This window comes from Dyadobacter sp. CECT 9275 (genome assembly GCF_907164905.1).
Lineage (GTDB): Bacteria > Bacteroidota > Bacteroidia > Cytophagales > Spirosomataceae > Dyadobacter > Dyadobacter helix.
On sequence record NZ_CAJRAF010000002.1, the window covers coordinates 1,557,131 to 1,787,816 of the forward strand.

The 230,686-nt window shown below is 45.6% G+C and carries 151 protein-coding genes and 1 tRNA gene (2 of these 152 cut by a window edge); 57 read left to right on the forward strand and 95 right to left on the reverse strand.

Annotated features, from left to right (window positions below; all coding sequences use genetic code 11):
• Together KOE27_RS14470 and KOE27_RS14475 are read right to left on the reverse strand one after the other, a co-directional pair.
• Positions 1–495 carry the start of an alpha/beta hydrolase family protein gene (locus tag KOE27_RS14470; RefSeq protein WP_215239571.1) on the reverse strand. 657 nt of this gene lie to the left of the window's left edge, so 495 of the gene's 1,152 nt are visible here — the first part of the coding sequence; it begins with the start codon at positions 493–495; the stop codon falls past the left edge of the window.
• A gap of 99 nt (positions 496–594) precedes the next feature.
• Positions 595–1,470: a diacylglycerol/lipid kinase family protein gene (locus KOE27_RS14475; RefSeq protein ID WP_215239572.1), complete on the reverse strand. Its 876-nt coding sequence runs from the start codon at positions 1,468–1,470 to the stop codon at positions 595–597.
• A 45-nt stretch (positions 1,471–1,515) separates the two neighbouring features.
• On the opposite strand from KOE27_RS14475, the gene KOE27_RS14480 reads away from it, so the two are divergent.
• The 6 genes from KOE27_RS14480 to KOE27_RS14505 all read left to right on the forward strand — a co-directional run bounded on the left by KOE27_RS14480 (position 1,516) and on the right by KOE27_RS14505 (position 10,496).
• Positions 1,516–2,520 carry an App1 family protein gene (locus KOE27_RS14480; protein WP_215239573.1) on the forward strand — a complete coding sequence of 335 codons (1,005 nt, stop codon included), beginning with the start codon at positions 1,516–1,518 and terminating at the stop codon, positions 2,518–2,520.
• A gap of 105 nt (positions 2,521–2,625) precedes the next feature.
• The gene (locus KOE27_RS14485; RefSeq protein WP_215239574.1) at positions 2,626–3,312 is read left to right on the forward strand and encodes a response regulator transcription factor; all 687 of its coding nucleotides are present in this window, start codon (positions 2,626–2,628) and stop codon (positions 3,310–3,312) included.
• A gap of 44 nt (positions 3,313–3,356) precedes the next feature.
• Entirely contained in the window at positions 3,357–4,724 is a 1,368-nt protein-coding gene (locus KOE27_RS14490; protein ID WP_215239575.1) for a HAMP domain-containing sensor histidine kinase, read from the forward strand.
• A 162-nt stretch (positions 4,725–4,886) separates the two neighbouring features.
• Complete coding sequence (locus KOE27_RS14495; RefSeq protein WP_215239576.1) at positions 4,887–6,134, forward strand: TolC family protein; 1,248 nt, start codon at positions 4,887–4,889, stop codon at positions 6,132–6,134.
• 61 nt (positions 6,135–6,195) lie between these two features.
• Positions 6,196–7,290: an efflux RND transporter periplasmic adaptor subunit gene (locus KOE27_RS14500; RefSeq protein WP_215239577.1), complete on the forward strand. Its 1,095-nt coding sequence runs from the start codon at positions 6,196–6,198 to the stop codon at positions 7,288–7,290.
• A 107-nt stretch (positions 7,291–7,397) separates the two neighbouring features.
• Positions 7,398–10,496: an efflux RND transporter permease subunit gene (locus tag KOE27_RS14505; RefSeq protein WP_215239578.1), complete on the forward strand. Its 3,099-nt coding sequence runs from the start codon at positions 7,398–7,400 to the stop codon at positions 10,494–10,496.
• A gap of 67 nt (positions 10,497–10,563) precedes the next feature.
• Here KOE27_RS14505 and KOE27_RS14510 read toward each other — a convergent pair whose 3' ends face one another.
• From KOE27_RS14510 to rpoN, 4 genes are all read right to left on the reverse strand, one after another.
• Positions 10,564–11,421, reverse strand: coding sequence for a hypothetical protein (locus tag KOE27_RS14510; RefSeq protein WP_215239579.1), 858 nt, complete (start codon positions 11,419–11,421; stop codon positions 10,564–10,566).
• A 73-nt stretch (positions 11,422–11,494) separates the two neighbouring features.
• Positions 11,495–12,940, reverse strand: coding sequence for a hybrid sensor histidine kinase/response regulator (locus tag KOE27_RS14515; RefSeq protein ID WP_215239580.1), 1,446 nt, complete (start codon positions 12,938–12,940; stop codon positions 11,495–11,497).
• Positions 12,941–13,003: 63 nt separating this feature from the next.
• Complete coding sequence (locus tag KOE27_RS14520; protein WP_215239581.1) at positions 13,004–14,458, reverse strand: sigma-54-dependent transcriptional regulator; 1,455 nt, start codon at positions 14,456–14,458, stop codon at positions 13,004–13,006.
• Between the two features lie 29 nt (positions 14,459–14,487).
• Positions 14,488–15,930: an RNA polymerase factor sigma-54 gene (gene rpoN / locus KOE27_RS14525; RefSeq protein WP_215239582.1), complete on the reverse strand. Its 1,443-nt coding sequence runs from the start codon at positions 15,928–15,930 to the stop codon at positions 14,488–14,490.
• A 697-nt stretch (positions 15,931–16,627) separates the two neighbouring features.
• Between rpoN and KOE27_RS14530 the strand changes: the two genes are divergently transcribed.
• Positions 16,628–17,098 carry a response regulator gene (locus KOE27_RS14530; protein ID WP_215239583.1) on the forward strand — a complete coding sequence of 157 codons (471 nt, stop codon included), beginning with the start codon at positions 16,628–16,630 and terminating at the stop codon, positions 17,096–17,098.
• An 80-nt stretch (positions 17,099–17,178) separates the two neighbouring features.
• On the opposite strand, the gene pgl is transcribed toward KOE27_RS14530, so the two are convergent.
• The 3 genes from pgl to gndA are packed head-to-tail and all read right to left on the reverse strand — an operon-like array spanning position 17,179 to position 20,848.
• Positions 17,179–17,907 carry a 6-phosphogluconolactonase gene (gene pgl / locus KOE27_RS14535; RefSeq protein ID WP_215239584.1) on the reverse strand — a complete coding sequence of 243 codons (729 nt, stop codon included), beginning with the start codon at positions 17,905–17,907 and terminating at the stop codon, positions 17,179–17,181.
• Between the two features lie 2 nt (positions 17,908–17,909).
• A complete protein-coding gene (gene zwf / locus KOE27_RS14540; RefSeq protein ID WP_215239585.1) occupies positions 17,910–19,421 on the reverse strand; it encodes a glucose-6-phosphate dehydrogenase in 1,512 nt (503 codons plus the stop codon).
• A gap of 11 nt (positions 19,422–19,432) precedes the next feature.
• On the reverse strand, positions 19,433–20,848 hold the full coding sequence (gene gndA / locus KOE27_RS14545) for an NADP-dependent phosphogluconate dehydrogenase (RefSeq protein ID WP_215239586.1): 1,416 nt from the start codon (positions 20,846–20,848) through the stop codon (positions 19,433–19,435).
• A gap of 333 nt (positions 20,849–21,181) precedes the next feature.
• On the opposite strand from gndA, the gene KOE27_RS14550 reads away from it, so the two are divergent.
• Positions 21,182–21,667 carry a hypothetical protein gene (locus tag KOE27_RS14550; protein ID WP_215239587.1) on the forward strand — a complete coding sequence of 162 codons (486 nt, stop codon included), beginning with the start codon at positions 21,182–21,184 and terminating at the stop codon, positions 21,665–21,667.
• Positions 21,668–21,677: 10 nt separating this feature from the next.
• On the opposite strand, the gene KOE27_RS14555 is transcribed toward KOE27_RS14550, so the two are convergent.
• From KOE27_RS14555 to KOE27_RS14565, 3 genes are all read right to left on the reverse strand, one after another.
• Positions 21,678–22,916 (reverse strand): GAF domain-containing sensor histidine kinase, encoded by a 1,239-nt coding sequence (locus KOE27_RS14555; protein WP_215239588.1) that lies wholly within the window; start codon positions 22,914–22,916, stop codon positions 21,678–21,680.
• Between the two features lie 135 nt (positions 22,917–23,051).
• Positions 23,052–23,861 carry a sugar phosphate isomerase/epimerase family protein gene (locus KOE27_RS14560; protein WP_215239589.1) on the reverse strand — a complete coding sequence of 270 codons (810 nt, stop codon included), beginning with the start codon at positions 23,859–23,861 and terminating at the stop codon, positions 23,052–23,054.
• Between the two features lie 26 nt (positions 23,862–23,887).
• Complete coding sequence (locus KOE27_RS14565) at positions 23,888–24,751, reverse strand: sugar phosphate isomerase/epimerase family protein (protein ID WP_215239590.1); 864 nt, start codon at positions 24,749–24,751, stop codon at positions 23,888–23,890.
• Positions 24,752–25,317: 566 nt separating this feature from the next.
• Between KOE27_RS14565 and KOE27_RS14570 the strand changes: the two genes are divergently transcribed.
• The 4 genes from KOE27_RS14570 to KOE27_RS14585 all read left to right on the forward strand — a co-directional run bounded on the left by KOE27_RS14570 (position 25,318) and on the right by KOE27_RS14585 (position 29,217).
• Positions 25,318–25,599 (forward strand): hypothetical protein, encoded by a 282-nt coding sequence (locus KOE27_RS14570; protein WP_215239591.1) that lies wholly within the window; start codon positions 25,318–25,320, stop codon positions 25,597–25,599.
• Positions 25,600–25,688: 89 nt separating this feature from the next.
• Complete coding sequence (locus KOE27_RS14575; RefSeq protein WP_215239592.1) at positions 25,689–25,862, forward strand: hypothetical protein; 174 nt, start codon at positions 25,689–25,691, stop codon at positions 25,860–25,862.
• Between the two features lie 27 nt (positions 25,863–25,889).
• Positions 25,890–26,063: a hypothetical protein gene (locus KOE27_RS14580; RefSeq protein WP_215239593.1), complete on the forward strand. Its 174-nt coding sequence runs from the start codon at positions 25,890–25,892 to the stop codon at positions 26,061–26,063.
• A gap of 445 nt (positions 26,064–26,508) precedes the next feature.
• Positions 26,509–29,217: a PAS domain-containing hybrid sensor histidine kinase/response regulator gene (locus KOE27_RS14585; RefSeq protein WP_215239594.1), complete on the forward strand. Its 2,709-nt coding sequence runs from the start codon at positions 26,509–26,511 to the stop codon at positions 29,215–29,217.
• 132 nt (positions 29,218–29,349) lie between these two features.
• Here KOE27_RS14585 and KOE27_RS14590 read toward each other — a convergent pair whose 3' ends face one another.
• The 3 genes from KOE27_RS14590 to KOE27_RS14600 all read right to left on the reverse strand — a co-directional run bounded on the left by KOE27_RS14590 (position 29,350) and on the right by KOE27_RS14600 (position 38,892).
• On the reverse strand, positions 29,350–31,260 hold the full coding sequence (locus tag KOE27_RS14590) for a SusD/RagB family nutrient-binding outer membrane lipoprotein (protein ID WP_215239595.1): 1,911 nt from the start codon (positions 31,258–31,260) through the stop codon (positions 29,350–29,352).
• Positions 31,261–31,291: 31 nt separating this feature from the next.
• Positions 31,292–34,399, reverse strand: a complete 3,108-nt coding sequence (locus KOE27_RS14595) for a SusC/RagA family TonB-linked outer membrane protein (protein ID WP_215239596.1) — start codon at positions 34,397–34,399, stop codon at positions 31,292–31,294.
• A gap of 308 nt (positions 34,400–34,707) precedes the next feature.
• Positions 34,708–38,892 (reverse strand): hybrid sensor histidine kinase/response regulator transcription factor, encoded by a 4,185-nt coding sequence (locus KOE27_RS14600; protein WP_215239597.1) that lies wholly within the window; start codon positions 38,890–38,892, stop codon positions 34,708–34,710.
• 188 nt (positions 38,893–39,080) lie between these two features.
• Between KOE27_RS14600 and KOE27_RS14605 the strand changes: the two genes are divergently transcribed.
• Both KOE27_RS14605 and KOE27_RS14610 read left to right on the forward strand, forming a co-directional pair.
• Complete coding sequence (locus KOE27_RS14605) at positions 39,081–39,854, forward strand: phytanoyl-CoA dioxygenase family protein (protein WP_215239598.1); 774 nt, start codon at positions 39,081–39,083, stop codon at positions 39,852–39,854.
• Position 39,855: 1 nt separating this feature from the next.
• Positions 39,856–41,151, forward strand: a complete 1,296-nt coding sequence (locus KOE27_RS14610) for a sugar MFS transporter (protein WP_215239599.1) — start codon at positions 39,856–39,858, stop codon at positions 41,149–41,151.
• Positions 41,152–41,164: 13 nt separating this feature from the next.
• Here the strand turns inward: KOE27_RS14610 and KOE27_RS14615 are convergent, their stop codons facing one another.
• From KOE27_RS14615 to KOE27_RS14665, 11 genes are all read right to left on the reverse strand, one after another.
• Positions 41,165–42,028 carry a helix-turn-helix transcriptional regulator gene (locus tag KOE27_RS14615; RefSeq protein ID WP_215239600.1) on the reverse strand — a complete coding sequence of 288 codons (864 nt, stop codon included), beginning with the start codon at positions 42,026–42,028 and terminating at the stop codon, positions 41,165–41,167.
• A 54-nt stretch (positions 42,029–42,082) separates the two neighbouring features.
• A complete protein-coding gene (locus KOE27_RS14620; RefSeq protein WP_215239601.1) occupies positions 42,083–43,372 on the reverse strand; it encodes an MFS transporter in 1,290 nt (429 codons plus the stop codon).
• 69 nt (positions 43,373–43,441) lie between these two features.
• Positions 43,442–44,242 carry a glucosamine-6-phosphate deaminase gene (locus KOE27_RS14625; RefSeq protein ID WP_215239602.1) on the reverse strand — a complete coding sequence of 267 codons (801 nt, stop codon included), beginning with the start codon at positions 44,240–44,242 and terminating at the stop codon, positions 43,442–43,444.
• Between the two features lie 42 nt (positions 44,243–44,284).
• Positions 44,285–47,119 (reverse strand): TonB-dependent receptor, encoded by a 2,835-nt coding sequence (locus KOE27_RS14630; protein WP_215239603.1) that lies wholly within the window; start codon positions 47,117–47,119, stop codon positions 44,285–44,287.
• A 30-nt stretch (positions 47,120–47,149) separates the two neighbouring features.
• On the reverse strand, positions 47,150–48,394 hold the full coding sequence (locus KOE27_RS14635; protein ID WP_215239604.1) for a D-glucuronyl C5-epimerase family protein: 1,245 nt from the start codon (positions 48,392–48,394) through the stop codon (positions 47,150–47,152).
• Complete coding sequence (locus KOE27_RS14640; protein WP_215239605.1) at positions 48,381–50,984, reverse strand: glycoside hydrolase family 20 zincin-like fold domain-containing protein; 2,604 nt, start codon at positions 50,982–50,984, stop codon at positions 48,381–48,383. The genes KOE27_RS14635 and KOE27_RS14640 overlap by 14 nt, the downstream gene beginning before the upstream one ends.
• A 1-nt stretch (position 50,985) precedes the next feature.
• On the reverse strand, positions 50,986–53,847 hold the full coding sequence (locus tag KOE27_RS14645; protein ID WP_215239606.1) for a hypothetical protein: 2,862 nt from the start codon (positions 53,845–53,847) through the stop codon (positions 50,986–50,988).
• A gap of 42 nt (positions 53,848–53,889) precedes the next feature.
• A complete protein-coding gene (locus tag KOE27_RS14650) occupies positions 53,890–55,443 on the reverse strand; it encodes a glycoside hydrolase family 28 protein (protein ID WP_229252773.1) in 1,554 nt (517 codons plus the stop codon).
• A gap of 11 nt (positions 55,444–55,454) precedes the next feature.
• Positions 55,455–56,363 (reverse strand): sugar phosphate isomerase/epimerase family protein, encoded by a 909-nt coding sequence (locus tag KOE27_RS14655; protein ID WP_215239607.1) that lies wholly within the window; start codon positions 56,361–56,363, stop codon positions 55,455–55,457.
• A gap of 297 nt (positions 56,364–56,660) precedes the next feature.
• Entirely contained in the window at positions 56,661–58,460 is a 1,800-nt protein-coding gene (locus KOE27_RS14660) for a prenyltransferase/squalene oxidase repeat-containing protein (RefSeq protein ID WP_215239608.1), read from the reverse strand.
• A 130-nt stretch (positions 58,461–58,590) separates the two neighbouring features.
• Positions 58,591–59,664 carry a LacI family DNA-binding transcriptional regulator gene (locus KOE27_RS14665; protein WP_215239609.1) on the reverse strand — a complete coding sequence of 358 codons (1,074 nt, stop codon included), beginning with the start codon at positions 59,662–59,664 and terminating at the stop codon, positions 58,591–58,593.
• Positions 59,665–59,910: 246 nt separating this feature from the next.
• On the opposite strand from KOE27_RS14665, the gene KOE27_RS14670 reads away from it, so the two are divergent.
• Positions 59,911–60,894: an endonuclease/exonuclease/phosphatase family protein gene (locus KOE27_RS14670; protein ID WP_215239610.1), complete on the forward strand. Its 984-nt coding sequence runs from the start codon at positions 59,911–59,913 to the stop codon at positions 60,892–60,894.
• 92 nt (positions 60,895–60,986) lie between these two features.
• On the opposite strand, the gene KOE27_RS14675 is transcribed toward KOE27_RS14670, so the two are convergent.
• The 4 genes from KOE27_RS14675 to KOE27_RS14690 form a co-directional block, all read right to left on the reverse strand.
• On the reverse strand, positions 60,987–63,362 hold the full coding sequence (locus tag KOE27_RS14675) for an ABC transporter permease (protein ID WP_215239611.1): 2,376 nt from the start codon (positions 63,360–63,362) through the stop codon (positions 60,987–60,989).
• 373 nt (positions 63,363–63,735) lie between these two features.
• A complete protein-coding gene (locus tag KOE27_RS14680) occupies positions 63,736–65,520 on the reverse strand; it encodes a hypothetical protein (RefSeq protein WP_215239612.1) in 1,785 nt (594 codons plus the stop codon).
• 85 nt (positions 65,521–65,605) lie between these two features.
• On the reverse strand, positions 65,606–65,956 hold the full coding sequence (locus KOE27_RS14685; protein ID WP_215239613.1) for a hypothetical protein: 351 nt from the start codon (positions 65,954–65,956) through the stop codon (positions 65,606–65,608).
• A gap of 269 nt (positions 65,957–66,225) precedes the next feature.
• Positions 66,226–66,537 (reverse strand): Rha family transcriptional regulator, encoded by a 312-nt coding sequence (locus KOE27_RS14690; RefSeq protein WP_215239614.1) that lies wholly within the window; start codon positions 66,535–66,537, stop codon positions 66,226–66,228.
• A 125-nt stretch (positions 66,538–66,662) separates the two neighbouring features.
• Between KOE27_RS14690 and KOE27_RS14695 the strand changes: the two genes are divergently transcribed.
• The 3 genes from KOE27_RS14695 to KOE27_RS14705 all read left to right on the forward strand — a co-directional run bounded on the left by KOE27_RS14695 (position 66,663) and on the right by KOE27_RS14705 (position 68,323).
• The gene (locus tag KOE27_RS14695) at positions 66,663–67,379 is read left to right on the forward strand and encodes a hypothetical protein (protein WP_215239615.1); all 717 of its coding nucleotides are present in this window, start codon (positions 66,663–66,665) and stop codon (positions 67,377–67,379) included.
• Positions 67,380–67,652: 273 nt separating this feature from the next.
• A complete protein-coding gene (locus tag KOE27_RS14700; protein ID WP_215241614.1) occupies positions 67,653–67,976 on the forward strand; it encodes a DUF805 domain-containing protein in 324 nt (107 codons plus the stop codon).
• A 35-nt stretch (positions 67,977–68,011) separates the two neighbouring features.
• Positions 68,012–68,323, forward strand: a complete 312-nt coding sequence (locus KOE27_RS14705) for a DUF805 domain-containing protein (protein ID WP_215239616.1) — start codon at positions 68,012–68,014, stop codon at positions 68,321–68,323.
• A gap of 274 nt (positions 68,324–68,597) precedes the next feature.
• Here the strand turns inward: KOE27_RS14705 and KOE27_RS14710 are convergent.
• The 6 genes from KOE27_RS14710 to KOE27_RS14735 all read right to left on the reverse strand — a co-directional run bounded on the left by KOE27_RS14710 (position 68,598) and on the right by KOE27_RS14735 (position 71,662).
• Positions 68,598–68,674, reverse strand: a tRNA-Ala gene (locus KOE27_RS14710).
• A gap of 141 nt (positions 68,675–68,815) precedes the next feature.
• Positions 68,816–68,995 (reverse strand): hypothetical protein, encoded by a 180-nt coding sequence (locus KOE27_RS14715; protein ID WP_215239617.1) that lies wholly within the window; start codon positions 68,993–68,995, stop codon positions 68,816–68,818.
• A gap of 58 nt (positions 68,996–69,053) precedes the next feature.
• The gene (locus tag KOE27_RS14720) at positions 69,054–69,590 is read right to left on the reverse strand and encodes a 3'-5' exonuclease (protein WP_215239618.1); all 537 of its coding nucleotides are present in this window, start codon (positions 69,588–69,590) and stop codon (positions 69,054–69,056) included.
• A gap of 104 nt (positions 69,591–69,694) precedes the next feature.
• The gene (locus tag KOE27_RS14725; RefSeq protein WP_215239619.1) at positions 69,695–70,723 is read right to left on the reverse strand and encodes an energy transducer TonB; all 1,029 of its coding nucleotides are present in this window, start codon (positions 70,721–70,723) and stop codon (positions 69,695–69,697) included.
• Positions 70,724–70,759: 36 nt separating this feature from the next.
• Positions 70,760–71,113, reverse strand: coding sequence for a PadR family transcriptional regulator (locus tag KOE27_RS14730; protein WP_215239620.1), 354 nt, complete (start codon positions 71,111–71,113; stop codon positions 70,760–70,762).
• Positions 71,114–71,191: 78 nt separating this feature from the next.
• Positions 71,192–71,662 carry an Lrp/AsnC ligand binding domain-containing protein gene (locus tag KOE27_RS14735; protein ID WP_215239621.1) on the reverse strand — a complete coding sequence of 157 codons (471 nt, stop codon included), beginning with the start codon at positions 71,660–71,662 and terminating at the stop codon, positions 71,192–71,194.
• A gap of 612 nt (positions 71,663–72,274) precedes the next feature.
• On the opposite strand from KOE27_RS14735, the gene KOE27_RS14740 reads away from it, so the two are divergent.
• A complete protein-coding gene (locus tag KOE27_RS14740) occupies positions 72,275–72,739 on the forward strand; it encodes a hypothetical protein (RefSeq protein ID WP_215239622.1) in 465 nt (154 codons plus the stop codon).
• A 46-nt stretch (positions 72,740–72,785) separates the two neighbouring features.
• Here KOE27_RS14740 and KOE27_RS14745 read toward each other — a convergent pair whose 3' ends face one another.
• Both KOE27_RS14745 and KOE27_RS14750 read right to left on the reverse strand, forming a co-directional pair.
• Positions 72,786–73,616, reverse strand: coding sequence for a DUF6268 family outer membrane beta-barrel protein (locus tag KOE27_RS14745; RefSeq protein ID WP_229252774.1), 831 nt, complete (start codon positions 73,614–73,616; stop codon positions 72,786–72,788).
• 249 nt (positions 73,617–73,865) lie between these two features.
• On the reverse strand, positions 73,866–74,201 hold the full coding sequence (locus tag KOE27_RS14750) for a hypothetical protein (protein ID WP_215239624.1): 336 nt from the start codon (positions 74,199–74,201) through the stop codon (positions 73,866–73,868).
• On the opposite strand from KOE27_RS14750, the gene ligD reads away from it, so the two are divergent.
• Positions 74,200–75,279, forward strand: coding sequence for a non-homologous end-joining DNA ligase (gene ligD / locus KOE27_RS14755; RefSeq protein ID WP_215239625.1), 1,080 nt, complete (start codon positions 74,200–74,202; stop codon positions 75,277–75,279). The genes KOE27_RS14750 and ligD overlap by 2 nt on opposite strands.
• A gap of 21 nt (positions 75,280–75,300) precedes the next feature.
• Positions 75,301–75,519 (forward strand): helix-hairpin-helix domain-containing protein, encoded by a 219-nt coding sequence (locus KOE27_RS14760; protein ID WP_215239626.1) that lies wholly within the window; start codon positions 75,301–75,303, stop codon positions 75,517–75,519.
• Between the two features lie 11 nt (positions 75,520–75,530).
• Here the strand turns inward: KOE27_RS14760 and KOE27_RS14765 are convergent, their stop codons facing one another.
• Positions 75,531–75,896 carry a hypothetical protein gene (locus KOE27_RS14765; RefSeq protein WP_215239627.1) on the reverse strand — a complete coding sequence of 122 codons (366 nt, stop codon included), beginning with the start codon at positions 75,894–75,896 and terminating at the stop codon, positions 75,531–75,533.
• A 105-nt stretch (positions 75,897–76,001) separates the two neighbouring features.
• Here KOE27_RS14765 and KOE27_RS14770 point away from each other — a divergent pair, with 105 nt between their 5' ends.
• On the forward strand, positions 76,002–76,754 hold the full coding sequence (locus tag KOE27_RS14770) for a TerC family protein (RefSeq protein WP_215239628.1): 753 nt from the start codon (positions 76,002–76,004) through the stop codon (positions 76,752–76,754).
• Positions 76,755–76,782: 28 nt separating this feature from the next.
• Here the strand turns inward: KOE27_RS14770 and KOE27_RS14775 are convergent, their stop codons facing one another.
• From KOE27_RS14775 to KOE27_RS14800, 6 genes are all read right to left on the reverse strand, one after another.
• A complete protein-coding gene (locus KOE27_RS14775; protein ID WP_215239629.1) occupies positions 76,783–77,886 on the reverse strand; it encodes a DNA alkylation repair protein in 1,104 nt (367 codons plus the stop codon).
• An 88-nt stretch (positions 77,887–77,974) separates the two neighbouring features.
• A complete protein-coding gene (locus KOE27_RS14780; protein ID WP_215239630.1) occupies positions 77,975–79,882 on the reverse strand; it encodes a GSCFA domain-containing protein in 1,908 nt (635 codons plus the stop codon).
• Positions 79,883–79,939: 57 nt separating this feature from the next.
• Positions 79,940–81,673 (reverse strand): RagB/SusD family nutrient uptake outer membrane protein, encoded by a 1,734-nt coding sequence (locus tag KOE27_RS14785; RefSeq protein WP_215239631.1) that lies wholly within the window; start codon positions 81,671–81,673, stop codon positions 79,940–79,942.
• Between the two features lie 19 nt (positions 81,674–81,692).
• Entirely contained in the window at positions 81,693–85,253 is a 3,561-nt protein-coding gene (locus tag KOE27_RS14790; protein ID WP_215239632.1) for a SusC/RagA family TonB-linked outer membrane protein, read from the reverse strand.
• Between the two features lie 168 nt (positions 85,254–85,421).
• Complete coding sequence (locus tag KOE27_RS14795; RefSeq protein ID WP_215239633.1) at positions 85,422–86,672, reverse strand: FecR family protein; 1,251 nt, start codon at positions 86,670–86,672, stop codon at positions 85,422–85,424.
• A gap of 101 nt (positions 86,673–86,773) precedes the next feature.
• Positions 86,774–87,367, reverse strand: a complete 594-nt coding sequence (locus KOE27_RS14800) for an RNA polymerase sigma factor (protein WP_215239634.1) — start codon at positions 87,365–87,367, stop codon at positions 86,774–86,776.
• Between the two features lie 324 nt (positions 87,368–87,691).
• On the opposite strand from KOE27_RS14800, the gene KOE27_RS14805 reads away from it, so the two are divergent.
• The 4 genes from KOE27_RS14805 to KOE27_RS14820 all read left to right on the forward strand — a co-directional run bounded on the left by KOE27_RS14805 (position 87,692) and on the right by KOE27_RS14820 (position 93,920).
• Positions 87,692–89,677 carry a TonB-dependent receptor plug domain-containing protein gene (locus KOE27_RS14805; RefSeq protein ID WP_215239635.1) on the forward strand — a complete coding sequence of 662 codons (1,986 nt, stop codon included), beginning with the start codon at positions 87,692–87,694 and terminating at the stop codon, positions 89,675–89,677.
• Between the two features lie 15 nt (positions 89,678–89,692).
• Positions 89,693–90,820, forward strand: coding sequence for a cytochrome-c peroxidase (locus KOE27_RS14810; protein ID WP_215239636.1), 1,128 nt, complete (start codon positions 89,693–89,695; stop codon positions 90,818–90,820).
• A gap of 1 nt (position 90,821) precedes the next feature.
• Complete coding sequence (locus KOE27_RS14815; protein WP_215239637.1) at positions 90,822–91,334, forward strand: molybdopterin-dependent oxidoreductase; 513 nt, start codon at positions 90,822–90,824, stop codon at positions 91,332–91,334.
• 150 nt (positions 91,335–91,484) lie between these two features.
• The gene (locus KOE27_RS14820) at positions 91,485–93,920 is read left to right on the forward strand and encodes a phosphocholine-specific phospholipase C (RefSeq protein ID WP_215239638.1); all 2,436 of its coding nucleotides are present in this window, start codon (positions 91,485–91,487) and stop codon (positions 93,918–93,920) included.
• Positions 93,921–94,019: 99 nt separating this feature from the next.
• Here the strand turns inward: KOE27_RS14820 and KOE27_RS14825 are convergent, their stop codons facing one another.
• Positions 94,020–95,567 (reverse strand): carboxypeptidase-like regulatory domain-containing protein, encoded by a 1,548-nt coding sequence (locus KOE27_RS14825; protein ID WP_215239639.1) that lies wholly within the window; start codon positions 95,565–95,567, stop codon positions 94,020–94,022.
• A 336-nt stretch (positions 95,568–95,903) separates the two neighbouring features.
• Between KOE27_RS14825 and KOE27_RS14830 the strand changes: the two genes are divergently transcribed.
• The 3 genes from KOE27_RS14830 to KOE27_RS14840 all read left to right on the forward strand — a co-directional run bounded on the left by KOE27_RS14830 (position 95,904) and on the right by KOE27_RS14840 (position 101,550).
• Positions 95,904–96,890 (forward strand): ScyD/ScyE family protein, encoded by a 987-nt coding sequence (locus KOE27_RS14830; RefSeq protein WP_215239640.1) that lies wholly within the window; start codon positions 95,904–95,906, stop codon positions 96,888–96,890.
• 1,010 nt (positions 96,891–97,900) lie between these two features.
• A complete protein-coding gene (locus KOE27_RS14835; protein WP_215239641.1) occupies positions 97,901–100,267 on the forward strand; it encodes a TonB-dependent receptor in 2,367 nt (788 codons plus the stop codon).
• Between the two features lie 35 nt (positions 100,268–100,302).
• Entirely contained in the window at positions 100,303–101,550 is a 1,248-nt protein-coding gene (locus KOE27_RS14840) for a PepSY-associated TM helix domain-containing protein (protein ID WP_215239642.1), read from the forward strand.
• Between the two features lie 160 nt (positions 101,551–101,710).
• On the opposite strand, the gene KOE27_RS14845 is transcribed toward KOE27_RS14840, so the two are convergent.
• Both KOE27_RS14845 and ggt read right to left on the reverse strand, forming a co-directional pair.
• Positions 101,711–102,637 (reverse strand): COG4315 family predicted lipoprotein, encoded by a 927-nt coding sequence (locus tag KOE27_RS14845; RefSeq protein WP_215239643.1) that lies wholly within the window; start codon positions 102,635–102,637, stop codon positions 101,711–101,713.
• Between the two features lie 190 nt (positions 102,638–102,827).
• Complete coding sequence (gene ggt, locus KOE27_RS14850) at positions 102,828–104,573, reverse strand: gamma-glutamyltransferase (RefSeq protein ID WP_215239644.1); 1,746 nt, start codon at positions 104,571–104,573, stop codon at positions 102,828–102,830.
• 413 nt (positions 104,574–104,986) lie between these two features.
• On the opposite strand from ggt, the gene KOE27_RS14855 reads away from it, so the two are divergent.
• Positions 104,987–107,371, forward strand: a complete 2,385-nt coding sequence (locus KOE27_RS14855; RefSeq protein WP_215239645.1) for an ABC transporter permease — start codon at positions 104,987–104,989, stop codon at positions 107,369–107,371.
• A 148-nt stretch (positions 107,372–107,519) separates the two neighbouring features.
• Here the strand turns inward: KOE27_RS14855 and KOE27_RS14860 are convergent, their stop codons facing one another.
• The 5 genes from KOE27_RS14860 to KOE27_RS14880 all read right to left on the reverse strand — a co-directional run bounded on the left by KOE27_RS14860 (position 107,520) and on the right by KOE27_RS14880 (position 114,949).
• Positions 107,520–110,084 (reverse strand): TonB-dependent receptor, encoded by a 2,565-nt coding sequence (locus KOE27_RS14860; protein ID WP_215239646.1) that lies wholly within the window; start codon positions 110,082–110,084, stop codon positions 107,520–107,522.
• 419 nt (positions 110,085–110,503) lie between these two features.
• Entirely contained in the window at positions 110,504–110,881 is a 378-nt protein-coding gene (locus KOE27_RS14865) for a hypothetical protein (protein ID WP_215239647.1), read from the reverse strand.
• Between the two features lie 226 nt (positions 110,882–111,107).
• Positions 111,108–111,857, reverse strand: a complete 750-nt coding sequence (locus tag KOE27_RS14870; protein ID WP_215239648.1) for a LytR/AlgR family response regulator transcription factor — start codon at positions 111,855–111,857, stop codon at positions 111,108–111,110.
• Entirely contained in the window at positions 111,854–113,437 is a 1,584-nt protein-coding gene (locus KOE27_RS14875; protein WP_215239649.1) for a sensor histidine kinase, read from the reverse strand. Before KOE27_RS14875 ends, KOE27_RS14870 begins: the two co-directional genes overlap by 4 nt.
• A gap of 21 nt (positions 113,438–113,458) precedes the next feature.
• Positions 113,459–114,949, reverse strand: coding sequence for a TlpA family protein disulfide reductase (locus tag KOE27_RS14880; RefSeq protein WP_215239650.1), 1,491 nt, complete (start codon positions 114,947–114,949; stop codon positions 113,459–113,461).
• 490 nt (positions 114,950–115,439) lie between these two features.
• Between KOE27_RS14880 and KOE27_RS14885 the strand changes: the two genes are divergently transcribed.
• The 9 genes from KOE27_RS14885 (at position 115,440) to KOE27_RS14925 (ending at position 134,130) form a co-directional block, all read left to right on the forward strand.
• Positions 115,440–117,077, forward strand: a complete 1,638-nt coding sequence (locus tag KOE27_RS14885) for a DUF1800 domain-containing protein (RefSeq protein WP_215239651.1) — start codon at positions 115,440–115,442, stop codon at positions 117,075–117,077.
• 11 nt (positions 117,078–117,088) lie between these two features.
• On the forward strand, positions 117,089–118,618 hold the full coding sequence (locus KOE27_RS14890; RefSeq protein ID WP_215239652.1) for a DUF1501 domain-containing protein: 1,530 nt from the start codon (positions 117,089–117,091) through the stop codon (positions 118,616–118,618).
• Between the two features lie 7 nt (positions 118,619–118,625).
• Positions 118,626–122,471 (forward strand): T9SS type A sorting domain-containing protein, encoded by a 3,846-nt coding sequence (locus KOE27_RS14895; protein ID WP_215239653.1) that lies wholly within the window; start codon positions 118,626–118,628, stop codon positions 122,469–122,471.
• Positions 122,472–122,738: 267 nt separating this feature from the next.
• On the forward strand, positions 122,739–123,377 hold the full coding sequence (locus KOE27_RS14900) for an RNA polymerase sigma factor (RefSeq protein ID WP_215239654.1): 639 nt from the start codon (positions 122,739–122,741) through the stop codon (positions 123,375–123,377).
• Positions 123,374–124,444, forward strand: a complete 1,071-nt coding sequence (locus KOE27_RS14905; RefSeq protein ID WP_215239655.1) for a FecR family protein — start codon at positions 123,374–123,376, stop codon at positions 124,442–124,444. The genes KOE27_RS14900 and KOE27_RS14905 overlap by 4 nt, the downstream gene beginning before the upstream one ends.
• A gap of 152 nt (positions 124,445–124,596) precedes the next feature.
• Positions 124,597–128,133 carry a SusC/RagA family TonB-linked outer membrane protein gene (locus tag KOE27_RS14910; RefSeq protein ID WP_215239656.1) on the forward strand — a complete coding sequence of 1,179 codons (3,537 nt, stop codon included), beginning with the start codon at positions 124,597–124,599 and terminating at the stop codon, positions 128,131–128,133.
• A gap of 21 nt (positions 128,134–128,154) precedes the next feature.
• A complete protein-coding gene (locus KOE27_RS14915) occupies positions 128,155–129,657 on the forward strand; it encodes a RagB/SusD family nutrient uptake outer membrane protein (protein WP_215239657.1) in 1,503 nt (500 codons plus the stop codon).
• Positions 129,658–129,745: 88 nt separating this feature from the next.
• Positions 129,746–131,713, forward strand: coding sequence for a glycoside hydrolase family 97 protein (locus KOE27_RS14920; RefSeq protein ID WP_215239658.1), 1,968 nt, complete (start codon positions 129,746–129,748; stop codon positions 131,711–131,713).
• Positions 131,713–134,130 (forward strand): alpha-amylase family protein, encoded by a 2,418-nt coding sequence (locus tag KOE27_RS14925; protein WP_215239659.1) that lies wholly within the window; start codon positions 131,713–131,715, stop codon positions 134,128–134,130. The genes KOE27_RS14920 and KOE27_RS14925 overlap by 1 nt, the downstream gene beginning before the upstream one ends.
• A 26-nt stretch (positions 134,131–134,156) precedes the next feature.
• Here KOE27_RS14925 and KOE27_RS14930 read toward each other — a convergent pair whose 3' ends face one another.
• The 9 genes from KOE27_RS14930 to KOE27_RS14970 form a co-directional block, all read right to left on the reverse strand.
• Positions 134,157–134,708 (reverse strand): hypothetical protein, encoded by a 552-nt coding sequence (locus tag KOE27_RS14930; RefSeq protein ID WP_215239660.1) that lies wholly within the window; start codon positions 134,706–134,708, stop codon positions 134,157–134,159.
• A gap of 294 nt (positions 134,709–135,002) precedes the next feature.
• A complete protein-coding gene (locus KOE27_RS14935) occupies positions 135,003–136,214 on the reverse strand; it encodes an IS256 family transposase (RefSeq protein ID WP_215239661.1) in 1,212 nt (403 codons plus the stop codon).
• 537 nt (positions 136,215–136,751) lie between these two features.
• A complete protein-coding gene (locus KOE27_RS14940) occupies positions 136,752–137,537 on the reverse strand; it encodes an alpha/beta fold hydrolase (RefSeq protein ID WP_215239662.1) in 786 nt (261 codons plus the stop codon).
• A 459-nt stretch (positions 137,538–137,996) separates the two neighbouring features.
• Positions 137,997–139,526 (reverse strand): phosphoethanolamine--lipid A transferase EptA, encoded by a 1,530-nt coding sequence (gene eptA, locus KOE27_RS14945; RefSeq protein WP_215239663.1) that lies wholly within the window; start codon positions 139,524–139,526, stop codon positions 137,997–137,999.
• Positions 139,527–139,728: 202 nt separating this feature from the next.
• Positions 139,729–140,178 carry a DUF3997 domain-containing protein gene (locus KOE27_RS30050; protein WP_215239664.1) on the reverse strand — a complete coding sequence of 150 codons (450 nt, stop codon included), beginning with the start codon at positions 140,176–140,178 and terminating at the stop codon, positions 139,729–139,731.
• Positions 140,179–140,386: 208 nt separating this feature from the next.
• A complete protein-coding gene (locus KOE27_RS14955) occupies positions 140,387–140,752 on the reverse strand; it encodes an SdrD B-like domain-containing protein (RefSeq protein WP_215239665.1) in 366 nt (121 codons plus the stop codon).
• A gap of 348 nt (positions 140,753–141,100) precedes the next feature.
• On the reverse strand, positions 141,101–141,853 hold the full coding sequence (locus KOE27_RS14960; RefSeq protein ID WP_215239666.1) for a hypothetical protein: 753 nt from the start codon (positions 141,851–141,853) through the stop codon (positions 141,101–141,103).
• Between the two features lie 49 nt (positions 141,854–141,902).
• On the reverse strand, positions 141,903–152,588 hold the full coding sequence (locus KOE27_RS14965) for a PA14 domain-containing protein (protein WP_215239667.1): 10,686 nt from the start codon (positions 152,586–152,588) through the stop codon (positions 141,903–141,905).
• A gap of 31 nt (positions 152,589–152,619) precedes the next feature.
• Positions 152,620–155,328 (reverse strand): SdrD B-like domain-containing protein, encoded by a 2,709-nt coding sequence (locus KOE27_RS14970; protein ID WP_215239668.1) that lies wholly within the window; start codon positions 155,326–155,328, stop codon positions 152,620–152,622.
• 174 nt (positions 155,329–155,502) lie between these two features.
• Here KOE27_RS14970 and KOE27_RS29860 point away from each other — a divergent pair, with 174 nt between their 5' ends.
• The gene (locus KOE27_RS29860) at positions 155,503–155,637 is read left to right on the forward strand and encodes a hypothetical protein (protein ID WP_255573796.1); all 135 of its coding nucleotides are present in this window, start codon (positions 155,503–155,505) and stop codon (positions 155,635–155,637) included.
• A 51-nt stretch (positions 155,638–155,688) separates the two neighbouring features.
• Here KOE27_RS29860 and KOE27_RS14975 read toward each other — a convergent pair whose 3' ends face one another.
• Both KOE27_RS14975 and KOE27_RS14980 read right to left on the reverse strand, forming a co-directional pair.
• Positions 155,689–156,003 (reverse strand): DUF1493 family protein, encoded by a 315-nt coding sequence (locus tag KOE27_RS14975; protein WP_215239669.1) that lies wholly within the window; start codon positions 156,001–156,003, stop codon positions 155,689–155,691.
• Positions 155,996–159,127, reverse strand: a complete 3,132-nt coding sequence (locus tag KOE27_RS14980) for an RHS repeat domain-containing protein (protein WP_215239670.1) — start codon at positions 159,125–159,127, stop codon at positions 155,996–155,998. Before KOE27_RS14980 ends, KOE27_RS14975 begins: the two co-directional genes overlap by 8 nt.
• Positions 159,128–159,330: 203 nt before the next feature.
• On the opposite strand from KOE27_RS14980, the gene KOE27_RS14985 reads away from it, so the two are divergent.
• The gene (locus KOE27_RS14985; protein WP_215239671.1) at positions 159,331–161,583 is read left to right on the forward strand and encodes a gliding motility-associated C-terminal domain-containing protein; all 2,253 of its coding nucleotides are present in this window, start codon (positions 159,331–159,333) and stop codon (positions 161,581–161,583) included.
• Positions 161,584–161,603: 20 nt separating this feature from the next.
• Here KOE27_RS14985 and KOE27_RS14990 read toward each other — a convergent pair whose 3' ends face one another.
• The 3 genes from KOE27_RS14990 to fdhA all read right to left on the reverse strand — a co-directional run bounded on the left by KOE27_RS14990 (position 161,604) and on the right by fdhA (position 164,956).
• Entirely contained in the window at positions 161,604–162,344 is a 741-nt protein-coding gene (locus KOE27_RS14990; RefSeq protein ID WP_215239672.1) for a LytR/AlgR family response regulator transcription factor, read from the reverse strand.
• On the reverse strand, positions 162,338–163,486 hold the full coding sequence (locus KOE27_RS14995) for a sensor histidine kinase (protein WP_215239673.1): 1,149 nt from the start codon (positions 163,484–163,486) through the stop codon (positions 162,338–162,340). Before KOE27_RS14995 ends, KOE27_RS14990 begins: the two co-directional genes overlap by 7 nt.
• Before the next feature lie 279 nt (positions 163,487–163,765).
• The gene (gene fdhA, locus KOE27_RS15000; RefSeq protein WP_215239674.1) at positions 163,766–164,956 is read right to left on the reverse strand and encodes a formaldehyde dehydrogenase, glutathione-independent; all 1,191 of its coding nucleotides are present in this window, start codon (positions 164,954–164,956) and stop codon (positions 163,766–163,768) included.
• 256 nt (positions 164,957–165,212) lie between these two features.
• On the opposite strand from fdhA, the gene KOE27_RS15005 reads away from it, so the two are divergent.
• The 8 genes from KOE27_RS15005 (at position 165,213) to KOE27_RS15040 (ending at position 176,135) form a co-directional block, all read left to right on the forward strand.
• On the forward strand, positions 165,213–165,875 hold the full coding sequence (locus tag KOE27_RS15005) for an NAD-dependent epimerase/dehydratase family protein (protein WP_215241615.1): 663 nt from the start codon (positions 165,213–165,215) through the stop codon (positions 165,873–165,875).
• Positions 165,876–166,048: 173 nt separating this feature from the next.
• Positions 166,049–166,591, forward strand: a complete 543-nt coding sequence (locus KOE27_RS15010; RefSeq protein ID WP_215239675.1) for an RNA polymerase sigma-70 factor — start codon at positions 166,049–166,051, stop codon at positions 166,589–166,591.
• An 85-nt stretch (positions 166,592–166,676) separates the two neighbouring features.
• A complete protein-coding gene (locus KOE27_RS15015; RefSeq protein WP_215239676.1) occupies positions 166,677–167,348 on the forward strand; it encodes a hypothetical protein in 672 nt (223 codons plus the stop codon).
• Positions 167,345–168,583, forward strand: a complete 1,239-nt coding sequence (locus tag KOE27_RS15020) for a DUF4374 domain-containing protein (protein ID WP_215239677.1) — start codon at positions 167,345–167,347, stop codon at positions 168,581–168,583. Before KOE27_RS15015 ends, KOE27_RS15020 begins: the two co-directional genes overlap by 4 nt.
• A 131-nt stretch (positions 168,584–168,714) precedes the next feature.
• Positions 168,715–171,087: a TonB-dependent receptor gene (locus KOE27_RS15025; protein WP_215239678.1), complete on the forward strand. Its 2,373-nt coding sequence runs from the start codon at positions 168,715–168,717 to the stop codon at positions 171,085–171,087.
• Between the two features lie 59 nt (positions 171,088–171,146).
• On the forward strand, positions 171,147–172,346 hold the full coding sequence (locus tag KOE27_RS15030; protein ID WP_215239679.1) for a DUF4374 domain-containing protein: 1,200 nt from the start codon (positions 171,147–171,149) through the stop codon (positions 172,344–172,346).
• Between the two features lie 114 nt (positions 172,347–172,460).
• Entirely contained in the window at positions 172,461–173,606 is a 1,146-nt protein-coding gene (locus KOE27_RS15035) for a PepSY-associated TM helix domain-containing protein (RefSeq protein WP_215239680.1), read from the forward strand.
• Between the two features lie 63 nt (positions 173,607–173,669).
• Positions 173,670–176,135, forward strand: a complete 2,466-nt coding sequence (locus KOE27_RS15040; RefSeq protein WP_215239681.1) for an outer membrane beta-barrel family protein — start codon at positions 173,670–173,672, stop codon at positions 176,133–176,135.
• Positions 176,136–176,236: 101 nt separating this feature from the next.
• Here the strand turns inward: KOE27_RS15040 and KOE27_RS15045 are convergent, their stop codons facing one another.
• Entirely contained in the window at positions 176,237–177,280 is a 1,044-nt protein-coding gene (locus KOE27_RS15045; RefSeq protein ID WP_215239682.1) for a DUF4097 family beta strand repeat-containing protein, read from the reverse strand.
• Between the two features lie 242 nt (positions 177,281–177,522).
• Between KOE27_RS15045 and KOE27_RS15050 the strand changes: the two genes are divergently transcribed.
• Positions 177,523–177,738 (forward strand): hypothetical protein, encoded by a 216-nt coding sequence (locus KOE27_RS15050; protein WP_215239683.1) that lies wholly within the window; start codon positions 177,523–177,525, stop codon positions 177,736–177,738.
• A 24-nt stretch (positions 177,739–177,762) separates the two neighbouring features.
• On the opposite strand, the gene KOE27_RS15055 is transcribed toward KOE27_RS15050, so the two are convergent.
• From KOE27_RS15055 to KOE27_RS15070, 4 genes are all read right to left on the reverse strand, one after another.
• Positions 177,763–178,119, reverse strand: a complete 357-nt coding sequence (locus tag KOE27_RS15055; protein WP_215239684.1) for a hypothetical protein — start codon at positions 178,117–178,119, stop codon at positions 177,763–177,765.
• A 105-nt stretch (positions 178,120–178,224) separates the two neighbouring features.
• Positions 178,225–179,613, reverse strand: coding sequence for a GH1 family beta-glucosidase (locus tag KOE27_RS15060; RefSeq protein ID WP_215239685.1), 1,389 nt, complete (start codon positions 179,611–179,613; stop codon positions 178,225–178,227).
• Positions 179,614–179,738: 125 nt separating this feature from the next.
• Positions 179,739–181,736 (reverse strand): T9SS type A sorting domain-containing protein, encoded by a 1,998-nt coding sequence (locus KOE27_RS15065; RefSeq protein ID WP_215239686.1) that lies wholly within the window; start codon positions 181,734–181,736, stop codon positions 179,739–179,741.
• Between the two features lie 893 nt (positions 181,737–182,629).
• Positions 182,630–183,157, reverse strand: coding sequence for an RNA polymerase sigma factor (locus KOE27_RS15070; RefSeq protein WP_229252775.1), 528 nt, complete (start codon positions 183,155–183,157; stop codon positions 182,630–182,632).
• A 295-nt stretch (positions 183,158–183,452) separates the two neighbouring features.
• On the opposite strand from KOE27_RS15070, the gene KOE27_RS15075 reads away from it, so the two are divergent.
• From KOE27_RS15075 to KOE27_RS15090, 4 genes are all read left to right on the forward strand, one after another.
• Positions 183,453–184,757 (forward strand): hypothetical protein, encoded by a 1,305-nt coding sequence (locus KOE27_RS15075; protein ID WP_229252776.1) that lies wholly within the window; start codon positions 183,453–183,455, stop codon positions 184,755–184,757.
• A complete protein-coding gene (locus KOE27_RS15080) occupies positions 184,754–185,233 on the forward strand; it encodes a GNAT family N-acetyltransferase (RefSeq protein WP_215239688.1) in 480 nt (159 codons plus the stop codon). The genes KOE27_RS15075 and KOE27_RS15080 overlap by 4 nt, the downstream gene beginning before the upstream one ends.
• A 142-nt stretch (positions 185,234–185,375) precedes the next feature.
• On the forward strand, positions 185,376–186,506 hold the full coding sequence (locus KOE27_RS15085) for a carbohydrate-binding family 9-like protein (protein ID WP_229252777.1): 1,131 nt from the start codon (positions 185,376–185,378) through the stop codon (positions 186,504–186,506).
• Between the two features lie 4 nt (positions 186,507–186,510).
• Positions 186,511–187,443, forward strand: a complete 933-nt coding sequence (locus KOE27_RS15090; protein ID WP_215239689.1) for a serine hydrolase — start codon at positions 186,511–186,513, stop codon at positions 187,441–187,443.
• 60 nt (positions 187,444–187,503) lie between these two features.
• On the opposite strand, the gene KOE27_RS15095 is transcribed toward KOE27_RS15090, so the two are convergent.
• The 21 genes from KOE27_RS15095 to KOE27_RS15195 all read right to left on the reverse strand — a co-directional run bounded on the left by KOE27_RS15095 (position 187,504) and on the right by KOE27_RS15195 (position 224,874).
• On the reverse strand, positions 187,504–188,712 hold the full coding sequence (locus KOE27_RS15095) for a hypothetical protein (protein WP_215239690.1): 1,209 nt from the start codon (positions 188,710–188,712) through the stop codon (positions 187,504–187,506).
• A 259-nt stretch (positions 188,713–188,971) separates the two neighbouring features.
• Positions 188,972–189,259, reverse strand: coding sequence for a hypothetical protein (locus tag KOE27_RS15100; RefSeq protein WP_215239691.1), 288 nt, complete (start codon positions 189,257–189,259; stop codon positions 188,972–188,974).
• 81 nt (positions 189,260–189,340) lie between these two features.
• Positions 189,341–191,809, reverse strand: coding sequence for an ABC transporter permease (locus tag KOE27_RS15105; RefSeq protein ID WP_215239692.1), 2,469 nt, complete (start codon positions 191,807–191,809; stop codon positions 189,341–189,343).
• A 67-nt stretch (positions 191,810–191,876) separates the two neighbouring features.
• Complete coding sequence (locus tag KOE27_RS15110) at positions 191,877–194,264, reverse strand: ABC transporter permease (RefSeq protein ID WP_215239693.1); 2,388 nt, start codon at positions 194,262–194,264, stop codon at positions 191,877–191,879.
• A gap of 16 nt (positions 194,265–194,280) precedes the next feature.
• A complete protein-coding gene (locus KOE27_RS15115; RefSeq protein ID WP_215239694.1) occupies positions 194,281–196,677 on the reverse strand; it encodes an ABC transporter permease in 2,397 nt (798 codons plus the stop codon).
• Positions 196,678–196,969: 292 nt separating this feature from the next.
• Positions 196,970–199,387: an ABC transporter permease gene (locus tag KOE27_RS15120; RefSeq protein ID WP_215239695.1), complete on the reverse strand. Its 2,418-nt coding sequence runs from the start codon at positions 199,385–199,387 to the stop codon at positions 196,970–196,972.
• Between the two features lie 428 nt (positions 199,388–199,815).
• Positions 199,816–200,229, reverse strand: coding sequence for a hypothetical protein (locus tag KOE27_RS15125; protein WP_215239696.1), 414 nt, complete (start codon positions 200,227–200,229; stop codon positions 199,816–199,818).
• Between the two features lie 197 nt (positions 200,230–200,426).
• Positions 200,427–200,921 carry a VOC family protein gene (locus KOE27_RS15130; RefSeq protein ID WP_215239697.1) on the reverse strand — a complete coding sequence of 165 codons (495 nt, stop codon included), beginning with the start codon at positions 200,919–200,921 and terminating at the stop codon, positions 200,427–200,429.
• Between the two features lie 87 nt (positions 200,922–201,008).
• The gene (locus KOE27_RS15135) at positions 201,009–203,450 is read right to left on the reverse strand and encodes an outer membrane beta-barrel family protein (protein ID WP_215239698.1); all 2,442 of its coding nucleotides are present in this window, start codon (positions 203,448–203,450) and stop codon (positions 201,009–201,011) included.
• A 468-nt stretch (positions 203,451–203,918) separates the two neighbouring features.
• Positions 203,919–204,284 (reverse strand): hypothetical protein, encoded by a 366-nt coding sequence (locus KOE27_RS15140; RefSeq protein WP_215239699.1) that lies wholly within the window; start codon positions 204,282–204,284, stop codon positions 203,919–203,921.
• A gap of 150 nt (positions 204,285–204,434) precedes the next feature.
• Entirely contained in the window at positions 204,435–205,400 is a 966-nt protein-coding gene (locus KOE27_RS15145; protein ID WP_215239700.1) for an ion channel, read from the reverse strand.
• 161 nt (positions 205,401–205,561) lie between these two features.
• A complete protein-coding gene (locus KOE27_RS15150) occupies positions 205,562–208,021 on the reverse strand; it encodes an ABC transporter permease (RefSeq protein WP_215239701.1) in 2,460 nt (819 codons plus the stop codon).
• A gap of 26 nt (positions 208,022–208,047) precedes the next feature.
• A complete protein-coding gene (locus KOE27_RS15155; RefSeq protein WP_215239702.1) occupies positions 208,048–208,713 on the reverse strand; it encodes a family 16 glycoside hydrolase in 666 nt (221 codons plus the stop codon).
• A gap of 60 nt (positions 208,714–208,773) precedes the next feature.
• Positions 208,774–211,203 carry an ABC transporter permease gene (locus KOE27_RS15160; RefSeq protein ID WP_215239703.1) on the reverse strand — a complete coding sequence of 810 codons (2,430 nt, stop codon included), beginning with the start codon at positions 211,201–211,203 and terminating at the stop codon, positions 208,774–208,776.
• A 4-nt stretch (positions 211,204–211,207) separates the two neighbouring features.
• Entirely contained in the window at positions 211,208–213,592 is a 2,385-nt protein-coding gene (locus KOE27_RS15165) for an ABC transporter permease (RefSeq protein ID WP_215239704.1), read from the reverse strand.
• Between the two features lie 86 nt (positions 213,593–213,678).
• Complete coding sequence (locus KOE27_RS15170) at positions 213,679–216,084, reverse strand: ABC transporter permease (RefSeq protein ID WP_215239705.1); 2,406 nt, start codon at positions 216,082–216,084, stop codon at positions 213,679–213,681.
• 101 nt (positions 216,085–216,185) lie between these two features.
• On the reverse strand, positions 216,186–218,597 hold the full coding sequence (locus tag KOE27_RS15175; RefSeq protein WP_215239706.1) for an ABC transporter permease: 2,412 nt from the start codon (positions 218,595–218,597) through the stop codon (positions 216,186–216,188).
• A gap of 71 nt (positions 218,598–218,668) precedes the next feature.
• On the reverse strand, positions 218,669–221,050 hold the full coding sequence (locus KOE27_RS15180) for an ABC transporter permease (protein WP_215239707.1): 2,382 nt from the start codon (positions 221,048–221,050) through the stop codon (positions 218,669–218,671).
• A 41-nt stretch (positions 221,051–221,091) separates the two neighbouring features.
• Positions 221,092–223,464, reverse strand: coding sequence for an ABC transporter permease (locus KOE27_RS15185; protein ID WP_215239708.1), 2,373 nt, complete (start codon positions 223,462–223,464; stop codon positions 221,092–221,094).
• A gap of 112 nt (positions 223,465–223,576) precedes the next feature.
• Positions 223,577–224,137, reverse strand: a complete 561-nt coding sequence (locus KOE27_RS15190; RefSeq protein WP_215239709.1) for a hypothetical protein — start codon at positions 224,135–224,137, stop codon at positions 223,577–223,579.
• A gap of 59 nt (positions 224,138–224,196) precedes the next feature.
• Positions 224,197–224,874, reverse strand: coding sequence for an ABC transporter ATP-binding protein (locus KOE27_RS15195; protein WP_215239710.1), 678 nt, complete (start codon positions 224,872–224,874; stop codon positions 224,197–224,199).
• Between the two features lie 94 nt (positions 224,875–224,968).
• On the opposite strand from KOE27_RS15195, the gene KOE27_RS15200 reads away from it, so the two are divergent.
• Complete coding sequence (locus tag KOE27_RS15200) at positions 224,969–225,328, forward strand: four helix bundle protein (protein WP_215239711.1); 360 nt, start codon at positions 224,969–224,971, stop codon at positions 225,326–225,328.
• Between the two features lie 68 nt (positions 225,329–225,396).
• Here KOE27_RS15200 and KOE27_RS15205 read toward each other — a convergent pair whose 3' ends face one another.
• Positions 225,397–226,641 carry an efflux RND transporter periplasmic adaptor subunit gene (locus KOE27_RS15205; RefSeq protein WP_215241618.1) on the reverse strand — a complete coding sequence of 415 codons (1,245 nt, stop codon included), beginning with the start codon at positions 226,639–226,641 and terminating at the stop codon, positions 225,397–225,399.
• A gap of 419 nt (positions 226,642–227,060) precedes the next feature.
• Here KOE27_RS15205 and KOE27_RS15210 point away from each other — a divergent pair, with 419 nt between their 5' ends.
• Positions 227,061–228,440 (forward strand): sigma-54-dependent transcriptional regulator, encoded by a 1,380-nt coding sequence (locus KOE27_RS15210; protein ID WP_215239712.1) that lies wholly within the window; start codon positions 227,061–227,063, stop codon positions 228,438–228,440.
• Positions 228,441–228,582: 142 nt separating this feature from the next.
• Positions 228,583–230,529, forward strand: coding sequence for a glycoside hydrolase family 127 protein (locus KOE27_RS15215; RefSeq protein WP_215239713.1), 1,947 nt, complete (start codon positions 228,583–228,585; stop codon positions 230,527–230,529).
• A 2-nt stretch (positions 230,530–230,531) separates the two neighbouring features.
• Here the strand turns inward: KOE27_RS15215 and KOE27_RS15220 are convergent, their stop codons facing one another.
• A protein-coding gene (locus KOE27_RS15220; RefSeq protein ID WP_215239714.1) for an LEA type 2 family protein crosses the window boundary here: on the reverse strand, positions 230,532–230,686 show its final stretch. The gene runs 760 nt beyond the window's last position; 155 of the gene's 915 nt are visible here — the last part of the coding sequence; its start codon lies beyond the right edge, outside the window; the stop codon is at positions 230,532–230,534.

Consider the following 230,686-nt stretch of genomic DNA (forward strand, 5'->3'; position numbering starts at 1 on the left):
GGAGTCGCCCTGGCCAACCATATCCCACACAAAAACCACGGCCCCCATCCGCGCGAGTGTACCGCAACGTTTCTGGGTCTGTTCCCTGAAACGTCCCTGAGGATTGTCTCCGTGCCCGTGCGGACAAAGTATCCCTGCGTAGGATTTTTGCTGTTTGGTCGGCCGGTAAAGATTGCCGGTAACATAAAAGCCAGGCATGCTTTCAAAAAAAACCTTTTCAATGGTATATCCGTCCATCACCATTTTGCCATAAATGGTTGGTTTGGATTTCGGCTTGGGAGGCAATACCTGTAACCCCATGCCCTCGCGGAGCTGTGCTCTGATCTGCTCCGCCCTGCTGGTCCACTCCGCCTTGGTATGATAAGTATTATTTGCCAGAAACATTTTACCCTGCTCTTCGGTAAAATAAGCACCCTGGCAGAGTTCCGACTTCTGGGCTGTTACAACGGTAACTGAGAGTATTGCTACAAAAAGTGAGGAATAGAGCGTCTTCATAAATCCAGACATGGTATTGTTTTATCTTTTGAAAAAGGCCGGTCAATACTTTTAATACTGGATTTGACAGATAAAATACGCCTCGATTCGGATAATAAATCAGGGAACGGCTATTTTGATATATTTCTCTACGATCTCCGCCTCCAGGCTTTTGATTTCTCCAATGTATTCGCCGTCGATCTGAAAATGCATATCTCTGTCAAGGCATTCGATCAGTGCCTTTTTGACGGAAATGATTTGCATAATTTCCGGATTGAAATCCGTATTGCCCGTAAGAACTTTGGCAGTTTCAATAAAATCGAGTTTCCTGGCAATGACGAGCTCAAAAAAACCATCAGAAATATTGCCCACCGGATTGATACTTACACCCGTACCATACTTCCTCGCATTCGCAATAATAACGATCATCACATCCGTTTCAATCACCTCCTGAGGAGTTGTAATGCGTACTTCAAAATTATGATGTTCCCCTAAAGTTTTCAGCATTTCCCTGGCATAGCCAATTTTGCCTCGACTTTCACCTTGCTCGTAATTTTTCACAAGAAGCGCATTTAATCCTACATCACTCAGGTGCAGACTGATTTCCCCATTGATAGAAACCGCATCTATTTCCACAAAATTCTCTCCTAAGGCGGCTTTAAGCGCATCTGGGATGGAGGTTGGCAGTCCGAAATCCACCGCCAGCCCGTTGGCAGACCCTACCGGAAGAATTCCCAAAACCGGCCCCCTCCCATGAATGGCCTGGGCAACCATGGAAATGGTGCCGTCTCCACCGGCAACTATTACTCTTTCCGGTTTGACATGATCCACCAATTCACAAATCTGATCAGCGTCCCTATCTCCTGTTGTCTGGTAAATCCTCAAATCAAACTCCTCATTTTTAGCAGCTTCAATCGCTTGTTCAAAAATTTCGTCCTTATCGGTACCTCCTGATATGGGGTTCACAACTAACAAAACCTTTCGTTCTGAAAACATATTGTATAAATTAGGGATTTAAAGGCCGAGGTTTAAAGATAGTGTATGAAACGTTGCGATTTAAAACTTTACCGGGGTTATGCCAATAAAAAGGAATTGGTTGTGTTTGGTCATGTGGTTGAGAAATATCCTGATGGCGACCATAAGTATACCCGCCGAGGTTTTAGGTATGCCCGCACCATTATCCAGCTGTTCTCATTAAAAACCATACCAAATGTAAAGGTAATCCTTCATGTAGGCTCCCTTTCATTCCAAACGGTTACGGAATACGACGGTTATTTCCGTTTTCAGGTTCCCTTTGATATACCCCTGGAAAGCGGCTGGCATCAGTATTCGGTCACGGTGGAGGCCGAAATCAGGGGCCAGCCTGTCACAGTTACCAAAGAGGAGGAATTCTTTCTTCCCTACCGAAGCTCTTACGGTATCATCTCCGATATTGATGATACCTTTCTGATTTCTCACAGCCGCAAATCTTTCAAAAAACTGTTTGTACTGTTGTCTAAAAACGTACAGGCACGTAAGCCTTTTGAAGACGTGGTGAAACACTACCAGCTGTTATCCTTTGCCAGCCAGACACACCCGCATAAAGACAGCAATATCTTTTTTTATGTATCAAGCAGTGAATGGAATCTGTACGACATGATCGTCCGCTTCGCGGAGCTGAACGGTTTACCCAAAGCTGTTCTTAAACTAAAGAAAATCAAGTCCGGAATCGACGACTTCATGATGACCGGAAGCGGGTCTCATGACCACAAACTCCGCAAAATTCATAACATTATCGGGTTTTATCCTGAACTCCAGTTCATCCTGCTGGGTGATGATTCCCAGAAAGACCCGGATATCTATCTGGAAATTTGCCGTTCCTTTGCTTCCAGTGTAAGAGCGGTGTATATCAGGCAAACCAGAAGGCGCCCGAAGGCCAGCACACTGCTCATACTGGCCGAAATGCAGGAGATGGGGATTGAAATCTGTTATTTTAAACATAGTAACAATGCCGTTATCCATTCTTTGGATAAGGGATTCGTTTTTCAGGCACCGGAAGAAAATTAGCCAGCTCATGCCCTTTTCCCGGCAAAGAACATGCTAACGGCCCGGAGATTTCGAAAGAGCAATTGCTGACAAAACAGGCAAATCAAACCATTCGCTGTAATACTCATGAAAAAAATACTTATTGTAGAAGACGACCGCCGGATTGCCCAGAATATTATGAGGGGCCTTATTTCAGAAAACTTCGAGGCCGAGGTCGCTTATGACGGTATTACAGGAAAACAACTGGCTTTGGACAAAAAATTTGATCTGGTACTGCTTGACGTCAATCTGCCTGGCATGCGGGGATATGAGGTGTGCCAGCAGATCAGGATTTATAAGCCCTCTATCCCCATCATTATGCTTACAGCCTATGGTGAGATAGAAGATAAAGTAGAAGGTCTGGAAAGAGGAGCTAATGACTACATCGTTAAACCTTTCGATTTCAGAGAGTTACTGGCACGCATCAATGCCGCGCTACGGGTATCCGAGCTAATGAACCCCGAAACGGCCAGCCAGATACTCCGCATAGCCGACTTGGAACTAGACCTGGCTACCAAACAGGTGAGCCGGGGAGGTAGGTCTATTGAGCTCACAGCCAAAGAGTTTGCCCTGCTTGAATATTTCATGACTCACCGGGGCAGGGTTGTTTCTAAAATGGATCTCGCAGAACACGTCTGGCATTTGAATTTCGACCCCGGCACCAATGTAGTGGAGGTTTATATCAATTACCTTCGTAAAAAGGTGGACAAGGATTTTCCCGTAAAACTGATCCACACCCGCCCGGGAATGGGGTATATTTTCAAGGAAGAATAAAAGAAAGGACGCATGCCCATTGATTGTAATTATAAGGCCAGCCGATGAAAATAAAAGATCGTATCGCCATGCAGTTCACCGTACTGGTGGCTACCGTTTTGTTATTGTTTTCAGTTGCGGTTTACACGATTTCGGCCCGCTTCAGGCAGGAAGAGTTTTTCGACCGGCTCAAAAGCAAGGCACGCACCACCTGCAGGCTGCTGGTGAAAGTGAACGGCATCGACAAAAACCTGCTTAAGGTCATTGACCAGAATACGCTGACCGAAATGCTGGATGAAAAGGTTCTCGTCTTTAACTCAGAGAATGAACTGCTCTACTCCAGCGTCGACGACAAACTCATCAGTTATCACGCAGAATTACTGAATGAAATAAGAGAAAAAAAAGACATAGAGCTTGTACAGGGCGACAGCGAGGTGATAGGCCTGCTCTATACCGAAGGGGATGAACCGCTGGTAGTGCTGGCATCCGCTTATGACAAATTCGGCAGAAGCAAACAGAACAACCTGGTGCGTACGCTGGCCTGGGGGCTGGGGGTTGGCATAGGGGTTACCATTGTCCTGGGTATCTATTTTGCGGGCAATTCACTGCGCCCTATCAGCCATATCAATCAGCAGGTGTCACGCATTACAGCCCAAAACCTTTCCCAGCAATTAGACGAAGGTAACCGCAAAGACGAAATTGCACAGTTGGCCATCAATTTTAACACGGTGTTAACCAGGCTCAACCAGGCCTTTGAACAGCAGAAAAGCTTTGTTTCCCACGCCTCCCATGAGTTGCGGACGCCACTTGCGGCTTTAAAATCGGAAATCCAGTTGGGCCAGCGATTCACAAAATCAGACCCTGACCTGGAAGAGGTATTCTCCAACCTGTTCTCGGACACCGAGAAGCTGATCAGCATTACCAACAATCTGCTCTTCCTTGCACGCTCCTATGAGAATTTCGGCAGGATGAAATTTGCACAGGTACGCATTGAAGATGTGGTATTCGCCGCCAAAGAAGAGCTGATTTCCTCTCACCCCGAATACAGGATCGACATTGACTACGAAACCATTCCCGAAAGCGAAAATGATACCCTTATTGAAGGCAATGAGGAATTGCTGATCAGGGTATTTTCCAATCTGATGGACAACGCCTGCAAGTACTCCGGGGATAAATCAGCAAAAATCCTGATGAGTTCGGACAGCAGACATTGCGTCATTAAGGTGATTGACCGCGGAATTGGCATCAGCGAGGCTGATCTTACACAGATATTCAATCCGTTTTTCCGTGCTTCACACTCAAGCAACATGCCGGGATATGGCATAGGCCTATCCATCTGCGAACGTATTGTTGAGCTGCATCATGGCAAAATGACTGTTACCAGCGAGCTGAACAAGGGAAGCGAGTTCCGTCTGGAATTTGATCACGTTTGACGATATCTCCTTTCTGCTAGTATATCGGTAAAAAAATACCAAGCCAAAATGCCCGTACAAAGCTGCATTCGCACATTTTTTTATTCTAATTTTTTTCTAAGCTCATTTTAAGGCCGCTGTAATACCGGCTGCCGAATATCGCATCATTCTAACAAAAGAATTATGCGAATTTACACAGTCGGATTTCTGGTTTTCATTGCTTCCTGCGTGCAGGCACAGGACACGCTAAGGCTTTCCATTCAAAAAGCGGATAGCCTTTTTCTTCAGAACAACCTGTTACTGCTGGCCGAAAAGTATCAGATAGAAGCCACCAAAGCTTCTGAAATACAAGCCAAACTCTGGGAAAATCCTGAGCTGAGCCTCGAGCTAAGCGCATACAATCCATCCCGTGGTTTTCTGGATGTGGGAAATAAGGGACAAAAAGCCGTTTCTCTGCAGCAAATGATTTCTACCGCCGGAAAGAGAAACAAAAGAATAGCGCTCGCGGCGGAATCCAGCCGAATGAGTGAGTATGAATTTTATGACCTGATCAGAAACCTGAAGTTTGAATTGCGACAGATATTCTTTGAATCTTACTTCCTGAACCAGACGATCAACTTGCTTGACAGTCAGATCGCGACACTGAATATTACCGTCAACGCTTTTGAAAACGAATACAACCGTAACAATATTTCCCTCAAAGAGGTAGTCAGACTGAAAGCACTTCTTTTTCAGCTCACCAACAACCGTGCGGATATTCTCTTTGAGATAGCAGATAATCAGCGGGATATCAAAAATCTTTTGCAGGTCGGGAGTATCATTATCCCGCAGGTGAACCAGAACGACCTCCGGCGTTACCAGCTCAATAATAATACCCTCGCCTCTCTGGAAGAGAAGGCGCTTGCCAGCCGTGCTGATCTTAAAATAGCTGCCTCCGCCACCCGGCAGGCCGAACTCAATCACCAGTTGCAGAAAGCATTGGCCGTCCCTGATCTGCGGCTGGGTGCAATTTATGACCAAGCTAGTAACTATGTCAACAATTATGTCGGAGTCTCGGCATCAATGGATCTGCCATTTTTTAATAAAAATCAGGGAAATATCAAAGCAGCCAAAAGCCAGATCAGCTATTACAAAACTTCGGAAACGGCTAAGCAAAAAGCAGTTCTGAACGAAGTGGATGCTGCGGTTCAGAAAGTGCAAATCGCTGAAAATGCCTTTAAGGTCGTAGAAAGCCGCTTCACAGGACAGTTTGAGCAATTGAACAAAGGGATATACGACAATTTCCAGAAACGTAATATCACGCTCCTCGAATTTATCGACTTCATAGAAACCTATAACGACAGCATACGGGAATATAACCGGCTGCAAGCCGACCGGATCAAAGTCTATGAAGAACTTAACTATCTGGTTGGAGAAGAGCTATTTAACTAATAAGAACGATTCATTCAAACGCATTACACCGGTTACCGTTAATCCTTTAACATTATTCAAAATGAAAAATATCCCAGTTCAAATCGTTTTGCTCACGGTAGTCAGTATCTGGCTCGTTTCCTGCGATAAGAAAAAAGAGGTGGACGAAGATGAAGCCAAGGCATTTATGCTTTCGGATACGATGATGAACCGTATCACACTGGATACCGTAAGAACCGAAGCCGTGAGAAATGAACTTACACTGGTGGGAAAAGTGGTACCTGACGAAAACCAGGTGATCAAGATCTATCCCCTGGTAGGTGGAAATGTGGAAGATGTGGATGTGGAGCTGGGAGATAATGTGAGGAAAGGCCAGAAACTGGCCACGATAAGATCAGGAGAAGTGGCCGATTTTGAAAGGGAAATGATTCAGGCACAATCGGATCTGCTCATTGCACAAAAAAACCTGACGTCTACCGAGGACCTTTTTGAGAGCAAACTGGTTCCCGAACGCGACGTGATCACCGCACGTAAAATGGTGGACAAAGCCCAGGCCGAGCTGGACCGGGTAAAGGAGATTTTCACGATATACGGTCTGGGTAATTCAACAAAATACACGGTACGCTCTCCTATCAATGGTTTTGTGATTGATAAAAATGTTAACCGGGGGATGCAGCTCCGCTCAGACAATTCGGAAAGCTTGTTCACAGTGGGACAGATAGCCGACGTGTGGGTAATGGCCAACGTAAACGAGAGTGATATCCCCAAAGTAAAACTGGGGATGGCCGCGCAGGTGCAGACGATCAGCTTCCCGGACGAGATTTTTACTGGTAAGGTTGACAAAATCTATAACGTACTGGATCCCGAAACCCGGGCGATGAAAATCAGGATACAGTTGCAGAACGTTGGCTTCAGACTTAAACCCGAGATGCATGCCACGGTAACGCTCAATTTTGAAGAAAGCGAGCAGATGCAGGCCATACCTTCCCAGGCCATCATTTTTGACCGTAGTAAAAACTGGGTAATGGTGTTCCACAGCCGCTCCAAAATCGAAACCCGGCCGGTGGAAGTTTACCGTTCGCTATCTAACCGCTCGTATATCCGAAGTGGTTTGAAAGATGGTGAGACTGTTATTTCAAAAAACCAGCTGCTTGTTTACGATGCACTGAATGATTAAACCCTGACGAATTATGGATGAGCGGCCCGAATATGGCCCCTTCACTCCTCTTCGTGATTCGTTACATTCTTTTTTACTACCGGCATCCGGTTCAAAATTATTATCCAATGAATAAATTCATCAGAGGAATCGTTGGTTTTTCTCTCAAAAACCGCTTCTTCATATTCTTTATCACCGGCCTACTGATTGTGGCCGGTGTGGTAAGTTATCAGAATACTCCGCTTGAAGCTTTTCCGGATGTCACCAATACACAAATCATCATTGTAACACAGTGGGATGGCCGCAGCGCTGAGGAAATAGAGCGTTTCGTTACGGTCCCGATTGAGGTGGCAATGAATTCTGTACAGCAAAAATCCAACGTACGCAGCACCACCATGTTCGGGCTGAGCATCATTAAGATTATTTTTGATGATAACGTTGAAGACTTTTTCGCCCGCCAGCAGGTTAATAACCAGCTGCGAAACATATCGTTGCCCGAAGGCGTGGAGCCCGACGTGCAGCCGCCTTACGGCCCCACAGGAGAAATTTTCAGGTTCACCCTGAAAAGCAATGACCGCGACAGCCGCGAATTGCTTACGCTTCACAACTGGGTGATCGACAGGCAGCTCCGGAGCATACCCGGCGTTGCGGATGTGGTGGCGTTTGGCGGCCGGGAAAAAATATATGAAGTACAGGTGAACCCTACCAAACTCGTAAAATATAACATTACGCCGCTGGAGGTATATCAGGCCGTTACCAAAAGCAACGTGAACGTGGGCGGGGATGTAATTGAAAAAAACGGGCAGGCGTATGTTGTACGGGGTATCGGGCTGCTTAATTCCATTCCGGATATTGAAAACATTATTGTTGAATACGTAAAAGACAACCCGGTGCTCGTGCGGGACGTGGCTTCCGTAAAAGAATCGGATATGCCGCGTGTGGGGCAGGTAGGGCTGGATGGCAACGACGATGTGGTGGAAGGGATCGTTGTGCAGCGCAAGGGTGAAAACCCCAGTGAGGTACTGGCGCGGATCAAGGACAAGATAACCGAACTGAATACAAAAATACTCCCCCCCGATGTTAAAATGGTTACTTTTTACGACCGGGACAATCTGATCGAATTTTGCGCCCATACTGTAAAACACAATCTGGTCGAAGGGATTGTGCTGGTAACCGTGATCGTATTCGTTTTCATGGCCGACTGGCGTACCACGGTGATCGTGTCCATCATCATTCCTCTTGCGCTGCTATTTGCGTTCATGTGTCTGAAACTAAAGGGCATGTCGGCCAACCTCCTGTCCATGGGGGCCATTGACTTCGGGATCATTATTGACGGAGCCGTGGTGATGGTGGAAGGGATTTTTGTGGCACTGGATCACCTCGCCCATAAAAACGGAATGGACCGTTTTAACAGGCTTTCCAAGCTCGGGCTGATAAAAAAGACAGGTGGAGAGCTGGGAAAGGCCATCTTCTTTTCCAAGCTGATTATCATTACGGCTTTGATACCCATTTTCAGTTTTCAGAAAGTGGAAGGCAAAATGTTTACGCCGTTGGCCTATACCCTGGGTTTCGCCTTGCTTGGTGCCTTGTTCTATACGCTGACGCTCGTACCGGTACTATGCTCCTTCCTGCTCAATAAAAATGTTAGAGAGAAAAGTAATCCGATCGTCCGTTTCTTTGACAATACGGTTTCAAAAGGGTTTGAATGGTGTTATGCCCGAAAAAAACTGAGCGTTATCCTTGCCTCTGCTTTCCTGGTGATCTCGTTATTTTCAGCCAAACTCCTTGGAACAGAATTTCTGCCCACCCTGAATGAAGGCGCCCTCTGGGTGGAAGCGAAAATGCCTATGAGCAGTTCTTTAACCGAAACGATTAAAATGGTGAAGGTACTGAGAGCTAAAATCAACGAGTTTCCGGAAGTGAACGGGGTACTATCTCAAACCGGCCGCTCCAACGACGGCACCGATCCTTCGGGCTTTTATTATGTGCAGATGCAGGTTAACCTTAAACCTAAAGATGAATGGAAAAGGAAGATCAGCCAGGACCAGCTGATCGAGGAAATGGACAAGAAACTGAAACAGTTTCAGGGGATCAATTATAACTATTCCCAGCCGATCATCGACAATGTGGCCGAAGCCGTGGCCGGGATGAATGCCAGCAACGCGGTAAAAATCTTTGGTGATGACCTGGAAACACTAAACCAAAAGGCCAATCAGGTACTGGAAGCGATCCAGGGCGTACCCGGCATTAAAGACGTAGGTATCCTCCGCAATATTGGCCAGCCCGAGATTCGGGTCATCCTGCACGATCATAAACTTGCACAATACGGGGTTAGCATTGCGGATGTTCAGGCGGTAATAGAAATGGCAATCGGTGGAAAAACGGCCTCTATACTTTACGAAGGTGAACGCAAGTTTGATATCCGCCTTCGTTACGAACAGCAATATCGCCGCGATATCAGTGACATCCAGCAACTGATGGTACCGACGCTTACGGGCGATAAAATTCCGCTGAAAGAAGTATCCACCATCCAAACCGTAACCGGGCCGGCCTTTATATACCGTGACAACAATAAAAGGTTCATTGGTGTGAAGTTTTCCGTGCGCGAAAGAGACCTTGGCAGTACCATTGCCGATGCACAAAGCAGAGTGAAGCCATTGTTAAAATCCCTGCCCAAAGGTTATTCAGTGAGCTGGTCGGGCGAATTTGAAAATCAGGTACGTGCCACGGCCAGGCTTGGGCAGGTAGTACCCATCAGCCTCATCGGGATTTTCATTCTGCTTTTCATTATGTTCAGCAACGCCAAGGATGCCGGCCTTGTGCTGATCAACGTACCCTTTGCATTAATTGGGGGTATCCTGGCCCTGCATGCCACACACATGAACTTCGGTATATCCGCAGGTGTAGGGTTTATTGCATTGTTTGGCTTATGCGTTCAGAACGGGGTGATACTTATTTCGGTATTTAACAAAAACCTGGCGGCACATATGCCCCTGGACGAAGCCATACGCGAAGGTGTAAAGTCAAGGATCAGGCCTGTGATCATGACGGCACTGATGGCTGCCATAGGGCTGTTACCCGCAGCAACCTCTACCGGAATTGGTTCTGAAACACAAAAACCCCTTGCCATCGTGGTGATCGGAGGACTTATTACTGCGACTGTATTAACGCTCCTCATCTTCCCGATCATCTACGGCTTCTTCTACCGTAAAAAACGGCTGATTTGATTATTTCAAAAAAAATCCCGTTTTGTTACCTGAACAAGGCGGGATTTTTTGGACCATATCTCCGGGCTCAGAAGCTGTTTAAATCCTTAAAGTCATACCCCAGCTGAAAAACATAACGAAGTGAAATACCCAGGCTCCAGCCCGTACCATTTCCCCTGATTACAGACCGGTCCGTTTCCACGCTGTTTACGGAGTACACCAGTTCCGTTTGAAGTGAATTTCCATACCCCCATTGCTTTCTTGCAAAAAAACTGAGGTCTGCTACCCTGGCTACTTTGATCACATATTCGGCTGTGGCTTCCAGCAAAAAAGTGGTTTTTCTGGCGGTGTAAGTATCACTCGTCAGGTAAAGGGTATCTATCCCCTGCCTGCGGCCCTTTTCCTTATACCCAACAAACTCCATGTAGCTCTTTTGCGTACCCGAATTAGGTACCAAAGCAGCGCCGCCTCCAATCCAGAATGCCGACCTGCGCAGATAGGGCTTTCCAAACAGCAATCTTCTTTTTCCTCTGAAACTGATAACGTTCTTGTCATTTTCCAACCTGTAAGCCAGTGGATTATCCCCTTTGATCAACAAATCATTATGAATGGCTGACCGTGCATATTCAGCTTCAAGTGCCCATTGTTCACGAATAACCCAGCCTACAGAAGCGGCGTAGGAGGCCACCGTTGGAGAATGCGTTCCTATCAGATCATCGAGTGTATTGGTAATGGTATTCCTGTCGTTCCTCAGAAAGCCATCCACGCCGATATACCAACGGTTCCGGATTTTTACATCACCGGCAGTTTTCTTTAATAATGATTCAACGCCGTACTTTTTTCGGCTAAATTCCTGTGGCAGGGTTCTGCGGTAGTAATCGGCATTATCCTGAGCCCGGGCAACAGACCAAGCTGATAGAAGGAGAAAAATAATGGTAAATCTCATTGCATACACGAATATGAATTAATGAGCATTACGCATTTACTGAAAAAATCGTTGCAGCATAGCAGGCAGAAAGTCAGTTGGATTGATTATCCGGCGTTGTGAAGCTTATCGTAAAAGTGGTACCCTCTCCCAGGCTGGACTGTACGTCTATACGTCCGTGATGCGCATGGATGATATTGAGTGTAGTCGCCAGGCCAATACCCATGCCGTTGTTTTTGCCGGTAAAATAAGGTTCGAAGATTTTTTCCATATTTTCCGGACTGATTCCCGATCCGTTGTCCGCAAAAGTCACCTGCACACTATCTCCTACACTCCTCGTGACAATTTTAAGAATTCCCTTATCTTCCTCCATGGCTTCAATGGCATTGGTGATCAGATTCAGAAAAGCCATTTGCAATGACACCGCATCCAGGGGAATCTGCAGATCCCCTTCGGCATAAGTATTCACTATATTGATTCGTTTGAGCGCCACACGGTCATAGGCCGTGGCAACGGCATCATCCAGAACCCGATGTATCGAACTGTTCACAAGTTCAATGTCCGTCGAACTCGAAGGCTGTAAAAGCTGGGTGATGAGGTCATTGATCCGGTTACAGTTGCGTTTGATGATCTGCGTATAAAATTTCTGATCCTCGTCCTCCAGCTCCATTTCCAGCTGTTCTGCAGAGAGGTTCACATTCGTGAGCGGATTCCTAACCTCATGCGCCAGCATCCGGACCAAACGGCCCGTCACCGCCATTTTTTCAGAAAACAGCTTTTCTCGTTCCGTTTGCTTTCTGGCGGTCATGTCATGAATACGGCCCTGTACATACGGCTGTGCATCATTAAATTCAACCGATGCAGAGAAGAGACAATATTTCTTATCCGAATAATCGTTTACCAAAAGAGTAACTTCATAATCGTGGATGTGCCTTTCGTGCACGCCCTTCCACAAATTGATAAACTGCGGGTCCTCTATCAGTTCGAGGATATTTTTAGAGGTAAGTTCGTCTTTGGAAAAGCCGGTGAGGTTACATGCCGAAGTGTTACAGTCAATGATACTACCGGACAAATCACTGATAAACAGGAAATCGTTAGACTCTTCAAAAATCCGCCTGTACCGTCGTTCACTGTGCCGTAATGCCTTTAATACCGACATGCGTTCCAGTGCATAACGGATACTTCTTTCCAGCTTTTCGGAATTCAGTTCGCTTTTGACCAGGTAATCGGCCGCACCTAGCCGCAGCGCTTCCACAGCAATTTTGGTATCGCCACGGCCGGTCAGCAGGATAATGGGCTCTTCACAACCTCCTTCGCAAGCCTCCTGTATCAGATCAATCCCTGTATTTTCTCCCAGCAGGAAATCGAACAGATAAAGGTCATACTGGAAGTGGTTAATATGGTAACGTGCATCCTTATAAGTTGAACACCAGGTAATATTGAACTTCCAGTTGGTCAATTCATGAAAATATTCCTGGGTAAGAAAATAATCATCCTCATCATCGTCAACAAGTAATACATTAATTAATCTGGTATTCATGATGTGGAAAATTCTTTATGGCTCTCAAAAAGTCTGCCGCTCGGTTTGACATGAAGCTTTCAGTTACATATCAAACTGCTTCATTTTATTATATAATGTTTTACGGTCGATATTCAGTAATCTTGCCGCTTTGCTTTTGTTAAAGTTTACGTCCCGCAATACCTGCATAATCATGTCATACTCGGCTTCATTGGCAACGGTTTTCAGGCTTGGTTTAACATCCTCGGTATCTGAGGGCTCAGGAGCGGCAGTATACGAAGGGGCCTGCACAGGCTCGTCGTCCAGGTCTTTCAGCTTCCGGTAATTGACAATTTCAAAAGGCAGGGCTTTTTCCTGAATCAGATCACCATCCGAAAGGAGCGTGGACCGTTTGATTACATTACGCAGTTCGCGCAGGTTGCCGGGCCAAGAATAATTCATGAAATCATCAATCACTTCTTTAGAAAACCCTTTTACGTTTTTATTAAGCTCCACGTTGGTGGATTCCAGAAATCCCTGGGCAAAAAGCATGAGGTCATCCTTGCGGTTTCTCAGCGCGGGTACCTCAATCGTAAATTCATTGAATCTGTAATAAAGATCCTCCCTGAATTTGCCGTTACGGGCTGAATCCAGCAGACGCTCATTGCTTGCTACAATAATCCTAACGTCCAGATCTATTTCTTTGGATCCGCCGATACGCCTCATTTTTCTTTCCTGTACAACCCTCAGCAATGCCACCTGGATCTCATAGGAAAGGTTGGATACCTCATCCAGAAAAAGCGTTCCTCCGTTTGCAAGCTCAAAGTGCCCGATTTTGGTTTGCAGCGCTCCTGTGAAAGACCCTTTTTCATGACCAAAAAGTTCACTTCCGGCCAGTTCCTTAGAGATCGCTCCGCAGTCCATCGCCACAAACGGCATATCCTTTCTGCGGGAACGGTTATGAATTTCGTGTGCTATGGCTTCTTTTCCAGAGCCACTTTCACCATAGATGATCACGCTGAAATTGGTGGGTGCCACCAGGTCTACCTGCCTGAAAAGGTTATCAGATACCTCGCTCTGCCCCATGATATACCCTGGCTTCGCACGGGAGGACATTTTGCGTGGTACCTTCCCCACCGTTTCTGTTGCTCCAGCAGTTTCAGCCTGTACAAATTCAATATCCTCATCCTTTCTGGATTCCGCATCCGCAATAGCTTTTTTAACCGTAACCAGAATCTCATCCGGGAATAGGGGTTTTGTGATGTAATCGTAAGCGCCAAGCTTCATTACATTCACCGCTATTTTAATGTCTGAGTATCCGGTTATGATCAATACCGGAACCTGGGGTCTTTTGGATTTGATGGCGGTCAGTAAGTCAGTACCAGTGATATCGCCCAGCCGGAAATCGGTCATGACCAAGTCAGGAGACATTTCCTCAATTAAGGCCAGTCCGTCTTTACCATTTTGGGCAGTTTCAACAATAAAATCGTTTTTGGATAAGAATCTCTTCAGCAAGAAACAAATATCCGCTTCATCATCTACAACGACAATTTTTTTCATGTAAGGTTTATCTGGACTTAGCGCTTAAATTAAATAGTAACTCTGAGCCTTGCTGTTGGAATATTTAATTGTTCCCGATACTTGGCCACAGTTCTTCTGGCCACGGAGTATCCCTTTTCAGCAAGCATATCGGTAATTTGTTGATCATTATAAGGATGCCTTTTGTCTTCCGCTTCCACAATTTCGCGGATCGCCTCCTGTATTTCACGGTTAGAAACCTCTGTACCGTCTTCGTTGGTGACCCCCTCCGTGAAAAGGTCTTTGAGGAGCACGATTCCGAAAGGCGTCTGAACGTACTTGTTGGTAGTCACCCTGGATACCGTGGATATATCCATGTTAATAATCTCGGCCACATCTTTCAGAATCATCGGCCGGAGTTTTTTAATATCACCGCTTTGAAAATAGTCATACTGTAATTTGACGATTGCCCGTAAGGTGCTGATCATGGTATTTTCACGCTGTTTGATGGCATCAATAAACCATTTTGCCGAATTCATTTTGCTCTTAATGAACTGGTTAGTGGCCTTATCGTTCTTCTGTTCCACCATCTGTGTAAATACTTTGTTGAGCTTCAGTGCCGGGCTGTTTCCCCATGTCAGTTGTACCTCAATATCGCCATCGTCAGCATACCAAAGCATAAAATCGGGCTTGATGCTTTCGTTTACCAAAGAATCATTCCGAAGCCCCGAAGCAGGTTTGGGGTTCAGGGTTGTGATGATCTGAATGGCCTTCTTAAGCGTTTCTTCATCCAGGCCCAGTACTCTCATGATTTTATCATAATTTCGAGAACCCAGCTCTTCAAAAGCATGAGCCACAATCCGGTAAGCCGATTTCCATATTTCATCCTGATTCTCCATTCTGTTCAGCTGAATGAGCAAACATTCTCTCAAATCGGCCGCCGCAATTCCGGCAGGTTCCAGCTGCTGTATGATCCGCAGCATGGCATCAACCTCCTCGGTATCAATAAACATGCTGTTGGCAAAAGAAATATCGTCCGCAATCACATCACTTTGCCTTCTCAAGAACCCATCTTCATCCAGTGAGTCCAGGATAAAATCAGCAATTAATTGCTGTCGCTCATTTAATCTCAGGAAATGAACCTGTTGCTTAAGATCGTCCCGAAAGGATACTGTCTCCACCATCGGGCGAGTATATAACTCATTATCAGGCGACTGATTATTGGCATAAGTTTTATAATCCGGGATATCGTCATCTCTGAACTCGTCCCAGTCGTAATAATCCTGGACCGACGGGGAATCATCCTCACTTTTATTCAGATCATCGTCAAAGTCGTCTGCTGCCTCTTCCGTAGTATTTTCTTCCTTCCCCTCTTCAAGGATCGGATTTTCTTCCAGTTCCTCCTTGATTCTTTGCTCCAATTCCATAGTAGTCAAATGCAGTAGATTGAGCATTTGAATCTGCAGCGGAGAGTATTTAAGCGTTTGTCTTTGCGTCTGCGTTTGTCTTTGCATAAAGCAATAAAAGGAAAATTTAAATTTCTGATTACTATTGAAAACCTAAGGTTGTAATTTCAAGTACCCAGCCGTGCCTGTAACTACCTCTCCCAGCATCTCTGCATGGTTTCCATCTTTAAATTTACTACAGTTTGTTGTATCTTTTTCAACCTGATATTTAAAACTAGTTTTTGAGTAGTTATTTCCACATTCTGAGTATTATAATTCGGTATGTAGATTATATCCTCCTCCCCGCAACTGCCCGGCAACGAACTTTTCGTTTTGTTTACTTTTGCTACTTCCGTCTTGTCCGGAAAGCCTCTATCTGAATCCTACATTTTGTAACCTTCATATTATCAAACAGATAAATGTTACATAGTCTTACAAAAGCAGCTTAAAGAAATTTCAGTTTTACGATCCGTACCAATCGGACGTTCGTCGGCGTCTTGACAAAAGTACCTCCAGGGGTTCCTTCATTTGCTGCTTAGCACTGGATGGAAAATCCTTTGCATATAGTAACAAAACCTTTGCCATTGCTATCGATGCACCCGCTTTTCACCAAAAACCCTTGCTGATATGAGAACGGGAAAACAGTCTTTGCCGCTCACAACACAACTGCATCACAGCATTTGAACCGGTAATCGCTGTCCCTTTCCGGGGACAGAAGAACAGAAAGAGGAGAATTTTTTTCTATATATTTGCCCCCCCGGGTCCTGTGCGTCCGAACTTAACTCCTAATTCTATCAAAGTGCAGTTGCTGAATGACTTTATGAATGGTCGGCATATTATAATGGCGGATGACGATGCAGACGACCGTTTTTTGGTAAAAGCAGCCCTTGAAGATAACCGTATCAAGAACCCTTTTGTTTTCTTTGAGGATGGAGAAAATCTGTTAAACTATCTTTTCTCGATCAAAGACGAGCCACTCCCAGCGTTGCTGCTGCTGGATCTGAACATGCCTAAACGCGACGGGCGTGAAACCCTGAAACTGCTTAGAAAGGATAACCGGTGGAAGTGTATTCCTATCATTATTTTCAGTACTTCCAACGCGCCCGAAGACATTTATTCGTCTTACCAGTTGGGAGCAGATTGTTATATTATCAAACCTTCCAATTATGAAGGACTGAAACAGGTGCTGATGTCCATCTGCAAATTCTGGCTGGGCAAGGACTGCGAGATGGATTAATTATTACTATTCGAGGCGCCTGACACCCGGCTTACAAGAGCCAAAATGTCCGACGCCTCCCAACAATCCTAAACGAAATATCAGTTCTTCCGAAGTTTTTCTGCGGCCGCCTGATCCACAAACCAGTGCAGGCTCCCATTGATAGGATCAATGATCTGTGACGGAAAGACGTCAATATTTCTTTCCCCCTCCAGAACATTTTTCAGCGTATCCGCTTTGCCCTGGCCTGCCGCAGCAAACACAACGGCAGACGCGCGGTTAACAACAGGGGCAGTCAGCGTAATTCGGTACATATCCTGGGCAGGTAGAAAAAAGGCATGCACCCAGGCTTTACTTTCATGCACCACCTCAGTGCCCGGAAATAGAGACAAAGTATGTCCGTCGTCACCCATACCTAACAAAACCAGGTCGAAGGTATTACCTGTTTCTCCGAAATAGGTTTTTAGAGTTTTCTCATACGAAGCTACGGAATCCTGAGGATCAACATCCGTCTTCATCACATGGATATGTTCAGGAAGTACATCTATTTGATTAAGCAGCTCATCATAAGCCATCTTTGCGTTGTTACGGTCATCTGCAAACGGAACAAAACGTTCATCACCCCAGAAAAAATGTACCTTCTTCCAGGGGATATCCTGGCTATATGGTAAGTTTGCCAACAGAGCATAAAGTTGCTTGGGCGTGCTGCCGCCTGAAAGTACGAAAGTAAAGCGGTCCTGCTTTACCAAAACTTCAAGGATATAGTCCCTGATCCAATCGGCCAGGGACTGGTTAAGTTCTTTCGAGTTTGCTGAAATATGTAACTCCATTCCTAACGACCGGTATTGATGTAATTGATCCAGGTGTGACCATCTCTTGCCAGCAAAGCATCCGATCCGTCCGGGCCCCACGAGTCCGGTGCATAATTGGGAAAATCCTGTGGTTTTCGATTTTCCCAGGTTTCCAGGATCGGCATGATCACTTTCCAGGCTGCTTCCACCTGATCAGCCCGCATGAAGAGGGTAGCATCCCCTTCCATGACATCGAGCAGCAAAGTTTCGTAGGCCTCCGGCGCGTGTTCGCCTTCTGCTTCCTCGTAGTTGAACTTCATGTCTACGGGATCCAGGGTCATGGTTTGCCCGGGACGTTTAGCCTGAAACCTGATACTAATATCCATATTCGGCTGAATGCTGATTGTCAGCCTGTTGGAACGCCAGCTTTCCGCAGACTCATTAGGAAATGCGTAATGCGGGGCCGGTTTAAACTGCAATGTAATATGGGTAGCCTTCTGGTTCAGATATTTACCTGTCCGGACATAAAAAGGGACCCCCTGCCAGCGCCAGTTATCAATGTAGAATTTGGCGGCTGCGAAAGTATCAATATTCGATTGAGGGCTGACGCCGGTTTCTTCCCGGTATCCCACCACTTTTTCTCCCTTTTTCCATCCCGAAGAATATTGTCCTCTTACTGCAAAATCATGAACCTGCTCATGGCTGATCCTCCTGATTGCATTCAGCACGTCCACCTTTTTGTTACGAATCTCATTTGCATCAAATGAAACCGGCGCTTCCATAGCAACCATACAGAGGATCTGAAGGATGTGGTTCTGGACCATGTCACGCAGCGCACCGGCGTGTTCGAAATAGCCACCCCTGCCTTCCAGGCCAACGCTTTCTGCTGCGGTGATCTGGATATGATCAATATAATTGCGGTTCCAGACAGGTTCAAAAAGTGCATTTGCAAAACGGAGCGCAAGAATATTCTGCACGGTTTCTTTTCCCAGGTAGTGGTCTATCCGAAAAATCTGCTCTTCGGCAAACATGCCGGTAAGCAACGCATTGAGCTCATGAGCACTTTTAAGATCATGGCCAAATGGTTTTTCTACAACAATACGCGTACTGCTGGTATCGGAACAGATATTCAGCCCCCCCAGTTTACTGGCGATGGAAGGTACCAGCTGCGGTGCCACAGCGAGGTAAAACACAACGTTGGGATGTACTCCCCACTCTGCTTCCTTGGCTTTCACAAGATCCGTAATGAGGCTATAGGCTTCTGCATCATCACCGTCCATCTGCAGGTAATTAACGTGCTGGCTAAAATCTGTCCAATGCCCGTTAAGCTTGCCTTTTCGTCTTGAGAATTTTGTTACACCATCCAGCAAATGCTGGCGGTATGCCTCGTCGGTATAGGGACTTCTGCCAATTCCGGCGATGGCAAACTGCTCCGGCATCCAATCATCTAAAAAAAGATTGTACAATGCCGGAGTCAATTTTCTGTAATTCAAGTCACCACTACCTCCGAAAATGAAAAGTATAGAGGCAGGCGGGCGTTTATTATCTTGCATGTTATGTAATTTTAATGTTGTCCCCATTCCGTGTGGAAAGTACCGGGGGTATCTGTTCGCTGGTAGGTATGCGCTCCAAAGAAATCGCGCTGCGCCTGGATCAGGTTCGTTGGCATTTTTTCGCTACGGAAACCATCAAAATAGGCCAAAGCGGACATCAGCCCTCCCGCCGGAATACCCGACAACGCAGCCTGAGCCACTACTTTGCGCGTATTTCCCACCAATGACTTAACGATTCCTGCCACTTCTTCGTTCAATAAAATATTGGACAATTCCGGTGTTTCCGTATAGGCATGCGTGAAAACTTCCAGTAACGACGAACGGATAATACATCCCCCTCTCCACACACTTACCACCTCAGGCAAAGGTATTTCCATACCCAGCTCTCCGGATGCCTGGTGCAGCATGGCCAGCCCTTGTGCATAGCTCAGTATGGTAGAGAAATATAGGGCGTCATGTACCTGATGGATCCATTCCTGGGTTGACGCGGGGAAAGTTTTATACGGATCGGGATAAATTCCGGCGGCCTGTACACGTTCATCCTTATATCCGGATAAAGTTCTCATTGCCACGGCAGTGTCTATCACCGGCACTGCAACCGGCAACTCCATTGCATCCTGGGAAGTCCATTTACCGGTACCTTTTGAGCCTGCTTTGTCAGAAATAAAATCAACCAGCCTTCCGCCGGTAACTTCATCTTCCTGAAGGAAGATGCTTGCCGTGATCTCCACCAGGAACGACTGCAGAGAGCCTTCATTCCAAGTCTTGAATACTTCGTGAAGCTGGTCATTATCCAGCCCCCCATGCTTCAGCAAAGAATAGCTTTCGCTAATTAGTTGCATAATCGCGTATTCAATACCGTTGTGTACCATTTTGACATAATGCCCGGCACCTTCCTTGCCCAGATAAGACACGCACGGTTTCCCATCCACTTTTGCCGCAATGGCTTCCAGCATAGGCCTTACGTTTTCGTACGCACCTTTTTCACCTCCGGGCATCATACTCGGCCCTGTACGGGCACCTTGTTCACCCCCGGAAACTCCAATTCCCATGAAATGAATATCCTGGTCACGCAGGTATTTAACACGACGGAGCGTATCCGTATAATGAGAATTGCCTCCGTCAATGATGACATCTCCCTTTTCCAAAAGTGGCAAAAGCGACTCGATTACATCATCAACCGGCTTACCGGCGGGTACCAGCATCATAATATTACGCGGACTTTTCAGCTGGCTCACCATTTGCGAAAGTTCCTGCACGCCTTTAACGGTTGTGCCGGCAGAGGCAGACTTTTCCAGTGCCTCATTCTTTGACCCATCCTTATCAAATCCGATAACCGAGAATCCATGATCAGCCATATTCAGTAACAGGTTCCGCCCCATTACACCAAGTCCGATCATTCCAAAATCAAATAGGGTATTTGCCATATTCAGGAAGTCTTATTTAAATAGAGTTGCAATATTAGGGTTTTCGCCGCTAAATAGGAAAGTATGAAGGTTATGAAACCATTTTGAAAAGAAAATTCTTGCTGCGGATCAGTTTTAAAGCAAAGCCCGGCGGGTTTATTCCCGGAGACGTGGTTATTTTTCCCCTTTTAACAAATGCTTGCACGCCTTTTTCTTTGAAAATCCCATGCATTCAACTTCATTGTGCATGGCATAATTATTATACGTATATACAAAAGTTATCGGCGCATCCGGCTGAACAGCATACCTGGAGCTCCGATGCAAAGCGCGAAAAGTTCAAATACCAATTCAGATATGTGTAAAATTAATGTATGGTTTTTAGCCCTGGTACTCCTCACGGGCAGCATGGCACAGGCACAGGAAAAAGATTACAATGGCGGGGAAAATGCGCTGGGAATACGGGCCGGCGGTACCACGGGTATCACGTTTAAAAAGTTTTTCAACAAGAAAACCGGCCTTGAACTTATAGGCGGCTATAATTTTGACAACGACATTAAAAACGTGTCGATGACTGCACTCTTTGAAAAACATGCACCTCTCATCGGCGACCGCTTTGCTGCGTTCATTGGTGCAGGGCCTTCCTATGTGTTTTCAGGAAGTAATTTCGGGGCGAGCGCTACCCTTGGTTTTGATATGCGTTTGGGAAAAACACCTCTCAACTTTCAGATTGACTGGATGCCTTCCTACTATTTCACCAATGGCTCTCATTTCAGCCCGGATAACGGCGGACTGAGTATTCGTTACATCCTAAATCACAAGAAATTGTATCAAAAGGAATGAACAAATGATTTCAGCGTATGGGAAGACGTATGGTAAAGGTGGTACCATTCCCCGGCTCCGATGTTATGGTCAAAAAGCCGTTGAGGCTTTCAACTAAATGTTTGACCAGTGCCAGGCCGTAACCGTACCCAAGTTCCCCGGCTGTTCCTTTTTTTGATACCGCATCTCCATCCAAAATCGCTTTTATTTCGCTTTCCGTCAGGCCAACACCGGTATCCTTAATTTCGATGCTCAGGCTTTTTCCGGTTCCGGCGAAAAAAAGATCCAGATTAACGGTAATCCTGCCACCCAAAGGTGTGAATTTCATCGAATTGGAAATCACGTTACCTGCTATCTGCAGAAGCTTGTTTTTAGAAAACGGAACCGTCTCCGTGTTTGGACTAACGACTATATCAAAACGGATTTTTTTGCTTACCGCCTGCGGCAAATAAAGTTTCTCCAGCTTATCCTTAAAAATCAGCAGATTAAAAGCATTGCTCTCCGTACCGATTTTAGCAGCTCTCCCTCCCTTTTCGCTTCCCAGGATTTCATCTGCCAGATCAAGCAGAGAATTACCGCTTTTATGAATCAGATTGATAAATTCCAGTACCTCTTCTATCCGGTTATCCTGTCCCTGGTCCTCGATGATAGAAGCCAGGCCCACAATTCCCCCCAAGGGTCCGCGGATATCATGAGCCACCTTTCTCTGATTCTGGTAAGACTCGAGAAGCTTGGTTTTTAAGCCCTCAACTACCTGGATCATCTTTAGCCTGCCGACGATTTCGTTGGCAATAATATTCAGTAATTCAATTTTTTCAGGATCAAGTACCTTTGTTTGCTGGTCCATCACGCACAAAGCACCGACATTCATGCCCTCTCCTATGTTCAAAGGTATACCATAGTAGTAGCGAACGTTAGGATCACCATTTACATAGGGTTTGTCACTAAAACGTGCATCAGCAGACAAATCCTTAATCTCGAAGGGACCAGCTCCCATGATGGTATACTGGCAAACGGAATCCTCACGCATGGTTTGCTCCGTTTCCATTCCATACCCGGATACTGTCCATTGCGTGATAGAATCAATAATATTGACCAGTGATATGCTGGTACCCGCCACTATGGCCGCCAGCTTGACGAGCTCATTAAAACTTCGCTGTTGCTCCGTATAATCAATATCCAGGGATGAAATGGCCAGCAATCTGTCCATTTCATTATCTGGAATAGGAGCAACTTGCCCTATCGGATTCTGATTAACCTTAAAATCCATAAAGTGGTGTGAAATTACAACCGACAGACAAAGGTTCTTTTGTCTGTTCACAATTTACCAAACTATTCGAACGAATCATTGCCCGGTACGATTAAAATTAACTAATTCCTTACGGACTAACAGCGCCATGTCAGTTTAACCCTGGTACCTTGCTTTAAGTAAATTCATCATGTGTACATTAATTTCCCACTGATTGGACAGCGGCATCTGGGTGTAAGGCATCACCGGCATATAAGTGGCAGGCCCGAACTCCGTAGTAACCGTCAAGGATGTTGCGTTTCGCTTGTGTGTTTCCACCACTTTATCCCACCAGCCCAAATGTGTCTCAAGCGCCTCGGCCCACTCCGGTGCCCGGGGGTCATTTACCTGAGGGCCTTCGGGGTGGCCTATCCGGCTATGTATATGATCTGTACGCGAAATAGCAGCAGCCACCTCCGCTTCCTGGTCAGCCAGTAATGATTCATGTACATTACACCAGTGAGAGATGTCAAGGGTAATACGCAGGTCCGGAATCTGGGTCAGGTATTCCTCCGTGATATGGGCAGCAAAGAGGCTTTTGCCACGGTGCGTTTCATGTATAATGCGGATGCCCGAAGCTTCCGAAATCTGGCTCGCCAGATCAAAAAGTCTTTTGTTTTTTTCAAAACTGAAATAATCTTTTCCTGTCTGGCAATTGACAAAAACAGGTTCTGCGCTGATCAGGTTACGGAGATATTTCGCATAATTTTTGGCGTGTTCATCGATATCCTTTTCAAAGGACTGATAATACTGTCCAATCAGCCCGAGATCATAATCCTTTAAAACAGCCAGAATTTCATGTTTTTCGGCTTCGTCCAGAGGCAGGGCCATTTCCACGCCGTCGTAACCGGCTGTTTTTACATTTTGGCAGAAAGTAGCAAACGGGAGAGTATTTCCCCAGTGGGGGGCGTAAAATCTAATTGTCATGTTTCAGAATATGAGTCGATATGGCTTTAATATTTCAGACTTTTAAGATATGTTATGGTCTGTGGCACCTGCGTGGCATAACTCGGACTTTCGTCTTCAATATAGTAATGTTCAATCGCCGAACGCTTCGTAGCTTTTAAAATGGCGGGTATATCCAGCTGCCCCGTCCCCAGGGCTACATCGTTTTCTACCGGCGTACTACCAGACATATTACCCGCAACTCCTTTGCGCAGGTCTTTCATGTGCATGAGCCTGAAGCGTCTGGGGTATTTCAAGAGCAACGCAGCGGGGTCCTGCCCTGGGAAAAATGTCCATAAAACATCCATTTCAAAACTGACGTACCGGGGATCTGTTTTTTTTATTAAAAAATCCATAAGGGTACCATCTTCATATTTTTCAAATTCGTAACCATGGTTATGGTAGCAAAAAGTGATCCCGAAATCATCTTTGAGCCGCTTTCCGATCAGGTTAAAATCATCAACGGTTTTCTGGGCCGTCGTCAGTGTAAAAGCTCCTTCATGCGGAACCCATGCCACCCTTACAAATTTTGCACCAAGCGTTTTGGCATTATGCCCCACCTCGGCTGTTTTATGAAGTGCATCGGCATAACTCACACCAAAGGACGAACATTTCATTCCCCGCTCATCCAGGAGCTTTCTCAATTCCTCGGCTGTTTTTCCAAACAGATTTGAGAATTCCATATCCTTAATTCCCAGTCGTTGCAATGTATCCAGTGTTGCGGCTGCATCCTTCGCAAAACTGGCCCGATAGGTGTACGATACCATGCCCGGGGTTTGCGGAAACAGCGGCTTCCCCTTCTGTGCCACAGCTGTTTCACAATACGCTGCAAAAAACAGGCTTAGGAAAAATAACAGATTAACTTTTTGCATAATAGTTCTATAAATTAATATGCTTGATTATTCCAAGCCAAATATCCGGGTTTTGATGTGCTCTTTTCACTATCACCCTCAAAAGCACCATCCCGCAAAATAATTACTTATGGATAGAGGATAATCAAACAAAAGGTGTCGCAGAAGACAAGCCCAAATCCTGATGCACGGTAAACTTCAACTGGCCATTCATCTGCCAGTCAAAAAGCTGCACCGCACAATTCTATTCCTTTTCTATGTAAATTTTGTAAAAAAAATATACTTTCCATGCCGCCGTGCCCCACTCCGTCCGCTCAAACCTCCTTCAAAATTATGATTACAACTTTAAAAGCACCGATGTGCCCCGTAACAAAATTTTGTAAGTGCTTCACAAGAAACGTTTCATTTCCGGCGTTTCAGCATCGGAACTTTCTTAACTGAACGGTTGATATTTTATTTAACTGCAGATAATTCAACTTAATGCAGGATTTTTTCAGCTTGGCGTCAACATTTCGTTTATCCTTTTGCGCCAGCTTATTACCTTTATATCCGAATGGAATTTACTCAACCATCTCCACAATATTAGAATGTTAAATCTTTCAGCATCCCCATTCGACGATTACGTCAGGGATAATATCCAGGCGTCGGTCAATAAACTTTGGCGCTATTCCCGTTTGGAAGTTACCGGTGGCGTAAAGAGTGACGCCAACGGTACCATGTTCCTTAAGGTGCATGTAACACAGACGGAACCGGTCGACGATAAAACACTTACCGAAACCGAGCTAATTACCCGGATCAGGACGGTCATGGAAACATTGCTACCGAAAGACTACCCCATGCAGATTACCGCGACCCCTTTGAACCCCTGATCGTGAGACCAAATCCTGGTCGCCCCGGACTTGATGCTTTGAGATAGTTCGACACTTTTATATATTTAGAATAACATTCAGAACAGAATATGGAAAATCCAGATGAAAAAGATCCACAGGAAATGAGTACCAGCGAATTGATCGGGGAGATGAAAGAAATTGCCGATAATCTCCACGAACTGAGTATGGATCTCTTGAAAGAGAACGAACAGTTAAAGATCAAAGCGGCCCATCAGGAAGTATTAAAAAGCACCGAACAATAGAATAGTGAATCTTCGCATCAACCGAGTATGACCGACAATACAAATAGCAGTGAAAGCCAAAAGCAACCTACCGGGGAGACTCAGCGGATCATTGAGCAGTTATTAGAGCAAAGCAGGATCCTGCGCAAAAAAAATGAAGAATTAATTGCGGAGCTCAATGAGTCAAAAACCAATCCAGCCATCCTTTGGTCCAGAGACTGACTCCTGCTATTTCCTCGATTACACATCTGCCTCATTTCCCAGGCGGAGATGTCGGTGCTCTTTCCTGGTCTTAAAAACCAGAGGCGTACCCAACCGCCACATTAATGGTCATAGAACACCGTAATCTTCGTTTCACTCCTTGCTCATATCCAAAATGAGCCCCGACTAATTACTATACAGCAGGAAAAACACTTTGGTATAATACCACAGCGTATGTTAAAACTCAATGGCGTACGGCAGGCTATATTCCGTTTAATGAATTTAGGGTCAGACTGGAATAATTATTTTAACGCTTGCTGAATTTGTATAACTATTTGGATTTTACTATGTAATATAATTTCTAAGAAATAAAAGTAAGTCTACAAATTGTCTTATCATTAGGACAAGGAGATTTCACTAATTATCTTTAATTATTCTATACAGTTTTAATGTTAATAAGGTGATTATGCCGTCTGATAATGCTGCTAAACTGCCTGTTGAAGTGCTTGAACTGGCCATTTCCGGTTTAGGGTCCGGAATTTGGGACTGGGATCTGGCGAACGGAACGCATACCTGGTCAGATCAATTTTACACGCTGCTCGGTTACAGGCCGGGGGAGATATCCGCAGATTTTGTTACATTGACCGAGATCCTCTGCCACCCGCAGGACGGTCCCATACTTGCCGGGGCAGTTGTTAACCTGAAAGAAAATGAGAACGTATATGATCTTCAGCTACGTTTAAGAACAAAAAATAATGGTTACAGGTATTTTAAATGTGCCGGTACTTCGCAGTTCCTGGGCGGTAAACTGCTACGCCATGTGGGCACCATCAGTGATATACATGAAAAATACACTTACAAGCAGGGGCTTCTGGAAAATGAAAATCTCTTAAAAGAGGTAGGAAGGCTGGCCATGATCGGTGCCTGGGAGCTTGATCTGATCACTAGAGAACGCCGTTGGTCGCCTCAGATGTATTCCATTTATGGACTTGAGGAAACGGCAAATCTTGACAATTTCAGTACTGCAAATTTTTATAATCCCTGGGCACGGCTGCTTATTGACCAGGCTGTTGAGCAGGCCAAGATCAACGGAACTCCCTGGGATCTTGAAATTCCGCTGATATCCGCACAGGGGAATGAAGTATGGGTAAGAAACATTGGCCGTGCGGAGATGATAAACGGAAAACCGGTTAAGCTGTTCGGTGTCATGCAGGACCTGACGGAGAACAGGCTTCTGGAAGAGAAAGTAAGTGTGATCTTCCATCACTCGGTTGACGCTCATATCCTGCTAACCGCCGGTGGCGTCATTGACTGCAATCAGGCGGCAATGGAAATGCTTCATTTTCAGGATAAATCCGAGCTCATTTCCTTGCCTTTCTCCTTCTTTTTTCCGGAAGTACAGCCCGACGGAATAAACTCGGCAGAAAAATTTAAAGAAATATATGAGCTTTCCACACAGACCGGATATCAACGTTTTGAATGGGTAAACAGAAGGAAAGATGGTATTACTCTTCCGGTGGAAGTGACCCTTAAGCCAACTACCTTTAATAACCGTGAAGCACTGCTGGTGATCTGGCATGATATCACCGCAAGAAAACTGGCAGATGACCGCCTGAAACGTAACCAAGCCATGCTTTCCGAAACACAGCAGCTGACGCACAGTGGCAGCTGGGAGACGAATCTGTTGACAGGCGAAAATTTCTGGTCCGACGAAACATTCCGTATCTTCGGTATGGACCCTGAAAAGGACATGCCCGTTGGCGACACTTTTGTGGAAAGGATATATCCCGATGACAGGGAAAAATTTTTATCGTCGATACAGAATGTCATCAAGTTTGCGACGGTAGCCAGTTTTGATTACCGGCTGATGTATGCCGACGGAAGTATGAGGTTCCTGCATACAATTGCCAAACCAGATTGTGACGCGGATGGCAACGTGGTAAAACTATATGGTGCAGTGATTGACATTGACGAACGGAAGAAAGCTGAATTTGAGCTCATTAAGGCCAAAGAACTTGCCGATGCAGCCAATATTGCCAAGTCTCAGTTCCTTTCTGTCATGAGCCATGAAATCCGGACGCCGCTGAATGCAATCATCGGTTTCACCAATCTCCTGCTGGCCAACACTCCCCTGCCTCATCAGATGGAATATCTTAATTTTCTAAAATATTCTGCCGATAACCTTCTGGTACTGATCAATGATATTCTTGATTACAGCAAAATTGAAGCGGGTAAAATCGAATTCGAGGAAGTTGATTTTAACATCCTGAAACTGATGGAAAATATTCGTTTGAGTTTGCTGCAGATGGCGGAGGAAAAGGGACTTAAACTTAAACTGGCAACGGATGATGCTTTAAATGTTCTCTTAAAGGGTGATCCGGTCAGATTGGGCCAGGTACTGACAAATCTGGTGAGTAATGCCGTGAAGTTCACCAAACAAGGTGAAGTAATCATGTCTGCTACTTTAATAGCACATTGCAACGATGTAATGACCATTGAATTCAAAATTACTGATACCGGAATAGGAATTCCTCATGATAAAATCACTAATATATTTGACCAGTTTACACAGGCGAGTTCGGACACTACTCGAAACTACGGAGGATCCGGATTAGGCCTGGCCATCACCAAAAGACTTTTACAATTACAGCATAGCGAAATTTTTGTGGAAAGCCAGGAAGGAAAAGGCTCCGTGTTTCATTTCAGACTGGATTTCCAGACCGGGGGTAAAACGGCAGCTATCCCTGCGGAGACGCCCGAAGTCAAAACAAGTATCAAAGGAGTCAGGATCCTGTTGGCCGAAGACAATAAAGTGAATGTAGTATTGATGAATCACTTTTTCAGACAGTGGGAGGTGGATTGTAGTGTGGCGGAAAACGGGCTAATCGCTTATGATATGATCCAGAAAAACGATTATGATATGGTTTTCATGGATCTTCAGATGCCGGAACTGGATGGTTTGGAAGCTACGGTCCGGATCAGGCAGCTTAAAGAAAAAAAATACAAGAACATCCCTATCATAGCGCTGACAGCCTCGGCCATGAACGATATCAAAGATTCTGTTTTTAAGGCAGGCATGAATGATTACCTGAGCAAACCGTTTAATCCTTCAGACGTCTACAATAAGATCGCAACTTATAACAGGCTTACAACCGACCAGCTGTATCAGAGCTAACTGTTATCTCTCTTCCCTTATTCCGCCACCTTTTGTGGTGACAGAAAAAAGATCCACAACCACAACAATCTTAACAGCAATGCCGGACGCTCAAACGCCCGGCATTGCTGTTAAAGAAAGCCGATTTTCGGATTAATGCTTAGCCCACCAAAGCGGCGTCAGCGTGCCGTCCTCACCACCCAGGAAGGTCTGCGCCTGACCGTATCCCCTCGCATTGCTCGCTGGCAGGCTGGAAGGATATTTCAAACGTTGCGGGAAGAACTTGATATTGGCAGTCATATAGTTGCTGCTGTTCAGCGCAGGCATGTTCACCAAAGGATTTTCAACTGCCGGGTTCTCAAAGAACGGCAGTCCCAACCTGCGGTGATCACTCCATGATTCCAGCGGTAACCAGGGAGTCTGAGCAATGAACTTTTGCGTTATGATCTTCGTAAGCAGATCATTTCTGACAGCACCACCTTTGTAAAGGTTATTGACGGGATACGTTTTGGTAACGGTACCTTCGGCGTTGGTATAACCATCTTTGTACTTCATTACGTAAGTTGCAGGGGGTTCGGCAGTATGATCCCAGCTCACCGAGGTCCCAACCCTGTTATAAGCTGTTGAAGCTTTATACTGAGTGGCAAAACTGCTAACTCCCCAGTAGGCAAAACTTGCATCAATTCCTGCCTCATAAGCCGCTTTTCCACTCATAGGTACGGTCCATCCTTTAACCGCGGCTTCGGCAAGTAGGAAGTATGTTTCCCAGGGGGCGAAGTAAATCCTCTTGCTTGTACTGTTACGAAACTGCTGTCCGTGGCGGGGAAGCGCTCCGTTAAACGACCGTATGTTGTTTTTGGCGCCCTTCGCACCCCAGTCTCCGTTAGCAGGTGCATTCCAGGTATACTTCGCATCAAGTGTTTTCACAACCGCCCCGGCTTCGTCTACGAGGGTACGTTCTGTGGTTTTTGCGGTGTTATCCCAGGAAGGATAGGAATTGAAATCCGCATTGTCATAGTCTCCCGGAATGATATATGTTTTATAGGCACGCGGGTCAATCGAATTGGGGAGACCGTCAAACCAGTATCCGGCGGACGGGTCGTTGGTCATGGTAGTGAAGTGGTTTTCGAATTTAAGTCCCATGTAATCCTGCGGCTTAATATAGGGAAGCTGTGCCGCTTTCACCTGGTCTGCCGATTTTATCCCACCCAATCCGAGATACAGGTTATTAATGGTAGCGGAAATAGGGAAGTAATTCCATTCCCGGGTCATTACGCCCGTCAGTGCATCCCATCCGCCTTTTTCTGCCACCTGAAATGTCTCATCCGCCTGAGTGAGCAGGGGACCTGCGGCAGCCGCTTCAAATTCGGACTTAGCCTTCGCCGGATCCACCTCAGAAAGACGCATCGCAAGCCTCATCCGCATGGAGTTGGCATATTTCTGCCAATTGGCATAATTGAAGCCATAAGCCTGGTCAAATTTTGAGATGGATGGACTGCTGACACCCAGATCCAGCTTAGAAGATGCGTCCTTCAATTCGGACAGCAGATAGTAATAAACCGTTTTTTCATCTGAAAACTCCGGATTGGTTCCCTGAAAACCATTGATGGGAATAGGACCGAAATTATCGGTTAGTTCGCTCAGCAGATATACACGCCAAATGCGGGCCACTTGGAGCAGGTTGCCGGTATACTCCTTGATGTTACCGGCTGCTATCTGTTTCTCAGCCACCTGAACCGCCGCATAGATGCTGTTCAGCCAACCGCCAAGGTAACCACTGCCATAGTAATCGCTGGACCAGCCGTCGTTATAACCTCCCGTTGAAATGCCCCCTCCAGCCTGCTGGCGCCCCGCTGTTTTCCAGTACAAAACAAATATCCTTTCTGCGATATGCGGGTCCATTTGGCTCCCGATAATGGATCCGTTGATAAAGTACTCCACCTGCACCTGATTTTCGGTAGCCAGGTAGGGATCAGCGTTTATTTCGTCAAAATCATTGCAGGCCGTTGTGAACATCAACAGTGCCGCTGCAGGAATAATAGCCCTTTTAAGTAATGCTTTCATATTAAATGTCTTTTATAACCTGATAGGTAAATTAGAATCCCAGGGTGATTGAGAAAAGGAAAGAGCGCATGGTTGGAAATGCCCCGTTCTCAAATCCAACGGCATTGGTGCCAGTTGCAAATACAGACTCCGGATCGATCCCGTTCAGGTGGCTTTTAATCATCCAGACGTTGTTACACGATGCACTGATTCTTGCTTTTTGGAAAGTATTCCCCAACAGCTTTTTAGGAAGCGTGTAGCTCAGCATCACATTCCTTAAACGTATGTTGGTGGCATCGTACACGTATGCTTCTCCCACACCCAGGTTGTTCAGTGTCGCAATGGTGTTCCAGTATTGCTGCTGCGTTACCGGTTCGGTATTGGGAGCAGGTGCTCCGTTTTCGCCGAGAACAACCCCATCAACCACCATTTCAGGTCTTTCTCCTCCGGGTGCTGTCACCGCCGCGGCCCCAGCCGACTGCAGCCCTACATTAGATGCAGAGAATATCTCGCCACCCAGGCGTGCGTCCACCAGGAAGGAAAGGCCAACGCCTTTGTAAGAAAAATTATTGGAAATACCGAGCAATCCTTTCGCCTGCTGATTACCCAGCTTCACAATGGCTGCGTCACGCTGCGGAAGTCCTTCTGAGGAAAGCAACAATTTTCCAAAATAAGGGCTGGCTTCATCCTTTACACGAAGGAATTTGGTACCATAAATATCTCCGTACAGGCCATCCGTAGTAGCTCTGATAAACAGGTCATCAAACGCTCCCAACTGGTATTCGTTCACACCCATATTCTTGGCGATGTCAATGATCTTGTTTTCGTTTCTTGAAAAGTTGGCTGTTACCGACCAGTTAAGCGAAGTTGGTTTGGTAAGGATACTCACGTCTGCCATCACCTCTATCCCTTTGTTCTGGATATTCCCGGCATTAACCTTCATGCTGGAGTAACCACTCATCGGGTCCATCGGAATATCAATCAGCTGGCGTGTTGCGTTGGACTTATACCAGGTAAAATCCACCCGTAATCTGTTGTTGAAAAACTTGAGTTCAGTTCCCAGTTCCAGGTTTTTGATCAGCTCACTCTTCACATTGGCATCTTTCAGCAGGGATTGCCTCACGGCAACTGTATTACTCAGCGGGTCCTTGGAGATGTTGTACCCATTGTAAAGCTGATAAGGCGCCAGGTCATTCCCTACAGTCGCATACGATGCCCGAACTTTTGCATAGTTGATCCACGACGGCGCACGGGTACCCATTTTTTCCAACATATCGGTAACTACATAGGAAAGGCTATAGGATGGATAGAAGTACGAACGGTTTTGCTCAATGAGGGCTGACGACCAGTCATTCCTCGCTGTTACATCCAAGAATATCCAGCCCCCGTAATTCAGGCCAAGAGACCCATAAAGAGAGTTGATTTTTTTACGGCTGTACCCTGGCCAGATCGACGCAGCGCCTGCCGCATTACTCGGTGTAAAAAGGTTAGGAACTTCCAAAGCACCTGTACTTACCGACAGGGAGCTGTATTTCTGCTGCATCAGGTTACCACCAAGTGTGAAGGTACCCCCCAGTTGGCCAATCACCTCATCCTTCTGCCCCTTGATCAGTGCGCTATAGTTAGTTTCACTGAACGTCTGCTTGCCAGTTGAGTAGGAATTGGAAAGCGGCCCGCCCGCGTATGTTTTCCCCTCGGTGCTGGTTGTGTACATATCACCCCCTGCCTTTACCTCAGCATCCAGCCAATCGGTAAAGGCATATTTCAGCGATCCGTTCATGATAAACCGGTTACGGCTATCTCTGTTCAGATTGTACTGGCTCAGCCAGTAGGGATTGGATTGCGAGCCGGGAGCGCCAGGATACCACAGCATGCCTCCGAATTCATTGGTAGCAGCACTAAAATCTTTAATATCCAAACTTTGAGGCATCATGTACAACACGTATACGCTGCTGTTGTCCCGGCCATTAATGGGCCTGTTATAACCGGCCGTATTGTTGTAAGCCATTTTCACATCGCTCGTCCAACGGCTGTCTTTCCCAAAGTGAGTAGTAGCCTTGGAAGTAAAATTGACACGGGTAAGTTTGTTTCCCGGAATTATACTTTTGTCCTCTAAATAGTTAAGCGAGGCAAAAACTGCAGTTGACCCGAACTGCTGCTGAAGGCCCAGGCTATAGTTCTGATTGGAACCTGCTCTCAGGAATTCGCTTACGTTGTCATGCATGGTCAAAGGAGCCTGGGTACCATCCCACTTGGTAACGCTCTGCCCTTCTGCTTTCGGACCCCAGCTTGTGGTGCTCATCGCATTGAAAATATTGTCGGTACCCTGCCCGAAAGTGCTTTGGAGCTCGGGCTTGATGAAGATACCTTCTGTTCCCAGGGTGGTAGAAAATGTAATACCCAAGCCAGGCTGCTTCCTGCCTGATTTGGTGGTAATCAGGATAACGCCGTTACCTGCCCTCGAACCGTATAAGGCAGCTGCGGACGGCCCTTTCAGTACGCTCATGGTTTCAATATCCTCCGCGCTGATATCTCCCAAACCGTTTCCAAGATCCAGTCCCGCTCCCCAGTAACCGTTTTCGGTAGTACCCGTGAAGTTATCAATGGGGATACCATCCACCACGATCAGCGGCTGGTTGCTTCCGGTAAGAGAGGTATTTCCTCTTAACACAATCTTGGAAGACCCCCCGGCCCCGTTACTCGAACGAACCACCTGCAGACCGGCTACCTTACCCGTGAAGGCATTGGCAAGATTGGTTTCCTTGGCGTCAGACAAGGTGGCTCCCGTTACTTCCTGAATGGCGTAACCCAGAGATTTTTTCTCTCTCTGAATACCCAGAGCTGTAACCACCACTTCCGAAAGTACGGTGGCGTCTTCCACCAGCGTAATGTCCAGATACGTTCTGTTGCCCACCTCAATTTCTTGCTTCACAAAGCCGATGAACGAAACACTCACCACACTTCCCGGGCTTTCAGACATGATACTGAATTTCCCTTCTGCATCCGTGGTCGTGCCTGTTTTCCCGCCTTTAATCACTACGGTAACCCCAGGCAGTGGCGGATTTCCCGGGCCGCCCACCACTTTTCCCGAAATCTGCGTTTGCGCAAAGACTCCCGAAAAGCTCAGCAGCAACAGCAGGCTTAATACATGTTTTTTCATAAAATTAGGATTTGGTATAGGTAAAAAAAGGGTAATTATGAGCTAAAGGAGAGTTTAACGAAGCATATTTTGTTATGAACTATAACGATTTTTATAAAATTTAAAATCGTATTTACATTATTATGCAATATTAAGTACCGTCAATGTAGATTTTTCAAAATATTATTTCGATCATATTGTGTAACCGCAAAATTAGATGTGGCGCACCAATTTCAGGGGTACCAAATGTTACATTGTACTGTATCAGAAGTTACCTTAAGGTTTTTTGAAGGGATAATTCCACCGCTGGAGGGCGTAGAAATGCAGACTCAATCCTGCTTTTTCATTCGGGTGAGATAGGCGGACGGAAGCTTGCCAAACTCTTCTTTAAACTGCCTGGCAAAATATTTCGGATTGTTAAAACCCACCCGATAAGCTACTTCCGAAACGGTGAGCTGGCTTTGTTCCAGAAGCCTTGCGGCCCGCTCCATGCGCACGGACCTGATGAACTCAACCGGAGTTTTACCTGCAATGGCGTTGAGCTTCCGGTATAGATGAATTCTGCTCATCCCTACCTCTTTGCTGAGTGCTTCTACCGAAAAATCCGGATTACTTATATTTTCTTCTATAATCGCAATCACTTTTCTTACCAACCCTTCATCTCTGCTGCTGATGGCTATATCACTTCCTTTAATGGCGATCTGCTGACTGAATATCTTGCGGGCAGTTTCCTGCTGCCTCAGTATGTTAGAAAGGCGATACTGCAGAATCTCAAAATTGAAAGGCTTTTCGATGTAATCATGGATTCCCAGTTCATAGCCTTCCAGGTGCTGATCGGGAGAAGTTCCGGCTGTGAGCAGTACCAATGGAATGTGGGTTGTCCTTTCATCATTTTTGAGCCGACGAACCAGTTCCAGACCATCCATTTCCGGCATAGTAACATCGGTTACAATCAGGTCAGGGATATTGGCAATGGCCTGCTCCCAGCCTTCCGACCCATTTTTCGCCTCTAGAATGAAATAAAATTCTTTGAGATTATCTTTCAGATAGAAAAGGAAATCATCGTTATCTTCCACCAACAGCAGTACCGGCAATTCCTTACCTTCCGGGCTGAAAAAAGGCTCCTGATATATTGTTTCGGCCGGTGTAAAAGTGACCTCCCGGACATGCCCCGGCGAAAGCTGTATGGGAGAGGCACTGCCATTTACCCTGCCAACAGGCAGCATTATTTTAAAACAACTCCCTGCACCAGGTTCACTTGTGACGGTAATGGTGCCACCATGCATATTCACAAATTCCCTGGTAATGGAAAGCCCGATGCCGCTTCCCTGGTTGAGCAGACTGGGAAGCACGTCATTCTGAAAAAAACTTTCGAAAATCTTTTCTCTTTTATCCGGCGGAATACCTATTCCTGTGTCACTGATTTTTATTTCAAGCCAAGAAAGATCTGCTTTGCCGGGAAGTTCTGCATGACTGACTTCTATGGTTACTTTCCCATAGTCGGATGTGAACTTAAACGCATTGGAAAGCAAGTTAAAAAGGATTTTTTCCAGTTTATCCTCATCGAACGACATATTGAATTCATCCAGTGCTGAAAGGAACGTCAGGGCAATGTGTTTTTTTTGAGATATATCGGAAAATGAAGATACCGTTTCCCTGATGAAATGAATGATGTCTCCCTCCGTCGGATTAAACTTAATCCCGCTCACTTCCAGCTTCCGGAAATCGAGTAACTGGTTCACCAGATTCAGAAGCCTCCGGGCATTACGCTGCATGAGCTGCATCCTGTTATGGTTCGGGGAGTCCGGGGTTTCCTGGAGCATTTGTTCGAGGGGAGACAATATGAGCGTCAGCGGCGTTCTGAACTCATGGCTCATATTGGTGAAAAATTTAATTTTCACATCATTTATTTCCCGTAATCTTTTTGACTCGCGCCGTTCCTGTTCAATGAGATACTTTTCGCGCTCCTTGTTTCGGATCATCCTGCCAGCCAGGTACAAGGATAACAGAATAAGAACAGCATATAGTAACCGGGCTGGCAGGGAGTTCCACCAGGGAGGCAGAATCTCTATCTCCAGGGTCGTTTCGGCATTGTTCCAATCGCCGTTTTCGTCCGAGGCTTTGATCCTGAAAATATAGTTACCTGGATCGAGGTTGGTATAGGATGCCGTACGGGAACTTCCGGATGTACTTACCCAGTCGTTATTAAAACCTTCGAGTTTATAGCGGTACTGAATTTTCTGCGGGTGAAAAAAATTGAGCGCGGTAAACTCAATGGCAAAAATATTGGCCCGGTGAGGCAGTACTATTTTTTTCGTTTGGGAGAGTACGCGCGACAAGATCACATCATTCCCACCAATTTTGTCTCCTACAAGAACCTGCTTGTTAAAAATGGAGAGAGACGACAGAATAACTTTCCTGAAAGTACCTTTGGGCGGAATCTGATCGGGCCAAAAACGATTGTAGCCATTTACTCCTCCAAAAAATAACTCACCGGCACGTGTTTTGAGTGCTGCATTTTCGATGAATTCAGATCCTTGCAAGCCGTCACTCTCATCATAGCTGACAAAGTGAACATCCAATCCGGAGGGCGTATCCGATAGCTGCGTACGTGCAAGTCCGTGGGGAGTGGCAATCCAAAGATCACCGGAGTTGTCTTCCACAATAGAAAGTACGGAGTTATGGGGAAGGCCTTCCTTTTGCCTGAATATCCTGAACTGTTTTTTTACCGGGTCATACAGGTTGAGCCCATCCTGAGTACCCACCCAGATCCGTCGTTTTGAATCTTTCAGGATTACATGGACGATATTGTTGCTGATCGATCCCGGCATACGGGGATCATGTTGATAATTAACAAAATTTCCTGTTTTGGCATCCCGGATATCCACTCCCTGAGAAGTTCCGAGCCATAAATTGCCGAGATGATCCTCGGTGATCTCACTGATGTAGGCATCGTGTACGGAGTTGGATTGGTTGGTAAAATAATGAATAAATTTCTCGCTTTTTCGGTCAAACAACTCCAGGCCTCCGTCCAGGGTACCAATCCAGAGATTCCCGTGGGAATCTTCCATAATCTCCCAAACACTGTGGTGAGACAGACTGGCAGGATCGGCCGGGTTATGGCGATAAGTCGTGAACCGTGATCCATCAAAAGAGGTAAGTCCGCCGAAATAAGTACCGATCCAGAGCTTCTTATTACGGTCCAGATAAAGGCTGATCACCACATTGCTGGGGATACTGTTGGGATCGGCCGGATGATGCAGGTATTGCCGGTATGTATTTTTTTGCCGATCGTAATAGATTAGCCCTCCCCCATTGGCCCCCATCCAGATATTCCCCTTTTCATCTTCAATAAACCGGTTGATGTCGTTATAGGGTAAACCTTGCGGGTCGGACCGTTTCTTTTTAAAAAGCGGAAACCGGAAGATATCCTCGTGATAGTAATTAACGCCATCTCTGTAGGTACCCAGCCAGATCACCCCGTTCGAATCTTTATAAATAGCGTTGAAGGTATTCTGGCTCAGCCCGTTTTTGTCATCTTCATCCGGCAGTAAATACCGGATGGTTTTGGCCTGTTTATCCAGAAGGTTAATACCTCCGTGATCCACGCCGATCCAGATTTTCCCCTGATTATCCTGCACTGCGCCCTGAACAATGTCTGAATTAAGGCGTGGCGTGCTGTTTTCCTTACCGTAGTAGGTAAAAGACCGATCCAAAAGGCGGAAACAATAGATCCCCAGATTTTCCCTGATCGCATACAACCACACATCTCCGTCTGAGTCGGCCAGCATGCCGTAATTGTACAATCTGTACTTGTGCTTCTTTGCCAGATCGTCTGATCGGTACAATACCTTTAACGTGCGGGGGTCTATTTGCTCAAACACGCCGTTTGTATGGATAATCCATAGATTTCCATTGGTACTTTGGGTGATTGCGGAGATGTCATCGCTTGCCGGGCTGAGCGGGTCCTGCGCCGAATGCCGGAGATGGGTGGTAGTGCGGTTGCCAGGATTATAAACATACAATCCTTTACCCTGCTGCACAAACCAAAAGCTCCCGTTTTTTCCTTTGTGAATGATGCTGATAAAGCCCGAAGGAATGCCCCATTTTTTCAGTTCAGCATTGGTATTGCCGGAAAACTTGTCCGTGAGCGGATCATAAATACTATTTTCAGTACCGGAGACAACCCATATTTTCCCTTCCGGCCCTTCCCACAGGTCGCGGATACTATTACTGCGCAATGTGGTGGAATCACCGGGTATACTTTTAAAAACTCTGAAGTGATACCCATCATACCGGTTCAGCCCCGAATTGGTACCCACCCACATAAAACCTTTACTATCAAGCAGAAAAGAAGTCGGATGATTGTTGGACAATCCATTTTTTACGTCCAGTTTGAGAAACCGGTATTGGGCCGATTGTCCCAGTATAACTCCCGGAATGAATGAAAAGGATATAAATAGAAATAATTCTCTGAACAGACCTAGCATTTTTTCACTTTTACCTTCCCTCAATTTACACTTTTTTTGACAAATCAGCTCATAGAAGGCAAACAGGGAAGCTAACGCTCATCAGATACCTGATTTCTCACCTCCTTCCAATGTTCAATTTTGTATCATCCTACTAAATCGTAATCCCCTGTGATAAGTAATACATACATTTGAGCATACCAATGTGTTTTTTGCTTCTATAACTGTATTTCATGGATAACATTCGGCTTACAAAACAGCAAATTGACTTCTTTGCGACCAACGGGTATCTCGTTGTTGAAAACCTGATTTCCTCTGAGGAAATTGACCTTTATAAAGCGCTGTACGATGATTTTCTTTCCGGCAAAATAGCTGTCGGAGCCAGCAGGTCAGATCTGGGAGAAAACCTGGGAACCAACGAAAAGGTAGAAAACATCACTCAAATTATGTGGCCAAGTGATTTCAGGCCTGAGCTCCTGGAAATGTCATACCACAAAAGGGCGCTGGAAATAAGCAGGCAGCTCATGGGGGATGATCTGGACATGGATTTTGACATGCTCATCAACAAGTCGCCTTTCACCAATACCATCACGCCATGGCACCAGGATGAAGCCTATTGGCTCAACGTTCCTGACAAGAGAGCGGCCAGCTGCTGGCTTTCACTCGACCACGCTACACTGGACAGCGGCTGTATGTGGTTTGTGCCGGGTTCCAACCTTCAGGACGTCCGACCGCATACATTTGCTGCCAAAAAGGGTGGCGCGCTGATGTGCATCGCCAGCGAGGAAGAAGGCGTAGCAGTGGAGCTCAAGCCCGGTTCCTGCACCTTTCACCACGGAAGAACTTTACATTACAGCAGGGGAAATAGCACCGCTGGCCAGAGAAGGGCATTCATCGTGAATTTCAGGCCGGGCGAAATGATCCGTTACGAAAGGGAAAACGGATTTGACCACGGCAGGCAAAACGCCGGTGACAGGCAATTGAAAAACGACGAATTCGCAGGATAATATGGAAAAACTAGCAATCAGCAGCCTGGATCTGCCCGAAAACAGAAGCCAGACCAAACATATCGTTGTCATCGGAATCCTGTTCTTTGTGTTCGGTTTTGTCAGCTGGGTCAACGCAGTACTGATCCCGTATTTCAAACTGGCATGCCAGCTCTCCATTCAGCAAGCGATGCTGGTAGCCTTTGCATTTTACGTTTCCTACCTGATCATGGCCATACCCTCTTCTTACATCATCCGGAAGACGGGTTATAAAAACGGCATGGTACTCGGCTTGTGGGTAATGGCCGCCGGAAGCCTCATTTTCATCCCTGCCGCCATGCACAGGGTATACGGTTTGTTTCTGACCGGCTTATTTGTGCAGGCCACCGGACTTACCCTTCTGCAGACAGCGGCCAATCCTTATGTCACCATTTTGGGACCAATTGATAGCGCTGCCATGCGGATGAGCGTCATGGGGGTATGTAACAAAGTGGCAGGTGCTATGGCACCACTGCTGTTGCTTGGTGCCATTTCGAAAGATCCGGACGAGATTGACAGGCTTGCCAAAATACTGCCGCGCCTCTTGCCCTCGGAACAAACCCTTCTGCTTGATGATCTGTCTGCACGACTTATCGTCCCCTACCTTATTTTAGGCTTCACCTTACTGGCGTTGGGTATTGTTATCCGCTTCACTTCACTACCCAATATCTCTGACGAAGATACCACAGGTCCCGCTTCGGCGGTAACAGAAAAAACAAGTCTTTTCCAGTTCCCGCATCTTTTGCTGGGCGCTGGCGCCATTTTTTGCGGGGTAAGCGTTGAGGTACTGGCTGTGGATACGGTCATTACCTACGGAGAATTCCAGGGAGCCACTTTCAGGGAAGCAAAGTTCTTTTCAACCTATACTCTGCTGATTATGATCATCAGCTACATGATTGGCATTTTCACCATTCCCAAATGGGTTACTCAGCGGCAGGCACTGCTGTTTTCTGCTGTTACAGGCATTGTTTTCACCATTATTGCCGTACTACTGGACGGGAAAACATCTCTCTGGATGATTGCCTTGCTGGGACTGGGCAATGCATTGATCTGGCCTGCAATATGGCCACTGGCTATGGACGGATTGGGTAAATTCACCAAACCGGGTTCAGCATTGTTGATCATGGGCATTGTTGGCGGCGCACTTTCTCCCCTCTTGTACGGGTGGCTGAGTGAAAGATTTAACCCACAAAATGCATATCTGCTCCTTATTCCGTTTTATGTCTTCCTTTTATATTATTCTATTTTAGGTTATAAAGCAGGGAAATCAGTAACATAGGACCGCCAGGTACTTATTGGAACCGCCCCCTGTATTCAAGGGGGGTAAGCCCTGCATATTTCTTAAAGACAGTGGCAAAGTACTGGGACGATGAAAAATTGAGCTGATAGGCTATATCCATTACATTGTACTCTTTGTGATGAGCCAAAGTCTTTTTTGCCCGCTCCACTTTCCTTCGCTGGATGTAATCCATCGGGGTTAACCCTGACTCATTTTTAAACCATTTTTTAAAGTGAGACTGTGAAATCTGCTGGTGCGCAGCAAGCCTGGAAATTGAAAGATGGGTATCCAGGTGCTCTTCTATGAATTTTTTGACGCTTTCAATTCTAAGATTATTGCCCTTATGGGCCCTGGCCGCTTCTGAGCATCCTACCACCGACTGCAGCAGTTGCGCCAGGCAGATATGAATGGATACGCGGGTATAGTCAGAGAAGTTACCTTTTCCGAGCCGGAAAATCTCATCCATACATTTTCTGATCTGTACATTCCCGCGGAAATGTCTTCCTGGGAGGTTTCTCAGCGCATTCAATAACCCGCAAGCGTTTGACCCGCTATACCCCAGAAAATGGCTGTTATCCGCCGGAATTTCGACCTGAAGCCAGTATACTACCCCTTTCTCCTCCGGGTGGTTGGCAGTACTATGGAGTTCATTAGGAAAAGTTACAAATACGTCCCCTCCTCTGATCACAAACTGCTCCTGCCCCACTTCGTAAACCTGCTGGCCTCGTTCGCAATAGACAATCTCCATGATGTTTTCATGCACATGCAGCGGCAAACTGCTGGACGCACCATGGTAAGCATATTTCCCCAATAAAACCGCATTTTCCACACCCAGCCTGCCGAGGTCCAGTATGGTGCGTGTTGATTTCGTCTTCATACTAAAAACTGTTTGGGTGAGAGGCACAGGGCTCCATCGAGGGAACCACTGGTCTTAAAGCTCCACAGGTTTCATCCTGGGTGTAATGAAATGGATGGTCAGCCAGGCAATCAGAAAAGACACTCCGCATACAATGAATATGACGTTGTACCCGGCGATCAGGTCACCGGCTTCTTTGTAAAAATCCAGGGTATAACCAATGAACAGTGGGAATAACACGCCACCAATGGCTCCCGCCATACCACCGATACCAATCACAGAACTGACCGCGCTTTTAGGAAGCATGTCCGAAACGATGGTGTAGATATTCGAACTCCAGCCGGCGTTACCCGCTACTGCCAGACCAATTAGTCCCACAGCCACCCACATATCGGATACAAAACGTGCTCCGATGATGGGTACCACACAAAGCGCAGAAATTAACAAGGCTGTTTTTCTTGACCTGGAAACCGACCATCCTTTCTGGATAAACCAGGAAGATATCAGCCCACCACCTATGGCTCCTACTGTTGCTGCCGAATACACAATAACCAGTGGCAACCCCGGTTTTTTGAGGTCAAGGTTGAAAGTTGTGCTGAAATAGGAAGGTAACCAGAACAGAAAAAAATACCAGATCGGATCCGTCAGAAATTTACCCATGATGAAGGACCACGTCGGTTTCAAAGTAAACAATCTGGTCCAGGGAATTTTTTCCGCCGGGATAAGCTCCTCTTTGGGCTCATCGTCTATACGGATATAGGCCAGTTCACTGGCAGACAGCCTTGCGTTTTTCTCGGGTTGCTGATAAATCAGCCGCCATGCCAGCAACCAGATAAATCCCACAGCCCCTGTAATAATAAAGGCGGCCTGCCAGCCATAAGTACCCAAAAGCCAGGGAACCAATATCGGTGCTACACAGGCACCGATATTGGAACCAGAGTCGAAAATGCCGGTTGCCAGAGCCCGTTCTCTTTTCGGAAACCATTCGGTCACGGTTTTAACAGCTGCCGGAAAATTCCCCGATTCGCCAATCCCCAATGCCGCTCTGGCTATTCCAAAACCCAGTGAACTGGTGACCAGCGCGTGGCACATGGCTGCCAGGCTCCAGATCGTAACGGAGATGGTATAACCGGTTTTGGCCCCTATCCGATCGACGACCCTGCCGAAAACCACAAGTCCAATAGCGTAAGTGGCAGAAAAGGCCATCACGATGTAGCTGTATTCCTGCTCGGTCCATCCATACTGCATTTCGAGTACGGGTTTCAATAATCCCAGCACCTGCCGGTCGAGATAATTGATGGTCGTGGCAAAGAACAGCAGGGTGCAAATTGCCCACCTGTAATTTCCGGTTGTGTTATTGATCATCGTCAAATGGATAAAAGGACCGTTTATAAGGTTTAAAACAATAAGTGAATTGCCATCCGGAGCAGACCGTTATTCAAAAACAACGGTCTGTAATTCCGATTCCTGAAAGACCATTTCCGCGCTGGCTACGTCCAGAAATAAACAGGCATTGGGCAAGGTACGCAAAATAGTAGACGGATATTTTACCGAAATCTCATCGACCAGCGTATGGTACACCGCCTGTGATTTGGATGGGCCAGGCACCATGCTGTAAATGGCCTTCGCTTTCAACAGTGCAGGTACCGTGAGCGTGTAAGCGATTTTGGGTACCTCTTCCAAAACATCAAAACAGCCTTCGTTTACCTGCTGTTGCCTGCTCGCGTCGTGCAGTTCCACTACTTTAACCAGCTTGGGATCGTTAAAATCAGCCATGAAAGGGTCATTGAATGCCAAATGGGTGTTTTCTCCAATTCCCATACAAGTAATGTCCGTCGGATACTGCAGGAGCAGTGCCGAATATCGTTCACATTCCTCTTCGGTATTTTCCACGGTACCATTCAGACAAAACACGTTTGCAAAGGGTACCCTGTTGAAAATCTGCCCGCCCAGGAAATAACTGAAATGCTGAGGAGCCCCCGCGGGCAGGCCAATATACTCATCCATGTGAAAAGCGTTGACCCTGGTCCAATCTATATCCAGTGTGATCAGTTTAGCAAGAAATTCGTTTTGTGAAGCAGCAGCTGCAAAAATGATATTCACTATTTCCTGTTCCTGATGCAGCTCATTGATCTTTTCTGCAACCGTTCTCGCAGCATCCTCCCCCAGCTGTTCTCTGTTTTCAAAGATCCTGATTTCCAGCTGACCCGCCGTTCCTTTTTTAATAATAGACATTTAAGAGGTATTTAAATTTAATTGATATTGAGTAAGTCGTTATCAGAACCTGAACTTCACCCCGGCACGGCCCCAGAAGGAATAGAATTGTTTCTGATACATTCTGTCGCGTTCCCCAAAATAGTCGGTCTGCGGTGCTTTTGTTAAATTCTGAGCTTCCACGTAGAAAGACAGCTTGTCAGTAATCCGGTAGGTAGCGTTGGCATCTACCTGAACCCTTGCGTGGCGGATCACGTCGGTTGCATCCTGGTCGCCGAGCAGCACGGTATAGGACCCATTGTAGTTGAGGTTACCCTGGATGGTGAACTTCTTGTGTGTGAAAGCCAGCGACCCGTTGGCGGCATGTTCAGCCTGGCCCGGCAGCCTGAGGTTTTTGCGGAACTGCGCATCGGCATTGGAGTGAGTGTAGGTATAATTGGCCATTACCGAAATCCCCTTCAATATCCCTGGCAGGAAGGTCAGGTTCGCCTGCACGTTCAGTTCCATCCCGAGCACATTGGCACTTTCACCATTGAGTGTCCTGAACCATCTCCATCCGGTGTACCGCTCAGCTCCGTCAAATTCATCTCCCGCCAGTGCAAATACACTGTTATACTGGAACTTGTTGATCTTCTTGTAAAAGAACCCTCCTGAAATGATCCCCAGGTTGTCAAGGTATTTCTCATACATCAAATCAAAGTTAGTCGAAAATGCAGGTTTCAGCTGAGGATTACCATCCGTAATGGTTTCGCTCAGGATACTGATCAGCCGCCCTGGTACCAGATCCACAAAATTGGGGCGGGAGTATCCGTAAGTCAATGCAGCACGTACCAGCGAAGACTTGTCGATGTCATACTTAAACTGAATATTCGGAAGCACTTTCAGGTAATCGTTGCTTTGCTGGTTGGGAGTGGTAGAAGCCCAGTTCCCATCCGCGTCGGTCTGGATGATATTACCCTTGTAATCTACACCGGTCCTCTCCAATCTTACACCAGCCAGGAACATCAGCTTGTTGAACTGGATCCGGTTCATCAGGTAAGCGGACGAAACCGTTTCCATTGCATCGTAATAGTACGAATCAATACTGTTTCTGGTGGCACCTACATTGATTGGAAACAGTGCAGTACCCAGGTTTTCGTTCAGGAAGTTGATGGTCTTATCTTTGTCTACGCCCAATCCGAAATTGGTATTTCCGTCCAGCAGATCAGCAGATACCTCGGGTGAGCCCGAAAAATTGGTCAGGTTTCCTGCGGCGGCTGGACCTGCGTAAGTAGTTACAACGGTCTCGTTCGGACGGGAGCGTTCGTTGTGCATGCGTTTCACCTTTACCCCTACTTTAAAAGAGGCTGCATTGTCCCCGATCTGATAGGGTACACTGGCGTTCAAACGCGCCGTGAAATTGGTACCCTGGGTATTCCACCAGTCGCGCTCCACAGTGTTATAAGTATAGAGGGAAGCGTTGTTTTTCCAGTCTGTACCGTAAGGCGAAAGGTAGTCGGTACTGATATCCGAAATAGCCAGCGGGATATTCCCGGTGATGTAGTTATAGATCCCCGACCTATTTACAAATTTTGATTTATTCATGAAAACCCCGGCATCCAGTTTTACTTTACCCACTACGGTCTCACCCTGAATATTAAAATTCAGATTGCTGTTATCCTCCGTTGCAGCTTTGATCTCGTTATAACCACGTCCTCTGGAATTGGTATACTCTCCGTCTTCGTTCAGGACATTGCGCGAGGTCTGCATGCGGGTACGCTTGCGGTAGCGGGTAAGGTCATTGTTATGCGTGCTGTACATGAAATTGGCAATGATACTGGTAGTCGGGCTGAAATTGTAATCGACCGTTGCTGAAGTACCGATACGTGTCCGCTGGTTCTCCACATACAGCAGCCGAACGTCTGTCGGGAAATAAATATTACCTTTCCCATAGTCGTTTTGTTCCCAAACCTGAGCGCGGATCTCGTCATAACCATTTTTGGTACGGAAATAACTTCCTGTCGCAATTACCCCCAGTTTCCCGTTAGGGCTTTTCTCACTGGCGAAAAACCTTTTACCCCATGAAGCATTTCCAATTCCGTTCAGGTTGCTCCGCAGGTTGTTATAACCAGCACCCAAATCAACCGCAAATCTTGATTTCAATGTAGCGGCAGTAGGTGTTTTCATGTTCACCACACCGGCAATCGCGTCTCCATCCAGATCTGGCGTCAGCGTTTTAACGATTTCCATGGACGAGAGCACATTAATGGGGATCACATCCAACTGTGCGTTCCGGGAACCATCTTCCTGCGTTCCCATGATCTGCTCGCCATTGACGTTGATGTTGGTAAAGTTACCGGGTGTACCGCGCATTTGCACTGTGGCGCCCTCACCGCTGCTGTTTCTGCCTATGGTAACCCCGGGTAAACGCTGCAGCGATTCGGCCACGTTCAGATCAGGGTAACGGCCCATCACGTCCGCAGAAATAACCTGCTTGATGTTGTCCGAATTACGTTGCTGGTTTAACGCCTTCCGCTGTCCTTCCATCAAAGCGGTGACGGTCACCTCTCCCAGATTAAGGTCGGCAGCTTTCAGGTTTGCGTTCATGAAAACGGTTTTTCCGGCCGTCACTTCCACGGTTTGCTCATCCGGCTGGAACCCCATATAGTTCACCGTTATCGTATGTGTACCTGCCGGTACGTTCAATAAGGAATAATTCCCGGCAATGTCCGTAGCACTGCCAATGTTGGTTCCTTTGATAAAAACAGAAGCACCCGGAAGAATTTCCCCGTTAACGCCCGTCACCTGTCCCTTGACGTTGCCGTGTGTTTGCTGGGCTATGGCACCGGGGCCAAAAAATAGCAGAAAAGCCGCCAGCATACCCGTGAGAGTAAAGTAGTTCATGCGTAATTTTTTCATAAAGAATTGAAAGCTATTTAGTTTAAGGATTTATTTGAATTTGTAACCTAGGTAATCCACCAGGAAGCGAAGGGCAAAAATGCTTCCGGTATCGCGGTTGGTAAGCCATGCCTTGCCTTTTCTGAATCGGATGCGCGTTTCGAGCACCGCTCCGCGAAGGTTTGGATCGGGATGATCCTGGGCATACCGGTTTTTCAGTATCCACGCTGCCGACTTTTCAATGTTTCCATCGAACTGCTTATAACCATTCTGGGAAAGCTGTATCCACACAATCCCGGCAAGTGCTGAGGCAGAACCGGTGATGGACCCTTTATCGGGTTGCCGGCCATTGAGATAATTATCGTAAAATATCGTCCCGTCATTCTGCTGTGCTTTTGCAAAAACCTCTGCGGTACGTGAAGCGGCATCCAGATATTTCTTATCGCCGGTGAGCTTGAAAGCTTCGATCAGCGACTCGGCGTACCACAACGAAAACCGTGGGTGGAAGGAGCGTGCTTCTGCGGAATTAGGCATAAAGCTCATCCAAACACCCTCTGGCCCCTGCTTTTCAATCAGGCTGTTGCATAGGTTGATAAAGGCGTCTTTGAATTTGGTATCTCCTGAAAATTCGAAAGCATCTTTAAACAGCCAGCCTTCGGTATTGGGTCGGGAAACATCAAACAAGGTCTGCTGGGCCTTATTTTTCCAGAAAGGACTGCTTTCCTTGAGTACTTCTCCGGTTTTGGCATCAATATTGTCATAACAAATGCCCTTTTCCGCGTCATACATATTTTTCATCATCCAGTAAGCAGCTGACGTCGCCACTTTGGCATACTTTTCATTTTTAGTCACCCGTGAAAGTTCGTAAATACCGGGCGTACCGTCGGAAACGGTTGCAAAAACGATGAAATCCTCGCCAATGGAATCACCATGGCGTGCGTCTACCATCCCTTTGAGCACCGGATGGTTTTTGATTTCCAGCCCTGCCCAGTAATCACCGCCTTTGATCGCCGCCGTCAGATATTTTTTGTTGCCGGTTTGCTTGTAGGCGGCCAGAAGGGCGTTCACAGTCTGTCCTGTGTGCCAGGGGACCTCGTACTCATACCATTTCCCTTCGGTCAGGTTGTAATCACATCTTGACCTTCCTTTTTCATCCATCATAGGGCCCGAAACGTATTGGGCGATCTGGTTAATGGCTAATACGTAATCTTCCTTTTTCGCCTGCCCCCTGGCAACCGTTGCCCAAAGCAAGAAAAACATACACACAACAAAATGATTGGGGTTATTCCACTTCATAGATTTTATTTTTAGAATTGGTCTGATACTTGTGCTTGGTGTTGACGACCTGCAGATCGTCGGTGAGCCTCATATTAAAGGTCCAGGGTACCTGGGTGTTTCTGGGTATTTTTAAAAGAAACAAGTGGTTGCCTTTGCCGAGGGATATGGCTATGCGTTGTTCCGCCGCATGTTTTGCATTTCCTGGGACCGTGGCCACCTTTTTCCCGTCACAAAATACCTCCGTCCCGGCGGTTGATGTGACAAAAACTTCACTGACCGCCTTCCCCGTCACATTTAAAGTGCAATAGGCATAACCAACAGTAGGAGCTGTTTTTTCAAAACCTGTTTTAAAAAAATAGGTATCCAGGTTGATCATTCCACCATTTTTGGAAGCAAACTTGTGCCAACGGTAGTTTTTACCTTCGTAGGTAGCAATGCCTCCGGGGATCGGCGGTTTATTGTATTCTTCGTTTTCAGAATAAAGGAAAGACGGTACCGTACCTTCTTTTTCGACAGGAAACGGCCCGGTCAGAAGCCAGTAGGTAAAGTAAGTGTGCGGTGTTTCCGAAATATCGAAACGTATCTCACCCGGAGCAGGCAGTTCCAGTTTTCCTGCAACAGGCTTCTGCGCCTTTAACAACGCACTTTCCAATCCGTGTAATGCGTTGATTTTAACATCGTAGGTAGCCATTACCACGTCAAGCCAATAGGGCTGATTTTCGCGCAGCCAGCTTTTCCTGAAGTTATTTTTTAAAACGACGTACCTTTCTTTAAGGCTCTTTACAGCATCTGCCGACTGCTGCACCAGCTTTTCGGCATCCGCAGCCCTTTCCGGTTTTAATTCCACAGCCTGGCGGTAACGCGCAGCGGCGGCAGCCAGTATCTGCCGAGCATCCATCATCAGGGTATATTGGGCAATCGAATGTGCAAGTGTGCCGATATCAGCGGTATTCAATTGCGGCTTTGCAGCGGCCAGCAGAGCAGAAGCTTCTGCCAGAATTCTTTTCGCGTCGGGTACCGAGGTATTGTTCAGCCACAATGGCTGCCCTTTTTCTGGCAACAATTCCTGCTGCCAGAGCACGTCATTCATATTATAGGTAAGCGGCAGGCTTCTCAATTCCAATAGCTTGAATAATGCTCTCACGTAGTGATCGTCGGCCTCCCCATAGGATGTCAGGCTATACCGTGTATCAAAACCTGCCTCGATTTCCGGTGAGAGATTCCAGCTTTTTTCTGCGGCTGTATATACGCCATACCAGTCGGCCGAAAAGAGATAGGTACCTCCATCATCCCAAATGGTTGTAAATGCACCCGTAGCTCCCTGTTTCTTTCCTGCTTCCGTGAACCCCTTGATATTGGCTTTCGCCATCACCATATCGGGAAACATCCGGTAGGAATTCAGCACGCCCGGACATACCATAAATTCCAGCCCCCGGCTTGCAAACGGCCTGATCCAGCGATCATAACTTTTGGCATCACCATATTCCCAGGTCAGGTATACCACGTCTCTGGGCAGCATTTCGGGTATTTTCTCGTACTCAATTGCAACATCGCCCCAAAGCATCATTTTCTTTTTGTGCTTTTTTAAAACCCCGTACAGGAAATTGAGGTGATCGGCATAAAACCGGTCGGCTCCGATACTGTCAATATAGCCCTTTGACTTCCCTTTGTTGAGATCGAATGTTTCGTCGCAATTCACATTGAACCAGGGAGCATTGAATGCCTCTGCCAGTTCACCGATCACATCTTCCAGAAACTGCCTGGCTTTGGGATCAAGCGGTGAAATCAGGGTACCTGTTTCGCCCATCGATTTGTACTGAGGCAAAGCCAGGATTTTCTCAAAATGCCCGAACGACTGAAAGCCGCCGATCAGTTTCATATGGAATTTCTCAGCATAGGCCGACAATTCCCGGATCTGCGCAATAGTTAGTTTCCCATCTTTGGGAGCAAAATCCGGGTGAGACAACGGCTGTACAATGTGTTCAATATAAAAGGAAAGGTAGTTGATCTTAAGCTCGGCCATTCTTTCGATCTGTTTTTTGATATAGTCAATCGTCGAAATAGGACCTCTGCTGATGTCATCGAAAATCACACGGGTGGGAAAAGCAGGCCAATCTGCAATAAAAATTTCCTGGGCCCAGCCCGCGCGTGTCAGCTGGCGCAGGGTTTGCAAGCCATAGAAAAGACCGGTTTCAGTATGGGCAGCAATGGTCACTTTACCGGAAACCGCCTGCAGCAGATAACCCTCGGTCCCGATACTATCCCGGTATAGCCTTGACCTGGACACTAACGCAGTGTCGGTTGCGGGAAGATCTTTGAGAAAAACCAGCTCAATAATCTGTTTCTTCTTTTGAGAAGCACTTTTTAACTGTGACATAAAGGTATCCCAGTGCGCTTTCAGGCGTTGTTTTTGCGCAGCATCCAATCCCTTAACCCGGAAATCAGAAGACGCGGGATACAACATATTGTGCTGCCCCTGTTTTACAACCTGCGGAAAAGGAAGTACCGGCAGCATACCAGCAACCTTGTTCGTTTGCAAATGCGTTGCCCGCGCGGCATACTGCTGCAGCAAAAAAAGTGACAAGATATACAACACCCATCTGCTCATCTTATTTCGTTTTTTTCCGCTCAGGATATACATAATGAATCATCGCACTATTGTTATTGGAATTCAATTCGTGGTCTTTACTTCGTATTTTAACCATGACCCGGTTTGCCGCCTGTGTGGGTTTAAAATTGAAATACACTTTTTTTATACGGGGTATCAGATCGTCGGGGGCCTCAACAGATACCATTTTTAGGCTGTCAGTTACCACATCATTTACAATCAGGTATACCCCCGACTCGCAGGATGGTGCATTTCCAATATTATGTACATGGGCTTCCACCACCAGGTTGCCGTCATTTTCCAGCACATGGATATCCCCCTCTCCCAGGGCCAGGTCTGGCAAAACGTTTTCATTTTTTTCCAGCGGTTTTTCCTGCTCTATACTGACCACCACCTGACTTCTCGCAGGAAGCTCAATCTGAATCATCCCGACCCTTTCCCGGATGGTAATCAACTCCTCGCGGATAAGCCTTTCTGCCACGGTATCATCGTCTGCGTCTGTTCCGATGCGCAGCTTGTAAACACCGGGCTCCAGCATCCAGGTATGCATTCCAATCTGTTTGGCATCTCCTGCATTGAACAGCGAAACTACGGCTGAGGCACGATCTCCTTTTCTCACAAAAACAGCAACGTTGCTGCCTGTGTTTTTCCAGGTTGCCACCAATGCCGGGTATTCAAAACCCCTTCCGAAGTGGCCCGTATACATTCCTGTAAGCAGGTCGCTTCCCCGGACATACACGCGGTCAGTGAATTTCACCTCACTTGTCATAAGCGGAAAATTGTAGCGGAGCGAGTGCAGTATCTGATCAAAGCCACCCAGCAACTTCTGCTGATCTCCACTCAGCAAATATTGGTTATAAGGCGAAGCATATTGCCTGATCAGCTGATCATATCGTTTGTCGCCGGTCAGTTTGGCCGTCATCGCAAACAAATTACCGAACGGATTTGCACCGGCTGTTTTATCCTCTCCTCCTCCCTGCAAAGTATTCGTTACCCATTTCAGGGAACCCGGCTCAGCCGTTTTGATACCTTCCTGTGGCTGGGTCATCAATTCCGACACCTTACGGATCGGCCTCAGCAAGGATTGATCTCCCGTCAAATCATACATCCCGTTAAGGAAACTGTACAGCTCTGCGATATGCCCCAGGTGATCCCATTGGTAATAGCTGTATCGGAGCGCCGGGTTATACCACTTATCCGAATAGCCACCGATTTTCTCTCCCCGAAAGGAAATGGCAGGCGGAATGATACCTGCAGGTTTACCATTTTCCGTCCGGTCCGCATCCGTTACCCATGCATGGGCCCATTCAGAAAACTGTCGGATCAAAACCGGATTGCGGTTATACCACGCGGCCCATAGTCCGGTAAGCAGCGCCCTTGCATTCAGCGGAACGTCCACGCCGTAAGGTGCTTCCTGCAATGTCTCTGTTGCCGAGAAATAGTACGACCTGAAATGCCGGTGCCCCAGATGTGTAATCCCCGACCATACCTTATCAAAATTCTGCATGCTGATCATGACACGCTCCACATAAGCCGGGTCACCATAACGCACCAGGAACATTCCAGCATGTGAATCCCTGAAAAGCTCAGCAGCGTGTTCCACATCATCTGTTTTTTTATCATAACCTCTCACCAGCTCCCCGCTGTTCCAGATACCGTCGGCCAGACGGGTATAGCCTTTGCGCGCGGTTTCATCGTCCGCACCCAGAATAGCGGGCAGCCACCAGCGCAGCATTTCAACGTCATCGGCATATTTACCGCCCAATTCCCCATTAGCGGCCTGCCGTTCGCTGACCCACCAGCGAATTACCTTCAGCATACGTCCCATGGCTTCGTGCTGGAATTTAGCCCAATCAGGCGCGTTGGACATAGCCACATCCGAAATGAAAGGATCTTCAATCAGATCACCTTTGTACATCCTGATCCGGATGTGGTCAGGAAATACCGCCGAAAGCTCGTTGAAAAACACGGCCGCTTTACTCTCGGTGAGCAGTTCGCTATCCTCCTTGTTTAACCAGTAATGTATTTTAGCCAAAAGGTATAGCGACTTGTAATACAATGGCGAGGTCCGATCAGCCACTACCTGATCCAGCAGATCTATAGCCGCATACATACGCTGGATCTGGTTCATACGGCTTTTCCTAACTTCGGCTGACCAGCCTGCCTGTTCATACCATACCGTTGCCGTCCGGTGTTTTAGCAACATAGCCAACCGGTTTTCCCAGACAGCATTATCCGGATCTCTGCCCTGTTTTTCTTTTAATGATGCCAACACGGCATCCATTTCGGCCGGGTCTGTTTCCGGACCAGGGCTAAAGGTATTAGCGGGCCAGTTTGTGACCGCTCTGAATTCCAGGCTGTAAATACCTGCCAATTGCGCAGTGCCAACTCCCTCTACTTCTACGATCGCCCCTTTTTTACCTATCGATACTTTCCTGCAAACAGAACGGTACGGTAGCCGGTACCAGGGTACTTCGATCCGGTCCAAAGCGGTACCATTTATCCTGATTTCCATAGCCATCACCTGCTCGCCGGGATACCCTACCGTCAGTGATACGAAGTAATCTCCCGGCGGAACATTTGCCCGGAAGATTAAACTTCCCGTGCCGGTAACTCCATCCTGAAAGAGTGAATCCGGAATGCGATTGTACAGCGTATCAAATGCCTGCCGGGGAGGTGATAACCAGCCATACCCCTGCTTCTCAGAATAGGCCGTTGCCGGTGTGATGCGCGTATAACCCTTTTCAACTTTCGAGGCCGCCGCGCCCATATCGAACAAAAGCTGCCCCGCCTGCCGCCCATGTACCTGGACGAAAGTGAAAAAAACTCCCGCGAGCAAACCGATGACCCTTACTAACGACAACTTATATACGTTAAATGAATTTATACCTTTTGATCTTGCTTCCTAATCCAGCCTTACTTTGATGTTCTTCGACGATGCATCCTTTTGAAGAAAATTTACGGCTGACTTACCACTGCTTTTTCCTGAAACGAATCCGTCAGCACTGGTACGCACCTGCACTACCGGCCCAGACTGTCGGGTATCCAGGTCTGTAATTGTAAAATCTCTGGTATCGTCCATGAAAAAGGCGGGCCGGAGTTCAGGAGTAAGCGCCGACAAGCTAATGCCCGACAAACTAAGCCCTTTCACGTGCCTGATGAAAAATCCAAACGCGGGAAGCTTGCCAAACATTGTTCCTTCCGGGTACAAGTCTTCCAGCTCCTCTATCTTTCGTGTGATATCTGAGGATACTCCTCCTCCCGCAAATTCGATGCGGATGTTGCGTAATGAAACATTCTCGACGGCGGCCCTGGTGATGCCGGAAACCGAACAGCCCGTGATCCCCGCTCCCGTTGCCACTACATCGGAAATACTGATGTTTCGCATGATACCCGGCTTCGGTTCCTCCGCTGTGGATATGTACTTCCGCGCCCGGTTGCCGAGTCTCAGAAAAAGTGGTACTTCGGCGCCATCAATCACCAGATTGCTGACCGTAATGTGTTCCATCAAACCGCCATCCACTACCTCCATCGCCAAGCCACTGATACCAGCCGGCTTACCATAAATGGTAGTGGTTTGCGCTGAAGGTTTGATCACACAGTTTGAGATTGCAATATTCCGAAAACCTCCGACTGACTCCGTACCGAATTTGATGGCACTGCAATGACTGCTCAGGATACAGTTAGAGATCACGATGTGTTCTGACACAAGCGGGGAGGTACTTTTAATGGTGATACCATCATCATCCGAGTCGCCTGTAATGTTGGAGATTGTCACATAGCGGCAACCATCAATATCCATCATATCATTATTTTTATTGGAATGGTTCCAGATACTGATACCGTCGATACGCACCTTTTTGCACCCCAGGTAATGCTGCATCCAGAAAGCCGAATTCCGTAACTGTACGCCTGTTACCGAAACGTTTTCGCATCCGGCAAACCAGAGCAGATAAGGCCTGTTTTTATAACGGTCTGGTTTCTTCAGGGTAGTGGTCACAAATGCAGCACCTTGTCCATCGATGGTACCCTTACCCTCTATGGCCACGTTTTTCTGATTTTTACAAAAAATCAGCGCCTGTTTCGCCCAGTCTTCTCCATAAAATCGGAGACCCGAATCCTGATAGGGATAAAACTTTGCGGCAGGCTGCCCCAGCAGGACAGCGTTGACGGACAGATGGAGGGTAACATTGCTTTTTAAGTTGAGTGTGCCCGTCAGATAGGTTCCCTGGGGAATATACACGGTTCCGCCTGTGATGGTACAGGAGTCTATTGCCTTCTGAATGAACAGGGTATTGTCCGTAATACCATCCCCTACTGCACCGGAATGACGAATATCATACTGTTGTGCTTTCAGGTTTCCGTTGGCCAGAAATTGAAATGCCAGTAGTATTGCCAATCCAAATACATCATATTTTTTACCAAATCTACACATTGATTTCCATTCTGATTCGTTCATAAATTCTTAACCTAAGCAACCTGCTGCCGGAGCCACCGTGCTGTTTCCTTATATGCCGCCTCCAGATCATCGATCTCCGTTTCGGCCCCGCCTACGTCAACGGCAAGTTTTCCGTTAAAGCCCACTTCCCGCAATACAGAAAAGAATACCTCCCAATTAATATTGCCGGAGCCCGGGGGAAGGTGTCCGGCCCTTTGACCGGTGTTGTCCGAAATATGAATATATTTAATTCTGCTCTTTAACCTGATCAAACTGAGTGGCAGATTTTCCCGCATCAGAAACTGATTGGAAGTATCCAGATTAAACATCAGGTTTGGTGCTGCTACGGCTTCGGCAAAAAGCAAAAATGAATCGGTAGAAGGAGTCAGGCAGCCTTCACAGGGATGAAGATGGTAATCCAGGCCGTATTTGGCAGCCAGCGCACAGGCAGCACGGTATCTGCCCGTCAATTTTCCCCAATAGTCTTCCCATTGAGATGCCGGTAAGGGAAGGAGACTGCTAACCTCGGTGCCACTGTAATGCCGCATCACAGGCATGTTGGCCGGGTATTGCAGGGGCAAAAGCGGGCCGTTGTCGAGTACCCCCTCGGTTCCGAAAAATCGTGCTGTCTCGCAGCCCATTTCAAACAATTCGAGGCATTCGGCCTCTTCTGCCGCATCCAGCTCCGCCCCCAATTGCGGAAGGACGATACACAGGACGGGCACCGAACAACCCTGTGCTTCGAGCGATTCCTTGATAACCACCTTATGTTTGAAAAGATATTCGATATTCTTTTTTCCTATGCCTTCCAGTTCGATGGAAGAAAACCCGAGTTCGGCCATTTCCTGGATATGCCCCACAGTATCCTCAATCGGCGGAGGGTACCCATACCGTGAAATGATATACAGGTATGCACAGGATATGTCAATAGGGTTATTCATGTTTTTTTCTAAAAAATTTTCGTGCACGTGCACGAAACTATTCAAAATAAAATGTGCCTGACTTTACCACTGGCTTTCCTGGAGTAATTATTAGGAGTGATGAACAATCGTGCACGTGCACAAAATTAGACTAAAAATTATATGAACCAAATTATTTATTGTCTTTTTCAGAACAATTTGCATAAAACACCTTCACAACCGAAATAAGGCAATGATTCATTTAGTAATTTTTAAAAGGCAATGTTTGCAAAAAAAACAAGCCAGGAACACTTTCCGGCGCGGTATTCCGGGAAATTATTACTTCAGCGCAATACGGTAAGTTACCGTTTGTGTGAAACCCTTTTTAGGCGGGGCAATTTCGATCTCCACCGGGAACGCCCTGATGGCCGGATAGGGCGTCCAGTAATGATCCGCGTCCCTGCCGGTAATAATCCTGGCATCTCCCTCCATGGTTGTAAACACAAAATGTTTCTTGCCCCCTTGAAGCGTAACTATCCTGTCATTTATCAAGCTTACTTTCATTCCCGGCTGCATCACAAAAGGCTCGGTAATGACCACCGTTGGAAAAGCATCGTGGTAAGTAAGTACCACTTTCTTTTCCACAAAGTCATCGGCAAAAGTGTAGGTAAGCGCATAGGCAACTCCGCCATTGATCCAGTCCCGGTTCTTCAGTTCTCCATGAGCTTGCACACGAAAACTGCCGTTGTCCAAAGTTGCCGTGGCCAAACGGGCATCGGATTCAAACAAATTGGTGAAGTATCCCAATGAATCGCGGTAGGCGATCTGAGGCGACAGACATTTTACGCCGGGGGCTTCTGGAAAGCTCATTGGCTCCGGGCGAGAATACTCCGTTACACTCGACACCTGCAAGGCACCATGCCCTTCCACCCAAAGGTACGACAGGGTTCCTCCATTGGGCCGGAACATATATTTGCTTTTTGAACCTGCTTTTTGGTCCTTGTAGCGGTAGCCGGTGACGGTTGCCATGAAGTTCTTTGTCCGCACCTGCACAACATCCAGGTTATCAAAATGCCTGATCCACCCCCACTGTTCCGTCGGTAATGGCTGATAGGGCCTGACATCCTTTTTCTCAAACTGATAAGCCATCGCCAGGTTTTTTGCTTTGGTAAAAGTCGGATATATGCAGGGCTGCGTTTCAAAGACACGGGCGTGGTGTGGCCCGTAACCCACCAGGCCGCCGGGCAGGATATTGGACCTCAAAAAAAGCAGGTTCTTGTAGGACGCACTGGCATAACGCTGATCTTCATCCGCATAAAGCGCAAACAATGCCTGGCACCCATCCGAAGTTGCACCACCATACATGGTCCACTTATTGGACCGGATACCCCACGAATTATCCATGGACCCATCCGGATAAATAAAACTGAGATGTGTTTTTAATGCATCCCGTACCCGGTTGCTCACCAGCGTATCGCCTGTTGTTTTGGCGTAGAGTCCCAGCCCCCATAGCGACATTTCCATTTCGTACCCAAGGTCAATACCCAGCTTAGCGCCCACTCCCCTTCCGCCCTCTCCATTGATAAACCCCTTTTCATCCATTTTTGAAACTGTCCGGCGGGCCAGTTCCCGGGCACGTGTGAGATAGCGTTCTGTTCCTGTCAGCCGGTGCGCTTTGGCAAGCGTGACGGTAGTTGTTGCTACGTAGTTTATGCTCGCAAATTCGGGCTTCATTACCTTGTAAAGATAGTCCGCTGCTTTGACCATTGCTGTGTTCCATGAGGTTTTCTCGTGTTCCGTAAGTTCACCGGAAATGGCATCGTATGCCAGCAATAACATCAGCAGCTGGTCGGTGGTGGTTCCGGTCCATTCTTCGGGCGTTTCTTTCCAGCTTCCGTCGGGTTGCTGCTGGCTGATCAGCCAGGATGCCGCATTCCGCGCTGCTTTCAAATAGCGCTGTTCGCCCGTAATCATGTAGGAAACCGCAAAAGGGTATACTGCCTCTGCGGCCCTTGTATGCAGCACATGGCAACTTTTACAGACCAAGGCACCGCAGTTGGCCGGTTCCTTCTCATCTGTCTGCAAAGCCAACAGTGTCCCCGAAAGTTGTAACAACGTGGCGGCATACTCCTTCTTCATGGATAAGGCCTGCGACAAAGCATGGCTGCCAAGGCATATAAACACTGGCAGCAAAAAAAGACAACGATGTTTGATCTGAAACATATGAAATTGTGCACGTGCACGAAAGATGAAACTTAAAGATATGTTCTTAATTTCTATAATATCTGTAATTGGCGCTGGTAACAATGTCTATCGGAATGAGATAGTCTTCCTGTACGGTTGCAGAGAATATCAGATACTGAAAAAGTGACATCACACCGCGGTACCCCTGCTCCTGTGGTTTCTCGCACAATAGGAAGTCAATAATCCCCCTTTTGAGATAGTCCAGATTTTTGTCGAGATAATCGTATCCAATGAGCACGATATCACTTCTTTCAATAGATTCCAGCCATTCTGCCACCAGCGACACCCTCGAATTCGTTACATAGATAATACCAATTTGCGGATGTTCCTCCAGCAGTCCCGTGAGCCTGCCGGCTACGGCAGCATAACCGGTATCCCGCATATTGAGGTGCACGAGCTGCTCCTCAGAAAGTTTTTCTCTGAAGTAGGCCATAAACCCGTCTTCTTTCCGCAGAATAGCCACGTTGTTTTCGATCTCCCGGGCAATGTTGACGATCATGGCTTTCTGCCCCGGTTTCAGGCAATAATGAACCAGTTGTCCGGAAAGGTACCCGCTATCAAAAAGCTCCGGCCCTATATAACAAAGCCGTTGCTGTTCGGGGATATCCGAGTTCATCAGAACGCAGGGAATTTTTTTCCTTTTACAGAATTTCATCAGCGCTATAGACTCTTTCTCAAACGTGGGGGTGATCAGCACGCCATCAGGAGCATTTTCCATAATCCGGTCCACCTGTTCCGCAAAAACAGATTGAACATTCTGGTCAAAAAAGTAATATTCCACCTGCACGCCATACTGCCTGATCTCCAGATCCGCTTTATTGATACCTTCGAGCGGAGCCTTCCAATACTCCGTTTCCTCCGAAATGTCGGGCAACAAAACTGCCACCCGAAGAGTACCTCTGGATGTCAGCGCAAGCCTTCTGGCGAGTACGTTTGGCTGATAATTAAGTTCCTGGATAATTGCGTTAACTCGGTTCCTGGTTTTTACCGCCACTCCGGCTCTGTTGTTGATCACCCGGTCCACGGTCCCGAGCGAAACGTTGGCCCGTCTCGCAATTTCCTTGACTCCGATCAATGCGTTATCTTCTTTTCCTTCCACAAGAATTAAATCGTTGAATACCCACCAAATATAAACAATCGTCTGCTAATTTGTGATTTCGTCCTTTACCACTACCGAAACTTACCGACGGCTGCTACCAGATAACGGCAGCCCGGCCCTTCTCATGGATGGTAAATTCCCTAAACGCCTTTTACCGCTGATTTTCCATTGATAATAGAACGTTAATACAGGTATCTCTCAGGGTTCATACTGGCAGGCTAATTTTGAGAAACCAAACCTTAAATTATGATCTGGAAGTCTATCACCAGAAAAAGATTTCTAAACCTGGCAGCCTTGGCCTCACTCGCATTTTTCTCCTCCGGATTTGACCCCGGCAAGATACCTGAAAGATCTCTCAGCTTTCGTCTTCAATCCCCCGGGGCACTACCGGATACCACTGCTGGTGCATTTTCGGTACTCACCTACAACATTGCCGGTTTACCGGAAATGATTTCCAGCGCAACTACCAGACGTGCTCCCAGTATTGCAGCTATCGGAAGGAAACTGAATGCGTTTGATGTCGTTAATGTTCAGGAGGATTTCAACTATAATCGGTATCTGTACAATGGAGGAAATGCTCACCCTTTTCGAACACAAACCAAAGGGAGTGTTCTGTTTGGCGACGGGTTGAATACCTTATCGAGGTACCCCGTACACCATGTCAGAAGAATATCCTGGAATGATTGTACCGGAGCCGACTGCCTGACGCCCAAAGGTTTCACTTATTCCCGCCTGGAAATTGCCCGAAATGTATTTGTAGATCTGTATAATGTCCACGCGAACGCCTATAACCATCTGGCGGCTGCGGCAGCCCGGCGCAGCAATATGAACCAGCTTTCCGACTTTATCAGAAAAAACTCAAGAGGCCAGGCCGTGATCGTCATGGGCGATTTGAATGCCCATTATAGTTACTCTTACGACAACGTTCATCAATTACTGGCAAACAATCACCTAACAGATGCCTGGGTGATGCTGGTGAATCATGACCATTTACCGCAACCGGTTCAGAAACTTCCGGAGAGTCAGATACTGCGAATGAACAGCCGGTCGGAATCCATAGATAAAATCCTGTACCGCAGTAATGACCGGATACAGCTGAATATCTCCGAATACAATCTTAATAATCAATTATTTAATGACAAAAACGGAACGCCGCTATCCGATCATCACCCGGTTAGTCTCCGGTTTTCCTGGAAGTTACAGGATAAAAAACTGCTGGCCGCTTATTGATTTTATGGCGCTCTCTGCCTGCCGGACAAAGCCAGCCTGGTACCATTCGGTTTAACGGCGGCCTGGATATTTAAACAGATCCCATACGTATTTCAGTCCGCTCTGAGCGTCTTGGCCGGATTGGTCATGGCGGTGCGGTATGCCTGAACTCCTATGGTGATCAGACCTATCAGGGTCAAACTGGTAAGACATTTAACAAAAACGGCGGGGCCCAGAGGCACATGATAAGTAAAGATCCGAAGGAAAAGCCCTCCCAAAAAATAACCAAGCGGCATGGCTATGGCAGAGGCAATCAATATCAGTTTCACAAAACCGGACGACAAAAGGAACATAATTTGGGCAACGCTGGCACCCATTACCTTCCGAACACCTACTTCCTTGGTGCGTTTTTCGGTAGTATAACTTACCATGCCCAGCAAACCCATTCCCGCTATCATAAAAACAATAAATACAATTACACCGGTAAAACGTTGATCTCCTCCTTCTGCATAATCCTCATAAAGCTGCTCCTCGTACCACGAATACACAAATGACTCCCGGGGATGTAATCTTTTCCATATCTTACCCAAAGCTGCTTCTATGCTTTTGTTATCAGCCCCGTCTGCAACCATTAGTGACAAAACTTTAATTTCCCTGGGATCATAGGCAAAGACCAGCGGTGCCACAGGCAGCTCATACCGCATGAAGCAAAAATTCCGGACCACGCCCGCCACCTGAACCTCCGTTTCGTTGAGCCGAATGGTTTGCCCTACAAGCTCTGCGGGATTATTGTATCCGAGGACCTTTGATGCACGTTCGTTAATGACTACAAAATGCCCCGTTGTATCACCGGACGTTTCGGGCAGATTTCCGCCTGCAATAAATTTCAACTTCATATTGTCGATAAAATTGGCGTCGGCTGCATAAATATAGGTGTCCTGTGGTACCAACTTTTGTCCTTTTTCCCCAATGTTACTGATTTTGGCCTGCCCCGCCCCTTCGCTCAGCGTAGCCGATGCCACACCCACTTTCCTGACATCTGCCAGTTCTGCTATTTCCGTGACTAAAATCCTGAAATCGGTGGGTGTTACCGGGATATTAAAAATCCCCTTTCTGTTAAAATTTTCATTGTCGGTAGCCATGTAGTCAAACTGGCTGTTTGAGATACCGGTGAAGGTCATAAAAACAAGCGCTACCACGAACTGGATAACCACCAGTGATTTACGAAAACCGATTTTTCCTACACCGGAAGGTGCCATCTCCCCTTTGATAATCTGCGCAGGTTCGTAGGACGACAGGATTCTTGCCGGCAACAGACCCGCCAGGATACCTGTAAACAGAGTAAAAGCAATGAAAATCAACCACATAACCACGGTATTTTCCACCTCATAATGAAGCCAGCGTACATGCACATAGGATTGGAAAAGTTCGAGACCGAAATATCCTACACCCAGTGAAAGAAACGCAATGACAATCGTCTCGACCAGAAACTGTGAAATCAGCTGCCAGCGTTTGGCACCGGCAACCTTCCGTACGCCTACCTCCCGCCCGCGGCTTAACGAGCGCGTCAACGTCAGGTTCACGTAATTAAAGCCTGCCAGCAAAATGACAATCAATGGAACAAGCCAACTAACGCCTATTTTCCATATTGGCTCTACATACGGATTATCACGCAAGCCCTCCCTGTCCAAAGGAATATCCTCCAGTAGCTGGCTTCTGAATGATTGGCTTTTTACATCTTTAAATTGAATACTCCTGTTGCTTTCCATCGCGACCTTCCTTAACATCTGATTCAATGCGGCCTGTCCGGTACCTTTTGTCACCAGTACAAATGTGTAGGTATTATAGTCCTGCCAATTTTGCGCCGTAGCATTTTTGTCGAATTCCTGATAGGTAGACATGGAAACCACGAGGTCGGACTGTAAATGACTGGTAAACGGTTCGATTGAAGCAAAAACACCTGAAACCGTGAAAATGCCGAGATCAGCATGTACGAGTGTCTGGCCCACAGGATCCGCTTCTCCAAAAAAACGCTCCGCCATTTCGGGAGATAGTACCACAGTACGCGGTTCAAGGCAGGGTTTGCCGCTCGCCAGCTTAAATCCAAAAATGTCAAAATACGACGGATCGACATACATTCCATTCACCCGAAGGGTTTTAATACCGTTTTTCATATTTCCTCCAAAGTTGCGTATTACCCTGGCCGAGTTTTCAATAATACTTTGCTCGCCGGAGAGCTTTTCCGCTAGTGGCATGGGCGATGAAGCCAGTGCATACACTGAATGATCCTTCGCGGTGGCGTCTGTGATGATCCGGTAGGTACGGTCGGGATAGGGATGAAAAGAATCTTTTTCAAAAGTACTTTGTACCTGCATTAGCTGGAGGAAGCAAAACCCCATTGCCAGGCCCAGCCCCAGTATGTTAATGAGTGAAAAAAGCCTGTGTTTCCAAAGATTTCTTACCGCGATTTTGAAGTAGTTCTGAAACATAAAATTCGATGTATCTGCCGTGTTGACAGTTGTCGTTAAAAGAACCGTTCCATATTTATAACATTTGAAAATCAAATAGTTAATCCATGACTACTGTTCAAATTCGTACATATCGCGCGGACGATCGGCCGTTTTTTACATCAACTAAAAACACTTTGCTCCGTTTGCCGCTCTTTTCCTGTAACGGCCGGGCAGGTAGCACTGGCATGGGTAATGAGCCAGGGTGGCGGTAAACTGAACGGCAAAGAGATCATTGCAGCAGATCCGGAAGCTCTGGAATCACTGATAAAGACCTATCAGGAAACTGAGCAACAACAAAGGCAGCTCCTGCAAGAATGGCGGGTCCATAACAGTCTCACAGACTTAACTGAGACTAAACATCGAATCTGAAATCAAAATCTGGAAAGATTTCATCTTGTGAATGTTTGAAGTCTATGGGAGGTAATCCACTGCCAACTATAAAGTTATTTACAAACATGGTAAACGATATTCTATTCTTATTGTATTCTTGTTTAGTCAAATAGTTACCGATATAAGTATCCAATAGATCTTTCAATTTTAATCTTTTCATCTTGATATAGTATCTCAAAATAATTATCGTGTCAATCGTTATAATTACTAACGGCCTAACTCTTCTATATCTTAAACGATTTCCATTTGACCTTGATTCTAACTCTTGCTCAAACCATTGATTGACGATATAGTTAAAACCGTACGAGCTATATGACTCCTCCGGTACAATAGCTATTGGATAAATTTTTATGGAATTACATGAGTTAATTTGATCAAAATCTAATTTATTCGAAAATATAAGGTCAATATTATTAATAATTTGCCTAATCACTCCATCCTTTTTATTTTCTTCATCATAAATAAATCTAGTCTTCAAATATGGCTCTACTTTTTCATAATTAAATGAATATTTAATGGAGTTTTTAATAAGATTGTTTTTAACCTCGAAGACATAGATATTCTGCCAGTCTCGAATATAGTAATCTGGTTCCCCTTTTAATTCGCTTTTCAATCTCGCACTCTTTATATCTTCTCCTGATAGTTTAATCGCTTTATTCAAAATGATATCGTACAATACCTTGCTTGCCAAATATCGTTCAAAAAAATGCTCCCCAAAATGCCCCATAAAATCATTTAGCATTGTCATTTTCCTTTCTTTATATATCTTAAACAAATCAAAAAATATTCCAATGTAAAGCTTGTCGAATAAAAACTTATCATGTATAAGGTGAAATACATTCGGCTCCAATTCAATAATAGGACTATTTCTAATTGAAAGAAAATCATCATCGTCCGTTATCTTTGTTAACAAAAACATGTTAACAAATTTATATAATTTAGGAAACTTTATAGGATCAATAGTAAACAACGCTAGGCCCACAATTTTATCTCGATTGGCGGTCTGATCAAAGATGAATACGAGTTTACCTAAATAATCGGATACAGAATTCAGCCCTCTTTCCATAAGATACTCCTTCAAAAGCTCTCTTGTATTAGGAGTTGATAGCAAATATGAAAATAGATATTTGGATTTGGTGTATTGTGCAATATAGTTAAAAATAGGAGAGAATTTTGTAATATCCGACTCCATAAGGGATCCGAGAAAAGATGTGAGAAGGGATATGTCATTCGGCCACCATTTTTCTAATGACATTCTGCAAATGGCCTCCTTTGAAGCAAATATTTCATTTATGGAAAGATAACATTTCAAAACATTTATATTTGATTTCTCAATATATTCAATATCATCTAATTTGTATTCGAATTCACTTTGCTTACTAGCTATTTCAAAAAATTTAAAATTTGATAGGGGATAAACTATTACAATCTTTGTATTAAATTTGATAGACTTGTCACGTAGTATTTTTTTCCATATCAAGTATGATTTATCTTTGTATTCACTAAAATATTTATCTAAAAAATCCTCAGATGATTCAATGTGTGAATGATGGTTAAAATTATTTATGAATAGGATAGCGTACCTCAAAAGAATGCTCCTTGGTATATTTTTAATATATTCTTCTGGCTTGAAACTTTCATCCGGAAAAATATCCGATCGTAAAAAAAATACACTATTATGAAACACAATATTTTTTTGACCATTACTTACTCTATTTTTTTTATTTCTACTAGTAGATCTTTTCATTTTAGAATTATTAAATATTTATAAAATAATTATACATGATAATATTTTCCTTATCAAAAATGCAAAATCGGTTACAAATAAAAATCTATTTATCAATCAATTTTAAATATTGTTGATACTCGTAACCAGTCATATCTGATATTTTTTTGGACATCAGTATGTGCTTCCAACCAGGATCCAGTCTCGACAGCTCTTGATTAAGTACAAAATTGATTTCTGGAAGAAAATTTTTTATCGCAGAAATTAAATCTATTCTCGATCCTTTAAGTAATACATATGGTAATGCATATTTTACAAGTAAATCCTCAAGTAAGGATCTGTAACTCGTTATACTATTCTCTCCGAGACGGTCGGATTCCGTATCGACTTCATTCACAAACTTTTTGAGCCTTTGAAGGCGTCCTTCTTCTCCACGGTTATCGTAAGGTATTCTCATATTAATTCAGTTTGTCTTCTTTTAGAGTATTCATACATGAAAATTGTAACTCACTATCAAGCTTTGTCTGAAAGTAGTTTAGAAAGAAACCTACTGATTAGAAACTTCTTCTCCGCAAAAAATCATGGTTTTCCTTGATATGTCAGCATAAATAGATCTAGGCCTTAATGGCCTGCTGAAATTTCAGCAGGGGTATCGTCATGCCAATTGAAAAGAGTTCAGCCATGCAGCACTTGAAATTCGACCCTGATTGTAAGTTGGTTACTTAATTAAGGAACTTCATAGAGGACATCTGTGGATAGTCTGGCCTGCTTTGTAGCAAGCATCAATGCTTCGGCAAAAGTCTGCGGGAGTTGGTTTTCTGGCTCTTCCCAGCGACGATTTACCTGGATCCTAAGTTCGATATTGTACCCGGTCATCAGGTCCATAGTCTGCATTTTGGCGAGCGTCATTTCCCTGAATTCTCTACTCTGTTCATTTACGAAAAGGGATGATCCAATTTTTGATAGTCCTAACCTGTCGTAATTTTCGTTGAGAATGTCACAATCTCTCAGCACATGGGAATGTTGTTTTCCAGTCAACTGAGCAATTTATTTCTTCGATAATATGAGGCATAATGGATATGTTTACGGAGGATATTACGGTCAACCGTATAAGTAATTATGTGCCCAAATCTCCTTTTTGAAGCACCCTCAACTTTATCACTATGATACCAATCCCCCTAGAAAATCAAAGAAAAGGTGTTATCGGCCTTTTTATATGGCTCTTACTCTTCTTTCTTGTCTTAATATTGATCGCAGTTAGAAGAAATGAATGGGATGCAGTTGCAGGTTTATCCGGGGCCGCTATTGCTGTTATCCCCGCTATTATGGCCTATGATACCATTTTCCAGGCAAGAATCGAAAAGCTCCCTCAGCTGGATATCATCATTGATATAACAAGTAGATATTCTTTATTCCAGCTTGTAATTGTCAATAATGGGGGATCAGCGGCTTATAATATCAATCTTACCTGGCTCGATAAAGAGCAAGGTTCAGGGAGGCCTTTACCAATTCCCTTTAATTTATTTGGACAACCAATTTCATTTAGCAAAGATGAGCGGTATAATGTTATCCGGCTTCTTTCAAAAGGCCAGTCACATCACACAGTTATCGATGGATATTATCCATTCTATGAAAGATACCCGGAGGAAGCATTTTTCATGGCAAAACTCAGCTATTCGGAGGACGTAGCAGGAAATAGCAAAATGGAAATCATCATTCCTGTATCCTTGGATGAATTCAGATCGACTCTGGATTATCATACTGAATCTTCAAAGACCAACTACGAGCTGCAACAGTTACCAAAAAAATTGGATAAGATTAAAAGTGCCTTGGACAATATCACCTGCAAGTTGGATACAGGACGGAAAAAGAATTTGTAGATGATAACTTTCGATATGATATAGCGGTTTACAGTTTAAACCGCAGTTTAAATTAAACTGGCTGCGAACTCGTTTAGAGGTTTAAGTTTAATACCTCATTTAGGGGGGTTAAACTAAACCGATTTTTAAACCGGTAGTTAATACCCGAAATCCGGGTATTAGTCAGTGAAAGACAGCGGGGCATCCACTCAGCAGGTTAGTTCGATTAAAGTGCGTTGTAATTTTGCTACACTTGGTTACATTGCACTATTAAAAAACCTCTTATATCAGATTATGTTCAAAAAACCATTCTCCTTTGACGGGCGCATTGGGCGCACTGAATATTGCCTTTCATACTTTGGATACTTTGCAATCCTAGTCGTTCTGGGAGCCACTTTCCCGAACACTGACATGGCCAACCTTTTACAACTTATCCTGTTAATACCGTTGATCTGGTTTCTTTTGGCCCAAGGAGCAAAACGATGTCATGACAGAGGTAATTTTGGAGGGTTCCAAATAATTCCTTTCTATCTCCTCTGGATGATGTTTGCGCCAGGCGATCCGGGAGAAAACGAGTATGGGCCAAGCCCGAAGCAGCCGGCAGAGCAACGAGTTTGAATTACATGTCAGTTGTGTAACCTCCTTATCAAATCATGTCCGAAAACCCCTTCTCATTCGACGGCCGTATCAGGCGTACCGAATATTGTCTTTCTTACATTGGGTACTATGTGATCCAATTTACATTACAGTACCTCCTTATTGATGTTGAAATGGGAGTTCTCATCCTGGCCGCTTGCTTTATCCCCCTTGTTTGGTTTAGCCTTGCGCAGGGTGCAAAAAGATGTCACGACATAGGCAATAGCGGATGGTTCCAACTGATCCCTCTATACTTTCTTTGGATGATGTTCGCTCCGGGCCATCCGGGTAGAAATAAATACGGGCCAAGCCCTAAGCAGCCGACTTGAAATTAACTAGCTTAACCTTACTGCTTTACTGTCCCGCTCCTTTATACAGGGAGATCCCTTCCCAGATTAAGCAGCCATACCAGTCAAGCAAAACCCTTTAAATTATTTTAGAAAAGGATGCAGGAGGACCTTAAAACACTGCTTAACCGTCTGATGATTTATGCAAACATGCCGACGAACCCGGAGTGGCCAGAAACAAAAAACCCAGGGTGTTTAAGTACATCCTGGGTTTAATTGAGTGTAAATTTCATAACTTACTGATTTACATCTGTACTGGTGGAGAAGATGGGATTCGAACCCACGACCTCTTGCATGCCATGCAAGCGCTCTAGCCAACTGAGCTACATCCCCGGCTTGTTGGGAGTGCAAAGATGTTCTGCAGAATTTATATTAACAAACATAATCCAAGATTTTTGTTTTCAGTACGCAAACGGTATCGGAAATTCCAAGCATTCGGGATGGTCATACTCCCGAATGCTTACCTGAAATACCCTAACCTCGCCCGCCTCCTCCAAAGGCTTTGGCAACTCCCCAAATGATCAGTACGATCACTCCGAGTACCAGAATAATGCCGGTCCACATGCCGCCTTTAAATATGGCTCCAACCAGTTCGCAACTGGTAAGTGTGAATGTAAGAAGCGTAATTATAATGAGGTTGATTATCGGTTTCATAACAATGATGGGTTTTAATGATGAAATACATTCTTAAAAAACCATTCCTGTTACAAACTCAGCCGATATACCCAGACTCTGCATCAACTGGAATGAGCCTGTGAATGTCATTTTGAAGCAGTAATTCGAACAATTTGACGGTGGCTGCTGCATCTCCGTGCGCCCTGTGCCTGTTTTCAAGCGAAATCCGCAGACTTTCGCACAGATTCCCGAGACTGTATGACTTAAATCCGGGGAATATTTTCCTGCTCAGCTGAACGGTACACAGCAGATCCCGTTGAAAATACTCATCAACTGCCTGAAATTCGCGTTTTATAAAGCCATAGTCAAACCGGGCATTGTGTGCAACAAACCAGGCATCCCTGGTAAGACGCCGGACTGAATCCTGCACTTCTGCAAATGTAGGCGAATCCTGCACCATCAGGTTGTCAATCCCGGTAAGCCGGGTAATAAACGGTGGGATATATATTTCCGGATTAATCAGTGTGTGAAAAAAATCCACTACCTCCCGTCCATCGTGGCGAAATATGGCTATTTCAGTAATCCGGGCAGCGCCCCCTCCACCTGTCGTCTCTATATCAACTATTGCATACATCGGCCACCTGCCAATTTTAATATCAGAATTTTTCTTACAAAGGTATAAAAAAAGTTCCCCGCTTACTGCAGGGAACTTCCATAACCTATGCGTTGGAGCAATTATTACTGATCCAGCTGAAACGAGATGGGCATGGTGAATTTCACTTTTACAGGACGGCCTCCCTGTTTGCCGGGATTCCATTTAGGCATAAGCTTAATCACCCTCAGCGCTTCTTCATCACATCCGAAACCGATTCCTTTTATCGTACCCACGTTCTCAATTTGCCCATCAGCACCTACGGTGAATGTCACGAATACCTTTCCCTGAATACCTGCACTTGAAGCCTTTTGCGGATATCTTAGATTTTTCTGAAGGAAGGATGCCATAGCGCTCATACCTCCCATAAACTCCGGGTTTTGCTCAACGTGAATAAAGACCTCGTCCTTTGCCGGCAATACTTCCGTAATATTAGCCTTGCTTTCTCCAATCGACGACACCGGTGGAGCTATAATTTCAGTGGCACCTTCCCCTTCCACCGTTTCTTGCCCGGGCTGCGCTTTGCTAAGATCTTCAATCACCGGAGGCACGCTTTCTGTGATCACCTTTTCATCCTGGACCACTTCCGGCACCGTGTACTTAACCGTATTTGGAATCTCTTTTGGTGGCGGCGGCGGAGTTTTCGGCTCAAAAAAGGCATCAGGCTTAATATCCACTTTCTCCAGCTTGATCTCAAATCTGATATCCGAATCCTTGGGTTCAGGCGTAAGCCGGGCATAGAGATTGGGCAGCATCACCATCAAAAGAAACAACGTAACTCCCAGGATCATAGATCTTTGTACTGTTTGACTATACCCTTTCCTGAGCGCGTAGGCTCCGTAAAGTTTATTACGTCCTTCAAAAACGATGTCATTTAAAGAGTTTTCCATGGCTAACAGATGTTTATGTTCAACATTCAAAAAACGAAGGGTTTTTGAGTCTGCCGCTGAAATAATGCCTTCATAAGCTTTCTCAAAGGAGTCCCCCTCCCAAAGTCGTTCTTCGGTTTCACAGGCTAAATGATCCAGTATCTCATTGTACAATTCCGGATCTACGTGATTATCCTGCAAGTACTTGCTAAAAAGATCTATTCGATTTTTATGAAGACGTATCATGATAGGTGAAGTATTAAATGTTAGCCACTAGCACTCCTAGTCTGTTGCGAGGCTCCTGGGCGCCAGCAATAGTTTGATAGCCTCCACAAACCTTTCCAGGTCATTTGTCTTGGCACGCGCAACCTCATTACCCGGGCTGGTGAGCGAGTAGTACTTTCTTAACCGTCCATCCACCTCCACCGACTCGGTGATCAGCAATCCTTCCTGTTCCAGTTTATGGAGTACAGGATATAATGCTCCGAAAGTCAATGCTATGGCTCCGCCCGTACGGTCCTTCACTTCCTGTGTAATTTCATACCCATACATCCTGTCATGCTCGGCTAGTAAATTCAGCACTATCGTTTTGAGCGTACCCCTCACATATTCGTTACTCGTTGTGTTATTTTCCATATCATTTAATTTCTTGTACAAATATATATAAGTTTTTTATATATACAAATTTTCTCAGAAAAAATAAGGGATTTGCTGCTATACTTCCGCCAGCGGGATAGACCTGTTGATTCTTTCCTCCAGTGAGATAAAGGTTTCTGTACGCTGGATACCACTCACTTTCTGAATTTTATCGTGCAGGATTTCCCGTAGATGCCCGGTATCCCGACAAACGATTTTGGTAAAAATACTGTAAATACCTGTTGTATAATGAATATTGACGACTTCCGGGATTTTTTCGAGTTCTACCGCGACCTGCTCATATAATGAACTTTTGTCCAGGTAAATTCCCAGAAAAGCACTGATATCCCAACCAAGCTTAGCCGGATCGATAACAAGCTGAGAACCCTTTACAATTCCCATCTGTTCCAGTTTTTTCATTCGGACGTGGACCGTCCCGCCGGAAACAAAAACTCTCTTTCCTATCTCTGTATAAGGCAATGCCGCATTTTCAATTAACAGAGACAGAATCCTTAGATCAGTACTATCAATATCTGAATATTTTTGCATAAAACGTCAAATGTTTGAATTTTTCATAACAATATAGCTCAAATAATAGATGTATTGTAAATTTTTCGAATTTTTTATGAAAAAATTTTATATTTAAATTCTTTACTTTTAGCTTTGCACTATCAAAATACGTACAATAATGCTATTGTACTACTTTTTGATTCTCATTGTAGGGTGATGAAATTGGCAGCCATGCCCTCCTGTCTCGGGGGTGGTGAATCAGGGATAAACGCGGCATAATGCCGGCTTAGGCCGACTGGGGTGGACCACCAACAGTATTTGTACCGTAGCTAACCGCACCGTGGGTGGTTCGAATCCCCCTCCTACAGCAAAAAAAACTTGACAAGCGATTATTTTCGTAGTAGTTTTATTTGGTTTTTAGTTTGTTGATGAAGTGTAATTTGACACGCGGGTTCATTTTGAAACCTGCGTGTTTTTCTTTATATGGCTCAAAGTCCTGTAAATCAAGAATCTAGACTTAACACAGGAGTTTTTTTTAACTTGCTGCCGGTACAGCAAAGGATGAAGGCATTCATGTACCCGTTTTCTCTGTACCTGAAGTATCGGATGTTTTTGCGGATAAAGTTAGTTAACCAGGCATATTGTAGCTGAATGTATATCTACCTGCTATTTTTCCACTCTCTGTTCAGATGGCTGGTTTTGGCAGGCCTGGTGTATGCAGTTTATAAAGGTTTCAAGGGGTGGATGCAAAAAGGTACGTTTACCAAAACAGACGATACCGTCAGGCATGTAACGGCCACAATCTCCCATATCCAGCTTACCATTGGATACGTCCTCTATTTCAACAGCCCGGTGATTGCTTATTTCCGTTCCGACTACTCCGAAGCAAGTAAACATTTTGAATTCATGTTCTTTGGCATGATTCACATCCTGCTGATGACCATTGCGGTTTTCGTGATCAGTATCGGCTCGTCGGTTACCAAGAGGCTTGCAACCAACGAAGAAAAGTTCAGAACGATGGCCATTTGGTATGCAGTAGCCCTCCTTATCATTTTCTGTGCCATTCCTTGGCCCTTTTCACCTCTCGCCAACCGCCCCTATATCAGACCATTTTAAGGTTGGCATATTTTAATGCGGAACAGGCAGTTTTTCCTACATTTTTTTATTTTTTCCTTTTGAACTTTGGCGGCTGTACGTATAACTCTACTGTAGCTGTCAGGCCAGATGTTTTCACAGGCGAAGCTCCCTCTACGAGTTTGTTGGTAAGATTGGTACGATATCCGCCAAAAACCTCGAAGCCAGCGTAATTCCCCAGCCTGCGGTTGTAAGACAAGCCAAGGTCAACATCTACCCTCCGGCAAACGCCGGGGTCTGTGGCGGACACCTGCCTGAGATAATAGGTGCGGGTAACAGCCTCGCCTTTCAGGTAAATAATGTCGGAAGGAGAAAGATTTCTGCGGAAGGAAATTCGCTGGGGAAGAATCATTTCCAGACCTGCATTTTCTGAAAAATTGTAGTTAAAAAGCAACACCGGCAACACCGTGAGCTTAAAACTCCGGTTAACCATCACACCAGCTCCAATTTCCTTATCAGGAGAAAGCCTTTTCAGAAATGCGGAAGAAAAGGTATAGTTAAAAGGTATCTGCCTGGCGGTTAGTTCGCCGAAATTGCCGCTTTTACTGATGTGTGATGTTAAAACAAGCCAGGAGCTGCTGTCCAGCTTCACGAGCGATCTCAGGTCGAGCCCAAAAGAGCGTAATTTCCAGTCAGACATGTGGCTGATCGGATTTTCACCGCTGCTTTTCATCTCCCATTGCTCGGTACGGTAATGCGGCCCGAGTATTACCGAAACCTTTTCTTTATGAATTACCGGTAACCAGGCTCTGAAAAAATACTCCTCCTGTGTGAAAGTCTTGGTTCCTGCTCCCGGGAAACGATATACTTTGCCAGGGGCATGTGTATGTCTGATCGTGAGCCATTTGGACGGCGCCATACCGGCAAGACCTGGCTTAAGGGACTGACAACAAACTTTAAGGCTTAAGCACGATAATAAAACAATAAATGCTTCCTGGGCACGAAACTGCATAAATTCTGTTCAAATATTTTTAAAGAACCAAAAACAACCGGTTAAACCGGACTATTGCACTTTCAATCCCATTGATATCGGTCGGCCAACGCTATGTCCACGCTGTTCCGCCACATGATCACCAATCCACAGGTGCGTAACGCAAAGCGATTTATTTTAAGTTCCCACCTCAAGGTAAGCTACTAAACTTTTGATCGATAAGTGATTACAGACACTATACTGCTTAAATACCAAAATTATCCGAAACACTGCTTCAGCTATATCCTTCATTACCCATGCCAATATCAACGCATTTCTGTAAACGTCAATACCCGTTATTTTATTGGATTCATTCACCAGGATACCTCTTTCTAAATCCCAAAATCCCAGGTTGACCGAAGCAGGCAAGACAGCTTCACCACTGCCGTCAACGATTTCGGCCCATACAACATTTGCCCGGGTACTGGCATAAAGTTTGATAACGAATATTCCCCATCCTAAACTACCGGTCATGAGCTTAGTTAAATATAAAGAAAAACGCACTTTTGATAAAACACCTGAGTCTAAGGCCAGCGAACCGGATATAGCGCACCTGTTAAAAAAAGCGCCCAGGCAGAAACAACCAACGTCTTTCTCACCAATGCTTGCAACGCTGACGGATGCACCCTTTGATGATCCCGGCTGGGAATATGAAGTAAAATGGGATGGCTACCGTGCTGTGGCTTTTATGCATAAAAATGAGGTTGAACTGAAATCACGGAACGACAAATCGTTTAATGAAAAATTTTATCCGGTATACGAAGCCCTGAAAAACTGGAACATCAACGCAATCGTTGATGGCGAGGTGGTGGTGACGATGAAGAACGGAATCTCCAGTTTCGGTGCACTGCAGAACTGGAGAAGCGAAGCCGACGGAAACTTATACTATTACGTTTTTGATATTGTCTGGCTGGATGGAAAAGATCTCACCGGATTGCCTCTTTTTGAAAGAAAAACAATTTTGAAAAGTGTCCTTCCGGCAGAAGGAATAATCCGTAGCGGGTACAGCGTCCAGGCTGACGGAACCGCGTTCTTCGGAGCAGCGAGAGATTTGGGAATTGAAGGGATCATTGCTAAAAAATCAGATAGCCTGTACCTCCCGGGAGAACGTTCACGGGAGTGGCTTAAAATAAAAGTGAATAAAAGACAGGAAGTTGTCATCGCGGGATATACCCGCAATGAGGGTTCACCCAAATATTTCAGTTCGTTGTTGCTGGGCGTTTATGAAGGCGGTCAGCTGAAATATGTCGGTAAGGTGGGTACAGGTTTTAAAGATAAGCAGCAAAGAGAAATGATCCAGCTCTTCAAACCGCTGGTTATCCAGAAAAGCCCCTTTGAGGAAGAGCCCGACTACAACAAACCCTCCCGTTTCAGGCCCGATCCGCCGCATGCCAAAGCTACCTGGCTCAAACCCTCGCTGGTTTGTGAGGTAAGTTTTACGGAGGTAACAGCAGACGGCGTTTTCCGGCATCCGTCATTTGAAGGAATGAGAGAAGACAAAAGCGCTATGGAAGTGGTGCGTGAAACAGCAAAGCCTGTTAAAAAATCCTGAAGAAGAAAACCATCAAGTAAAATGAAAAAGAAAAGCGAACTGACCGGCCAGACCGGAGACCTTCCGGATCATCTGAGTGAACCGGCCAAACGTGCGCTGGTTGCGGCAAATCTGACCAGCCTTAAAAAACTGTCAGAGCTCAAGGAAGCCGATGTTACCTTCCTGCACGGAATAGGTCCTGACGCAATAAGAAAACTACGGACAGCCTTGTCGGCAGTTGATTTATCATTCCGTGATTAACACGGGGAGTATCAGACCGTCTCGGGCCTGCGCTGTTCCAGAAAAAGCCGGATGGTATTGTCCACAAATTCACGTTTTACCACAAACCATTCGTAACTGAAAAAAGTATAAGCCATTTTGGCCTGTTCGTTTTTTTCATCCAGATCAGGTTCATCGGGATCCGCCAGTACTTCATCCATGACATCCAGCGACCAAAAATCAGGGGCATTTTCCGCATCCTCAAATTTCGATTCCATCATATTGATCACATCCCCAACCTGTGGAACGATGTCATGCCCGGGCCTGAAGGTTATCCCATTAAATGCCCACAGTACCTGTTCTTCCTGCACCGACAAACCAGCAGGGCTATTGAAATACAATCGAATATCCGGATTCATTTTTTTTCAATTTAGTAATCGATAAAGATTTCTAGGTGGAATGATATTTTATTTGGATAATTTAACCAACTCAACCTATAGGATACTTAACAATTTTCGTTCCACATGGACTTTGAAATCATCATATCCCTTCTTACCCTGATCGCTCTTGAAGCCGTTTTAGGAATAGATAACGTCATTTTTATCTCAATTATCGCAGGAAAATTGCCTGAAGACCAACAAAAAAAGGCTCGTAGATATGGCTTGATCCTGGCGGGGGCCCTAAGAATAGGACTGTTACTGCTGATATCGTTCATATTAAAACTGGACAAAGATCTGTTTGAGATCTTCGGCTATGGTTTTTCCGGGAAAGACCTGGTACTGCTTTCGGGAGGTCTATTTCTGCTTTATAAAAGCTCCAAGGAAATATACCATAAAATGGAAGGCGAGCCGGGGGACCAGAGCAAGAACATCAAAGCCAGCACTTTCACCGAAGTTATCATTCAGATCCTGATCATGGATATGGTTTTTTCTATTGATTCCATCATCACAGCCATTGGCATGGTCAAGGAGGTATGGGTGATGTATGTTGCGGTTATTGTAACCGTTGCCATCATGCTTTTTGCGGCGGAGAGCATCAGCGACTTCGTAAACAGGCATCCAGCCTTTAAAATGCTGGCCTTATCCTTCCTCCTCCTGATCGGATTTTCACTCATGAGTGAAGGCCTGGGCGTTGAAATTCCCAAGGGGTATATTTATTTCTCCATGGCATTCTCCTTACTGGTTGATGTGGTTCAGATGAAGACAAGCAAATCAGAATCCGTTCCCGTGAAAACGCATGAACACTATACTCCGCGTGATGAAAAGCAGGAAGGATGAGAATGATTGTGCAGTGCTCTTAACTGATTTACCCGGCCACGATCTCAAAAGTCCTTATCTCCTTCTCTTCCCCGTTAACGATCACCGACAGCTGGTGCTGCCCGGTGTAAAAAACCTTGGTGGTAATCAGCCTGAAGGATTGTTTCCTTCGGACGGTTACCATTTCATTTGGCGGGTACATTTTCTCACTGATTTTAAACACTTTACGCGAAAGCTGTCCATTGGCTTTTCTGTAATAAATACCATATTCCAGACGTACGGTCTGCTTGTCGCTGCTCTGGTTGCTGACCTTGAATACAAACTCAACACTTTCCCCTATTTTCACTTCCGGCGTAAGTATCTCAAGATCGGTTACCGATATATTTTCACTCGTGAGGCCGTAGTGTTTCAGTATTTCGGAATGTCCCTGTTTTAACAAGGTACGGCTGCCATGTTTGATGATCGCATCGGTTTCCCTGCTGATCCCCCGCCATTTTTCGGCGAGGGCAATAACAAGGTCCGGATGATCTTTGGCGATATCGTTAATGCTATTGGCAACGCTTCGTCTGACAGATTCTGACGGATCCTGTTTGAGATTTTCCAATAGTGGCAACAAGGGCTCGGGATTTTTTTTAAGTGTCGGCAAAGCCATCGCCCAAGGCAAACGCGGACGGCTGCCTTCGCTTGCCAAACGCCTTACCTGTGAATTTTCATGTTTGGACCAAATAATCATCTGATTGATCATCCGGTCACCATATCGGAGTATAAATGGTCTTACTGCAAACTCGCAGCTAATAAACCGGGTAACCATTTCCAGCGCCCTGACGGAAGTGTCAAAATCTTCCATTCCATAGGTTTCAATGTAATCTGCCAGAAATATGTAGGCCAGGGTATCCTGGCCGGAATTATCTTCACGGAGCTGACCAATGATCTGTCCGATGGCATCAACAGCTGCGGGATAATCATCAGGAAGAAAGAAGTGAAATACGCGTGTGGTATGTTTCATCCGTTCCTTCCATTCCATGGTTTTAAATTCATCCGTAAAGATCATGCTGATGAACTTCTTTTGCTCAAATGAAGGGATGATTTTTGTGATCGTACCTGCCAGTCTTTCGTAGAAGGAAAGGGAATAAATGTCTTTGATTAGGCTCACTATAATGGCTGTTTATTTTTTCAGGTTAATCCAAAAACGCTGATCCCCTGCCAACCAGAAACTACAAATGTAGTGCAAAAATGCAGCGTTATTTTTGCAAAGCTAATAGCTGCTCCTTCAATTTTAAAGCTGTAGCATTACGGGGATCTATCTGAAGCGACCTTGTTATGTATTTACCTGCGGCGGAAGTATTAGCAAATTTAAGATAACCTGCAGCCAGCTGATTACTGAGTTCCACGCTTGAGCTGTCCTTTTCAAAACTGTTCCTGACCTGAACGAGTTGAGCAGTAACCGAATGCAGTTCATTGAGACTGAACCGGCTGGGATTATTTGCTGCGGCATATTCAATGTAGGCCAATGCTTCCTTAGGCCTGTCCAGTTTCAGCAAGGTCACAAACAGCATTCTGGCGCGTTCAAAATTACTCGCTTCTCTGAACGCCTTCATCAGGTATGGAATCGCTTTTTCATCTTCATGCAGTAGCAGGCAAAGCTTTGCGGCTTTATCGCACAGGCCAGTATCCAGCGGATTGTTCAGGATGAGCGCTTCGGTAACCCTTAAAACGCCGGCAGTATCTCCCTTTCCGGCATAATGATTCTGCAGGCGGGTCATCGCTTCGGGCCAGGTTATTTGTTTGACCACAACTGCCCCGGCCAATTCCTCCTCTACTGTTTTTACACCCTTTTCCACGGAGGGCATGGGAATATTAAAAGGCCATCCCTCTTTCAGGATCATGATCTCATAAGTTCCTTTTAACGAATCCAGTTGGGTCAGAGGCATTTGCTTTCGCAGCTCAGAAAACGAAAGGTTGTTCCCTCCTCTCAACGGGATCAGCTTACTCCTTTGTAACCCTTCGTAAAAAGCCTCGGACAACAACCCATATCCATACAAATTGGGATGCACATGTTCCAGCATGGTTTCTTCACCAATTATGCCATGGGGAGCGTATGACTCAAACAAACTTTTGGTATCCACCCAGGTCACATTTTTGTACTGTGCTGCAACCTCCTGTATGATTTGGTTCATAGCTTCCGGAGCCCTGAAACGTAAAACATCCAGTTCACGGGCCTGGATATACTCTTTTTTCGCTTCGGTAAAGTTTCCTTGTTCATACCATTTACCAGCCGCCTGGTAATGAAAATCGGCTGAAACATCTTTGCCTCCTTTCAGGCTGACCAAAGGTTTCAGATCCTTTTCATTGCTAACCAGATTGCTGATGAGAACCGGAATACGATGGTCGCTCATGAGCTGGCAAAGATCATTGATATTGCTGCTAAACTGTTCAATACCAGCCTGATATGACTTTGACCCGTAAGTAATCAGCTGCCCTGCCGCCATTCGTTTCATAAGATTTTCACGCAGGTCTATTTTATTTCCTGAAAACACATCACCAATACCATAGACGGCGGATGAGAGCAATTGCATAAACCTGTAATTGCGAAAATGAATCAGCAGTCTGATCAAAAAGGGAAAACGTCCCAAGCTTCCGGTTGTTGCGGCTCCCAGGGCACCGTAATATTCATTGTGGCCGGTATAAACAAGTACCGCGTCGGGCTGATAATCCACTATGTTTTTGGCAAAATCAAGAACCGTGTAGGAATTCACGGCCGTTAGGGAAAGGTTTATCACCTCAAAATCCCTTTCCGGAAACGTATGCATCAACCGGTACTGAAGCCAGCGATGAAAAGAACCGTTGTACATGTAGGGATACCCCAGCGTAGTGGATTCACCCAATACAAATAAACGGAAAGTGCCTTTTTTCTTGTCACGGGGGAAGGATTCAAAATTACCTACGGTAGCATTTTGCTGTCTGGAAAAGTACTTTTCCGAAGTATATCTGTTCATAACCAGATAACCCGGATGCGCAGGATCTTCAACAAAAAGGCTTAGGTCATGACCATATCCAAACAGCCTTAGGCCACCTTCCAAAATGGCCAGAAGAAAAACCGGGGATAACAGGGCCAGGCTTTTGAATAACAGCAGACGCTTCTTGTTCATTATCAGCGGAAGACTTTCCAAGTCTTGAAGACTTGGAAAGTCTAAGTTTATTTCAGTTTAATAACCGGGATTCTGCTTCATATTCACGTTTGCATTGATTTCATTGATCGGAATCGGCTGTGCATAATCCGTATCATTCCACTGGATGGTACCTCCGCGGATCTTCTGATAATAAGCAGCCTCCTTGTCTCCGATCTTCCAGCGGCAAACATCAAACCACCAGTTGAATTCACCAAAGAATTCGGCCCATCTTTCATATTTCAGCGGGTCATTTTTCAGGACATTGTCCGGTGCCTTGGTGAGGTCGGTGAGGCTTTTATAATCCACAGGTGAGGGAGCGTCCACAGGGTAATTGTAAGCACGTCTTTTCACTTTGTTGATATACTCCAAAGCAGTTGCGTTATCTCCGGAATGCGTCAGGGTTTCGGCATACAGGAGGTATATATCAGCCAGTCGTAACCAAAGGATATTAGATCCGTTTGCTCTGTTGATTTCCAGTTCCGTTCCTGCCAGGTTGATATATTTCCTGAAACTCCACGCTTCCATACCCAGCTCAGTAATATCCAGATAATGTGATATTGGTTTTTTAGCACCAGCCACCACCATGGAGTCCACATAAGGCTGCAGGCAGGCCACCCATAACCTTGGATCAACGGTTTTGGCAGATCTGGCGGCTATGGAGTTGTTTACATAAGACTTGTCCACATTGCTGATAGACGCGGATGTTGTTCCTGTCGGGAAATAATGCCCCTGGCTAAAACCGAAGCGCTCGATATTTTTGGCATGAGGGAATACGTTAGACCATGCTGAGGCAATGGGCGTCCCGGTTGCGCCTACATACGAAGGGGAGATCAGGGTACCTATCATAGAGCCCATAGACAGGTCGGTTGCGCCGGCATAGGTCATGTCTACGTTCAGGTTCAGTTCAAAAAGTGACTCCGAATTAAACTCATTCTGTCCGTTGAACATGGTTTTATAGGTATCAAACGGTACGAGCGACTTACCGCTGCTGCTAATAACACCGCTCAGATACGTTTTAGCATTTGCCCAATCCTGCGTGTACACATAAGCTTTCCCTAAAAATCCTTTTACTGCCCACTCGTTTACCTTGTGCTTTTCAGTTGCGGCGGTCCAGGTTTTTCCGGCGAGCAATGTTTCTGCGGCCTTAAGATCGCTGATAATGAAATCCCAGTTCTCTTTCACCGTTGCACGAGTTACCTGAGTTTGGGTCAAATCGACCGCTACGTCCGTCACGATGGGCACTCCCATTTTTTCTCCGCCTGCACCATTCACGATAAAACTCTCTCCCCAAAAATTTACCAGATAGGAATAATACCAGGCCCTGAGGAACAACGTCTGCCCTTTTATAAGCTGTATATTGGCCAGGTCTGTTTGAGAAGCTGTTTTACTTACCTGTTCTATCCCATCCAGCAAAGTGTTACAGCGCTGTACACCGCGCCAGAGGTCGGGCCAGATCTGTACCAGAAAGTTATCACTTGGAAGCGCATTGTTTTGTCCCATCTGTATCCAGTTGGGTGAGCCTTGCCAGCTAAGGTCACAGGTATGATCCCACAGATAGGTACTGTAGGGGCCCATAGCGCGGCCAAAAATTCCGCCGGCGTGCTGCGTGGCATAAACGCCAGTCAGCAATTGCTCAAGATCGGAAACTGTTTTCGGGTAGCTGCTGGTAGAAATTGCCAGCGGATTGTCAACATCGACAAAATCATCACTGCAGGAAACCATTCCCAATATCACTGTTGCACAAAGCGACAATTTTAATAATATATTCATGATCAGAATAATTTTGATTTTAGAAACTCAGATTAAGACCCATGGATAACAACATGTTCCGGGGATAGGAAAAGATGGTATCAATTCCCCTGGCTGTGGTGCCGTTCCGTCCGAGAACCTCAGGGTCAAGTCCTGAGTATTTGGTAAACGTCAGCAGATTTTGCCCCTGCACGTAAACTTTCAGATCCGAAATCTTCAGAGCGCTGGTAATCTTGTTCGGTATGGTATACCCTATCTGGATATTTCTTAATTTCAGAAAAGACCCATCCTCTACGAAATAATCAGATATACGGCCATAGTTAGAATTGGGATCCCGTGCAAATGTGCCTGAAGCGTTCATAACACCTACCCTCGGGCTGCTGGTCAATCCGTTTCCGTTAAAAAACGACGCATTAAAAATGTCTTTCGTCGTATTGTAGTCTCCGTACAGATATTCGGTATAGTATTTGTTCCCGTTATAAACGTCCACATTTTTAATCCCCTGGAACAGTGCTGTTAATTCAAGCCCCTTCCAGCCCAGATTGAGCGTGAGTCCGTAGGTAAGCTTGGGCCATGGATTTCCGATAAATACCTTGTCGGCTGTGGTGATCCGGCCATCACCATTGGTATCTCTGAATTTCAGGTCACCTGCTGCGGTTCCGGAGTTCTGGAAAAACACACTGGTAGATCCCGCCTGCTGCTGAGCCTTTTCATTCAGGCTCGCCACCTCTGCATCCGATTGGAAAAGCCCGTCGACCTGGTACCCGAAAAACTGGCTCATAGGGTGCCCAACCTGCGTACGTCCTGCGTTTCCATCCAGGTCATTACCTGCTGCACCGTCGCTGATCGGATTATTGTTATTGCCATCCAGCTGTTTCACCAGATTTTTATTGAATGAAGCGTTGGCTCCGATTGCATAGGTAAATGCTCCTTTTCTTCCGCGGTAATCTACCGCAAGTTCAAGGCCCTTGTTGCTCATCTGACCGATATTGGTAAAGACGGAGGTACTTCCAAAGCCAGCCGACAAAGCAACCGGAACCTGGTAGATCATCCCCTGAGTCTGACGGCTATACCAGTCAATGGTTATGTTCAGGGCATTTTTAAGCAGCCCGATGTCCAGTCCAAGATCGGTTTGAAGTACCGATTCCCACTTGATATTCTGATTGGCCAGCTGTGCCGTCAAGGCATATCCTTTTGACCGGCTGCCATCTGGAAGTCCCTGTGAATTGGTACCGCCCGTTCCGCCGTAGGACGACTGATAGGTATACTGAGGAATATTACTGGTACTGCCAAGTTTACCGTAACTGGCCCTTAGTTTCAAGTTGGAGATATAGGTAAAATTATCCCGTATGAAAGCCTCTTCGTTGATTTTCCACCCCACCGAAGCCGATGGAAAAATACCCCATTTGTTGCTTGGACCAAAACGATCAGAACCATCCCGGCGGATCGTTGCGGTGATGAGGTACTTATTGGAATAGGTATAGTTGATCCTGCCAAACTGAGATAGCAAACGGGTTTGGGGCAGCTCCGCTCCGCTGGCAACATAACTGGCCGGGTTGGTAGACAATCCAAGGTTATAAGTAACATACGGAAAGCCCTGTGCCTCACCGTGTAACGTACTGCGGTCCGACTTATAGGCTTCGTAACCCGCCATCACCTTGAAATCATGCTGCCCGAAAACCTTACTGTAGGTCAGCACCAGGTTGGCCGTAAAATTGCGCTGGCTGTTGATATCACGACTGAGGAAAGCAATCCGGTTGGCGACGATACCATAGTCAAAAGCTTCATTAAATCTTTGATTTTTTTCACTGAATACTGATGCCCCAAAAGTAGAACGAAAGTTAAGACCTGAAATAATCTCCCAGTCGGCATAGAGGTTACCTTCTACAGCGTAGGTCTGGTTCCGGATGTGATTCTGGTACTCCTGTGCCACCAGATTGGGGCCACCAAAATAACTACCGGTTTTGGCCCATCCGCCGTATTGGTTGCTGGGGTCATAAACGGGAACTACAGGAGCCGACCGAAATGGAAAAGTGGTAGTCTGCGTTGGATTCACATCCGTCATCCAGGCATAGATGGTTTCACCCACCTTAAATTTCGAATTGATCTTAAAGTCCGCATTGGAACGCAGGCCATATCTTTTGAAATAATTATCAATGATGGTTCCTCCTTCTTTCTGATAATTGGCAGACAGGTAATAGTTGGTTTTGGCGGTAGCGCCAGACAGCGACAACGAGTAGCTTTCTTCTTTTCCGTTGGTATAAAGTTGTTTGATCCAGTCATTATCCGGCAGGGTATTAGGATCCCCCCAGCTGTTGGTTGCCACCCCAAAGGCCGTCTTGGCTTTGTAGTAATCTGCGGTATTCAGCAGGCTATACAGATTTCTCACCTGACGTACGCCGTAATAGGCATTGAAGTTAATACTCATTTTGTCGAGCGAGGTTCCCCTTTTGGTGGTAACCAGTACAACTCCTCCCGCGGCCTGGGCTCCATAAATGGCCGCGGCGCTGGCATCTTTCAGAATCTCGATGGATTCTACATCCTGTAAATTGAAATTATTACCTGCAGTCATCCGGATACCATCCACAATGTACAGCGGCGCCATGCCCCCGATAGACCCCACACCTCTGATCACAATGTCGGACGACGAACCCGGTGCGCCGTCATTTCGGGTCACCTGCACGCCCGCTGCCCTTCCCTGCAAAGCTTCTGTCACGCTGCGTACCGGAAGGTTTTTAATATCCTCTGCCTTCACGGAGGATACGGATCCTGTAAGGTCTGACCTTTTCTGGGTACCATACCCCACAACCACTACCTCTTCCAAGGCTTTGTTATCAACTTTGAGTACAATATTAATGGTACTTCTTCTGGCTACGGTCGTTTCCTGGGAGATATACCCTACAAAAGAAAAAATAAGCACCGCATCCGGATCTGTGATGTCAATACTGAACATTCCCTTTTCGTCTGTAGACGTTCCCCTCTGCGTACCTTTCTGAACAATATTCACCCCGGCAAGTACTTCTCCTTTTTCGTCTGTCACCTTGCCCTGCACCGTAATGTCAAACAAAGTTTCGGCATTAATCTTCTGGTGCATTATATTTTTCATGCGCTGCTTCAAGTCCGGATCAGGGAAATAGGGATAAGGTACTTTCACCTCAGCTTCTTCCCTGGCTTTTTGTTCCGGCACTTTTTTCTTTTTCACAATAATGGTTTTATCCACGATGTTGTAAGTCAACGGCTGGCGCGCAAAACAGGCATCCAGCACTTCTCTAAGCGGCGTGTTGCTCACATTGATGTTCACTTTCTCTGCTTTATCCAGCATTTCCAGGTCACAGATGAAAAGATAGCCGGTCTGTTTACGAACAGACTTAAGTACTTCCAGCAGGGTCGCATCTTTTTTTCGCAAAGAAACCTGTTGTGCATAGGAGTTATCGGCCATCACCTGTAACGTCCCTATCAGCAGTAATATCGCGGTTATTCTCATGGTCAGGAATACTTTGCCAAGGTCGACTCGTTTAGCTATGGCATCACAAGTCCGTTTGGAACGGAAAATAATATACGTTCCCAATGGGACAGTTTTGCCCTTGTACACAAATTTCATAGTTTTGTATGCTTGATTAAGTGAATGTTTTGTTGTCCAATGAATCAGAAGATTAATCAGGTATGGGCCGGGTGCGGTCGCAACGCATCCGGTTTTTATGATTAATCCTGTAAACTGTCCTCAGGAAGAATTTACGGGTTTCATATATGCAGGTTCTGGTTTAAAAAATTAATCGGTATTCTTTACGGTAATTTTTCTGTCTTCGATCCGGAACTGAATGCCTCCTGTTAATTCAAGCATTTTAAGTACCTCGGAGACATTGTTCTTTCTGGAGATGGTTCCGGCAAAAGCTTTCCGTTCCACATTTCCCTCATAATGCACGTCCAGATCATACCAGCGCGAAATTTGCCGCATGATCTCCCGGATATTGCCATTAAACTCAAAACGTCCGTCCTTCCAGGCTACCACACTTTCGGTATCCACCATTTTTACAGCGATACTGCGTTCAGCCTGCCCTCCCGACACGCTTGCCTGCTGCCCGGGTGAAAGTATTTTTGTTACATTTCCTTTTTCCACTTTAACTGATCCTTCAAGCAAGGTAGCGTGCATGGCTGGTTCGTCTCCGTATGAGCTTATATTAAAATGTGTACCTAAGACCGTAATTTTCATACATTTTCCCTTCACATTCCTGTCAATCACCTGGACATGGAAAGGCATTTTCTTATTGGGTTCAATCTCGAAATAAACTTCGCCCGTCATTTCCACATCCCGCCCTGAACCACTAAAGACAGTCGGGTACCGCAGGCTAGATCCTGCGTTCAGCCACGCACGGGAGCCATCAGGTAACACCACTTTGTATTGTCCGCCCAGCGGTGTTTTCAGAATATTGTAGGATACAGCCTGTTGATTCCCTGATAATGCGTTATAGCTGATCTCCCCTCTGGACCGGTCAACTTTGACCCCAGGCTGTCCATGCAAGCTTCCGTTTGTTACCGTGGTAAGATCAAGTGTTTCTCCGGTTGCCAGTATCAGGCTCGCTCTGTTACCTCCTGCGGCCACATCCTCGCCATACACGCTTTTCAGCGCAACAACCGGCGCCACTTTTTGTTCCTTATGTCCCAGCCAGCGGTATCCTCCATACACAAGCAGCAAAGCCACCGAAGCGGCAGCAAGTTTTACAATCCAGAGCGGCCTGGATTTTGCAGGAAGGATTTCGTCTCCATCATTTAATTTATCAGGGAAACGATCTCCGGCACTTTTTGCGGTTGCGGAGAAAATGGAGGTTAGTATATCATCTGCGGTTTCCTGCGACAAGCGGTATTCCGACTGGTCGCTGCGGATCAGCTGATCGATCAGCCCGTTGAGTTGCTCACGGTTTTCCTCCAGCAACAGCAAGGACATCAGTTCCTCCTGTTCCTCTTGGGTAATATTTTTTTCGCAATACCGAAAAAACAAATCATCCAGGCGTTGGCTTTGCATAAGTATGAATAAGTTAGGACCCGACCTGTATCAGACCTTCACCCATAAAGACTTTCGTCAAAGTTTTTCGGGGGACAATAAGACTAAAAAAAGTTTTAAAATTAATTAATCAAGAAAAACAGCAGCCAGGAGATAGGATTGTCCAGCCGCAACTTGCTGTATGCACGGATGTGACGTAAGGCTCTGGCCAGATGTGTTTTAACCGTTTCGGAGGAAATACGCAGCATCTTGGCGATCTCGTCTCTTTTTAATTCCTCCTCTTTGCTCAACAGGTAAATTTGTTTTTGCTGCGCCGGCAGTAACTCCACCGCCTGCTGTAGTATCTGTTCCATTTCCTGGTTCAGAATACTGTTGTAGGTCGTATTCTCAGCAGACGGCATTTCCAGCTGAAGATCATCTACCAGCTGCTGCTGGCGTGCCATCCTTTTAAGCGCCGAAAAAACGTGATTGCGGGTCATGATAAACAGGTAATCTTCAAACTCATGAATCCCGGAAAGATTTTCCTTTTTCACCCAAAGTTTCAGGAATATATCCTGTACCACTTCCTCTGCCAGAAACACCGATCCGGTGAGCCGAAGCGCAACGGAATAGATCTTATCCCGGTAACAATGAAACAGTGCCGCGAAAGACTTTTCGCAACCCGATGCTGACAGCGTCAGCAGCTCCGTTTCATTATGTAACGTATCGATTTTCAAAGGAATATAAAACTGCTCCGGGCAAAGGTAATAGGTTACGAGTATAAAATATGAAAATACAGCTATAAAATGTCAATATTTCAAAAAATCTGCAAAAATCCGAGGTTACGAAGACCAAAACAGGACTGATCTTCAACGCGTTATAATAAAGAAAAGCGTGATATGTAAAGTTTTTTACCGCTATTTACCTGCATCTTTCATCAGCCTGCACATTCAGAATAGGAGCCTCACCGGCTTAAAACCCACATTATTTACTCAGAATTTCACTTTCGGTAAAAGGTATTTTTATATTTGCGATATATCCACGTGTACATATCGAAATAGATGAAAAAACTTCTCCCTCTTTTACTGTTTGCCGCCTGCCCTACGGCCTTCGCACAATCACAGCAGGCGGATTCTACCCAGGTCTTGTCGGCCCGTACCTTCCAGTTAGGAGAAGTAACCATATCGGGCATCTCCGGCAAAGACAGCAGCTCTATCCTCTCCTATCAGCGGATCGAAAAATTTAACCGGAACGATCTTTCCAATGCGCTCAACATATTGCCGGGTGTCAGCATCGCCAACGTCGGGCCCCGTAGCGAATCCGTTGTTTATGTGCGCGGTTTTGACCTTCGCCAAGTGCCGGTTTTCATTGACGGCGTACCGGTTTATGTTCCCTATGACGGTTACGTGGACATGGGGCGTTTCACTACTTTCGACCTGGCCGAAATCAATGTTTCCAAAGGATTTGCTTCTATCTTATATGGGGCCAATACCATGGGCGGGGCCATTAACCTGGTATCCCGCAAGCCGGTGAACAAATTTGAAATTAACGGCCGTGCCGGTATTTACAGCGGGGATGGTTACCGATGGAATGTGAATGCGGGTTCCCGGTTCGGCAAATTCTTTTACCAGGCGGGTGCCTCCCAGCTGAAACAAAAGTCTTTTCCTTTGTCAGCAGATTTCAGACCAAGGAAATACCAGCAAACGGAAGACCGTGAGAATGCATACCGTGACGATCTGAAGTTCAGTGCGAAAGCAGGATTTACCCCCAATGCAACAGATGAATATGTCATCGGGTATGTCAATCAAAAAGGAGAAAAAGGGAATCCGCCTTATGTGGGTGACGACTCCAAAATTACTACCCGTTTCTGGAAATGGCCAAAATGGAATAAACAGAGCTTGTACTTTATCTCCAATACGGCCCTGGGAGAAAGAAACAAAGTTAAAACCAGGTTATACTATGATACCTTCGTAAACCAGCTTTTTAGCTACGACGATACCACCTACACCAAGCAAACGAAGGGTTACGCTTTTCGGAGTTTTTATGACGACTACACCCTTGGCGGAAATGCGGAGTATGAGTCAAAAGCTTTAACAAATAATATTTTCCGGGTGAACGTCCAGTATAAGCGGGACATTCACCGTGAACATGACCTGGGCGAACCCGTCCAGTCTTATGTGGATAACACCCTTTCTCTAGGTTTGGAAAACACGTACCAGATCACCCCTTCCCTGGCCGTTATCCCGGGCGTGAGTTACAATATGCGGAACAGTGAAAAGGCACAGGAATACAATGCGACAACAAAGGAAATATCGAATTTTGCTGACAGTAAAAACAATGCGGTCAATGTCCAGGCCGGCATTTTCTGGGATATTAGTACCAGTCATTCATTACGGGGGTCTGTTGCCCGAAAAACGCGCTTTGCAACCATCAAGGACCGTTATTCTTACCGTATGGGCCAAGCCATCCCCAATCCCGACCTGGGAGCTGAAGTGGCCGTCAATTATGACCTGAATTATACCGGAAAACTTGCCGGAAAGGCCAATATCCAGGCCAGCGTATTCAAAAGTGATATTAATGATATCATCCAGCAGGTCGATAACGTACAACCGGGAAGATTCCAGCTACAGAACGCGGGAAAAGCACATTTCTATGGCGCAGAGGCAGGTCTGGATTACCAGATTACGGAAGGCCTTAAAATCGGCTCCAATTATTCGTATATCAAAAGGAAGAATAAAACCAATCCCGCCATTCTTTTCACCAATGTACCGGAACATAAAATTTTCGCTTTCGCCGATTATTCCTTCCTGAAACGTGCCAGCATCATGGCAAGTCTGGAACACAACAGCGATCGTTACAGCACGAGTTACGGAACAAAAGCAAAGGCTTACACACTCGTTAATGCCAAAGCCAGCGTAAAAATTTATAAATTTATCTCAGCGGAAGCAGGCCTCAATAATATCTTTGATACCAACTACACGCTGGTGGAAGGGTTTCCCGAAGCCGGACGCAACTTTTTCATAAACCTGGTTTTTAATCACTTTTAAAGAAGCGGTACTTCGATGAAAAAAGGTTTCAGAACTCTCTTCAGGAAGCACTCAGGCTGGCTGGCTGGCAGCCTGAGTGCTTCCTTTTTTTTGTTTTGCAGCCTTACCCAACCCTTCGAAGAAAAACAGGCAGAACCGTACCCTTTACAGTATCCTGCCAATTTCGGCTCAAGGTTCACCATTCCGGCAGGCAATCCGCTTACCCGTGAAGGTGTATACCTGGGCAGGCTTCTTTTTTACGAAAAAAAACTATCAGCCGGTAACAAGCTTTCCTGTGAAAGTTGCCACCTGCAAAAGCTGGCATTTACGGATGGAAAAGCTTTTAGTACGGGAATTGACAACACGCTTACGGCAAGAAGTGCGATGTCACTGGCCAATTTGCTGTGGGTACGCAATTTCTTCTGGGATGGACGCTCGCCGGGCCTGGAAGAACAGGCCGCTATTCCGCTGACAGACGTTCATGAAATGGGCCAGCCGCTGAGCGAATCTGTCAGAAAATTAAGTACCACCGCTCCCTATCCTGCGTTGTTCAACAGCGCTTTCGGGACCGGAATCATTACGGAAGATCGGATACTGAAAGCACTTGCGCAGTTTGAAAGGACGCTGATCTCGGCTGGCTCGGATTACGACAAATATCTGGAAGGTACCTACACTCCCACCGCACAGCAACTGAGAGGTCTGCAGCTTTTTGAAAACGGACCTGATCCTTCCAGGAATGTCAGAGGTGCCAATTGCGGACACTGCCATGGCGGCCCCAAAACTTTCAAGGAATTGTTCCACAATAACGGACTGGATAGCCTGCCACGCGACATAGGCCGGGAAAAATTCACCGGGCAGCCTGCTGACCGGGCCAGGTTCCGCGTACCGACTTTACGAAATATTATGCTTACGGCCCCGTATATGCACGACGGGCGGTTCACTACCATTGAACAAGTCCTGGACCACTACAGTGAGCATGTTCAGCAGAGTGCAACACTCAGCAGTTTTTTACAGGACATATCCAATGATGCCGGAGGCAAAACCCTGGCTTTGGCACAAAACGAAAAAAAAGATATTATTGCGTTCCTGTCCATGCTGACGGATTCAGCTTTCATTACCAACCCGGCATTTTCCAACCCTCATCCTATTTTAAAACCTCAGTAACATGTCTCGCATAAAAGTATTTCTGCCCTCCAAAGTGCTGACCGTTCTCTCGGTCATTTGTCTGTCACTGCCTGCCCTTGCGCAACAAAAAACAATCCTTACGCTAACCGGTGAAGTGGCTTTAACGCTGAATCTGACGGTCCAGGACCTGGCCGGGTACTCTCAGGTAACCCAGAAAGTGAAGGACCGAGATGGTAAAGAACATGATTTTAAAGGAGTTGCGCTGATTCAGTTGCTACAAAAAGCGGGAGTCACCACCGGGAGTAAATTACGTGGCGAGAACCTTACCAAATACCTGCTGATTTCGGCGGCAGACGGCTACGAAGTGTTGTACGCATTGGCCGAAGCAGATCCCGAGTTCACCGATGAAGGAATACTGCTTGCCACTGAGAAGGATGGAAAACCACTTCCTAACGGGGAAGGACCATTCAGAATCATAGCGCCCCATGATAAAAAACCGGCAAGGTGGATCCGTGAAGTACGTTCTATTAAAGTAGTTTTTGCAAAAAACTAAGGTAGATGCTGTACTGCGAGTACCTGAATTTAAAAAGCTGCCTGGAATAATGACATAAAATAATCCAGGTTGCGGATATGTCCGCGCCTTTTATTCAAATAATGGCTTACTTTACAGCTTACCTAACCCCCTTAATCATCTCTTGCAAAAATGGAAAACAGAAGAGATTTCCTAAAAAAGGCTTCCATATTTACCAGTGCACTTGGCTTGGCAGGCGTGATACCCGATTCCATACAGCGGGCGTTTGCCATCGATCCCGACAAGGGAACTACTTATCTGGATGCCGAACATATTGTTTTTCTGATGCAGGAAAACCGGTCGTTTGACCATGCGCTCGGTACCCTCAAAGGAGTACGCGGCTACAACGATCCCCGGGCCATCAGGTTACCCAATCAATATCCCGTCTGGCTCCAAAGCAACAAAAAAGGTGAAACCTATGCGCCCTTCCGGTTCAATATCAAAGACACCAAAGCTACCTGGATGAGCGACCTCCCCCATGGCTGGCCAGATCAGGTGGATTCCCTCAACAGGGGTAACATGAATGGCTGGCTGGATGCCAAGAGATCCAAGATCAGGGAATATTCCGACATGCCGCTTACAATGGGATACTATACCCGTGAGGACATCCCTTTTTACTATAACCTGGCAGATAGTTTCACGGTCTGCGATTATAATTTCTGTTCCTCACTGACGGGCACAAGCCCTAACCGCTGTTTTTTCTGGACGGGCAAAATCAGGGAAGAGCAGAATGAAAGTTCGCGTCCGCACATTGCCAATGCAGATATCGACGGTTCAGAGCGTTTGTCGTGGAGTACCTTTCCGGAAAGACTTTCCAAACATGGGGTCGACTGGCGCATTTATCAGAACGAACTAAGCGTCGGAGTAGGGTTTGAAGGGGAAGAGGGCCGCTGGCTTTCCAATTTCACGGATAACGACATGGAATTTTTCAAACAATACCATGTAAAACGTCATCCTGAACATTTGCCCCACCTCAGAAAAGCCAAGGCTGCATTTGAGAAACAACTGCTGGAAAAACCGGATCCAAAAATCCAGGAAAAACTGCATCTTACGATCAAAGAAATTGCCTTTCTGGAAGTCAATACCCTTGACAAGCTAACACCAGAGCAGCGGGACCTCCATCAAAGGGCTTTTACCGTCAACCGCAACGATCCCGATTACCACAGCCTGGAAACCATTACCTATGATGACAACGGTACCCAACGCTCTGCTCTGATCCCCAAAGGAGATGTTTTACACCAGTTCAGGGCCGATGTGAACGCCGGAAAGCTGCCGACGGTATCCTGGCTGGTGGCACCTTCCAATTTCTCCGACCACGCGGGCACGCCCTGGTATGGTGCATGGTATCTTTCGGAAGCCATTGATATTTTAACCAAAAATCCGGAAGTATGGAAGAAAACGATCTTTATCCTGACCTACGACGAGAATGATGGTTATTTTGATCATGTGCCTCCATTTGGAGTTCCCAACCCCAAGGATGCCTCAACAGGTATGGTTTCAAAATCGCTGGATATTTCCTCGGAATATGTGGTGAAAGGACAAACGGCCCGGGAGAGTTCTGTCGGGTTGGGCTTCAGAGTTCCAATGATGGTAGTATCTCCCTGGTCGCGAGGGGGATATGTCAATTCACAGGTTTTTGACCATACCTCGTCCATCCAGTTTTTGGAACATTTTCTGAGCCATAAAACCGGCAGTAAGATTCACGAAGATAACATATCGTCCTGGCGCAGAAGCGTATGCGGCGACCTCACTTCAGTGTTCAGGCCTTATAACGGAGAAAAAGTAACACACCCCAAAGCCATTGACCGTGTACCTTTTATAGAAGGAATACACAAGGCAAAATTTGCCAGGGTACCTGATAATTTCAACCGGCTCGATCAGGATATGATCAAAGCTGTCATGGATAATTCGGATACCAGCTTTTTGCCCAGACAAGAAAAGGGTATCAAACCCGCCAACCCGATACCGTATGAAGCCTACGCACACGCCGGGTCGGGCGACGATAAACTATTTAATATAAATTTTGAAGCTGGAAATCAGTTTTTTGGCAAATCCGCCAGCGGCATTGTCTTTAATGTATATGCCTCCGCAGGCAGAACCTGGGCCTTTACCGTTGCGGCGGGAGACAACTTTTCGTATTCCTGGCCGCTCGACAGCTTTGAGAGCCAGCAGTATGATCTGAAAGTATACAGTGTAAACGGATTTTACCGACATTATACCGGTAATGCCAAGGACCCTAAAATACAGGTTCAGCTATTATACCACCCCGAAAAAAATCGCGGCCAAAAGCCGGGTGGTAATGTATACGTACATATCAAACGGATATCGGGTAATGAAACCCTGAAATTCGGTCTGACGGATAATGCCTACGGCAGCAAGCCGGTGGAAGGGGTACTTCCTGCAAAAGTACAGGAAGTGTTAATTCCACTTAACCTGAAACGCAGTCACAGCTGGTATGACTTCACTCTGGTGACAGAAGGTAACGCCGCTTTTCGCCAACAATACGCTGGTCATGTGGAACAGGCAAAAGAAAGTTTTACGGATCCGCTGATGGGGGGTGTTTTGTAGATGGAGGAAGGAGGAGGGGGACAAATGGGAGGAAGGGGTTGGGCGTCGTCTCCAGACGACGTCCGAGTGACATCGGTCTCCAGACCGGTGGATGTTTTCCTAGCGTCGTCCGTAATTCCAGCTCAGACCGCCGCGCCATCCCAGCCAGCCTTGCACCTGGTGCCCGGTATTGAAATGAAAAAATCCCTTATCAGAAAAAGACTGGTACCCGGCTCGAAATTCCTTTTGCTCCGATTGAAAAACGGAAAAAGACGGCCCGCCAATTAATGACAGCCGCTTTGCAAGCTTCAGATTAAGCCCTGTATGTAACTGATAGATGGCGGCACACTTATCCCAGTCGCCCAAATAACCTTTCTGAAAAGTAATTTCTGTATTCAGACGTAGTGTTGAACTCAGGGCAGATTCATGACCTAAGCCCAAACCGAAGAGAAAGGCTTTTTTTGTACGGTCCATGGAAGCACCCATATTAAAGATATTGTACAATTTTTTATTTCCTGTTTTCCAGGCAACATTCCATGGCACCATTTCGCTGGCAAAAACAGCGATGGCACCACTTCCTTTTTTTACAATATTCAGCAAGCCTACACTGTACCCGGAAGAACTATCGGCCAGATTAACCAAAGCTACCTGAACGCCCCTCAGATTTTTGGCATAATTAAACAAAAAAGCCAATTGTACTCCTCGGACCGTACCTCCGCTCACATTACCCAATCCGCTCAGTTGTGTCCCGCTAGCATTTCCTTGTGTTACGTTACTGATCCCCGCAATTTGAACGCCCTTCATATTTCCCGACACAATATTGAACATGTTGGCCATCTGCAGATACCTCACATCCTTACGGGAAATATTAAAAAGTCCCGATAGCTCCACCCCGTTCACGCCGGCAGTATAACTGCCATAGACGTTCAGAGAAACCTTGTTGGTAATTTGTGATGCCATTTTTCCATGCGTGCTCAAACCCGGCGTAAGGCCTACCTGAAAAGGAGAGGTAACAAAAAAGCGGGTAATATTCCGACTTTGCGCTCTGAGGCGCGAAGAAACCAATAATCTCGCAAGCCAGAATCTACTGTCACTTCCATTTGTGATGGTCAGTGTATCCAGGTCTATCGACTTCTGATGAATGCTGATTTTCATCCCCGCATCAGTTTCGGAATGCAGTACTACGGAAGTATCAGCATACCCAATCTTACTGATTGTGAGAGTGACTGGAAACTGATGATGACGCAAGCGAAGTTTAAAGGAACCGTCCGCGTCGGTCAGTGCGGAAATCAAATGCTCCCTGGAATAAACACTGGCATAATCCACGGCTTCCTGCGTTTCACCATCCACCACAACCCCGCTGATGTAAGCATATCTCTCCGGCGGAGCCTTTTGGATTATAATATAGTTCCCGGTATCCTTGTAAAGGTATTTTCCCAAAAGCAGCCTGTCCAGCACCTGCCGCACCTGTGCCGACATGGAAATACTCACGACGCTGTCACCGGGGATAATGTCACTATTATACGAAAAAGCAAACTGCCCCTGCTGCCCGATCAATTTTAAAACCTCTGCCACCGGCTTAGCTTTAACGGAAACAGTAATGCGCTTGTCGAGCAGTTTTTGTGCGTGGCAATCCGGTACGCAAAAAAAGCAGGTTATCAAAATCATTGCCCAGAGGATAACGCTGACCGGGCTCGACTTACAATACATGTGGCCAGCATTGCACAACGTTAAAATTTCTGTTTGGCGTACAAGGCGCTTCGCACATCAGATTTCCATGAATGTTCATCAGAGCATTAATATTATTGGATTCACGACAGGTCAATGACAATACAGATTCTGATTACCCCTATGGGAATAAAAATTACTTTTAATGTGATGATTTAGTGCCATAAGTTCAAAATGAATCAAAGAATGTCCGATCCGAGCTAATTTTCATAGTACTTTAACCCGACCTTTGACGGCTTATAAAAGTACTTTAACAATTACCAAACTCAACCATTTATGAAAAAAATCGCATCACTCACCGCCATTTTATCCATTTGTATTATACTCGGCATAGTGGCGTGTAATGACAAAAAGGATGACCCCATACCCGAGCCTGAGGAATTTACGGTAACCAATTTTGCCGACCAGCTACGTGCACCGATTGGATTTACGCTCGACAATAATAACCGCTTATGGGTTACCGAGGCGGGTACCGGCCAGAACGACGGCAGTATTGTAATGATTACCCCAGAAGGCGTCAAAACTACGGTTGCTACCGGCTTCCCGTCGGTAGTCTCAAACGGTTCCATCGAAGGGATGAGCCATCCGCTTTACAAGGATGGGAAACTCTACGTGCTCCACGGTATCAGCGGTATGTTGTACACTGCGGATGTATCCTCCTTCCAACCAGGAAACACTCCTTTGAACCTGAATACGTTTCAAAAGGAAGATATTGGTACATATGTAAGAAGCCAGAATCTTACCAATCCGCTCAATTCTAATATATTCGATCTGCTGTTCGGAGCCGACGGGCACTTGTACATCGCAGATGCAGGCGCCAATGCATTGATCAGGCGGGATAAATCCAACGGAGCATTGAGTGTATTTGCACGTATTCCGGATCTGGCAACGGGTGTAGAAGCGGTTCCTACCGGAGTTGTTTTCGACGGAGAACGCTTCCTTGTTTCCGTTCTGGGAGGATTTCCCTTTACACCAGGCAACGCCAAAATCTTCCAGATCAGTACCAGCGGAACCGTAAGTGAATATAAGGGTGGTTTTACTAACCTGTCACATCTCACCTTGTCCAAAAACAACAAGCCCATCGTATTACAACTGGGTAATTTTGGTGCAGGTTTTGAGGCATCCACAGGCAGGGTACTCAATGAAGACGGAGATGTTTTATTATCCGGCCTTACCATGCCGACAGATATCGTTCGCAGTGCCGACAGGGAGTTTTACCTGTTAAGTTATGCACAGGGTACTATCAAAAAACTGAAATACTAACCTGCCATAATACCCTGGTTTTGATTTTCACAATACCCTGAACAGCCATATTGCCATCTGGTTAGGACAAACGCATCCGATGTTACCGGGGAACCAGACATGCCTGGCTTCCTCCGGTAACATCATCAACTTACTCCAAAAATAGCATTCCGAGCTTATTGCTTACTCCTGTTGGTCCGTTGGACCCAGTTCCAAGACTGTGCTGATGTATCATCGGTTGTTTCCGAAAACACAAGCCCCCTTGCTTCAAGATTTCGTTCCTTCTAAGAATAACCAAACTACCACGAAGGAAGCCAGATACTGCTTTAACCAGGCAGACTACCTGCTGGCAGCTTCCGTTTTAAATCCAACTTTTAAAAGAAGGCACAGGTATGCGATCCGCGTTTCAATATTTCATACTGATGCCTGTCCAGACACTTGGCCTAATCCAGTAGTTTTACTTTCGTTAAATACAGCGATGAAAACGGGATATAGGACCTTTGGGATGAACTTCAAGTACCATGTAATTATTATTTAAAAAAAGTCTAAATAAATTTTGATGCATAAGCATTGCGTTTTACATTTGCATCATCATCAAATATTACAAATCAGAGTTACTCACAAATCACTTTTTCTTCCAGTGCATCTGCTTACTGCAAGTCAATCAAGCAGGTTCCATGGACGAATGATTGTTCCTGGAAGAGAATACCATTTGGGGTTAGGTGACATCGGCTCCGGATCTTCAATCCAGACCGAAATACAACTAAATATCCAATCCTTATGAACGATCATTTTACCGCCGATTTCTCTGCTGAAAAAGATGGCGTATATAGACTAACGATCAGCAAGTCAGCCAGGGAATTAGGCGGAACAAATGCTTACCAGTTTTAATGCGGGCGCGATTGTGAAAGTGGGCAAATAATGAATATTAAATATTTGACGATAAACAAATGACAGGTATCCGAGCCATACCTCTGCTGATAAAACTACGCGAATCCATTCCTGTTTCTTACTTCTTAATTTACACAAAAATGAAACGATTATACTTTTTTACGATGATCATTTTGGCTGTCCTCACAGGTGCATATGCCCAAAACGGGAGCATAAAAGGCCAGATTTTAACCTCCGACGGACAGCCCGCTGAGTTCGTAACTGTCGGTGTGAAGGAGCTGCAGATTGGCACAATCACCGACAGCAAGGGTAACTTCCGGATCAAAAAATTACCGTTTGGAAACCATACGCTTTACGTACAGTTGGTCGGCTACGGTGCCATCGAACAGGCCGTCGAAGTGAAAGGTGAAACTACAGTGCCAGCCATTTCGCTCAAAGAAAATGCCCAGGTTTTACAGGAGGTTCTGATCAAAGGCAACACCAACCGGTTTGCGCAGAAGGAATCCGAACACATCGCACGTCTGCCGCTCAAAAACATCGAGAACCCGCAGGTGTATAATGTGGTGTCAAAAGAGATCATGCAAGAGCAGATTGTGACGGATTACAAAAGCGCTTTCAAAAATATTCCCGGTGCTAACTCGGGTATTGCTCATTCCAGCAACGGCCGTTACATGAACGTCACCCGCGGATTCAATCTTGGGAACGCCGCCCGAAACGGTATCGGCACCTCGTCCGTAGCAGAAATAGATCCGGCAAACCTGGAAAGGATCGAGGCCATCAAAGGGCCGTCGGGAACGCTCTACGGCGCGAGCCTGTCCACTTTCGGCGGGCTTTACAATAGGGTGACCAAAAAACCTTTTGAAACATTCAAAGGCAATGCTTCCTTCACAACCGGCAGCTGGGACCTGAACCGATTTACTGCCGACATCAATACGCCGCTGAACGAAGAAAAAACGGTGCTTTTTAGACTCAACACGGCACTACACAGCGAAAAGAGCTTTCAGGACGCCGGTTTTTCCAAAACGTATCTGGTCGCACCCACCGTTTCGATCAAGGTAAATGACCGTCTTTCCGTGCTTTTCGATGTTGAATTGTATGGTAGAAAAGGTACAAACATTTATGGCAACACGATCGCGTCAACGAAGGTGACTGCGTCGAGTATGGACCAGCTCAAAATCGGTTACAAGCAGTCGTTCACCAACAACTCGATCATCGCTTCAACCCGCACCCAGAACATCTATTCACAGGTGAACTACAAAATGAGCAGTCAATGGACTTCGCAGACCAATTTCGGTACAAGCCTCGTTGAATTTGAGTTCCCGGCCATGACGCTGAACACCATTACAGACAGCACCGTAACCCGCAACATCTGGGATCAGTTTACCCGCCAGGTGGCCACCCAGATTCAGCAGAACTTCATTGGTGATTTCAAGATTGGCCGGATGAGAAACCGTGTTGTGGCGGGTATCGATTACAGCTCGGTCAACTTCGACTTCCCTAATACCCGTGGCGCGGTATACGACACCGTCAATTTTATCAAACCGGGCAAGCGGTACGCGGCCATCAGTATCAATGAGATCAAAAACAAAGTGGCAACGGTGACGACAAACAGCGGAAGCACGGGCAAATACAATTACCTAGGCGCCTACGTGTCGGATGTTTTTAACCTGACCGAAAACCTGAACGTAATGCTCAGCCTTCGGCTTGACCGGTTTGACAATAAGGGCTCATACAGCTACACAACGAACGCCACAACGGGTATCTACAAACAGACGGCATTGTCCCCAAAATTCGGGCTGGTGTATCAGCCTGTCAAAGAAAAGGTTGCCGTTTTTGCCAACTATATGAATGGTTATCAGTTTGTAGCACCCGTGAATCAGCCCGACGGCAGCGTCTCCAATTTCAAACCGCAGTTTGCAAATCAGTTGGAAGGCGGCGTGAAGCTGGATGTACTTGAAAACAAAATCAGCACCACGATCAGCTACTATGACATCAAAGTGATCAATCAGGTGCGGACAGATATGGAACGTGCGCCGGTGAACGGAAACCGTTTCTCGGTTCAGGACGGCAACCAGACCAGCAAGGGACTTGACTTTGAACTGATTGCCAATCCGATCAATGGATTAAACGTCGTGGCCGGATATGCATATAATGTATCCAAACTGGTGAAAGCGAATGAAAATGTGAACGGTCGCCGCCCAACCAACTCGGGTGCCAAAAATACGGCCAACGTGTGGGCCAGCTACCGGGTCACTTCCGGCAGTATCAAAGGATTTGGACTTGGTGCAGGTGTGAACCACAGCGGTGAGCAATTCGTGATCAACAATACCACCCGTGAATTTACAGTGCCCGCTTACACCGTATTGGACGCAACCGTTTTTTATGATCAGCCAGGGTACCGGTTGGGAATTAAACTGGACAACATCAACAACGAAATGTACTGGAACACGTATCTGCAGCCGCAAACGCCAAGGAGAGTATCGGCGAGTTTAACAGTTAAATTCTAGGGAAAAATCTGATAACAAACTTTCAACAATATGTTATGACTGCCAAAAAAATCATTGGCCTTCTGCACCTCTGGCTCGGACTAACGTCCGGGCTGGTCGTATTTATACTGGGCCTCACCGGTTGCATTTACGTTTTTGAGGATGAGATCAGGGAAATTGTATACCACGACAGGCTTTATGTCCAGGCAGAAAATACGCCCAGGCTCCCGGTGAGTATTTTACTCTCAAATGCGCAGCAACACCTCGGCAAAGGCTACCCGATCACGAACTATCAGATTTCCAATGCCCCCTCTGCAACCGCCCGCTTTATGGCTTACAAAAGCAACGAGGAGGCGATAAGCTATTTTGGTATCCATGAGTACGCGTACAATGTCTACCTCAATCCTTACAGCGGGAAGGTCGTTCATATCGAGGACAACAAATTCGAGTTTTTTACCCTTGTGCTCTACCTCCATTATGACCTTTTTTTGGGTAAAATCGGCAAACAAATCGTGGGATGGAGCACCGTAATCTTTATCGTGCTGCTTATTTCGGGCCTGGTGTTATGGTGGCCCAAAAACAAGGCAGCCGCCAAACAGCGGTACTGGTTTCAATGGAAAGATTCCACAAAGTGGAAACGTAAGAACTACGATCTCCACAACATCGTCGGGTTTTATTTCATGTCTGTAACGCTGATCATCGCACTCACGGGCCTGGTTTGGGCGTTTAAATGGTTCAACGAGACAGTACAGCTCGTTACAAATGCCGGACGGCCATCAAAAAAACTCGAAGCCGTTTTCTCCGACTCTGCTGCTTTTCAACCCGTCAAAGCCATTGATAAAATATATGCGGACATTCACCGCAGCGTGCCCGGGGCGAAGTCATACTCATTTGTAGTTCCTAAACAAAAGGGCGGCGCTTTCATCGCAAACGCACTCTTCGAAGGAACAGACCGGTTCAGGTTTACCACCAAGCAATACGACCAGTATTCCGGAAAGGTACTTCGTAAACGCGGGTTTGCCGACAAAGACCGTGGCGAAAAGCTCCGGGCAATGAACTACGACATTCACGTAGGAAGCATACTCGGGCTGCCTGGAAAAATCCTTGCATTCCTTGCAAGCCTCACTGCCACGAGTTTGCCCATCACCGGGTTCATTATCTGGTGGGGACGACGGAACAAATCGAAGAAAAAGAACAGCCCGTCAGGGAGAGGTACTGTACAGGGCAAGAAAGCCACAAAACTTCCGGTGGAAAAGACATCTGTCAATACAAAACACCTGGCAGATCAGCCACGGGCACAATAGCACCTGTTTGCCAACAGCCCACTCCATTATAAAAATGACAGACCAGCTATCAAAAAATTACCTTGCCATTGGACCCGCATTGCTTTTCCTTTGCGTTACCAACAGTTAATGAGACCGGGAAATCCACAAGCCTGGCCTCCCCGGTCACATCATGCATTATCTACCTCGTTGGCGGCGGGGTCCGCAGCTCATGGCTTGACCATTTACCGCGTGGATTAACCCCGAAAGCCTTGGTAGATCCCCGTACGCCTTTGTCGCCGCTGTAGTAATAGAGGGGCCAGCCGTGCAGGCAGACTTGTTTTTTGCCATTAACATTGATCGTCGAGAGTCCCTTTAGATTTACAAACCCTCCTCGCTCCATGGTCTGTGTAATCGGGCCCTGAAGTTCATAAATGGGAAAAAGATTTTTTGTATCCGTAGCGGTAAAATTGTTCTTCTCAAAAGAGTCCAGATTGTGCCGGTACAGCGTCCTGCCAAAAGCATCCGTCAAGGTCAGCGTTTCTATATCACCAGGGCCTCTTCCATATTGCCTGCCATCCTCACCAACCGGAACCTGGTATCCGAAAAGCAGGTTGTAGTCTGGTTTCGCCACCTGAACGGTTTTGAGATAGCTCCGGTTGTAGCTCACATTCCCTGGTAATTCCGGCACACCCGGGCCGGGATAAGTGTCGGCACCGGCTGAATTACCCAAAGGTGCATAGTGCAGGGGCCACCCTTTGTAGGTGGTAATGTTCTTGCCCGACCTTGTTTTCGTAGTACCAAAATCAGATAGTTTTAAGCTTGCGGGCAAATCTGCGGCCACGAGCTTTTCAAAAAAAGCGGGGTGTTCTACTTCTTCGTAAATCGCCACAGGACTCACATCTCCAGCATCGAAATACAGCGTCCGCCTGTCTTTATCGGCCATGTATACGCCCAAAGTCGGATGGATCAGCAGCTGAATTTTTGTAGTGGCGGCAGTACGCAGGTTGGCATTTTGTGTATCGTTGCTGATGGTACTGCTATCCTGTACCTCGCGATTTTCGCAACCCGTCAGAAATATTGCCGAAGAAAATACCGCGCACAACGCACGGATCATTAGATTTTTCATCTTGATAATTGTTTAGTTTGGATTGATGAATGGCTTGCTTCGAGAAGTTTACGTAGGAAAGTCCTCAACGGTTGCGTGGATATTCAGATATTGTGCTCAACCAACCAACGGGATGCTCGGCGCGCTGCGGGTATGCTTTCCACAAAAAACAGACCCGCACGATCTGCTATCTGTTTCCCATAAGTTTTGATCAATACCCTGCCGCCTGGCCGTCCTTTCTCATTTCAGAAGCTCCGTGGTATACCCGCCGGGTACTGTCCTGCATAATGGCCTGGTATCCCCCGAAAAAATCCTTATCGATAAGATGGTGTCCCCGGCTTTGCAGCTCACTTCTGGCTTCTGCGGATATCCCGCTTTCCAACGCAACGTGCCCCCCGTCGGTCATTCGGGTACCTGTTGGCTCACTGCTTCCCGAATGGCTGAAACGGGCAGCATCCCCTGCTTCCTGCACGTTCATCCCAAAATCAATGATGTTACAAAGTATCTGTAAATGCCCCTGAGGCTGCATGGCTCCTCCCATGACGCCAAAACTCAGAAAGGGTCTGTTATTTTTCAGAACAAACCCAGGGATAATGGTATTGAACGGACGCTTTCCGGGAGCGTAAACATTAGCATGCCCCGGTGTCATACTGAAACTCGTACCCCTGTTTTGAAAAACGAATCCAAGCCCGTCGGGTACCATACCACTTCCGAATTCCAGCATATTACTTTGGATCAGCGACACCATATTGCCATCATCATCAGCAACGGTAAGATAGACGGTATCCCCTTCTTTCAGCACCGACTGGCTGGTATCGAACTTTCTCGAAGCCTGTTTCGGGTCGATGAGCCGCCGCCTTTCGGATGCATATTCTTTTGATAACAGCCGGGCTAAAGGTATCCTTGCAAACTCAGGATCTGCATAATAACGCGCCCGGTCTTCAAACGCGAGTTTTTTTGCTTCAATCAGCAGGTGCAGATATTCCGCACTGTTATGTTTCATTTTTTGAAGGTCATATCCCTCCACAATATTCAGCACCTGAAGTACAGCAATCCCCTGTCCGTTCGGTGGCAGTTCATACACGTCATAACCCCTGTAATTCACCGAAACCGGGTCCACCCACGTACTTTTATGGGCAATGAGGTCTGCCTTACGTAAAGGTATCCCAGTCCTTCGCGCATAGCTGTCAATCCGGTCTGCTATCTCTCCTTTGTAAAAAGCATCACGTCCGCTTTTTGCAATTCTTTCGTAAGTATTGGCCAGGTCCGGATTCCTGAAAATATCTCCTTCTCCGGGTGCTGCTCCATTGATCAGGAATGTATTTCTAAAGTTTTCAAACTCGCCAATCACCGGCTGTTGTTCCCTGAGCCGGTTGTATGCATGGTTCCATGAGAAAGCGATCACCTCCGGCACGGGCGCGCCCTCCCTTGCATATTTTATTCCCGGAGAAAGTATCTCAGCCATTCTGAGTTTTCCGAAACGTTTGTGCAATTCGAACCAGCCGTCCACAGTACCCGGAACAGAAATGGAAAGAGGCCCATACAGCGGAATCTGTGAGTTCCCTTTCAGCAACTCCCTCAGTTTTTCATAACTCTGCCCTTCAGCAGATCTCCCGCTGGCATTTAACCCATACAATTTCTTGTCCCGGGCCGACCAGACGATGGCAAATAAATCACCGCCGATCCCCGAATTATTCGGCTCCAAAACCCCTAACACGGCATTGGCCGCAATGGCAGCGTCTACTGCCGAACCACCCTTTTTCAGTATGTCCAGCCCCGCCTGCGTGGCCAGCGGATGACTTGTTGCCACCATACCCCTGGCTGCCAGAACCGGGCTTCTTGACTCAACATTAGAACCACTGATACGGTCTCCCCTCCCTGTCTGCCCCTGCGCTACACTGTAACTTATCAGTACCAACAGGAGCCCGGCAAAGGCAGATAAATAGCTGTTTTTCATTTCTACGAATTTCATTTACTTACTGACCTTCAAAGGCAAGGACAGACGAATGTTCAATATACCTCCATGCAGCATAAAATTTCTGAATAATTTTCTGGTTAACAGCTTAACAGGTACCTCAAATGGAACCGGGCAAGATTAACGTTAGGAGAAGTGGAGAATAAAATTCCTCCACCATGCGGACAGATAATTGCCTGAGCGGTTACGGGAAAGAATACCTGGATGTTCAATACCGGACAATATCCCGTACGGTTCCGAACAAAATCTTCAAAAAAATTATTCTAAATATTTGATTAAAAGACAGTTAAGAAAATGGCACAACAATTGAACAGAGGCTCGGTACCACTTTTCCTATCATCATTATGTTCCGAAATTACCTTAAACTCGCCTGGCGGCATTTGATTAAACAAAAAATGTACACCTTCATTAAGATCGGAGGTTTTGCTATCGGAATTGCGGCATGTTTTCTGATTGCTTTGTTTATCAGCGATGAACTCAGTTATGATCAGGATATTCCTGATAAGGAGCGCATTTTCAGAGTACTCAATGAAGGAGAGTTTGATGGCAAAAGGATCAAATGGGTACACATGTCAGCCCCTTATGCAAAGGTACTTAAGGACGACTATCCCGAAGTAGAAAAGGCAGGCCGGCTTCTGAACAGCGAGTTGTTCGGAGCAGGGCCCAATCAGATCAGAAGTGCCGACAAACTGCAAAATGTATACGAAGAGCGTTTCGCCTATGTGGATCAGGAGCTTCTGGAAATATGGGGCTTAAAAATGATAGCCGGTGACCCTGAACATGCTTTGGACGAGCCCAACAGCCTGGTGATTACCAGGTCCAAAGCCGATAAATTTTTCCCCGGCGAAAATGCCCTGGGCAAGATCATGATCATGAACAATGACTTAACCAAGCCCCGGAAAATTACCGGAGTAATTGAAGATTTCCCACAGAATTTTCACACAAGTTTTGACTTTCTGATGACCATGGCAGGAGTGGTTTTTTATGATGGAGAGCAAACCAACTGGCTGGCCACCAACTACCATACCTATATCCGGATCAGGAAAGGAACCGACATCGCTAAATTCCAGTCGAAACTTACTGCCATTACAAAGAAGTATTTTATCCCCCAGATGAAGGCAACCGGCCAGCAGGTAGATGAAGCCAAAATGATGGCCCAGCTTACCTATGTGTTACAACCCATTTCGGAAATCCATCTGGCCTCCGAGGTTTATGACGGTTTGAGCCATGGGGATATGAGGTTTGTATGGCTTTTTGGAAGTGTGGCTGGTTTTATCCTGATACTGGCCTGTATCAATTTCATCAATCTTTCTACAGCCAAATCGGCCAACAGGGCGGTAGAGGTAGGCCTCCGAAAAACGGTAGGCTCCGAAAGGAGCAGCCTGATCCATCAGTTCCTGACAGAATCCTGGCTCATCAGTTTTATTTCTATTTCATTCGGACTTGTTCTGGCGGCTATATTACTACCCTTCTTCAACACCTTAGCCGACAAATCGCTGATTTTTCCTGCCACTGCCTGGTGGCTGGCCCCTATGCTCCTGATCAGTTCTGTCATTATCGGTGTGCTGGCGGGGCTCTACCCTGCATTTTATTTATCGGGATTCCGGCCTATCAATGTTCTGAAGGGGCAGCTCAGCAAAGGCAGCAAAGGTGCAGGGCTCCGCAGCGGACTTGTGGTTTTTCAGTTCACCACTTCCATTATACTGATCATCGGCACGTTCGTGATTTATCGGCAGGTAAATTATATCCTCAATGCCAAGGTAGGTTTTGATAAAGACCAGGTTATTCTTATTCACGGGACCAACACATTGGATAAAAATATCGGTGTTTTCAAGGATGAGATTAAAAAATTACCGCAGGTTGTAAATGCCACCGTGAGTGATTATCTGCCTATCAGAGGAACCAAACGTAACGGAAACGGCTTCTGGCAATTTGGCAGGACAAAGGAAACGGCTTCGGTACCAGGGCAATTCTGGCTCACGGATTACGACTATATCCAAACACTGGGAATAAAACTCTTGGATGGCCGGAATTTTTCCAGAGACCGCGCCACCGACGCAAATGCTGTGATTATCAGCCAGAAACTTGCAAAGGATCTCAATCTCAAAAATCCGGTTGGCAAACATATAACCAACTGGTCTAACAGTGGCAATGATCTGGAAATTATTGGGGTTGTAGAAAATTTTCACTTCGAATCGCTGAAAGACAACATCCAGGGGCTCTGCATGCAATTAGGTAATAGCCCCGGCATTGTGTCGGTCAAGGTCAATACCTCGGACATGAAGGGTACACTAAGATCCATAACCCGCGTTTGGAATACGCTATCCCCCAATCAACCCATCAGGTACACTTTTATGGACCAGAGCTTTGCGCAGATGTATGGTGACGTAAACCGTATGGGATTGATTTTCAGCAGCTTTTCAGTACTGGCCATTATCGTGGCATGTATGGGATTATTTGCACTCTCGGCATTCATGGTTGAGCAGCGTAGTAAAGAAATCAGCATAAGGAAAGTCCTGGGAGCCTCCGTGCAGAGTATTCTTTCGTTACTTACCCGCAACTTCCTGATGCTTGTTCTGATCTCGGCCATGATAGCGTCACCAATCGGATGGTACCTGATGAAAAAATGGTTACAGGATTATCAATATAAAATAGAAATCACCTGGGATATTTTTGTCCTCGCCGGAATCCTGGCTGCGGCCGTGGCCATTTTAACGATTAGCTATCAGGCCATCAGAGCGGCCCTGGTTGATCCAGCCAAGGGCCTGAAGGGCGAATAGGTGCCTGCCTGGCAAGCCTATTCTGGCACAATGGTGACCCCTCAAACGAAAAAACAGTAGCAAGCCAACCCTGCTACTGTTTTTTAATAAACTTCATTTATTCAGAGGATTACCATCCGTATTTCCGTTAATAATCCTACCTTTTTGATTAGTAGGTAAATCTTACGGTAACACCGTAGGTACGCTGGTCTCCCACTATACCTGCATATTGCCCGTAACTTCCGGGAGCGGCCAGCAGCTGCTCATAATAATTCTTATTGAAAATATTTCTTCCCCAGAAAAAGAACGAAAGACCGTTAGACGCTCTGAAACCAGCCCGTGCATTTGTGAGTCCGTAGCCTCCAATATTCAGATACTGAGAAGGAGAAGGGCTGGATGAAAACTCAGACCGCAGAAATTCGTCAATGCCAACGAAGTAATTACCCTTCAGGCCAAGGAAAGTTCCTTTGGTAACCGCTTCTCCGCCTACCGAGCCAGACCATTTGGAAATACCGGGCAGTCTGCCGCCCGAGATATCCTTAAAGGCCTGCGCCCCTCCTACCTCTTCCAACGGTACGGGCGCATTGGTAAAGCGCACGTACTTCCCATCGGTATAAGCTACGGCAGCATTCAGAGTAAGGTTCTTGAAACGCACATTACCGTCCAGTTCTACTCCCTGTACCCGCACTTTCTCAGCATTGGCCAGGTATCCGCGGTTTACGCCCGGTTCAGGTGTCTGCACCTGTGTCTGATAATCTTTGATATCGGAACGGTAAAAAGTTAGGTTCAATACCGAATTGCCCGATGGCTTGGTTTTGATACCAAACTCCTTATGATCAACATATTCGGGTTTTACATTTGCCAGGTCTATCAGCACTTGACCGTTCGCGGTGGGCAGCCCGCCCACATTTACACCAATGGGCTTATAACCAATAGAATAGGTAGCATAGGCATTGACTTTACCACTTGCCTTATATTGTACAGACAGCTGTCCCGAAAAATTCCCTTTGGCATAATCCGTGTTGAAAGCCTGGTTGGTGTATACACCATTTTTCAGTGCGATCAACGCTGCATCTGTGGTTTGTAATCCGCCATAGGTCTCTCTTTTGTAATCCACTACCTTCTTGTCATAATTGTAGCGCACACCCGGTAAAATATGCAGCTTGTCAAGCACTACCCAGTCGGCCTGTGCAAAAACAGCCAAACTGGTGCTCTTGATTTCGTTCGTGGTGCGGATACCATAGTTATCGAACAAACCAGGAGTTTTCCATAAAGCGCTTGTTGAGCTTTGCGCAAACCGCCACTGTGCAGATCCCGCTTCCTCGGTCTGTACGGGGTCGGAAGTCAGATCCTGCCAAAGACCAAATACACCTACCACCCCACTCAGTTTGGGGGATACTTTGCCCGAATAACGGATTTCCTGAGACCACTGATCATGCTTGGAGTTCCCCGAGGAAATTGTAAACACTGGTAATCCAATATAATCCCTGTCATTCAGGGGCGTCCATTTCCAGTAACGCCATGCCGAGGTACTGGTCAGTGTTCCGTTTCCTATTTTTATATCCGCATTAACGGACACGCCGCCCAGCTGATTGTCAGCCTTGGAAGGTGTATCCAGGTCCAGCTTACGTTCAAAGGCACTTTTGTAGGGAAGCGTATATCCCAAATCGGCAATAATGGCATTAAACTGACGGTAAGCAGCTCTTTTCGTAGGAACCACTCCCGCCACGGGCCATCCATAACCGGTGGGTTTCTGATCCGAAACATCTCCGATCACGGTTATATTTACATTTTCGGTCGGTGTGTAAAGTATTTGTCCTCTTACACCAATGTTATTGATATCGTTAATCGGTAATTGCGTGTGAACATTGAAAAACGTACCGTTACGCTGTGTACCGGTGAAGGAAACACGCGCTGCCAGCTTTTTACTCAAAGGGCCTGTGACAGAAGCCTTTGCCTGAACAAAACCCAGGTTACCATAACTTACTTCGAAATTTCCGCCCGGAGTAAAACTGGCATTGCGCGTAGTAATGTTAAAGGCACCAGCCGTTGTATTTTTACCAAAAAGGGTTCCCTGCGGTCCTCTCAAAACTTCAACACGTTCTATATCGATAAAATCCAGCGCTGTGGCAGCAGGGCGGGCATAGTATACCCCATCCACGTAGAAACCGACGCCCGGGTCCACCCCATCATTGGTTAATCCATAGGTTGATCCCAGCCCGCGGATATTTAACGTTGTATTCCGTGCATTGGAGGCATATAGCTGTACTGTTGGTACCAGTTCTTTCAGACGGTTCACATTAAACGCGCCAGCGTCTTCTGCTCTGGTTCCGCCGATCACCGAAATGGGGATAGGTACTTCCTGTGCCGATTCCTGACGGCGACGTGACGAAATGACGACGTCTTCCAGCTGTGTATTGTTAACCGCAAGCCTTATTTCAACCTTGCTCTCGTTGATCAGAACCTCCTTTTTCAGGTATCCGACGTATGAAACGATCAGTGTGAAAGGCAATTTCTGGCCTGTAATCAGGCTGAATTCGCCGTTTGCATCCGTGGAGGCTCCATTGGTAGTACCCTTAATGGAAACGGTTGCCCCTACCAGCGCTTCCTCCGTACCGGCATCCAGTACCTTTCCGGAAATTGTTGCATTGACAATGGTATTATCCTGGGCGGATACGAACAGAGGGAAAAGAATGGCTGCAAAGAGGAAGAATGATCCTAAAATTTGTCTCATGCTAATGAATAGAGAATATCTATGGTTGGTGAATTATTTATGGACACTAATCGAAGCGTTTTCCTGCTGCCCGGGATGGCTGACAGCATGTATCCGGACGGCTTCGTTCTTTAACAATAGATGTCCGCCAACATTGCGTGTTTTTTGACAGGAAAATTGATTTCATCGGATGAGCTTTTATAAATGAATTACAAATGTATAGATTAAATATAGTATATAGACTTTATAGGGTAATAAATTTTAAAACACCGTAATGGAAAAAGGCATTAGCACCTGATATTCAAATTATTATCGCATTAAAAAAATTACCCCGGGCGACTGTCATCTCCTGCTACTGACTTGAATCTATGTGAATTTCCCAACGGTCCGGTCGTTATGCAGTGGCGGCAGACCTGCCTGTGAACGACAGGAAAAAAGGGTCATTCGGGAACCCAGTCAACCGGCATAGCAGCCCATTCCGTATTGCACATGATCATAAAATGATGACCGGATGCGGGTAAAATATCCGGATTGTCGGTACGATTTACCAGAGAGAGATAAGGCCTTAGCCTGGAAAACATGACGTAGCTTAATCGTTTTGTCCAGAGTTCCTGAAAGGAGCCGCAGAAAGGCATTTCCGCAGTCCGCTCGCAAAAAACGGGCATAGCCGAAATGGCATATTTGCCTGAACGGACCACCTGCTTGGTATCTTTTTTCACAAGATTAAAATAAACCTCAATGCCATATCCATCAAAACCAAAAAAATTATCGTCACTTATTGAAATGATCCTAAAATCATACTGAAAATTTATATACATATTGCTGAGGGTATTATATCTTTGATACAAATATTGTTGCGTCAAATATATAAAACTAATTCTACAAGTAGGGGTATTAATATTATTTTTTTAGAGGCTTACATGCCGCCGCCACTTAAGATTCCCGCAGAACACTTTCCGTAAAGGTAAGGTTGATGATAGATTTGGTCAAACAATCAGAAACTAATGAACCAGGAACAAACTTAATTGTACCTTGCCGCAGACTTCATTTTAACTGAGACATCACAAAAGCCTTCCTCTGTCTTGAAATAGGAATTTTCTTAATTGTATTTTCTATGATAAGATATCCGGTGTCTTCATTAAGAATACTTCTGATATGATTTTTATTAACCAGGTGAGACTGATGGCAGCGGATAAACCCATAGGGAGCCAGTAATTCTTCATATTCATAGATCGGCCTGGAAATGACGTGCATGGTCCCGTCACGAAGAAAAAAAATGCTGTAATTATTGGAAGACTCGCACCTTAGAATGTCATTAACCACTACAAGGTAGGTTTCTTTTTGAGTAGGCAGTGCAATTCGCTGACCAGGATCTTTCGTAGGTTTGTCAAGTAAGTGAAGTAGGTTTTCCAGCCTGAGGTTATGCTTTTTTTGACGAACGGCTTTTGCTATCTTTTCCACAGCAGATTTCAGTTCCGGAATACTGACGGGTTTAAGTAAATAGTCGAGCGCTGAAAACTTGATGGCCATAATCCCGTAGGCATCATAGGCAGTCACAAAAACTACTTCAAAAGGGTATTCACGGAGTGATTTTAACAATTCAAATCCGTTTTGTCCTGGCATGTGGATATCCAGAAACAAGACGTCCGGCCGGAAGTGCAAAAGATATTCCCGCGCCTGGCCTGCCTGGGTGGCAGTAGCCACAACTTCAATCTCCGGACAGTGGCTTGCCAGCAGTGCGGACAGGTTTTTTATATTATTCTGCTCGTCGTCAACAATTATAGCTCGAATCATGAGATGTCAATCCAGTGATGAAACAGGATGGTTACTTCCGTGCCTATCCGGTTATTAACGAAAAATTCAATCTTTTTCTCTCCAAGCAGCCCGTTTATTGCCAAAATTCTTTCCCGCGTCAGCCTGAGCCCATACCCTGTAACAGAGGAATGATCAAACCCTTTACCATTATCCTTTATCACAACGATCAGCTTATCGGTTTCCTGAATGAAATTGACCGACAGAAGTCCATTTTCGCCTAATTCACTGATGCCGTGTTTGATCGCATTTTCCAGCAGCGGCTGTAGTAACAGGGTAGGTATGTTTGTTTCAGACGGATTAAGATTAGGAGACAGGCTTATTTCAAAGTGAAATCTGAACCTCAGTTGTTCCAATCCGATATAAGTTTGCATCATCTGTATCTCGCGGTCCAATGTGTTAAATGCGTGCTGGTCTCTTTCCAGGGTTTTTCGCAAAAGCAGGCTGAATTCCCTTAGGTAATGATTGGCCTCATCAATACGCCCTGTATTGATAAGGCCCTGGATAGAACTTAACGCATTAAAAGTAAAATGAGGGTTCAACTGCGACTGTACCATGCGCAGGTGTTGTTCCGTTTCCGTTTGTTCTTGCCGGGAAATGCGTGCCCTTCTGCGTTGCCTGATCAAAACAAATAAGACAGAAACAGAGAAAATCAGCACGCCGGCCAGGAAATAAAACAAATTTGAACGGTACCAATATGGCTGAATGTCCAGGAAATAGACCCTAACCGTTTCCGGCTGAAACTCGTCATACAACTTTAATACATACTGAGTACCTGCGGCCAATCCGGGAATGATGATACGACCGGCCCCTGTATAATGAAGCGTATCCCCCGTTTTTAAATTTGCCAGATCATATCTTACCGAGGAATCCGTCAACCTTGGGCTCCCAGACAGCATAAAACGCGTTTGTCTGTCTGGTAACAAGAGCAGTTTATACTGTTTGTCCAACACTATTTTAGTGTCAGCATATTTATTGCCAGCATACTTCGCTCTCGCCTGCTGTACGAATGCATGAATCCGAGGCTCCGTTTTAACCCTTTTGATATAATATCTCCTCACCAGCGAATCCGTTTTGTAATCCAGGAAATCCAGAAAAAAGAAATCATTTACTTTTAGAAAACTGTATACTACCATTTCATGATCACTCAAAATCACTTTGCGATTCGTCGTGGCGACTCGATCAGCAGGTGGAATGTATGTTTGTCCGCTTATTGGAGTTTGGGTGTAAAATAATCTTGCATAGAGTTTACGATACTTATAATGGTTCAAATAGAGGGTATTCTCTCGATTACCTTCGGAGAACGACAGTGAACTGCCGTAAGGAGAATCCGTGGTTTGTATGGTTATCCAGCTTCCTGACAGGTATACCGGTACTACTTTTTCTACCGGACAACTCCCGATATCATCCACAAATCTTCTGTCGCGCATCTGTTTGATCAAAAGCCCTTGTCCTTCAATGCGTACCGGAGCTTTCCCAAAAACCGTAATGCGCTGAGCAAATCCCGGAATTTTAAAAATAAGAAGAACACATACTGCCAGTACCGTCGGTTTAACGATCATATAATTAACTGACTCCTCATTTTAGTTTTTCAGACAACTTTCAATCAAACGCTCCAGTTTGTCTCCATCATCGGGAGAAGGTGCCTGGAAATCAAAGATTTTTCCTTTACCATCAATAATAACAAATTTGGGGATCGCATTGGTAAAATAGTTGGCAGCCGTTTTCCCATCGGCATCAAAAAGCTGCAACCAGCCAGGCTTATCCTTTTCCAGCGCCCTGAGCCAGACACTTTTTTTGTCTCTTACCGCAATACTAACAAAAGATATACGATCGTCCGTTTTGTATTTTGAATGCAGGCTCTCCAGAAACGGGGTCTGCTGCCTGCAGGGACCACACCAGCTTGCCCAAAAATCAAGTAGGACAATTTTGTTCCTGAAATGGTTCAGGTCATATTTTTTGCCGGTCGGGTCGGCAAGAGAGAACATTGGAGCGGGATCATTTTTTTTTAATCCAGCCAGCTCACTTTCCTTTGTAAGAATTGCTCTCCTCAATGTTTCGTAAAGCCGTTTATTCTTGAAATCATTCAGATACACCATCGTAACCTGTGTTCGCTCCCGAAATTTTTCATAGGAATTTACTGAGGCTACCAGATTGAGGTTCACAAATTTGTAAAGAACATAATCTTTACAATCGTCTTTAAAAACGCTGTTAATTTTATCCAGATTGATCTCATACCTACCCTTTGAAGTGTCGGCGGAAAGCTTTTCGTCATATTTAACGAGATAAAAAAGATACGAGAACGAGAAACCCATGAGATTCCTGTACGCAGGTGAAGCCAGGTATTGAGGGTCCGAGATATTTTTAAGCATGTGCTCGTCGAAGTTGGCCGTTACATATCGGTTTACCTCAGCGGCAGATAAATAATCAAGCATACTGTGAGCCCTCTGTATCAGAATATCCAGCCGGTCGAAGGCCATATCATTATAAACTAATCTGCTGAAGTAGCCATAGTGGGTATCGTCGCTGTCGCGATAAATTTGATTATAAATATGGTATAGCGAATCCGTGCCTTTACGTATCTTCTGATACCATTCATCAAAATTGTAATTACCCGAAGGCCTGTTTTTCTGGCGATAATGAATCATCCGGGTATAAAAATTGTTCGCGGCAGCTCCTTTTCCTGAAAATACAAGTGGTTTGCGCATTCCACCGGCGCTTTGCACATCCATCCTCAGGGAAAGGCTGTAATCCGGGGCCAACAGTAACGGTATCGGGAGATCTTCATCCCCACCGGGCACAGCCAATAGGGCGATTCCCGGGAAAGAAACAAGACTGTCAGGAATTGAAAATTCACCGTTGCTGACTGATATATTATACAACAGGTCCTCGCCGGATGCACTGGTAAGCCACAGTTTCACAGATCTTCCTGAGAAATTATCCAATTTACCAGCCAATATCATACCATTATTTTCTGCACAACCGCCGCTTTGCAGCAGGTGGTACGCAAATGTGTTATGAGCTATTGCATGCAGTGCCAAAAGCTGTATCAATATCAAGAAAACTGTTTTCATGGTGGGTTCTGTCCGGTTTATGTGGTTAATCAGAAATAAAACTAGCTGCATCCAAACCTTTTTACCAGCTCAAATGTGTAAACCATGTCTTTGGATGTGAATCCGGCATCAACCCAAAGCCGATCAAATTCACCAGGTTTATTCATATAATATTATTTCTACAAAAAATTTGTAGAAATAATTTGTACATTAATAGCCAAAACTCTAATTTTGTAACCAGTTAAAACAATAGCCTATTGTAAAATAGATCGTAATCCCTTTCATTCCTGGCCAGAGCATCTCACAGTTGCGACTGATGATAGTTGTGGGCCCGCGCGCCATCCTCTCCCTTTACTGATTCCCTCAGATATCATTCCTGAACCAGCTACGATAATAAAATCCTGATCCATTCACACAGAAACTTTAATCGCATAAGCGGCGAGCTTTCCTGAAAACATACTCACTTATTCATCCAAACAACGCTAATTAAAACCACGTAGGTACAACCACTATGGCATACTTAGATACTTACGCCACACCGCTAACAGCGGGAACCGCGGCGCATTTATTAAGAAGGGCTACTTTTGGGCCCACCCAGCAGGAAATAACCGCTTTTACCGGTAAGACCGCCACGCAGGCTGTAGATCTTTTGATCAGCAATGCTTCCTACCGCGCCTCTCCGGCGGCGCCGGTGGAAATGGAGACCGGCCGCAGCGATTCGGGCCAACCATTTTTAAACAAACCCTTTACAGACACCCGGGCATCGGTATACAGTACCTACATTCAGTACTGGTGGATCGGATTAATGGCCGAACAGAACGGCTACCCGTCGGTTCTGGAAAAAATTACGGCATTCTGGCAGAATCATTTTGTTACAGCTATTTCATCTGTGGAAGATTACCGCTTTACCGACAGGTATCTCCGGTTTTTGCGGGCAAATGCCCTTGGAAATTTCAGAGATATGACTGTGGGCATCACCAAAGACCCTGCCATGCTGATCTATCAAAACGGTAATGAAAACACCAAGGAGCAGCCTAATGAAAATTACGGCAGAGAGCTACAGGAATTGTTCACGGTGGGCCAGAAAGATTTTGCGGGCAACCATAATTATACCGAGCAGGATGTAAAAGCCGCGGCACAGGTACTTACCGGCTGGCAAGCCACCAACAGGCTTAAGGTTGGCTCCACTTCTTTTGAAACAATTTTCACCGCCGAAAGGCACGATACGACCAACAAGGTTTTTTCTTCCAAATACAATAATACCACCATAACCGGCAGGAGCGGCGCAACCGCAGGAGACGCCGAACTGACGGATTTGGTCAACATGCTCCTGAGCCATCCGGAAACCCCTAAATTTATCTGTCGCAAACTTTACCGCTGGTATGTTAACCCCAATGTGACCCAGGAAATTGAAGATCAGGTAATTATTCCTCTTGCCAATCTTTTTTCAAGCCCGTCCAACAACTTCGCCATTGCTCCGGTGTTAAGAAAGCTGCTGACCAGTAATGTTTTTTTCGACTCCTCCAACATTGGAGCTATCGTGAAAGCACCTTCCGAATTCATCATAGGTACCATCCGGCTCTTCTCTCAGCCCGTTCCGGATATCACCACCGAGTATGGCCCATTCCGGATCATGATGAATTTCATGAATAACAGTATGATTAATCTTCAGCTCAATTTTTTAAACCAGCCTTCCGTTTTTGGCTCTCTTCCCTATTACCAGACCGGCTACTCCAGAAACTGGATCAATGGGACCACGCTGGGCTTACGCGGCTATCGGACCGACTCTCTGATTTATCCTTCACTAGAGATAAAGCCCGGGTACCTTTTGCAGATAGATGTCCTGAAAATACTCACTGCCCTCCAGCCCAATTTCTCCGATGTAGCCAATACGGCGGCCATCAGCTGTGAGCAGGTACTGGCCGAGTTTTCAAAGAATATGTACACCCATGAATTACCGCAGACTCAGAAAGATTTCCTGATTGATAAAATAATGATGATGAACAGTAGCCCCAGAACGACCTGGGTCAGAGAATGGGATGCTTACCGGACCTTCCCCACCGATACTGCCAAACAGAATATCATTTTATGGCGGACCAGAACCCTGATGAAACACATGTTGAGAATGGCTGAATATCAATTATTTTAATTTTTTGGGGTATGAAAAGAAGAGATTTCATAAGAGCCGCATCAACAGCCATGATACCGGTACTGCTGGATGGCTTCGGCGTCAGGTCGCTGGCCCAAAGCTCTGCTTTGGTACAGTCCTTAACAAAAACTGCAGCGCTGAACAACGACCGGATCCTGGTCATTATATATTTAGGTGGAGGTAATGATGGCCTTAATACCGTTATTCCACTGGAGTATTTTTCAGCTTATCATTCCTTACGGACCAACATTGCCATTCCGGAGGATAAAGTACTGACCCTGTCAGGAAATCCTGAAACTGGATTTCACCCTGCCATGACCGGTATGCGCGATCTGTACAACGAAGGAAAGCTGTCGATCATCAATGCCGTGTCCTACCCCAACCCTGACCAGTCCCATTACCGCTCTACCGATATATGGATGACAGGGGTTGACGCAACGCAGTATGCTTCTTCAGGCTGGGCTGGCCGCTATCTTTATGACCGGTTTCCCGGTTATCCTCAGCAATATCCCAACAGTGAGATGGAGGATCCCCTGGCGGTACAAATTGGCAATATCAGCACAACAACCCTGCTGGGTACAAGAGAGTCGATGGGAATCACCCTACAGGATCCCAATGCCTTTTATCAACTTATAGGAACGCCCAATACCTCTTCGGACCATAGCTTGCCCTGCTGCGAAGCTGGCGAATTAATTTCTTATATCCGGCAACAGCAGGTTTTAGCCGTAGGTTACGCCTCGGAAATCAAGGCAGCCGCAGACGCAGGAAGAAATTTAGCCGCCTATCCGGACAGTTCTATGAAGAACGAATTGGCTGAACAGTTAAAAATAGTGGCCAGGCTGATTCACGGAGGATTAAAATCAAAAATCTATTATGTTGAACTGGGGGGGTTTGATACCCATTCGGGGCAAATAGGATCATCTTCGGTTGAGGGTATCCATGCACAACTCCTCAAAAAATTATCAGATGCCATAGCCGCTTTTCAGAATGACCTGCAACTGCAGGGAACCGAAGACAAAGTACTGGGGATGACCTTTTCTGATTTTGGCCGCCGTGCTACTTCAAACGCTTCAAAAGGTACTGATCATGGAATAGGTGCGCCCATGTTTGTATTCGGAACGGGTATGAAAAGGCAATTGGTAGGTACCAATCCGGACCTGATTAACGGATTGCTTCCTGTTGCACCTCCGTCGTGGGACGACAACCGGGACATTAAAATGCAAATAGATTTCCGCAGAGTTTATGCTGATATTCTGAACGATTGGTTTGGCAATTCCGGCCCGAAAACGGATCAGGTACTTTTCAGGAATTTCAGGACTATTTCACTCTTTTCCGAAGTTGTTCAAACCCTGTCATCGGGATCCTGGCCCAACCCGGAAATCTGGTCTCACGGACGGGTACCTACGTCCAAAGATATTGTGCAGATCAATGCGGGGCATGTTGTGGAGGTAGGACAGAATATTACAGCAAAAAATGTAAAGGTCCTTGCAGGTGGGGAATTGAAGTTTCTGGGAGATTACAGCGTCAACATTACCGGCTGAATAATTCATGACAACCATTACGACAATCCGGTTTCAGGAAAACAAAGCACTACCCCTGAAAGAAAACGCTGGTCTGAAAGTGATCCTTAATTCGGTTAAAACTTATTCCATAATGCAATTCTTAAAGCGGTTGATCAGCCTCAATCTGATCCTCTTTTACTCACAGATTTGTCCTGCGCAACAAAACGGGATTATAAAAACAGACAGATCCTCGCCCCAGGGTATTGTGAGTTTTTCAGGATCCAGTGCACTGACCGGCATCAGCAATACCAAACATGTGGATGGGTATGTTAAAAAATACGGCAATACCTTATTTACATTTCCGGTCGGGCAAAATGGCGTTTACCGCCCTTTTGCAGCCGAAGTCGATGCGACCACAGGCGCCTATTTTCAGTCTGACGCCGGTACCGCTACCATACCGGGAGGAGGGCCCTTCCCGCTTTCCAGCAAAGAAAGTACCATTGCCAATGTAAGTGCTGCGGAGTTTTGGGATATTGATGGCGCAAACAGTACACCACTCACCTTCACCTGGAATGCCAAAAGTAATATCGCAGGCCTTACCGGAAATACACTTTCGCTTTTGAGTATCGTTGGCTGGAATACTGCTAATGCCAGATGGGAAAAAATAGCTTCGGCAGTGAACGAGGTTTCGCTTACAGGCGGAAACAGTACGCTGACGGCCGGCTCTATTAGTTCTATCCAAAAAATCATCCCAAACGCATACAGTATTTTTACGCTGGGAGCTTTAACTTCTGAATCATTACCAGCCAGTTATGCCGGAAACATGGAAGTAACCAGTTGTTCGGAGATCGCTGGCTGGGCATGGGATAAAAACTACCCCGACGCCTCCGTTATCCTGGAGTTGATGGAAGGAAGCGCTGTTCTTGCCAGCACAACGGCCAGTAGCTTCCGGCAAGACCTGAAAAATGCCGGCATCGGAACCGGTAATTATGGATTCAGTTTTAACATCCCTGCCGCTTTGAGAGATGGCACGGCGCATCAGCTTAGCATCAGAGTCCGTAGCAGTAACTATTTTTTAATAGGTTCACCCAAAAGCATGACCTGTTCCTTCGGAGGAAACCTGGAGAATGCGAATTGTTTTCTGGTTCAGGGATGGGCATGGGATCAGGATCATCCGAACCAGGCCCAGCAGCTTGAGGTAATTGAAGGGAATACGGTGCACACTACCATTACTGCGGATAAATACCGGGAGGATCTCAAAAATGCAGGAACCGGAACCGGCAATTATGGCTTTAGTTTCGGATTACCCGCTTCACTGAAAAATGGGCAGGCTCGTCAGTTCAACATCAGGGTCAAAGGAAGTTCCTATCTTTTACCAGGTTCTCCGAAAAGTGTAACCTGCATCTCTCCGCAATACAACGGAAGCTTCGACTGGGCCAGCTGTACTGATATCAAAGGCTGGGCATGGGACAAAAACAATCCCAATGTAGCCCTCCCACTCGAACTCGTTGAAGGTAATACCGTCCATGCAACTACCCTGGCCGACATTTACAGGGAGGACCTCCAGCGAAATGGCGCGGGAGACGGGAGACATGCTTTCAGTATGCAGCTGCCTGCAGCGCTGAAAGACGGACAACCCCACCAGCTCGCCATCAGGGTACAGGGTAGTACCTATCTCGTACCAGGCGGGCCCAAAACGGTTACCTGTACCCTGCCTTCCGATTACCAGGGAACTTTGGAAACAGCCAGCTGTACTGAAATCAAAGGATGGGCGTGGGATAAAAATTACCAGAACAATGTCCTGCAGATCGAACTCGTGGAAGCGGGTGTAGTACTGGCGACGGCAGCGGCAAGTACCTTCAGGCAGGATCTCAAAAATGCAGGTACCGGAACCGGCAACTATGGTTTTGCAATACCTCTGCCTGCAGCTTTGAAAAACGGACAGCCACATACCCTCACAGTAAGAATAAAAGGAAGTAATTTCAGCCTCACAGGATCACCCAAAACCATCACCTGCGCACCACCGTCTCAATACAACGGCAGCTTCGACTGGGCCAGCTGTACTGATATCAAAGGCTGGGCATGGGACAAAAACTATCCCAACCAGGCCTTAACCCTCGAACTCGTGGAAGGTAATACCGTCCACGCAACTACACTGGCCGACATTTACAGGGAGGATCTCCAGCGAAATGGCGCAGGAGACGGGAGACATGCTTTCAGTATGCAGCTGCCTGCAGCGCTGAAAGACGGGCAACCCCACCAGCTCACCATCAGGGTACAGGGTAGTACCTATCTCGTACCAGGCGGACCTAAAACGGTTACCTGTACCCTGCCTTCCGATTACCAGGGAACTTTGGAAACAGCCAGCTGTACTGAAATCAAGGGATGGGCGTGGGATAAAAATTACCAGAACAATGTCCTGCAGATCGAACTCGTGGAAGCGGGCGTAGTACTGGCGACGGCAACGGCAAGTACCTTCAGACAGGATCTCAAAAATGCAGGTACCGGAACCGGCAACTATGGTTTTGCAATACCTCTGCCTGCAGCTTTGAAAAACGGACAGCCACATACCCTCACGGTAAGAATAAAAGGAAGTAATTTCAGCCTCACAGGATCCCCCAAAACGATTACCTGCGCACCACCGTCTCAATACAACGGCAGCTTCGACTGGGCCAGCTGTACCGATATCAAAGGCTGGGCATGGGACAAAAACAATCCCAATGTAGCCCTCCCACTCGAACTCGTTGAAGGTAATACCGTCCATGCAACTACCCTGGCCGATATTTACAGGGAGGACCTCCAGCGAAATGGCGCGGGAGACGGGAGACATGCTTTCAGTATGCAGCTGCCTGCCGCTCTGAAAGACGGGCTGCCTCACCAGCTCACCATCAGGGTACAGGGTAGTACCTATCTCGTACCGGGCGGGCCTAAAACGGTTACCTGTACCCTGCCTTCGGATTACCAGGGAACTTTGGAAACAGCCAGCTGCACCGAAATAAAAGGATGGGCGTGGGATAAAAATTACCAGAACAATGTCCTGCAGATCGAACTCGTGGAAGCGGGTGTAGTACTGGCGACGGCAACGGCAAGCACCTTCAGACAGGATCTCAAAAATGCAGGTACCGGAACCGGCAACTATGGTTTTGCAATACCTCTGCCTGCTGCTTTGAAAAACGGACAGCCACATACCCTCACAGTAAGAATAAAAGGAAGTAATTTCAGCCTCACAGGATCACCCAAAACCATCACCTGCGCACCACCGTCTCAATACAACGGCAGCTTCGACTGGGCCAGCTGTACCGATATCAAAGGCTGGGCATGGGACAAAAACTATCCCAATGTAGCCCTCCCGCTCGAACTCGTGGAAGGTAATACCGTCCACGCAACTACACTCGCCGACATTTACAGGGAGGACCTCCAGCGAAATGGCGCAGGAGACGGGAGACATGCTTTCAGTATGCAGCTGCCCGCCGCTCTGAAAGACGGACAACCCCACCAGCTTTCCATCAGGGTACAGGGTAGTACCTATCTCGTACCAGGCGGGCCTAAAACGGTTACCTGCAGTCCCCCATCTGGCAGGATAGCAGCATTTACACCGCTGATCATATCTCCTGAACCAGAGTACGCGCCTACATCAGATTGGTTGCTGGGTGTTTCCCCTAATCCAACAAACGGGAAACTGTCTGTCAGTTTCATTCTGGAAAAACAACAGCCCGCCTCACTGGTAATCCTGAATATACTGGGAAGGATTGTGTGGCAGGAAACTCTTACCGGGACAGGGAAGACACAAGAAAAAAACCTTGACATAAGCGCTCAGCCGGAAGGAATTTATTTTGTTCAGCTCAATACAGGAAAAGAAACATGGATTAAACGCATCGTTTTAATCCGATAACAGTATCTTTTTCTTAGCTGAACTATCAAAAAGGTCCAGAATTTATAACAGCAGATATATAAAGCGCAAATTTTATATACCTGCTGTTTTCTTTTGTATAAAGAAAAAATTGCACGGATAGGCACTTTTCCTCCAGCGCTCAAACTTTTTTCGATTTTTTTTAAATTTTTTCAGGACATAATTACATTCTTTGTCTCTTTACTGATAGATCGCCCGAAAACAGCTGATGACGGTGATGCAGAGGTAATTAAATCGATTTGAGTTTCCATGCCTGATTTTAATACCGTTTCAAGACAACTCAACAATGTACCCGTTTCTGTTGACAACGGCAGAGAACGAATGTTATGGCAGGCCTTCCGTAGCGGAGACCGCCGTGCATTTTCTGATCTGATGAACGAGTATTATCCTTTACTGCTCAATTACGGCGTGCGCCTGCAGCGCGACAGGGAGTTTGTCCGGGATTGTCTGCATGACCTTTTCATCGATCTCTGGAACCAGCGACAGAAACTGGATGAAGTTGAAAAATTAAAACCTTATTTACTCATTTCCCTGAGGCGCCGGTTGTTCAGAGAAACCAAACGACTGAAGTGGTTCAGAGAGGCAGAAGAGGTGAAAGATGACTATGCGTTTGAGGTACAGTTTGCAATAGAATCCTATCTGGTCAACAATGAAGTACAGCACGAAGACCTGAAACGGCTGCAGTTCAATCTGGAAAAGCTGTCCAAGCGCCAGCGCGAGGCCATTTATCTGCGCTTTTTCCAGGAAATGGAATACGATGACATAGCAAAAGTTATGTCGATCAATTACCACTCGGCCGTCAACCTTATCTATGAGGCGCTCAGGGTTTTACGTAAAAACTGGTTCCTTTCCCTGATCACGACCATTTCCTCCATCTTTTGTCAATGAAAACATACCTTAGCTATAAAACAGAGGATTTTGTGCAGGATCCTTATTTTCGAAAATGGGCGCTTGGCGAACTGTCACCGGAGGACCGTTTTTGGGAAACCTGGCGCACAACGCATCCCGAACAGTACCCCATGCTGGAAAAAGCCAGGTCGATTGTTATTGCTTTGCATATCAACGACATACAAACTAACCCAGACGAGATAAAAGGGGCCATTGATGAAATTTTGGCTGCAACCGAACTGGAACATACTGTACATTTTTACAAAAAAAACCGGCTGTCCATTGCGGCCTCCATTCTGCTGCTGCTTGCCCTCGGTTTCCTTGCCCTGCGTGAAAGACCTGCACAAACAGGCAAACGGTTAATTGCTGTTCAGGAAACAAATCAGGAAAAACAGGAGGTCAATCAGGGTTCAGCACCGAAAACCATTACCCTTACCGACGGCAGCAGGGTAACACTGGAGCCCAAAAGTCGTTTGCGTATCGGGAAGACATTCGGCGGCAACACGCGTGAAGTATATCTCACCGGTGAAGCTTTTTTTCAGGTAGCCAAAAATCCTGAAAAGCCTTTTCTGGTCTATACCGGGAAAGTCATTACAAAGGTATTGGGAACGAGCTTTCGCATTAAAGCGTATGATACCGACGCCAATGTTTCTATCGGTGTACGTACGGGAAAGGTTACAGTTTTTAAACAAACTGCCCTACCGGATACGGATCCCCGCCTTTCAGAAGAAGTAATACTCACGCCGAACCAACAGGCTGTTTTTGTAAAAAAAGAAGACAGGTTTGTGAAAACACTGGTAGAAAAACCAGCGGCGCTGAATCAAAATCATCTCAAGGAACGCCTTGATTTCACCGAAACTTCCATCCCCGAAGTTTTCAGCACACTGGAGCAGATATATGGCCTAAAGATTATTTGTGACGCCGACCAGCTTAAGGACTGCAACCTGACGGGCTCGCTAAACGATGGCACCTTGTATGACAAATTATCCATTGTTTGCGAAACCATCCAGGCAAGTTATAAGGTCATGGACGGGCAGGTGGTCATTTACGGAAAAGGCTGTAAATAAGAAGTACCGTTAATAAAAAAGGCCAGTGGTGTTCGCGGCACCGCTGGCCTGAAAATCCCGGTTCATAACATCTGTGAAACAGATGTACAGGATCGTTTTTGTCCAACTTTCTACCATCGTTCAAAAACCGCCTTTAAAGGCTCACCAAATCTATGAAAAAACCCTTAAAAAAGTATGAACTGCTTTTAACAGTCATGAGAATATCCTTTATGCAACTGCTCATTGCCATGATCGGTATCCAACTGACCTACGCCATTGAGTCGCCCGCCCAAGAATTGCTTGACAAGCGTATCTCGCTGCGGGCAGAAGATATGTCTCTGAAGACGATTCTGAACAGGATAGAAATCCTGACGGAAGTCAAATTCACCTATAGTCCAAAGGCCATCCAGGCAGAAAGACATACTTCGGTAGTTATTCAAAATCAGCCGCTGAAAGATGTTTTGGAGCAGGTTTTAAAGCCTATGCGCATTAACTACAGGGTCATAGGCAGCCAGATCATCCTCAGCCAGCAAAACAATATCCCCGGAGAAGACGAAAAAAACACGAACCAGTCCGCCATCACGGCAACGGAAAAAGCCATCACGGGTGTGGTCAAAAGTGAAACTGGAGAAGGCCTCCCGGGAGTCAGCGTCGTGATCAAAAACACTACGCAGGGAACTACCACCAATGCCGAGGGCCAGTTCAGGATTGTGGTACCCGATCAAGCCAATGTGCTGGTATTTTCCTATGTGGGCTATCAGACCCAGGAAATCACTCTGAACAACCAGACCAACATCAGTTTACAGCTTGTCCCCAACCCAAAATCGCTGGACGAAGTGGTGGTGGTAGGTTACGGCACGCAGATCAAACGTGAACTGACCAGCGCTATCTCCAGGGTTTCAACAAAGGAAATAAACGAATTACCGGTTGCTGAAGTGGGGCAGGCACTGCAGGGGCGCGTACCAGGCCTCACAGTTACCAACGTAAGTTCGCCAGGTACCGCGCCGAACATCCGCATACGGGGTGTAAGTTCGGTGAGTTTTTCTACAGATCCTTTATACGTCATCGACGGTTTCCCGACCACCAATCTGGCCAGCTTCGACAACCGGGATGTTGAATCAGTGGAAGTACTGAAAGACGCCAGCGCTGCTGCCATTTACGGGTCGCGTGCAACCAATGGGGTGATCCTCCTCACTACAAAAAAAGGCCAGCGAAATAAAAAAATGACTGTTAACCTGGATTCCTATGTAGGTGTGGAATCGGCATGGCGAAAGCTTGATCCCATGAATACCGAACAGCGAAGCCGGTTTATGGACAGTTTTTATGTCGGGGCCAATATCGAGAACGCCGGCGCCCGTCCCAGCAGGTACACTCCAGCGGAAATGAATAAATATCCCTATCCGGGTGCAACGCAGACCTACGCGCAGACCAATACCGACTGGCAGGATCTGTATTTCAAAAAAGGCCTGATGACGGGCAATAATCTCTCTATTTCCGGCGGCGGGAATGCCTCTACTTTTTATAGCTCGGCAGGGTATACCCGCCAGGAAGGTATTGTAAAGGGTGTTGGTTTCGACAGATATAATTTCAGGATCAATTCAACGCACGACCTGGGGTCAAGGTTTACATTTGGTCAAAATCTTCTGATTGCCTATACCTCGCAGCTGTATAACAATGCCGACGGCCAAACCGGCGACCAGGGAACACCGTTGTCGCTGCTGCAATTTGCACTGCCTCACCTGCCGGTAAAGGACCCGAACACCGGGGCGTGGATCAAAGCGGGAGGTGACGCCATAGACGGACATCCGTTCCCGAACCTGATCGCGGATATTGAAAATATTATTTTCAGGAGAAATACAACCAAGATACTGGGAAGTGCCTATCTGGACGTTAAGCTCTTAAACTGGCTTAAGTTCAGAAGTACCTTCGGGATAGACTATGCCAATGCGCTGGAAAACGGGGCAGATAACAGTTACACCGTGAACGATGGTAACAATGTTTTTAAAACCAACGACGGCCTTTCCACCATTTCCAGCAATAGAAATGCATACTCTTCCCTGCTTTATTCCGAACAGTTGACAGCCGACAAAACGTTTGGTACCGATCACCACCTGAACGCCATACTCGTTTTTGAGGCGCAGAGCGGGAAAATACGGACCGAAATGATGTCTGGAAAACAATCAAATCCCGACATCAAAACACTGAACGGAGCCACCAATATCAGTGCCCTGAACGCACTGGAAGAAAACCTGCTCACCTCCTACGTGGCGCGGGTAGGCTATGCCTTCAAAGGGAAGTATATCCTCAACGCAAGTATCCGTCGTGACGGCTCCTCGGTGTGGGCGCCAGGTAACAAATACGCCAATTTTCCGGCAGCATCGGTTGGCTGGAATCTCGGACAGGAATCGTTTATGCAAAAATTATCCTTCCTGTCGGACATGAAACTAAGAGCTAGTTATGGTGTAACAGGGCTCAACCCTACAGCGCTTACCAATTACCCCTGGCAGTCGCTGGTCTATAATTCCTCCTACCCTTTTAACAACGACAACGTCGTAAATGCCTCTTTTTACAATAAGCTGGCCAATCAGAATCTGAAATGGGAAAAGACCAATCAGCTGAATATTGGGTTGGATGCTGCTTTTTTCAACAATTCCCTCTCTGTAACGGCTGAATATTTTGACAGAATTACCGATAACCTTATCCTGAAAGCCCCCACCCCTCCCTCATTTGGATATGTCCAGTTCACCGATGTGAATATTGGTAAAATGCAGAACAAAGGCTGGGAACTTCAGCTGAGTTATCGTGCGCCACGGAAAGGCGATTTCACCTGGGGAATCAGCGGCAACATCAGCCGGGTCAGAAATAAGGTACTCAGGCTGGATTCGCCAAGCGGCGTGATTTACGGCGGAGACGGCAATTATTTCTCAAGCTGGGGAGTACCCGTTACCCGCACCGTTGCAGGTGAATCCATACAATCTTTCTACGGCTGGGATTTTGACAGGATCTATCAAAACCAGAGTGAGGTAGACGCTGATAACGCAGCGGCCCGGTCGAAGACAGGATCAACGGAAGCTTTTTATCAAAGTGCCGCCACTGCACCGGGTGATGTGCGGTTCCGCGACCTCAACGGTGACGGCGTCGTTGATGACAAGGACAGAAAAGTAATCGGCTCATTCCTGCCAGACTTTACCTATGGCATGAACCTGACCGCAACCTACAAACATTTTGACGTGTCCATCCTATTTCAGGGTGTACAGGGTGGGGAAATTTACAGCGGGATAGGTGTTTATGCCGGTGCGTTTCGCTGGCCGCTGGGTGGAAGTTTGTCGGCATACGAAAATGCCTGGACGGCCGAAAACCCAAGTACTACCAACCCGCGTCTCAAATGGAGCGATCCCAACGACAATTCCAGGGTATCACAGCGCTGGCTGCAGGACGCGTCCTATCTCCGGCTGAAAAACATCAATATCGGTTATGAACTGCCAGCGGAGATTTTATCAAAAAAAACCAATGGTGCAATTTCCAAGTTCCGCATTTATCTGGCATCTCAGAACCTGCTGACCTTTACCAAATATGACCTGGGTTACGACCCCGAGATCGGCATGAAGATCGGCAGTAACCGGGGCGCCGGAAATCTTACCAACGGTATTGATTATGGACAGTATCCTGCCGCCCGTTCCTTCACATTAGGCTTGCAACTTGGTTTTTAATTCTACCGATCCAACATGATTATGAAAAAATATAGCCTTATACTTGGATTCATTTCCGCCCTTACCCTGCTCAGCAGCTGTGAAAAACAGCTCGACAAGGTAAACCCTAATGCCGTCACGTCAGAAAACTATTTCAAGACAAGTAAAGAACTTGAAAAGGGTGTAAACGCTGCCTATACCACCCTCAATGGCAGTTACCTCGTAGGGAACTGTTACATCTGGCTGCATGATCTGCGGTCCGACGATTTTGTAGGAACCACCCTGGCCGATGATCGCGGAGAAATTCTCAGGGGTACACACGGGGTCAACAATTCCTACATCGAACGAGTCTGGAAAGGCTTTTACATTGTGATCCACCGTGCCAATGTAGTAATCAATAACACAGTGGAAAACGATCCGGACGATTCGGGCAATCAGCTTAAAAACCGGGTAGTGGCCGAAGCAAAATTCCTCCGGGCTTTCTCCTATTTCGAGCTTGCCAGCCTGTGGGGAGGTGTTCCTTTGATCACCAAACCGGTAAGTGATTTCAGTGGTTTTGTGGCGCGGTCAACCCAGAAAGCGATTTACGAAGCAGCCATTGCAGACCTCAAAGAAGCCGCCGGAGTTTTACCTGCTTCCTATGGTGCTGCGGATAACGGAAGAGCCACCCAGGGAGCCGCCAATGCCCTGCTGGGCCGGATTTACATGCAGATGAACGATTATGCCAATGCAAAAATGTATCTGGAAAAAGTGAGGACATCCAACCTCTATTCACTGGTGGGAAATAGCAACGAAAACTTTCAGGAAGAAACGGAGTTCAACAAAGAGTCCGTTTTCGAAGTAGTGTTCTCGCCTAACCCTTCCGCAGCAGAGGATGAGGGTGACGACTACGCGCAGGGATTATACCGCGAGTCAACCAATGGTACCCGGCAGTATGACATGAATACGGGGAATGGCGTTGTGCTTCCTGCGCCAGGCCTGAAAGCCGGATTTGAAAAAGATGATATCCGTAAAAAAACGGCTATTTATGAAGTCGGTGATACTTGGGCAGGGGGCTTGATGACACAGGAATCCTGGAAAAAGTATACCCTCAGCTACAAAAACGCAATGCCCGGAAATGTAGCGAGTGGTATCAACCGTCGCCTGATCCGCTATGCAGAAGTGTTACTGATGCTGGCAGAATGCGAGAACGAAACCGGAAATTTACCAGGAGCGATTGCCCGTTTGAACGAAGTACGCAGCCGTGCCGACCTGAAAGCTGCAAAGTTATCGCTCTATCCTACTGCCGCTTTCCCCTGCAACACCCCTGACGAGGTACTAAAAGCTGTTATGCATGAGAAAAAAGTGGAGCTGGCGGGAGAGCAGGTACGTAACAGGGATATCATCCGCTGGCGTGCGGCCGGCAAACTGGCCCTGCTGGGCGGCGAACCGATCTCCTACTTTCAGGCAAGCAAGCACGGCCTGCTGCCTATCCCTCAATCTGAAATCGACAGGAACATTGCGCTGGGATCAGCTGGCGTACCTGCCCAAAATCCGGGTTATTAAATTATACAGGCCAGATACGGTACCCCGCCCGTATCTGGCTCCATAACGCTCCGGCGTGTTGCTATGCAGCAGCCATTACCCCCTACTTATGCGCCTGTTATACTATCTGTTAGCCATTATTTCAACTGTTTCTCAGGCGGCCGTTGTAAGAGAAATCAGCTCGCCGGATCAATCCATCCGGCTGACGGTCCACCTGGAAACAAAACTTACTTACAGCATTTATTATAAAAATGCACTCCTTGTGGCACCCTCCGAAATTGATATGCTGCTGTCTTCCGGCAACAGGCTTTCAGACGGACTCGCTAAACCTAAGTTCACGCAAAAATTTCACCAGGAGACGATTATCTCTCCGGTACCCGAAAAAAGAAGAAATATTCCGGATGTATACCAGGAATTAAAAATTGAGTTACCAAACGCTTTCGCAGTACATTTCAGAGTATATAATGATGGAGTGGCGTACCGGATCGTAACATCTTTCAAAGACGATATCGAAGTAAAGAGTGAGACCGCCACCTTTCGTTTTCCGGGCAACCCGCTTACCTACTTCCCGGAAGTGATACCATCATCGGGTCTGGACAAGTACCACACCAGTTTTGAAGAACCCTATACCCTGAAAAGGCTGGACAGTATCTCGGATAAAAATCTCTTTTTCACGCCCATACTGCTTTCGCCGGATGTAGAGCCCAAAATAGCCATTACCGAATCTGACCTGGAAGATTATCCCGGCATGTTCCTGACCGGAAGCCAGCATAACGCGCTTGTCGGAAATTTTGCCCCCTATCCCCTGGCCGAAGCAGTTACAGACGACCAGTATGCACAGAAATACGTAACAGAAAGAGCGGCTTTCCTGGCAAAAACCAAAGGCAACCGAAATTTCCCCTGGAGGGTGCTGATCATCGCCCCGGAGGACAAAGACCTTCCTGCCAATGACCTTGTCTACCGTCTGGCCTCCCCTTCCCGTGTCAGCGATGTTTCCTGGGTCAAACCCGGCAAGGCAACTGACGAATGGGTCATTTCCTCCAACATTTTTAATGTACCTTTCAAGAGCGGTATCAATACCGAAACCTATAAGTACTATATTGATTTCGCCAAAAAATATGGTTTTGAAAGGATCATGATGGACGCCGGATGGAGTGATACGCACGACCTGTTTAAGATCAATCCGGATATCAACATGGATGAAATTGTTGCTTACGCCAAAAACAGGGGCATCGGGATCAGCATGTGGACGCTGGCGCTTACACTCGAGAAGCAACTGGAACCTGCACTGGACCAATTTAATAAGTGGGATGTCGATTTTATCATGACCGATTTCATCAACCGGGATGATCAGAAAGCCGTTCAGTTTTTTTTCAAAATAGCCGAAGCCTGTGCCAGGCATAAACTGATGGTGATGTTTCATGGCGCCTTTAAACCTGCCGGATTCAACCGTACCTTCCCGCATGCCATTGCGCGGGAGGCTGTCCTGGGGTCAGAGTATAATATGTGGAGCGAAAAAGCAACTCCGGAACACAATCTTTTGCTGCCTTTCATCAGGATGCTGAGCGGCCCTATGGACTATGAACCCGGCCTGCTGACCAACGCAACACCTAAAACTTTCAGAGCGGTGGGAGAAAACGTCATGTCCATGACCACCCGCGCCCAGCAGCTTGCTATGTACATTGTGTATGAAAGCCCGATCCAGTTTTTTACAGGCAATCCGTCACAAGGCCATACCGAGCCTGATTTCATGAAATTACTGGGTGGGATACCTACCGTTTGGGATACCACCCGAATCCTGGACGCCCGCCTTGGCGACTATCTGGTAACAGCCCGCAAAAATGGGAACGACTGGTATATAGGAGCCATCAACGACGCCACACCACGAAACCTGAGCATATCTCTGGATTTTTTAGAGCAAGGCAGTTACAGTGCAACAATATGTGAAGATGGCATGAATGCCGACCGGTATGCCGCGGACTACCGGTTGTCTTCCCAGACGGTAACCCGCCAGACCAGGCTACCTGTACAGCTGGCTCCCGGCGGAGGGTATGTGATTAAACTTACAAAAAACTAATGTTAGAACGACTTTCTTTTGCCGCCATTCGCAATTGGCTTCCTATTTTTTGCCTGCTTTTAAGTATAACAAAAGGGACCGGGCAGCCCGTGACCAAAGTATATCCCGGAGCTGACGAAAAGACACCCTCCATGGCCATGTATTTTGACTGGATTAACAGAAACTGGTATGGTTCCAACGAACACAAGGTACTGAAAGCCCTCGACTTTTTTAGCTGGATGAAGGCACAGTACGGGATGCAGATGGATGTGTTCCTGCTGGACGCCGGTATGTTTGACAACGGTCCTAGTTGCTCCTCCGTTCCGGGAAGGCCAGCATACGGCAGTTTGGATTCACCATGGTTTACCAAAGCTTTTCCCAACGGCTTTCATTCCATCTACCAAAAGGCCACTGCCTCCGGCACCCGGCTGGGGCTGTGGATCGGTCCCGACGGCTACGGGGACACGGCGGATGAAGCACAAAAACGGGTTGATTTACTGGTGAAACTTTGTACGGATTTCAATCTGAAAGTACTGAAACTGGATGCCTGTTCCAGTGATCTCAGGCCCGAAAAAGAAAAATATTTTATCGAAGCAATGCGGAGAGCACGCCAGTCGGTGCCCGATTTAATTGTGCTCAATCACCGAATCTCACTGAGCCCCGAAGCAAAAAAACACACTACTACTTTTTTATGGGAAGGGAAAGAAACCTATATCGACGTCAATAATTTTAATGAGGCAACCGCCATACATCACCGGCAAGGTAATATGCAGCGCGGTTATCCGCCGAAGCTGGCCCGGCTCACCGAAGACCATGGTATATGCCTGTCGTCGGCACTTGATTTTTGGGAAGACGACCTGATCCTGCAGGCATTTAACCGCAGCCTGATTCTGGCTCCGGAGATTTACGGCAATCCCTGGCTTCTGAAAGATGAAGAATTCCCAACCCTGGCGCGAATCTACAATCTGCACCGTAAATACCGGGATATTCTTGTAAACGGAACAGCATTACCAGAAGCAAGGTATGGTTACAAAGCCGTTTCCCGTGGCGATTCCCTTACCCGGTTCATCACTTTGAGGAATAACAGCTGGGATTCCAAAACTTTCCAGCTCCTTGCCGACACATCCATCGGGCTAGGGCGGGCACAGCGGGTTATTGTAAAACAGGTACATCCTACCGAAAAAGTAATTGGAGAATATGCCTTTGGGGACCAGGTTGCGGTAAATGTACAGCCGTTTCGTTCCGCATTGTTTATGGTAAGTTCCGAAAACAAGGACTTGTCTGTAAGAGGCGTTGACTACAGAATCACGGAAGACGTTGCGGGAAAACCGGTCAGAATTCAATTGCTGGGAAAACCGGGTACCACCCGCACCGTGAAGGTAAACCCGGCGGAGCGTCATTTTAAAGGGGCAAAGCTGGATGGCAAACCAGCTGATGCTATCCTGAAAGGAACAAAAGTTACCTTCCCGGGTACCGTGAGTACAGCGCCATTCCACCGAAAACTTGGCAACCTTCATAAGACCACGTCGCCAACGACTTCGCAGGTAATGTTTTATGAAAGCATGTGTTTTGCCAACGACAACAATGCGCTGGAAGTAAGAAGCCTGCAGCGTGCAGGAAAAACCAGTTTCCCGGAAGTACAGGCTGCCAGGGATGCTTTTTTTGAAGACAGCCTGTTTGTTGCCACCGGCTCATGGGATAAGTTTGCATTCGACGGGGATACCACTACGTACTTCAATGCCTATGCCAGTATCTATACCAAGGGAGCCATCCAGCCGGGAGCCTTAAGGCTGGATCTGGGGAAACCAACAAACTGCGACCAAATCTTGCTTCGGAATATACCTCAGTCGTACGAAACGGGTGAAATCCTGTTTTCTAATGACCTCGCCAAATGGCAGGCCGCAGCTGCCAGACGCATTGCTCACCACCTCGTCATTACCATCCCCGAAGGGCAAAGCTGCAGGTATATAAAAATCACAAAGGCGCCGTTGTCGGTGAGCGAGATTGAAGTTTTTTACAAAAATCAAAAATTGAAAAATAATAATCTGAAAGCCAGCAATTTGTTCCATTCGGAGCGCGTGGCGGCACATTCCTGGACAGGTTCGTTTACAGTTACGCGGGCTGATTCCGGCAGTTATCTGGCCCTGGCCATACCGGGGAAATATAAAACGGAGGACCTTTTTGCAGGAATAATGTCCGGCATGGACCTTATTGCCCCCAAAGACCGCAGTCCTTCGTTTCCATACAACAACTGGGAGCACGTGGATACCTCCAATGGAAATGTAACTTTCTATTTTCCGCTTAACGCATCTATGCGTAACAAGCCTCTAAAGATAACCCTGTTTTCAGCCGATCCCGCTCAGGTTGCCCTTCAGCCGGAGGTCTGGGTCACAGCATATCCGGAGCCATTTGTAAAAAAGGAATTGGTGCTGGATTAAGGGTAAATATACTGATATAGCACACCTTACCTCCTTTCCACCCAGCTTTTAAAAGAATAGTACTTTAATCTTTCAAATTCCTTTTTGTCGGAAATCAAATGTTTATATTCAACTTTGGAAGTGGAATTTGCAGCGTATGCGCCCAGAAAGCCAGACCCCGTTCCTGCCAGCGGAATAACCAGGAACACGCCTACCAATGCCTCCCCAATGTCTGGGGAAGAGCCTTCGATCGCAAGAGTAGCCAGGGCAACACCTACCACGAAGCCAATGCCTCCTCCAATCAGCCCGGAGAAACGGCTTCTCGCTCGTATCTTAACTAAGTCCTGGTTTATAGGAATGCTTTCAATCAGAACCGGAAGGCTATCCGCCTTAAAAAGGTGATTGTGTTTTCTGGCGATCTGAATTGTAGAATCGGTAATCTGGTACAAATATACCCTTTGCAGTTTCCGGCCTTTCAGCGTTATAAAACATTTATAAGGATAAATCCCTTTAGTCTGCGCCTCTGCCTGATGCCCGGCAATAAAAAGAAGGATGCAAAAGCCGCACAAGATTTGCGATTTTATCAAGATCAATTTCATAGCGAAGGGCATTTTCTCCTAAATTAGTTAATGTGTGTTTAAATAATATCAGGGCGCAATCATAAAATTAGAAATCACACCCATCATCCGTTGATTTCTAACTTTATGTGGGAGTGTATTTTGAACTCTGTCTGGTTACAAATATTTGTTCAAAGTTATTTTTTTCTTTCGATTTCAAAAGCCTTACAGTGGTAGTAGTTGATCTTGTCAAGGGCGGCCTGGCGAAGACGGCCGTTTATATACCCTTGACAAGATCAATTACGAGCTAATTTTGCTTTTGTCATCGGAAGAATATCATAGATCCATTTTCATTCTGTCACCAAACTTGATATCCAATTGTTGCGAGGTAATGGCCCAGTTTAGTAAGGGAGAGGTCCATTTTTTGCTAATATTTTCGACAGCCAGATAGATAAGTTTCAAAAGAGCCATATCATTAGGAAAAGCTCCTTTTGTCTTTGTGATTTTACGTACCTGCCTATGGAATCCTTCAACAGCATTGGTAGTATAGATAAGTTTTCTAATATGCTCATCATAAGCAAAATAGGTTGATAGTTTGTGCCAGTTACTGTACCAGGATTTGATTACTATGGGATACTTTTTTCCCCAGTTCTCATCGAGTTTTTCGAGTTCAAGTTCGGCTTTTTCTTGGGTGGGGGCTTGATAAACATTTTTCAGATCCTGCATAAAAGCCTTCTGATCTTTGGAGGCTACATATTTTAGTGAATTACGGATCTGATGGATCACACAGGTCTGGATCTCCGAGCCGGGGAAGACCGATATAATCGCCTCTGAAAAACCTGTAAGATTATCCGTACAAGCAATCAAAATATCCTTTACCCCTCTGGATTTTAAGTCCGTCAGTACCGATAGCCAGAAGTTAGAACCCTCGCTTTCAGATATATACATACCTATTAACTCCTTGTATCCGTGCCGGTTTACTCCCAGTACATTATAGACCGCACGCGGCACAACCCGCCCCCCATCCTTGACTTTATAATGCATAGCATCCATCCACACGATTGTGTAAAGGCTTTCCAGGGGGCGATTCTGCCATTCTTTCACTTGGGGAATCACCCGTTCTGTAATCTCTGAGAGCGTGCTGTGAGAGATCTCTACATCGTACATTTGTTGGATGTGATCCGAGATGTCCCTAAAACTCATACCCTTGCTGTATAATCCAATAATTTGAGGAGCCAGATTATCGGCTAGCACGGTTTCACATTTCTTGACGATTTGCGGCAAAAAGCTGCTTTTTCGATCCTCAGGCGTAGTCAGAATAATTTCGCCCGAAATGGTTTTTAGGCGCTTACTGCCTTTGCCATTGCGCTTATTACCAGACTCTCGCTCCTCCGAACTTAGATGAGCATTCATTCCCGACTCAAGAGCGCTTTCCAAAAATTGTTGAAGCAGCGGAGCAAACACCCCGTCTTTACCAGTCAACGATTGTCCTTTCATCAACTGTTCGAGCGCCTTGTCGCGCATCTGTTCGAATTCTGTCTTTTCCATGTTCTGTCTTAAAGTTAAAACTTTTAGACAGAGTTCATTTTACAGTCTCCTCTATGTAACTATTTGTAGCGTTTAGCAAATGTAGTTTTAAATAAATATGAAATCCAAATAAAAAATTAAATAATTTGAATTTAAGTATAAAAATATTTTTACACCGTTTACATATCAATTACACTTTTCCAAGTATTACCATTTAATAATATTTTAATGACCTCGCTACATTTTTTATGACCAAAATCATAAATCTACAAGTAACTCCGTTTCTTGAACTACAAAATCATCGCCAAAACACAGCAAAAAGCTACCGTTTGAATACGTAAAAATAGAAATAGTTCTATATTTCTTGAAAATATATTTTTAATAAAATATAAATAATTTTATATTTTATTAACGAGAAAACCTTTTGACGGTTTAGCATCATCCAATCTTCAGATAGCTTAAGTACATGCTTTTTTGGCAAGCCGTGAATCCCTTGGTTCAGCCATTCGCTTTCCTTTTTTCCAAATCTATTGTCAGCTACTGGATGCTGCTATACCGCTACTTTTCCAGCCACTCGTCCAGCATATCGGCCACCAGCGCGGGCATTCTGCTACCTTCCTCCACCGTACAGATTTCTCCCAGAAACGCCCCATGTGTACCGGGCAAAATGATCAGTTCGGCATGAGGTATGAGGCGTGCCATCTCAATGGCATGCTCGGGCAGGACCACATCCCGGTCTGCATTCATAATCAGTGTCGGCATGGTGATGGTACGCAGGTCGCTTTCCGGCCAGTCTTTGAAGTGAATCATCCTGTCACGATCCTTGTCGTGCATGACCTGAAGTTTGGTTTTGTCCGGAGCCACGCGCAGATATTCTGCCTGCAACGGCTGCGGCATGTTCTCTAGTGACGCGGTTTCCATCATATCAAAAAAACCGGAAAATAGGCCGCTCCTTTTGTAAATGGCCGACACAACAATCAGTTTACGAACGACGTCCGGATGTCTGATCCCGATCTGCAGAGCTGTGCTACCTCCATTACTGAAACCCAGAAAATCGGCTTTATTTATTCCGAGATGGGCAAGCAAGGCAGCTACATCATCCGCATCCTGTTCAAATGTCACGTCGGTATCTCTGTCGCCGGAATGCCCGTGCGCCTGCAACTCCACCCCGATTACTTTTCGGTTTTTTGCAAATAAAGGTAATATCCGGCCAAAGGTTGTCCAGATGGTAGAGCCGCCGCCATGGATCAGCACCAAGGGAATGTCGCCGCTTCCATGCACTTCGTAATACATTTTCAATCCATTTACCGTGGCATAAGCACTTTCAAATATTTGTTTTTCCATGTACTTCCTTGGCTGCTTAGAGAATGCACGTAACCCCTACGCGCAAATAAATAAACCCGAAAAACTATCTTTTTACCCATGGTGCGAAATCATTCAGGCATTTTTTCTGCATATTATCACTACCAGCGTAGTTTCATCACACAGCTGTACTGAGGGTTCTTAACCTGTAGATTTTTACAAAGTTTATATTAAAATCCCATCGATCCCTCAGGGCTTTGTATTGCTTTTCTCTTCAATACAACTTTTTTGTATTTCAATCTATCCTCATTGAGAATTTGAAGTTCACGCTCCCGCTCGTTCATATATGTTCTTGGTATTGAATCTTAGGCATTGGAACCTTCGTCGCACATTAGTAAAATCGTAATGTGCCAACCAGGTGCATAATTAGCATCTGGTTGACGCAGTCTTTCAAATATTACATTTCAAAATTCAACATAGCCTATCCATAACCATCTCGCTCTATCGAGAAAAAATATTCATTTTCTCATCATAAATGGGGCTTTGTATATTTAAGAAGCTCAACACACTGTGAAACACATGATTCTGGGATAACATCTTATTGGGTTTGAGCTGCCTGGAACCATCTGGCAACCAGACAATAAATGGAATCTCATATTGTTCTTTGGGAGCTATACTTAAAGGAAGACCATGCATATATAGATTTTTTTCTCCTAATGACTCACCATGATCGGAGACAAAAATCATGGTACTGTTATAGTCTTTAAATCGTTTTAGTTCTTCAATTACCCTTGATAAAACATAATCGGTATAGACAATTGTATTGTCATAAGCATTGATTAACTCATCATGAGAGCATTCCCCTAACTCAACGCTATTGCAAACCGGCTTAAAAGTCTCAAATTGACGCGGATACTTTTTGCTATAGGTAGGGCCGTGGCTTGTACTCGTATGCAGTACTACCAATATTTTATTATTTCTGCTAGCTTCAATTTGCTCCCTTAATCCATACAAAAGAATTTCGTCATAGCCGCATCCTTCACCTTTACATTTGGACATTAAAACGTTCCTATCCTGATAGTCCTTGATATGAACAGGTGGTTCTCCCCAATTTGTGGTTCTCCAAATAACCTCTACATTGTTTCTATATAAATAATTGGGCAAAATCTCATACAGCTCATCAGAACCGCTATGCGCTAAAATGCTTTTTACACCGGCAGTGGTGTAGGTCGCAGCCGAAGTAGCATTAAAATGGAATACATTATGAATTTTGGAAAGAAATGGATTGGTATTTCTCTTGTATCCATAAAGAGAAAAGTTCTGGCTTCTTGCCGACTCTCCTATAACCAGGACTACAATAGATTTCTGACTATCCTTAATGGTAGCATCTGGTAATAAAATTTCCTTCTTGTTTTTATCATGCTCGTGTATATAGAAACGCATAGTATTTACCACATAAGACCAAGGCATGGCTAGACCAATTAATTCCTTCGCATTTTTATCAACCCATAGCCAGTTGCTTGCATTTGCAAATATCAATGCAAGGAGAAATACCAGCATAAGCGAAGTATTAACTAAAAATTTCTTCCAGGCAGAATAGATTATTTTGATCTTGGTTATATACAAACTTGGAATAATGCCAAGAAATATCAAGTAGACTAATAATTTTACAGAAAAGAAACTTGCGGCCTCTTCATATTTAGTATTGAGCACATTGCCAATCATACTTTCATCAAGTATGATACTGTAAGTATTAACAAAGTAAACAGCTACCGAATTGATTATAAATAGAATTGAAAGTAACACCTTTCCGACAACCCGAAAAAGGGAACAAAATAGATAAAAAGCAAAGGCATTGGCAACCAATGCTGCTACAATTAAGCTACCAGTGAGAATAACACCGTTTATACTTTTATAATCTACATTTTTAAATACAAAGCTAAAAAACGGGTAATGAAAAAATAAAAAGTTAATAAAACTCAAAAACAAAACAAAATGAATTATTTTCAGCCTATCCTTTACAATACTCATAGACAATTGTATATATTGAAATAACTAAATTAATTAACGGTAAATATAAAAACCAGATGATCCTTGAATATTACATCAACTAACACTACACGGAAAATCAAAAATAATAAAATAAAAACGAGTAGTATTTTCCACTGTCTACTCAATGGTAAATTTTACATTTCTGGCTAACGAAAAACTCGTAAGTCTGCGCCTAAAGCTACTAACACGGAATTTTAGTACTTTGTATCTGACGTAACTCATAGCGAATAACTTCAAACACCGTCTCCAATTTTAGTTGATCAGGTATTTTGTATAATTTCCTGGTCCGATTCAATTCTTCAATATTCATCGGACCAAGTAATTTACCACTCTTATTTAAAACAATCCAATAATAAACCTTGTTTAACCCATACTTGTAATCAATTGTATCAATCTGCAAAAAGCATTCCCTTTGAGGATTTTGCATTACTATAATAAAATTTTCATCGTGGCAATATTTAACAACTTCACATGGTATAACGTAATACCGCCCCTTCATTCTACCTTCCGCGATTACATTATGTTTGCCTTCATAATAAATTTGCCAGTCAGCGTTTATTTTAATAATCTCATCACTTAAATTACAAGCGTTGAGCACGAACAGTATTAAGATGTAGCTTATTGATTTCATATTTTAGAAAGCACCTGAAATTGATAAGAAAATAAATCGCATCATCCCTACCGTAATGAAACCGCCCATCGGACTTGATTAGAATATTGATCTATACAATTTACTGGATCAAAGGTAAGGGCCGCACCTATATACCCAATGCGCAGCAATATCAACATTTTTGAATATAAAAAGAAGGGTTGATCTGAGAGAGGTTACGACCGGTACTTTATAAATTCTGCCAACCGGTCGTCAGTGGCGAAATTTGCCTCCTAGTTTTGCAAAATGGCGAGCTGTGTATTAGTACTTTAATCCATCGCAAATAGAACATGTGAACTTCCGACAGGTTTCCTAAGCTCCGCCTCACACGCTGTCCCGGAGGCACATCCAGCACATAAGCACCGTTGGCATAGGTGACAGCAGAGGCGATGCGCTTTCCCTGTCCATCATAAGCCGTTACATTCATCTGTGCCTGTGTGGCTTCTGTATCATCCAAAACTCCGTTGGCATTGACATCCTGCCAGGTTTGGCCGGTGATTTGGGCGATGGAGTGACTTTGACACGGCCCGATGGCGGTGAGGATGAGGGTAAGCAATATGCTCCCTTCTGAATGGAAAGAATTGCTACTGAAAAAAGAAACAACTAATGACTGTCTGAAAAAGGGGGTACATACACAAGCAGATCGAGAATTTTTCCTTGGCGGCCGAATCTCCCAAAATCAAATCCTGACACTGTTCAGCGTACACTCCAGAAAATCATTACACTGACCAGTTGCTGCCAGTCAGTGTAACTCAGGCGGTTTAGTAACCGTTGCTCTTTGGATGGTAACAATTAGAGAAGGAAAATAACTTAGCTGAGCACCTCTTTTGATAATATCAATAAATGAGTACCACTAATCCTCCCGGAGCGTTTATTTCATTTTTTGCGATTTATCTCTGGGTTATTACTCCGGCTCAAAATTAAATTTAAAAAGGCCAAAATAATTTGATTCAGTTATTTTTAATGACGATTCCGTCAATTCGTGAATGTCATAATAATACTTGCTGGGATCGATCCGATCTGCGGTATACCAATAAATAATACGGTTAGCAATTTCCGGGTGCCATTTCCAATGCATAACGAGTCCTCCATACGAAGAACCGGCAGTTGTTCCTGCCCCGGATTTTATTACATAAATTCCTGTCTGATAAAATTGTACCGTCGACTTTCCAACGTTTCTAACAGAATCTATCCCTGCTTCTTCACTCAGCATGTTCCAGTTACGGCACAGGAGTGCAGTCTGTTCGGTAGTATCAATTGCAGCCACCCTGTTTGCAGCAGACGCTATCCTTTTATCATTGGAATACAGATCAAAAGTGATCTCGTTCCCATTATCTTTAAAATTGGCTATTTTACCAAAACTGCTCAGTGCTATTTCTGAGCTACTCACGACGGTATATTTATCCGTTATAACTTTTTTGGAGGCCATGGAATTGAGTGTATAAGAGCTATCTCCCCGTAATTCGATCCAGGACTTACCGCCCATAATCCTTAGATTTTCAGTCTGAAACTCCCATTTGCCGATGATTGCCCTTTTTAAGACCTCCACTTTTGTGCCTTCGTCGGGCTCTACACTAACGTCGTCACTGGCAATGCAGGACAGCAGCCAAACGGAAAAAATAAATATCGGAACAATCCGCATTAGTTCTTTTTTCATGATTGTAAAAGTTTAGTTTTAAAAGAAAGGTAATATGTCTAACTCAGTTTTATGGGGCTGGAACAGAAGGACAAGTGTATTTTACCTGTAGCCTGGGTCGTTTGCTTGCATCGCTTGCCTCTTTGGAACTAAATATCAGAAACTGATATTCTACTTCATTTTTAAGTTTTATTGAAAGCCCAAATCGCTGATTTGGGGAAAGGTTAACCATATCCTGTATCAAATTTTTCACATCCAGATTTGCACTAAAATCCCATTTTTGAGTAATGCTAGGAACTCCAACCTGATTAGCCGTGGTCGTGCTGGGTTGATTAATCCAGGTTACTCCACTTTCGGACCAAGAGGAGGTTACCCTTTGAATCCAGAATTCATTTGTGTTGTGATTTTCACCTCTATCCAAACTAGCGCCCTGCTGGCTAACCCCTTTGAGCATAAGAGTGGCTGATACGATGGTTGCGCCCTGAGGTATCTGGGCTAGCTCTGAGAAGTTGATAAATGTTCTCAAAGTTGCAGCAACACCTGTATAAGTCCAGGCGCCGACGTTAAGTTCTGGAAGTGATCCATAGTTTGTTCCTGCGGCACTTGGATGTGACATAACGCGTGCATCCTGTACCTGACTATAAGTTTCATCTGTGTTACAAATTATACTGAAATTAATAGTCTTGCTGCCAAGCTCCGTTGAACCATTAAATACCTTACCACGGATCTGATAAGAACCAAGGGTTGGCGGGTAACCTCCGTCACGCCCGTTAAGACCGAATGGACCTCCATCGCTACCAGCAACATTATCAGGACCCCATCCAGAAGAAAAACCGCCAGGACCGTCCAGATTAATCTGTACCTTATCGTAGTAATTAGCCCCCGATGAATTCGTAACCTGACCGGCGACGGCAATAAACCAGTTGGCCTGCCCACCACCGAAGCTGCTCAGCTGGATCTGATCTCCTTCTGCAAGATCCTTGATCTTCGTGCGGACTCCCGACACACCCGCTTTCCAGATCGAAAGTACGGGGATCAGAGGAGCGCTGCTGACAGTCACCGTAACGCTGGCATTCGCACTCACACATCCGTCTACAGTACAGGTCGCACTGTAAGTCTTTGTTGATGATGGAGATACCGTTTTGGTCGTTCCTGTACCAAGGCCGTCAGACCACGTAATCGTGCCTGAGCAGTTGGAAGCAGTCAGCGTACTGCTGCCTCCTACACTAATAGTCGACGGGCTCGCACTCAACACAGGTGTTGAGGGGGGCGTACAGCTGCCCGAACGGAAAAGACGGTTATCTGCAATGGACTGCTTGCTCAACCCGGGGCCAGCCCACTGTAATTCAAGCCCAAATCCTCCGCCTCCCTGTGCAAGCAACAATTTAATAGCATGTTTACCAGCTTTCAGACAGATCGTCCCGGTTTGCTCAGGACTTGTCCCGTGGCAACCTTCATAAGATACCACCGTCTGGCTACCAATATAAAACACAGCTGCATCATCACTTCCCAGGTAAAATGTGTATTCTCCGTCTGCCGGTACATCCAGATAACCTGTAAATTCAAAACCAAAGTTTTCATCACGGTTCCTGTTCCCAAGAGAGAAGTTTGTCACATTCCCTGCCTTGACAACCGTTTGACCAGACAACGAACTCGTAGCACACCAATTCCCACCCACTGCACTTTCATAGTACTTGTAATTGAGCCCCGATGAAGTCCCCGATGGATTTTCAGCGTTTCGCGGATTAGAACATACAGCTTCACATCCCGATGTCTGAGTGACCGTAATCGCAGAGGAAGCTGTACTCACACAACTACCTACTGTACACGTTGCCGTATAACTGCCCGCAATGCTTGTCGTATAGGTTGCCCCCGTACCCACCTGTGTACCGTCTTTATACCAGGTTACCGTACCGCTGCAGCCCGTGGCCGTAAGTGTTACCTGCTGGTTGGTCACAGAACAGACAGTAGTGCCCGAGGTTTTTGATATTGAAGGGGCTGAAGGAGTTGTACAGCTAACGCAATTCAGTGCATCTCCATCCCACTTTACGCAAGATGATAAAATATTATCCGGAATACTTTTTCCAGTCAGAAGGCCTATCCAGTCCCGGTTGACACGGTTCTCCGTTCCGGCCCAGTAAGCAACAGGACAACCAGAGACAATACGGATCACCGCATTCGTGGAAGTAGTTCCAAGAACCTGGCCTTCGCTGAACGTATAACCAGAACAGGTTACAGGGTCACATCCTGAGGTTGCCGAAACAACGACAGCAGAGGAATTTCCACTCACACAACTACCATCCGTACACGTTGCCGTATAACTGCCCGCTATGCTTGTCGTATACGTTGCCCCCGTACCCACCGGTGTACCGTCTTTATACCAGGTTACCGTGCCACTGCAGCCCGTGGCCGTCAGCGCTACCTGCTGGTTAGTCGCAGAACATACCGTTGTACCGGAGGTCTTGCTGATCGTTGGGGCGCTGCACGAGCTGACAATACTGAAATTAATAGTCTTGCTGCCCAGTTCCGTTGAACCATTAAATACCTTACCACGGATCTGATAAGAACCAAGGGTTGGAGCATAACCTCCGTCACGCCCGTTAAGACCGAATGGACCTCCATCGCTACCCGCAACATTATCAGGACCCCATCCAGAAGAAAAACCGCCAGGACCGTCCAGATTAATCTGTACCTTATCGTAGTAATTAGCCCCCGATGAATTCGTAACCTGACCGGCGATGGCAATAAACCAGTTGGCCTGCCCACCACCGAAGCTGCTCAGCTGGATCTGATCTCCTTCTGCAAGATCCTTGATCTTCGTGCGCACTCCCGATACACCCGCTTTCCAGATCGAAAGTACGGGGATCAGAGGAGAGCTGCTGACAGTCACCGTAACGCTGGCATTCGCACTCACACATCCGTCTACAGTACAGGTCGCACTGTAAGTCTTTGTTGATGATGGAGATACCGTTTTGGTCGTTCCTGTACCAAGGCCGTCAGACCACGTAATCGTGCCAGAGCAGTTGGATGCAGTCAGCGTACTGCTGCCTCCCACATTAATAGTCGACGGGCTCGCACTCAGCACAGGTGTTGAGGGGGGCGTACAGCTGCCCGAACGGAAAAGACGGTTATCTGCAATGGACTGCTTGCTCAACCCGGGGCCAGCCCACTGTAATTCAAGCCCAAATCCTCCGCCTCCCTGTGCAAGCAGCATTTTAATAGCATGTTTACCAGCTTTCAGACAGATCGTCCCGGTTTGCTCAGGACTTGTACCGTGGCAACCTTCATAAGATACCACTGTCTGGCTACCAATATAAAACACAGCTGCATCATCGCTTCCAAGGTAAAATGTGTATTCTCCGTCTGCCGGTACATCCAGATAACCTGTAAATTCAAAACCAAAGTTTTCATCACGGTTCCTGTTCCCCAGAGAGAAGTTTGTCACATTCCCTGCCTTGACAACCGTTTGTCCGGACAACGAACTCGTAGCACACCAATTCCCACCCACTGCACTTTCATAGTACTTGTAATTGAGCCCCGATGAAGTCCCCGATGGATTTTCAGCGTTTCGCGGATTAGAACATACAGCTTCACATCCCGATGTCTGAGTGACCGTAATCGCAGAGGAAGCTGTACTCACACAACTACCTACTGTACACGTTGCCGTATAACTGCCCGCAATGCTTGTCGTATAGGTTGCCCCCGTACCCACCTGTGTACCGTCTTTATACCAGGTTACCGTACCGCTGCAGCCCGTGGCCGTAAGTGTTACCTGCTGGTTGGTCACAGAACAGACAGTAGTGCCCGAGGTTTTTGATATTGAAGGGGCTGAAGGAGTTGTACAGCTAACGCAATTCAGTGCATCTCCATCCCACTTTACGCAAGATGATAAAATATTATCCGGAATACTTTTTCCAGTCAGAAGGCCTATCCAGTCCCGGTTGACACGGTTCTCCGTTCCGGCCCAGTAAGCAACAGGACAACCAGAGACAATACGGATCACCGCATTCGTGGAAGTAGTTCCAAGAACCTGGCCTTCGCTGAACGTATAACCAGAACAGGTTACAGGGTCACATCCTGAGGTTGCCGAAACAACGACAGCAGAGGAATTTCCACTCACACAACTACCATCCGTACACGTTGCCGTATAACTGCCCGCTATGCTTGTCGTATACGTTGCCCCCGTACCCACCGGTGTACCGTCTTTATACCAGGTTACCGTGCCACTGCAGCCCGTGGCCGTCAGCGCTACCTGCTGGTTAGTCGCAGAACATACCGTTGTACCGGAGGTCTTGCTGATCGTTGGGGCGCTGCACGAGCTGACAATACTGAAATTAATAGTCTTGCTGCCCAGTTCCGTTGAACCATTAAATACCTTACCACGGATCTGATAAGAACCAAGGGTTGGAGCATAACCTCCGTCACGCCCGTTAAGACCGAATGGACCTCCATCGCTACCCGCAACATTATCAGGACCCCATCCCGAAGAAAAACCACCAGGACCGTCCAGATTAATCTGTACCTTATCGTAGTAATTAGCCCCCGATGAATTCGTAACCTGACCGGCGATGGCAATAAACCAGTTGGCCTGCCCACCACCGAAGCTGCTCAGCTGGATCTGATCTCCTTCTGCAAGATCCTTGATCTTCGTGCGCACTCCCGATACACCCGCTTTCCAGATCGAAAGTACGGGGATCAGAGGAGAGCTGCTGACAGTCACCGTAACGCTGGCATTCGCACTCACACATCCGTCTACAGTACAGGTCGCACTGTAAGTCTTTGTTGATGATGGAGATACCGTTTTGGTCGTTCCTGTACCAAGGCCGTCAGACCACGTAATCGTGCCAGAGCAGTTGGATGCAGTCAGCGTACTGCTGCCTCCCACATTAATAGTCGACGGGCTCGCACTCAGCACAGGTGTTGAGGGGGGCGTACAGCTGCCCGAACGGAAAAGACGGTTATCTGCAATGGACTGCTTGCTCAACCCGGGGCCAGCCCACTGTAATTCAAGCCCAAATCCTCCGCCTCCCTGTGCAAGCAGCATTTTAATAGCATGTTTACCAGCTTTCAGACAGATCGTCCCGGTTTGCTCAGGACTTGTACCGTGGCAACCTTCATAAGATACCACTGTCTGGCTACCAATATAAAACACAGCTGCATCATCGCTTCCAAGGTAAAATGTGTATTCTCCGTCTGCCGGTACATCCAGATAACCTGTAAATTCAAAACCAAAGTTTTCATCACGGTTCCTGTTCCCCAGAGAGAAGTTTGTCACATTCCCTGCCTTGACAACCGTTTGTCCGGACAACGAACTCGTAGCACACCAATTCCCACCCACTGCACTTTCATAGTACTTGTAATTGAGCCCCGATGAAGTCCCCGATGGATTTTCAGCGTTTCGCGGATTAGAACATACAGCTTCACATCCAGATGTCTGCGTGACCGCAATCGCAGAGGAAGCTGTACTCACACAACTACCTACTGTACACGTTGCCGTATAACTGCCCGGCAGGTTCGTGGTGTACGTTGCCCCGGTACCCACCTGTGTACCGTCTTTATACCAGGTTACCGTACCACTGCAGCCCGTAGCCGTAAGTGTTACCTGCTGGTTGGTCGCAGAACAGACAGTAGTGCCCGAGGTTTTTGATATTGAAGGGGCGGAGGGAGTTGTACAGCTAACGCAATTCAAAGCATCACCATCCCACTTCACGCAGGACGACAGAACATTATCAGGAATACTCTTGCCTGTCATCAGGCCTATCCAGTCCCGGTTGACACGATTCTCCGTTCCGGCCCAGTACGCAACAGGACAACCCGAGACAATACGGATCACGGCATTCGTGGAAGTAGTTCCAAGAACCTGGCCTTCGGTGAACGTATAACCGGAACAGGTTACAGGGTCACATCCTGAGGTTGCCGAAACAACGACAGCAGAAGAATTTCCACTCACACAACTACCATCCGTACACGTTGCCGTATAACTGCCCGCTATGCTTGTCGTATACGTTGCTCCCGTACCCACCTGTGTACCGTCTTTATACCAGGTTACCGTGCCACTGCAGCCCGTGGCCGTCAGCGTTACCTGCTGATTAGTCGCAGAACATACCGTTGTACCGGAGGTTTTTGATATCGAAGGAGCTGTACAGGAATTAACAATACTGAAATTAATAGTCTTGCTGCCAAGCTCCGTTGAACCATTGAATACCTTGCCACGGATCTGATAAGAACCAAGGGTTGGCGGGTAACCTCCGTCACGCCCGTTAAGACCGAATGGACCTCCATCGCTACCAGCAACATTATCAGGACCCCATCCAGAAGAAAAACCGCCAGGACCGTCCAGATTAATCTGTACCTTATCGTAGTAATTAGCCCCCGATGAATTCGTAACCTGACCGGCGATGGCAATAAACCAGTTGGCCTGCCCACCACCGAAGCTGCTCTGCTGGATCTGATCTCCTTCTGCAAGATCCTTGATCTTCGTGCGGACTCCCGATACACCCGCTTTCCAGATCGAAAGTACGGGGATCAGAGGAGAGCTGCTGACACTCACCGTAACGCTGGCATTCGCACTCACACATCCGTCTACAGTACAGGTCGCAGTGTAAGTTTTTGTTGATGATGGAGATACCGTTTTGGTCGTTCCTGTACCAAGGCCGTCAGACCACGTAATCGTGCCTGAGCAGTTGGAAGCAGTCAGCGTACTGCTGCCTCCTACACTAATAGTCGACGGGCTCGCACTCAACACAGGTGTTGAGGGGGGCGTACAGCTAACGCAATTCAAAACATCTCCATCCCACTTCACGCAGGAGGACAGAATATTATCAGGAATAGTCTTTCCTGTCAGAAGACCTATCCAGTCCCGGTTGACACGGTTCTCCGTTCCGGCCCAGTAAGCAACAGGACAACCCGAGACAATACGGATCACGACATTCGTGGAAGTAGTTCCAAGAACCTGGCCTTCGCTGAACGTATAACCAGAACAGGTTACAGGGTCACATCCTGAGGTTGCCGAAACAACGACAGCAGAGGAAGCTACGCTCACCAAGCTGCCCACAGTACAGGTTGCGGTGTAACTGCCGGCAACGCTTGTCGTATGTGTTGTCCCTGTGCCTACCTGTGTGCCATCCTTATACCAGGTAACCGCACCGCTGCAGTTCGTTGCTGTGAGTGTTACCTGCTGGCTGGTGGCAGAGCACACCGTCGTACCAGAAGTCTTACTGATTGTGGGGGGACTGGGTTGAGAAATTTCACTTGTTTCGACACACACTTTCTTTGTACGAAAAATACCATTGGGGCCTCCGAATATCTGAAAAGTATTCTTACCTGCCACAAGAGAAGCATTGACGGTAACTTCCTGATAGTTCTCTGATCCTGCTGTATATGCAAAACTCAAAGACTGACTTGCCCCCCCGTTGATCTTAATGCTTCCTGTAGCAATTGATGAAGCCTGCGACCGATTATAGGTAATCTTAATCGTATAAGTTCCTGCAGTCGGGACATTAATCGTGTAGGTATAATTTTCAGGAGTATTATTGTAAAAGGCCACTGATTCCGCACTACAGCCACTGGGAACTTGTGGATCATAAGGATCTATAAGCGGCAAAGTCGGGCAGCCTTCATTATTTTTAAGATTGTAGGTAAAGGACTGAACCAGGTTATTTTTATAATCCCGGATTTCCGAAAGGCGGTTGAAGTTATCGTAGGAATACCTGGTTTCCAACTGATTAGGGTCAGTAATTTTTGATACACCAATCAGCGGGTAGGTATATTCAAAGGTGGTTGTTTGATTCCCTATCGTTTTTGATTTCAACAATCCTGTTTCGTCGGTGGTACCCCATGTATAACTTTGGGTGATACCATCAGACGCCGTAAACTGTTTCGGTTCTCCATTGGTAGTATAGCCATCAGTACCAAAATCAACAACTAAATCGGTGTATTTATTGTCATAAGTGAAAGTTCCATTATCGGTTTTGGATAAATTTATTCCGGATACAGGTGATAAATTACTGAACCGGTATGTTTTTTCCACCTGGATATTATTAAATCCCGGATTGGCTCCATATCTCCGGTACAAATTAATGTAACCATCCACCATGGCATCGGTACCGTTTTCGTCATTCCATATTTGCTGCTCAACCGGAGTTCCCTGCATGCCCAGGGCTTTCATAGCATAGAGACTTGCCGCGGGTTCTCCTACAGCTGACACCTGGTTGGAATAATCATAAGCATATTTATTCAGGGTCCTGGTAGTCTCACCGTTCCCCTTTGTTTTAATCTCTGTTGGCAAGCCTATGCCATTGTAGGTATATTCCGTTGTGGCAAGGGTAAACTTCGTCGGGTCCGTTTCATCATATTGATAAAGCTCTTCTTTTTCCGGCTTGTATTGGTAGGCATGATAGCCGTATGGGGCAGCTAAATAGCTAATTACAGTTTGATAGGTCGGGTCACCACCCGTACCATTTACCGAAATTTTGAAGTCATACATTGAAGCCTTTGCCGACTTTATAAATTGATCAGATAATTTTTTATAAGTTATCTCTCGTTTGCTGACTAATTTTGAACCATTCTGTACGGCGTGTTTTTCCTCTGATAATAATTTCCCCCTTTCAATTGATTTGTCGATCTGCGGATCATAGATATTTCCTTCCGTCCCCCATTTGTTCGATTCGAGAGTATAGTCATCCATATGACTTCCATCCTCCGATTCGTAATTAGTATATTTATATACCGTATAACTCTGATCACTATTTGTTTCTTTGACTTCTCTGTATCCAATATGACTGCCCAGACTGTTGGCACTCATTGGTAGTGTATTTGAAATCATAAAAAAGTTTCTTGCATAAGTCAAGGCATGGCCCCCATCTTTGTCAGCAGCCCTGAGGACTGAAAGCCATTGATACTGGTGTAATCCATTACCAATCCCGCTGGAACCGCCATTCCACTCATACGAATATGATTTTTCATTTACGCTATTACCCGTGCTTATGATTTTTTTTATTCGCAGCCCCCCTACGCCCTGAGTCAATGCCGGGGTAAGAGAGAAGCTACCGTCCGTATTAACCGTTTTATATTTATAAATGGTGTGAGGCTCATAAATAAACTCGGTTTTGCCACCAGTCGGATATATTATTTCTTTCAGGCTGCCAGCATTAAGTACATTAATATTTGTCGAGGGTTGCTTATGATTAAAATAATTATCCTTATTTGCTTCTATGTCAATATATTTAAATGCAGTATTATTATTGTAAAAACCCCAGTGATCGGTTTGATCATATTCGTCGAAGTATTCAGGTAAATTATCTTCATTGTGGTAGCTAAGATTAAAATTATTCTTACAGTCACCATCTTTCACAGACACTTTTTTCAGCATTAACCTGTGGTCAGCTGAGTTATTGTAGCCTAGTTCAATATTTTGAATGGTTTTACCATCCTTTTGTTTGACAACAATATTGTCAAGTTTTTTCCAAATTAGTTCATTGATAATGTATGGTATTTGTTGTGTTAAGGTTTTACCGGCGATTTCAGTTGGGTTATCAAAATCAAAATAGGTAAATAGATTGTAAAGGTTGTCTTCTTCACTGGTTGCCTGCATTCCTTCCGGACTTTCAAGCCAGTCAACATACCCTTTTAAGACCCTCTCCGGATATTTTAATTCTGTGGAATTAGAGCAGGAAAAGTCAACAGTCCCTTTTGGAAACGTGATTTTATTCAAGTAAACCGGGCGGATAAGATTACCCGAGTGTTTTTTCAGTTTCGACCAATTCGATTGCACACTTGACGTTCCTCCGCTTGCATAGCCGGCTATATCATAGGTCATGCTCCCGGTTTGATAGGAGTTATTGAACGATGCTATAAATTTACCCTCATTTTGGGCAGCATAAGTAAAGTTAACGGCAAGCCCTTCAGGAGTTTCAATTTTGGTAAGAAACCATGTGTCTGCAACCCAGATGTGATCTCTTTCGTCAAAAAAAGAGGTGCTATATTCAATGGCCGAATTTGTTCCGCCGAAAGAAAATTTCATCCCGTCAGCAGTAGTTATTACAAACCCTCCAAACGTATTTTGCAATGCGAAAGGGCCCCGGTGTCCGGCCGTAATTTCTTCCGGAACAGCAAGCAGGCCCTGATCCTGAATCTTCATCTCAGAATCCGACACAACCTGCCAGTCCCCAAGATGGCTTTTGTAGAATTTCCCGGAATACCCCAAAAAATTAAATGAAAATTCGTCAGGTTCGGTATCATAAAAAATACCAAAATCTATTTTAGCCTGAAGAATATTAACAAGCCCTGGCTTTTCGTTCCAATTAGTTGCAGCAAGTGCGCCTGTATGATGGTTATAACCATATTTACCCACATTTCCATTGGCCAGGACCCAGTGTTCATCATTTGCTCCCTTCACGGTCCTTGTTATCGCTCCTCCCGCGTTCAAATTCCAATTCAGTCCCACCCATCCCGGATGCTGATTGACCCGTACACCCGAAGCATGATAACTCAGGCTGATTGGCACTTTAATTTTGCCTTCATCTATCGTGTAAACAGGGATGTCAATATTGGGCGTTCCTGTATACAGCGACACAGGGACTTCACCATACATCCCCAGACTCGCCGCGTTGGGGCTTGGCATATTGACATTCGGTTTTTGGTATTGTGCGAATGTTAAGCCGTTACTTAAAAACGAAACAATTATTGTCGCAAATAATCCTTTAAGAAGGCTTGTATATCCTTCTGTAGGAAATGTCCATAGTAAAACTTTTTTCATAGAGGGTAAGAGCAGATCTTTAATATGCGGATTAAGGATTTACGATGGTTTTAGTTGTTTTTCTGTTGCCTTCTTTTACGGTGATTAGGTAGGTTCCGGCAGGCTGTTTGGATACGTTTGCCCTATCCAGATAATACCCGTTATTCAATGTCGCGGTGCGTGTTTCTATCACCCTTCCCGTCTTATCGGTAATCTGTATACGCAAAACGCCTTCTGAAGCCCCTCCGCGATAGGCCAGTTGTATCGGGCCCGAGGAGGGATTGGGATAAACAGCAATGCTATATGGATCTTTCAGAGACAGGTTGTCCGGAATAAACGCACAGCCCGGCTGATCGATGGTTGAAATAAAATGATCACTGTAACAACCTGATGGCGCATACACCCGTAAAGTAGCCTGGTAAGATCCGCTTTCCGGTAAAGCTTTTTCGGCAACCAGCCCATCGGCCTGAATTGCGTTGGCCGTAGCGTAAATCGTTTTCCCATTGTAATAGTCATTTTCCACAAGATCATATCTTTGGGTTTCATGATGGCCTGTCAACGAAACCTGAACCTGATTATTAAGGCAAGTCATTTTGGAGGAGATCCGGGGTTTGTCGCTACACTGAAATCCGGCATCCAGATGCTGGATATGCTCACCGGGGTTTGCAGTAGAAAATGCCATCACCGCGTATCCCTGCGGATCGGATACGGCATCGTTGTCAATCCCGGCCACACTTCCCTGCCTGGTTGCTGTCGGGTTCAACACACCGGTTTCCTGTTTGAATGGAATCCGCACTTCATAGGCTGTTCGTGAGGTGATGGTTTCTTTTACGTTTTGTTTATTGAAATGGTAAGTACCATTTTCATCGGAAACCGTGGTGCCGATCAGCTCATTGTTTCTGTACAACTGCAAAGTAATGCCGGGCAGCGCGGGTTCATCTGCCCCCTGCAAGCCATCTCCGTCATTGTCGATCCACACACGGTCACCAATTTCGGTCTCGGGTAATTCGGTTATCAGCTCTATGTCTCCTACATTATTGGATTTCCAGAAATAGCCAGGTTTCATACCTCCAGGGAATACCGACAACGCTCCCGTAAGCGCACCGGTTTCATTATCAAACCATTTCACGCCTCCTGTAACGGAGCGGTCGGGCTCTCTCACCGAGACCAGCAGGCTATTCGCATCAGGCAGGATAGCAAGCCCTCCTGCTGCGGTTTCATGGTGCCAGGTAATACCTGCACTGGTGAAGGAGTCGTCCCGGTAAAACTCCCCGCCACCCGGGCCTTCACCATTGGAGCGGCCTGCCGAAACACGTGCTCCGGCCTGTCCGTTCTGTTCTATCTGGAAGTTGTTCCGGGCTTTTCCAAGCCTTAGTACATCTCCTCCCGACAGCCCTCTGGCAGTGAGAAAAGAGCCTGTAACATCGGGCCGGTACAATTGCACGTCTGCAGTCTGGTGCCCCAACCGGTCCATCATGCTCACAATCATGGAGCCATCGGTATCAAATTCTATATCTGCGAGTATCGGTTGCGGGTAGATCATCCAGCCCGACTGCCCCAGTACCACCGTTTCTAAGTAATTGTCCGTCCAGGGATACCATCCCGTTACACCGTAATCAAGTACCCCGCGTGTATAATTTAGCGAAAAATGGGTTAATTCTTTGAATTTAGTTTTGGACGGGTCCGCTTCATCGGCTTCGATCATGTATACATAGGCATGCAGGTCTTCTGCCTTTTGAGAAAGCTGCGCATCACACACCATGCCTACATACACCTTGCCATTGTAATACTTCACTGCAAATGGCCGCGCTTCTCCGCCTTTCAGGGATGTTGCCGGAAGCGGGAAGCGGGTGATGAGCGTGGGGGTTGGGGCGGAGGGCTGGGGGTTGGGGGATGATTTTAAGGTGATGCGGTAGAGATGTTTATCATAAAGATTGATGGTATACAGGAAGCGGCTGTCGTCGGAGATGTCCAGTCCTCCCAATCCCACTTTCCCTACCTGCGAGAACATCAGGGAGTCGTGGCCGGCAATGGCCCAGTCGCTGCTCAGGTCACGCCTGAGCTGGTCATTGCCGGTTGAAAACCCGAGGGCATCCAGATTGATAAAGGGCCTGGTATCGCCACTCTTGCTATCCGTAATATAAATACCTCCTGAGCCCTCCGTGCCCAGCGCACCCAGGCGCTTGGCAATGGCGGCGGAAAATAATACCTGACGTGCACGGTCATAAGCCAGGCCCCATACGGAACCGGTTTGCTTAAAAGGTGCGAGTGCAGCGTACTTTACGGTATCCGCTGCATAAGCGGGGTAACTAACCAGTGAGGATAGGGCATCCAGGCTTTTGTTATCCAGATTTCCCAATCCATAGACCGCCTGTACGGCCCTGGGTTTTGAGCCTGCAAAGCGGGTGGGATTATAAAAAGGTAAGGAAATTTGCGCAGGAGCCGTGGCAAATAAAATCTGTGAATTTCCGGCAACCGGAACCATACCTTCCGGCAGGTTTATGAAGTTTAACCTCACACGCTGCCCCGGAGGTACATCCAGTACATAAGCACCATTGCCATCTGTGACGGCAGAAGTGATGAGCTTTCCCTGGCCATCATAGGCCGTTACGTTCACCTGTGCCTGTGTGGCTTCTGTATCATCCAAAACTCCATTGAAGTTGACATCCTGCCAGGTCTGGCCGGTGATTTGGGCGATGGAGTGGATTTGGGGCAGGCCCGCTGCCAAGAGTACAAGTGTGATAAAATAGTGATTTTTCACAGGAGGGGTGATTTGAGTTTATATTTTTTAGTATGTAATTAAAAAATTACATACGGTTTTCCAATTGTTAATATAATTCCATATCATTAAAAAAAAAACACTGGCTTGTCCTAAACAAATTCGCCGATGCCTTGGGCATAGCGTTGGGATTACCTGCTGGGTAAGTCCGATAACATGGTGCTCGACAAAAAGAACCTCCAACGCCTGCATGATATTGAAAATCTTTCTGATAAAGATAAATACAATATCTTCTGTACCATTGACAACCTGATCAGGGCGGTTAAACTTAAAAATATCGCAGAACTGTAAAGGCAAACGCCCCGGGTGACCCAGGGTGTTTGCTACAATATCTTCGTCTAATTATTCCAACACATGAGTTTCTGCTGCTTCTACCAAATCTCGAATAGTAAATTCCTTCTTTCCGAAAGAATCATTGCTAAAAGAAAGCAAGCTTGGTTCAGAATGAAAGTATTCATGAAATTTAAATTTACTTATATCAACTTTAAATCTTTCAGCAAACGCCGCTATTAGATCACTGGCGTCATCTCCTGTAATACCCAAATCTATCTCTAAGTTCTTATGAACGTTAAGATTATCTATTTCAACACTTGCAATCTCATTCAGAAATAGAAACACCTGTTCCTGTAGTTCCTTATTATTCATTTTCTCATTCATTGTCAAAATGTGATTTCACGTTTTCTTGCTGTTGTTGTATTAATTCGTTCGGAATGAAGGAGCCCGACATTTGTCCCGTTTGCAAAAGTCGGTTTTGATCTGCCAAAGACATATTCTGAAAATTAGTGTTTGCTGTATCTACAATATCATATACTGTAATAGCCATACTTGCTCTAGCAAGACCAAAACCTAGCCATCTACCCACATACCTACCTACTAAATTGGTCCGAAGACGAACCATCTGACCGTTGATCATTCTAGTGTGGGTAAAAAGTCTCTTAGACATGACATTTTTATACCTTAAAAGCTTTTGTAACCTTTGGCTTTCGGCCAACTTATTGCTTAAGTAGGAAATAGGTGTGGTTACTTTGGACGCGTCGCCAACAGTAGCTTTACCTAGCCACTTTTTGGGGATTTCAACAGCTGGAAGACCTACACCCAGCCCAATTGCATGTTCCCAGCCGGAGAATGTAGATTCTTGATTTCTTTGACCATAGACAGTCGCCCCTTTACCATCTCCATTCAACACCATGCCACTACTTTTATCATATGTATAAAGCGATTTACTGTCTCTGTATTCGTCATACTTTTTATCACTCGGGCAAGTCGGACAAATAGCTATGGCGTTACCCCCCAAAGCACTGGCCGGACTTAAACCATACAAATCAACATAATTAACAGGGCTATTATAAGCATAATGGTACGGACTCCAGGCTTCCTGCTCATCGGTTAAAGGATCCCCCCCCCCCCATCTCCCAATCTCCGCCATATACATCCTGGCTCCATAATCCAGCCAGCCCGTTTCCGGCTGTTTTTCCTTGCCGTTGTAAAGATACTTATTGGTAACATCATTGCCCGTTTTGGTTACCGGTAAGCCAAAAGCATAATATTCCGTTTCCTGTAATACGGTACCATCTTCTTTTAATACCTGCCGCACATTGCCCAGGTGGTCACGGAAGTAATAGTTTGCTTCATACACACCGGCACTACTACGTATGAGCTGGCCTTCTTCCAAGCCCACACGGAGCAGCGTACCACTCAGGGTATACTCAAAAGCGCCCGCATAAAGCGTACCGGCAGCCGGAGAGGTCATTTGTAACTTGGCCCCACCGGCATCGTATACATACTTCACGGTACGGCCGGTGAGCGCTACCTGAGCGGGGAGGTTCAAAGGGTTATAAGTTACGGTAGCCCCTTTGGTGCCGTCGGAAGTCATATTGCCGTTCTGGTCGTACGCAAAACTGCTGGTGCCTGTTTTTACACCGTTTTCATTTCCGGAGCCGTCAGTTACAGACACAAGCCGGTTACTGGTATTGGTAGTAGAAGGGATGGTATAGTTATAGGTAAGATTGTCCGTAACAGCACCCGTTCTGTTTAATGTTTTTATATTGCCATTTTTGTCATAGGTGATACCGTTTTCCTGGTTGGGAGAGCCGTTCGCAGAAGTGAGCCGGTTGGAGTCGTCGTAACTGATGGGATTAAAATTACCTGTGTTGCCTTGTGTCTGCCAGGAAAGGCTGCTGATGTTACCATTGCTGTTATATCTCAGGTTAATTTCAAAGGTTTTTCCCTCATTATTTTTGGTGGTGTACAGCCAGCCACGGGCTGTATATTTGTATCCTATTTCCTGGACATTGTTATGAAACTTTTTACCGGCATTCATACCTACCTCATTATAAGTATTGGCCACATGGGTGTAGGCTTTCTTTTCAACATTATCTTCGAAAAAAATGTGTGTGGTGGATAACAGCCGGTTTTGCTGGTCATAAGTAAAAGTTTTATCCAGCCTGTACTGAATAGAGCTGGTTAACTGTGTGGTACGCTCATGGGTAATATTACCTGCAAAATCCAGCTTGTAGGAAACCCGCTCCACTGCGTTTTCACCCAGGCCAAACAGCTGGCGGTGTATTTGAATCACCCGGCCCTTCCGGTCGTAGTAGGTCACCGTCTTGAGCCACTTCGTGTCCAGCGTACCATCATCCTTCAGCACCCTGGCGTTGGTTCCTGTTACCAGTCCTTTACTCGAAGTTACCTGAGGGTTATTAACAAAGTGATCGTTATCGGTGAGACTAAAATCACTGTTATCGAAGTTCTGAAAAGGTCCGTAACTGTAATCATCGTAATAGGTATAAAGTAATGCATTTTCATTGCCTCCAAGTACGATACCCATCTCAGTCTGCCGGTTAAAACCATCGTATTTGTAGTAAAATTTTTGCCCCCTGCCATCCGTCATGTAATGAAGCATGTCGTTAGTATCGTAATACTCCATGGTAAAGGTGTCCTGGCCAGGCACTTTTTTGGTCATCATCCTGCCCTGGGCATCGTAGGTATATTGAAATGCGTATCTGCTCAATTTATCAGCCTGGGAGGCGGTCCCTGCATCATACTCGGGTTGCAGGACATACCTCAACTGCCCTTTTGAATTATAGACATAGTAGGTATATTCCTGACCAGCGGTTCGCTTAAGAACTACCCTTCCGTAACGGTCAGTGAATTCCTCAACTTTTTTACCATCTTCATCTAATATTTTGTTAACATTCAGGCTGTTGTCAGGATAGTATTCTGTTTGTACAAGGTCTCCTGTCCCGTTAAATTTGTACCATTTAATATCCCCATGCAACCCAACTTGATTGGTATGATACTCCTTTTTTATGCCTGTTGAAACACCCGGCGCTTTTTGTTCCGATACACGGCCCAGCGGGGAATTGTCATAAATGGTCTCGGTCCAGAAGTTTTCGGTAGGGTCCCCTACAGCGGAAGAGTTGTAAAAAGCACCGCTGGCACCACTCACATACCTGCCGTCCGCGCTATTGACGGCAACCGGTAAAAACTCTTTTGACTGGAGGTATACGCTGTTATATTCAACACGGCTAACCATATCCTTGTAGGCCGTATTGCCTGAAACAAGTACCGTCTGGCTGGTCTTTCCGAGTCCGTCCAGGTAGGTGACCTGCGTCTGTACCTGATCCGGATTCCCCGCGTATTTAGTCTTATCCGGGATGGTTACGGTTGCACCCGCAGTCTTGTAATTTCTGGAGAGTACATAGTTTTCCGTATTACTCTGAGCATACGAGACATAGGAACAAATGGCAAAATGCAATAGCAAAAGGTAAACAATCTTCATAGAGGGAGGATAGTAGAAGGCTGGAACCACTTCAGGTTGTGCCAAATTAGAAAAAAATATACATTTGATTCAACTATTACTAGAATTATTTTTACAATAAATAACCAATTAGTTACAACCCTCTGATGAACAAACAGTTACAAAAAATTTTGTTATTCCTTTATTTAAGTTGGTCAGCTAATCCACTGTGGGCCACGCACATTATGGGGGGTAACCTGGAGTTGAAGGCATTGGAAAGTGTTCCCGGTAAGTATAAAATTATTCTAAAAATTTACCTGGATCTGGCAGGCACATCCGATGCCGAGTCCGATCATGCGGTACGTATATATAGAAAATCAGACAACACTCATTTGACAACTATCAAGGTTCCGCTAATATCCAGGAAGTCGGTCATCTATGAGAATGAAACCTGTACCGAAAAACAAAGACTAAAAGCGCTTTTCGCTCTATACGAAACAGAAATAACCCTGGATCCAAATAAGTATAATGATATTCAGGGCTACTATTTGAGCTGGACTAATTGCTGCCGGAATGGTGCTATTGTGAATCTGAAGGACCCGTTGATAACAAACAGCCAATTGACAACATATTTTCCCCCGCTGTTGAAATCCGGCAAACTATTTTTGGATTCGTCCCCTTCTTTCAATGAATTAGATGGTGCCTATATCTGTGTAGGAGAGCCCTTCTATTATCCCTTTAATGCAACTGACTCAGACGGAGATGAATTACGTTATTCCCTGCGGAGCCCAGGAGGTTACAATACAAATACATCCGGAACGGCACAATGGGTGAGCGGATACAGTGCCGAAAATGCCATTCCGGGAAATCCTGCCCTTCGCATAGATGCCAAATCTGGGGAATTATTTGTGGTTCCAAGTCAATTGGGCCTTTTTGTTTTTTCGGTCGTAGTGGAAGAATTAAGAAATGGCGAGGTGATTGGCTCCGTGCAGCGGGATTATCAGTTATATGTTGTTGATTGTCAGCCTGTTGCACCACCGGACCCCACAATACTGATTGACAACCAGCTTGTGAGTGAAACATCTGTATGTGAAGGGAAATCCATTACGCTTACTGCCATTGCAGATATGTCATGGAACTACCAATGGAAGAAGGACGGCAAGATTATTGAAAATGCTAAAAGTGCTACATTACAGGTGTGGGAAAGCGGGGAATATCAGCTTGTAACATCCTTATCTGGTGCTTGCTCAAAAACAAGCCGTTCCAATAAGGTAAAAATTGACGTAGTCAAATCAAACTTTGCTCTGAAAACCAGCAGCCCGCCGGTTATCTGCGCCAGCGGCGGAAAATTGTCCATTTATGCCATCGCTAATGATAACTATTCCTATCAGTGGTTCTTGAATACCAGCCCTATTCCGGGCACTTCCGATTCACTGGTCGTCACGGTCCCTGGAAGTTACCATGTGACTGTTACCGACCAGGTCCAGGGATGTAAATCGTTGTCAGATACAATGGATATAAAATCCGTTCCACTTCTAACGGTCACTCTTGCATCTGTTACAGGACAACTTGCTCTATGCCAAGGAGATTCATTATTATTACAATCAACAGAAAGAAGTGATTTTGAGTACACTTGGTATTTCAACGATCAGAAAATCAGTGTAGCAGGCAATGCATTTTATGCAGACGAAGCCGGAATCTATACCGTAGTGGTAAAAGATTCAACTGGTTGTGAGAACCAGTCAAGCCCACTGAAAGTCGAGCGGGCAGAAAATGTAGTTATCTCCATGAGTCCAATAGATCCAATGTGCGGAACAGACCACCCGCCTGTTACTCTTTCAGCAAATCCAACAGGCGGAGTGTTCAGCGGAAATGGTGTATCAGGAAATACATTTGACCCCAAAAAAGCTGGAACAGGGATACACGAAATACAATATTCCCTGGAAGGTTCTTTGTCTTGTACTCAAGTTTCAGACAAGCAGCACATAGCGGTATGGAAATTGCCGGAAGCTGATGCAGGAAGAGATATTTATGTGCGGGAAGGAGAAAGTTCCTATATAGGAATTGTTGGGAACATCGATTATACATACAGCTGGTCACCACCCGAAGGGTTGGACGACGCGGCAAATCCGAGGCCTCGTGTTACCCCGGTTGAAGATACGGAATATACTGTACAAGTTACCGACCCGAATGGCTGTACGTCCCATGCAAAAGTGACAGTCAGGATATTTAATAAGCTGCTGATTCCTGACGCCTTTACACCCAATGCGGACGGTAAAAATGATACCTGGGAACTCAGCGGAATAACTTCCTATCCTGAGGCAGAAGTGACCATTTACAATCGTTGGGGCGAGGTTGTATTTTATTCAAAAGGATATGAAAAAGCTTTTGACGGACGCATTAAAGGCGTTGTGCCACCTTCGGATGTGTATGTATATAAAATAAAGCTAGATAAAGTAACTCCAGTACAACAAGGGACACTGATGCTTTTGAGATAAAGTTCAGGATTTGGCGCAGGTCACGAAAACCGTATCTTATCCCACAGTTTTTTACTCACTACCTGCCCTATCACCTGCTCCCGGTAGTTTCTGCTCATCGGGATCCTGAATGATCCAATAAATATCTCATTTCCTTCAATACCTTCTATTTTATGAATAGAAACAATATATGATTTATGCACACGGATAAACAGATTGCTGTCCAGGCTTTGCTCCAGGTTTTTAAGATAGAGCAATGTCATAAATTTACCTTTGTGCGTATATATGGTGACGTAGTTCTGCATTCCCTGGATATAGAGGATATCATTCAGCAGAACTTTCTCATATTTGCTGCCGCATTTGATAAAGAAATAATCCGCTTCCTGGTCTGCTTGTCCATGATCCGCAGACAGTGATCTCCTGACCAGCTGATGATAATCCTTGGCCTTTCTGGCCGCCTTAAAAAATCGGTCGAAAGTGATCGGCTTAAGTAAATAATCCAGTACGTTCAATTGGAAACTTTCGAGCGCATAACTGGGAAACGCGGTGGTGATGATCACCATCGGCGGATTCTGTATAATTTTCAGGAAATCGATACCATTCATTTTGGGCATCTGGATGTCCAGGAAAATCAGGTCGATCTGGTGCTCGTCCAACAATTTGATCAGTTCAACAGGATTTTCACAGGTCTGGACCAGATTCAAAAAATCGACTTCCCCTACGTAACTGGCAATCCCTTCCCTTGCAAGCGGCTCATCATCAACAATTACACAGTTTAACATGGTATGCGGGCTTTATTATTTCCGGATATTTTCTCAAGAAACTGCGGTGCTTCCAGTTTGGAAAGGTTTAAGTGCAAATCTACCTCAAAACGTTCCGGATAACTTTGTATATTCAGTTCATATCGGCCCGGATAAACCAGATCCAGCCTTCTTTGTACATTCCGGATGCCGATTCCGCCGTAACTGATCACTTCATGATGGGCGGTAGCGGAAGCGCTGTTGGCAATTGAAAAATCCAGGTCGGTATCATTCAACCGTATCGCCATTTTAATCCAGTTGGGTTTGTCTGTATGCTTTGAAACATGTTTAAACGCGTTTTCAACAAAATTCATCAGAATGAAAGGAGCAATGCCCAAATGTGCCCCGTTGTCCGGAGCATTAAACACAACTTCCACATTTTTATTTTGCCTTAGTTTTTCCAGCTCAATAAAGTTTTCGAGATAAGCGATTTCCTTATCCAGAGGGATTTGTTGATCGTTACTTTCGTACAACTGATGGCGCAGAATTTCCGAAAACTTGGCCAGCGAAGCCGACGCCATATCCGGATTTTTATGAATAAGAAAGAATATCGAGTTGATGGTATTAAACAGGAAGTGCGGATTAAACTGGTACTTCAGAAATTTCAGTTCCGTTTCCAGATTTTCCTTTTCCAGCAGTACCTGCCTGCGCTGCGTTTGTATCCAGTTTTTTGTCAGTTTAATACTCATGGCCAGTGTCATACTGGCCAGTGTGGATGGGAAAGCGTTGCTGATAAAAAAATAAAAACAATTGGTGGACCCATACAGTTGATCCATCGTTTTACCGGCAACCGCGGAAACCAGATAGTAACCCGGAACGATCAGCCAGGAGGCTGCAATCACCGTGAGTGCAAGAAAAACACCATACTGCCAGAACCTGCCCTTTTCAAGATATCTCGGAATGAGATAGTACAGGTTAAAACATACGGCCAGTATCTGGAAAGCCAAATAGAACAGAAACTTGACCGAAAAAGCTGTTAACAGTATGCTTTCGGCGGCCTTTACAGGATTTCCGATCGCAATTACCCACCAGAGATACTGGTAGGCACACCAGAAGGGGATGTGGTAAAGTTTATATCTGAAGAACCAGTGCCCGTCAAAATTATTCGGTGTAAATGCTGTCATTGGGTACACGTTTATCTGATCACGGCTCTGTCCTGAATTGCCTGCCGAAGCAACCGGTTTTGCGTTATCTAAAATACTTCATTTCCCAAAATAGACAATACGTTTGGATTTTATTTATCGGGTATACCAAACCACTTAAATAATTGACGAATGGTTCTCAAAATGATATGGAATGCAGGAGCCCGAGTTTTGGTTTGGAATACCTGAGAATGCCGGGTTCCAAAAAACAGAAACCGGCCAATGCATCCATTCAGTCTGCACGGCCGGTTTCTGCTCCACTTAGTTCATGATCATATTGTGCGGATCAATAACAAACTTCTTGGCCGCACCTTTGTCAAAATCGTGGTAACCACGCGGTGCATCTTTCAGACTGATCACCTCAACATTTACGGCTTTGGCAATTTTAATTTTGTCATATAAAATGGCATTCATCAGCTGGCGGTGGTATTTCATCACCGGGCATTGACCGGTGTAAAAAGAGTGGGATTTGGCCCAGCCAAGCCCTATTCTGATACTCAAGCTACCTTCCTGTGCTGCCTTGTCCTTTGCGCCGGGGTCTCCGGTAACATACAGGCCGGGAATACCGATTGCACCACCGGCACGTGTGACGGCCATGGCGGTATTCAGAACGGTTGCAGGCCTTTCCTCGGCAGCATGTGCACCATGCCCTCTTGCTTCAAATCCTACGCAATCTACAAAACAATCTACTTCGGGGATACCGATAATGGCCGCAATCGCCTCTTCCAGCGGTGTATCCTGGGTAAGGTCAATCACCTCACAGCCAAAGCTTTTGGCCTGTTGCAGCCTTTCAGGGATCATATCCCCTACAATCACTACCGCCGCGCCGAGCAAATGGCAGGAGGCCGCACAGGCCAGCCCTACCGGGCCCGCTCCTGCCACATAAACAATGGAACCTGGCCCTACCCCTGCCGTAACGGCTCCGTGGTAGCCCGTCGGGAAAATGTCCGACAGCAGCGTAAGATCCTTGATGTAGGCCATGCCCTGGTCTTTGTCAGGGAATTTCAGAAGGTTAAAATCGGCATAGGGAACCATCACATATTCTGCCTGCCCGCCTACCCAGCCACCCATGTCCACATAACCATAGGCCGCGCCCGGACGTGCCGGATTCACATTGAGGCAGATTCCCGTTTTTCCTTCCTTGCAATTTCTGCACCTGCCGCAGGCAATATTAAAGGGTACCGAAACCAGGTCGCCCACCTTGATAAATTCCACATCCCGGCCTGCTTCCAGTACAATTCCAGTGATTTCGTGGCCCAGTACAAGGCCCGCCGGGGCGGTCGTACGGCCCCTGACCATGTGCTGGTCACTACCGCAAATATTGGTCGAAACAATTTTGAGGATTACTCCATGTTCGCATTTACGGTTACCAATAGCAAGTTTTGGGTATTCAATCTCCTGGACGGCTACTTCTCCCGGTTTAATGTAAGCTACTCCATGATTCTGGCACATAGGTTCAAGGTTTATGTTCTTTGATAATTATAAAGATATCTAATAATTATTAAATTAAAGAACACATTCTTTTTACTCATTTTAATAATAATACTAAAAATCAAAGTGATAGTACCAAAATATAGCACTTCCGGGAATCATGGGGAGAAATCTGGAAGAGGCAAAAAGCATCGGATACGCGCAGGAAAATGAAAGTTTAAACTATCTTTATCAGGTGACCAGCCCCTTATTTATCCTGGTTCACGCAAATGATATCATGGGCATAAGAGCAATTATAACCGGTGCAACCGGAATGGTGGGAGAAGGCGTCCTGCACGAATGCCTGAAAAATGACCTGGTGGAAGCGGTACTCGTGATCAACAGAAAACCATGCGGCGTTACGCATTCTAAATTAAAGGAAATAATTCATCCGGATTTCTATGATCTCTCGGCCATCGAAGCGTTGCTTTCAGGCTACAATGCCTGTTATTTTTGTCTGGGGGTATCTTCGGTAGGCATCGGGAAAGAAGCTTATTTCAAGCTGACACACACCCTTACCTTACATGTTGCCGGTGTACTAAGCAAACAAAACCCCGACATGACCTTTTGTTATATCTCAGGCGCTGGCACAGACAGCACCGAAAAAGGCAGCGGCTGGGCCAGCGTGAAGGGCAAAACGGAGAACGATCTGATGAAATTGCCATTCCGGGCGGTTTATGCATTTCGCCCCGGATTTATCAAACCAATTGAAGGGCTCTCCAGAACACATCCTTATTACAAATATATCACCTGGCTTTTCCCGATTGGAAGAGCTATATATCCCGCAGGTTTTTGTACCCTTCGGGAGCTGGCCGCGGCGATGATCCGGGTAGCAGACAACGGTTACTTTAAAAAGATAGTTGACGGAAAAGACATTATAAAACTGGGGAAAGAAGCCTGACATTCCGCCAGCCCGATACCTTTCGGGAGCCATAAAAAACATTTATAACGAATCAGTTGACTTATCGGTGAGCCGTGCTCCTGTTCTAATTAAAAAATATAAACGTCCATTATTTGGACTAGATATAAATAAGAATCTATCTTTGTGTCTTCTTCCATGGATGAAGGCCCAATATGCGTAACGATTATACAACTGACATTTCTACGATTAAAATTGATGAGGATTCCTTCGTGGACATCTATAATCTTTATTGGGAAAAGGTTTTCTCAGTTTGTTATGCCAATCTGGGAGACGAGGAACCTGCCAAAGGTATGGTCCAGGAAATTTTCAAGTCGCTTTGGGAGCGTAAAGATCAGCTTGAGATCACCCAGTCGGTGGAAAGATATCTGCTGCGGTCTGCCAAATTAAAGGTTTTTGAATATATCCGAAACAAAAAGATAAGAGAGCAGCATCATGAAAGCATTGCTGCCAGGCAGGTTCAGGCTGTTAACTATACCGAAAACGAAGTCATGCTCAGCAGCCTTTCAGACCGGCTCCGTTCCCTAATCGAAACCCTGCCGGGCCAATGCCGTAAGGTATTCAGAATGAGCAGAGAAGATGGATTATCCAATAAGGAGATCGCATCGGCATTGTTTATTTCCGAAAGAGCCGTTGAGTACCACATCACTAAAGCCGTTACCTCCCTGAAATCCCGGCTGACGGAATATTCGTTCTGATTTTCTCACCCAGTTGCTTCGGAAAATCAGGAGATATGCTACTTTTACTAAAAAGTACTTCCGCAAAGGCGAAACGAGCATTTTCATGAAGGTCAGCAAGGAACTTATCGAAAAATATCACGAGGGAAAATGCTCTCCCGAGGAAAGTACCTTAGTCGAAAACTGGCTGCTAGACGATGATGAAACAACGTATGTTTTCCCTGAACTAAGCGCAAGTAAGGAAGAGATACGGCTGGAAATCTGGGGAGATATCAAATCGGTTTTGCCATCCGAAATCAAAAAATCGGAATCCCGCGTATTTCAGGTCAGGTCCGTTCAATGGGCCGCCGCCGCCAGTATTGCCGTTTTCATACTGGCCTTTATTTCCTTAAACAGGACGGATAAATCTCATTATTCCCGGACCAATATCAGCTCTGTTAATCGTTCCGAATCACTGAACCGTGAAATTTTATCCGATGACTTTACCATATCCTTAGGACCGCAAAGTAATGTTAGGATCAACCCTGGCACCGGCCTGGTTGACTTTTGCGGAACGCTTAAGATCAGTCCAAAAAAAGATATGAGCCTGTCTTTTAACGATGTATGTACGGACACAAAAGGAAATACGGAGAAAATGAGTTTCAAGAAGGGTGAAACCTATATTGCCCTCAATTATCGTCATGAAAAAACGAATGAAGTAATTGTAATGGAAGAAAAATTATTAATGGGCCTGCCGCCTGTACTTAAGAGGCAGATCATGGACCAGTTTAATATTTGAAAATTCTGCCGATATCCATGCGTGCTTCTGGCAACTTTCTGATTTATATTGTTTTTGCATTATTGACTTTCAACGCACTGCTGGGATGTTCAGATTCGCCTACCAATGATAAAAAAAGGTTCAGCATTTATGTGATGGCCAAGGATGCCAGCGAATATATTATCAGTACCAACGACCTGTCGCAGGGAGAAGTTGACCCCGTCAAAACCGGAGCGAAGGTTTCGCCCCCGCAAATCTGGTATGACCTTATTGTGAAGGATGGAAGTTATTTTCGGGTCAACCAGAAGACAAACTTCTTCGTCAGGTTTAATATCAGGAATAATGAGTTCATCCCGACGGATTCTGTTAAACTAAGTCAGTTTTCTTACATCGATACTTACAGCTGGCTACATCCTGACTCGTTGCTGCTGATCTCGTATAACCGGAAATCCGAAAAGGTCAGGTATGCAAAGGTGAATACCAGAACCCTGGAAGCTTCCACCGGAGACCTTGCCATTCCATTGCCTGTTCCGCCCTATAATTCCATGTCGGTAGGTTTTACAGATGTATGGCATCAGAAGCTTTTTGCAGGATATACTTACCACAGTACCCGCATTCCGCAGGGATATACCACTAGTGACACCGCCTATGTGGCAATAATGGATTATCCTTCTTTCAAACCCATTAAGACATTAAAAGATACGCGGTCTACATACCCAGGCGGCACCAACACCGCGCAGCCTAACACCTTCAGGGATGAAAAAGGGGACTTCTATTTCCTGGCCTGCCCAGGTGTGGCTTTAGGTAACCATCCTGGCAAGCCTACTGCATTGTACAGAATCAAAGCTGGCGACGAAGTACTGGACAGTTCCTATTTTTTCAATATATCCGCCTCTCCTATTCAAAATCATGCTTATGGGCTCTGGTATATCGGGAATGGGAAAGCCATTATCCGGAGCGAAAGAAAGGGCCTTTTCAAAGGGATGGAAGACCATTATAAGGTACCTCATGTTGCGTTCCATGTGCTCGATCTGGCCACCAAAACTGTAAAAAAGCTTGACCTGCCGCTGGACAAAGGCACTTCCCGCAGATGTGTGCTGGTTGAAAAGGGGCTGGTATATATTTCGATCAATTCGGATACCCAAGGGAACTATATATGGATGTATAATCCAAAAGACCATAGTTTAAAAAAGGGACTGAAACTCGCGGGAAACCTGGATTATATCCTGAGAATCGAGAGATTATACGACTACTGAGTACCCTGGCGACCACCTCTCTGAAAAAATCTGCTTTTTTTTGCTCTCCCCACCTTCGGTTTGCGGTAAGCTGTGCAACTAGGTTATGAAAAACCGGCAATCCCGGTTTTGCTATCTAATCAGTTACCGCAATGCATTCAGGCCGTTTTTTTTACCTTGTGTTTTTCTGTTTTATACTTCATATCTCCCATCGGACCCTTGGGCAAACCACTGCGGTCGTAAGCGGTGTTGTTCAATCCGAAGAGGGAAACGCACTTCCCGGTGTGAGTATTCTGATCCCGAACACTATACTCGGCACGGTTACGGGTACCGATGGTTCCTTTACATTAAATCTTCCCCAAGCAGGAAATTACACGCTTAACCTCTCCTCAGTAGGGTATTCCAGCCAGTCCAGAGATATAACCGTCAAAACGGATAAAGAACTGAAAATCAAATTCATTTTAAAGCCCGACGCCAAAAATATGGCAGAGGTAACCATTCATGGTAAAACGGAAAATCAGGAAATAAAGGAGCAGGCTTTTAATGTGAACGCTATTGAAACCAGGCAATTTGCAAACACTACCGCCGACCTGAATCAGGTACTGAACCGCACGGCCGGGGTGCGGGTACGTGAAGAAGGGGGCCTGGGCTCCGACTTTAATTTTGCAATTAATGGTTTGTCAGGAAAGGCCATAAAATTCTTTATAGACGGTATCCCTACCGAAGTAATGGGCAGCTCAATGTCGCTGAATAACATCCCCGTTAACCTGGCCGAACGCATGGAGGTATACAAAGGGGTGGTGCCCGTCAGCCTGGGGTCCGACGCGCTCGGCGGCGCGGTGAACATCATTACCAGCCAGCGGATAAACAACTATCTGGATGCAAGTTACAGCTATGGATCCTTTGATACCCAACGGCTCGCACTGACAGGCCAGTATACCACAGCAAAAGGGCTGATTGTAAAAGCCAGCGGTTTTGCCAATCATTCGGACAATAATTATCTCATGCGCGGCATGGAGATATGGGATGAGGCTCAATACAAGTATGTCAACAAGGATTTCCGACGGTTCCACGACCAGTACCGGTCGGCCATGGGTCAGTTGGAAGCAGGTGTCATAAATAAAAAATGGGCCGATGTGTTATTCCTGGGTTTTTCATATTCAGGAACAATGCAGAATATACAGACCGGCACCCGGCAGGATGTGGTATATGGAGGAGTTACCAAAGATGGCCATGCCTACAATGCATCGCTTCGTTACCGGAAAGACAACCTTTTGGTTAAAGGACTGAACGCAAATGTGTTTGCTTCAAGATCAGTCGACAACTATGTGGTTACCGATACTTCCAGCTATAAATATTACTGGGATGGCACAAAAGTAAAAACGAGCCTTGCAGAAATAAACGCGTCCAGGTCAATTACCCGTATCAACCGCCCGAGAACATTCCTGCGCGCCAACCTGGGGTACCAGTTATCCGACGTGCACTCTTTCAACCTGAACTATACCTTTGATCACCTGAGAAACGAAAATTATGACGAACTGATCACAGACCATGCCGATATACCCGGTATTCTGAAAAAAAATATTGTTGGCGCGGCCTACCAGCAAAACTTACTGAACAACCGCCTCACCAACACGTTCTTTGGCAAATTCTATGGCCTTAGTATTCAGCAGTCCAGATACATTTCAGTTACAGGAGAATACAACAAAGCGAATGATTCCCAAAACTATTATGGATATGGTCTTGCCAGCCGGTTTAAGATACTCGCTGATCTGGGAGTGAAAGCATCTTTTGAAAAGGCATATCGTTTGCAGGAGGTGGGTGAAATGTTCGGTAATGGCTATACGGTGGTTGCTAACCTGGATCTGAAGCCGGAGTCGAGCCAAAACCTGAACATAGGTACTTACTACGGATTCAATGTAGACAAACACCGTTTCTTCATCGAGGGCTCATGGTTTTACCGCAATGCCCATGACTTCATTTATGCGGTGGTTTATAAATCCAATTCAAGTGTGAGCCGGTATGAAAACACTTCCAAAGTTAAAGTGAACGGTCTGGAGGGTGATCTGAAATACAATTATGGCGACCTGCTCTATATCAATGCCAACCTGAGCTATCAGAAAGCCATTAACAATACTAAATATTCGCCCGGTTCGTCTGGCAGTACTACCGAGGCCACGTATCTGAACAAAATCCCCAACCAGCCCTGGCTTTTCGGAAACGCTGACCTGATCATCGGCAAAAATAATATCCTGGGTAAAAATTCCAGAATGCAGCTTAACCTGGGAACACAGTATGTCCACTGGTTTTACCTCACCTGGGAAGCCTTCGGTAGCAAAGCCAGCAAAAGCACCATTCCCGACCAGTACATCCATAACGTTTCCGTCTCCAATTCCTGGCAGAACGGCCGCTACAATATTTCCCTGGAATGCCGCAATTTCACGAACAACCTGGCCTTTGACAATTTCCGCCTTCAGAAACCCGGAAGAGCATTTTCGGTTAAGCTCAGATACTTCCTCAAATAACCTAATCCGTAATCTGCTTCATACCCATTCATTTACCAATCATCTATATTACAACAATCATGTTCAAAAATTTCAGACTCTATCCTTTCCTGATAGCGCTCGCTCTGGCTCCCATCCTGTACGGCTGTTCAAGTGATAGTGACAATCCTGTTCCTGTAGACGAGACGCAGGAAAAATACACGGTTTGGCTACAAATCGGAAGCTGGCCCAATACTACCCAGTATATCCTGGGTACCAATTCGCTGACCGAGGGCTCCATTGATCTTACCGGACATGGCGCGGAGGTTACGGGAAAATCAGCCTACGGAATCATTACAAAAGGAGGATATTACTATTATTACAATACCACTACCGGACGGTTTTCAAAATTCAAATACGAGAAGGAGCTTTACAATACCGTTCTGGAAGTTCCGTATACGCACATGGCGGATATCAGCGGATTTACCTGGATTAACGACCATACGCTTTTTGTGGTAGGAACGGACGGAGATCAGGCCAAAGTCCACTACTCCGTAATAGAAACAGAAACGCTTAAGATCACCAATGGAGTACTGGATACGCCTGCTATACCGGCCGGGTTTAAGTATTTTAATCTGGGAAATGTAGAATATACCAACGGAAAAGTATTTGTGCAGTTCGGATTCACTGCCGACCGGCCTACGCCCTGGGAAAACAAGGTGAACATCGGTGTGGTTGATTACGCCACTTTGAAATACGAAAAAACGCTGCAAAGCGCTGTTTCGGCTGGCCCGGGTACCAACAAGCTCTGGTTATCGTCTTCCTTTGTGGATGACAGCGGCAATACCTACTTTGCTACCAATGTGGAATGGAGCAATCTGACTCAGAAGCAAACGGCGATCTACCGTATAAAAAAAGGAGCTACAGAACTTGACGCAAGTTATACCGTAAATGCTTCCACAGTGGGTTACAACGGAGTCGGCCTCTGGTATATAGGCGGCACCAAAGCAATATTCAAATATATCGACCCAGCCGTAACCGGTTCTGCTCACATTTATGCGTTTGCGGTTTTTGATCTTGAAACGGGCAAAATCACCAGAAAATTAACTGAAATACCTAACGATGCGGACGCCTATATCCAGAACATCATTGTAGAAGATGGCAAGGTATTCATGATCACAAACGCCGAAACGGGTAAAGATTATGTGTATATCTATGATATAGCAGCACAAACTGTAAAAACAGGAATGGAAATGGTGGGCGGTTACGACTGGATCCTGCGCCTTGACAAAATGAGGTAATCCGTTTCAGTACCCACTACCAGGGGAACGAAGCCGGTAGTTTCACCCAAAAACAACGTTCAGAAATTACCGGCTTCTCTTCTCCCAAAATTAAATGAACAGTACAAAGTCTGCATGAAGATCCTGAAAAAAATAAATGCCTGGCTACATCTCTGGCTAGGGCTTGCTTCCGGAATAGTTGTCGTGATTGTCAGCTTCACGGGTTGCATACTTGTCTTTGAAAGTGAAATAAAAGACTGGTACAGCGCACATTTATTTGCTGAAAATCCGGAAAACAAACCTATGCTTCCACCTTCCCGACTGTGGCAGACCGCAAGGCAGGCCATGCCCGGCAAGGTAATTCAGAGCGTCTGGTATCATGGCGAGGGGCGTACAGCTCATTTTTATCTCAATTCCGATTCCCTGGTATATGTCAATCCCTATAATGGAAACCTGGTAGCTATTGTGGATCATGAGGACTTCTTTGATTTTATCCTGGAAGGTCATACAGAACTCTGGATACATCATGAGGCAGGAGCAGGTATCGTAAAGTATGCCACACTTATATTTTTCGTGCTGCTAATCACCGGGCTGATACTCTGGTGGCCAAAAAAATGGAACAGATCTCATACCGACAAAAGTTTTAAGATTAAATGGAAAGCCAAATTTAAACGGGTTAACTATGACCTGCACAATGTGCTGGGATTCTATTCCTTGCTGATTGCACTCATTATCTCGGCCACCGGGCTGATCATGGGTTTCTCCTGGTTTTCCAAAAGTGTTTACTGGCTAAGTTCGGGAGGAGAAACTCCTGCACCCTCCATTCGTTCGTTTTCAGATACCACACGGTTTAGCCAGCTAGCAGGACTGGAGAATGTTGATAAAGCCTGGAAAAAAGGGACAGAAGAGATTGGTGTTTATAACAAAGAAGCGATCATTGTTTCATTTCCTGACGAAATATCGGAGCCCATCTCACTCTGTACAGACATGATCAATGGCTCATGGCGTTATGTTTATCTGGATCAGCATACATTGGAGGAGCTCCCGGGAACACAACCTCAGATTGATAAATTAAACATAGCCGACTGGATAAGACGCACCAACTATGCTTTGCACGTAGGTTCTGTTGGCAACCTGACTACCAAAATCCTGTATTTTATTGCCAGCCTCATTTCAACCAGCCTTCCTATTACCGGATTTTACATTTGGTGGGAAAAGGAAAGGAAGAAGAGAAAAAAAAGGACCAAAAAATTACCCGGGGCAACAAAAATATCCCTGTAGGATCTGCCAGGCGAGCAGGCAGAACTCAATCGAACCAACACGGTCAGCAAATACTCCCTTTTAATGAAATTCATCCCCTACATTCTTACAGCCCTTTTTTTATCGGGTATCCTGTTACACCCTAATTCCGCCTCTGCCCAGCAGCAGGTATTCGGTAAAATAACAGGAAAACTCGTGGACGCACAGCAAAATCCGGTAGAATTTGCAACTGTCGCCCTTCATTATGCTACCGATTCGCTGATTGTAAAGGGCTCTATCAGTGACACTTCCGGGCATTTCATTTTCGAAAAAGTGAGAGAAGGACGATACTACCTTCATGCAAGCTTTTTGGGATACAAAGCGTTCAGGAGCAACAGCTTTGCTATAGACAAGTCAAATACTGAAATAATACTGGGAAATGTACTCCTCCTGCCCGAAGATAAAACACTGGAAACTGTTACAATCCTGGCACAAAAACCACTGGTGGAACAATATCTAGACCGCACGGTGATCAACATTGCAAACAGCATCCTTGCTGAAGGTAATACGGCCCTTGAATTACTGGAAAAAGCACCAGGAGTAACCGTTGATGATGAAGGCAATATCTCCATGAAAGGCCGCCCGGGCGTTAGCGTCATGCTCAACGGAAAACTGACATATCTGTCACAACGTGAACTTACCACCCTGCTGCGTGGTACTTCATCCGGTTCTGTATCCAAAATAGAGCTGATCACCAATCCATCAGCGAAATACGATGCGGCGGGCAATTCGGGGATTATCAACATTGTTCTGAAAAAGAATGAAAAGGTTGGAATAAACGGAAGTGTATATGGCAACCTGGCCCGCAGCAGAGCCAACCGTTATGGCGGAGGTACAAGCCTGAATTACAGAAATGGAAAATTCAACCTCTACGGAAGTTACGATCACGCCTTTCGGGGCGAACGGGAGTACCTGAATTTTACCAGAAGATTTTATGACGGCGGGACCACCCAGGAACCTAACCGTATCTCTTATCAGAATTCGGCAACCAGCGAGCCCTTGTATACCAACAATTACAAGGTCGGAGCTGATTTTTTCATCAATGAGAAAAACACTTTCGGGGTTCTTGTAAATGGCAACTTTGGAAAATATATCAATGACAATAATACTTCCAATCTTCTGGTGTCTTCGGCGGGCGAAATCCTGAGCCAGCCACAAACCCATAATGACAATCTGGATCGGTGGAACAGCAATACCTATAACATCAACTACACCCGTCAGTTCGGCAGCAAAGGTCAGGAGTTGTCAGTTGATCTTGATTATTCCGGGAATGAGAACCGCTCAAGGCAAAGTATGGATACCCGATACCTAAATACCGAAAAACCATACCTTGAGACCCGGTCGGTTCGGCGGGGGAATGTTCCGTCCCTTACCAATGTGTATGTGGGCAAACTGGATTACGTTCACCCGTTTGGAATAAAAACCAAACTGGAAACCGGTTGGAAGAGCAGTTATGTATCGGTTGACAACAATTTAAAATACGATACGCTACGCAATGACCAATGGATACCGGACCCCTCGTGGAGCAACCATTTCGCCTACAAAGAAACGATCCATGCTGGTTATATCAATTTCAGCAGGGAATTTGGGTCACTCAGTATCCAGGCCGGACTGAGAGGAGAAAACACCCGGACAAGCGGCCATCAGGTTACTACTGATTCCCTGGTAAAGAGAAATTACTTCCAGCTCTTCCCCAGCCTTTTCTTGACCAAAACCTTCGGAATTGCCCACAGCACCGGCTTCTCTTACAGCAGACGTGTGGAACGTCCTGATTATGACGACATGAATCCGTTCCGCTTTTTCAGAGATCCGTTTCTATATTACGAAGGAAATCCGTTTCTGCGACCGGAACTCACACATTCCGTGGAAATTAGCCATACTTATAAAGGGAAATTCATTACCACGATCAATTATAGCTACACTTCCGACGTCATGAACTGGATGATGGGACAGGTTGATTCTCTGAATACAACGTATCAAAGTCCGCAGAACCTTAAAAGCATGATCAATTACGGTATCAGCTTTACGGCTTCCGTGCAACCAACTTCCTGGTGGACCAGCAACAGCTTCGCCAATTTTTTCCGGAACGAATACAAAGGCGACCAGAAAGGCGGAAACTTGAATAACGGCATCTGGAGCTTTTCTGTCAATACGCAAAACAGCTTTCAGTTGGGAAGAGGTTTTGCTGCCGAGCTAAGTGGATTTTACAACTCCAGGTCGGTATATGGAGTGTTTGTTAACAGAGGTTATTATATTATTTCAGCAGGTGTCCAACAACAGATCCTGGATAAAAGAGGGACAATTAAACTGATGGTCAACGATATTTTCCAAACCCGCCAGCGGCGTAATACTGCCCGGTATGAAAATCTGGATATGGACGGACACATCCGTTTTGACAGTAGAGTAGCTACTTTTTCTTTTACCTATCGTTTTGGAAAAGACATTACACCGGTGCGGAAACGCAGTTCAGGAAACGAAGATATACAGAACAGGGTGAAGGGGGGCAGTTGAAAGGAGCAGACAATGGGACTCTTTCTGTATGAAACGATTAAAAAAGGGAGACCACTTCGTCTCATCAGAAGCGGTCTCCCTTTTTACCCAATTTCTTTCAATCACTGATTTACATATACGCTTCCGCTGCTGGCAGACAGCGTTACAGGAATACCACCGCCATTGATTTTCCCACGAACATGGTCACTTTGGGCCTCGCCATCAAAATTCTTCAGGGGTATCGACACTTTGTTACCTCTGAGATTAAGGTCTGCACCTTTGTCGAGCGGCATGGTAACGCGTACTGTCCCGGCCGAAGTGGTCAGGCTCAGGTATTCACCCAGTTTTGAAACTGAAACTTCAATACTTCCGGCGCTGGTATTTGCTCTCAGGCTACCAGAAATATCGGCCAGCCGGACGGAACCCCCGGAAGTACCGGCATCCAGCTTACCCGCAATGTCTTCTCCTTTTATGCTCCCTCCGCTGGTATGGGCCACAATGTCACCGTCAAGCCCATTCAACAGAATACTGCCACCGGAAGTTGTCAGATTTATCTTTCCTTTCAGCATATCAGCCTTGATACTTCCTCCGCTGGTGGCCAGGTTAATATCGTTGCGGCAATTAGTTACATCAATACTGCCGCCGGAAGTCCTCCCCCGAATCATACCATCCAGATCATCCAGTTTAAGGCTGCCTCCGCTTGTCGCGAAATTCTGTTCGCCCGTTAGCGAAGCAATTTTAATGCTTCCTCCGCTGGTTTTAAGGTCCGTACGCATGTTGCGGGGGGTATATACCTTGAAACCGATCGAGATACTTCTTTTATCATTCCAGGGAATATTATTTTTCCTTTTGGCCGTGGCAACCACCTTATTGGCTTCGGTAACGATGCTGATATCAAAATCTTCCAGGCGGTTCTCAATTTCTTCCTTAGAAAGTTCGTCTTTTCCCTTCCAGTTATTGCCCCGCACAAACATATCTACCTTGATACCTCCGGATTGTGCCCCGGTCACCAGGATGGAGCCGCCCGATGTTTCAACTTTTAACTCCTTCAGATTACTGTCTGTAAAAGTCCTCGTAACATACGGTTTCTCTTCCGAACTTTGAGAATAGGCAGCCAGGGAAGTGGCCGCGGCAAAGAAAAGCAGTAGTAGTTTTTTATTCTTCATGATCTGTCAGGATTAATTTTGAAAATGACGGAAAAAAGAAACAGAAAGTTGCATCCTCCATATTACTTCACCTTCATATATTTATATCTTAGCTGTAAAAAAAGCAGACCACAAACACAAACAGCTGATTTTCAGATAAATACGAATATAAAAAGACAACTTTTTTGTCCAATAACGGACATTCCGAACACCAGCCGGCATCATTTTTGAGCTAAACTTTGAAACCTTAAAACCATTCTGATATGAAAACTTTCCTGCTTACCATTCTGCCTGATGCGGATTCGGCCAAAATCATGAACATCTTACAGGATCTTGTGGACCAGAAATCTATTGAACTTAAAACCTATAGCCAACAACCAGTATCGGCCAGCGAGGAGCAGATTGATGAAATGATCGATGAGTCGGAACTAGGCCCCTATTACACGGAGCAGGAGGCCAAGGATATTCTTAAATTATAAAATAACGGGGATAGAAATCCCCCGTTATCTTTTATGAATTTGTAAAACCTTTATTTCGTCGAACTGCGAGGTGTGGCCCCAGCCACATTTAACATCCTTTTTATTACCGGTCAGGCTGTATTTCAAATGCACATCCGTAAAGCTATAGTAACTGTCGGATTTCCCCAGCGCTTCTTCGATTACTTTGAAGGATGCGTCCGAAGGAGCGAGTGAAATGGTTGAATCTCCCGACTTTACACTAAAATGCCACGAGCAGCCATCCGACGCAAGCATATTTACATATTGTCCATCTGCTTCAAGTACTGCATTGTCCAGCACTTCATTTTCGTCGTGGCAACTTACCCATGCCAGCAAACCAAATAACACTACTGCAATTTTCATAAGTTAGATTTTTCACGGTTAAAGCTTAGTTTACCAAGGCCCATTACAGACTGATGCTGTTTGCGCCCGAAAGCAAGACCATCCGTTGGTCGAAATGGTTGTAACCTATTTCAAAAAATAATCACTTTTTTGAAGAAAGTCCGAAAACCATTTGCCAGAGTCTTTGACAATCCGCTCCTGCGTTTCGAAATCGACATAAACCAGGCCAAACCGGGCTGAATATCCTTCTGCCCATTCAAAGTTATCCAGGAAAGTCCAGGCAAAATAGCCTTTCACGCTTGCGCCCTCCTGTTTGGCTTTTAAAACCTGCGCAAGGTATTCCCTAAAAAAATTCAACCGCGCGGTATCACGCACTTCTCCCTGCTCCACAACATCCTGAAATGCAGCACCGTTCTCGGTAACGATGATATCCCTGATACCTGTATATTGACTGAACTGATCCAGAATCCTGTACATACCTTCCGGTGCAATTTCCCAGCCCATGGCCGTTACAGGTTTATTCCTTTTAACCGCAGGTTCTTCCTTAAGCCATAAAACAGGTACGCGGTACGAATGCCTGACCACCACATTGAAATAATTCTGAAGGCCGATAAAATCAAAGTCGAATTTCAGTTTTTCATCGTCGCCGCTCCGCATATACTTCCGGATTTTTGCCAGATATGGAAATGCGTCGGACGGATACCCCATTCCCAGCGCGGGTTCAATAAACAAGCGATTCATTAATGCATCTGCACGTCTGGCGGCTCGGATATCTTTTACACGCTCAGTGGCAGGTTCCACGTAGGAACAGGAAAGTGCTGTACCTATATAGGCTTCTGGAAACTGGCTTCGGATAACCCTTCCTGCTTCGGCCTGTGAAAGTGCCAGATGGTGAACCACGGGAAGAAAATTCCAGAGACCCTTTTTCCCAGGGGCGTGTAAACCAGTGGTGTACCCCAGACCGGCCGTTGCCATGGGTTCGTTCATGACGATCCAGTTATTTACGCGATCACCAAATGCACCGGCACAAATGCTGGTGTAAGCGGCAAACCAACCCACCACTTCCCGGTTTTTCCAACCTCCTCTTTTTTCCAGGCTCAATGGTAAATCCCAGTGGTATAATGTTAACCAGGGAACCAGATCCAACGCCAGGCATTTATCGATCAGGCGGTTGTAAAAATCAATCCCTGTCCGGTTAATTTCTCCCACGCCCTCCGGCAAAATCCGCGACCAGGAAACCGAGAAACGGAAATTCTTAAAGCCTAGTTTTGCTGCAATTTCCAGGTCCGTTTCGAAACGACTGTAAAAATCACAGGCAACACCAGCCTTATCATTATTTTTGATCCTTCCCTTTTTTTCAGCGAACTCATCCCAGATGCACGGACCCCGTCCTCCCTGGTCCACGGCTCCTTCTATCTGATAGGCAGCGGTGGCTGTACCCCAAATAAAATCTGTTCCGAAATCGCTGGCTGTTAAAGTTTGTCCCGAACCCGGACCGAGAGAAGTAGGATGCACTGTAAAATGGTATTTTCTGAGCGATAAATGTACCGCATCGCCAGAACATAAAAAAGTTCGGGGCTAAGTATGGCCCACTAATGACCTACACTCCCCGAACTTTCCGTTCTTCAAAATTTCAGTACCTATTTGATAATCTGAATTCTCTTACTGGATACTGTCCCGGCATCCGTGACCATTTTAATAACATACCACCCCTGCGAAAAGCTTCGGAGATCCACTTCCTTTTGGGAATCAGGTGCTGTTTCAAGAAGCAGTTTACCGCTGCTGTCGTACAACCTGACCACCGCTATCTGCGCTGCCGAGGTGATGCCTATTTTTTCCGTAGCCGGGTTGGGATAAACCGAGAACTGATCAGCAATATCAAAACGGGCGGACACAACACGGCTGAACGCGAAGGTATTGTCAAGGTCGATCATTTTTAGCCGGTAGTAGTTATGCCCACTCACCGGCGCCGCATGGGTGTAGGTATAATCTATTTGCGCGTTGCTCTCTCCCTGTGCCGCTACAACACCGATTTTCAGCCAGTTCTTTCCATTATTGCTATGCTGTATCTCGAAACTTTCCGAGTTGGTCTCCGCAGTTGTCTCCCAGTTCAGAATGGCGCTTTTGCCTTCCAGGGCAATTTTAAAGGTAGCAAGTGTCACCGGCAGAGGATTGGTGGGTGCAGAAACTTTGAGGCAGGCCAGATCCATTTTTATAAAGTCCCCATCCGACATACCCGTTACTCTTACAAACTGCGCATTACTTGGTGCAATGGCCGTCAATGTATACTTCTTCAATCCCGGAGGGGTATTACCCACAACTTTGTCAATGTAAACAGGCACCGGTTCATCCCCGGTCGTCTCTGTTTCATTTTTATAGAAGATCAGCACAAATCTTTGGTTTCGAGGATTTTCATAAGCAGCCCACACCGTAAGTGATACTTCACTTTTTCCTTCAACGGGTACATCCTGCCAGAATTTACCCGAACCTTCGAAAACACCGCCGTAATCACCGCAAACCCGGTAGGATTGCTCCGTTTTTAAAGTACCCCCGCTGGTTTGCCACCCTGACGTTCCGCTTTCAAAGCCAGGATTAGTCAGCTTGTTGTTATCACACTCCGAACAATAAGACGGTTCCGTCACAACCAGACAGGCACCATCGATTTTGAAATACCCTCCTTCTGAATAAAATTCTACCCGAACCTTAAACGTTCCCGCTGGCGCAGTGGCCGTGAGCGAGTACCTTTGCAGGATAACCGCCCCGCCCACTTCATAATTCATATCGGTGGTTTGCTGTTCAGGTGCAGCACTTGCAATGGCTCCACCCGTACTGTTTAGAAAAACAAGGTTAATCTTGTGTTTGGTACTGCTGTTGTGCGTTCCTGCGTATACATTCAGGGAAACCAGGCTGCCCGAGACAATGTCAACCTCCTGATACAACGTGCCGCTGCCGGTCATCAGGCCATTGTAGTCTCCGCATACATTATAAGCATGATAATCCGTGGTAAAGGAGAAATCACCCGACTTGCTCCACCCGGCGGTTCCATCTTCAAAGCCTGGATTCACCAGAACATTCCCGTTACAGTTACATTCATACGCCGTGAGCACAACGCAGGCACCATCAAATTTAAAGGTATTCCCCTCTGAATATATCTCAATACGCACCTTTGCCGTACCCTCGGGCGCTACCGAAGAAAGCTGGTATTTCTGAAGGTGATAATCTCCGTATACATAATTTACCGGCTCCGACTTGTTGTGATTTCCTGTAATTATTTGTGACGATGCATTGTAAAATGTGATCCTGAACCTGTTGGTACGGTTGTCGTTGTTGACCCCGCCGTATATTTTAAAATCTACCCGGGTTCCCTGGGCTGCGTTAAATTCCTGATAAAGCAGCCCGCTTCCGACAAGCATGCCGCTCTTGTCACCACATACGTCATGGTCATTGGCATAACTTAACGTACCACTTGACACATTCCATCCACCGGAGGTTTCGAAACTGCCGTTTTGTAGTACGTTTCCATCACAGGAACATTCGTAAGCCGTGGTGAGATCCGCAGCAGATAAAGTACCGGTAGCCCATAGACTGGAACAGAGAAAGAGAAGGAGGAAAAATCGAAAAGTAGCTATTTGTTTCATCGGTCTGATAGGGTTAAAATAAAATATTGAATGAAGGGAGAATTTTAGTTATCCAAAACTACAACCATATTCAATAAGAAGTTCGATTAAAATATAATTTTTTCAATATTTCCTCAAACTTAAAAATATATCTATAATGATTTTGAAAGTAATTTATGTTGAAAAATTAGAAATATTACTACCATAATTTCGTACTTATGGCAGGTATTCACGTAATAATTATAAATTTCACTGAGATTTAGTGAAAAAATTACAAATTCGAACTTAAATTCAAAATTGTACTTTTACAATACAACCAGGATTCAAAAATAACTGCAACGAAAGAAATGGAAGTAGAGATCGAGGACTAAAACGGAAACAGGTATCCTCCGAAAAATTGAGTCTGCTAAGAGTATTATGAGGATGAGAAAGATACCCAAAGAAGGCCATTCAAAAAAAGACACATTCTTCCAGCCATGCACAGGTAAAAAAACCGACCTGTTCAGCAAATAACCTATTGATTATAAATACTTTAACCAAAACAAAAATGCAGTTTCGAACAAAGAACCCCTTAGCAGCGTTGCAGTATGGACAATCCTCAACGGACTGCGCTGACCGTATTGGGAAGAATAATACTGATAAAAAGGAGTGTATTTTTTGAAAATCCTGATGAAAAGAATTGAGAAGGAGTTTTAAACCAAGTACCAAAGGAATTGAAAGAAGTAGATTTTTCCGACAAACAACCTGCTTTTGAAGCCTAGTATTCAGTCCGTTATAAACCAGAAATAATTTTACAGCCGCTTAGATTTCTTTATGCAGGATAAATCACAACACGACAAACGGATTGCAGAGAGACGATCAGCGAAAATTTCCTTAAAAATCGAAGACAACTGCATGTACTCTTGGCACCGATACTAGACCGAAGTCAGTTGCGGACGAAGATCCTGCATAAGAAAAACCTGACGCAGTTCCTGAAGTCCCTTGCGCACCCTTGATTTCACAGTACCAAGTGGCATTTTTAACAACTCGGCAGCTTCCTCATGCGTATATCCGTTAAAGTATACCATTTCTATCAGCAGCTTGCGCTCAGGTATTAAACCGGCTACAAGGGCACGGAGGTCCAGGGTTGAAGTGGACGGCGTAAAAGAAACTGCATGAAGATCCCCCGCAATTACGTTTTCCAGCTTAATATTCTTCTGTTCCTTGGCGTCAAGCCTCAATTTGTCTATGGCAGTATTTCTGGCAACGTTCAATATCCACGTAAACAGTGAGCCTTTTGCCTTTTCGTAAGTACTCATATTCTTCCAGATTTTCAGAAAAGCATCCTGCATAGTATCAGCCGCTTTTTCTTCATCCTTGACAATCTTGATGACAATCCCAAATAGCGCCGGAGAATAACGGTCATACAGATATTCGAAAGCATCGCGATTATTTGATTTCAAAAGCACTATTAGCTCTTGTTCTGTATACGTAGATTTTTTGGTCATTATAATTGATATTTCGAAAACCCATCACGAGGGAACCGGCACCTGCTCTGATTACCACCTGGCAGTATGAATAATTTTGTTCCAGCCCGATAGTTGCCGCCAGATGTGCAAAATTCAGGCCACTTTGGGGAATTCTTTCAGATACAAACGGTTAACGCAACAAATTCTGTCGCTTTGGCTCCTGGCAGTTCTTACCCCGGGTTTGAACATTCGGTTATTTATTTTGTACCTTAAAGTGTCAAAATTTAAGATGATGAAAAAAGTTTTCTGGACCCCCTTTTTGTTGCTTCTGGTTTCGTGCCATAAACCAGAAGCAGAAAAGGACGAATTAAACCGGCTTGCCGTTGAGTATGTAAAACTGGGCCTCACCATAGGACAGTATGACGGAGATTTCGTGGACGCGTATTACGGCCCCGACTCACTCAAACCTGCAACTGCGAAGGACACAGCCTTCCCGAAAGACAGTATCCTTCGCCAGATATCCTTCCTGAAAGATTCATTTCAGAAAATCGCTGAAGTTACCAAAAATGATACCATCAGGAAACGTGCAGTATGGATGGGACATCAGCTGACCGCATTTTCAAGGAGAGTCAGGAATTATTCCGGCGAATATCAAAACTTCGATACCGAGTCGCATGAGCTTTTTGATGCCGTTGCACCCCGTCATACTGAAAATCATTTCAAGCTTTTAATAGACACTCTGGATCAAGCTTTACCTGGAAAAGGAACGGTGGTCAGCCGCTTCCGTTCCCTGGCAGATCGTTTCCGGATACCGCCTGATAAAATTGACACCGTTTTCAAAACTGCCATCGCCGAAGCGAGAAGACGAACAATTGCACACTATCCACTCCCTGTGGGCGAATCTTTCGAACTGGAGTATGTCCGGGATAAACCGTGGTCGGGATATAACTGGTATAAGGGAAATTACAAAAGCACCATTCAGATCAATATCAGCCAGCCCATCTTCATTGATAGAGCCATTGACCTAGCCTGCCACGAGGGATACCCCGGCCATCATGTTTATAATATGTTACTGGAAAAGAATCTTTTCCGCAACAAAGGCTGGATGGAGATATCACTCTATCCGTTATTCAGCCCTCAGTCTCTTATTGCCGAAGGAAGCGCCAATTACGGCATTTCGGTAGCATTTCCCGGCAATGAGCAAGCAGCCTTTTGCAAAGGCATACTCATGCCGCTGGCAGGAATAGATACCGCTTGGGCCGACCGCTATTTTAAGGCACTGGCACTTAAATCACAACTGGATTACGCCCGTAACGAAGTAGCAAGAGGTTTGCTAAGCAGTCAAATGTCCGCCAAAGAGGCCGAACGCTGGCTGGCGGAATACTGCCTCCTCACACCCGAAGGTGTACAAACCTATATGCGGTTTATAAAAAAATACAGAAGTTATGTCATCAACTACAACTATGGCCAGGAATTGATCAAAAACTACATCGAAAGCAACGGAGGAACGGAATCAAATCCAGGATTGCGCTGGAAATTATTTGAGATACTGCTCAGCAATGAAATCAAAGCAAGTGACCTGATCAAAAAATGAACCCCGCCCCCGTCATCATCAAAGCTGAAAATCCGGACCACTACAGCGCAGGGCTCGTCCTTTTTAAAGCATATATAACATCTCTTGATTTCGATCTGTCGTTTCAGAATATTGATCAGGAACTGCAAATACTTCCTGAAATGTACGGCGCACCCACCGGTGCCCTGCTGCTGGTTGTGTATGACAATCAATACATCGGTGTAGCCGGCATACGCCGTATCGAAAATGAGTTTACCTGTGAAGTGAAACGTATGTATATCCGCCCGGAGTACCAGGGAAAGGGTATGGGAAAAGAACTCATGTCAAAAATTATGGAAGTGGCCAGGGAAATGAATTACCGAAAGATAAAACTGGATACCCATGCGGTAAAGATGCCCCATGCCGTGAAACTGTATGAAGCATCCGGTTTCAGGCAAGTCGCTCCCTATAACTACAACCCCCACCCGGGTACCGTATTTTTTGAAAGAGATTTATAATGATCGCCCACCAAAGAATATAAAAAAAATTATTAACTAACGAACAATTCGAAGCAAATACACTTATACCTTTCTTAATTTTTAATAATTTATCTATTATATTCAAGAATCCGTAAATAAAATTAGATAAATCTTGAAAATTTTGAATTTACTCACCCTTAAAGATAATTTCCTAAGCAAGACCGGTGCTTTGCTACTGGCAGGAGCATTCACAGGAATGATCAGCCCGAATATTTTTGCGCAGGCTCCCCCTATCCCCAAAAACTACGTTTGTTATCAGCCCAAATCCAAAATCATCATTGATGGAAAGCTGGATGAGAAATCGTGGAAGCAAGCCGAATGGACAGACCTTTTCGAAGATATCGAGGGGCCCAAAAAACCCGCTCCGCTGCAAAAAACCAGAGCAAAAATGCTTTGGGATGAACAGTATCTCTATATAGCCGCCGAAATTGAGGAAGAGGATATCTGGGCCTATCAAAACCAGAAAGACCAGGTCGTTTTTATGGAAAATGATTTTGAAGTATTTATTGATCCCGACGGAGACACCCATAATTACTATGAACTTGAAATAAATGCCATCAACAATAGTTTTGACCTATTTCTGCCCAAACCATACCGCAATGGCGGCAGAGCCGCAATTCCGTGGAACATTGACGGCCTGAAATCCGCGGTCACCATAGACGGCACACTTAATGACATCAGTAAGAGAGATAAAAAATGGATCCTTGAAATTGCGATCCCCCACGCATCACTGAAACACGAGGATATTCCGGCGGTTATACCAACGGACGGTTCACTCTGGCGGATCAATTTCTCACGGGTAAACTGGCATCATGATTTTGAAGATGGAAAATACCTCAGGAAGAAGAACCCTGAAACGAAAAGAAACCTGCCCGAATTCAACTGGGTTTGGTCGCCCCAGGGCGTGATCAACATGCACGTACCTGAAAGATGGGGTTACCTGCTGTTCGCAAAGGAAACTGTGGGCAAAAAAAAGGTGCCTTTTCAGCTTCCTTATGTTGAAAAAATGAAATTAATGGCCAGAGAAGTTTATGAAAAACAGCGGGAGTATTTCAGAGTACACAAACATTACGCAGCCAATATTGATGAACTACACCTGGATAACGTCAGCGAATCAGACAGGAAAGTCAATATTTTCGAAACTGAAGGTTCCGGAAATCATTTCAAAGTGCTGGTTTCTAATGAAAAAGAGAACAAAAAGGTATCCGTCGCCATGGATGGCCTGGTTACTGTCAGTGATTTAAAACCTTAAAAGAATGATACGATTCTTATTTTTCTCCTTTGTCGTTATGTCCTGTTGCTTCAGGGCAAGCGCACAGCCATCAGCCATCAGCGGTACCCGGGAAGATAAAAAACTAACTACAAAACTGACGAAGGCACTCGACGGATTTCACGGCACGGCAGGGGTATATGTCCGTCACCTGAAAACCAACCGGGTGGCCTCAGTAAACGCAGATTCCTTATTTCCCACTGCCAGCATGATCAAAGTACCTATTATGTGTGGGATATTCGACAAAATAAACAGAGGCGATATCAAATACGACCAGACGCTGTTGTACCGTGACTCGCTTAAATACGACAACGGCATCGTGGGCTCTTTCAGAGACAGTACCAAAATAGGCATACCCAAGGTTATTCACCTGATGATTTCCCAAAGTGACAATACCGGGAGCTTGTGGCTCCAGGCCCTGGCCGGTGGCGGAGCCACCATTAATCAATGGCTCGAACTGAACGGATTTAAAAATACCAAAGTAAATTCCAGAACTCCGGGACGTAAAGAAGGACAGGCAAAGTATGGCTGGGGACAGACCACCCCGCATGAAATGACTGAACTCGTGGCTATGATCCACGATGGAAAAGCAGTTAACGCTGCCGCAAGCGAACGCATGTACCGGTTCCTGGGTATCCAGTTCTGGGACGGAGAAGCGCTCTCGCAAATCCCTCCGTCTATTAAAACCGCAGCCAAGAGCGGAGCCGTTAACCAGGCAAAGTCCGAAGTGGTGGCCGTGCATGCGCCACACGGAGATTATGTTTTTTGTATCACTACTAAAAACCAGCAGGACCAGCGCTGGGAACAAGACAACGAAGGATATGAACTCATCCGTACGATTGCGGCCATCATCTGGCAACACTTTGAACCTAAAAGCAAATGGAAGCCCGATCCGGACAGTCGCAAATTCTGGTTCTGATGGATAGGGAAAGTTCACAGGTCCAGGCTAGGAAACCCGTGAACTTTCTCATAACATGGCCTAGTGCCCTTCACTGGACTCCATTCCCAGGATAGCAAGCCTGTAAGGCGTTGCCGATACTTTTATTTTATTGATTTTGGCTAAATTCTTAATATCGATCTGCAAAAGCTCCCCGGTCTTCGGCTGGGTAACATAGAGGTACCTGGTGGTAGCTTCCAACTGCGGTTTCTGGGTTTCCTCTTTACTGGTTGAGGCGATAACGTTACCGTTTACTTTAAGGGTATTGGTTTTCAGATCAAAAATCCTCACTTCTCCCGAGTGTAACAGAATGACCAGGTTGTTCCCGGCATAATCCACTTTGGCCTGCATTATATCAGTACTTGCCATAACCGGTGTTACGGTATTGGCAGTCACATCTATCAGATAGGCGCCTTTCGCGGCTGTATAACCTATAAATTTCCCAGCTCCTTTTGCTTCCAGAATTGACCCAAACCATGCCGTTTCAAAATCGGCCGGGTGGGCAATCAGACGCTGCGCTCCGTTTTGTTCCACCACAAGTATTCCACTGGATGACCCGAACAAGGATACAGTACCATTGGTAGCATTGCCATGTATCCCCTTGGTCTGAATGGACGACGCGGCGATGGTCTTCCCTGATACGTCAATAATTTTCACTCTTTCGGGTAATACGCCTGCAACAGACCCGTCCTTTTCCGTGATCGCGTAAGTACCGTTGTCAAATTTGGTCATAGCACCGTGATGAGCCACGTTCCCGGCATTGATTGTGGTCATTTTAGCACCCGTCGCGTGAAAATCAGCCTCGTTGGCTATACTCAGTGTACCATCACCATCATTGAAGGTAATGATTTCATCACCCTTACTTTTAAAATGTGTCGGTTTGTTACCATCCCCGATCAAAGCCGCTAATTTGGGAGTGCCTTTGGTATCAACATGGTCTCCATGGCCTTCAAAGCCCGTATCAAAAAGTTGTACGTGATTGTTTGCCCCGTTCACCAATGCACCAAAACGCCCTGCCTGCGTACCATAAAGGGCCGATTTCGGAAATTTTGCTTCAAATTTTTCGACCGATAATTTTACAGGATCTATCAGTGACAATTCCGTCCCCGACTCGTCGTTCACCAAAATCCGGACGTATTTAAATTCTGCGTCATCAACCGGCATGGGGTCTTCTCCTTTGTCCTTCTCACAGGAAGAAAATACCAGCACCAAACCCAAAGCAAGCAGTGTTTTAAATAAATTACTTTTCATATTTAGTTTTTAAAAATGCAACATTGATGCAAATATAAAGAACTCAATACAAAATGCAACAATGATGCATAAATAGATTTAACGAAGCAAAAATGCTCGTCCCGTATGCAGCAAAAGGGAAGAACAGGGAAGAAATAAATGTACGGATGTGCCTTGTATGAGCGTTTCGACAGGCCTCTTCATTGCCGGAGGTGATCAAAAACGCCCTTTTGGGAGGATAAATAAATACCTGAATGCGGGTTCCCCGCATTCAGGTATACTAAGCAGTTGCCCCGTAGAGAACGTTCCTGCTTTCTTTTTTTACAAATGTAATCGGGACAAAGTCATCCGTTGGTGCACCAATGTAATAAACAGTCCATTCAGGGTCATGCTTGGCAAGCATTTCACTGATACAGTCGGCCCGGTGTGCGATGGGGTTCGAACAATCCTGCCAGTAAAAGAGCTCAACACGGTAGTGCAACTGCTGCTTCATACCGTTGATCGTCACCTCGACTTCAATCTCCTGCTTGCCTGGCAAGTTGGGGATGGGGATAGCAATATGGCTCATACTTGTTTTAGGTTATGGTCTGTAACAACCAGGAATATAAATTTCATTACTTGAAACCGGGGGCCACCAGCCGCTCCTGCTTTATTCCGAACGCAACGATTTCACCGGGTTCATTAATGCTGTTTTTAGACTTTGCAAACAGATGGTCAGCAGTGTGATGGTCAGCAACAAAACAGGTGGAATGATAAAAATTGCCCAGCCCAGACCGACGTGGAAAGCATAATTGGTAAGCCAGTCCTTTGCAGCAAAATATATGACGGGAATGGCGATTACGGCTGCGAAACCAACCAGTTTCACAAAATCTCTGGACACCAGCAGCAACAAACCACTCACTGATGCGCCCAGTACTTTGCGTATGCCTATTTCCTTGGTCCGTAGTTTGATTACAAAACTCGAAAGCCCCAGAAGCCCCATGGAAGCAACAATAATGGCCAACACCGCGAAAAGTCCAAAAACGTTGCCCAGCCGGTTATCGGCCTGATATTGCTGATTAAAATAGTCGTCCAGGAAAAAATATTCGTAGGGATTCCCCGGAAAAGCGCTCTTATACGACTCTCCGATATCCGCAATCGTTTTTGAAGCATTGGAAACATTAAGATTCACAGAAATATATTTCCAGTCACTATACGAAGGGTAATAACAAAGAATCGGATCGTATTTCTCTTTGAGCGACCGCTGATGAAAGTTTTTCATTACCCCGATAATCTTACATGGTACATCGGCCTGCCCCAGCCGGAACAACACATCCTGATTAATCGCCTCTTCTGCTGAATGATAACCGAGTGCTTTGACCACCTCTTCATTGATAATGATTTTATTATTGCTGGTATTGTTCAGACTTGAAGAATCAGTGGACACAAAGTTTTTCCCCGCCAGGAGTTCAATTTTATAGGCGGGAATGAAGTTTTCGTCAATCTCCATCAGGTACGTCGTAAAATTATGCTGCTGATCCTGACTGGCCCGCCTCACGCTGTTACGGTAACGAATCATGTTGCCAGGAATGTCGGAAGTGGTGGTGGCACCCAGCACGGATGGAGTCTTCTTCAGTTCGGATTTGAAGTAATTATATCTGCTACTGATGGTGGAATCTGCAATGGCCGGTGTTTTGACGATCAGCACCTGGTCCTTTTTATAGCCCAGATTCCCGTTTCTCATATAATTAAATTGCTTAAAAACAATGAGTGTAGCCGAAATAAGGATGATAGAAAGCGCAAACTGAAAGGAAACCAAAACACGCCTGAGAGAAATTCCCTTACTCGATTTGATCAATGACCCCTTAAGAACAGCGGCCGGCATAAATGACGACAGCGCAAAAGCGGGATACAGACCCACCAATAACGCCCCGAAAATAAAAACTCCAAGCACACTCACCCAGAAAATCGCCTGGGTACCCAATCCGGTTGTAAAAAAACCGGTACTTATTTCCTTGCCTATAAAGGTATTAAAGAACGGGACAAACGAAAAAATAATGACCGTCGCTAGCAACAGGGCCAAACCATTAACCAGAAAGGATTCCAAAAGAAATTGTACGACCAACTGCTCTTTTTCTGCACCCACCACTTTCCTCAGCCCAACCTCCTTGGCCCTTTCCATGGACTTTGCAGTAGACAGATTAATGTAGTTGATCCAGGCGATAAAAAGAATAAATACTCCGATAATAGCCAGGAAGTATATCTCCTTTTCGCTGCCGTTGGCCTCAGCTTCTTTCAAATAATTGGACTTAAGATGAATATCCGAAATGGGCTGTAAATGAAAAGCACAGCCAAAGTTTAATTCCTTCATTTTGGCACCCAGATATTTGTTAATGAATGCAGGAAACTTAGCTTCCAGTTTTTTAACATCTGTTCCGGGTGCCAGTACTACGTAGTTGTAAAATTCCGGCCAGGTCCAGTTATCATTTCCCCAGTTGGGGCCAACAGTAGCAAATGAAATCAGCATATCAAATTTAATATGTGAGTTTTCAGGAATGTCGTCGAAAACCGCCGTCACCTTCATCGGCATACGTCCATTCATTTTAAGTATTTTGCCCACCGGGTTTGTTGTCCCAAAATACTTCTTCGCCTCGGAAGCAGAAATGGCAATGCTGTTAGCTTCTGTCAGGCAGGTATTCCTGTCGCCCAGGACCAGCGGATAAGAAAACACTTTAAAAAATGATGCGTCTGCCAGAAATATCTTGCTTTCGTTAAAAGTTTTAGGTTCGGCATTCAACGCTTCATAGGACATGGTAGAAGCATTCATAAACAGTGAAACACTCACTACCCGAACATAATCTAATACTTCCGGAAAATCAGCCTTCATGGCAGGGCCAACCGCCGGGTGATTGGCGGCAGTGGTCGGAACATTTGCCATGCTGCCGGAATACGAGATAGGAACCCTGTAAATATTAGAAACATTGGTATTGAACCGGTCGTAGTTAGACTCAAAATAGACGTATTGAAAAACGAAGAAGCAGGCGGCTATGCCAATAGCCAGACCAAAAATATTGATAGCAGAGAAGGTCTTATTTCTCCAGAGATTTCGCCGGGCAATTTTCAGATAGTTTTTAAACATGGCTAAAAAAAATTAAATGCTTGTTAAACTTAAGGTAGTAACTCAAAATACGATTCGCCCCTTTGATCTATTCCTCTTTTAAGGACTCAACAGGGTTGGCAATCGCTGCTTTAATGCTCTGAAAACTGATGGTCAGGAATGCGACACCAAGGGCCATACCTGCGGTCGAGGTGAATACCCACCATACAATATCCACCCGATAAGCAAAATCCTTCAGCCATGCATTTACCAGCCACCACGCAACCGGGGTGGCCATCACGATTCCTATCAAAACCAGCCTCAGGAAATCACGGCAAAGCATCGTCACGATCCCACTCACGGATGCGCCCAGTACTTTGCGCAAACCTATTTCCTTAGCCCTTCTTTCAGTAGAATAAGAGGCCAGCCCAAACAATCCAAGACAGGCAATGAAGATTGCCAAAACAGCCAAAATGCTTACTATCCTGCTTACCTGGTCATCAGCACTATAGAGCTCCTCAAAATGTTCGTCCAGAAAAGAATAAGTAAACGGCTGGCCCTTCAACTGGCTTTCCCATGCCGACTGCAAAGCTGCCAGTGCCTGCTGGGTATACTTTCCTTTAATACGCACAGAAAATTCCCTGAACGCCCAGCCTTTTTGATTGTATAAAAACAGGGTTTCAATTGTATGATGTGCCGAATTGAAATTGAAATCTTTGCAAATACCTACAATGGTACCGAGCGAGTCAAAACCAAATCTTTTACCGAGCAGGTCCTCCATCGTCATACCGGGCTCATCCTTTAACATCGTTCTGGCAAGTGTTTCATTCACAATGTAAGCAGTACCATTATCCGCCGCGTCATCCCGGAAATTGCGCCCGGCAACCAGCTTTATCTTGTATAGTGAAAGGTAATCGGGGTCCACCACAACGTGAGACGCAGACATTTCCTTTAATGCCCCTTTTCCCTTGAATTCAATGCCGGTCTGGTTCAGATTATTCCCAAGCCGTTGCCTTGAAGCCGTTACAGCTTCTATGTATGGACTTGAAAGAAACTCCTGCTTTAGGGAAGTATATTTCTGCCAGGAAGTAGTACCCAGGGGGATAACAACTACCTGTTCTTTTTCAAAACCGGGGTTCATCTCACGCATATACCGGAGTTGCAGCACCGCAAACACAGCGGCAATAATCAGGCAGACTGCGCAGCCGAACTGTAAGACAACCAATACATTTCTCAAATTGCTTTTACCAACCCGCAAGGTACCTTTTAACACTTTGATGGTTTCAAAAGAGGATAGAAAAACCGCAGGATATAACCCTGAAATGATGCCGATAAGCACACTTCCGCCAAGCAGCAGAGCCATTAAACCAGGGTTGTTGTATACATCCGGATCCAGTTTTCTCCCGCTTAACTGGACCGCATATAAGACGGAAAATCTGGTCAGTACAAGCGCCAGGGCAAATGCAATAACAGCCAGTAGCACCGACTCACCCAGGAACTGGGTTGCCAGCTGAAATCGCTTTGCACCAATGGATTTACGCACTCCCACCTCTTTGGTACGGCCGGTAGAATGCGCAGTTGACAAATTCATAAAATTGACACAGGCAATCACAAGCACGATGATCGCTATGACCCAAAAAACATCCGTATGATTTTGATCAAACTTTTGGAAGTTGATATAGTCATGCATGATATCACCAGACCCGGCGTGGATAGCTACCAAGGGCTGTAAGAAGAGCTGATAATGTCTGGAATTATCGCCCATATATTTCCTGAGATAGGCGGGAAATTTAGCTTCCAGAGACGCAATATCTACGTTTTGGTCCAGTTCCAGATAGGTCGTGAGCCAGTTGCCATCCCACCTGTTCATCCCCTTGGGATCGGCAGTACGATCCAGTAAAACCAACCCGTCAAACTGCATGTGTGAATGAGCAGGAACACTCGCGGTGATCCCTGTCACTCTGAACGACAGGGTATCGTGCCGGTAATAGGAAACAATCTTACCAACAGGATTTTCATCCCCAAACATTCTTTTCGCCGATTCTTCTGATAGCACAATACTATTGGGATCCTTGAAAACAGTTTTAGTATCTCCTTTCAAAAGTATGAAATTGAACATCTCTAAAAACGAGGTATCCACGCAAAACAGAGACGGCAATTCTGTTAGTTTGCCTTGATACGCTATCGGAGCTTTGTGAATATAATTCACTCTTGTAGCATTCAGGATTTCGGGATATTCCCTTTGCAACGTCGGCGCCATGGGGGGCATCGACAGGGCCACCCGCTGAGGATTTACGCTCCCTTCGAAAGTCTGTATTTCATTGAGCCGGTAAAGGTTCTTTGCATGCATGGTGTCAAAACTCCTTTCGTAAAGAACGAAAAGCATGATTACCATGCAGGTTGCCATACCAACCGAAAGACCCACAATATTAATGACCGAAAAAACCCTGTTTTTCCAGATGTTTCGGATAGCTACTTTCAGATAGTTCTTCAGCATGCGAGGCAGGTTTATGTTATTCGCTCCTCAAAGATTCCACCGGGTTCAGCAATGCTGCTTTTATGCTCTGGAAACTTACCGTGAATAATGCGATGCCTGTTGAAAGTAATCCCGCCAGTGCAAATACCCACCAGGATATCTCTGTATGGTAAGCAAAATCCTGCAACCAGGTGTTCATCCCATACCAGGCTATCGGCGAGGCGATCACGATGGCCAGCAGTACCAGTTTCAGAAAATCATTGGAAAGCAGTAGCACCAGGCTGGGTACGGAGGCGCCCAATACTTTCCTTACCCCTATCTCCTTGGTACGCAGCTCAGCCATAAAGATAGATAACCCTAGCAAGCCAAGGCAGGAAATAAAAATGGCGATCCCGGCAAAAATCCCGAATATCATCTGCTGCGTCTGTTCACGGGTGTACAGCCTCGCAAAGCGCTGATCCAGAAATTCGTATTGAAAAGGCCTGTCAGGATAACGGTTTCTCCATATTTTTTCAAGATGCGAAAGTGCGGTGTTCATATCTTTGCCCGCAATCTGCACAGACAGCCAGTTGAAATTTCCTTTGTTAAGGAGCATCACAACAGGTGCAATTTTCTGATGCAGGGATTCAAAATGATAATCCCTTGTTACCCCGATGATCTGCCCGCGGATATGACCGTATCCAAACCTGTTGCCTATCGCCTTCGCAGGATCTTTCCAGCCAAGCATTTTTGCAGCCGTTTCATTGATGATAAATCCTTCTTTGTCGGTACCATATTCTCTTGAAAAATTCCTCCCGGCCGCCATTTTTATCTTATAAACCGGGATGAAATCTTCATCTACATGGAGAGATTTCAGGACGATGCTGGCAGGCGCCATCGAATCCCCTTTAGCAACATAGGCCTCCCACGAATCCAGTAAACGTCCGGATGGAATCCTTGACGAACGGCCTGTTTCCCCTATGGCAGGACTTTGTTTCATCTCCTGTTTTATAGCTTCATACTTGGTGGAATCCTCCGAAAACGGAATCAGAATAACCTGATCCTTGGTATATCCCAGCTTATAATTTTGTACATACTTCATCTGACTGTACACCACCGCAGTACTGATCATGAGAATAACTGCAATAGCAAACTGAGCCACCACCAATGTCTGGCGCAGCCCGCCATTTTTTAACGCGGTAGTAATCCTCCCCTTTAACACACTGATTGGCTGAAAGGAAGTCATAAAAAACGCAGGATAACTTCCGGCCAGAAATCCGGTGAACAGCGTGATGAATACCATCACACCAACAAAAACCGGATCGGCGAGCATACCGAGGTTCAACTGTTTTTGTGCAAAATTATTCAGGAGCGGTATACAAAGTACCACGATCAACAGAGAGATCATCAGCGCAATACAGACCACTAATATGGATTCACTCAAAAACTGGTAGATGAGCTGACTGCGCTTTGCACCTACCACCTTCCTCATGCCCACTTCCCTGGCACGGCGTGCAGCCCGGGCAGTTGCCAGATTCATGTAATTGATGCAGGCAATCAGCAATATAAAGACCGCAATAGCAGAAAAAAGATAAACATACTGTATATCTCCGTTGGCCTCCATCTCAGAATCAAGATGAGACCGGAGATGGATATCCGTCAGTTTCGTGAGATGGAGCACCGAATAGGTCGAAGCTTTGGGCTCTATATTTCTATTCTGAAATGCGGGAAATGCTTTCACGAGCTTTCCGGCGTCATAATTCGCGGGCAAAAGTAAAAAAGTAGAAAATGAATTATTTCCCCAATTGGTGCGAAGCTCCTCGGCTCCGTATACCCTGCTGTCGTTCAGGGTGGAAAATGATACCAAAAAATCAGGATGAAATGATGACTGGGCCGGTAATGGTTCAAAAACACCGGTCACTGTATAATTCAGTTGGTTATCCAGCCGCACCGACTTGCCTAACGGGTTCTCTTTTCCAAAATATTTTTCCGCCATAGGCCTGGAAAACATGATGGAAAACGGATTCTCAAGTGCCTTGTCAGGATTCCCTTGTAATACATTAAAACTGAATACCTTGAAAATATTCTGTTCCGCAGCATACATATTTTCTTCATTGAACACATGCTCACCATAGGTTATAAGCGCCCCCGTTCCCAACATTCTGACTACTTCCTCCACCTCCGGAAAATCCTGCTTGATCAGCGGCCCAAAAGGTGGGGCAGCATGCCCCAAACGAAGCGACACCGTGCCATCCTTCGCCAAAAATGTCCTGGACAACCGGTAAATCCTGTCAGCATTGCTATGGTGCCGGTCATAGCTGAGCTCATCTTTTACGTACAGCGCCAGCAGCAAAAAGCAGGACAAGCCTATGGCTATACCTGTTATGTTGATCAGACTAAAAGTTTTATACCTTAAAAGATTCCTATATGCAATTCTGAAATAATTTTTTAACATGGCAATAGATGCTTTTATACGGGTAGCTAAAAAGGAATAATATGTACTTGCGCCGCTAATAAAGCTATGCCAACAAATTAAACTACTATGTATCAAATATTTAAATAAATCAAAATTACAAAATCCGTTCATTTTCGGACAGATTTGTTCGGATATGGATTCCGAAACCGCATAAGATACTGATCAGGACTCCATCCTGATCAATCCGAAGTGATCAGATAATATCTTGCACGAGGCACAAAAAAAGCACCGGTAAAAAACCGGTGCCCAGGTGTTATTACAATCGCCCTCCCTATTCCGACCGAAGCGATTGCACAGGGTCCATCAGTGCTGCCTTTACGGATTGATAAGAGATCGTAAGTAATGCCACAAGCGTGGAAAGAAGGCCAGAAATACCTAACATCCACCAGGAAATACTGATTTTGTACTCAAAACCCTGCAACCATTTGTCCATCCCGTACCAGGCAAGTGGCATGGCAATGATGATTGCAATCATCACCAGTTTTAAGAATTCCCTGGACAAAAGTGCTGTGATACCAATTACAGATGCTCCGAGTACTTTACGAACGCCGATTTCCTTTGTCCGTTGTTCAGCAGTAAACATTGCCAGTCCAAATAATCCCAGACATGCCACAAAAATAGTCAGCCCTGCAAAAATACCCAGGATCTGTCCTGTTTTCATCTCTGCCTTGTAAGTATCGTTAAATCGTTCGTCCAGGAAAGAATAACTGAATGGATTTTCGGGCCGGAATGCGTCCCATTTTTCCTTTATCCGTGCCAGAAGATTGTTCATATCCTTCGTTTTAATTTTAACGATTGTTATTCCTGCTTCACCGCCCAAGGTCATGACCAGGGGAGTGATCCGCTCGTGCAGCGAACGGAAATGAAAATCTTTTACTACTCCAATCACATGAAAGGTGTTGGTATTACCTTCGTTATCCCTTCGGCTAATGGTATGGTTCAGTGCATTTTTTTTCCATCCAAGCATTTTAGCGGCCGTTTCATTGAGAATGACGCTGGCTGAATCATTCCCGAAATCCTTGGAAAAGTTGCGTCCGTATGCCATTTCCATGTTTAAGGTAGGTATGTAGTTATGGTCCACTTCATAACGCAAGGTTTTTACCAGCGTGGTATTACGCCCATCCGGATACACCAGATAGTTGTTATTGTAGGAAGGGCCTGCCGGAAGATAACCCGACGAGGTTACATTGACCACGCCCGGCTCTGCCAGCAGTTCTTCCTGAAACACCTGCTGATTTTTACCAAGAGACCACGTATCCAGCACCAGTACCTGATCTTTGCTGTACCCCAGCTTTTTATTCTGGATATATTTGAGCTGCTGATAAACTACCGTAGTCCCGATCATCAGCATAATTGAAATGCAGAATTGCACCACTACCAACCCGCTTCGCAGGCCAATACTACCCTTACCGGATGTAAATTTTCCCTTCAGAACTGAAATCGGTTTAAACGAGGAAAGAAAAAAAGCAGGGTAACTCCCGGCCAATATGCCAACACATAATCCAAAAACCAGCAGGCTGGGTATGAGCGCCTGAACAGCATCCAGCCGAAGCGTCAGAGCTTTACCGGATAATTCATTAAACAGAGGAAGCGCGAGTAATCCGAAGACAACGGATAACACCAATGCAAACGAAGTAAGCAAAATGGACTCGAGTAAGAATTGTAAAACCAACTCTTTTTTCTCTGAACCCATCACCTTCCTTACGCCCACCTCACGCGCCCGTTTAGAAGCACCGGCTGTTGAAAGATTCATGAAGTTAATACAGGCTATCACCAGCATGATAATGGCCACGGCCCCAAAAATATAAACGTACCTGATATCGCCGGCATTCCCGAGGTCATACCCAAAATCAGAGTGAAGGTGTATGTCGGTCAGTGGCTGCAGATACAAGCCCAGATGGTTACCACTTTTCCGGAGTTCGTCCATGGTGATGCCCATCGCTTTTTTTACCTGAGGGCCCATGTATTTATCAACTGTTAGCGGCAACTTGGCTTCCAGTTTCCGGTAGTCATACCCCTTTTGTAGTACCAGGTAGGTAAAAAACTCTGATACCATCCAGGAGGGCGATCGGGCTTCTTCCAGACCCGCCATGGAAAGAAAAATATCAAAGTGAAAGGACGAATTTGCAGGTACCTTTTCTATTACACCGGTCACCTTATAGGTGATATCAGACCCTTTGAAAACCAAAGTCTTACCTATCGGATCCTGCTTTCCAAAGTATTTTTCTGCAAGTTCCCTGGTAATAACCAAGGTATTTGGTTCAAGTAATGCAGTCCTGGAATCGCCCTTAATAAGCGGCAGCGTAAAAACCTGAAAAAAATTGGAATCCGCAAAGGCCATTTCATCACCGTTATATTGTTTGTCTCCGATCAACACTTTAGGGAAACCTGCCTGGCGTAAACGGGTAGCCTGTAGTACTTCAGGGTAATCGTTTTTCAAAGCCTGGGCCACCGGAGGCATAATATGGGACTCATTTATTTTCCCGCCCTGCATGGTGCCCTTGAAATAAACACGGACGATCTGGTCAGCTTTTTCATTATAACGATCAAAGCTTAGTTCGTCCAGCACATAAAGGCTGATGAGCATGCAGGAAGCCAGTCCAAATGCCAGTCCCACGATATTAATTGCGGAAAATGCTTTGTTTTTCAGGAGGTTCCGCCAGGCAATTTTAAAATAGTTTTTTAACATGAGCGCGTTGGTTTTCGTTTTATGACATCGGAAAGCCGGCCTGGAGCAGTCCCGCTTTCCGATGCTATTTTATTTGTGGCTAATAAATTCCGTTTTGCAAAGATACTGCAATACCATACCCGGTACATTGCATTACATAGTTCTTTGTATAAAATCAATACCAACTCGAACTGATACCGCCTTAGAAATCTCTTCTCTACCTCTGCCATCAATCACAAAACACTCAAAATCAATATATTAATAATAAAATGACTTATACAGAAATTTTTCCGGGATCATCCTTTCAAGAGCAAAACAAGCGGATCTTGTTCGGATTCGGACAGTTTTGTACGTAAACGGGCGGTACCCGGGGGGATCATCAAAAACCCTCCGGCAAACCATTGCAGCTTACCAGAGGGTTATCAAAATATTCATGGCTATTTCAATCGTCAGCCTCTTTCGAAACCTCTTCCCTTATGGTTGTTCTTATTCTGGTTATTAAACTTCCCGCCGTGCTGATAAGCCATCAGACGTTGCCGTTGCGCAGCTGTTAAAACCGACAGGATCTCCTGCTGTTTATCCTGTTCTAGCTTTTGAGTACTCTGCCGCGTCTGGAATCGTTTACCGTTGGCCGCAATTCTGTCATATTTATTTTCAATTTTTTTGATCTCATTTTCCTGTTTCCGGCTCAGGTTGACAATTCGATCCAGCTTGTCGATCTGATACTCTTCGACTTTATTATCGATCCGGCTGTTTTTCACCACTGTTGCATATTCCCCTTTTACAGAATAGACAGACTGAGCGAAGCTATTTTCAATTCCAAAAATGGCTGCTATTGCGATTACTAAGATTGTCTTTTTCATGGTTGCTCGTTGTTAAATTGTTTGTTAATGATGGTTAGAGGGGCCTTTTCAGGCAACGTTTAAATGCCGGAAAGCGCAATCTACCGTCAGGAAATAATAACAGACCAGCAGGGGATTTTAATCGACGAAATGGAGGATGCGCCACCACGACGTGCAGATACATCAGGTCCTGCTCATGTTTTAACTAATATATCCGTTCATTTTCGCAGTTCATTCAGCAAGCCGCTTAAATTGAGGGCGCGGGTATACATCTCAATGGTACCGTCTTCCTGATAGGGCCACTCTTCTTTTGGCCGGTCCCAGTAAAGTTCAACACCATTCTGATCGGGGTCATTGAGATACAAAGCCTCCGAAACACCATGGTCACTGGCCCCCGTCAGCGGGTAGTTGGCCAGCAGCAGCCGGTTGTAAATCACTGCCAGGTCTTTCCGGGTGGGATAAACAATAGCCGTATGGAAAAGGCCTACACTATGGCGGTCAGCCGGCGGGGCATCTTTACTGTACCAAGTGTTGAGCCCGATGTGATGGTGATACCCGCCAGCCGAAATAAAAACCGCCTGATTTCCATAACGCATCGTGATTTCAAAACCCAGCAAATCACAATAAAAATGCAGGGCACGATCCAGATCAGCCACTTTAAGATGTACGTGACCGATGCGGGTCTGGGCAGGAACTGTATAATCCGGTTGCATAAATTAAGGGTACGTTTTACATACTAAAATTACCCTTAATATTACTGAATATCTGCTTACTCCAAACCGTTTACTGCTAATTCAACCCTAATTTCCATTCTGGACATCATCATTCCGGATACCTCTTTTGTTCTTCTTGATGGCATCCTTTAGTTTACCGAATTTGTAATTGAGGCTCAGATTGCCAGAGCGGAAGTAATCGCGGCGATCTGTATATTGTGTAAAATCCGGCCCGAATACTTCCCTGTGATCTTTCCGGAATTTATTAAAGGGATTACTGATGGACGCAGAAAACGACAGTTTATCCTTCAATAAATCCTTGCTCACGCTGAACGAAGTACTGAGCATGGTGTTGGATGTTCCCTGAAATTGTAGACTCGGACCGTTTGCATTCAGGTTGGCATTGACCCTCCAGTCATGCTCCAAACGGTAACCGGTTGAGAAAGAAAGCTGATACATCAGTCCTTTGTTTTTGATTAATATGTTATTCACAACTCCTTCCACCATACCATAGGCAGCCCGGGTATTCATGCTGAAATTCCATCTCTTGGTAATCGGATAATTGATATTTAAATTGGCCTGAGGCAGTTTGGCTGTTCCGGTATTCCCAAAAGAGGTTCGGGTAATATTAGTGGTGGAATCATAAACGGATACCGGGAATATCAGATCCTTGAAAAAGGTAAAACCCAAGCCAACGTTAACCGATAGTTTTTTCGACCAGTTGTATGCCAGCTGAAGATCATTGACGTTTGCGGGTCTCAGATCAGGATTTCCTGTTCTTTCAAAATTCGGGTTCGATTTATCTACAAAAGGATTAAGCTGATAAATACCCGGCCGCTGAATCCGCTGGGTATATCCCAGGTTAATAGCGCTATTCCCTTTTAGTTTCCTGTTGACGGAAACCGACGGAATTACATTAAAATAATCTCTTGTAACTTTTGAATCCGTAGAAATGAAGTTGGCCCGTATAACCGTTTCTTCAATCCTGGCACCGGCTTTGATACTCCAGTTTTTAAAGTTATACTGATAGGTATTGTAAGCCCCAAATACATTTTGCGTATTCTTGAATTTATTACTCAGCCCCGGCTGAATTTCATACTCCCCGGTTTCATCATTTTCGGACCAGTTTTGAAAATCGCTTTGGTTATCCCGCATGATCGCCTTAAGGCCGGCCTCAATAGTTATCTTTTTTACTGGATATACGTAATCAACCTGAAAAGTCTGTTCTGCAAAATGCTGATCGTTGATCTGCCGGTAATCGGGCATGTCATAATTTAAACGTTGGGTGATGGACAGGTTGTTTCTCTGGTTGTTGTTATAAGTAAAATACCGGTAAGAAAATGTAAGCAGCCGGTTTTTATCAGCCCTGGAAGTGCGTTGGTAGTTGAGGGCTCCATCCCATCCGTTGCCATTTCCGTGGTTGTTATTGCTAAGCAAGTAATTCTGCAAAACGCCGTTAACGGAGGTGAGTATACTTTTCTGATTGGCCAGTCCATCGTAGCTGTTGCCATTGATATTGAACTGTCCTGAAAGCAGATTGAGCGTATCTATTTCATACGTAAGCTCATATCCCAGATAGGCCCCTCTGCTATCTGACCGGTTACTTCCGTTTTGCGTTAACAGGGTGGGCTCGGTACCTGTGGTATTTCTGGTGTTGATATTACTGATAAGCGGCGTGTTGTAAATACTGGCACCTCCAAAGGCCGACATACCCAATTTCCCGAGCTTGGCCGAGAAGGAGCCTCCGGCGCCCGGGCCACCCACCGGAAATCTTTCGTTCACATTGATAGACCCGTTGTAGCCGTTGTCAATTTTCTTGTTGGTGATGATATTAATAATCCCGGCAAGGCCCTCGGCATCATATTTTGCCGGTGGCGTTGTAATCACTTCAATACGTACAATGGATGAAGCCGGCATACTTCTCAAAATTTCCTTATAACTTCTTTCCACCATACTGGAAGGTTTTCCGTTGATAAGTATCTTAAAATCTGTATTACCTTTCAGCGCAATGTTATCGTCCGAATCCAGAGAAAGCAGCGGTACCTTCCGCATCATTTCCAACACGCTGAATACCTTGCTCTCGGGATCAGCCTGCATATCGTAGGAAATACGGTCCACTTCCTGCGTGACAACCGGTTTTGTAGCAGTCACCGTAACTTCCTTCAAACCAACGGCCAATGTACTGATTTTCACCTGGCCCAATTCAAGTACCTTTTGTGTAGAGTCGGTAAGGTCCGCCACAAGGATTTTGGTTCGGTATCCCACACCCACGATCGCAACAGTGTATTTCGCCGGTTTTATTCCGGAAAAAGAAAACGACCCGTCGGCCTTGCTGTAATCTACTTTCACAACAGTGTTCTTATCGGCCATCAGATTAACCGTAATAAAATCAAGCTTTTTCTGTGAGGCAGAATCCGCGATGTACCCGGCAATTTCATATCCGGTTACAGGGCTCTGAGCGACGGCAACGGAGCCAGAAAACAGGAAAGCACCGGCGAGCAGTAAGAGGTTCAGCAAAATTAATTTCATGTTCATAGTAAAATTTTAAATGGCTAACAGATCAAAAAGGCAATAGGTATCTTCTTCGAAAACGGGTGGCTTTCTGGTGACAGCGGGTATATCAGTACTTGTTATTTTGTTATTTAATATCTCATTACCAATAGTTTACAGCTCCTATCATCTTGTATCGAAGCTGACGTCGACGATACAAATGTATATCAAGGTACTATGCTAAACAAGGTACCATGCGAAAGATTATTCAGTAAATGATAAGCGGTATCATTTTGGGATGACCGGTAAAGAGGTGCTGGTTACCTGGTTAGGAATAAACTATTTTGAACATCGCAGAGCTTCCCATGAGATACGAAACAAAGGAATAGCGGTCGTTGAAAGTACCCGTTCCATAATGGCTCCGGGGAGAACTTTTGTCTCATCACACAAAAATGTCCGCTTCCCCACGTTTTAACGTTTGAAAGCGGACAAAAGAGAGTTATTAAATTAACCCCGGCGATTATACCGGTCAAATTTCTGGCCTTGCTGATAGGCCATCAATCTTTGGCGTTGTATAGGAGTCAGTACGGAAAGGATATCCTGCTGTTTTTGCCAGGCAAGTTGTTTCAAATTTACCGGTCTGCGGCCCGCCATGAGTCTGTCATAGCGGTTTTCGATCTTTTTGATCTTATTTTCCTGCTTACGCGTCAGATTCACGATATGGTCCAGCTTATTGATCTGGAACTCTTCGTATGCATTGTCGATCCGGGCATTGACTGCCGGGCGGTTTCCGTAGGGATGAACGCGTTGGGCAAAGCTGCTGCCAATACCAAGGGTAGCTATAACGGCGATTGCTAAGATGGTCTTTTTCATGGTTTCCAGTGTTTAAATTGTTTGTTATGTAGCTTAGAACACTGTTCCAGGATTTCGTTTAATGCAGAGAAAGGGCCAATCTGCCAAATGGCACTTGTTGCAGATGAGCAGGTATTGAGAATCGACAAACCGGCCGGATCGGCTCGATTCCTATGCATCAAAATTCACCACTTCGTAGTCGTTGATTTTATTGAGCATCACGTGTGTGTACTGGCCATTTTCGGATCGTTCATACATCGGGAGAAAACGCGCTCCAAATATCATTTCCTGCTGTGTATAAGAAGTACGTTGCTGCACGGTATTGGAAAAATGATCATCAAAAGCCCGGATGGAAACCATAAGTTCCAGCTTTCCTTCAAAAAAATCCTGATCGGTAAAACCGGAAAAGGGACTATTGTCATCCAGCGGATGAACGATCGTCCAGCTGATCGCCATCGAATTGATTTTGTTCATTTCCAGGGTAAGCTGGTAGAATTTTGTTTGTGTTTTGCCATTTTCTGTCAGGTGGACGGCAGCGGTCACTTCTGCTTCCGCATTGGTCAGGTGGTTATTTTTATAGGTCGCAAGCCGAAACATCAGCGCTTTCCCTCTTTTATACGGGGCAATCAGCACATTATGGCTAAAACGAATGTATGCCTGCGGTCTTGAAAACCGGGCATAAAATATACCAGTTACCAGCGCGAAGGACATGATTCCAATAAAAGACTCAATGGAGGCAACCACGTTGGTCACAAAACCTACCGGACTGATATGTCCATACCCAACGGTGGTGAGTGTTTGGGAACTAAAAAAGAACGCCTGCAGATAACGTTCCAGCACACTCGTGGCCGACTGCGATCCGGCAAGGCTATCGGCTCCCAGAAAAAAATAGATGGACGCAAACAGGATATTGAGGCTGGTGTAAATGGCAAAAACAGTCAGGATAAAAGTAACGCGTGACATACGCAGCAGCGAATGGTAAATGCTGATACGTTCATAGAACGGCAAGCCCATTTTACGAAGATTGGTACTGCCGTCGCGGTTTACCAGCCGCCTTCCTTCGGCTGCACTATTAGGACTGAAACCGGTATTGTCTACGGATTTTTTTTGCTTATCGGATAAAGATGCACGACTCATTATAAAGATACCGGCTAGATATTTGATGAAGTTACTGAATATTCTTCAAAACAGTATCTATCCGGTATAATCAAAAAAAGTAGTTTTTCGCTCACGTTTTCAGGCTTCACGAAAGTTAAGCGATTATTCCGGTGCTAACAGACATCTATAATATGAGTACCTCACTCCGATTTTAAAGATTTCACCGGATTGGTAATCGCTGCTTTAATAGCCTGCGTACTTACTGTCACCAAGGCAATAATCACAGCCAGAATACCTGCTGATACAAACATCCACCACTGGATGCTGATCTTGTAAGCAAAATCCTGTAACCATTGACTCATCACATACCAGGTCAGCGGCGTTGCTATCACAATGGAAACCGCCACCAGTTTAATAAAATCTCGTGAAAGCAACCCTACTATACTTCCCACGGAAGCCCCGAGTACCTTACGAACACCAATTTCTTTGATACGCTGCTGGGCTGCAAATGCTGCCAGACCAAACAAACCAAGGCATGAGATCAAAATTGAAATTACGGTGAAGGAATTTACAATGCGTGCCGTACGGGTATCTGCCGTGTAATTTCTCTGAAAGTCTTCATTCAGAAAGCTGTAAGCAAACGGTTCATCTGGAATCAGAGATTTCCATCTGGCTTCAAGAAATGCCAGAACCTTACTGATATCTTTAGTATTCACGTGTGAGATCAGATAATTATACTGAAGATCAGAACTCAGGAAAAAAGCATACGGCTCAATAGCCTGATGCAGATCCTGAAAGTGAAAATCCTTTACAACACCCACAATTTCCATAGATCCCAATGGCTGGTTCTCACCCTGGTTAAAATGAAGCGTCTGGCCAACGGCTTTCGCCAGTGGAATGGCAAATTTTCGTAAAGTGGCTTCGTTTACCACCATTTTATAATTTGTGTCGCCTGGGAATTCTGCCGAAAACATTCTTCCCGACGCCATTTCAAAACCCATGGTATGCATGAAATCAGGTGCTACCCAGTTGGTTTTAACCGTACCATCCTCATTGACGCTTTGTCCGGGAAGGAATAAGTTCATGTCACTTGGATTCAGTATACCCGGGTAATAAGAGGTTCCGGAGGCGCCGGTTACCTGGTTATTCTGAAGAATTTCATGCCGGAGAGCATCGTACTGCTTTCTGGATTCCTGGCTCCTGAGCGGGATTACAATTTGCTGATCCTTAGTAAAACCCAAAGGCTGATTCCGCATGAATTTAATTTGCTCCTGGATCACCATCGTCGCCACAACAAGCCCGATTGAGATTACAAACTGAAATACTACCAGCCCGCGTCTGAGCGCAGTTGCCGAAACGGAATTGACGAACTTTCCCTTGATGACATCCAGGGGATTAAATACTGACAAATAAAATGCAGGATAACTTCCCGCCAGCAGCCCCGTCATCAAAGCCAGCAGGATAAAGGCAAGTACGATTTGCGGTTTAAATAGGTCCGACAGATTTAAACTTTTATCGGCCATCTGGTTAAAACCCGGCAGGCATACCACAACAAAAAAGATGGCGGTTACTAATGCTAAAAAGGTAAAAACCATTGACTCCCCCAGGAATTGCCCCACCAATCCATTCCTACCTGCACCCATTACCTTCCGCATGCCTACTTCCGCCGCGCGTTTTGCAGAACGGGCGGTAGAGAGATTCATAAAGTTGATACAGGCAATGAGCAAAGTAAAGAGTGCAATGGAACCAAGCACATACAGATAGGTGGTGCTGGTGGTAGGCGTTACAATTTTTTCAATCGGGCTGAAAAGATGAATATCCGCTACCGGAAGAAGAAATAATTTCTTTTCAAAGCCCGCCATTTTCAAATCCTTTCTTGCATACTTTTCAATAAAAGAGGGAAGCTTGTCCCCGAATTTCTCAGCACTCGTCCCCGGTTTCAGCCGGAGATAAGTGTAAAACATATTGTTATTGGTAAAATTCAGGTCCGATTGCCTTAAATAGTTCCCTACCCAACCCGCATGAATGGAGATAAAATACCTGGCATCAATATGAGAGCGGGCACTTTCATCCCGGTATACACCGGTCACCATAAAGTTTTCATTATTGCCGGACTTACCTCCTATCCTGATGGTCTTGTTCAGGGCAGATTCTTCACCGAACAGCTTTTTTGCAACTTCTTCCGACAACACAACCGAGTGAGGATCATTCAACGAAGTTGCAGGGTTTCCTTCCAGAAAATGGTAAGTAAATACATCAAAAAAGGTAGAGTCAACATGAATTCCCTTGGTCTCATAAAATGACTTTACCGTTTTGCGCGATTCCTGAACACTCAGTAATGTCTTATCCTCAAGGAAATTCTGCCAAAGCCGGGTTACCTGTATTACTTCCGGAAACTCTGTCTTAACCGCTTGTGCATAAGGTGCCGGAGCCCGCGGGTTATCCATCTTGTCCCCGTTCGACTGCACATTTTCACTTCTTAAAAGATACAGATCGTTAACATACTTCTGATGTTTATCAAATGAAATTTCGCTGAGGATATAAAGTAGCAGCAACATGCAGCACGTCATCCCGACAGATAAGCCAAATACGTTAATGGCAGAGAACAGCTTGCTTTTGAGCAGGTTCCTCCAGGCAAGTTTAAGATAGTTTTTTACCATGGCTAAGCGATTAAAGTCCTCCCGAATTATTTGATACTGATATTGGCAAAATCACCATCCGAAGCATGTCCTACCCAGAATCCCACTTTACTTCCTTTTAAACCTGCCAGCTGTTTTACGGTGAGGCTTGGACTGATATTACCGTTTACAAAGACATTCACTTCCTGGTTTTTCACAACCAGCCGGCAATGAAACCATTCTTCCGGATCAGGAGCCGGGTTTACCGGTTTCTCATATTGATTGTGAAACTCTGACCTCAGTTTTGGCCAATCAAATTTTGGCAGAGAAATGTACTGAACCGAGTGGTTCCTTCTTTCTTCCTCCAAAGATTTAAAATTGAAAGGACGAAAATAAACCGCATCGTACGTGCTGTCATTGGATCCGTGAAAAGCAATCCCTACAAAGCTTTTTTGAACAACATTCCTGCCTTTTACATCAAATTCTATAACCCCTTCCTTAAATTCAACTTCTTCCAGCCATGCTACGCCGGATCCGGGTTTTTCGTTTAAATGAACACAGGTACCTTTTGTACCGGAAGTTACCAAGCTTACATCACGGTTGTGACCTTTGATGGTTTTACCAACGATTAATTTAGCCAAATCAACTTCTCCCTGCTGAGCAAAACCGTTAACAGACCAAATACAGGCTGTTAACGGAATGACTAGATTCTTTAAAATAAATGAAAATGACATAAGTGAAATGGTATTTTATAGTACTGACAGAATTTCTAATAAAATTTTCAAAACACTCCCCTATTCGCTTTTCAGAGACCTGACGGGATTCATAAGCGCCGCTTTCACCGCCTGAAAACCAACCGTTGCCAAAGTCAAAAGTGCCACCAAAAAGGCAACCAAAATGAAGATCCCCAACGGAATATTAACCTTATAGGCAAAACCACCGAGCCACTTGCTCATCAGAAAATAAGCCGCCGGTGCTGCAACAATAAATGCCACTGCGACCAGTATCAAAAAATCCCGGGATAACAACCCCGCGATTTTTGATACCGATGCACCCAGTACCTTGCGGATACCGATTTCCTTCTTTCTCTTTTCCGCTGTAAAAGATGCCAACCCGAGCAAACCGAGACAAGAAATAAGAATGGCCAGCCCGGCAAAATATCCCGAAAGAACAAAAATCCTGTTCTCTGATTCGTACAAATGCTGATAATCCGTATCCATAAATTTGTAATCAAGCACAAACCCTGGATTGTAATTTTTATAAAGTTCCTGTATCTCAGCCAGCACGTTAGCCTGCTCTTTCCCTTCTATTTTCACCATGATCGTAGATATCGTTGGATCAATCCTGAAAGACATAGGCTTGACCTCACTGCGCAAGGATTGCGAATTGAAATCTTTCACCACTCCGATAATCTGTACACCAGGGCCTGCGGATACCAATTGTTTTCCCACGGGATCGTTCAAACCTAGTGCCTTCACAGCCGCTTCGTTGAGAATGATCTTAAAATTCTCGTCATTCAGGTCTCTTTTAAAGGAACGCCCGTCTTTCATCTGCATGCCCATGGTTTCTACAAAATCGTATTGCACACCCAAGCTCTGCACGGCCACTTTTTTCCCCTTCCAGCTCAACTCTCCTCCCATACCCTGGTAGGTAGTAATAAAACTCCCCATCAAGCCAGTCACATTTTCGACACCCCGAATGCCTTTCAGGCTGGCTATAAACTGATCGGGATGCTCCGCAACGCGGCCTTCGGTTTCAAACTGCAGAATATTATCACGGTCAAATCCCAGATTCTTATACTGGATAAACCGTATTTGTTCATAAATCACCAAAACCGAAATAATGAACACAATGGAAAGCGAAAACTGAAAGACGACAAGCCCTTTTCGCATCCAGAGTTCGCTCACAGATGTTTGAACAGTACCTTTCAATATCCTAACCGGATTAAAGCCCGACAAATAAAACGCGGGATAACTCCCTGCCAGCAATCCGGTAAAAAGAGTAATGCCAACCAATACCAGAAAAACAACAGGTTCCGTGGCTCCGATATCCAGTTGCTTACCCGTCAAACTGTTAAAAGAAGGAATTATGAGCCCCGTAAACAAAATTGCCAGAAACAGAGCCAAAAACGACATAGCGACGGATTCGCTAAGGTATTGGATCACCAGGGATTTCCGTCCGGCTCCCACAGCCTTTTTTACACCTACCTCCTTCCATTTTACAGATGCCGTTGCGGTGCTCAGGTTCATGAAATTGATGCAGGCAATAAGGAGTATAAAAGCAGCAACTACCGAAAAAAGGACGACATATTCCATCCTGCCCCCTGCCTGGACACCGTTTTCGTAACTACCATGCAAATACTGGTCTGAATACTTCCTGACAAAAAGTGTGACGTTTGCATTCCTGAATTTCCCCCGTATGAATCCGGCAATCTTCTGATTAAAAGTCTCCTGTGAAACACCCTCCCGCAAGACAACGTATGTATTGAAAGGACCAAGACTATCCATGGTCTGCGGCATACCCATAATTTCCCGGAAATTCAGGAATGGAATTACAAAATCGAACTGATCCGTGGAGTTTCCTGGGATATCTTTGAACACCCCGGAAACCAGGCTCTGTCTGGCCAGCCCTGGGAGTTTCCATTCAATTTTTTGACCAACCACATCGATGGTACTTCCGAATAAATTGTCTGCCAGCTTTTCCGATATCACTATGGAATTTTTATTGGTCAGCACGTTTTTGCTATTCCCGCGGGTCAATGGATAAGAAAATATCTCAAAATGGTTCGCATCGGCAAACTTTCCCGCGGCTTTCACATTTCTGCCCTTATACGAAAATGTGAATTTAGGAAAGAAATCCTTAGGTGTCGAAGTCATAGCAGCAACTACCTCAGGCAATTCGGCGGCTATGGTTTCAGCCAGCAAAGCTGGTGTGTTACTAGTTGTTACAATACCTTCCGGCCTCCTCAGGTTTTCCATGACCTGAAAAATCCGGTTTTCATTGCTATGAAATTTATCAACATGGAGCTCATCATACACCCACAGGAAAATAATAAATGCGCACGACAGGCCCATCGACAACCCCAGCAGGTTGATTAGAAACGTACCTTTCCGTTTCAGAATATTTCTGTAAATAATAGTCAGGTTATGCTTGATCATCACGGCATGGTGTTTTCCGGTCGTAGGCCTGTCAAGTGGGTCTTTGGCCGGGTGTTTAAGTCTCAAAAATTTACTCTGTCTTTAATGATTGCACCGGGTTCATGAACGCTGCTTTGATACTCTGGTACCCCACCGTCACTGCCGCTATCAGTACTGCAAGTATTGCCGCAATAGCAAAATACCACCACGATAATGTTTCCCTGTAAGCAAAATCCCTAAGCCATAGGTTGGCGCCATAGTAAGCGACCGGTGTGGCTAGTGCAATAGCGATCAGCACCAGTACTATAAATTCACCAGAAAGCAAGGCAGCAATGGAGGCTACAGAAGCGCCCATCACCTTTCTTATACCAACCTCTTTCCTCCTGCTTTCTGCACTGAAAGTGGCTAGCCCGAACAGACCAATGCAAGAAACGAAAATCGACAATATGGCTGCCAATGTGATCATCTGCTTCCATTTGGCTTCGCTTTGGTACCGCTGTTCGTTGGTTTCATCCTCAAACTTATACTCAAAGGGAGTCAGTTTAACATATTTTCGAAAAACGCTCTCGACTTGCCTCACCGTTTCCGGAATATTGTCGCCATGTAATCTTACATAGATCGTCCGAAGGCCATAATCGGGGTCTTGGGTAAGCACAAGCGGTTTGATTTCATTTTTCAGTGAGGCAAAGTGGTAATTACGGATCACGCCTATTACCCGAAGTTTTTGATTTTTCCATACAAAATTGACTTCCTTGCCAACAGGATCTTTCCAGCCCGCCTCTTTCACAAAAGCTTCATTTACCACAATAGACTGAAAAGGATCGGATGCAAAACTTTTTGAGAAATTACGCCCTTTAACCAAGGGGATTTTCATGGTGTTAAGAAAATCATCATCCACACCGATGTATCCGAAACTAATATCCCCCTTTTCAATCTTCGCCCCCGTTTCGTTGTAATTACCATTGAACAAAGCCGCCGACCCTACGCCGGTTATCTGCTGCAATTCCTGTTTGATGACTTCCTGATTTTCACGGTCGTAACGTCCATGTCCGAGATTAACACTCATCAGGTTTTCAGCATTATATCCTAAATCCTTATTCATCAAATATTTAAACTGAGAATAAATCACGATTGTACCAATTACCAAACAAACGGACAATGCAAACTGAAAAACCACCAGAGCCTTTGTCAGTTGGTTTTTCTGGGCCAGTTTGGTACGGTTATAGAGCGATTGCGCAGGGCTGAATCCTGACAAAACCAGCGCCGGATAAAACCCGGCAAGTAGTCCTGTGAGCAGGAACAGGATGATATAACCGGAAACAAGCTGGATATTCAGCAAATACGACAACGCCAGTTGCTTGTTTGCCAGCTCATTAAAAGTAGGTAAAACGATCTGCGTCAGTAAGATAGCCAGTGTAAACGCAAGAAAGGACAACAAAAGAGATTCTCCCAAAAACTGATATACCAGCTGCTTCCGCTGGCTACCCACAACCTTTCGTACGCCTATTTCCTTAGCCCGTTTCAGCGACCGTGCCACCGTGAGATTCACAAAATTGATACAGGCGATGAGTAAGATGAAAATTGCAATCCCGGAAAGTAAATAGGAGTAAACCGGGCTGCTGCCATGTGCCAGTCCATTGTGCAGACCACCAGACTTGTCGTCCAAGTGAACATCCAGAAATGGTTGCAGATAAAAATGTATTTTCTGATTAAAATCCTTGATCTTGCTGATTTCCTCGGCAGACTTGCTTTTAAATACATTGTCGAGCTTGGCGGATACCAACTGACCATTTGTATTTTCATGAAGCAGCACAAAGGTGTTCATGTAAAAACCAAGCCATTCAGAATCCGTCCAGCCGTTAGTTTCCTGGAACTTGAAGGATATCACGGATTCAAATTGAATGGAAGAATTTTGCGGGCACTTTTTGGCTACCCCGGATACCACAAAAGGTTCAAACTTTTCTCCGATTTTAAATTCCATTATTTTACCAACCGCATCCTTCGTCCCAAAGTACTTTTCAGCTACGTCTTCAGAAACAACCACCGAATGGATATCCGCCAGCGCGGTTTGGGGATCGCCAGACAGCAAGGGCATTGAAAACACTGTAAAGAAATTATCGTCGGCAAAAAGTACCTTTTCACTGAATAGCTCATTCCCTTTTTTGGTAATGAAAGAATTACTTTGTGCACGCACAATTTCCTTTATTTCAGGTATTTCCTGTTTAAAAGAAGGCCCGTGAATCGCATTGGTACTGCTGATGTTGCTGGTTCCTTCCGGACCCGTCATGGTCACATTTATCCTGTACAGCCTGTCCTTATATTTATGAAAACGGTCAAAACTAACCTCATCCTTGGTATACAACACAATCAGCATGCAGCAGGTAAGCCCCAGTGATAACCCTGCAATATTGATAACCGAGAAAATCTTATTTCTGGTTAAAGTACGGATGGCAATCTTCAGATAGTTTTTTAACATGGCTTTAAACTTTGAATAGTTATTTTGAGGATGTCTCCCTTTACCAATCCTTCCCTGCGATTTAATTTGAACTCCCGGTATCCTTGCTACTCCGTTTTCAACGATTTGACCGGATCCGCCAGAGCGGCTTTTATACTTTGAAACCCGACCGTCACAGTCACCATCAGAACGGCGCCAAAAACGGTCCACGCGAAAACCCACCATTGAATTTCAATGTGATAAGCGAACGTTAAAAGCCATTTGTTCATTACCACGTACCCGGTAGGGCAGGCTACGGCAACGGCCACAAAAATCAGTTTAACAAAATCAAAAGTGAGTAATACAACAACGCTTTGTACCGAAGCACCAAGCACTTTACGTATGCCTATCTCCTTCACTCGTTGCCTGGCCAGAAGGGATATGAGGCCGAACAACCCCATACAACAAATCAGCATGGAGATACCGGAAGCAATGCGGATCATGTGCTGCCACCTTTGTTCTCTGTCATATTCCCGTGCATTCAGTTCATCCATAAAATGGTATTCGTAGACCGCCTCGGGCATGACCGTCTTAAATGCGTTCTGAATAACAGCCAACGCCTCCTTCTGTCTCAGCGGGTCAATTTTTATCCAGATCCCCGCTCCGGTTGTCTCTCCCATGAAGAGCACAACAGGTTCTATACGCTCCTTTAGTGACCCAAAATGGAAATCTTTGACCACACCAATAATGGCAGTACCAGATCCCTCCGAACCTATTTGCAACGTTTGCCCCAAAGGGCGTTGCAAACCAGCCGCTTTTACAAAAGCCTCATTTACGATAACACCATTTAACTTGTCCGATGGAAATGCAGCAGAAAAATTCCGGCCTGCCTTTAAGGTAATACCAAGCACTGCGAGATGGTTTTCGTCTATTTTCCGTAAACGGCTTGAGAATTCCTGCGCACCTATTTTTACTGCATTTTTACCATACTCCTCCCCGAAGGAAATGTTTCTGACAGAGGTTTCCGCGGCCAGTTTACTTTTCAGCAAACCACCCAGGCGCTCCAAATCCCTGTTCCCCGGAATTCTTGTAAATACGATCTGATCAGCGTTATATCCCAGGTATTTGGTCTCGATGAATTTCATTTGTGCCTGAAATACAAGGGTAGCAACAAGCAAAAAAACGGTCAGGGAAAACTGGAATACAATAAAACCTTTGGAGAAATAAGCCTTTCCTGCGGAATGGTTTCTGTGATACAACGCTTTAATGGGGCTCATTTTTGAAATAACCCAGGCCGGATACAATCCAGCACCTGCCATATTGATCAAAAACACAATGGCCAGAATCAGTAGAATTCTGCTCCCGAAAACCATTGAAAAGGTTATCTGCTTGTCGGAAAGCATGTTGAAGCCGGGAAGTATCAGATATACCAGTGCCAAAGCCCCCGTAAATCCTGCGAGACAGACAATGGACGACTCTGTAAGAAACTGGCTCATGAGCTGGTACCGGGCTCCCCCGGTGGCTTTCCTGACACCCACTTCCTTGGTACGTCTGATGGACCCGGCGAGGCTCAGATTAATAAAATTGATACACGCCATCAAGAGAATAAGCGTGGCAACGGCCAGGGTTAAATACGAATAAATGGGCTTACTGCCCCTATCAATACCGTCCTCTCCACTGATTTCCAATGGGTTGAGGTGAATATCCGTCATAGACTGTAATCCATATTCAATTTTAGGATCAAAGCTCACCAACTGGTTTTTAGCGAGTTGTCCCGCTGCAAAACGCTTATAAATGGAGTTAAATTTCCTGATTACAGTATGCCGGTTTGCATCAGGATGAAGGACCACAAAAGTCCCCAGATACGAAGACAACCAGTTGGTATCATCAAAAGCCAGCTGCATAAAACGCAGGGGCAGCAACAATTCGAACTGGATAGAAGAATTAGCTGGAGGATCTTGGACTACCCCCGAAACCACCAGCGGCTTCCCAAGCCTGTCGGCAGAAGGGTCGGCATCCAGCTGCAGCAATTTACCAACAACATCTACCGAATTAAAAAACCTGAGAGCCGTTTTTTCTGTAAGTACCACCGAGTTTATATCACGGAGAACCCTTCCTTTATCACCCCGTATCAGGTCGAAAGTAAAGACATTAAAAAAGCGGTCATCCACATACAGAGGCCTCATTCTGAAAGCACTATTTCCGGCCCGTACATCACTATATATTTTACCGCCCATCACCCGGGTTATTCCCTTAATTTCAGGGATATTAGCCTTAAAAACCGGCCCCTGGACCTGACCCGTTCCTCCTGTAAGTTCCCTCTTTCCGTCACGAGTTGTGACCAGCGAAGTAGTTACTCTGTACAGATTGGGATTGTTGGAATGGAATTGATCAAAACTGAACTCATCCTGTACATACAAAATGGCCAGTATGACAGACGCGATGCTCAGTGTCATCCCAAATACATTTATCCATGTATTAACCCGCTCTTTCAGTACGTTACGTAAGCCAATTTTTAAATAATTTACAATCATTTTCAATTCCGGTTATCAAAACAGAACGTTTGCAACTTAATATAAAACATTATATTTCAAACTGTTATCATTGATTAAAGTACTTGATCAGGCATAACTCACTATTCGCTTTTCAGAGATTTTACCGGATCTGCAAGCGCGGCCTTTACACTTTGAAAACTGACCGTCAGCAATCCGATACCTGTTGCGATACTACCCGCCATCACAAATACTCCCCATTCTATTTCAATTTTATAGGCAAAGCGTTCTAACCATTGGTGCATCACCCACCAGGCCAGCGGCGTGGCCAGCAAAATGGCAATCAGTACCAGTTTCATGAAGTCCTTTGACAAGAGCATAATAACTCCCGCAACGCCTGCTCCTAATACTTTACGTATTCCGATCTCTTTCGTTCGTCGTTCAGCCGTAAAAGTTGCCAACCCAAATAACCCCAGTCCGGCAATTACGATGGCCATAATAGTAAGCACGGTAATGATTCGCCCGGTTTCTACCTCCTGGGCATACATACGGCAGTAAGTATCATCCAGAAAGGCATATTCAAAAGGTTTGGCCTTTTTATAGCTGTCATAAATTTCCTTTAAGGCGGTTATCGTTTCCGGAACAGATGCTCCCCTGGCTATTTTGACATACAGATAATTGCGAAAGGTGGTATCATTCCCGATGAAGAGCGCCATCGGCTGGATCCTCTCCGTTAAATTTGCATAGTGAAAATCTTTCACCACCCCCGCAATTTCCTTCTTCATTCCATTGCCTAAGTCGAGTGTTTGCCTGTAATTTCCGGCATTAACTCCCAGCTCCCTGGCCGCGGCCTCATTAATAACAATCCGATTATCTCCGCTAAAATCAATGTTACCATGACCAGGAAACGCCCATCTGATATTCATCGTCTTCATGAATGCTTTGTCCACCGGGAAGGTATTGACCTTGGTCATTAAATCGGTATCAAGCCTTTTAAGCTGCCAACTGTTCATGTATTGATCATACATTAAAAGATTTGAGGAGGTTACCGACTCCACACCCTTTACCAGGCCGATTTCTTCCTTCACAGCCTTATAATGTTTATCCATACCATCCTCCGAATCCAAAAAAACGGTAAGTATCTGGTCTCTTTTAATGCCAGTATCTTTTTGAAAAAAGAAATCCAGTTGCTTTCCCATCAGAATAGAACCGATTATCAGCGCAATGGATATGGTAAACTGGAAAACGGTCAGGCTGCTTCTGATTTTTACGGTTCCACGGTCCGACAAGGCCCCTCCTCTCAATACCACGGCAGGTACAAATCCCGACAACAAAAGTGCAGGATAGCTGCCGGAAAGGAACACGTTTACCAGCCAAAAAAGTGTAGCAGGAATCAGGAAATAATGACTGAATAAAAAAGATCCATCAATTTTCAGATGAAGGGTTTGGTAGAAGAGCGGCTGCAAAACAATAAAAAACAAGACCGCCATACCACAAGCCAGCGTAACATGCAAGGCCGATTCCAGGTAAAACTGTATAACCAGTGCGCCACGGGCAGCTCCGACAACTTTCCGGACGGATACTTCCCTATTTCTCAAGGTTGCCCGTGCAGTACTTAAATTGACATAATTGATCAGCGCAAGAATCAGTATGAGTCCGCCGATCACCGTAAAAACAGTCACTCTTTGCTGCAGGCCGGGGAAGCGTAATGAAAAGTGCAATTCGGAAAGCGGGAGTAACTGATACGAATCCTTATTACCTCTTATTTTTTCTGTCTCTGTAAGTAGGCCGGGGATTAGGCCCGCAATTTTATGCCTGTCAGCATGCGCATGAAGCAAAAAATAAGTTTCGTATCCGCCGCCGGTACCAATGTTATCAATCCATTGTTTGGCTGTTTCATGATTCATAACCGCTTGATAACCTGATATTTCAATGGCTCGCCGGGTGTGCAGATCTGCCAGAAAACCAAACTGGAAAGATGAATTGCCCGGCGGATCTTTTAAGACACCCGTTACTTCCAGCCGGTGCGTTTTATCATAGGTAATGGTTTTGCCGATGGGAGGTATATCTCCGAAATATTTCCTGGCCATGGTTTCCGTAAGCAGAACGGTGGACGGCCTGCTGAGCGCCTCCCGGGGATCACCAGATACCAGCTCAAAGGAGAACAATCTTAAAAACCCTGCATCTGCAAACCGGAAATCAGGTTCATAAAAAGCGTGACCTGCGTCACTTTGAACCAGCTTGCTGCCAAAATCCCGTTCTGTGATACGGCCAAAATCTTCAACCCCGGGTGCAGCGTTTTTAACCGTTTGTCCAAAACCGTACGACAAGGTAGAGATCCTGTGTTGTTTGTTTCCTTCATAATGCCTGAACTCTGCCAGTACGATGCGCGATTCATTTTTATGAAAGCGGTCGAAACTATATTCGTGGGTGACATACAAGATAACCAAAAGTGTCACGGCAAGACCTAACGACAGCCCCAACAGATTGACTGTACCTACAACCGAATTTTTCCAAAATGTGCGCCAGGCGATCTTTAAATAATTACTGAGCATAGGAAACTGTTAACAGATAAATGCTGATTCTGAAGTCTTGTCGGAAATGGTCTTGCCGTTCCCGGAAATAGTTACTCATTTCGCAAGGATTTCACAGGATTCGCAAGAGCAGTTTTAATCCCTTGGAAGCCAACAGTCACCAGGGTGAGAATTAACACCAGCATGCCCACAAGCACGAAAACGTACCAATCTACAGTGACACGATATTCATACTTCTCCAGAAATTTGGATCCTAGTTTGTAAGCCAGCGGTGTGCCGATCATAATCGACACCAAAACCATCACTACGTAGTCCCTGGATAGCAATATGGCAACACTGCTAACACTTGCTCCTAAAACCTTCCGTATGCCGATCTCCTTGATACGTTGATTGGATGCAATGGTAATCAGTCCGAAAACTCCTGCAAAAGCAATGACTACGGACAGGATTGTAACGAAATTCACCATTTTCCATATACCATCCAGATCATTGTATTGCCTGCTTACCTCTTCACTCATGTAGAAATATTGAAAAGGTTTTTTAGCCGGGATCTTTTTCATTTTGGATTCCAGCCCCGCGAGTACTTCCTTTGCCTGCCTCATGTTGTTGAACCTTATGGCCAGATAACTATCCAGGTTTGTTTTACCCTGATACCAGTGCAACACGGGTTCAATTTTCTCTTTCAGGTCCTGGTAATTAAAATCCTTCATGACGCCCACAATGGTGTAGACTTCAGGGTTATTTTTCTGACGTAACCGCTTACCCACGGCCGTTTCCCACCCCATTGCTTTCATGGCAGTTTCGTTGATCACAACAGGCTTATTCTCTCCGTTCTGGTCCAGCTCTTCCGAAAAATCCCTTCCTTCCAGCATGCGTATTCCAAAAGTTTCGGCATATCCTGCACCTGTTCCGACATGTTTCAACCTTACCTCCTTATCTTCTTCGCTATCAGGCCTGTAAAGATTATAATTGGACCAGTATTTTGTAGGCACTACACCGGAAGTTGCCAGACTCTCAACTCTTGAATCAGTTTTCAATTCTGTCAGGATTCCGCTAAGCTGATGAATGGCGGCATCTTCATCCTTATATTGCCTGTCTGCCTGCACAACTACAACACCCTCCTTATTAAAACCAATGTTTGCCGAACGCATAAAACTGATTTGTTCGCTAACCCCTATAGCACCTGTAATGAGGATAATTGAAATCGTAAATTGCAGGATGATCAGGCTCCCCTGTGACCATTTCCCGGAGCTTGGTTTGCTGGTCAGTTTTCCCTTGATCGTATCTCTCAGATCCAGCCTGTTCAGGTATAATGCCGGATAAGTACCGGCAATTATCGCTATGAATAAAATGATCCCGAATAGTACCAATATCGTAGGATAGTCCTGTTGCCAGCTCAGCACCAGTTGCATTCTCCCCTTACGGAATTCATTGAACCTGGGGATCAGATACCAGGCAGCAAAAGCCAGGGAAGCAAGCAGCGAAACAAGCAGGACCAGGCCTGATTCTATCCAGAACTGAATCAGTATCTGCCGAAGATTCGACCCGGTTACTTTCCTGACGGCCACTTCTTTGGCTCTTGTAAATGAAATGGAAAAATTAAGGTTGAGAAGATTAATACTGATAATCAGCAATATAAATACGGCGATGGTAACGGCCCCATAGATCAGATTTTTAAAGAACGGATTCTGATAATGGATAAAATCCTCGAATGGTTTCAGACGGATTTTTCGGTTTCGTACCTCGGGTGAAAAATGAGTATTTACAAAATCAGGAAACTGAGCTTCCAGCCGGGTAATATCGGTACCTCTCTTTACTTTAAGATATACAGTGGCAAAGGTATTATACCAGTCAATATTAGCTCGGAAACCCGGATTCGACTCCAGGTTGGAGATGGGCAAAAGTACATCAAATTGCAGGGAAGAATTGGCCGGTACCGTATCCAGCACCCCGGTTATGGTAAAGTTCAGGGTATCGTTTACCTGAACCGTTTCTCCCACAGGATTTTTATCTCCAAACAACGCCTCCGCCACACCCTTGCTGATAATCACAGACTCCTTTTTCCGGAGTGCCGTATTCCTGTCTCCATAAAGCAGGCCGAAAGAAAAAACATCCAGAAAAGTACTGTCCACATACCTGGTATCAGGCTGAAGATCCTTGCCTTTGTAATGGATCCATGCATTGTTCCAGCCCTGGAAATGCGTCCCCGTTTCTATTTCCGGATATGTTTTTAATAGCTGATCCAGAATGGGGTACACCGTCTTACCGAAGGTAGCGTCCCTTTCCTGTGTCTGGACAAAAAATAGCTGATCGTTATCCTTGTGAAATTTATCAAACGTGACTCCCCTCTGCACAAACAGAATTAACACACACGAACTAGCCAATCCCAGGGATAATCCCAGAAAATTGATACCCGTAAAGAGCCTGTTTTTCCAAAGGCTTCTTACGGCAATTTTAAAATAGTTTCTAAGCATCTTTCTGGTTCTATGACTAAAGGGATATGAAAACAGAAATTCTATTCGCTCCGTAAACTGTCTACCGGATTGGTTAAAGCAGCTTTGATACTCTGGAAACTGATCGTTGCCAGCGCTATAAACAGAGCCAAAATACCTGCGTCTGCAAAAATCCACCATTGCATTTCAATGTGATAGGCAAAGCCCGCCAGCCATTGCTCCATGAAATAATGGGCAACTGGTATGGCAACGACCGAGGCGATCAGCACAAGTTTCAGAAAATCGGCCGACAGGAGTGCTACAATCCCATAAACCGTGGCGCCCAGCACCTTACGAATACCAATTTCCCTGGTTCTGTTCTGAGCGGTGAATGTTGCCAGACCAAATAATCCCAAACAGGAGATCAGGATGGCAACAGAGGCAAAAAAATTGAACAGTTTCACTGCCTGTTGTTCGTCTTTGTAAAGGTTGTTGTACTGTTCATCTAAAAATTGATATTTAAAAGGAGTACCCGGGAACCTGTTTTGCCAGATCTTTTCTGTCTGGGCAAGAACGGTAGCCATATTGGCCTCCTCTGCTTTCACAAAAATCTGCTCCTGAAAATCGGGATAATTGTCCATAACCAACGGTGCTATTTCTTCGTGAAAGCTATTAAAATGAAAATCTTTTACGACACCAACAATCTGCCCTTTTCTACCCTGAAATTCAAATGACTGCCCAATAACGGGTGCTTTGAGACCAAAAGTTTTAACTGCGGTTTCATTCAAAACCACATTGGCGCTATCCATTTTCCTGTCGTTTTCCAGCCATCTGCCAGCTGCCAGTTTCATTCCCAGCAATTTTGGAAACTCGTTCCCCGCCGACAGCGTCGTTACGGTTGGGATAAAATCATCCGGTTTACCTTGCCAGTTCAGACTGCCACTATGGCTGTTACCCATGTTGACTATGGATTCATTGGCCGTAGCAATTCCTTTTACAACAGCCAATTGCCCAATATTCTCTTTCAGATAGGCTCTTGCATTTGCCCGCTGTTTCATGTCGTTTGCCACAGGAGGCGTTATGGTGAAAACATGCTCCCGGTTGTACCCCGGATTTTGCTTTTTCATAAAATCCAGTTGCCGGTCAATACTCAATGTCCCGATCATCAGAATGATCGAAATGGCAAACTGTATGACCACAAGCCCCTGCCTGAACCTCGAATTGGAAGATTTTGGTGTGCTTGCCTTCACGATTTCGGCCGGTTTCAGCGCCGAAAGAAGTATGGACGGGTAAATTCCTGCCAGCAAAAAGGTAGCCACCCCGCAACCAGAGAGCAACAGCCAGATTATCCCGTTTCCTCCATTCAGAACAAAATGTTTTTCTGTAAAGTCATTAAACAATGGTAAGCAAAATCTGAACAGAAGTACTGTAATCATTACCGCAGCCAGAATTTGAATAGCGGACTCGGTCAAAAACTGACCGAATAATCTGCCCCGGCCCGCACCAAGCATCTTTTTGAGACCCACCTCTCTGGACCTTTTGCTGGCAAGAGCGGTGGTAAGGTTCACAAAATTGATACTTGCAATGACCAGGATAAGGACGCCAATGATGCCCATCATCGTGACGGTCTTGACATTTCCTTTTATAAGTGCGTCGGACTGGAAGGAGGTATCAAAATGAATATCCGTGAGCGGTATAAAACTGGCGACGATACTGGAATCCTTCCGGTTTTCCTGATACAAACGGTTAATCTGATCAGCGACAGGTTTTAGGGAAGTTCCCGGTTTTAACTGCATGAATACCTGAAAATTAAAATTCCTCCAGTTGGTGGAGTTCGCCCGAAAAGCGCTGTTTTGCATGGATGAAGCTACGGGTATCAGTACGTCATACTGAAAACTCGAATTGGCCGGATTGTCTTTTAACACACCACGCACTACAAAGTCAGTGGTGTCTATCCGGATGATCTTTCCGACAGGATCTTCATTCCCAAACCATGCTTTCGCCTTAGATTCTGTAAATACCAGGCTGTTGATGTCTGCGAGAGAAGATTTATCTCCCCGGATAAAAGCGTAATCGAAAAAGTCGAACCAGTTGGCATCAACCCGGGCAACACGTTTTTCATCAAAAACCTTATGGTCAATTTTAACAACCACAGGTCTCCAGAAAGCCGAAAAAGAGGTTGTCTTTTCTACACCAGGAATTAAATTTTTAGCAGCCTCTCCCAGCACATAAGGGGAATTGGACCATATCCATGGCGGGTCCTGCTTGGAAAGCGTATTGGTTACTCTGTAAATATCTGCGCTGTTTTTATGATAGGTATCAAAACTCATTTCGTTCTGCACCCATAACAAAATGAAAACGGCCGAAAGCATACCGCCGGCCAGACCGACAATGTTTAACAAAGTGAATAACCTGGAACTTTTCAGGTTTCGGATAGCTATTTTGAGATGATTCACAAGCGTACCAATTTTGTTTTATAAAATGACAGTCGGATCATGGGAAAAGCAGCATGAAAAAAGAAGGAAAGGCATCCCTTTCCTTCATCCGCTTCAATATCAATTCCTGGTTTTATTGTATCGTTTTAATAGGCACTCCTATCTGCCTTTCAAAATCGCGGATAATTCTTAACCGCTCATCTTCTGATTTTCCGCTCGCATCCAGCGTCTTCTCATAGGAAAACTCCTCGTCGTTTTTGTTAAACCGGTAGCGCATATACATCTGTCCGTTATCCGGATTGTATTTGATCTGTTTCGTATAAGGCCTGTCTCCGCCTACGGCATAAGACTGAGCAAACTGATCGGTGGCAGACACCACCGGTTCTTGCCCCCCGGAAATAGAAACCGTGGTTCCGGTGGGTGGCACCGGGGGAACGGGACGAACGGGAGCTTCCACCTTAGCCATACCCAGAGAGTCAAGTATCCTCTCCCGGAGTTCCATACGTTCTCCTTTGCTCATACCGTCCACATCAAAAGTTTGCTGATAATCAATACGTTTTCCGTTTAACGTACCTTTTATACTGATTCTGAGTGTAGTACCGTTATCATCAATACTTCTGCTCAGTTCTATCTTGTCCTGAGCAATGGCCAGCGAAGTAACACCGGCAAACAGAATGGTCAAAAATTTCTTCATGGCTTAAATCACATTTATTGAAACGTTGCGCCCTCCGTCAGCCGCAGGCTGGCCGGCAATCAGATATGTATGTTTTCCGTTACGATCTTGCCGTCAAAAAGATTGACGATCCTATGTGCAAACCCGGCGTCATACGGGGAGTGGGTCACCATCAGAATGGTAGTACCGGCATCGTTCAGCTGACGCAGGAGGTTCATTACTTCCTCCCCGTTTTTGGAGTCCAGGTTACCCGTAGGCTCATCGGCCAGTATCGTTTTCGGATTGGCCACCACCGCACGTGCAATGGCCGTACGCTGCTGCTGCCCACCCGACAGCTGCTGAGGAAAGTGATTCCGCCGGTGCATCATATTCATCCTGGTAAGTGCGGCTTCAACCTTTTCCTTTCTTTCGGATGGTGGTGTTTTGAGGTACAACAGAGGAAGCTCAACATTCTCGTAAACAGTAAGTTCATCGATAAGATTAAAGCTCTGAAACACAAAACCAATGTTTCCTTTGCGGATCTGAGCCCGCTGGCGCTCCGACATTTTAGCTACCTCCGTACCGTAAAACTCATAGGATCCCTCACTGGGATTATCCAGCAGTCCAAGAATATTCAGCAGCGTGGATTTACCACAACCGGAAGGGCCCATGATGGCAACAAACTCACCATCTTTGATGTCCATATCAATACCGTTCAAAGCGGTAGTCTCTACTTCCTCCGTAGAGAAAATTTTATGCAGGTTGGTAATTTTGATCATTTTAAAAAATTTTGGGAGGAAAGGGAGGAAGAAGGAAAGGGAGAATAAATATCCATATATTACCCTTCATTTTCCACCAAATCATCATGTTAATATGTCTAAAGTTGAACGATTTGAAGATTTAAAAGTCTGGCAAAAGGGTCTCTCACTCGCTATTGACACGTATAAAATTTTGGCCGACTGTCGTGATTTTGCTCTCAAAGACCAAATGTGTAGAGCCTCTGTTTCTGTACCTTCTAACATTGCTGAGGGTTTTGAACGTCATTCGAATAAAGATTTTATACGTTTTTTAAGAATTGCAAAAGGATCATCCGCTGAATTAAGAACTCAGATTCACATAGCCATTGGGATTAAACTTATTGATGACGAACAAGGCAAGGAGCTTATTACGAATAGCCGGATTATATCAGCAATGCTTCAAAATTTAATCAAAACCAGGGAAACAAAGTTTTGAATTATAATTCATTAGCAGAGGAAGTTATCAACGTTTTCCTTCCTCCCTTTACTTCTTCATCCCTGTATTCAGAATTCCAGCACCTCGTTATCCCCGAAGTTCTCGTATGAACTGGTGATGACTTTCTCCCCTGCCTGCAAACCATCCAGTACCTCGAAGAATTCAGGATTTTTACGTCCAAGCGTGATGTTACGTTTTGAAGCACGTTTGCCATCTTCACTCACCACATATACCCAGTTTCCGCCAGATTCAGAGAAAAATCCACCCACAGGAAGTAACACAGCCGTGGAAGGCTGCCCCAGCTGCACACGTATCGGTGCGGACTGCCCTCTTTTGATCAGATCAGGCGCTTTTGTAAACTCCATGTCTACCTCAAAACGGCCGCTTTTTACCTCAGGATAAATTTTGATAATTTTCAGACCGTATTCTTTGCCGTTAAAATCCATGGAACCGGTAAGTCCGACAAAGATCCTTGAAATATAGTGTTCGTCGATACTCACACGCATTTTGAACCCGTTCAGATCATCAATCTGTCCGATATTCTGTCCCTGGCTGATGTTGGAACCCACCTCAACGTTCATAGATGAAAGTAACCCAGAAACCGGTGCTTTAACAACCAGGTTATCCAATGTTTGCTTCCATAGATTAACATTTTTCTGCGTGCTGGCCAGGGTACCCTCCAGCTGGGCAATCTGCATACGGGCATTTTCCTCCTGGTATTTCTGCGACTCTATTTCAATTTCCCGCTGTTTGGTCAGCCGCTCGTATTCCCTTTTTGTTTTCAGGAAATCTGCGTCGGGAATCACCTTATCCTTGTATAACTTGGTGTTACGTTCGTGCGCATCTTTGGCCTGGTCCAGTTGAAAGTCAAGCTCACTTAATGTTTTTTGCAGTGTGAAACGTGCCACTTTAAGGCTTTGCCGCGTATTTTGCAAGTCGTTCACCAAACGGCTTGCCTCCGTTTCAGACTGTAGGAAGCTAAGTTTCAGATTCTGGTTTTCAAGTTTCAGGAGTACATCTCCCTGTTTCACCATATTACCACCCTCAATGAGTTTTTCGGTAACATATCCGCCGACGATCGCATCAAGCTGTATGGTTTTCAAAGGCTGAACCACACCGGTAACGACAATAAACTCATCAAATTTCCCTTTGCTCACCGTCGACACAGTCAATTTATCCTGCTCAACGTTCAGTTTGCTCCGTTTATCCGCAAAGAAAAATTGGTACACGATAAAACCAACCAGCAAAGTGCTGCCTGCAATGATGCTGATGCGCTGCGTATTCCAGAATTTCTTCTTTTTAATTTTGTCCATCGATGAGCCTCCGGTAAATCCATTGGTTGCCGTCGGCGAGTTAGGTGTTTTGACTTCCATTATATTAAAACAGTAATTGATACCTGATTCATTTTCATATCTGTATCAAATCACTGTGCCAATTACGGCACACAACCACAAACTACTGATAATCAGATCAGAATAACACTGACTCATGAGGCCGGATGTTCATTATCGGACATTTCTGTACGGGGGTGAACAATGTGTAAACGACCGGGTTTTGATAAAGTATTCACGGCTAGGATTTTAATATCCGGGTATGTTTTTTATCTCTTTTCCTTTGCCCTGATACTACCAGACCGATACGCCCCTGTGTAAATACAGTATCTCGCGATTTATTTTAGAAAAGTATTAATTCCTGACTAATATTACTATTAAGTTTAAAATCCAGATTTGAAATGCAACTTTCCGAAGCCAAAATCCTTATTATCGACGACGACGTAGACGTACTCAGTGCGGCAAAACTTTTGCTGAAACGACATGCTAAGGCGGTCGACATTGAGAAAAACCCTCAAAAATTACCATTTCTCGTCACCAACGCCGATTATAATCTGATCCTGCTCGATATGAATTTTACCCGCGACGTGAACAGCGGCCGGGAAGGATTTCATTGGCTCGACCGCATCCTGGATATCAATCCTTCTGCAAAAGTGATCATGATTACTGCTTACGGAGACATTGAGATGGCGATCAGAGCCATCAAGGCCGGAGCCATTGACTTCGTTTTAAAACCCTGGGAAAATGACAAACTGGTAGCTACCATCCAAACCGCATTGGAAGCGAACCCTGCTCCCGCCGCCATCCAACCTGCCCCGGGAAACACTTCTGAAAAAGGAAAGGAAGATAAAAAAGGAAAAACTCAGACTGATACCATTGTTGCTTCCAGCGCAGCCATGCAACAGGTATTGAACACTTCTGAACGTGTGGCCACTACAGATGCAAACGTCCTGATCCTGGGCGAAAACGGTACCGGAAAAACGCAGCTGGCCCGCCATATACACCAGCATTCCAAACGTTCGGACAAGCCTTTTGTAACGGTGGATCTGGGTTCCATAAGCGAGTCGCTGTTTGAAAGTGAGTTGTTCGGCCATGTGAAGGGAGCTTTTACAGATGCCAAAGAAGACCGCGCCGGTCGATTTGAAGAGGCAAAGGGTGGTACTATTTTCCTGGACGAAATAGGGAATCTTACCTTACCGCTTCAGGCAAAGTTACTGACCGTTATCCAGGAAAGAAAGGTTACCCGTGTGGGATCCAACAAACCCATCTCACTGGATGTAAGGCTATTATGCGCTACCAATATGAATATTGAAAAAATGGTAGCCGAAAAATCCTTCCGCCAGGATTTGCTTTACCGGATCAATACCATTGAGCTGGAACTGCCACCGCTCAGGGAAAGACCAGAGGACATATCAGCGCTGGCAGAATACTATCTGAAACTATTTTCTAAAAAATACAATCGGCCGGTATCCGATATCAGCAGTGCGCTCATCAAAAAAATGCAGCAGTATAACTGGCCTGGGAATATCCGCGAACTTCAGCATGCCATTGAAAGAGCCGTGATACTGTCCCAGGGGAAAACATTGCAGCCGGACGATCTTTTCCTGAAGACCACCGGCAACCAGCCCACAACCGCTACCGGCTTTGACCTGGAGGATATGGAAAAAACCATGATCGTAAAAGCGCTCAAACGCTTCAACGGGAACATCACCGACACCGCCAGGGAGCTCGGGCTCAGCCGCGCGGCTTTGTACAGAAGAATGGAAAAATACGGACTGTAAAGAGGAAGGGAGAAAAGGAGGAAAGGGAGGAGATGGGAAAAGAGAGGAGGTATGTGAAATGGGTTAAGTCATCGGGTTGGAATGTTTTTTTAAATGGAACATCCCTGCAACAAACACTCGAGCCATTTTAATAAAGCACCCTATGAAAAAATCCTTTGCCATATTATCGCTCTGGATATATCTGCATCCGGTTTTGGGCCAACAATCTTCCATCACTGCCGTTCCGCTCAAAGACGTAAGGACACTGCCCGGCTTCTGGCATCAGCGTGTAGAAACGGCCAGAAACGTTACCATTCCGCATGTTCTGAAAAAATGCCAGGAAACAGGCCGGTTTGATAATTTTGCAGTTGCAGGAGGCTTAAAAACGGGTACTTTCCAGGGAGCCCGGTTCGATGATTCCGATGTATTCAAAGTGGTGGAAGGGGCTTCCTATTCCCTGCAAAACCATTATGACGCCAAACTGGACCAATATCTCGATAGCCTGATCACGCTGTTTGCTGCGGCCCAGGAACCTGACGGCTATCTGTACACCATCCGTACCATTCACAAGGATACTACCGGTTCGTTCGACTGGATTGCAGGTCCCTACCGATACTCCTTCGAAAACGGCAGCCATGAACTCTACAATGTGGGGCATCTTTATGAAGCGGCCGTTGCCCATTATCAGGCGACCGGGAAAAAGAATCTGCTCAACATTGCCATCAAAAATGCAGACCATCTCGTGAGGACTTTTGGCCCTGCTCCCGGCCAACTGGTGGTGGTACCCGGACATGAAGAAACAGAACTTGCGCTGATCAAGCTATATGGCGTTACCAGCAAAAGGGAATATCTGGATCTGGCGAAATTTTTCGTGGATATGCGCGGGCGTTCAGACAAACGTCCGTTGTTTCTGGACGCTCATCAGCTCGGACCTGATTATTTTCAGGATCAGATCCCATTTGTACGTCAACGGAAAGCAGTAGGACATGCTGTGAGAGCACAATATCTCTACGCTGCCGTAGCCGATCTCATAAGGGTGGAAGATAACCCAGGCTATGGTATCGCGCTGGACAGTATCTGGCAGGATGCCACATTCCGCAAACAGTATATCACCGGTGGCGTGGGAGCCAGGGAAGACGGAGAAGCCTTTGACCAGCCTTATATATTACCCAATGACAACGCCTATGCAGAAACCTGCGCTGCAATAGCCAATGTGTTTTGGAATCACCGGATGTTTCTAATCACAGGCCAGGCAAAATACATGGATGTTTTCGAGCGGGTATTGTACAATGGCCTGCTGGGTGGGATGGGCATAAAGGGCGATAAATTCTTTTATGTCAACCCTATGTCGTCCAACGGCGTAAACGATTTTGGCAAAGGCTCCGCTGCGGTCCGTCACGACTGGTTTGGCACAGCCTGTTGTCCCACCAACATTTCCCGATTTATTCCCGCGTTGCCCGAATACATATATGCGCGAAATAAAAACCAGTTGCTGATCAATCTTTTTGCCGCCAGCGAGGTGAGGTTTAAAGCCGGTGACGTGGATGTAAAGTTATCCCAGGAAACAAATTATCCTTGGGATGGAGCGGTCAGAATTAACGTTTCTCCAGAAAAAACAACCCGCTTCCCTGTCGGTATCAGAATTCCAGGTTGGGCCAGCGGCACGGCTATTCCGGGAGATCTGTATGAATATCAGAATAAACAACCCGCCCATATCCGGCTTTCTGTTAACAAAAAAGCGGAGAAGGCCGTGGTACAAAATGGGTATATAACCCTGGACAGGAACTGGAAAAAAGGTGATATCATCGAAATCTCCCTGGATATGCCGGTAAGAACCGTCGTTTCCAACAGCAGGGTAAATGCCAATGCGGGCATGGTAGCCATCGAGCGCGGCCCGGTTTTGTATTGTGCTGAAGGCCATGATAACCAGGGAAAAGCCATGAATATCTCTGTTTCTAAAAGCCAGATTTTCAGCCCGGTTTTTCAACAGGATATGCTATCGGGAATTTCAGTTCTAAAATCAAGTGAAGGAAATCTGACCCTTATCCCCTATTACGCCTGGGCAAACCGCGGTGCAACCGAAATGACTGTCTGGTTTAAAGAGGAATAAACTCAATTACCAAGATTTTTCTTCACCTTGTCCAGATCTTTCAGCTCGCCGTCCACTATGAGATTGACATCACTGTTTTTAAATACATCATTTTCCGAAACCAGTCTGCTCTTGAAATAAAGGGTAAAAGGCAGGCTCTTTCCCTGGCCTATCAGCT

Coding starts and splice junctions, on each gene's coding strand:
- KOE27_RS14475 (WP_215239572.1), bottom strand. CDS start 1,470: ATGTTTTCAGAACGAAAGGTTTTGTTAGTTGTGAACCCCATATCAGGA.
- KOE27_RS14480 (WP_215239573.1), top strand. CDS start 1,516: ATGAAACGTTGCGATTTAAAACTTTACCGGGGTTATGCCAATAAAAAG.
- KOE27_RS14485 (WP_215239574.1), top strand. CDS start 2,626: ATGAAAAAAATACTTATTGTAGAAGACGACCGCCGGATTGCCCAGAAT.
- KOE27_RS14490 (WP_215239575.1), top strand. CDS start 3,357: ATGAAAATAAAAGATCGTATCGCCATGCAGTTCACCGTACTGGTGGCT.
- KOE27_RS14495 (WP_215239576.1), top strand. CDS start 4,887: ATGCGAATTTACACAGTCGGATTTCTGGTTTTCATTGCTTCCTGCGTG.
- KOE27_RS14500 (WP_215239577.1), top strand. CDS start 6,196: ATGAAAAATATCCCAGTTCAAATCGTTTTGCTCACGGTAGTCAGTATC.
- KOE27_RS14505 (WP_215239578.1), top strand. CDS start 7,398: ATGAATAAATTCATCAGAGGAATCGTTGGTTTTTCTCTCAAAAACCGC.
- KOE27_RS14510 (WP_215239579.1), bottom strand. CDS start 11,421: ATGAGATTTACCATTATTTTTCTCCTTCTATCAGCTTGGTCTGTTGCC.
- KOE27_RS14515 (WP_215239580.1), bottom strand. CDS start 12,940: ATGAATACCAGATTAATTAATGTATTACTTGTTGACGATGATGAGGAT.
- KOE27_RS14520 (WP_215239581.1), bottom strand. CDS start 14,458: ATGAAAAAAATTGTCGTTGTAGATGATGAAGCGGATATTTGTTTCTTG.
- rpoN (WP_215239582.1), bottom strand. CDS start 15,930: ATGCAAAGACAAACGCAGACGCAAAGACAAACGCTTAAATACTCTCCG.
- pgl (WP_215239584.1), bottom strand. CDS start 17,907: ATGGAGTTACATATTTCAGCAAACTCGAAAGAACTTAACCAGTCCCTG.
- zwf (WP_215239585.1), bottom strand. CDS start 19,421: ATGCAAGATAATAAACGCCCGCCTGCCTCTATACTTTTCATTTTCGGA.
- gndA (WP_215239586.1), bottom strand. CDS start 20,848: ATGGCAAATACCCTATTTGATTTTGGAATGATCGGACTTGGTGTAATG.
- KOE27_RS14550 (WP_215239587.1), top strand. CDS start 21,182: ATGTGTAAAATTAATGTATGGTTTTTAGCCCTGGTACTCCTCACGGGC.
- KOE27_RS14555 (WP_215239588.1), bottom strand. CDS start 22,916: ATGGATTTTAAGGTTAATCAGAATCCGATAGGGCAAGTTGCTCCTATT.
- KOE27_RS14560 (WP_215239589.1), bottom strand. CDS start 23,861: ATGACAATTAGATTTTACGCCCCCCACTGGGGAAATACTCTCCCGTTT.
- KOE27_RS14565 (WP_215239590.1), bottom strand. CDS start 24,751: ATGCAAAAAGTTAATCTGTTATTTTTCCTAAGCCTGTTTTTTGCAGCG.
- KOE27_RS14570 (WP_215239591.1), top strand. CDS start 25,318: ATGTTAAATCTTTCAGCATCCCCATTCGACGATTACGTCAGGGATAAT.
- KOE27_RS14575 (WP_215239592.1), top strand. CDS start 25,689: ATGGAAAATCCAGATGAAAAAGATCCACAGGAAATGAGTACCAGCGAA.
- KOE27_RS14580 (WP_215239593.1), top strand. CDS start 25,890: ATGACCGACAATACAAATAGCAGTGAAAGCCAAAAGCAACCTACCGGG.
- KOE27_RS14585 (WP_215239594.1), top strand. CDS start 26,509: ATGCCGTCTGATAATGCTGCTAAACTGCCTGTTGAAGTGCTTGAACTG.
- KOE27_RS14590 (WP_215239595.1), bottom strand. CDS start 31,260: ATGAAAGCATTACTTAAAAGGGCTATTATTCCTGCAGCGGCACTGTTG.
- KOE27_RS14595 (WP_215239596.1), bottom strand. CDS start 34,399: ATGAAAAAACATGTATTAAGCCTGCTGTTGCTGCTGAGCTTTTCGGGA.
- KOE27_RS14605 (WP_215239598.1), top strand. CDS start 39,081: ATGGATAACATTCGGCTTACAAAACAGCAAATTGACTTCTTTGCGACC.
- KOE27_RS14610 (WP_215239599.1), top strand. CDS start 39,856: ATGGAAAAACTAGCAATCAGCAGCCTGGATCTGCCCGAAAACAGAAGC.
- KOE27_RS14615 (WP_215239600.1), bottom strand. CDS start 42,028: ATGAAGACGAAATCAACACGCACCATACTGGACCTCGGCAGGCTGGGT.
- KOE27_RS14620 (WP_215239601.1), bottom strand. CDS start 43,372: ATGATCAATAACACAACCGGAAATTACAGGTGGGCAATTTGCACCCTG.
- KOE27_RS14625 (WP_215239602.1), bottom strand. CDS start 44,242: ATGTCTATTATTAAAAAAGGAACGGCGGGTCAGCTGGAAATCAGGATC.
- KOE27_RS14630 (WP_215239603.1), bottom strand. CDS start 47,119: ATGAAAAAATTACGCATGAACTACTTTACTCTCACGGGTATGCTGGCG.
- KOE27_RS14635 (WP_215239604.1), bottom strand. CDS start 48,394: ATGAAGTGGAATAACCCCAATCATTTTGTTGTGTGTATGTTTTTCTTG.
- KOE27_RS14640 (WP_215239605.1), bottom strand. CDS start 50,984: ATGAGCAGATGGGTGTTGTATATCTTGTCACTTTTTTTGCTGCAGCAG.
- KOE27_RS14650 (WP_229252773.1), bottom strand. CDS start 55,443: ATGAACGAATCAGAATGGAAATCAATGTGTAGATTTGGTAAAAAATAT.
- KOE27_RS14655 (WP_215239607.1), bottom strand. CDS start 56,363: ATGAATAACCCTATTGACATATCCTGTGCATACCTGTATATCATTTCA.
- KOE27_RS14660 (WP_215239608.1), bottom strand. CDS start 58,460: ATGAAGAAGGAGTATGCCGCCACGTTGTTACAACTTTCGGGGACACTG.
- KOE27_RS14670 (WP_215239610.1), top strand. CDS start 59,911: ATGATCTGGAAGTCTATCACCAGAAAAAGATTTCTAAACCTGGCAGCC.
- KOE27_RS14675 (WP_215239611.1), bottom strand. CDS start 63,362: ATGTTTCAGAACTACTTCAAAATCGCGGTAAGAAATCTTTGGAAACAC.
- KOE27_RS14680 (WP_215239612.1), bottom strand. CDS start 65,520: ATGAAAAGATCTACTAGTAGAAATAAAAAAAATAGAGTAAGTAATGGT.
- KOE27_RS14685 (WP_215239613.1), bottom strand. CDS start 65,956: ATGAGAATACCTTACGATAACCGTGGAGAAGAAGGACGCCTTCAAAGG.
- KOE27_RS14695 (WP_215239615.1), top strand. CDS start 66,663: ATGATACCAATCCCCCTAGAAAATCAAAGAAAAGGTGTTATCGGCCTT.
- KOE27_RS14700 (WP_215241614.1), top strand. CDS start 67,653: ATGTTCAAAAAACCATTCTCCTTTGACGGGCGCATTGGGCGCACTGAA.
- KOE27_RS14705 (WP_215239616.1), top strand. CDS start 68,012: ATGTCCGAAAACCCCTTCTCATTCGACGGCCGTATCAGGCGTACCGAA.
- KOE27_RS14715 (WP_215239617.1), bottom strand. CDS start 68,995: ATGAAACCGATAATCAACCTCATTATAATTACGCTTCTTACATTCACA.
- KOE27_RS14720 (WP_215239618.1), bottom strand. CDS start 69,590: ATGTATGCAATAGTTGATATAGAGACGACAGGTGGAGGGGGCGCTGCC.
- KOE27_RS14725 (WP_215239619.1), bottom strand. CDS start 70,723: ATGATACGTCTTCATAAAAATCGAATAGATCTTTTTAGCAAGTACTTG.
- KOE27_RS14730 (WP_215239620.1), bottom strand. CDS start 71,113: ATGGAAAATAACACAACGAGTAACGAATATGTGAGGGGTACGCTCAAA.
- KOE27_RS14735 (WP_215239621.1), bottom strand. CDS start 71,662: ATGCAAAAATATTCAGATATTGATAGTACTGATCTAAGGATTCTGTCT.
- KOE27_RS14740 (WP_215239622.1), top strand. CDS start 72,275: ATGTATATCTACCTGCTATTTTTCCACTCTCTGTTCAGATGGCTGGTT.
- KOE27_RS14745 (WP_229252774.1), bottom strand. CDS start 73,616: ATGGCGCCGTCCAAATGGCTCACGATCAGACATACACATGCCCCTGGC.
- ligD (WP_215239625.1), top strand. CDS start 74,200: ATGAGCTTAGTTAAATATAAAGAAAAACGCACTTTTGATAAAACACCT.
- KOE27_RS14750 (WP_215239624.1), bottom strand. CDS start 74,201: ATGACCGGTAGTTTAGGATGGGGAATATTCGTTATCAAACTTTATGCC.
- KOE27_RS14760 (WP_215239626.1), top strand. CDS start 75,301: ATGAAAAAGAAAAGCGAACTGACCGGCCAGACCGGAGACCTTCCGGAT.
- KOE27_RS14765 (WP_215239627.1), bottom strand. CDS start 75,896: ATGAATCCGGATATTCGATTGTATTTCAATAGCCCTGCTGGTTTGTCG.
- KOE27_RS14770 (WP_215239628.1), top strand. CDS start 76,002: ATGGACTTTGAAATCATCATATCCCTTCTTACCCTGATCGCTCTTGAA.
- KOE27_RS14780 (WP_215239630.1), bottom strand. CDS start 79,882: ATGAACAAGAAGCGTCTGCTGTTATTCAAAAGCCTGGCCCTGTTATCC.
- KOE27_RS14785 (WP_215239631.1), bottom strand. CDS start 81,673: ATGAATATATTATTAAAATTGTCGCTTTGTGCAACAGTGATATTGGGA.
- KOE27_RS14790 (WP_215239632.1), bottom strand. CDS start 85,253: ATGAAATTTGTGTACAAGGGCAAAACTGTCCCATTGGGAACGTATATT.
- KOE27_RS14795 (WP_215239633.1), bottom strand. CDS start 86,672: ATGCAAAGCCAACGCCTGGATGATTTGTTTTTTCGGTATTGCGAAAAA.
- KOE27_RS14805 (WP_215239635.1), top strand. CDS start 87,692: ATGAAAAAACTTCTCCCTCTTTTACTGTTTGCCGCCTGCCCTACGGCC.
- KOE27_RS14810 (WP_215239636.1), top strand. CDS start 89,693: ATGAAAAAAGGTTTCAGAACTCTCTTCAGGAAGCACTCAGGCTGGCTG.
- KOE27_RS14815 (WP_215239637.1), top strand. CDS start 90,822: ATGTCTCGCATAAAAGTATTTCTGCCCTCCAAAGTGCTGACCGTTCTC.
- KOE27_RS14820 (WP_215239638.1), top strand. CDS start 91,485: ATGGAAAACAGAAGAGATTTCCTAAAAAAGGCTTCCATATTTACCAGT.
- KOE27_RS14825 (WP_215239639.1), bottom strand. CDS start 95,567: ATGATTTTGATAACCTGCTTTTTTTGCGTACCGGATTGCCACGCACAA.
- KOE27_RS14830 (WP_215239640.1), top strand. CDS start 95,904: ATGAAAAAAATCGCATCACTCACCGCCATTTTATCCATTTGTATTATA.
- KOE27_RS14835 (WP_215239641.1), top strand. CDS start 97,901: ATGAAACGATTATACTTTTTTACGATGATCATTTTGGCTGTCCTCACA.
- KOE27_RS14840 (WP_215239642.1), top strand. CDS start 100,303: ATGACTGCCAAAAAAATCATTGGCCTTCTGCACCTCTGGCTCGGACTA.
- KOE27_RS14845 (WP_215239643.1), bottom strand. CDS start 102,637: ATGAAAAATCTAATGATCCGTGCGTTGTGCGCGGTATTTTCTTCGGCA.
- ggt (WP_215239644.1), bottom strand. CDS start 104,573: ATGAAAAACAGCTATTTATCTGCCTTTGCCGGGCTCCTGTTGGTACTG.
- KOE27_RS14855 (WP_215239645.1), top strand. CDS start 104,987: ATGTACACCTTCATTAAGATCGGAGGTTTTGCTATCGGAATTGCGGCA.
- KOE27_RS14860 (WP_215239646.1), bottom strand. CDS start 110,084: ATGAGACAAATTTTAGGATCATTCTTCCTCTTTGCAGCCATTCTTTTC.
- KOE27_RS14865 (WP_215239647.1), bottom strand. CDS start 110,881: ATGTATATAAATTTTCAGTATGATTTTAGGATCATTTCAATAAGTGAC.
- KOE27_RS14870 (WP_215239648.1), bottom strand. CDS start 111,857: ATGATTCGAGCTATAATTGTTGACGACGAGCAGAATAATATAAAAAAC.
- KOE27_RS14875 (WP_215239649.1), bottom strand. CDS start 113,437: ATGATCGTTAAACCGACGGTACTGGCAGTATGTGTTCTTCTTATTTTT.
- KOE27_RS14880 (WP_215239650.1), bottom strand. CDS start 114,949: ATGAAAACAGTTTTCTTGATATTGATACAGCTTTTGGCACTGCATGCA.
- KOE27_RS14885 (WP_215239651.1), top strand. CDS start 115,440: ATGGCATACTTAGATACTTACGCCACACCGCTAACAGCGGGAACCGCG.
- KOE27_RS14890 (WP_215239652.1), top strand. CDS start 117,089: ATGAAAAGAAGAGATTTCATAAGAGCCGCATCAACAGCCATGATACCG.
- KOE27_RS14895 (WP_215239653.1), top strand. CDS start 118,626: ATGACAACCATTACGACAATCCGGTTTCAGGAAAACAAAGCACTACCC.
- KOE27_RS14900 (WP_215239654.1), top strand. CDS start 122,739: ATGCCTGATTTTAATACCGTTTCAAGACAACTCAACAATGTACCCGTT.
- KOE27_RS14905 (WP_215239655.1), top strand. CDS start 123,374: ATGAAAACATACCTTAGCTATAAAACAGAGGATTTTGTGCAGGATCCT.
- KOE27_RS14910 (WP_215239656.1), top strand. CDS start 124,597: ATGAAAAAACCCTTAAAAAAGTATGAACTGCTTTTAACAGTCATGAGA.
- KOE27_RS14915 (WP_215239657.1), top strand. CDS start 128,155: ATGAAAAAATATAGCCTTATACTTGGATTCATTTCCGCCCTTACCCTG.
- KOE27_RS14920 (WP_215239658.1), top strand. CDS start 129,746: ATGCGCCTGTTATACTATCTGTTAGCCATTATTTCAACTGTTTCTCAG.
- KOE27_RS14925 (WP_215239659.1), top strand. CDS start 131,713: ATGTTAGAACGACTTTCTTTTGCCGCCATTCGCAATTGGCTTCCTATT.
- KOE27_RS14930 (WP_215239660.1), bottom strand. CDS start 134,708: ATGAAATTGATCTTGATAAAATCGCAAATCTTGTGCGGCTTTTGCATC.
- KOE27_RS14935 (WP_215239661.1), bottom strand. CDS start 136,214: ATGGAAAAGACAGAATTCGAACAGATGCGCGACAAGGCGCTCGAACAG.
- KOE27_RS14940 (WP_215239662.1), bottom strand. CDS start 137,537: ATGGAAAAACAAATATTTGAAAGTGCTTATGCCACGGTAAATGGATTG.
- eptA (WP_215239663.1), bottom strand. CDS start 139,526: ATGAGTATTGTAAAGGATAGGCTGAAAATAATTCATTTTGTTTTGTTT.
- KOE27_RS30050 (WP_215239664.1), bottom strand. CDS start 140,178: ATGAAATCAATAAGCTACATCTTAATACTGTTCGTGCTCAACGCTTGT.
- KOE27_RS14960 (WP_215239666.1), bottom strand. CDS start 141,853: ATGAAAAAAGAACTAATGCGGATTGTTCCGATATTTATTTTTTCCGTT.
- KOE27_RS14965 (WP_215239667.1), bottom strand. CDS start 152,588: ATGAAAAAAGTTTTACTATGGACATTTCCTACAGAAGGATATACAAGC.
- KOE27_RS29860 (WP_255573796.1), top strand. CDS start 155,503: ATGGTGCTCGACAAAAAGAACCTCCAACGCCTGCATGATATTGAAAAT.
- KOE27_RS14975 (WP_215239669.1), bottom strand. CDS start 156,003: ATGAATGAGAAAATGAATAATAAGGAACTACAGGAACAGGTGTTTCTA.
- KOE27_RS14980 (WP_215239670.1), bottom strand. CDS start 159,127: ATGAAGATTGTTTACCTTTTGCTATTGCATTTTGCCATTTGTTCCTAT.
- KOE27_RS14985 (WP_215239671.1), top strand. CDS start 159,331: ATGGGGGGTAACCTGGAGTTGAAGGCATTGGAAAGTGTTCCCGGTAAG.
- KOE27_RS14990 (WP_215239672.1), bottom strand. CDS start 162,344: ATGTTAAACTGTGTAATTGTTGATGATGAGCCGCTTGCAAGGGAAGGG.
- KOE27_RS14995 (WP_215239673.1), bottom strand. CDS start 163,486: ATGACAGCATTTACACCGAATAATTTTGACGGGCACTGGTTCTTCAGA.
- fdhA (WP_215239674.1), bottom strand. CDS start 164,956: ATGTGCCAGAATCATGGAGTAGCTTACATTAAACCGGGAGAAGTAGCC.
- KOE27_RS15005 (WP_215241615.1), top strand. CDS start 165,213: ATGGGCATAAGAGCAATTATAACCGGTGCAACCGGAATGGTGGGAGAA.
- KOE27_RS15010 (WP_215239675.1), top strand. CDS start 166,049: ATGCGTAACGATTATACAACTGACATTTCTACGATTAAAATTGATGAG.
- KOE27_RS15015 (WP_215239676.1), top strand. CDS start 166,677: ATGAAGGTCAGCAAGGAACTTATCGAAAAATATCACGAGGGAAAATGC.
- KOE27_RS15025 (WP_215239678.1), top strand. CDS start 168,715: ATGCATTCAGGCCGTTTTTTTTACCTTGTGTTTTTCTGTTTTATACTT.
- KOE27_RS15030 (WP_215239679.1), top strand. CDS start 171,147: ATGTTCAAAAATTTCAGACTCTATCCTTTCCTGATAGCGCTCGCTCTG.
- KOE27_RS15035 (WP_215239680.1), top strand. CDS start 172,461: ATGAAGATCCTGAAAAAAATAAATGCCTGGCTACATCTCTGGCTAGGG.
- KOE27_RS15040 (WP_215239681.1), top strand. CDS start 173,670: ATGAAATTCATCCCCTACATTCTTACAGCCCTTTTTTTATCGGGTATC.
- KOE27_RS15045 (WP_215239682.1), bottom strand. CDS start 177,280: ATGAAGAATAAAAAACTACTACTGCTTTTCTTTGCCGCGGCCACTTCC.
- KOE27_RS15050 (WP_215239683.1), top strand. CDS start 177,523: ATGAAAACTTTCCTGCTTACCATTCTGCCTGATGCGGATTCGGCCAAA.
- KOE27_RS15055 (WP_215239684.1), bottom strand. CDS start 178,119: ATGAAAATTGCAGTAGTGTTATTTGGTTTGCTGGCATGGGTAAGTTGC.
- KOE27_RS15065 (WP_215239686.1), bottom strand. CDS start 181,736: ATGAAACAAATAGCTACTTTTCGATTTTTCCTCCTTCTCTTTCTCTGT.
- KOE27_RS15075 (WP_229252776.1), top strand. CDS start 183,453: ATGATGAAAAAAGTTTTCTGGACCCCCTTTTTGTTGCTTCTGGTTTCG.
- KOE27_RS15080 (WP_215239688.1), top strand. CDS start 184,754: ATGAACCCCGCCCCCGTCATCATCAAAGCTGAAAATCCGGACCACTAC.
- KOE27_RS15090 (WP_215239689.1), top strand. CDS start 186,511: ATGATACGATTCTTATTTTTCTCCTTTGTCGTTATGTCCTGTTGCTTC.
- KOE27_RS15095 (WP_215239690.1), bottom strand. CDS start 188,712: ATGAAAAGTAATTTATTTAAAACACTGCTTGCTTTGGGTTTGGTGCTG.
- KOE27_RS15100 (WP_215239691.1), bottom strand. CDS start 189,259: ATGAGCCATATTGCTATCCCCATCCCCAACTTGCCAGGCAAGCAGGAG.
- KOE27_RS15105 (WP_215239692.1), bottom strand. CDS start 191,809: ATGTTTAAAAACTATCTGAAAATTGCCCGGCGAAATCTCTGGAGAAAT.
- KOE27_RS15110 (WP_215239693.1), bottom strand. CDS start 194,264: ATGCTGAAGAACTATCTGAAAGTAGCTATCCGAAACATCTGGAAAAAC.
- KOE27_RS15115 (WP_215239694.1), bottom strand. CDS start 196,677: ATGTTAAAAAATTATTTCAGAATTGCATATAGGAATCTTTTAAGGTAT.
- KOE27_RS15120 (WP_215239695.1), bottom strand. CDS start 199,387: ATGTTAAAAAACTATTTTAAAATTGCCTGGCGGAACCTCCTGAAAAAC.
- KOE27_RS15125 (WP_215239696.1), bottom strand. CDS start 200,229: ATGAAAAAGACAATCTTAGTAATCGCAATAGCAGCCATTTTTGGAATT.
- KOE27_RS15130 (WP_215239697.1), bottom strand. CDS start 200,921: ATGCAACCGGATTATACAGTTCCTGCCCAGACCCGCATCGGTCACGTA.
- KOE27_RS15135 (WP_215239698.1), bottom strand. CDS start 203,450: ATGAAATTAATTTTGCTGAACCTCTTACTGCTCGCCGGTGCTTTCCTG.
- KOE27_RS15140 (WP_215239699.1), bottom strand. CDS start 204,284: ATGAAAAAGACCATCTTAGCAATCGCCGTTATAGCTACCCTTGGTATT.
- KOE27_RS15145 (WP_215239700.1), bottom strand. CDS start 205,400: ATGAGTCGTGCATCTTTATCCGATAAGCAAAAAAAATCCGTAGACAAT.
- KOE27_RS15150 (WP_215239701.1), bottom strand. CDS start 208,021: ATGGTAAAAAACTATCTTAAACTTGCCTGGAGGAACCTGCTCAAAAGC.
- KOE27_RS15155 (WP_215239702.1), bottom strand. CDS start 208,713: ATGTCATTTTCATTTATTTTAAAGAATCTAGTCATTCCGTTAACAGCC.
- KOE27_RS15165 (WP_215239704.1), bottom strand. CDS start 213,592: ATGTTAAAAAACTATCTGAAGATTGCCATCCGTACTTTAACCAGAAAT.
- KOE27_RS15170 (WP_215239705.1), bottom strand. CDS start 216,084: ATGATTGTAAATTATTTAAAAATTGGCTTACGTAACGTACTGAAAGAG.
- KOE27_RS15175 (WP_215239706.1), bottom strand. CDS start 218,597: ATGCTCAGTAATTATTTAAAGATCGCCTGGCGCACATTTTGGAAAAAT.
- KOE27_RS15180 (WP_215239707.1), bottom strand. CDS start 221,050: ATGCTTAGAAACTATTTTAAAATTGCCGTAAGAAGCCTTTGGAAAAAC.
- KOE27_RS15190 (WP_215239709.1), bottom strand. CDS start 224,137: ATGAAGAAATTTTTGACCATTCTGTTTGCCGGTGTTACTTCGCTGGCC.
- KOE27_RS15195 (WP_215239710.1), bottom strand. CDS start 224,874: ATGATCAAAATTACCAACCTGCATAAAATTTTCTCTACGGAGGAAGTA.
- KOE27_RS15200 (WP_215239711.1), top strand. CDS start 224,969: ATGTCTAAAGTTGAACGATTTGAAGATTTAAAAGTCTGGCAAAAGGGT.
- KOE27_RS15205 (WP_215241618.1), bottom strand. CDS start 226,641: ATGGACAAAATTAAAAAGAAGAAATTCTGGAATACGCAGCGCATCAGC.
- KOE27_RS15210 (WP_215239712.1), top strand. CDS start 227,061: ATGCAACTTTCCGAAGCCAAAATCCTTATTATCGACGACGACGTAGAC.
- KOE27_RS15215 (WP_215239713.1), top strand. CDS start 228,583: ATGAAAAAATCCTTTGCCATATTATCGCTCTGGATATATCTGCATCCG.